At 36.7% G+C, this 230,686-nt stretch carries 210 protein-coding genes (1 of these 210 cut by a window edge); 136 read left to right on the top strand and 74 right to left on the bottom strand.

Annotation, left to right across the window (positions count from 1 at the left end; all coding sequences use genetic code 11):
- Both A1704_RS01050 and A1704_RS01045 read right to left on the bottom strand, forming a co-directional pair.
- Nucleotides 1-421 carry the 5' portion of a hypothetical protein gene (locus A1704_RS01050; protein WP_062669633.1) on the bottom strand. The gene continues 38 nt to the left of window position 1, outside the view, so only the first 421 of its 459 coding nucleotides appear in the window; the start codon lies at nt 419-421; its stop codon lies beyond the left edge, outside the window.
- A gap of 67 nt (nt 422-488) precedes the next feature.
- Complete coding sequence (locus A1704_RS01045; RefSeq protein WP_062669631.1) at nt 489-1,079, bottom strand: TetR/AcrR family transcriptional regulator; 591 nt, start codon at nt 1,077-1,079, stop codon at nt 489-491.
- Nucleotides 1,080-1,230: 151 nt separating this feature from the next.
- On the opposite strand from A1704_RS01045, the gene A1704_RS01040 reads away from it, so the two are divergent.
- From A1704_RS01040 to A1704_RS23960, 4 genes are all read left to right on the top strand, one after another.
- On the top strand, nt 1,231-2,448 hold the full coding sequence (locus A1704_RS01040) for an MFS transporter (RefSeq protein WP_062669629.1): 1,218 nt from the start codon (nt 1,231-1,233) through the stop codon (nt 2,446-2,448).
- A 333-nt stretch (nt 2,449-2,781) separates the two neighbouring features.
- Nucleotides 2,782-2,997, top strand: a complete 216-nt coding sequence (locus A1704_RS01035; protein ID WP_062669627.1) for a bacteriocin-like protein — start codon at nt 2,782-2,784, stop codon at nt 2,995-2,997.
- Nucleotides 2,998-3,065: 68 nt separating this feature from the next.
- Nucleotides 3,066-3,476, top strand: coding sequence for a hypothetical protein (locus tag A1704_RS24630; RefSeq protein ID WP_062669625.1), 411 nt, complete (start codon nt 3,066-3,068; stop codon nt 3,474-3,476).
- On the top strand, nt 3,403-3,903 hold the full coding sequence (locus tag A1704_RS23960) for a GLPGLI family protein (RefSeq protein ID WP_062669623.1): 501 nt from the start codon (nt 3,403-3,405) through the stop codon (nt 3,901-3,903). Before A1704_RS24630 ends, A1704_RS23960 begins: the two co-directional genes overlap by 74 nt.
- A 4-nt stretch (nt 3,904-3,907) precedes the next feature.
- Here A1704_RS23960 and pdeM read toward each other — a convergent pair whose 3' ends face one another.
- The 6 genes from pdeM to A1704_RS00995 all read right to left on the bottom strand — a co-directional run bounded on the left by pdeM (nt 3,908) and on the right by A1704_RS00995 (nt 12,308).
- Nucleotides 3,908-4,549 (bottom strand): ligase-associated DNA damage response endonuclease PdeM, encoded by a 642-nt coding sequence (gene pdeM / locus A1704_RS01020; protein WP_157885740.1) that lies wholly within the window; start codon nt 4,547-4,549, stop codon nt 3,908-3,910.
- Nucleotides 4,550-4,600: 51 nt separating this feature from the next.
- Complete coding sequence (locus tag A1704_RS01015; protein WP_062669619.1) at nt 4,601-5,203, bottom strand: 2,3-bisphosphoglycerate-dependent phosphoglycerate mutase; 603 nt, start codon at nt 5,201-5,203, stop codon at nt 4,601-4,603.
- Between the two features lie 146 nt (nt 5,204-5,349).
- Nucleotides 5,350-7,800: a ligase-associated DNA damage response DEXH box helicase gene (locus A1704_RS01010; RefSeq protein ID WP_082798675.1), complete on the bottom strand. Its 2,451-nt coding sequence runs from the start codon at nt 7,798-7,800 to the stop codon at nt 5,350-5,352.
- Between the two features lie 177 nt (nt 7,801-7,977).
- On the bottom strand, nt 7,978-9,558 hold the full coding sequence (locus tag A1704_RS01005) for an ATP-dependent DNA ligase (protein WP_062669617.1): 1,581 nt from the start codon (nt 9,556-9,558) through the stop codon (nt 7,978-7,980).
- Entirely contained in the window at nt 9,555-10,577 is a 1,023-nt protein-coding gene (locus A1704_RS01000) for a ligase-associated DNA damage response exonuclease (protein ID WP_062669615.1), read from the bottom strand. The genes A1704_RS01005 and A1704_RS01000 overlap by 4 nt, the downstream gene beginning before the upstream one ends.
- Nucleotides 10,578-10,859: 282 nt before the next feature.
- Nucleotides 10,860-12,308 (bottom strand): S41 family peptidase, encoded by a 1,449-nt coding sequence (locus A1704_RS00995; RefSeq protein ID WP_062669613.1) that lies wholly within the window; start codon nt 12,306-12,308, stop codon nt 10,860-10,862.
- Nucleotides 12,309-12,506: 198 nt separating this feature from the next.
- Between A1704_RS00995 and A1704_RS00990 the strand changes: the two genes are divergently transcribed.
- From A1704_RS00990 to A1704_RS00980, 3 genes are read left to right on the top strand one after another with little or no spacing between them, the layout of a single operon-like run.
- Nucleotides 12,507-13,298, top strand: coding sequence for an SDR family oxidoreductase (locus tag A1704_RS00990; RefSeq protein WP_062669611.1), 792 nt, complete (start codon nt 12,507-12,509; stop codon nt 13,296-13,298).
- 4 nt (nt 13,299-13,302) lie between these two features.
- A complete protein-coding gene (locus A1704_RS00985) occupies nt 13,303-13,704 on the top strand; it encodes a GlcG/HbpS family heme-binding protein (RefSeq protein WP_062669609.1) in 402 nt (133 codons plus the stop codon).
- 15 nt (nt 13,705-13,719) lie between these two features.
- A complete protein-coding gene (locus A1704_RS00980; protein ID WP_238590562.1) occupies nt 13,720-14,526 on the top strand; it encodes a helix-turn-helix domain-containing protein in 807 nt (268 codons plus the stop codon).
- A 208-nt stretch (nt 14,527-14,734) separates the two neighbouring features.
- Here the strand turns inward: A1704_RS00980 and A1704_RS00975 are convergent, their stop codons facing one another.
- The 4 genes from A1704_RS00975 to A1704_RS00960 all read right to left on the bottom strand — a co-directional run bounded on the left by A1704_RS00975 (nt 14,735) and on the right by A1704_RS00960 (nt 17,840).
- On the bottom strand, nt 14,735-15,802 hold the full coding sequence (locus tag A1704_RS00975; RefSeq protein ID WP_062669605.1) for an SDR family oxidoreductase: 1,068 nt from the start codon (nt 15,800-15,802) through the stop codon (nt 14,735-14,737).
- 85 nt (nt 15,803-15,887) lie between these two features.
- Nucleotides 15,888-16,472, bottom strand: a complete 585-nt coding sequence (locus A1704_RS00970; protein WP_062669603.1) for a Crp/Fnr family transcriptional regulator — start codon at nt 16,470-16,472, stop codon at nt 15,888-15,890.
- Nucleotides 16,473-16,521: 49 nt separating this feature from the next.
- Nucleotides 16,522-16,968 (bottom strand): PPC domain-containing DNA-binding protein, encoded by a 447-nt coding sequence (locus A1704_RS00965; RefSeq protein WP_062669601.1) that lies wholly within the window; start codon nt 16,966-16,968, stop codon nt 16,522-16,524.
- A gap of 11 nt (nt 16,969-16,979) precedes the next feature.
- Complete coding sequence (locus A1704_RS00960; RefSeq protein WP_262486806.1) at nt 16,980-17,840, bottom strand: NAD(P)-dependent oxidoreductase; 861 nt, start codon at nt 17,838-17,840, stop codon at nt 16,980-16,982.
- Between the two features lie 209 nt (nt 17,841-18,049).
- On the opposite strand from A1704_RS00960, the gene A1704_RS00955 reads away from it, so the two are divergent.
- Nucleotides 18,050-18,679 (top strand): chloramphenicol acetyltransferase, encoded by a 630-nt coding sequence (locus A1704_RS00955; protein WP_062669597.1) that lies wholly within the window; start codon nt 18,050-18,052, stop codon nt 18,677-18,679.
- Between the two features lie 519 nt (nt 18,680-19,198).
- Nucleotides 19,199-19,540 (top strand): helix-turn-helix transcriptional regulator, encoded by a 342-nt coding sequence (locus A1704_RS00950; RefSeq protein WP_062669594.1) that lies wholly within the window; start codon nt 19,199-19,201, stop codon nt 19,538-19,540.
- Nucleotides 19,541-19,556: 16 nt separating this feature from the next.
- On the opposite strand, the gene A1704_RS00945 is transcribed toward A1704_RS00950, so the two are convergent.
- A complete protein-coding gene (locus A1704_RS00945; protein WP_062669592.1) occupies nt 19,557-20,288 on the bottom strand; it encodes an MBL fold metallo-hydrolase in 732 nt (243 codons plus the stop codon).
- A 244-nt stretch (nt 20,289-20,532) separates the two neighbouring features.
- Here A1704_RS00945 and A1704_RS00940 point away from each other — a divergent pair, with 244 nt between their 5' ends.
- The gene (locus A1704_RS00940; RefSeq protein ID WP_062669590.1) at nt 20,533-21,729 is read left to right on the top strand and encodes an MFS transporter; all 1,197 of its coding nucleotides are present in this window, start codon (nt 20,533-20,535) and stop codon (nt 21,727-21,729) included.
- Nucleotides 21,730-21,817: 88 nt separating this feature from the next.
- Here A1704_RS00940 and A1704_RS00935 read toward each other — a convergent pair whose 3' ends face one another.
- Nucleotides 21,818-22,195, bottom strand: a complete 378-nt coding sequence (locus tag A1704_RS00935) for a winged helix-turn-helix transcriptional regulator (RefSeq protein WP_062669588.1) — start codon at nt 22,193-22,195, stop codon at nt 21,818-21,820.
- A gap of 156 nt (nt 22,196-22,351) precedes the next feature.
- Here A1704_RS00935 and A1704_RS00930 point away from each other — a divergent pair, with 156 nt between their 5' ends.
- The 10 genes from A1704_RS00930 to A1704_RS00890 all read left to right on the top strand — a co-directional run bounded on the left by A1704_RS00930 (nt 22,352) and on the right by A1704_RS00890 (nt 29,837).
- Nucleotides 22,352-23,281, top strand: coding sequence for an alpha/beta hydrolase (locus tag A1704_RS00930; protein ID WP_062669587.1), 930 nt, complete (start codon nt 22,352-22,354; stop codon nt 23,279-23,281).
- 5 nt (nt 23,282-23,286) lie between these two features.
- Nucleotides 23,287-24,453 carry an MFS transporter gene (locus A1704_RS00925; protein WP_062669585.1) on the top strand — a complete coding sequence of 389 codons (1,167 nt, stop codon included), beginning with the start codon at nt 23,287-23,289 and terminating at the stop codon, nt 24,451-24,453.
- Nucleotides 24,454-24,710: 257 nt separating this feature from the next.
- Nucleotides 24,711-25,412, top strand: coding sequence for a DsbA family oxidoreductase (locus A1704_RS00920; RefSeq protein ID WP_062669582.1), 702 nt, complete (start codon nt 24,711-24,713; stop codon nt 25,410-25,412).
- Between the two features lie 107 nt (nt 25,413-25,519).
- Nucleotides 25,520-25,894 carry a hypothetical protein gene (locus tag A1704_RS00915; RefSeq protein WP_062669580.1) on the top strand — a complete coding sequence of 125 codons (375 nt, stop codon included), beginning with the start codon at nt 25,520-25,522 and terminating at the stop codon, nt 25,892-25,894.
- A 35-nt stretch (nt 25,895-25,929) separates the two neighbouring features.
- Nucleotides 25,930-26,196 carry a nucleoside phosphorylase-I family protein gene (locus A1704_RS24850; RefSeq protein WP_238590561.1) on the top strand — a complete coding sequence of 89 codons (267 nt, stop codon included), beginning with the start codon at nt 25,930-25,932 and terminating at the stop codon, nt 26,194-26,196.
- Nucleotides 26,160-26,510 carry a phosphorylase family protein gene (locus tag A1704_RS24845; RefSeq protein WP_238590560.1) on the top strand — a complete coding sequence of 117 codons (351 nt, stop codon included), beginning with the start codon at nt 26,160-26,162 and terminating at the stop codon, nt 26,508-26,510. The genes A1704_RS24850 and A1704_RS24845 overlap by 37 nt, the downstream gene beginning before the upstream one ends.
- Nucleotides 26,511-26,527: 17 nt before the next feature.
- Complete coding sequence (locus A1704_RS00905) at nt 26,528-27,049, top strand: GNAT family N-acetyltransferase (RefSeq protein WP_062669578.1); 522 nt, start codon at nt 26,528-26,530, stop codon at nt 27,047-27,049.
- 97 nt (nt 27,050-27,146) lie between these two features.
- Nucleotides 27,147-27,737 carry a Crp/Fnr family transcriptional regulator gene (locus A1704_RS00900; protein ID WP_062669576.1) on the top strand — a complete coding sequence of 197 codons (591 nt, stop codon included), beginning with the start codon at nt 27,147-27,149 and terminating at the stop codon, nt 27,735-27,737.
- Between the two features lie 127 nt (nt 27,738-27,864).
- Nucleotides 27,865-28,842 carry a 3-oxoacyl-ACP synthase III family protein gene (locus A1704_RS00895; protein ID WP_062669574.1) on the top strand — a complete coding sequence of 326 codons (978 nt, stop codon included), beginning with the start codon at nt 27,865-27,867 and terminating at the stop codon, nt 28,840-28,842.
- Between the two features lie 182 nt (nt 28,843-29,024).
- Nucleotides 29,025-29,837 (top strand): alpha/beta hydrolase, encoded by an 813-nt coding sequence (locus A1704_RS00890; protein ID WP_062669572.1) that lies wholly within the window; start codon nt 29,025-29,027, stop codon nt 29,835-29,837.
- Nucleotides 29,838-30,075: 238 nt separating this feature from the next.
- Here A1704_RS00890 and A1704_RS00885 read toward each other — a convergent pair whose 3' ends face one another.
- Nucleotides 30,076-31,173 carry a TauD/TfdA family dioxygenase gene (locus A1704_RS00885; protein WP_062669570.1) on the bottom strand — a complete coding sequence of 366 codons (1,098 nt, stop codon included), beginning with the start codon at nt 31,171-31,173 and terminating at the stop codon, nt 30,076-30,078.
- Between the two features lie 216 nt (nt 31,174-31,389).
- On the opposite strand from A1704_RS00885, the gene A1704_RS00880 reads away from it, so the two are divergent.
- From A1704_RS00880 to A1704_RS00840, 9 genes are read left to right on the top strand one after another with little or no spacing between them, the layout of a single operon-like run.
- Entirely contained in the window at nt 31,390-32,916 is a 1,527-nt protein-coding gene (locus A1704_RS00880) for a pyridoxal phosphate-dependent decarboxylase family protein (protein WP_062669568.1), read from the top strand.
- Nucleotides 32,888-35,287, top strand: coding sequence for a GNAT family N-acetyltransferase (locus tag A1704_RS00875; protein WP_062669566.1), 2,400 nt, complete (start codon nt 32,888-32,890; stop codon nt 35,285-35,287). Before A1704_RS00880 ends, A1704_RS00875 begins: the two co-directional genes overlap by 29 nt.
- A gap of 1 nt (nt 35,288) precedes the next feature.
- Nucleotides 35,289-36,605: a lysine N(6)-hydroxylase/L-ornithine N(5)-oxygenase family protein gene (locus A1704_RS00870; RefSeq protein ID WP_062669564.1), complete on the top strand. Its 1,317-nt coding sequence runs from the start codon at nt 35,289-35,291 to the stop codon at nt 36,603-36,605.
- Between the two features lie 7 nt (nt 36,606-36,612).
- A complete protein-coding gene (locus tag A1704_RS00865) occupies nt 36,613-38,424 on the top strand; it encodes an IucA/IucC family protein (protein ID WP_062671522.1) in 1,812 nt (603 codons plus the stop codon).
- The gene (locus tag A1704_RS00860) at nt 38,421-39,824 is read left to right on the top strand and encodes an MATE family efflux transporter (protein WP_062669562.1); all 1,404 of its coding nucleotides are present in this window, start codon (nt 38,421-38,423) and stop codon (nt 39,822-39,824) included. The genes A1704_RS00865 and A1704_RS00860 overlap by 4 nt, the downstream gene beginning before the upstream one ends.
- A gap of 1 nt (nt 39,825) precedes the next feature.
- The gene (locus A1704_RS00855) at nt 39,826-40,071 is read left to right on the top strand and encodes an acyl carrier protein (RefSeq protein ID WP_002979498.1); all 246 of its coding nucleotides are present in this window, start codon (nt 39,826-39,828) and stop codon (nt 40,069-40,071) included.
- A 4-nt stretch (nt 40,072-40,075) separates the two neighbouring features.
- Complete coding sequence (locus tag A1704_RS00850; protein ID WP_062669559.1) at nt 40,076-41,464, top strand: AMP-binding protein; 1,389 nt, start codon at nt 40,076-40,078, stop codon at nt 41,462-41,464.
- Nucleotides 41,451-43,892 (top strand): TonB-dependent receptor, encoded by a 2,442-nt coding sequence (locus A1704_RS00845; RefSeq protein WP_174525189.1) that lies wholly within the window; start codon nt 41,451-41,453, stop codon nt 43,890-43,892. Before A1704_RS00850 ends, A1704_RS00845 begins: the two co-directional genes overlap by 14 nt.
- A 2-nt stretch (nt 43,893-43,894) precedes the next feature.
- Nucleotides 43,895-45,082 (top strand): PepSY-associated TM helix domain-containing protein, encoded by a 1,188-nt coding sequence (locus tag A1704_RS00840; RefSeq protein WP_062669557.1) that lies wholly within the window; start codon nt 43,895-43,897, stop codon nt 45,080-45,082.
- A 388-nt stretch (nt 45,083-45,470) separates the two neighbouring features.
- On the opposite strand, the gene A1704_RS00835 is transcribed toward A1704_RS00840, so the two are convergent.
- Entirely contained in the window at nt 45,471-46,961 is a 1,491-nt protein-coding gene (locus A1704_RS00835) for an aminotransferase-like domain-containing protein (protein ID WP_062669555.1), read from the bottom strand.
- Nucleotides 46,962-47,027: 66 nt separating this feature from the next.
- Between A1704_RS00835 and A1704_RS00830 the strand changes: the two genes are divergently transcribed.
- The 5 genes from A1704_RS00830 to bioA all read left to right on the top strand — a co-directional run bounded on the left by A1704_RS00830 (nt 47,028) and on the right by bioA (nt 51,976).
- Nucleotides 47,028-47,651, top strand: coding sequence for a hypothetical protein (locus A1704_RS00830; protein ID WP_062669553.1), 624 nt, complete (start codon nt 47,028-47,030; stop codon nt 47,649-47,651).
- Nucleotides 47,644-48,753 carry an aminotransferase class I/II-fold pyridoxal phosphate-dependent enzyme gene (locus tag A1704_RS00825; RefSeq protein WP_062669551.1) on the top strand — a complete coding sequence of 370 codons (1,110 nt, stop codon included), beginning with the start codon at nt 47,644-47,646 and terminating at the stop codon, nt 48,751-48,753. Before A1704_RS00830 ends, A1704_RS00825 begins: the two co-directional genes overlap by 8 nt.
- A 54-nt stretch (nt 48,754-48,807) precedes the next feature.
- A complete protein-coding gene (bioD, locus tag A1704_RS00820) occupies nt 48,808-49,422 on the top strand; it encodes a dethiobiotin synthase (RefSeq protein WP_062669549.1) in 615 nt (204 codons plus the stop codon).
- On the top strand, nt 49,422-50,405 hold the full coding sequence (gene bioB / locus A1704_RS00815; protein ID WP_062669547.1) for a biotin synthase BioB: 984 nt from the start codon (nt 49,422-49,424) through the stop codon (nt 50,403-50,405). The genes bioD and bioB overlap by 1 nt, the downstream gene beginning before the upstream one ends.
- Before the next feature lie 278 nt (nt 50,406-50,683).
- On the top strand, nt 50,684-51,976 hold the full coding sequence (gene bioA, locus A1704_RS00810) for an adenosylmethionine--8-amino-7-oxononanoate transaminase (RefSeq protein ID WP_062669545.1): 1,293 nt from the start codon (nt 50,684-50,686) through the stop codon (nt 51,974-51,976).
- Nucleotides 51,977-52,077: 101 nt separating this feature from the next.
- Here the strand turns inward: bioA and A1704_RS00805 are convergent, their stop codons facing one another.
- Entirely contained in the window at nt 52,078-52,632 is a 555-nt protein-coding gene (locus A1704_RS00805; RefSeq protein ID WP_062669542.1) for a hypothetical protein, read from the bottom strand.
- A 58-nt stretch (nt 52,633-52,690) separates the two neighbouring features.
- A complete protein-coding gene (locus A1704_RS00800) occupies nt 52,691-53,005 on the bottom strand; it encodes a winged helix-turn-helix transcriptional regulator (protein ID WP_062669540.1) in 315 nt (104 codons plus the stop codon).
- Nucleotides 53,006-53,097: 92 nt separating this feature from the next.
- Here A1704_RS00800 and A1704_RS00795 point away from each other — a divergent pair, with 92 nt between their 5' ends.
- Nucleotides 53,098-53,868, top strand: coding sequence for an MBL fold metallo-hydrolase (locus A1704_RS00795; RefSeq protein WP_062669538.1), 771 nt, complete (start codon nt 53,098-53,100; stop codon nt 53,866-53,868).
- A gap of 55 nt (nt 53,869-53,923) precedes the next feature.
- Entirely contained in the window at nt 53,924-54,631 is a 708-nt protein-coding gene (locus A1704_RS00790) for a DUF421 domain-containing protein (RefSeq protein WP_062669536.1), read from the top strand.
- 12 nt (nt 54,632-54,643) lie between these two features.
- Here the strand turns inward: A1704_RS00790 and A1704_RS00785 are convergent, their stop codons facing one another.
- Nucleotides 54,644-55,849 (bottom strand): CynX/NimT family MFS transporter, encoded by a 1,206-nt coding sequence (locus tag A1704_RS00785; RefSeq protein ID WP_238590559.1) that lies wholly within the window; start codon nt 55,847-55,849, stop codon nt 54,644-54,646.
- Between the two features lie 71 nt (nt 55,850-55,920).
- Between A1704_RS00785 and A1704_RS00780 the strand changes: the two genes are divergently transcribed.
- The 10 genes from A1704_RS00780 to A1704_RS00735 all read left to right on the top strand — a co-directional run bounded on the left by A1704_RS00780 (nt 55,921) and on the right by A1704_RS00735 (nt 70,126).
- Complete coding sequence (locus A1704_RS00780) at nt 55,921-56,703, top strand: AraC family transcriptional regulator (protein ID WP_062669532.1); 783 nt, start codon at nt 55,921-55,923, stop codon at nt 56,701-56,703.
- A 580-nt stretch (nt 56,704-57,283) separates the two neighbouring features.
- Entirely contained in the window at nt 57,284-57,892 is a 609-nt protein-coding gene (locus tag A1704_RS00775; protein WP_062669530.1) for a hypothetical protein, read from the top strand.
- A gap of 85 nt (nt 57,893-57,977) precedes the next feature.
- Complete coding sequence (locus tag A1704_RS00770; RefSeq protein ID WP_062669527.1) at nt 57,978-59,153, top strand: MFS transporter; 1,176 nt, start codon at nt 57,978-57,980, stop codon at nt 59,151-59,153.
- A gap of 2 nt (nt 59,154-59,155) precedes the next feature.
- The gene (locus tag A1704_RS00765) at nt 59,156-59,920 is read left to right on the top strand and encodes a siderophore-interacting protein (RefSeq protein ID WP_062669525.1); all 765 of its coding nucleotides are present in this window, start codon (nt 59,156-59,158) and stop codon (nt 59,918-59,920) included.
- A gap of 66 nt (nt 59,921-59,986) precedes the next feature.
- Complete coding sequence (locus tag A1704_RS00760; RefSeq protein WP_062669523.1) at nt 59,987-60,556, top strand: Crp/Fnr family transcriptional regulator; 570 nt, start codon at nt 59,987-59,989, stop codon at nt 60,554-60,556.
- A gap of 133 nt (nt 60,557-60,689) precedes the next feature.
- Nucleotides 60,690-61,052 carry a hypothetical protein gene (locus A1704_RS00755; protein ID WP_131797460.1) on the top strand — a complete coding sequence of 121 codons (363 nt, stop codon included), beginning with the start codon at nt 60,690-60,692 and terminating at the stop codon, nt 61,050-61,052.
- 200 nt (nt 61,053-61,252) lie between these two features.
- Nucleotides 61,253-65,590 carry a CusA/CzcA family heavy metal efflux RND transporter gene (locus A1704_RS00750; protein WP_062669519.1) on the top strand — a complete coding sequence of 1,446 codons (4,338 nt, stop codon included), beginning with the start codon at nt 61,253-61,255 and terminating at the stop codon, nt 65,588-65,590.
- Nucleotides 65,591-65,597: 7 nt separating this feature from the next.
- The gene (locus tag A1704_RS00745; protein ID WP_062669517.1) at nt 65,598-66,749 is read left to right on the top strand and encodes an efflux RND transporter periplasmic adaptor subunit; all 1,152 of its coding nucleotides are present in this window, start codon (nt 65,598-65,600) and stop codon (nt 66,747-66,749) included.
- 250 nt (nt 66,750-66,999) lie between these two features.
- The gene (locus tag A1704_RS00740) at nt 67,000-68,808 is read left to right on the top strand and encodes a hypothetical protein (protein WP_062669516.1); all 1,809 of its coding nucleotides are present in this window, start codon (nt 67,000-67,002) and stop codon (nt 68,806-68,808) included.
- A gap of 373 nt (nt 68,809-69,181) precedes the next feature.
- Nucleotides 69,182-70,126, top strand: coding sequence for an aldo/keto reductase (locus A1704_RS00735; RefSeq protein WP_062669514.1), 945 nt, complete (start codon nt 69,182-69,184; stop codon nt 70,124-70,126).
- A gap of 166 nt (nt 70,127-70,292) precedes the next feature.
- On the opposite strand, the gene A1704_RS00730 is transcribed toward A1704_RS00735, so the two are convergent.
- The 3 genes from A1704_RS00730 to A1704_RS00720 form a co-directional block, all read right to left on the bottom strand.
- Nucleotides 70,293-72,140 carry a chloride channel protein gene (locus A1704_RS00730; protein ID WP_062669512.1) on the bottom strand — a complete coding sequence of 616 codons (1,848 nt, stop codon included), beginning with the start codon at nt 72,138-72,140 and terminating at the stop codon, nt 70,293-70,295.
- A 122-nt stretch (nt 72,141-72,262) separates the two neighbouring features.
- The gene (locus A1704_RS00725; protein WP_062669510.1) at nt 72,263-73,255 is read right to left on the bottom strand and encodes an SDR family oxidoreductase; all 993 of its coding nucleotides are present in this window, start codon (nt 73,253-73,255) and stop codon (nt 72,263-72,265) included.
- Between the two features lie 32 nt (nt 73,256-73,287).
- Nucleotides 73,288-74,559, bottom strand: a complete 1,272-nt coding sequence (locus A1704_RS00720) for an NAD(P)/FAD-dependent oxidoreductase (protein WP_062669508.1) — start codon at nt 74,557-74,559, stop codon at nt 73,288-73,290.
- Between the two features lie 225 nt (nt 74,560-74,784).
- Here A1704_RS00720 and A1704_RS00715 point away from each other — a divergent pair, with 225 nt between their 5' ends.
- From A1704_RS00715 to A1704_RS00685, 7 genes are all read left to right on the top strand, one after another.
- The gene (locus tag A1704_RS00715) at nt 74,785-75,777 is read left to right on the top strand and encodes an aldo/keto reductase (protein ID WP_062669506.1); all 993 of its coding nucleotides are present in this window, start codon (nt 74,785-74,787) and stop codon (nt 75,775-75,777) included.
- Nucleotides 75,778-75,850: 73 nt separating this feature from the next.
- Nucleotides 75,851-76,525 carry a response regulator transcription factor gene (locus A1704_RS00710; RefSeq protein WP_062669504.1) on the top strand — a complete coding sequence of 225 codons (675 nt, stop codon included), beginning with the start codon at nt 75,851-75,853 and terminating at the stop codon, nt 76,523-76,525.
- Between the two features lie 38 nt (nt 76,526-76,563).
- Complete coding sequence (locus A1704_RS00705) at nt 76,564-76,923, top strand: four helix bundle protein (RefSeq protein ID WP_174525188.1); 360 nt, start codon at nt 76,564-76,566, stop codon at nt 76,921-76,923.
- A gap of 26 nt (nt 76,924-76,949) precedes the next feature.
- Nucleotides 76,950-78,236 (top strand): sensor histidine kinase, encoded by a 1,287-nt coding sequence (locus tag A1704_RS00700; RefSeq protein WP_062669500.1) that lies wholly within the window; start codon nt 76,950-76,952, stop codon nt 78,234-78,236.
- Nucleotides 78,237-78,333: 97 nt separating this feature from the next.
- Nucleotides 78,334-79,089 carry a COG4705 family protein gene (locus tag A1704_RS00695; protein WP_062669497.1) on the top strand — a complete coding sequence of 252 codons (756 nt, stop codon included), beginning with the start codon at nt 78,334-78,336 and terminating at the stop codon, nt 79,087-79,089.
- Between the two features lie 51 nt (nt 79,090-79,140).
- Nucleotides 79,141-81,561, top strand: coding sequence for a TonB-dependent receptor domain-containing protein (locus A1704_RS00690; RefSeq protein ID WP_062669495.1), 2,421 nt, complete (start codon nt 79,141-79,143; stop codon nt 81,559-81,561).
- Between the two features lie 33 nt (nt 81,562-81,594).
- The gene (locus tag A1704_RS00685; protein WP_062671518.1) at nt 81,595-82,404 is read left to right on the top strand and encodes a phosphatase PAP2 family protein; all 810 of its coding nucleotides are present in this window, start codon (nt 81,595-81,597) and stop codon (nt 82,402-82,404) included.
- A 59-nt stretch (nt 82,405-82,463) separates the two neighbouring features.
- Here A1704_RS00685 and A1704_RS00680 read toward each other — a convergent pair whose 3' ends face one another.
- Nucleotides 82,464-83,267, bottom strand: a complete 804-nt coding sequence (locus tag A1704_RS00680; protein ID WP_062669492.1) for an SDR family oxidoreductase — start codon at nt 83,265-83,267, stop codon at nt 82,464-82,466.
- An 18-nt stretch (nt 83,268-83,285) separates the two neighbouring features.
- Nucleotides 83,286-84,944 carry an FAD-binding dehydrogenase gene (locus A1704_RS00675; RefSeq protein WP_062669490.1) on the bottom strand — a complete coding sequence of 553 codons (1,659 nt, stop codon included), beginning with the start codon at nt 84,942-84,944 and terminating at the stop codon, nt 83,286-83,288.
- A gap of 150 nt (nt 84,945-85,094) precedes the next feature.
- Here A1704_RS00675 and A1704_RS00670 point away from each other — a divergent pair, with 150 nt between their 5' ends.
- The 5 genes from A1704_RS00670 (at nt 85,095) to A1704_RS00650 (ending at nt 88,681) form a co-directional block, all read left to right on the top strand.
- The gene (locus tag A1704_RS00670) at nt 85,095-85,523 is read left to right on the top strand and encodes a hypothetical protein (protein WP_062669488.1); all 429 of its coding nucleotides are present in this window, start codon (nt 85,095-85,097) and stop codon (nt 85,521-85,523) included.
- 1 nt (nt 85,524) lies between these two features.
- Entirely contained in the window at nt 85,525-86,028 is a 504-nt protein-coding gene (locus A1704_RS00665; RefSeq protein ID WP_228436646.1) for a TlpA family protein disulfide reductase, read from the top strand.
- A 353-nt stretch (nt 86,029-86,381) separates the two neighbouring features.
- Nucleotides 86,382-86,777 (top strand): DoxX family protein, encoded by a 396-nt coding sequence (locus tag A1704_RS00660; RefSeq protein WP_082798723.1) that lies wholly within the window; start codon nt 86,382-86,384, stop codon nt 86,775-86,777.
- A 148-nt stretch (nt 86,778-86,925) separates the two neighbouring features.
- Entirely contained in the window at nt 86,926-87,999 is a 1,074-nt protein-coding gene (locus A1704_RS00655; protein WP_062669483.1) for a sensor histidine kinase, read from the top strand.
- The gene (locus A1704_RS00650; RefSeq protein WP_062669481.1) at nt 87,980-88,681 is read left to right on the top strand and encodes a LytR/AlgR family response regulator transcription factor; all 702 of its coding nucleotides are present in this window, start codon (nt 87,980-87,982) and stop codon (nt 88,679-88,681) included. The genes A1704_RS00655 and A1704_RS00650 overlap by 20 nt, the downstream gene beginning before the upstream one ends.
- 132 nt (nt 88,682-88,813) lie before the next feature.
- Here A1704_RS00650 and A1704_RS00645 read toward each other — a convergent pair whose 3' ends face one another.
- Nucleotides 88,814-89,131, bottom strand: a complete 318-nt coding sequence (locus tag A1704_RS00645; RefSeq protein WP_062669479.1) for a DMT family transporter — start codon at nt 89,129-89,131, stop codon at nt 88,814-88,816.
- 232 nt (nt 89,132-89,363) lie between these two features.
- Here A1704_RS00645 and mug point away from each other — a divergent pair, with 232 nt between their 5' ends.
- Nucleotides 89,364-89,867, top strand: coding sequence for a G/U mismatch-specific DNA glycosylase (gene mug / locus A1704_RS00640; RefSeq protein WP_062669477.1), 504 nt, complete (start codon nt 89,364-89,366; stop codon nt 89,865-89,867).
- A gap of 3 nt (nt 89,868-89,870) precedes the next feature.
- On the opposite strand, the gene A1704_RS00635 is transcribed toward mug, so the two are convergent.
- On the bottom strand, nt 89,871-90,476 hold the full coding sequence (locus tag A1704_RS00635) for a DNA-3-methyladenine glycosylase (protein WP_062669475.1): 606 nt from the start codon (nt 90,474-90,476) through the stop codon (nt 89,871-89,873).
- A gap of 246 nt (nt 90,477-90,722) precedes the next feature.
- Here A1704_RS00635 and A1704_RS00630 point away from each other — a divergent pair, with 246 nt between their 5' ends.
- The 4 genes from A1704_RS00630 to A1704_RS00615 all read left to right on the top strand — a co-directional run bounded on the left by A1704_RS00630 (nt 90,723) and on the right by A1704_RS00615 (nt 95,667).
- Nucleotides 90,723-91,544, top strand: coding sequence for an SDR family NAD(P)-dependent oxidoreductase (locus tag A1704_RS00630; protein ID WP_062669473.1), 822 nt, complete (start codon nt 90,723-90,725; stop codon nt 91,542-91,544).
- Nucleotides 91,545-91,595: 51 nt separating this feature from the next.
- Complete coding sequence (locus A1704_RS00625) at nt 91,596-92,966, top strand: NAD-dependent succinate-semialdehyde dehydrogenase (protein WP_062669470.1); 1,371 nt, start codon at nt 91,596-91,598, stop codon at nt 92,964-92,966.
- 101 nt (nt 92,967-93,067) lie between these two features.
- On the top strand, nt 93,068-94,285 hold the full coding sequence (locus A1704_RS00620) for an epoxide hydrolase family protein (protein WP_062669469.1): 1,218 nt from the start codon (nt 93,068-93,070) through the stop codon (nt 94,283-94,285).
- A 44-nt stretch (nt 94,286-94,329) separates the two neighbouring features.
- Entirely contained in the window at nt 94,330-95,667 is a 1,338-nt protein-coding gene (locus A1704_RS00615) for an epoxide hydrolase family protein (RefSeq protein ID WP_202967934.1), read from the top strand.
- Between the two features lie 26 nt (nt 95,668-95,693).
- On the opposite strand, the gene A1704_RS00610 is transcribed toward A1704_RS00615, so the two are convergent.
- The 3 genes from A1704_RS00610 to A1704_RS00600 form a co-directional block, all read right to left on the bottom strand.
- Nucleotides 95,694-96,569 carry a helix-turn-helix domain-containing protein gene (locus A1704_RS00610; RefSeq protein ID WP_062669467.1) on the bottom strand — a complete coding sequence of 292 codons (876 nt, stop codon included), beginning with the start codon at nt 96,567-96,569 and terminating at the stop codon, nt 95,694-95,696.
- Nucleotides 96,570-96,865: 296 nt separating this feature from the next.
- Nucleotides 96,866-99,037 (bottom strand): S9 family peptidase, encoded by a 2,172-nt coding sequence (locus A1704_RS00605; RefSeq protein ID WP_082798674.1) that lies wholly within the window; start codon nt 99,035-99,037, stop codon nt 96,866-96,868.
- 20 nt (nt 99,038-99,057) lie between these two features.
- Entirely contained in the window at nt 99,058-100,446 is a 1,389-nt protein-coding gene (locus A1704_RS00600) for an aminopeptidase P family protein (protein WP_062669465.1), read from the bottom strand.
- Between the two features lie 187 nt (nt 100,447-100,633).
- On the opposite strand from A1704_RS00600, the gene A1704_RS00595 reads away from it, so the two are divergent.
- From A1704_RS00595 to A1704_RS00510, 18 genes are all read left to right on the top strand, one after another.
- A complete protein-coding gene (locus A1704_RS00595) occupies nt 100,634-101,518 on the top strand; it encodes an AraC family transcriptional regulator (protein WP_228436650.1) in 885 nt (294 codons plus the stop codon).
- A 92-nt stretch (nt 101,519-101,610) separates the two neighbouring features.
- The gene (locus A1704_RS00590; RefSeq protein WP_062669463.1) at nt 101,611-102,534 is read left to right on the top strand and encodes a dihydrodipicolinate synthase family protein; all 924 of its coding nucleotides are present in this window, start codon (nt 101,611-101,613) and stop codon (nt 102,532-102,534) included.
- Entirely contained in the window at nt 102,531-104,021 is a 1,491-nt protein-coding gene (locus tag A1704_RS00585; protein WP_062669461.1) for an aldehyde dehydrogenase (NADP(+)), read from the top strand. The genes A1704_RS00590 and A1704_RS00585 overlap by 4 nt, the downstream gene beginning before the upstream one ends.
- A complete protein-coding gene (locus A1704_RS00580) occupies nt 104,018-105,016 on the top strand; it encodes a 4-hydroxyproline epimerase (RefSeq protein WP_062669459.1) in 999 nt (332 codons plus the stop codon). The genes A1704_RS00585 and A1704_RS00580 overlap by 4 nt, the downstream gene beginning before the upstream one ends.
- 8 nt (nt 105,017-105,024) lie before the next feature.
- Complete coding sequence (locus A1704_RS00575; RefSeq protein WP_062669457.1) at nt 105,025-106,290, top strand: NAD(P)/FAD-dependent oxidoreductase; 1,266 nt, start codon at nt 105,025-105,027, stop codon at nt 106,288-106,290.
- 81 nt (nt 106,291-106,371) lie between these two features.
- Nucleotides 106,372-108,516, top strand: coding sequence for a M43 family zinc metalloprotease (locus A1704_RS00570; RefSeq protein ID WP_062669455.1), 2,145 nt, complete (start codon nt 106,372-106,374; stop codon nt 108,514-108,516).
- Nucleotides 108,517-108,630: 114 nt separating this feature from the next.
- Nucleotides 108,631-109,125 (top strand): GNAT family N-acetyltransferase, encoded by a 495-nt coding sequence (locus tag A1704_RS00565; RefSeq protein ID WP_062669453.1) that lies wholly within the window; start codon nt 108,631-108,633, stop codon nt 109,123-109,125.
- A 302-nt stretch (nt 109,126-109,427) separates the two neighbouring features.
- Nucleotides 109,428-109,844: an RrF2 family transcriptional regulator gene (locus A1704_RS00560; protein ID WP_062669451.1), complete on the top strand. Its 417-nt coding sequence runs from the start codon at nt 109,428-109,430 to the stop codon at nt 109,842-109,844.
- An 83-nt stretch (nt 109,845-109,927) separates the two neighbouring features.
- Complete coding sequence (locus A1704_RS00555; protein WP_062669449.1) at nt 109,928-110,641, top strand: phosphoadenylyl-sulfate reductase; 714 nt, start codon at nt 109,928-109,930, stop codon at nt 110,639-110,641.
- A 12-nt stretch (nt 110,642-110,653) separates the two neighbouring features.
- Nucleotides 110,654-111,562: a sulfate adenylyltransferase subunit CysD gene (gene cysD / locus A1704_RS00550; RefSeq protein WP_062669446.1), complete on the top strand. Its 909-nt coding sequence runs from the start codon at nt 110,654-110,656 to the stop codon at nt 111,560-111,562.
- Nucleotides 111,563-111,656: 94 nt separating this feature from the next.
- A complete protein-coding gene (locus A1704_RS00545; RefSeq protein WP_062669444.1) occupies nt 111,657-112,895 on the top strand; it encodes a sulfate adenylyltransferase subunit 1 in 1,239 nt (412 codons plus the stop codon).
- Between the two features lie 5 nt (nt 112,896-112,900).
- Nucleotides 112,901-113,731: a serine O-acetyltransferase EpsC gene (gene epsC, locus A1704_RS00540; RefSeq protein WP_062669442.1), complete on the top strand. Its 831-nt coding sequence runs from the start codon at nt 112,901-112,903 to the stop codon at nt 113,729-113,731.
- 26 nt (nt 113,732-113,757) lie between these two features.
- Nucleotides 113,758-114,669 (top strand): cysteine synthase A, encoded by a 912-nt coding sequence (gene cysK / locus A1704_RS00535; RefSeq protein WP_062669440.1) that lies wholly within the window; start codon nt 113,758-113,760, stop codon nt 114,667-114,669.
- Between the two features lie 23 nt (nt 114,670-114,692).
- Nucleotides 114,693-115,538 carry a uroporphyrinogen-III C-methyltransferase gene (gene cobA, locus A1704_RS00530; RefSeq protein WP_062669438.1) on the top strand — a complete coding sequence of 282 codons (846 nt, stop codon included), beginning with the start codon at nt 114,693-114,695 and terminating at the stop codon, nt 115,536-115,538.
- Nucleotides 115,528-117,240, top strand: a complete 1,713-nt coding sequence (locus tag A1704_RS00525) for a diflavin oxidoreductase (protein ID WP_062669436.1) — start codon at nt 115,528-115,530, stop codon at nt 117,238-117,240. The genes cobA and A1704_RS00525 overlap by 11 nt, the downstream gene beginning before the upstream one ends.
- Nucleotides 117,241-117,271: 31 nt before the next feature.
- Nucleotides 117,272-118,948: an NADPH-dependent assimilatory sulfite reductase hemoprotein subunit gene (locus A1704_RS00520; RefSeq protein WP_062669434.1), complete on the top strand. Its 1,677-nt coding sequence runs from the start codon at nt 117,272-117,274 to the stop codon at nt 118,946-118,948.
- A 344-nt stretch (nt 118,949-119,292) separates the two neighbouring features.
- Nucleotides 119,293-122,169 (top strand): TonB-dependent receptor, encoded by a 2,877-nt coding sequence (locus A1704_RS00515; RefSeq protein ID WP_062669432.1) that lies wholly within the window; start codon nt 119,293-119,295, stop codon nt 122,167-122,169.
- Between the two features lie 5 nt (nt 122,170-122,174).
- Entirely contained in the window at nt 122,175-123,692 is a 1,518-nt protein-coding gene (locus A1704_RS00510; RefSeq protein WP_062669430.1) for a TSUP family transporter, read from the top strand.
- Nucleotides 123,693-124,153: 461 nt separating this feature from the next.
- On the opposite strand, the gene A1704_RS00505 is transcribed toward A1704_RS00510, so the two are convergent.
- The 5 genes from A1704_RS00505 to A1704_RS00480 all read right to left on the bottom strand — a co-directional run bounded on the left by A1704_RS00505 (nt 124,154) and on the right by A1704_RS00480 (nt 128,788).
- A complete protein-coding gene (locus A1704_RS00505) occupies nt 124,154-124,843 on the bottom strand; it encodes a type 1 glutamine amidotransferase domain-containing protein (RefSeq protein WP_238590558.1) in 690 nt (229 codons plus the stop codon).
- Between the two features lie 7 nt (nt 124,844-124,850).
- Nucleotides 124,851-125,759, bottom strand: a complete 909-nt coding sequence (locus tag A1704_RS00500) for a helix-turn-helix domain-containing protein (RefSeq protein WP_062671506.1) — start codon at nt 125,757-125,759, stop codon at nt 124,851-124,853.
- A 121-nt stretch (nt 125,760-125,880) separates the two neighbouring features.
- The gene (locus A1704_RS00495) at nt 125,881-126,816 is read right to left on the bottom strand and encodes an NAD-dependent epimerase/dehydratase family protein (RefSeq protein ID WP_062669428.1); all 936 of its coding nucleotides are present in this window, start codon (nt 126,814-126,816) and stop codon (nt 125,881-125,883) included.
- Between the two features lie 455 nt (nt 126,817-127,271).
- Entirely contained in the window at nt 127,272-127,751 is a 480-nt protein-coding gene (locus A1704_RS00485; RefSeq protein ID WP_082798673.1) for a DoxX family protein, read from the bottom strand.
- A gap of 56 nt (nt 127,752-127,807) precedes the next feature.
- Nucleotides 127,808-128,788, bottom strand: a complete 981-nt coding sequence (locus A1704_RS00480; protein ID WP_062671502.1) for a polysaccharide deacetylase family protein — start codon at nt 128,786-128,788, stop codon at nt 127,808-127,810.
- A 90-nt stretch (nt 128,789-128,878) separates the two neighbouring features.
- On the opposite strand from A1704_RS00480, the gene A1704_RS00475 reads away from it, so the two are divergent.
- The 3 genes from A1704_RS00475 to A1704_RS00465 are packed head-to-tail and all read left to right on the top strand — an operon-like array spanning nt 128,879 to nt 130,490.
- Nucleotides 128,879-129,724 carry an AraC family transcriptional regulator gene (locus A1704_RS00475; RefSeq protein WP_062669424.1) on the top strand — a complete coding sequence of 282 codons (846 nt, stop codon included), beginning with the start codon at nt 128,879-128,881 and terminating at the stop codon, nt 129,722-129,724.
- Nucleotides 129,725-129,782: 58 nt separating this feature from the next.
- The gene (locus A1704_RS00470) at nt 129,783-130,244 is read left to right on the top strand and encodes an NUDIX hydrolase (RefSeq protein WP_062669422.1); all 462 of its coding nucleotides are present in this window, start codon (nt 129,783-129,785) and stop codon (nt 130,242-130,244) included.
- A gap of 18 nt (nt 130,245-130,262) precedes the next feature.
- Nucleotides 130,263-130,490: a hypothetical protein gene (locus tag A1704_RS00465; RefSeq protein ID WP_062669420.1), complete on the top strand. Its 228-nt coding sequence runs from the start codon at nt 130,263-130,265 to the stop codon at nt 130,488-130,490.
- Between the two features lie 64 nt (nt 130,491-130,554).
- On the opposite strand, the gene A1704_RS00460 is transcribed toward A1704_RS00465, so the two are convergent.
- Complete coding sequence (locus tag A1704_RS00460) at nt 130,555-131,046, bottom strand: hypothetical protein (RefSeq protein WP_062669418.1); 492 nt, start codon at nt 131,044-131,046, stop codon at nt 130,555-130,557.
- A 163-nt stretch (nt 131,047-131,209) separates the two neighbouring features.
- On the opposite strand from A1704_RS00460, the gene A1704_RS00455 reads away from it, so the two are divergent.
- Complete coding sequence (locus A1704_RS00455; RefSeq protein WP_062669416.1) at nt 131,210-132,469, top strand: SH3 domain-containing protein; 1,260 nt, start codon at nt 131,210-131,212, stop codon at nt 132,467-132,469.
- Between the two features lie 342 nt (nt 132,470-132,811).
- The gene (locus tag A1704_RS00450) at nt 132,812-133,297 is read left to right on the top strand and encodes a hypothetical protein (RefSeq protein ID WP_034697952.1); all 486 of its coding nucleotides are present in this window, start codon (nt 132,812-132,814) and stop codon (nt 133,295-133,297) included.
- A 65-nt stretch (nt 133,298-133,362) separates the two neighbouring features.
- On the opposite strand, the gene A1704_RS00445 is transcribed toward A1704_RS00450, so the two are convergent.
- Complete coding sequence (locus tag A1704_RS00445) at nt 133,363-133,752, bottom strand: Fur family transcriptional regulator (protein WP_062669414.1); 390 nt, start codon at nt 133,750-133,752, stop codon at nt 133,363-133,365.
- Between the two features lie 86 nt (nt 133,753-133,838).
- Here A1704_RS00445 and A1704_RS00440 point away from each other — a divergent pair, with 86 nt between their 5' ends.
- The 3 genes from A1704_RS00440 to A1704_RS00430 all read left to right on the top strand — a co-directional run bounded on the left by A1704_RS00440 (nt 133,839) and on the right by A1704_RS00430 (nt 136,856).
- Nucleotides 133,839-134,177: a MerC domain-containing protein gene (locus tag A1704_RS00440; protein WP_062669412.1), complete on the top strand. Its 339-nt coding sequence runs from the start codon at nt 133,839-133,841 to the stop codon at nt 134,175-134,177.
- 3 nt (nt 134,178-134,180) lie between these two features.
- Nucleotides 134,181-135,383, top strand: a complete 1,203-nt coding sequence (locus A1704_RS00435) for a GTP-binding protein (RefSeq protein ID WP_062669410.1) — start codon at nt 134,181-134,183, stop codon at nt 135,381-135,383.
- A 78-nt stretch (nt 135,384-135,461) separates the two neighbouring features.
- Nucleotides 135,462-136,856 carry an alkaline phosphatase gene (locus A1704_RS00430; RefSeq protein WP_062669408.1) on the top strand — a complete coding sequence of 465 codons (1,395 nt, stop codon included), beginning with the start codon at nt 135,462-135,464 and terminating at the stop codon, nt 136,854-136,856.
- 177 nt (nt 136,857-137,033) lie between these two features.
- On the opposite strand, the gene A1704_RS00425 is transcribed toward A1704_RS00430, so the two are convergent.
- Together A1704_RS00425 and A1704_RS00420 are read right to left on the bottom strand one after the other, a co-directional pair.
- On the bottom strand, nt 137,034-137,855 hold the full coding sequence (locus tag A1704_RS00425) for an anti-sigma factor (protein WP_062669406.1): 822 nt from the start codon (nt 137,853-137,855) through the stop codon (nt 137,034-137,036).
- Between the two features lies 1 nt (nt 137,856).
- Nucleotides 137,857-138,426, bottom strand: a complete 570-nt coding sequence (locus tag A1704_RS00420; RefSeq protein ID WP_228432501.1) for an RNA polymerase sigma factor — start codon at nt 138,424-138,426, stop codon at nt 137,857-137,859.
- A gap of 252 nt (nt 138,427-138,678) precedes the next feature.
- On the opposite strand from A1704_RS00420, the gene A1704_RS00415 reads away from it, so the two are divergent.
- The 7 genes from A1704_RS00415 to A1704_RS00385 all read left to right on the top strand — a co-directional run bounded on the left by A1704_RS00415 (nt 138,679) and on the right by A1704_RS00385 (nt 150,054).
- A complete protein-coding gene (locus tag A1704_RS00415; RefSeq protein ID WP_062669404.1) occupies nt 138,679-139,248 on the top strand; it encodes a fasciclin domain-containing protein in 570 nt (189 codons plus the stop codon).
- 79 nt (nt 139,249-139,327) lie between these two features.
- On the top strand, nt 139,328-140,038 hold the full coding sequence (locus A1704_RS00410) for a ferritin-like domain-containing protein (protein WP_062669402.1): 711 nt from the start codon (nt 139,328-139,330) through the stop codon (nt 140,036-140,038).
- 24 nt (nt 140,039-140,062) lie between these two features.
- The gene (locus tag A1704_RS00405) at nt 140,063-140,878 is read left to right on the top strand and encodes a ferritin-like domain-containing protein (RefSeq protein ID WP_062669400.1); all 816 of its coding nucleotides are present in this window, start codon (nt 140,063-140,065) and stop codon (nt 140,876-140,878) included.
- 388 nt (nt 140,879-141,266) lie between these two features.
- Nucleotides 141,267-145,175, top strand: coding sequence for a response regulator (locus A1704_RS00400; RefSeq protein WP_062669398.1), 3,909 nt, complete (start codon nt 141,267-141,269; stop codon nt 145,173-145,175).
- Between the two features lie 14 nt (nt 145,176-145,189).
- Complete coding sequence (locus A1704_RS00395; protein ID WP_062669396.1) at nt 145,190-145,546, top strand: response regulator transcription factor; 357 nt, start codon at nt 145,190-145,192, stop codon at nt 145,544-145,546.
- A 9-nt stretch (nt 145,547-145,555) separates the two neighbouring features.
- The gene (locus A1704_RS00390) at nt 145,556-146,623 is read left to right on the top strand and encodes a HEAT repeat domain-containing protein (protein WP_062669394.1); all 1,068 of its coding nucleotides are present in this window, start codon (nt 145,556-145,558) and stop codon (nt 146,621-146,623) included.
- A complete protein-coding gene (locus A1704_RS00385) occupies nt 146,617-150,054 on the top strand; it encodes a sulfatase-like hydrolase/transferase (protein WP_062669392.1) in 3,438 nt (1,145 codons plus the stop codon). The genes A1704_RS00390 and A1704_RS00385 overlap by 7 nt, the downstream gene beginning before the upstream one ends.
- Here the strand turns inward: A1704_RS00385 and A1704_RS00380 are convergent.
- Entirely contained in the window at nt 150,051-151,286 is a 1,236-nt protein-coding gene (locus tag A1704_RS00380) for a YaiO family outer membrane beta-barrel protein (RefSeq protein ID WP_062669390.1), read from the bottom strand. The genes A1704_RS00385 and A1704_RS00380 overlap by 4 nt on opposite strands.
- Nucleotides 151,287-151,477: 191 nt before the next feature.
- Between A1704_RS00380 and xth the strand changes: the two genes are divergently transcribed.
- On the top strand, nt 151,478-152,257 hold the full coding sequence (gene xth / locus A1704_RS00375) for an exodeoxyribonuclease III (protein WP_062669388.1): 780 nt from the start codon (nt 151,478-151,480) through the stop codon (nt 152,255-152,257).
- Between the two features lie 69 nt (nt 152,258-152,326).
- Here xth and A1704_RS00370 read toward each other — a convergent pair whose 3' ends face one another.
- The gene (locus A1704_RS00370) at nt 152,327-153,115 is read right to left on the bottom strand and encodes an XRE family transcriptional regulator (protein WP_062669386.1); all 789 of its coding nucleotides are present in this window, start codon (nt 153,113-153,115) and stop codon (nt 152,327-152,329) included.
- 449 nt (nt 153,116-153,564) lie between these two features.
- On the opposite strand from A1704_RS00370, the gene A1704_RS24320 reads away from it, so the two are divergent.
- The 7 genes from A1704_RS24320 to A1704_RS00335 all read left to right on the top strand — a co-directional run bounded on the left by A1704_RS24320 (nt 153,565) and on the right by A1704_RS00335 (nt 162,722).
- A complete protein-coding gene (locus A1704_RS24320) occupies nt 153,565-153,849 on the top strand; it encodes a bacteriocin-like protein (protein ID WP_062669384.1) in 285 nt (94 codons plus the stop codon).
- A 209-nt stretch (nt 153,850-154,058) separates the two neighbouring features.
- Nucleotides 154,059-156,443, top strand: a complete 2,385-nt coding sequence (locus A1704_RS00360; protein ID WP_062669381.1) for a TonB-dependent receptor — start codon at nt 154,059-154,061, stop codon at nt 156,441-156,443.
- 284 nt (nt 156,444-156,727) lie between these two features.
- A complete protein-coding gene (locus A1704_RS00355) occupies nt 156,728-158,221 on the top strand; it encodes a BspA family leucine-rich repeat surface protein (protein WP_062669379.1) in 1,494 nt (497 codons plus the stop codon).
- A gap of 145 nt (nt 158,222-158,366) precedes the next feature.
- On the top strand, nt 158,367-159,524 hold the full coding sequence (locus tag A1704_RS00350) for an alpha/beta hydrolase-fold protein (RefSeq protein ID WP_062669378.1): 1,158 nt from the start codon (nt 158,367-158,369) through the stop codon (nt 159,522-159,524).
- 78 nt (nt 159,525-159,602) lie between these two features.
- Nucleotides 159,603-160,595, top strand: a complete 993-nt coding sequence (locus A1704_RS00345) for a phosphotransferase (RefSeq protein ID WP_062669376.1) — start codon at nt 159,603-159,605, stop codon at nt 160,593-160,595.
- 10 nt (nt 160,596-160,605) lie between these two features.
- Nucleotides 160,606-161,394 carry a DUF2625 domain-containing protein gene (locus tag A1704_RS00340; protein ID WP_228436656.1) on the top strand — a complete coding sequence of 263 codons (789 nt, stop codon included), beginning with the start codon at nt 160,606-160,608 and terminating at the stop codon, nt 161,392-161,394.
- 89 nt (nt 161,395-161,483) lie between these two features.
- The gene (locus A1704_RS00335) at nt 161,484-162,722 is read left to right on the top strand and encodes a hypothetical protein (protein ID WP_062669371.1); all 1,239 of its coding nucleotides are present in this window, start codon (nt 161,484-161,486) and stop codon (nt 162,720-162,722) included.
- 99 nt (nt 162,723-162,821) lie between these two features.
- On the opposite strand, the gene A1704_RS00330 is transcribed toward A1704_RS00335, so the two are convergent.
- Together A1704_RS00330 and A1704_RS00325 are read right to left on the bottom strand one after the other, a co-directional pair.
- The gene (locus A1704_RS00330) at nt 162,822-163,229 is read right to left on the bottom strand and encodes a GNAT family N-acetyltransferase (RefSeq protein ID WP_062669370.1); all 408 of its coding nucleotides are present in this window, start codon (nt 163,227-163,229) and stop codon (nt 162,822-162,824) included.
- Between the two features lie 21 nt (nt 163,230-163,250).
- Entirely contained in the window at nt 163,251-163,586 is a 336-nt protein-coding gene (locus A1704_RS00325) for an antibiotic biosynthesis monooxygenase family protein (protein ID WP_062669367.1), read from the bottom strand.
- Between the two features lie 94 nt (nt 163,587-163,680).
- Between A1704_RS00325 and pdxR the strand changes: the two genes are divergently transcribed.
- The 4 genes from pdxR (at nt 163,681) to A1704_RS00305 (ending at nt 168,363) form a co-directional block, all read left to right on the top strand.
- Nucleotides 163,681-165,138 (top strand): MocR-like pyridoxine biosynthesis transcription factor PdxR, encoded by a 1,458-nt coding sequence (pdxR, locus tag A1704_RS00320; RefSeq protein ID WP_062669365.1) that lies wholly within the window; start codon nt 163,681-163,683, stop codon nt 165,136-165,138.
- Nucleotides 165,139-165,288: 150 nt separating this feature from the next.
- Nucleotides 165,289-166,242, top strand: coding sequence for a DUF6624 domain-containing protein (locus A1704_RS00315; RefSeq protein ID WP_062669363.1), 954 nt, complete (start codon nt 165,289-165,291; stop codon nt 166,240-166,242).
- A gap of 658 nt (nt 166,243-166,900) precedes the next feature.
- Nucleotides 166,901-167,296 (top strand): VOC family protein, encoded by a 396-nt coding sequence (locus tag A1704_RS00310; protein ID WP_062669361.1) that lies wholly within the window; start codon nt 166,901-166,903, stop codon nt 167,294-167,296.
- 197 nt (nt 167,297-167,493) lie between these two features.
- Nucleotides 167,494-168,363, top strand: coding sequence for a DMT family transporter (locus A1704_RS00305; RefSeq protein WP_062669359.1), 870 nt, complete (start codon nt 167,494-167,496; stop codon nt 168,361-168,363).
- 77 nt (nt 168,364-168,440) lie between these two features.
- Here the strand turns inward: A1704_RS00305 and A1704_RS00300 are convergent, their stop codons facing one another.
- On the bottom strand, nt 168,441-169,223 hold the full coding sequence (locus A1704_RS00300) for a YdcF family protein (RefSeq protein ID WP_062669356.1): 783 nt from the start codon (nt 169,221-169,223) through the stop codon (nt 168,441-168,443).
- Nucleotides 169,224-169,868: 645 nt separating this feature from the next.
- On the opposite strand from A1704_RS00300, the gene A1704_RS00295 reads away from it, so the two are divergent.
- The 7 genes from A1704_RS00295 (at nt 169,869) to A1704_RS00265 (ending at nt 176,195) form a co-directional block, all read left to right on the top strand.
- A complete protein-coding gene (locus tag A1704_RS00295) occupies nt 169,869-170,630 on the top strand; it encodes an O-methyltransferase (RefSeq protein ID WP_062669355.1) in 762 nt (253 codons plus the stop codon).
- A 418-nt stretch (nt 170,631-171,048) separates the two neighbouring features.
- Nucleotides 171,049-173,163, top strand: coding sequence for a carboxy terminal-processing peptidase (locus A1704_RS00290; RefSeq protein ID WP_062669353.1), 2,115 nt, complete (start codon nt 171,049-171,051; stop codon nt 173,161-173,163).
- 150 nt (nt 173,164-173,313) lie between these two features.
- On the top strand, nt 173,314-173,640 hold the full coding sequence (locus A1704_RS00285; RefSeq protein ID WP_062669351.1) for an ArsR/SmtB family transcription factor: 327 nt from the start codon (nt 173,314-173,316) through the stop codon (nt 173,638-173,640).
- Nucleotides 173,641-173,833: 193 nt separating this feature from the next.
- Nucleotides 173,834-174,307 (top strand): SRPBCC domain-containing protein, encoded by a 474-nt coding sequence (locus A1704_RS00280; RefSeq protein ID WP_062669349.1) that lies wholly within the window; start codon nt 173,834-173,836, stop codon nt 174,305-174,307.
- Between the two features lie 209 nt (nt 174,308-174,516).
- Complete coding sequence (locus A1704_RS00275; RefSeq protein ID WP_062669347.1) at nt 174,517-175,095, top strand: YdeI/OmpD-associated family protein; 579 nt, start codon at nt 174,517-174,519, stop codon at nt 175,093-175,095.
- Between the two features lie 18 nt (nt 175,096-175,113).
- The gene (locus A1704_RS00270; protein ID WP_062669345.1) at nt 175,114-175,512 is read left to right on the top strand and encodes a DoxX family protein; all 399 of its coding nucleotides are present in this window, start codon (nt 175,114-175,116) and stop codon (nt 175,510-175,512) included.
- A gap of 128 nt (nt 175,513-175,640) precedes the next feature.
- Complete coding sequence (locus A1704_RS00265) at nt 175,641-176,195, top strand: DUF4256 domain-containing protein (RefSeq protein ID WP_062669343.1); 555 nt, start codon at nt 175,641-175,643, stop codon at nt 176,193-176,195.
- Nucleotides 176,196-176,205: 10 nt separating this feature from the next.
- Here A1704_RS00265 and A1704_RS00260 read toward each other — a convergent pair whose 3' ends face one another.
- Nucleotides 176,206-177,168, bottom strand: a complete 963-nt coding sequence (locus tag A1704_RS00260; RefSeq protein ID WP_062671498.1) for a hypothetical protein — start codon at nt 177,166-177,168, stop codon at nt 176,206-176,208.
- 1,002 nt (nt 177,169-178,170) lie between these two features.
- Between A1704_RS00260 and A1704_RS00250 the strand changes: the two genes are divergently transcribed.
- From A1704_RS00250 to A1704_RS00240, 3 genes are all read left to right on the top strand, one after another.
- Nucleotides 178,171-178,428, top strand: coding sequence for a hypothetical protein (locus A1704_RS00250; RefSeq protein ID WP_062669339.1), 258 nt, complete (start codon nt 178,171-178,173; stop codon nt 178,426-178,428).
- A gap of 53 nt (nt 178,429-178,481) precedes the next feature.
- Entirely contained in the window at nt 178,482-179,156 is a 675-nt protein-coding gene (locus A1704_RS00245) for a hypothetical protein (protein WP_062669338.1), read from the top strand.
- 78 nt (nt 179,157-179,234) lie between these two features.
- Nucleotides 179,235-179,630 carry a hypothetical protein gene (locus tag A1704_RS00240; RefSeq protein ID WP_062669336.1) on the top strand — a complete coding sequence of 132 codons (396 nt, stop codon included), beginning with the start codon at nt 179,235-179,237 and terminating at the stop codon, nt 179,628-179,630.
- Between the two features lie 14 nt (nt 179,631-179,644).
- Here A1704_RS00240 and A1704_RS00235 read toward each other — a convergent pair whose 3' ends face one another.
- The 5 genes from A1704_RS00235 to A1704_RS00215 all read right to left on the bottom strand — a co-directional run bounded on the left by A1704_RS00235 (nt 179,645) and on the right by A1704_RS00215 (nt 182,282).
- Complete coding sequence (locus A1704_RS00235; protein ID WP_062669335.1) at nt 179,645-180,499, bottom strand: putative phage abortive infection protein; 855 nt, start codon at nt 180,497-180,499, stop codon at nt 179,645-179,647.
- Nucleotides 180,500-181,231, bottom strand: a complete 732-nt coding sequence (locus A1704_RS00230; RefSeq protein ID WP_062669333.1) for a hypothetical protein — start codon at nt 181,229-181,231, stop codon at nt 180,500-180,502. It lies immediately after the preceding gene.
- Nucleotides 181,232-181,288: 57 nt separating this feature from the next.
- Nucleotides 181,289-181,504 carry a hypothetical protein gene (locus A1704_RS00225; RefSeq protein ID WP_062669332.1) on the bottom strand — a complete coding sequence of 72 codons (216 nt, stop codon included), beginning with the start codon at nt 181,502-181,504 and terminating at the stop codon, nt 181,289-181,291.
- Nucleotides 181,505-181,575: 71 nt separating this feature from the next.
- Nucleotides 181,576-181,899 carry a hypothetical protein gene (locus A1704_RS00220; protein WP_131797459.1) on the bottom strand — a complete coding sequence of 108 codons (324 nt, stop codon included), beginning with the start codon at nt 181,897-181,899 and terminating at the stop codon, nt 181,576-181,578.
- 80 nt (nt 181,900-181,979) lie between these two features.
- Nucleotides 181,980-182,282 (bottom strand): hypothetical protein, encoded by a 303-nt coding sequence (locus A1704_RS00215; RefSeq protein ID WP_062669328.1) that lies wholly within the window; start codon nt 182,280-182,282, stop codon nt 181,980-181,982.
- 125 nt (nt 182,283-182,407) lie between these two features.
- On the opposite strand from A1704_RS00215, the gene A1704_RS23950 reads away from it, so the two are divergent.
- Nucleotides 182,408-183,703, top strand: a complete 1,296-nt coding sequence (locus tag A1704_RS23950; protein WP_082798671.1) for an AbiH family protein — start codon at nt 182,408-182,410, stop codon at nt 183,701-183,703.
- Here the strand turns inward: A1704_RS23950 and A1704_RS23945 are convergent.
- The 6 genes from A1704_RS23945 to A1704_RS00180 all read right to left on the bottom strand — a co-directional run bounded on the left by A1704_RS23945 (nt 183,698) and on the right by A1704_RS00180 (nt 189,425).
- Entirely contained in the window at nt 183,698-184,090 is a 393-nt protein-coding gene (locus A1704_RS23945; protein WP_062669326.1) for a hypothetical protein, read from the bottom strand. The two genes, A1704_RS23950 and A1704_RS23945, sit on opposite strands and share 6 nt — an antisense overlap.
- Before the next feature lie 297 nt (nt 184,091-184,387).
- Complete coding sequence (locus A1704_RS24275) at nt 184,388-184,735, bottom strand: hypothetical protein (RefSeq protein WP_131797458.1); 348 nt, start codon at nt 184,733-184,735, stop codon at nt 184,388-184,390.
- On the bottom strand, nt 184,732-184,977 hold the full coding sequence (locus A1704_RS00195) for a hypothetical protein (protein WP_162268218.1): 246 nt from the start codon (nt 184,975-184,977) through the stop codon (nt 184,732-184,734). Before A1704_RS00195 ends, A1704_RS24275 begins: the two co-directional genes overlap by 4 nt.
- A gap of 272 nt (nt 184,978-185,249) precedes the next feature.
- Nucleotides 185,250-185,444: a hypothetical protein gene (locus A1704_RS00190; protein WP_062669320.1), complete on the bottom strand. Its 195-nt coding sequence runs from the start codon at nt 185,442-185,444 to the stop codon at nt 185,250-185,252.
- A 512-nt stretch (nt 185,445-185,956) separates the two neighbouring features.
- Nucleotides 185,957-187,249 carry an HlyD family efflux transporter periplasmic adaptor subunit gene (locus tag A1704_RS00185; protein ID WP_082798670.1) on the bottom strand — a complete coding sequence of 431 codons (1,293 nt, stop codon included), beginning with the start codon at nt 187,247-187,249 and terminating at the stop codon, nt 185,957-185,959.
- On the bottom strand, nt 187,209-189,425 hold the full coding sequence (locus A1704_RS00180; RefSeq protein WP_062669316.1) for a peptidase domain-containing ABC transporter: 2,217 nt from the start codon (nt 189,423-189,425) through the stop codon (nt 187,209-187,211). The genes A1704_RS00185 and A1704_RS00180 overlap by 41 nt, the downstream gene beginning before the upstream one ends.
- 137 nt (nt 189,426-189,562) lie before the next feature.
- Here A1704_RS00180 and A1704_RS00175 point away from each other — a divergent pair, with 137 nt between their 5' ends.
- From A1704_RS00175 to A1704_RS00155, 5 genes are all read left to right on the top strand, one after another.
- Entirely contained in the window at nt 189,563-190,264 is a 702-nt protein-coding gene (locus A1704_RS00175; protein WP_065119527.1) for a 2-C-methyl-D-erythritol 4-phosphate cytidylyltransferase, read from the top strand.
- Nucleotides 190,248-191,447, top strand: a complete 1,200-nt coding sequence (locus A1704_RS00170) for a LicD family protein (protein ID WP_062669312.1) — start codon at nt 190,248-190,250, stop codon at nt 191,445-191,447. The genes A1704_RS00175 and A1704_RS00170 overlap by 17 nt, the downstream gene beginning before the upstream one ends.
- A gap of 23 nt (nt 191,448-191,470) precedes the next feature.
- Nucleotides 191,471-192,145 (top strand): DUF6973 domain-containing protein, encoded by a 675-nt coding sequence (locus A1704_RS00165; RefSeq protein WP_062669310.1) that lies wholly within the window; start codon nt 191,471-191,473, stop codon nt 192,143-192,145.
- Between the two features lie 25 nt (nt 192,146-192,170).
- Nucleotides 192,171-192,704, top strand: a complete 534-nt coding sequence (locus tag A1704_RS00160; RefSeq protein ID WP_131797457.1) for a hypothetical protein — start codon at nt 192,171-192,173, stop codon at nt 192,702-192,704.
- 2,086 nt (nt 192,705-194,790) lie between these two features.
- On the top strand, nt 194,791-195,234 hold the full coding sequence (locus tag A1704_RS00155; RefSeq protein ID WP_062669306.1) for a JAB domain-containing protein: 444 nt from the start codon (nt 194,791-194,793) through the stop codon (nt 195,232-195,234).
- Between the two features lie 236 nt (nt 195,235-195,470).
- On the opposite strand, the gene A1704_RS00150 is transcribed toward A1704_RS00155, so the two are convergent.
- From A1704_RS00150 to A1704_RS00105, 10 genes are all read right to left on the bottom strand, one after another.
- Nucleotides 195,471-197,228, bottom strand: coding sequence for an amidohydrolase family protein (locus A1704_RS00150; protein WP_062669304.1), 1,758 nt, complete (start codon nt 197,226-197,228; stop codon nt 195,471-195,473).
- A gap of 282 nt (nt 197,229-197,510) precedes the next feature.
- Nucleotides 197,511-198,413, bottom strand: a complete 903-nt coding sequence (gene traN, locus A1704_RS00145; protein WP_062669302.1) for a conjugative transposon protein TraN — start codon at nt 198,411-198,413, stop codon at nt 197,511-197,513.
- A 15-nt stretch (nt 198,414-198,428) separates the two neighbouring features.
- The gene (gene traM / locus A1704_RS00140; RefSeq protein ID WP_062669300.1) at nt 198,429-199,727 is read right to left on the bottom strand and encodes a conjugative transposon protein TraM; all 1,299 of its coding nucleotides are present in this window, start codon (nt 199,725-199,727) and stop codon (nt 198,429-198,431) included.
- Nucleotides 199,728-199,731: 4 nt separating this feature from the next.
- The gene (locus A1704_RS00135; RefSeq protein WP_062669299.1) at nt 199,732-200,001 is read right to left on the bottom strand and encodes a hypothetical protein; all 270 of its coding nucleotides are present in this window, start codon (nt 199,999-200,001) and stop codon (nt 199,732-199,734) included.
- Nucleotides 200,002-200,011: 10 nt separating this feature from the next.
- Entirely contained in the window at nt 200,012-200,635 is a 624-nt protein-coding gene (gene traK, locus A1704_RS00130; protein ID WP_062669298.1) for a conjugative transposon protein TraK, read from the bottom strand.
- 11 nt (nt 200,636-200,646) lie between these two features.
- A complete protein-coding gene (gene traJ / locus A1704_RS00125; protein ID WP_062669297.1) occupies nt 200,647-201,639 on the bottom strand; it encodes a conjugative transposon protein TraJ in 993 nt (330 codons plus the stop codon).
- A gap of 1 nt (nt 201,640) precedes the next feature.
- Nucleotides 201,641-202,273: a DUF4141 domain-containing protein gene (locus tag A1704_RS00120; protein ID WP_062669296.1), complete on the bottom strand. Its 633-nt coding sequence runs from the start codon at nt 202,271-202,273 to the stop codon at nt 201,641-201,643.
- Between the two features lie 19 nt (nt 202,274-202,292).
- On the bottom strand, nt 202,293-204,800 hold the full coding sequence (locus A1704_RS00115) for a TraG family conjugative transposon ATPase (protein ID WP_062669295.1): 2,508 nt from the start codon (nt 204,798-204,800) through the stop codon (nt 202,293-202,295).
- The gene (locus A1704_RS00110) at nt 204,797-205,129 is read right to left on the bottom strand and encodes a DUF4133 domain-containing protein (RefSeq protein ID WP_062669294.1); all 333 of its coding nucleotides are present in this window, start codon (nt 205,127-205,129) and stop codon (nt 204,797-204,799) included. Before A1704_RS00110 ends, A1704_RS00115 begins: the two co-directional genes overlap by 4 nt.
- A 12-nt stretch (nt 205,130-205,141) precedes the next feature.
- Complete coding sequence (locus tag A1704_RS00105; protein ID WP_062669292.1) at nt 205,142-205,447, bottom strand: DUF4134 domain-containing protein; 306 nt, start codon at nt 205,445-205,447, stop codon at nt 205,142-205,144.
- Nucleotides 205,448-205,635: 188 nt separating this feature from the next.
- Here A1704_RS00105 and A1704_RS00100 point away from each other — a divergent pair, with 188 nt between their 5' ends.
- A complete protein-coding gene (locus tag A1704_RS00100; protein WP_062669291.1) occupies nt 205,636-206,613 on the top strand; it encodes a PDDEXK nuclease domain-containing protein in 978 nt (325 codons plus the stop codon).
- Between the two features lie 35 nt (nt 206,614-206,648).
- Here A1704_RS00100 and A1704_RS00095 read toward each other — a convergent pair whose 3' ends face one another.
- From A1704_RS00095 to A1704_RS00085, 3 genes are read right to left on the bottom strand one after another with little or no spacing between them, the layout of a single operon-like run.
- A complete protein-coding gene (locus tag A1704_RS00095) occupies nt 206,649-207,269 on the bottom strand; it encodes a hypothetical protein (protein WP_062671493.1) in 621 nt (206 codons plus the stop codon).
- Between the two features lie 11 nt (nt 207,270-207,280).
- On the bottom strand, nt 207,281-207,676 hold the full coding sequence (locus tag A1704_RS00090) for a DUF3408 domain-containing protein (RefSeq protein ID WP_062669290.1): 396 nt from the start codon (nt 207,674-207,676) through the stop codon (nt 207,281-207,283).
- A gap of 4 nt (nt 207,677-207,680) precedes the next feature.
- Nucleotides 207,681-208,448 carry a ParA family protein gene (locus tag A1704_RS00085; protein WP_062669289.1) on the bottom strand — a complete coding sequence of 256 codons (768 nt, stop codon included), beginning with the start codon at nt 208,446-208,448 and terminating at the stop codon, nt 207,681-207,683.
- 635 nt (nt 208,449-209,083) lie between these two features.
- On the opposite strand from A1704_RS00085, the gene mobA reads away from it, so the two are divergent.
- The 3 genes from mobA (at nt 209,084) to mobC (ending at nt 212,909) form a co-directional block, all read left to right on the top strand.
- Nucleotides 209,084-209,527, top strand: a complete 444-nt coding sequence (mobA, locus tag A1704_RS00080) for a conjugal transfer protein MobA (RefSeq protein WP_062669288.1) — start codon at nt 209,084-209,086, stop codon at nt 209,525-209,527.
- On the top strand, nt 209,524-210,807 hold the full coding sequence (gene mobB / locus A1704_RS00075) for a conjugal transfer protein MobB (protein WP_062669287.1): 1,284 nt from the start codon (nt 209,524-209,526) through the stop codon (nt 210,805-210,807). Before mobA ends, mobB begins: the two co-directional genes overlap by 4 nt.
- A gap of 101 nt (nt 210,808-210,908) precedes the next feature.
- Entirely contained in the window at nt 210,909-212,909 is a 2,001-nt protein-coding gene (gene mobC / locus A1704_RS00070) for a conjugal transfer protein MobC (RefSeq protein WP_062669285.1), read from the top strand.
- Between the two features lie 55 nt (nt 212,910-212,964).
- On the opposite strand, the gene A1704_RS00065 is transcribed toward mobC, so the two are convergent.
- Together A1704_RS00065 and A1704_RS00060 are read right to left on the bottom strand one after the other, a co-directional pair.
- The gene (locus A1704_RS00065; RefSeq protein WP_062669281.1) at nt 212,965-213,819 is read right to left on the bottom strand and encodes an RteC domain-containing protein; all 855 of its coding nucleotides are present in this window, start codon (nt 213,817-213,819) and stop codon (nt 212,965-212,967) included.
- Nucleotides 213,820-213,895: 76 nt separating this feature from the next.
- Nucleotides 213,896-215,545 carry an AraC family transcriptional regulator gene (locus tag A1704_RS00060; RefSeq protein WP_131797456.1) on the bottom strand — a complete coding sequence of 550 codons (1,650 nt, stop codon included), beginning with the start codon at nt 215,543-215,545 and terminating at the stop codon, nt 213,896-213,898.
- A 305-nt stretch (nt 215,546-215,850) separates the two neighbouring features.
- On the opposite strand from A1704_RS00060, the gene A1704_RS00055 reads away from it, so the two are divergent.
- Genes A1704_RS00055 through A1704_RS00045 form a run of 4 tightly spaced genes read left to right on the top strand, consistent with a single transcriptional unit; the run spans nt 215,851 to nt 218,052 of the window.
- Nucleotides 215,851-216,069: a hypothetical protein gene (locus A1704_RS00055; protein ID WP_062669277.1), complete on the top strand. Its 219-nt coding sequence runs from the start codon at nt 215,851-215,853 to the stop codon at nt 216,067-216,069.
- A complete protein-coding gene (locus A1704_RS24670) occupies nt 216,066-216,239 on the top strand; it encodes a hypothetical protein (protein WP_167348768.1) in 174 nt (57 codons plus the stop codon). Before A1704_RS00055 ends, A1704_RS24670 begins: the two co-directional genes overlap by 4 nt.
- Nucleotides 216,240-216,249: 10 nt before the next feature.
- Nucleotides 216,250-217,764 carry a MauE/DoxX family redox-associated membrane protein gene (locus A1704_RS00050; RefSeq protein WP_062669275.1) on the top strand — a complete coding sequence of 505 codons (1,515 nt, stop codon included), beginning with the start codon at nt 216,250-216,252 and terminating at the stop codon, nt 217,762-217,764.
- A 24-nt stretch (nt 217,765-217,788) separates the two neighbouring features.
- Nucleotides 217,789-218,052 (top strand): hypothetical protein, encoded by a 264-nt coding sequence (locus A1704_RS00045; protein ID WP_062669273.1) that lies wholly within the window; start codon nt 217,789-217,791, stop codon nt 218,050-218,052.
- A 116-nt stretch (nt 218,053-218,168) separates the two neighbouring features.
- On the opposite strand, the gene A1704_RS00040 is transcribed toward A1704_RS00045, so the two are convergent.
- From A1704_RS00040 to A1704_RS00025, 4 genes are all read right to left on the bottom strand, one after another.
- Nucleotides 218,169-218,555, bottom strand: a complete 387-nt coding sequence (locus A1704_RS00040; RefSeq protein WP_062669271.1) for a hypothetical protein — start codon at nt 218,553-218,555, stop codon at nt 218,169-218,171.
- A 413-nt stretch (nt 218,556-218,968) separates the two neighbouring features.
- The gene (locus tag A1704_RS00035) at nt 218,969-221,512 is read right to left on the bottom strand and encodes an alpha/beta hydrolase family protein (RefSeq protein ID WP_062669269.1); all 2,544 of its coding nucleotides are present in this window, start codon (nt 221,510-221,512) and stop codon (nt 218,969-218,971) included.
- Nucleotides 221,502-222,905 carry a RagB/SusD family nutrient uptake outer membrane protein gene (locus tag A1704_RS00030; RefSeq protein WP_062669267.1) on the bottom strand — a complete coding sequence of 468 codons (1,404 nt, stop codon included), beginning with the start codon at nt 222,903-222,905 and terminating at the stop codon, nt 221,502-221,504. Before A1704_RS00030 ends, A1704_RS00035 begins: the two co-directional genes overlap by 11 nt.
- Before the next feature lie 16 nt (nt 222,906-222,921).
- Complete coding sequence (locus A1704_RS00025; protein ID WP_062669265.1) at nt 222,922-225,921, bottom strand: SusC/RagA family TonB-linked outer membrane protein; 3,000 nt, start codon at nt 225,919-225,921, stop codon at nt 222,922-222,924.
- Nucleotides 225,922-226,564: 643 nt separating this feature from the next.
- On the opposite strand from A1704_RS00025, the gene A1704_RS00020 reads away from it, so the two are divergent.
- The 4 genes from A1704_RS00020 to A1704_RS00005 all read left to right on the top strand — a co-directional run bounded on the left by A1704_RS00020 (nt 226,565) and on the right by A1704_RS00005 (nt 230,221).
- Nucleotides 226,565-226,813 (top strand): helix-turn-helix domain-containing protein, encoded by a 249-nt coding sequence (locus A1704_RS00020; protein WP_062669263.1) that lies wholly within the window; start codon nt 226,565-226,567, stop codon nt 226,811-226,813.
- A gap of 234 nt (nt 226,814-227,047) precedes the next feature.
- Nucleotides 227,048-227,851 (top strand): DUF6602 domain-containing protein, encoded by an 804-nt coding sequence (locus A1704_RS00015; RefSeq protein WP_162268217.1) that lies wholly within the window; start codon nt 227,048-227,050, stop codon nt 227,849-227,851.
- 27 nt (nt 227,852-227,878) lie between these two features.
- A complete protein-coding gene (locus A1704_RS00010) occupies nt 227,879-229,369 on the top strand; it encodes an AAA family ATPase (RefSeq protein WP_065119525.1) in 1,491 nt (496 codons plus the stop codon).
- The gene (locus tag A1704_RS00005; protein WP_062669256.1) at nt 229,370-230,221 is read left to right on the top strand and encodes an HNH endonuclease; all 852 of its coding nucleotides are present in this window, start codon (nt 229,370-229,372) and stop codon (nt 230,219-230,221) included.
- Nucleotides 230,222-230,686: the final 465 nt, after the last annotated feature.

Raw genomic sequence — 230,686 nt, 5'->3', positions numbered from 1 at the left:
GCCACGGAATGGCAATGAAAATAATAATCAATGCGATAGAAAACCAGAGTCCCATTGTCTTAAATTGTTCTTTATCTGACAATTTTCTTTTGGCTAATGCAGAGCCGATCGTGATGATAATAATGGCTGTAATCATCAGCGAAATATGGATTAGTCCGAAAAATACATGTTCCAAAGAGTCTTTGGCTTCGTTAAAATTTTTCCAGAAGTATCGGATCATTGGGCTTTTAAAATAAAATATCATTCCTATGGCCAGCTGAATATGAGCTATCGTTGCAGTCCAGTGCCTTACCTTGTTATCTGCTCCTGTAAATTTTCTGTTGGAAGAATATCCTTTGAAAGAACGATAAATTGCATAAATCAAGCTTATTAAGACCAACCATCGGGTGAGGGAATGTAAAAAAGTAAGGGTTTGATACATCGTTTTTTTTTGAACACAACAAAGGTAAAATAAAAACATACTGCTTAGTATGTTTTTTGAGAAAAAATTATTGAAGCGTGTTGAAATAAGACTTAAGTCCTTTTAAATAAATAAGATATACTTCTTTTGAATTTTCTAACTTACCCAGATTTCTTATTCCCCAATAGCCTGAAATAACAAAAACACTTACTTCTTTTGCATTTACTTCTTTGTTGATGATTCCTGCTTCTTTACCTTTCTCAATACTTTCTGCAAGAGCCTGTTCCCATTCTTTTGAAAGTTCATGCAAAGCCTGTGTAAAAGCATGATGCCATGGTGCCATTTGCTGTACGAAATTTGAAGTAGGGCAGCCATATTCCACTTTTAAAAAGTCGTTTTCAATCAGTAAATGGAACATGATATCATAAATACTGTCTAAAGGATTCTGACTGTTTTGAAGAGAGTTTATGAAAATCTTTCTGAAATTGGGCTTCATCAGATCCGTAATAATAGCGAGTCCCATATCATCCTTGGTTTTAAAATGATAATAAAAAGCACCCTTCGTCACCTGAGTCGTTGCGATAATTTCATCAATGCTTGTAGTCTGAAAACCTTTCACATAGATCAATTCGAATGCTTTCTGGAGAATAGTAAGACGGGTTGCTTCTGATTTCTTCATTAAAACTGATGATAATATTTTACAAAGGAACACATTTTAAATGTAAAATAAAACTATCATTATTCTGATACTTTGATACAATTTAAATAATTTTTATAATACAGATATTCGTCGGAACTTTGCCTTGTCAATCTCAACAAATTACAAGACAATGAACTTTCAAAAAGAAATACAGATCAATACCGCATCAAAGACTGTTAAAAAAGGTCTTCCTGCAGCACTTTGGGCATTAACGATAAGTGCCTTTGGAATTGGAACTACAGAATTTGTTATTGTAGGCCTGCTTCCCACAGTAGCTTCTGACCTTGGAATTACTATTCCTTCTGCAGGGCTACTGGTAAGTCTTTATGCGATAGGAGTAGCTATCGGAGCACCGATATTAACGGCATTAACAGGGAAAGTACCACGCAAAATGCTTCTGGTTTCCATTATGATGCTATTTGTTATTGGAAACGGACTGGCGTCTATAGCTCCCAGCTTTATAACATTAATTCTGGCAAGAATACTTACGGGGTTGGCCCATGGAGTTTATTTTTCCATAGGTTCTACCATTGCAGCTTCGCTGGTCTCTGAAGAGAAGAGAGCCACAGCCATTTCTATTATGTTTGCCGGACTTACTCTTGCGATTGTAACAGGAGTTCCACTGGGAACATTTATAGGACAGCATTTCGGATGGAGAGCAACTTTCATAGGGGTTTCAATCCTTGGAATTATAGGGTTGATAGCCAGTTTGTTATTAGTTCCAAATAACCTTAAAAATGGGAAAACTGCATCTTTAAAGAGTCAGTTTAAAGTATTGGGAAACAGACGTTTGATTTTTGCTTTTTTAATGACTGCGATGGGGTATGGAGGTACGTTTGTAGTATTTACCTATCTGTCACCTATTTTACAGAAAATTACGGGATTTCAGGAATTTACGGTCACTTTTATCCTTTTGATTTATGGAATTGCCATTGCTTTAGGAAACCTCATTGGTGGGAAAGTAGCGAATAAAAATCCTCTGAAAGCTCTTTTATGGATGTTTGCAGCACAGGGATTGGTATTGCTTGCGTTTTATTTTACAGTAAGCAGTCCGGTTTTAAGCATCATTACTCTTTTTCTTTTAGGAGCTTTATCATTTGCTTCTGTTCCCGGACTTCAGTTATTGGTGGTACAGATTGCTGAAAAAGAAGTCCCGGGAACTGAGGATGTAGCTTCAGGGATCAATATTGCGGCTTTTAATATCGGTATTGCAATCGGATCTTATGCTGGAGGAATGATTGTTACCTCTTCCTTAGGTTTGGCAAGTACGCCATGGATAGGTGCTTTATTTCTGTTGGTTACGGTATTGATTACAGTCTACAGTATTCGTTTAAGCAAGAAAAATTAAGATTTCACGAATCGTTTTTATAATAATTTCTAAGCTATGCTTCATAGCGAAAACTACAAACCAGGATGTTAGAGGCATGTAAATGATGGTTTTATAAAGGCAGGTTTTTATCTGCCTTTTATTTTTTCTTAAAATATTTTCAGTTTAAAAAATCTCTTTAATTCTGATTATGTAGCATGTATAAAATTACAATTTTCTGATTATAGAATAGACTTCGTTATTTAAATTGTATTAATTGAAATTATTGAAAATTAATTATTTAACATAAAATAATAATTCGTTTCTGAGATGAGTTATTGTGTACATTTATATTCAAATTTAAAAACACAAATAATGAAAAATTTAAAAAAATTATCCCGAAACGAACTTAAAGCGGTAAAAGCAGGTCAAGTTTGGATTGCCGAAACTTCTTGCGGTATAACAGCTACGACGACTCAGGACTGGACACCACAACAAGCAGAATGGCGTGAAAGGGTTGAAGCTATTAATTGTAAAACACCTATCTATTCTGGCTCTGATCCTAAACATCTTGCAGCTAGCCTTAATTAATGTAAATTGAAGCACTTATAGTAGAAGATATTTGATTATAAGTGCTATTTAAAAATGAAATCTCGCCTATGGATTGCCATAAAAAGTTACTTCAACTATTCATTCTGTTGTATAGTGTTTTATCCTATAGCCAATCATACAAACAAGATACTTTACGTGGTGAGTTCACATATATGTTAAGAGCCAAATTTGATACGCGAACAGATAACAAATATGAAGACCAATTTTTGTTACAAATAGGTGATAATTGTGCATTTTTTGCAAATGCAGTATCACTTAAAGGAGATTCAGTAATGGCAAACTCAGGAACAACAACAAATAATCCAGATGGAAGTATAACACTGGGTTGGAAAAAAGGAACGGTAATTCCAAAAACAGACTTTAACTTTACCATTATACAAACTCATGAAAACATACAATATTTTGATTCAGTTTTCATGTCATTGTTCACCTATAAAGAACTGGAAGCTTATAAATGAAACTAAAGTAATCAATACGATTAATTGTAAAAAAGCGGAAGTTACCTTTAAAGGAAGAAACTGGATTGCATGGTATGCTCCTGAAATTCCGTTTCCGTACGGGCCAATGAAATTCAGTGGATTACCTGGTTTAATCATAAAAATCACCGATGAAAAAGGAGATTATGATTTTGAATTGGTAAAATCTATTTCTAACTCTCAATTAAAAAACAAACGAATCAATATGAAGAAAAGCAGATACACCGGAGCTGCAGAAACCACACAGGCAAAATTAAAACAGGCACAAAGCAATGCTGAAACGAATGCAGCAGGTGTACTTGCTAGTTATGGAACTACCATTATAAAAGGACAGGAAATACTGAAGAAAAGAGAAAAAGAAAGAAAAGAGAATAAGAAATATGAAAATCTCCTGGAGTTAACACCTTAAGTGATCATATTTCATAAATTTCTTCATCTGTAAATACAAAAAATGTACTTTTCTTAGGCAGGTTTTTTGTATCTAATCCTGTGAATTCGCTGAAAGCAGGTAATAATAATTGATTGTTGCTGAGAGCAAAGCATGGAAGTCTGATGTTTTTAACAGCAGAATTCAGCACAATTCCTGGGTGGATATGTCCGGTAATCTGGAATCCGGATGCTGTTGCATCAAAATCATGAATAAAAGTGATGCCTTCTATTTCAAGTAATTCAGATTTATAATTAAAGCATAACTTTTCTTCCAGAGGTTTTGAGATCCGGTCATGATTTCCCTCAATAAGATAAAACTTCATATCTGGATACTGATTTTTCCACCTGCAGAATTCATCTACATCAGAATTGTCTCCGGCATGAAGTAGATCTCCGACTACAATAAATTTTTCAGGCTGAAAATATGCAATCAGCGCTGACAATCTTTCCATATCACTTTTCATAATATGATTGGCCAGTGCAATGCCGTTTTTACGAAAATGAGCGGTTTTTCCAATATGCAGATCAGATAGAATCAAGGCTTTTTCTTTTTGCCAGAATGCTGCCCGCTGGTTGGTGAGAATGAAACTTTCGTTTTGGATGGAAATATTTTTAGTTGCTATCAACACTTAATAAATTGAAAATTGAAGGTTTAAAGTTAATCTATTTAAACCAGATCAGCTAACTTTCCTGCTTACATGAAATTTCTCATCAAAAATATAAGTCAGTGGAAAACCAGTAGCAATTTCTCTTTCTAAAATTTCTTCAGGAGAAAGATGTTCCAGATACATGATAAGCGCTCGTAAACTGTTGCCATGCGCTACAATTAATACATTTTCCCCTTGTTTCAGCAACGGCCTTATCTGGCTTTCAAAATAAGGGATTACTCTGTTGTAAGTATCTTTAAGGCTTTCTCCACCTGGTGGAACTACATCAAATGATCTGCGCCAGGTATGAACCTGTTCATCACCATATTTCAGAGCCGTTTCTGCTTTGTTGAGCCCTTCAAGATTTCCGTAAGAACGTTCATTTAATGCTTTATCTTTAACGACAGGAATATCCGGATTTCCTATTTCATCCAGAATGACAGAGAGGGTATGCTGGGCTCTGATCAGGGCAGAAGTGAATGCTATATCTATTCTTTCTCCTCTCAGCGCAATACCTGCTTTTTTTGCTTCTTCAATACCGGTTTCAGTTATATCGATATCTTTCCACCCTGTAAATCTGTTTTCCAGATTCCAGAGTGACTGTCCGTGACGGACTAAGAACAATTTTTCCATTTTTAAATTTTATTTCAACTTCTAAGAAGGTATACTCTAAGTTACGATGATTATTTAAACTTATCAAGAAAATTAACGTAGAATATTAGGTAATGAATAAGATTTAAAATAGCGTGGATTTATTGAGAAAAATATTGAATTAATCATCAAATATCATTTATATCAGACAGTTTCAGCATTCTTTTAATTCTCGCATCCAGTCCTTCACTTGAAAGCGTTTGTCGTAAACTGTCCACTTTAATAGGAAAACTTAACGGAGTAAATGATCGGGAATATTTTAAAATAATTTCAGATTTTTCAATTCTTTTAAAAGCTTCTACAAGCCGCTGTTCCTGAAGTTGCATATTAAAAACTTCTGTATACGCCTGTTTTATTAAAAAATGATTGGAATCATGGTCTTCCAATACTTTAAAAATCAGTCCGGCAGAACTCTGTAATGATTTGTTAGAACGTTGTTGCCCGGCATAATTTTGAATCACCATTCCTGAAATCACTGCAATATCACGAAATTTTCTCCTTGCCATTTCCGCAGAATTGATACTTGCGATCACATCATTCATCAGATTCTCTCTGCTTAAAATCTGTTGAAGATTGTCTTCATTTAAAGGAATTTCTTTATCACTGAACAGTTCAAATCCATAATCATTCATCGCCATAGAAAAGGATATTGGAGCCAGTTTCGAGATCCGATAGGCAATCAGGGCAGCCATTACTTCATGAACCAGACGTCCTTCAAAAGGATACATAAACAAATGATATCCTTCACGGTTTTTGATCAATTCCACCAGAAACTCATCTTCTTTTGGAATATGGGAGTTTTTTTCCTGGTTCTTTAAAAGTGGGTGTAAAAATTTAAGCTCTTTTTCCGAAGCTTTCGGATTTAAGGCATGTGACAGTTTTTCTCTAAGAAAATGCCCCAGATTGGAGCTCAAAGGAAGCCTTCCGCCAAGATAGCTCGGAACCAGGGCTCTTCCTTTAGCTGCTCTTACATATACCGTCATATCTTTAATGATAACAACTTCCAGTGTACGTCCGGCCAGAATAAATTTTTCTTCTTTTTTTAATTTTGAAATAAAATATTCTTCAATCATTCCGATATAGCCACCGGAAATAAATTTTACCTTCAACATGGCATCACTCACAATCACACCCATATTCATCCGGTGGAGCATAGCGATTTTTCTTGAAGTTACTTTATAAAGACCATCTTCCATAATGACGATTTTATGAAACTCTTCATAGCTTTTCAACACACTGCCGCCAATCGTAAGAAATTCCAGGATGCTTTTCCATTCTTCATCCAGCATTTCCTGAAAGGCATATACTTTTTTAATTCTTGGGTACAGTTCATCAGGATAAAAGCCGTCTCCAACCGCCAATGTCATCAGAAACTGAACCAGCACATCGAAACATAAAACCTGTGGCTCTCTGGGCTCAACCACTTTCTGTTTTACAGCTTCTTTTAGAGCTGAAACCTCGATCAGTTCCAAAGAATGGGTGGGAACACAATAGATTTTTGAAGTTTCAAAAGGAGAGTGGCCACTACGTCCGGCTCTTTGAAGAAAGCGTGCAACGCCTTTGGCAGAACCAATTTGAATAACCGTGTCTACAGGTTTAAAATCAATTCCGAGGTCTAAAGATGATGTGGAAACCACAGCTTTTAATTTTCCTGAACTTAAATTTTCTTCAATCCAGATTCTTAAATGAGCATCAATGGAACTGTGATGGATAGCGATCTGACCTGCAAAATCAGGATAAGCATCGAGTAAAAGCTGGTACCACATTTCACTCTGACTTCTGGTATTCGTAAATACAATGGTAGATTTTGATTCCAGAATAATAGGAACAACTTTATCTGCAAGTTTGTTTCCAAGATGTCCTGCCCATGGCAATATCTCGATTTCATCCGGGAATACCGGCAGAATATCTATTTTCTTATGTTCTTTGGCTGTAATTTTTGTCTTTTTAATATCATACGGAATAAGCACTTCCATGGCTTCATCCAGATTTCCTATGGTTGCGGTGATTCCCCATATTTTGATCTTCGGAACATATTTTTTAAGCTGAGAGATACCAAGTTCTACCATGACACCACGCTTTGAACCCAATAATTCATGCCATTCATCCACTGCTACACATTTCATATCCCGGAAAAATGTTTCATTATTTTTTTGTGCCAGAAGTAGATGAAGGCTTTCAGGAGTTACAACAAGAATTTCAGGCATCTTTTTTACCTGCTGTTGTCTAACTTTCGGATCCGTATCTCCGTTTCTTACGCCTACAGCCCAATCAAGCCCGATTTCATCAATGGCTTCCTGCATCGCTTTTGCAATATCTTTGGACAAAGATCGGAGTGGCGTAATCCAGATCATTTTTAATCCTTTCTTATATTGTTCAGGATGATTCAGAAAATCTGAAATTAAGGCTAAAAAAACAGAAAAAGTTTTTCCAAAACCCGTAGGAGCAACCACCATTCCGCTGTATCCGTTTCCAAATTTTTTCCAGGTTTCCAGCTGAAATCTGAAAGGGGCAATACCTTTATCCGTCATCCATTGCTGAATGATCTTTAGTCCGTTGGTATGTTCAAAAGCTGCCAATTTTATTTTTTATTTTGTTTTAACGCAAAAGGGGCTAAGAATTTATGTGATATTGTTTAATTTTCGATCGCAAGGACGTTTCACTCAGTAAAGACAATTCTTACTATCGGTGAACGTAGTTGTCTTTGCGAACGAAAATAGTATTAATAAAAATATCTTGCGACATTGTTTTAAAATCTATTGTATTAATTTTTTTATTTCTTCCAAATCACCAATTTCGTCTACGGTTTTGTCTTTCCTCCATCTTACAATTCTTGGAAATCGTAGAGCTACACCACTTTTATGACGATTGCTGAAACCTATACCTTCAAAAGCAATTTCAAAGACCAGTTCTGCTTTTACCGTTCTTACAGGACCGAATTTCTCGATGGCATTTTTGGTAACAAATCGGCTCACCTCCATGATTTCTTTATCTGTTAATCCTGAGTAGGCTTTGGCAATGGTCACCAGGCTATCTCCGTTTTTCACAGCAAAACTATAATCTGTGTAATAAGCACTTCGCCTGCCGCTTCCTTTCTGGGCATAGATCAGAACGGCATCAATGGTAAAAGGATTGATTTTCCACTTCCACCAGTCACCTTTTTTCCGTCCGGAATGGTAAGGTGAATTTTTTTGTTTTAACATCAAACCTTCGCTGTTTACATCTCTTGAATTTTCACGAAGCAAATTCAGTTCTTCCCATTTTTCAAAATCCAGACTTTTGGAAATGCTGATGCGTTCAGGGTTCTCATTCAGTAGTAATTCTTCAAGTAAAGCTCTTCTTGCGGAGATGGGTTTTTCTCTCAGATCGTTGTCTTCCAGTTCCAGTAAGTCATAGACAAAGACTTCTATAGGTATTTCTGAGAGCATTTTTTTAGTTAAAGTTTTCCTGTTTAATCTCTTTTGTAATTCATTAAAATTTAAAACTTTACCATCGTTTACTGCAAGTATTTCTCCATCCAGTACAAAGTTACCTTTCATGGCTTTTATGGCGTCTGCAATTTCCGGAAATTGTTCTGTGACGAGTTCTTCACCTCTTGACCAGATGAACACTTCATCGTTTCTCCTGATGATTTGCCCGCGTATTCCGTCCCATTTGTATTCTACCAGCCATTCATCAGGACTTCCCAGTTCTTTAGTCTCTTTTTCCAAAGGATAGGCAAGGCAGAAAGGGTATGGTTTTGAGTTGTCTGGGTTTACATTTTCGGCATCAATAAGTTCTTTGAAGGAAACTTCTTCCGGCTGCCATTTTCCCATTAAACTGTGCATCAAAGCACTCGGTTCCTGCCCTGAAAATTTTGTCAGTGCATTGATTAATGTTTTATCTGAAACTCCAATCCGGAAGCTTCCGCCAATTAATTTATTGAAAATCAATCGCTCGGTATAATCCAGCCCATTCCAGGACTGCAGTACAAATTCTTTTTTTTCTGCATCTGTTTTGCCTTTCAGACTCACGATATCATTCATCCATTCTGATAATGAACGTTCAATTTTTTCCTCTGGAGGCGGAAGAATTAATGATAGAGTTTCTCCAAGATCTCCTACCGAAGAATAGGATTCCTGAAACAGCCAATAAGGAAGTTTTGTGATTTCCAGGGCCCATTCTTTCATGTAATTGGTATTGACATTTCTCTTAGGTCTTTTGCCGGTAAATAAAGCGATAAACCATACTTTATCTTCATCAGGAGCACGCTCAAGATAGTCAATGATAGCATCAATTTTAGCATTGGTTTTATTGGTTGTTTCCAACGCGTTGATAAGGTCTGCAAAATGTCTCATGATTCCGGATTTTGTGAGATTTCTTTTTCAGATTCTTCTTCATCTTCACCGTAAAGTGTTTCTACAACATCTGCTTTAATTCCTGTTTCATTAAGATATTTTGAAAAAACTTCTGTCTGTCCATGAGTAACATGAACCAGCTCTGCTTCAGTTGCTTTTACCGTTTGTAACAGCCCTTTCCAGTCTGCATGATCACTCATCGCAAATCCTGCGTCCGCGCTTCGCCATCTTCTGGCACCACGTACCTGCATCCAGCCGGAACATATGGCCGTGGCCGGATCTGGAATCTTTTTGATGATATTACTGTCGAGCAAAGCAGGTGGTACAATCACAATTTCGTGCTCCATTTCTTTCGGACGTTCTCTGAAATCCGCAATGGTATATTCAGGAAGTTCAATTCCGACTGTTTCAAAGGCTTCATTAAGCTTTCCGATAGAATAATGAACATATATTTTCCCTAAATCTTCCACTGCTTTCATGATACGCTGGGCTTTTCCTAAAGAATACCCTATGAATACAGAAGTTTTATTGTTTTCTTTATTTTTCAGAACCCAGTTCTGGAGTTTTTTATTTAAGTCCAGAACTTCCAGCCAGTTGTAAATAGGCAGTCCAAAGGTGCTTTCTGTCACAAATTCATTGCATTTTACCAGTTCGAAAGGAGTACTTAACCCATCATCCTGAACTTTATAATCTCCTGAAATGACAGTTACATAGCCTTTATATTCAAGCTTTATCTGAGCAGAACCAATGATATGTCCGGCAGGGTGAAGTGAAAGTTTTACTCCATTGATGGTAATCACTTCTCCATATTCTACGCTCTGGCATTCGATATCTGGTCCAATTCTCTGGTACAGAATAGGTTTGGTAAAATGGTGACAAAGGTATTTTTTCATTCCCCAGCGGGCATGATCAGCATGACCATGGGTGATAACAGCCATCTCGACGGGTCTCCAGGGATCTATATAAAATTTTCCCTGAGGACAGTAAATGCCTTTTTTTGTAAATGTGATTAATTTCAATGGTGTAATTGGTTTATAGAATTAGCTTCAAAAACTTAACCAATTTACAATAAAGTGTTTATTTTTTAATTTTTGTGGTATGAAATCTAATAACAGGATCTATTATGTTTGAATGATCATTCATAATAAATTCAGGCCAAAGCCGGTAATGAAATTTCTTTTATTAAACAGGCTTTCTCCGACTACGCCCAGGATAATGGTCCATTTCTATTGATGGAAAATGATACAGGAAAGATTGAAGGCATAAAAAAAGCTGTTCCGATTCGAAACAGCTTCTATCGATTATTTTTCATTCAACACGTCATTTACGAAGTCAATCCATTGATAATCCGGAATAGTTTTGTCTATGAAATAATCGGGTTGAATACCTTTTTCGTCAATGGCCATATCAGGAATACGAAAGCTTTTGGAGAGTGCATAACCCATTTTAAACTCGTTACAAGGGGAATTTACAAAATACATATTGGAGATATCCAGAACTCCGGCAGTAGTGGTTCCGAAAAGCTTTACTTTTTTACTTTGTTTAGCAGCCAGTAAAAATTCTTCTGCAGTACTTCCGTTTCCGTTATTAATGATGATTCCTACATTCTTTGGATATGGTGAAATTTTATCCATTTTGGTGATTCCTACAATTTTTCCATCATCCTGAAGGCTTACAAATTTGCCTAAGTTCTTGCTGAGCTTGTCATAAGCTTTCTTCAGATATTCTCTTTCATCTGCCTGCATACCATATTTCTGATAGTTGTCATAGAAATCAAGCATTCTCTGATTATTCAGTTTTGTAGAATAAAGCTGTGTTCTTACACTTCGGATAGGGTTTGTGTAGAGATAAGGAATAATTTTGGCAAAACTGTTATCACTTCCACCACCATTATATCTGATATCAATAATTAGATTTTCTGTACTTTCAATTTTTGATTTATTGGCTGTAATAACGCTGTCAATATCTTTTTTCAAAGCACCATTAAATGAAGGGATTCTCAAAAGCAGTGTAGTCTTATTAAGCTGCTTCAGGAACGGTTTTTGTGCCATAATAGCCTCATAATACGTTTCAATTCCTTCTTCTTTTTCAAATTTCGGGGAAACTCTTTTCAGGGTAAAGTCATTGATTTCAAGATAGTTTTTTCCTACAAGTCTCATATCGTGAATTTCCTGTCCGGTTTTATTTCTCAGATAATAGGTTCCTTTTGTTTTATCGTTGTTGAAAGTCAGCTTTAATTCATTAGGTTTCCAGTTTTCGGCTGCGGATTGTATGATAAAACCTTTATAGACTTCCCCAAACTTTTTAATACCTATTGTATAGGGCTCAACTTCCCAGATTCCTTCAATATCTGAATCATTTTTAGATGCAGCTTCTTTTTTGAACTTTTCAAGATCTATTTTCACCAATTCTGTTTTGGTATTTTCACTAGCTGCTGGCGGGGCTTCGGTAGCTTTATTTTCTATTTTTGAAACTGAAAAATGACCGGATCTGAAGAATTTAAGCCAGTCATATATTGTCTGATAACATTCTGTATCGGATTTTGCATTTTTGATTCTTTTCAGAAAGTCATCATTATGAGCCTGATAAGCGGGAAGACCTTTTTTATCAATCACATACTGATATCCGGCATCATTTTCTTCAAAAGTCTTTTTTACCCACTGATAATTACTTTCACAATTGCAGTTTTGAGCAAAGCTAAAAGAAGTAGATGTGATAAAAATTAAAAAAAGTGTTTTAATTTTAAGCATATATTAGTTATTAGTTGTGTTGTAAAGCTTACAAACCTAACGATAATCCTAATTTTTTATGATGCAAAAAAGAGAATTTTTCTAAAAAATCTTTTCTGATGCACTTTTTGAGCTTTTCAGCAATATGAAAATGAACTTTCAGGCAATATTGACCTTCTTAAAATCTTTGAAATTTGTACATCATTAAAAAAGAATACAATGAGTAAAACAATTTTAATTACAGGGGCAGCAAGTGGATTTGGAAAGATAGTAGCTTTTGATCTTGCTAAAAAAGGACACAAAATAATCGCTACAGCTCAGGTCTATCCTCAAATGAGTGATTTAATCCGTGAAGCTAAAGAACAGGGAGTTGATCTGACTGTCGACAAACTGGATGTAACAAGCCAAAGAGATGTAGACTATATTGTAAAGAAATATGGTGATATTGACATTCTCATCAGCAATGCCGGAATTATGGAAGGCGGTCCGATTGCGGAACAGCCCGTAGACATTATCCGTTCTATGTTTGAAGTGAATGTATTTGGTGCATTGAACCTTGCACAAGGTTTTATTAAAAGGTTTGTAGAAAAGAAAAGTGGAAAGATTATTTTCACGTCTTCGATGGGAGGTTTATGGACCGTTCCTTATGTTGCCGCTTATTGCTCTTCAAAACATGCTTTGGAGTCTATTGCAGAAGGATTGAGAACTGAGTTAGCTCCGTTCAATATCAAAATTGCAACTTGTAATCCAGGTGTATTTGGAACAGGTTTCAATGATAGAGGCGTAGATTCTATTTTCCATTGGTATGATCCGAAAAGCAACTTTACTCCTGAATCAGCGTTTGACGGAGCAGCAGAATCTTTAGCACATCAGCTTGATCCTCAGTCTATGGCCGAAGTGATTGTAAATGTAGCTTTAGATGACAACAGCAACTTCAGAAATGTTCATCCGAAGGAAACCGAAGAGTTTGTAAAACAGCTTCAGGCAGAGGCATGGACCGCAAAAAGCTAATATCATGGAGTTGAATTATAAAACAGCCGAAAAGGCTTTGCAAACAGCCAAGGAAAAAGCATTATCTCTAAATATTCCTGTAACTATTGCTGTGGTAGATATGGGCGGACACCTTATCGCATTAGCAAGACTGGATAGTGTTTATGGAGTGATTGATTTTGCCGTTAAAAAAGCAAGAACTGCCGCTATGTTTAGTGTAAATACTGAAATGATGGGAAGTATTATCTCAGAAACAGGCATCCATGGATATGGTATGCTGAATTCAAATGAAGGGCTTTTGACTATTGCAGGTGGTGTTGTTCTTCAAAATGCAGAAGGAAAAATTATTGGTGCTATAGGTTCTTCAGGAGGAAGCCCCGAGCAGGATAAGGAAATTGCAGAAGCAGGAGCACAGGCTATTGCTTAAATTTCAGATATTTGCATGATGGAAAATACTTCTGAGATCATATTTGACAAACTGGTTTATTCATGCGCCTTTGAATCTTACAGAGGCCATGAAGAGTTTATTCCGGATCATTTTCTGGGATTTCAGATATCCGGAGAGACTCATGCTTTTCATGAGCATGGTAAAACGGTGATTAAAGAAAATACCGTAGTTATGGTCAGAAAAAACCAACTGATCAGAACGATCAAATATCCTTCGAGCCATGAAAAGTATCAGTTTGTTTCCATTACATTGGATGATGAAACGCTGAGACAGTATGCTACAGAAAATAAAATAACCGTAAATACAGGTTTTAGTGGTAATGAGCGGTTATTTTTTGAACCTGATGATTTTTTTGAGAGCTATTTTGCTTCTCTTATTCCTTACATTAATAAAACAAAGAAAATTCCCTCAAAGTTAGCAGCATTAAAGGTGAAGGAAGCTATTGAATTACTTTTGCTGAGTAATCCGGATGTTAAAAATCTTCTTTTTGATTTTTCTGAACCTCATAAGATTGATCTTAAAGAATTTATGAACAAAAACTTTATGTTCAATGTATCTGTAGATGCTTTTGCAAGACTTACAGGACGCAGTCTTTCGGGATTTAAAAGAGATTTCAGCAAAACTTTTGAAATGACACCCAAGCAATGGCTGAAAGAAAAAAGATTACAAGAAGCCTATTATTTAATTAAGAACAGAGATAAAAAGCCTTCAGATATTTATCTTGATCTGGGTTTTGAGAATTTATCTCATTTTTATTCTTCTTTCAAAAAAAAGTTTGGAGTGACGACTACGGAGGTCTAACTTTTAACCATTAAAAAAACACAATTATACTATAATTTAACTGTTGGAAAAGCGCAAAGACGCAAGAAAGGTTTTACAATGTGATGATTTTAAGTCGCAAGGATTTTATCTCTGATAAAATGTGATCCTGAATCGTTGATTAATCACAACATCTGCGAGAATCTATCGATCATTTATGATTTTCCGGCCTCTTTGCGTTTTCTTACTGTTATGGGATCATATTTTCTGATCTTAATCTTTCAAATACCTGTGTAAAAGAGTCTTCTGTACTTGTGTAAGCTGTAAAGCCCAGTTTTCTGCTTTTAGACATATCACACATCACTTCCAGAGGTCTCCCCAGATCCAGGTCAGTATGCCATGCAGACGACAGACGGTTAAGATTACTTTCTTTGAGATTATATTTTTCTGCAATGGCTGTCCAGGTTTCGTGATCGTTTTCCAGTTCTTTTTCAAGAGGTCTTATAGTTCCGTTGAAACCTTCAGCTTCTACACCAAACCAGACCGCCAGTTTTTTCCAAAGCCATTTCCATCGGAAAACATCTCCGTTAACAATATTAAAAGACTGGTTTTTTGCAGATTCTGTAGATGATGCCCAAACCAATTGTTTAGCCAGTATTTTGGCATCAGTCACATCTGAAACACCGTTCCATTGAGCCTCTGAACCCGGCCAGATGAACTTTCTTCCGGTTTCTTTGCAGATGCTGGCGTATACAGCCAATGTAGTTCCGATATTCATAAGATTTCCTATGGCATATCCAACTACGGTGTGAGGCCTGTGAATGCTCCAGGTAAAACCATCTCTTTCAGAAGCTTTATATACTTCGTCTTCCTGCGCGTAATAAAAGTTGGGAAGGGGAAGTCTTGGATGTTCTTCTCTGACAGGTGTTTCCGGTAAAACGCTTTCTTTAGCATAAGCTTCAAATGGCCCCAGATAATGTTTAAGCCCTGTAACCAAAGCCACATGCTGAACCGATTTTTTATGGGATAAAACGTTTAGCAGATTTCTCACCAATAGGCTGTTGACACGGATATTTTCTTCTTCTGTGTCGCAGCGCATCCATGTGGTAAAGTAGATATGAGTGGGAGAGATCTCTTTCAGTGCTTCTGCAAGGTTCTGCTCATTCATCAGGTCTGCTTTAATGGGACGAAGACCATCAATAGGAGTGTTCGGGTTTCTGGATAATCCGTATGTTGTCCAGCCTTGTGCAATCAATTCTTCAGCAAGGTTACTTCCTGTAATTCCGGTAGCGCCAACTACCAATGCAATATTTTCCATAAGTATTGTAAAATTTCCTGTACAAAATTATGGCTGACAGAAGGCTTTACCATTGATGTGGATCATGCATTTGGGTTGATCTGGATCAAGGATTATTCATAAAATTCTTTTTACGGATTCTGCTTACGGTTTCAGGAGCAAGACCAAGATAAGAAGCAATAAGGTTGTGTGGAACTCTTTTGATCATTTCAGGATTCTTTTGTACCAGTTGAAGATATTTTTCTTCAGCCGTATAGCTATTGGAAACAATGAGTCTGTAATCTTTTGTGACAAGGCTGTTTTGATATAAAATTCTGAAATAGCGGTCCATCATAGGAATTTCCAGCATCATTTTTTCATAGTTTTCCAGGGTAATCATCAGGACTTCTGTTTCTTCAATAGCATCAATATTCAGGACAGATTTTTCCTGATTGATAAAACTGTTGAAATCTGAAATCCACCAGCCCTCAAAGGCGAACATATTGATGTGCTCATTTCCTTTTTCATCAAGAAAATAAGACTTCAGCAACCCCTTGCTTACAAAAGACAACGATTTGCAGACATCTCCTTCCATAAGAAGATACTGTTTTCTGCGAAGTTTTTTAAGGGTAAAATAGGACTGAATCCTATTCTTCTGTTCGTCCGTGATATCAACCTTGTTTTCGATATGGGAAAGCAGTACTTCAAACATCCAATAAATATTTCATTAAACTTACTATTTTTCAACAGCAATTGAAACCCTATTTTTCGAAATCATAGAGGTTGATGCCTATTTCTTCATTTTTGATTTTGACAGCCCTTGTATTCAATGGATAGAAAATAAATTCTGCCGCTCCCTGAATTTTTGCCTCCAGAAGATGCCCAGCCAAAGCGGTATAATCTTCTCTTCCCAGCGTTATATGAAGGTGAAGTGTCAGTTTCCCTTCTATTTCAGACACATTTCCGGAAATATTGGTGACTTCCATCTGTTCTTTGAAAGTCTTGTCCACATATTTTTTGGTTGCGGGATTAAAGAAGCGAAGGGTAGCTTCACTTACAGCTCCAATTCCGGTTACTTCTCCTGCCTGGATATTTTGATCCTGAATAAAATCCGTTAAAGTTTCTATAATATAGGAATGATTATCAAGACTCAAGAGGTAAATCTGATCTGTTTTTCTGGCAGACCAACGGTTTCCTTTGTAATTCATAATCTCTGTATTTATCTTATTGTTTTCAAATAATTGATGATTCCAATCACATCATCTTCACCAAAACCTTTGTCATGCGCATTTTGATAGGTTTGAATCAAAGCTTCGGAAAGAGGATAATCTGCTCCTGCATTTTTAGCGAGAAGAATGTCTTTCAGCATCAGATCAAGGGCAAATGCCGGAGCGTACTGATCTTCAATCAACAATGGCGTTTTTACTTTGGTTGCACCGCTTCCGCTGGCACTTTCGTTAATAATTTCCAGCATATCTGATCGTTCAATTCCTAATTTTTCTGAGAGTAAAACAGTTTCCGCCAGTCCCTGATAGATAGTGGACAAAAAATAATTGATCGATAGTTTCCCTGCGATTCCTTTTCCGTTTTCACCCAAATGTTTTACAGATTTTCCCATTTTAAAAAGATAAGGCATAGCGCGCTGGATATCGTTTTCCTCACCTCCTGCCATAATGATCAGTGTTCCTTCTTTTGCCGGTAAAGTACTTCCTGCTACAGGAGCATCGATAAAAGATGCTTCTTTTATTTTGAGAGCGGCAGCGGTTTCTGTGGACGTTTCCGAAGAAATAGTACTCATATCCACAAAGAGTTTTTCCTGAATGTCTAAAGGAAGAATCTCTTTATATACTTCTTTTACAGCACTGTCGTTGGTCAGCATGGTGAATATAATATCACTGTTTTGTACAAGGTCTTTAATTTCGGTATAGATGGTAGATTTTTCCTGAAAACCTTTGGTTTTTTCCAATGATCTGTTGTAAACCGAAAGTGGAAAACCTGCTTTTTCAATATTCTTTGCCATAGGGTGGCCCATATTTCCTAGTCCGATAAATCCGATTTTTTCCATTATCCTATCTTTTATTTTGTTATTAATTAAGGTTGTATGTTTTCAATCTCCTGGATGAAAAGGAGTTAGTTGAAAAGTAAATCAATGAAAGTATAAAATATGATTGTTTTGCAGCAAAATATCGACCAAATGGGTATTTTACAAAATTAAGTTTTAATTATATTTTTCAGCATAAACTTTTAAAACCGGATAAACTTTCAGAAATTTGCAGCAAATAAGAATCAATGAAGATCGTAGATATAGAGAACTGGAACAGAAAAGAACATTTTGATTTTTTTTCTGGTATGGCAAGCCCTTATTTTGGATTTACAACCGAGGTAGACTGTACAAAAGCATATAATAGGGCAAAAGAAAAAGGGTATTCATTTTTTGCCTATTATTTCCACAAATCTATGGTGGCAATTAATACTGTGGATGAGCTAAAGCTCAGAATCATTGATGATCAGGTGATACAGTTTGATACCGTTCACGCTGGCAGTACGATTGGCAGACCGGATGGTACTTTCGGTTTTTCATTCACTCCTTTTTCAGAAGATTTCGAAACATTCAATGCCGCTTTGCAGGAGGAGATAAAAGGTGTTCATGCAAGTACAGGCCTTAGGTTAAGTAATGAAAGGCTGGGGAAGGACCACATCAGACACACCACCATCCCGTGGAACTCGTTCAGTGCGATATTACATCCTACTGATTTTAATACCACAGAATCGGTTCCTAAAATCGCCTTTGGACGGTTCAATATTCGTGAAGGAAGAAAATACCTTCCGGTTTCTATTGAAGCTCATCACGGATTGGCAGATGGAATTCATCTTTCCAGATATCTGGAAGCGTTTCAGAAAGGGTTGGATCAAGACTAAAAATAATACATAATTTATAAGAAAGCCGGATTTACAATAAATCCGGCTTTTTTTATGGATACATCATTATTCACTTCTGTGGTAAATACGCTGAAAACATTGATCGAGATCATAAAAAGTTAATACAATAACCCACTACATTTACTTCCTGTTAAAATAAGACGCAAATAATGGGAAACAGGCTGATAAAAGCAGTTATGATATTTTGACTCAAAATATAACGTGGTATGTATGTGGTACACATATTTAATAAAATTTTAATCATTTTTTCTTTCTTTGCCTGTGTAAAAATGGAAAGAAATTCATAGGTGTTATTTTTTTAACAAAATATTTCAATAATTACAAGCTATAAACCATAAAATATTGAATAATATTAATTAAAACTATAGGATTTTGAATATATAAAAATTATTTTATTCCCGGTATTGATTCTGTAAAAACACAAATTGAACAGTGAAAAAAGACTTTGTACAGATACACAAGAGATGTGGTATCTGAAATAAGAGATGAAAAAGTATTATGAAAAATAGAAAACCTGAAACTAACTTAGAGGATTTAACCCAAAAGATTCTTGTACAAGACGAAATAATGGCATTGGCTAAAGCAAATTCTCCTCGTCTCTTGAATAAATTCAGATTGGTTTATCCCGATTTTTTTAAAAAGTTATCTGATATACAGCCTTCCCTTAAAAATTCTGAACTGATCTTTTGTATTTACCTTAAGCTCAATATGACCACCAAAGAAATTGCAACCTGTATTTTTGTGACTCCAAAAGCAATACAGAACAGGAAAAACAGAATCAGAAAAAAATTGAATATTCCTTCTGAATTTGATATTTATAAATGGTTTAATGAAATTTAAACCATTTTTTCTGCATTTATACTTCTACTATGGCTTTATCCAGATCATGATATAAAAGAATTTTCCAGTTATTTTCTCTTGCTTCTTTTTCCCATTTAAGCCTTAGCTCCATTGCTTTTCTGCCATCGAAATCGCTTTTATAGGCCAAATGGTATTTTAAATAAGAAGCCTGAGGAAGATCATCGGCTCCGTAGAAAGCCGTTTCATCATTTTCCCTGATCCAGAAAACCTGCATAAAAGGAGTATGTCCGCCGACTACTTCATATGTAATTTCGTCTGTGATCTGTCCCTGGTTTTCATTCATCCAGATAATGTTCGGAAGTTGAATCAATTTTTCCAGGATATCAAAGTCAAAAGAAGGATTTCCTTTCTTTTCCATTGCAAAATCCAGTTCGCGTTTCTGGATATACATCTGAGCATTTGGAAAAGCAGCTTCAAAACCATTTTCCGTAAGCTTTACAGCTCCTTCAATATGATCTTTATGGAGATGGGAAAGCAATAACTTTGTGATCTGTTCAGGACGAATATTTTCTTTTTTAAGAATTTCTGAAGCCACCGTTGTTCCGGACTCATTTTTCCAGCCAATTCCTGCGTCCAAAAGGATATAATCATTTTCAGTAATAATAAGAAAAGGCTGCACAGACATTTTGATTCCTCCGATGGTATCAAAATTTTCTTCTGTTAAAAGCGTAAAATCTTTGGTTTTGCTCGCTGAAAAATTGCCTTCTTTAAGTGGAATTATTCTCATGTTGCAAATTTCCTTAATATTTCTAATATTCAAAAGGTTTTTCATCGATATATATGATCAATAAAAACAATCATAGATACAGAATGCTGAGATTATTCTACTTATCGCAACATTACGGATTATTCGTAAAGATGTAAAAGATGAGACCGGAAAATTTCTTTTTTTTATGATTATCTTTGATCTCTTAAAAATCTGACGATCTGCTGTCAGATGACTTTCAATTCAAATAAAAACTTTATACGCAATGCAGGAGAGTTCTTCCCAGGGTATTTCCCGGACTGTCATCTGGCTTATGGCCGTTATTGCCGGGCTTGTAGTCGCCAACAATTATTATAATCAGCCTTTATTGGCACTCATCTCTGAAGAACTTCAGGTTTCTGAAAGTGCTGCGAGTAAAATTTCTGTCCTTACACAGATTGGCTATGCATTAGGATTGCTGCTGATTGTTCCTTTGGGAGATAAGTTTTTCCGCAAGAAATTAATTTTAATTGATTTGTGTCTGGTTTTTGGTTCACTTTTATGGATGACTTTTGCTACTCAGTTGTGGATGCTGTATGCAGCCAGTTTACTGATTGGAGCTACATCAGTAATTCCGCAATTATTTGTCCCTATTGCAGCTGAGCTTTCATCTGATAAAGAAAAATCCTCCAATATCGGGTTGGTTATGTCCGGGTTATTGCTCGGAATCCTTCTGTCACGTTTTGTAGGTGGAATCGTAGGAGAAGTCTGGGGGTGGAGAGCCATGTTTGGAATTGCAGCCGGACTGATGATTCTTGTTTGGTTAGCTGTTTATAAAATGCTTCCGGAGCTGTCTCCTAATTTTAAAGGAAGTTATAAAGAACTGATGCGTTCTGTTGTCCAACTTGCCAAAACACAACCGATTCTTCAACTGGCATCATTCCGTGGAGCTATGGCATTCGGGTCGATGTGTGCTTTGTTTACCACATTGGTTTTTCACATGGAGAAACCTCCTTTTAATGCCGGATCGTCTGTAGTGGGAAGCTTTGGATTAGCAGGAGCTGTAGGAGCTTTAGCTGCAGCTAAGGTGGGGAAACTTCAAAAGTATCTGGATATTAACCGGATTATATTGTACTCTTTATTGATTGTGATAGGAAGCTGGAGCTTTACCTATTTTGCAGGAGAAACCTATTGGGGATTAATTGTAGGGGTGATTCTTGTTGATCTGGGAGTACAGTCGAGCCATATTATGAACCAGACCAATTATTTCCTGATTAAATCCAATGCAGTGAACCGACTGAATACGGTGTACATGGTATCTTATTTTATCGGAGGATCACTGGGAACCTGGCTGGCTTCTATCGCCTGGCAAAAGGCTCAATGGACAGGTGTATGCTTTGTAGGAACTGTATTTGGTGTATTGGCTCTGATCGCTCATATATTGTTTTCAAAAAGAGTAAATAAAGCAAACACAGAGATGTGATTTTTTATATTTTGACTTGCTGAAGAAGCGTGATTTTATCTTGATAAAATCACGCTTCTTTTATTTTCAAATCTGCAGATTCTAATCTTTACTCTTCAATTGTTTCCTGGGTCTGCATCATTTCCCTATGTTTTCCTCCCCATTCATCAAGCTGTTTCCAGATCGGAATCAACTCTCTGGCAATAGCTGTAAGGTCATAATCTACTCTTGGCGGAACTTCAGCATGGACAGTTCTTTTTACCAGACTTTCTTTTTCAAGTTCTCTCAGCTGAAGGGTTAGCATTCTTTCCGTTATTCCTGAAATAGAGTTTCTAAGTTCACTGAAACGTAATTTTCCGTCTTTTAACTTATTTAAAATAATCAGTTTCCAACGTCCTCCGATTTTGCATACTGCATAGCTCAGATCACATCCCTGGATATACTTTTTGTTGATATTATTCGTTGAGTTTTCTTTTATTTTGCCCATTACTTACAAATTTGTTAGTACCATACATTTAGCTGTATACAATGCAAATGTAAGGTTTGAGATTTAATTTTGTTCATCAAAACAGAAAATAACTGCAAGAGGAAGGACAATAGCGCTCATGTTTTCCGCAGTAGCAACAACTTAAATCAAAATAAAATGCAATTAACGCCTAAGATAAAACAGATTTTAAATCATTTAGAAAGTATACAACCCTTCAATCCTCAGGATTCTTTAGACGGAGCAAGAAAATTTCTTGAAACCATGTCTCTTCAGCTTAGCGGGAAGAAAGAATCAGTAACCATGATTGAAGAGCTGCATATTCCACGGGAAAATCATCAGATTCCTATCCGTATTTACCGTCCTAAAGGAAGAGATGTTCAACAATCACCAGCTTTTATTTATATTCATGGAGGATGGTTTATTGCCGGTGGGTATGAGACCCATGATGCTGTAGTCCGCAAGTTGGCTAATAAAACAGGAGCTGTAGTTATTTTTATAGATTACCGTCTTGCTCCCGAACATCCTTTTCCGGCTGGTCTAAATGATTGTATCGATGGTGTAAAATGGGTATTTGAAAATGCAGAATCTTTAGGAATCGATACTGATAAAGTAGGAATCATAGGGGACAGTGCCGGAGCGGCTTTATCAACGGCAGTTTCTACTCAGCTGGGAAAACATCTGAAATTTCAGGTATTGATTTATCCTGCAGTTGATAATCAGTTGAATTCTAAGACCTGGGAAACCTATGAAAACGGTCCGGTTCTCAATAAACAGGGTGGGATAGAAGCATGGGCAGGATATCTTCCGGAAGATGAGAAAGATAATCCTCTGGCAATTCCTGTTTTAATCAGAGATTTTAAAGAGACACCACCTACCTTAATTATTCTGGCAGAACATGATCCTTTACTGGATGATGGAAAACAGCTTTCTGCCAATATGGAAAATGCGGGAATTAAGCTTAAAACAAGCCTCTACAAAGATATGGTCCATGGATTTATGCATATGGGAGAACTACTGGAAGAAGTACAGTCAGCAGTGAATGAAATGGCTGAGTTTGCCCATCAAAACTTAAAATCCGGCGAATAAGTATCATGAAGAAATATGCATACATTGGATGTCTGGGATTTATAGCGGTTATTACAACAGAATTTGGGGTGATCGGAATTCTTCCACAGATTGCAGAATATTATAAGATCAGCATAGACAAGGCTGGGTATCTCTTGAGTGCTTTTGCTTTAATTATTGCGCTTACAGGACCTTTTATGACTTTACTGACATCAGGTTTTGACCGTAAGAAAATAATGATTACTGCGATTTTCATGTTTCTGATTACAGGATTTGTATCTTCTTTTTCACCTCCTTTCTGGCTGCTGATGTTGGTGAGAATTTTACCTGCATTCCTTCAGCCGGTATATATCGCGACTGCATTATCTGTGGCGGTATCTCAGGCAGATGACCGGAAAAAGAATGGATTAATGGGAATTGTTTTTAATGGAGTAGCCATTGCCATGGTAACAACAGTACCGTTTGCCACCTGGATTGCCGGGCTTTGGGCCTTTCAATATTCATTTATGATACAGACTGTGGTGAGTCTGATTGCTCTGATGGTCGTTTATTTTATGCTTCCTCCAATGCCTGTGAAAGAGAAAAAATCTTATGGAAATCAGATCAGAATATTGAAGCAACCTCCATTTGTACTGAGTACACTGACTAATTTTTTCATGATTACTGCGTGGTTTTCTACTTACAGTTATTTTGCAGATTATCTGAACAAAGCCAAGGGAATGGATACTTCAATGATAAGCTATATGCTTCTGTTGTTTGGAATTATCGGAGTATTTGCCAATGGAGTTGCCGGAAAAATGCTTAATAAAAATGTGGCAGGTACCACCGCTATTTTTCTTTCCGGAACTATTGTGGTACCTGTTTTTCTCTATTTTTCTGACGGAAACCTATGGGCAACGATTGCTGTTATTGGAATCTGGGGATTCCTTTATTCACCGAGCTTTTTGAATGCATCCACTTATATGATTTCTTCAGCACCGGAGTCACTGGAGTTTGCCAACAGCCTTGCTACCTCATTCGGAAATCTGGGGGTGACGGTGGGAACTACCATCGGTGGATGGGTAATCGTTACTAAAGGAGTAGAGTATATTCCCTGGATAGGCCTTGTTTTTGGACTTCTTGCCTTTGCAATGATGATTCTAAAAGTAATCGTAGGGAAGCGCAGACAGGTACTTTCCGCCTGTCAGAATTAAACTGTAATAATTTTTGTTACATTAAATAAAATACAGTATCTTTGTACTATTAATTTGAAATTGATTAAGCTTTTATTTTTGAACCATTAAGATTTAATAAGAGTTTAAGAGTATTAAGATGGGCTTCGCTTTACGATTAAAAATCTGAATGACTCATCTAACTACGCTTTATCTTTTAAATGCTTCTTAACGGTTTTAATAGAGATTGAATATTTTTTGATAAGTTTAAACAGTTTCTTGATTTAAAATTAAAGACAATGAAAATAGAAATCTGGTCGGACGTGATGTGTCCGTTTTGTTATATCGGAAAAAATAATTTTGAACAGGCTTTGAATAAGCTTCCTTTTAAAGATGAAGTAGAAGTAGAGTGGAAGAGTTTTCAACTGGATCCAACTCTAGACCCCAATAAAACTCAGGATACAATACAATATTTCAGGGAGAAAAAAGGAGTTGCTGAGCCTCAGGCTGCTCAGATGCTGGGGCAGGTTACTCAAATGGGAAAAGGAGCCGGAATTGATTTTAATTTTGAAAAGACTCTGATCACCAATACCTTCAGTGCCCACAAACTGCTTCATTTGGCTAAAAAGCATAACAGATCTAATGAAATGGAAGAAACATTATTTATCGCCCATTTTATTGATGGTAAAAACGTGGGAGATATAGAAGTTCTGGTTGATCTTGCTGAAAGTTTAGGAATTGATAAAGAAGAAGCAAGACAGGCCGTTACAACAGATCAACTGGATTATGAAGTCAACCAGGATATTCAGGAGGCGAGAAACAATGGAATTTCCGGAGTTCCTTTCTTCGTTTTGAATGGTAAATATGCCGTTTCCGGCGCGCAGCCTGCAGAGGTATTTGAAAATGCCCTTCAGCAGACGTATAAAGAAACCGTGAGCCCGTTTAAGGATCTTTCCGGTGAAAACGGAGCTTCCTGTGATGCAGACGGATGCAGCATCTAAGATATGAGAACCCCAAAATAGTTTTATTTTGGGGTTTTTAATTAGGTATATAATTGAATATTTATATATTTGAAAGACTTCAATGAAATCCGCTAAGATTTAAGAAAATGAACATTAACATTTTTAGATATACCTCAATTATTTCTTACCTGTTCATTATTTTAACGGGACAAATGATAGGATTACCATTTATTTTTTGGCTTCTATTTACTGCTTTTGATTTCTGGAATATAGAGCAAATTTTTGCTATATTAGGGCTTTTAGGTGCTATACTTAATGTTACAAGATGGAAAAATAAAGTACTCATAACAATTTTAAGTTTTATGATGATGCTTTCACCCATTATGAGCAGGATAGTGCAAACTCCCATAGAAAAGTTTAATTATTTTGCATTCAAGATTCCTTTGTTTCTGTTTATTGTATGTTATTTAATATTTATCGTTCTTAATGCAAAAAAAGGAAAACCTGTTGTATCTTTGTAATACAGTGTCAATAGCTGTATAAATCTGATTTCTCAATGATAAAAATTAACAACGAAAGTCATTATTCAATAGATGATACCCTTTTTGTTTTTGCATTAGATTCCGAAGCAGGAACCGTTTTTGACGATAAAAACAAATTAATTACCGGCATCGGAAAAGTAAATGCAGCGATTGAATTAACCAAAGAAATTCATACAAGAAAACCTAAACTGATCGTGAATTTAGGTTCTGCAGGAAGTAAAGGATTTCACAAAGGAGAAGTGGTATGCTTACAAAGTTCATCCAGAGAGACATGGACGTAAGAGGATTAGGGTTTCAATTGTATGAAACACCATTATCCGGAGTACCACCTGTATTGGAATACGGTCTTAAAATGGATACTTTGAAAGAGGGAATCTGTGGAAGCGGAGACAGTTTTGAAATGAACCACTCTGAGACAGATTACAATATTGTAGACATGGAAGCCTATCCACTGGCATTGATTGCCCAACAGGAAAACATTCCGTTTTTATGTCTGAAATATATTTCTGACGATGCAGGAAGCGATGCCGCTGATGACTGGAGTGTACAGGTACATCTGGCTTCCGAAGCATTTAAGAAAATTCTTTTTTCATAACATTTATTCTTATCATTATGAGTTCAATTATCATTAATAAAGCCTCGGCTGAAGATGTAGAAATTGTACAAAGTTTAGGAATACAGACGTTTTCTGAAACTTTTGCAGAAGATAATACGGAAGAGGCCATGAAAAAGTATCTGGAAGAAAGTTTTAATACAGAAAAAATAAAATCAGAGTTGAATAATCCTGATTCATTTTTCTATATTGCCTGGGAAGAAGACAATCCTGTAGGCTATCTGAAAGTCAATTCCGGAGAGGCACAGACCGAACTTCAGGATGATACCGCCCTTGAAATTGAAAGAATCTATGTAAAGAAAAGCCATCACGGTAAAAAAGTGGGCCAGCTTCTTTATAACCAGGCTTTGGAAACAGCTGAGCAGCTTGGTAAATCATACTTATGGCTTGGGGTTTGGGAAAAAAACCTGAGAGCTTTACAATTTTACAGAAAAAATGGATTCGTTGAGTTTGATAAGCATATTTTCAGGCTTGGGGAAGAAGAACAGACCGATCTGATGATGAAAAAAGTATTGGATTAATTTTCTGCAAAACAGAAAGATTGTATGTACCCACTGATTACACAGGGTTTCACAGATGATTGTGTAATACAATCCTTTATACTTTCCAAATACCAAAATGAAGCATTCAGAATTTGTAAAACATATTAATCACTATTATCCTTTATCTGAGGAAACCATCAAAGATTTATTGGATATCTGTACAGAAGAGTACTACCGCAAAAACGATCTTCTGCTGGAATCCGGTTCTATGGCCAGATATTATTACTTTTTAAAGTCAGGACTTATAGGATATTACACAGTAGATGAACAGGGGAATAACATTTACAAAATCTTTTTTGAAGAAAACAGCTTTGTTGCTTCTACAGCTGCTATTATAAAAAATGAACCCAGCGATTTTAATATCGTTGCACTTGAAGATTGTGCTGTAATACAATATCCTGCAAAAGCCTATCGGGGATTGCTTGAAAAACACCATGACCTTGCTCTTTTTCATATGTATTATCTGGAAAAAAACTGGGTAGTTAAAAAAGAACCTCTGGAAGTTTCCCTCAAATACGAAACAGCTAAAAAACGGTATTTGCAGTTGCTTGAAAACACCACTCTTTATAACAGATTAAAACAGCATCACATTGCTTCTTATCTGGGAATTACACCTACACAGCTCAGCCGGATCAAAAAAGAAGTTCAGGGAGATAAATACCATTAAATTTTACCCGTATTTTATAATAATCAGTTATTAATGATTTATTTCATGTTTCTGGGATATATCTCAATATTATGTTAAATTTACATTATATCACAAATAAGAGATATAATTAAAATATTAACCAGACATGAAGTTACACCACACGTATTTCTATCATCCTGATTTTGTAGAAAATAATACAGCCGTTATTGAACACTTTGAAAGGCAGGAGATTTCAATGCAAAAAATCCAGAATGCTTTAGGCAGGGCAGAACGTTTTATTGTTCCCGAGAATTCTTTTGAAACTACACTTTCTATGGGAATTGAAGCTGCAAGAGGAGTTCTTAAAGAAAGTAATATTTCAATCCTCGATATAGATATTATTATTTTTGTAAGCAGTTCTCCCGAACATCATATTCCCTGTGACGCCATCCAGATCCATCATGCGCTTAACGGAAAACCGAATACCCTATGTTATGATATGAACGCCAACTGTATTGGAGCGTTTATAGCGCTGGATCAGGTATCAAAATATTTAAAAGGAACCCGGTCCGGAACAAAAGCCTTGGTAGTTTGTGCCGAAAAATTTTCAAGGATATTAGATCCTGACAATCCGATTACCGCTTTTTGTCTTTCAGATTCTGCTTTTGCTTTCATCGTAGAAAATGATGGGGACAACACCTCAGGGTTATTAGATGTATTATATCATACAGACAGCAGTTTTTGTAATACCGTACTCTACCCACCTAAAGGAAATTCACGTCATGATCATGGCGATCTGACAACCTGGGATCGTATTTTTGACGGCATGGGAAGTGTTAATTTTGCACTGGAAAATATTCCTCTGTTCTTAAAGCGCAATCAGATAAGCCTTGAGCAGATTGATTTGTTTTTATTTTCACAGTTTTCTATCAGGAATATCAATATGATCCGCGATTACTTTCAGCTGCCGGAGGAAAAAATTCCTTTTTACTCTAAAGAGCTTGGGTATACCGGAGCATCCAGTCCATTTTTAGCTTTAGACCAATATCAAAAAGAAGTAAAATCATTGAAAAAAGGAGATTATATTCTTATATGGACCTTGGGAACAGGTTATCAGGCAGGATTAATGCTTTGGAAATACTGATGATCACCATTTTGCATGGATCCACGGTATTAAAACAAAATAAAAAGATAAAAGCCTCAACATATGTTGAAGCTTTTATCTTTTTTATGCTACAATTTTGCTCTGTCAAAGATGCATTGGTACACAATATGTTTTAAAAAATACGATACCAGTGATTATCATTAATTAAAATTTATTTCAGCATGAAGAAGCTTATCAACATTGTATTTGTAATGACTGCCTTTGTACAGTTATCCGCACAAAAAATTATTCATCAGGAAGTTTTCAGTCCGAAAATGAATAAGAAAATCAAAACAGTAATTATTACCCCCAATCTTCAGCGTAATACGAAATATCCGTCCGTTTATATTCTTCACGGCTTCAGCGGAAATCCGGACAGGATTATCAAGCAGGATATTCCTGATCTGGTTAAAAAAGCTCAGCAATTTAAAACCATTTATGTACTGCCGGATGGAAACTACAGTTCCTGGTATGTAGACAGCCCGGTTGTTAAGGATTCGCAATATCAGACTTTTATTGGAAAAGAACTGGTAGAATTTATTGATAAAAACTATCCTGTGAAAGCTGAGAAGAAATTCCGCGGGATTTTAGGATGGAGTATGGGAGGCTATGGAGCTACCAACATCGGGGTTACGTATAACAAGACATTTGGAATCGTTGGAAGTTCATGTGGAGCACTGGATTTCAACTCGTTCGGGGAAGGATATCAGAAATATATGGTGAATAAAGTGCTGGGACCATTGGAGTCTATCAATCCGAATTTCCTTACGGACAACAAAATAAAACTGATGGCCGCAGCAGATCAGCAATATATTTTCGACTGTGGTACAGAAGACACTCAAATGATTAATATGAACAGGAATTTTCATAAAAAGCTGACTGAAATGAAGATCCAGCATCTCTACACAGAATCTTTAGGCGGGCACGTTCCGGAATACTGGAGCAGATCATTATCGGAACAGTTGTCTTTGTTTGACAGATTTTTTAAACAATAAACCCTTTTTTAAGTTTTGACTAAAATCCGCTTCTATTGATATAAAAACTAATCAATATTCAATAGGAACGGGCTTTAGCCCGTTTAAATAAATAGATAATAAATCCATTGGCTTTAGCCAAAACTTACTTTATTAACCTTTTAAAAGGGCTAACCAGAAAAAAAACCTTTTCGGGCAATGCCCAAAAAGGTTTTCGACTGATTGAATGTTCAAAAATACCAACTAACCAGGCATTCTATTAAAAATGTTGAAAATTTTTCCCCAGATGTTCCTCAATCACAAAGAACGGATCTTCCGTAAGGGTGTGTGCTCTCATATCAATAAGACTTACTTTGCTCATCATACGAAGCATAATCCTTCTTTCACATGGCTGTTCTACACCATCAATATTTCTTATTCCCGCACGGAAGGCCGATCTTCCATGAGCACATAAGTGATTATTAACAAGAATAACATCACCAGCCTGAGGAGTAAATCCTGAATAAATCAAATGTCGGGCTTCTTCCCAGAATTCATGCAGTGTATGCTGCGCTTCATCAGACTGTCTGATGCTGGAATTGAAAAGCTGTTCAGCAGCATCGAATCTCATGAAAGGAAGGCTATAATTCCCATACAACACAGAATCCAGGGTGTCTTCTTCACTGTTTCCCGTTTCCAGGTTGGCGTCTTTCGGAATTTTATAAATAGGATCAAAAAGTGCTCTGTACTTTTCCCCGATAGACTCATGAGAACGGATGGAATATAGCGTTGAAGGAACCTGCTCTTCGTTTCTCACATACATAAAGCTTAAAAAATCAGCCTGATGTTTCAGAAAAGCGTCTTCCGTATGGACATATAAATCTGTAGAAGATCCTGATCCGGTTTGCGTTTCCTTCATTTTTTCATCAGGAATGATGGCATGGATCAATCCGCCGCCTTTACGCTGTGAATAATATTGTACAGGCTTTGAGGGAAGTGCCCCATGAATAAGCGCACACGCAAAACCATATAAATTAAACTTTGAATAATCTGCCGATTGCCAGTTGGGTGGAGTAGAACCTATTTCCTCCTGATCTATATCCATCAATCCTGTAAAAACCAGCGCGCCATACTGATTTTCAGAAAAGTCACTCGCAAAATCAGCTGCTATATTTAGAATCCTTTCCGGAAGAAAATAAGAGGCCAGTTGATGTACATGCTTTATAAAATCACGGTTTTCATAAGTGTCATACTTTTTCTGAAGATGCAGAGCAGCATCTTTTATCATTCTTCTTTCCTGAGAGGTGACTTCTATGACCGTAGGAAGCAGTTTTACAGCTGTTAAACAGTCTTTATCTAAAATTTCTGTAGAATTCATTAAAAAAAATTTGGTGTTAAGTAATAATTTTTATCTTTGTTTTTAATTATTCTAAATAACAATAGCTAAGTCAAATTTAGTAATAATTATGTAATCACCAAATAAAATATAATAAAAAATGCAAAATTTAAAGACCTGACTATTAGATATATATAACCATATATCGAAAAAACCACAACAACTCACAGATTAAAAAAATCACATTACAAAACTTTTATGAACAACAATTTAATATCCCTTGAAGCGCTCACAAGCACAACTTCACCCCACATTTCGGGGAATTTTGGGAATATTTTTCATCCTGACAATTATGATCATTATCGTAATGCTGTCAACAGTACTTTGGACCTGGTTCAGGAATTTCTTCACAGAAACAACAAACCTTTCAGTGGTATAGAAGCCAGAACAATGAAAGGAATGGTACAACAGATTGATCTTAACCAAAAACTATCCAACTATAATGAGCTGCTGGCTGAAGTAGATGAAATCTATGTGAAACATGCCACCGCTTTTCACTTACCACAATATGTAGCGCATCTTAACTGCCCTGTAGTCATTCCGGCATTGGCAGGAGAAATCCTTGTAAGTGCTATCAATTCTTCTCAGGATACTTATGATCAGAGTGCGGGAGGAACCTTTATGGAAAGAAAACTGATCGACTGGACTGCCGGTCAGATCGGATATAATCCGAACGAAAGCGATGGCGTTTTCACAGCAGGAGGCTCACAGAGCAACCTAATGGGATTGGTGATGATGCGTGACTGTTTTTCTCAGAAAAAATATAACCACAATATTAAAATGGATGGTCTGCCAGCGGAGGCAAGCCGTTTCAGGATATTTGTTTCCGATAAATCTCACTTCAGCAATCTGAAAAATGCATCCATTATGGGATTGGGTGAGAAAAGTATTGTTAAAGTTCCGACCGATGACCGTTTCCGTATGGATATTTCTCTTTTAAAGAAATACATTAAGAGGGAAGAGCAATTAGGAAATATTCCTATCGGAATCGTAGCGACAGCGGGAACTACAGACTTTGGAAATATTGATCCACTCGAAGATATTGCCAATATTGCAGAACACTATAACATCTGGATGCACGTGGATGCAGCATATGGATGCGCTTTGCTATTAAGTGAGAAATACCGTGATCTGATTAATGGTATTGAAAGAGCAGACTCTGTAACGATTGATTACCACAAATCATTCTTCCAGCCGATCAGCAGCAGTGCTTTTATTGTGAAAAACAAAAAAGAACTGTTGATTCTTAAACACCACGCAGATTATCTGAATCCTAAGGAAATGGACGAAGAGGAAATTCCTGCACAGATCAATAAATCCATTACCCAGAGTACAAGAAGATTTGATGCGTTAAAACTTTGGTTTACCCTAAGAATGATGGGGAAAGAACAATTGGCAGAATATACAGATACCGTGATCGATCTTACCAAAGATGCTGCAGCGATGATCTCTGAAGATGCTGATTTTGAACTCCTTTCAGATTCCGACTTGAGTGTTCTTGTTTTCAGGTATGTAAATCCGGAAATCAGTGATCTGAATGCCTTGAATCAATACATCAAGATGAAATTGTTCTATAGCGGAGAAATCCTTGTAGCCAGTACAAAAGTGGATGGGAACTTATATCTGAAGTTTACCTTCCTGAACCCGATTACGACTACGGAGGACATTCATCAAATTCTCACCACAATCAAAAATCATGGAAAAGACTTTAATTCAAAAAAATAAAATGGGAGAAAAAGCCCGGGAAATTACTTTCAGAATTCTGTTGAACGGAATGCTGAGAGAACTGGGAAACGGAAAATTCTATCAGGGCGTTCCGAAATATGATCTTCTTACAGCAAAGGCTCTTCAGAACAGTGATTATTCATTGTTTATGAGATTTGAAATGAAGAAAAGCGGACTGTTTTTATTTGCTCCGGTTTCCTATCGTTCAGAAACTCTTTTTCATGAATACGGACCTGTTTTGTGGGCGGTAGATCATCAAAACCAAGAAGTTTTTGAAGTTAATGATCAAAAGCTTACTGAACTGGTTTACAAAGAACTTTCTGAAACTACCAACGAAACGGGTTTTAGAAACTTTGTGGAAAGAATTCAAAGCAGCTTAAGAAATCTGGAACTGACAACAGAAGCCTGCCTGCAGGATGATCAGTTGTTGACCTATTCTTTTCTTGAATCTGAGCAAATGCTTCCCGCAGGCCACAATCTGCATCCTTTCACCAAATCAAGAATGGGATTTTCTGAGGAAGAACAGTTGTTATACGGCCCTGAATTCGGGAAAGGATTTCAGCTGGATTACTTCCTGATCCATAAAGACTGTATTACAGAAAAATCTCTTCCGGGGATTTCAGCAAAAGAAATCTTCGAAAAATGGACTTCTTTACCGGAAAGCTACGATTTTGAAAACATCAATGATTTTTATATAGTTCCATGCCATCCATGGGAGGCACAATATCTTTTATCTACAGAAGAATATCCTGAAATGCTCGGTTCCGGGAAAATCATTCACATCGGGCCATTGGGTGAGGATTTTTATGCAACATCTTCCATAAGAACGGTGTATAATCCTGATTTCAGCTGGATGTTGAAGTTTTCTCTGCATGTTTTAATGACAGGATCTGTAAGAACAAACAGCTTAAAAGATCTCAACAGAGGTTATGCTTCCGCTATCTGGTGGCAGCACGAAAAAGCTTCATTTGAAAATGACTTTCCGAATTTTAAATTATTACTGGAACCATCCACGTTAAGCGTTCATTATGAAGGGAAGAATATGGACAGTCTCAATATTCTACTCCGTGAAAATCCTTTTTCAAATGAAGATAAAGTGATTCTGTTAGCAAGGCTTTGTCAAGATGAATCTACAGACGGATTCAATTTTACGGCGCATTTCTTTAAAAATGTAGCCAATCAACTGGGTGTAGATGCAGAAAAAGCAGCGATTATCTGGTTTGAAAAGTATGTAAATCTATTGCTTTCTCCTTTAAACAGATTATACAATCAATTCGGGATGGCTCCGGAAGTACATCAGCAGAATCTGCTTGTACAATTGGATAATCAATTGCTTCCTCAATCTATTTATGTGAGAGACGGACAAGGTTATTTAATCAAAGAAAGCTTTAAAGGAAAATATGAATCTCTGATTAAAGATTATCCTGAAGTGGAAGACCTTTTCATCAGAGATGAACGTCTTCTGGATATTATTTCACACCATCTCCTGGTAAGTAACCTGAGCGCACTGATTGCTTCAATAGGTAAGACGGGACTTGTTAAAGAAAGAAGATTAATCCATATTCTGTACAGGGAATTTGAAAATCTTCATGAGTCTGAGCCATCATCTTTAACGGATTATGCATTGAATCAAAGATATTGGGCTGTAAAATCAAATCTTCAGTCGGCGGTTGCTGATGTAGATGGAGGCGTGAATGCTTCTTCAATTGCTTATGCGAAGGTTCCTAACCTTCTTCACAAACACTTCTTCTCGGATCAATTAATAAATCCGCAGGGAACAGAGGTTTTCTTTAAAAGGTACTTCCAGAAAGAGGATGTGACGATGAGTATGCGTCCTATAGATCTTGAAAATGACCTTGAAATGCTTCACGAGTGGTTCAACCGTGAACACGCCGTTAAAATCTGGCAGATGAACTGGCCCATTGACGAATTGGAAACCTATTACAGACTGATGCTTCCAGGTGATGAAGCCCATAGCTATATTATTGCCGGAAATGATGAGCCTTCCTGTAATATCGAGATCTATTGGGCATGCAGAGATATGGTAGGCGATTATTACGAAGTATTACCAACAGATTACGGAACGCACCAGTTTATTGCACCGACTGATCCAAAGAAAAAATTCGTTTCTCCATCTACACAATCTATGGTTGACTATGTTTTTGCACAGCCACAGGTAGGAAAAATGGTAGGCGAAGGATCTGTAGACTCGCTTGCTTCTATGATGAACAAAGCCCACGTAGGCTTCAAAGTAGAAAAAGTAATTGAAATGCCTCATAAAAAAGCCAATCTGAACTTCTGCTACAGAGAATGGTACTGGGAAAAATTCCCACAGAATAAAGAGGTACAAATCACCACAAACATCACATAAAATGACTAACGAAGCCGTATACAATGTAATAGGCATAGGTATAGGCCCTTTTAATCTGGGACTTGCCGCATTATCTAATCCGATTTCAGAACTGAAAACCCTTTTCCTGGACCAGAGAGATGGTTTCGACTGGCATCCGGGATTAATGATCAACCATGTAACCCTGCAGACTCCATTTTTATGCGACTGCGTATCAATGGCCGATCCAACGAATCCTTTAAGCCTTTTGAACTATCTGAAAGAAACCGGAAGACTGTATAAGTTTTTTATCAGAGAAGATTTTTTCATTCCGAGAAAAGAGTACAACCGTTACTGCCAATGGGTGATTGAACAGCTTCCGCAATGCCGTTTTTCTACTCAGGTAGTGGATATTACGTATGAAGATGGTTTATATCATGTAACGACTATTCATAGCAAAACCAAAGAAACGACTATTTTTAAAACGGAAAGATTGATTTTAGGAACAGGAACACAACCTCATATTCCTTCTTTCATTCCGAAGGATGATTCCCGTGTTATTCATACCAGTTCTTATCTGTATAGAAAAGAGGAATTGTTATCTCAAGGAAAGAAAATTGCCATTATCGGATCCGGACAGAGTTCAGCAGAAGTTTTTTATGACCTGCTTCAAAACAGGAATGTAGAAACACATCTGGGTTGGTATTCCCGTCCGGACAGATTTTTCCCTATGGAATATTCTAAACTGACCCTGGAACTTACATCCCCTGATTACGTAGAATATTTCTACAACAGAAGTGAACCTGCAAGGAAAACCATTTTAAGCAAGCAGCAGGCTCAGTTTAAAGGAATCAATTATGATCTTATCAATGATATCTATGATTTTATTTATGATCTGAATATTGACAACGCTGATCCTAATCTTACAATTATTCCTAACAGCCAGCTGAACAGAGTAGACAACAGCAATCCGGATTTCATCAATCTTGAGTTTACCCAACTGGAACAGGAAATTCCTTATGATCAGGAGGCTGATTATATGATTCTGGGAACAGGATACCGTTATCACGAGCCTGCATTCTTGAAGAATATTCAGGATAGAATCAAAAGAGATTCCAGCGGATTGTTTGATGTCAACAGGAATTATTCAATAGACCACAACGGAGGCGAAATCTATGTGCTTCATGCCGAAGTTCATACCCACAGCTATATTTCTACCGATCTGGGAATGGCTGCTTACCGTAATTCCTACATCATCAATGATATTCTGGGAAGAGAATATTATAAAATTGAAAAGAAAATTGCTTTCCAGGATTTTGATGTCGAAAAATATGCTGACTTACCAACTGCCAAAATTTAATCAAAAAATGAACACCAACTTAAAAAATACAATAAGCCAGGAAAACTGGAATCAGGCCAACAGAAACCTAATGGCCAAAACCATCGCAGAATTGATGCACGAAGAGCTTCTAAAACCTGTGGTAACCTTTGAAAATAAAAACGGATATACTGTTTTTACCCTTGAAACCGGAGTTGAAAATATTGTCTACAGCTTCCGCGGACAGGAAAGAATGATGGATTACTGGCATATTGATAAAGACAGCATTACAAAAACAGAAAACGGTGAAGATCTGTCTTCGGTAGATGTAGCAGCCTTCTTTCTGGAAATGCAATCAGTTTTTGACTTAGACCCTTATACCATTGCAAGATATACAGAAGAATTACTGCATACTTTGTATTGTGATGCTTTAATCTTATCAAGAGGAGTGATGTCTTCAAAAGATCTTGCGGATGCGGATTATCAAACTGTAGAGCATAATATGACCGGACATCCTTGGGTAATTGTGAACAAAAGCCGGTTAGGTTTTTCTCCAAAAGACCTGAAAACATTTGCCCCTGAAGCCGATGAGAATCTAAAAGTGATCTGGCTGGCTTCCCATAAAAGCAGATCATCATTCCAGGCTTTGGAACATATTGACAGAGATGAGTTTTATCGTTCCGAAGTAGGAGACCTGCTGTATAATGATTTTCAGCAGCAACTGATCAGCGAAGGAAAAATTGTTGAAGATTATTATTTTATCCCTGTACATCCATGGCAGTGGGAGCATAAGCTTCAGATTCATTTTGCCGGAGATATTGCTTCCGGACTTTTAATCCAGTTAGGTGAGGGTAGTGATACGTACAGTCCGCAGCAGAGTATCCGTACTTTATTCAATGTAGATCATCCTAAAAAAAGATACCTGAAAACGGCTGTTTCTATTCTGAGCACAGGGAATATCAGAGGATTATCACCCAAGCAGATGAAAATTGCTCCAGCCATTACAGATTGGGTAAAAGGTTTAATAAAAGATGACGCCTATCTGGAAAATAAAGAAACTATTTTCCTGAGAGAAGAGGCTGCTATTACTTATCTGCACCCTCAATACGGATCTATTGCCAGCGTACCCTACCAGTATAATGAATTCCTTGGCGCATTATGGAGAGAAAGTGCTGAAAACTATCTGAAAGAGGATGAACAGATGGTGACGATGGCTTCTTTACTGTACGTAGACGAAAGTGGAGTTCCATTGGTCCAGGCCTTTGCAGAAAAAGCAAGACTGAGCATTGAAAAATGGATTGAAAGCTATCTTGATGCTTATCTTACCCCTTTATTGCATATCTATTACACGCACTCATTATGCGTAACGCCGCACGGAGAAAACATTATGGTGGTTCTGAAGAACGGAGTTCCGAAGAGAATCGTCATCAAAGACTTTGTGGATGATATTGTACTTACTACAGAAGCCAGAGAAAAGCTTCCTGCACACCTTGCTGACGGTTTGATCCAGTCTTCCAACAAAGAAAATATCCCGTTGTTTATTTTGCTGGGCGTTTTTGATGCTTTCTTCAGATATCTGTCGAATGTATTGCATACGTATTCCAACTTTAATGAAGAAACATTCTGGGAACTGGTTCACAACTGTGTAGAAAATTATAAAGCTGAGAATACCCACCTTCAGGAACGATACGAAAAATATGACCTGTATGTGCCGGTATTCAAAAGATTCTATATTAACAGTCTGCGTCTGAAAAATAACGGTTACAGTGAAAACAAGGCATTTGCCATTCCGAGAAAAGACGGAGCGCTGCCTAATCCGCTGTATCAGATTGCCAATAAAAATTCAGTAGCAGCAGTATGAGGAAATTCCTGCATATACTAAAAGAAGGAGCGGTTTTTACGTATGGAGCCATAGCCGGAAAGAAAGTTGAACTGACTTCCGGAAGTATCAACCGTTCCATCTTTAGTCTTGCCATTCCCATGGTGATGGAACTTGTCATGGAATCTGTTTTTGTGAGTGTCAATCTATTGATTATTGCAAAATTAGGCGACAAGGTTCTTGGGCTTGTGGGAATTACTGATAACTACATCAACTTCGCCTATGCCATTGCAGTAGGTTTGGGAATTGCAGCAGCAACTCTTACCGCCAGAAGAGCGGGTGAAAAAGATAAAGAAGGAATGGGAAGAACCGCCCAATACATCATCTTGCTGGCGCTGTTTTTTGCAGTGCTTATTGGTGGGATTTCCTGCTTTTTCGCATCAGAAATTGTTGATTTTCTGGGAATCAATGTCAGTACGGTGACCGAAGGAGTTTCTTTCTCGAGACTGGTCTTCCTGAGTATCGGGCTTGTGATTCTCCGTCTTTCTGTCAATGGGCTTTTCAGAGGGGCTGGTGATGCTGATATTGCCATGAAATCACTTTGGATCTGTCATATTTCGAATATCATTTTTGCAGTGATCCTTGTTTTCGGATTAGGATTTATTCCTGCTTTCGGATTGATGGGATTGGCATATGCTACAGTTTTATCAAGAACATTAGGAGTTTTATACCAGGCATTCATATTCGCCACAGGAAAAACCAGCATCAGTATCAGAGTTCCTTTACAGCTTGATATTCCATTGCTGCAGAAGATTCTGAAACTCGCCTTTGGAGGATTGGTTCAGTATATCATCCCAACATCCAGCTGGCTGATCATGGTGAAGATCATCTCCACTTTCGGAACTACAGCGCTTGCAGGATATATTATTGCCCAGCGTATTGCTTCGGTGGCAACAATGCCTGCCTGGGGAATAGGAAACGCAGCAGGAGTGCTTACAGGACAGAATCTCGGTGCCGGAGAACCGGAACGTGCTGAAAAAACAGTATGGAGAGCCGGAACCATCAACATGACTTATCTGGTCATTGTAGCCTTATTCTGGCAGATTGCTGCGGAATATGTGGTGAAATTTTTCACTACAGAACCTGAAGTTGCAGGATATGCGGTGCAGTACATCCACGTGGTATCAATGGCTTATCTGCTGTTAGGATTCACCATGGTCATCAGCCGTGCCTTGAATGCAGCCGGAAATATCATGCAGGTTACCCTGCTGTATATCGTCATGTTTTATGTGATACAGCTTCCTATGGCTTATCTCTTAGGGGTAAGACTTCATTGGGAACTGAGAGGAATATTTACCGCTATCGTTTCTTCGGAGATTGTTTTAGCTGTGCTATTCCTAATGATTTTTAAAAATGGAAAATGGAAAACTATAAAAATTTAAAATGAACACTACAGAAGAATTTTATGAAATTATCGCCTCTGCCATCGCTATAAAAAAAGAACTGGTAGATGAAAAGCTTACGTATCAGGAAATCCCGGAATGGGATTCTATGTCCCACCTTCTTATTGTAGAAGCGCTTGAACAGTTTTATCAGATCAAATTTGATTTTAATGATATTCTGGAGATGGGGACCGTCGGCAAGATTCGTGAAAAAATGAAAAAATACGATGTATTCGTAGAAAACTAAGCCTATGAAAATTTTAGAAAATGTAATTGCCAATAAGAACCTGGCGTTTACAGATGCTTCCACCGGTACAACAATACCGGTGGGAACACTGTACCGGTCTTTAGGCTTAAACCCCGTAGAAAAAGGGCTGCTCTTTTTATACAATGACAATCAGCTGCCAAGCATTGAGGTGCTTCTCAATTTTTACGGAACAGCGCACACGATTGCGGTACTGGGACAGAAACTGCATGAAGAATTCAAAGAACGTATTGAGGCAGAATACCGTCCGAAATACATCTTTGACCCACAAAGAGAAGCTATTGAAGGATATACTCTGAAAGCATTCTCAGACAACATCAGCATCTTCGCAAAGGATGATTATAAGAGTGAAGTTACCATTCACCCTGACATCAAAATCCTTTTGAGTACTTCAGGGACAACAGGTGTTCCAAAACTGGTGAAATTATCTGATGAAAGTCTTTATCAGAACGCATTGAGCATCCTTCAGTATATGCCGATTCAGAAAACGGATGTAGTTCCTTTAAACGTTCCGATCAACTTTGTGTACGGATTCTCTATTTTCACCACCAACTGCATGCGTGCCGGAAGAATTGTCTGTACGGATAAAGACATTATGCAGAAAGCATTCTGGGATGAAATGGAGGAGTACGGTTACAGTACTTTGGGTGGAGTTCCCTTTCTTTATGAAAATCTGAACAGAATAGGATTCTTCAGAAAAGATTCTCCAGGTCTGAGGTATTTTACCCATACCGGCGGAGTAATTAACGCGGAATTGAGAAAAACGATTTTCTCTTATTGTCATGAATTTAAAAAAGATTTCTTTGCACAATACGGCCAGACTGAGGCTGGAGGAAGAATGGCTTATCTTACTACAGAAGGATTGCTGGAGGGAGAAACCTCCATCGGAGCGCCCGTACACAACGGAAGTTTCAGAATTGATCCTGAAACCGATGAACTTCTCTTTTCACACATCAGTATTTTCGGAGGCTACGCCAATAAGCTGGAAGATTTGACAACGTACGAGCAGCCTTCTGTACTGCATACCGGAGATACCGCCAGAAAAGGTGAAAACGGGATGTATTATATCACAGGAAGAATAAAACGTATCATGAAGCTTTTCGGAATACGTCTTAATCTGGATGAGGTAGAATTTATCCTTAAAAATGAAATGCAGGGCAATACTTTCGTATGTCTGAATGCCAATGATAAAAAAATTGTGGTATTGTATGACAATCCGGAAATAGATCCTCAGATCATCACTGAAACCATTAAAAATAAACTGCGTATTAATCCACAATATGTACGCACAGAACGTATAGAATCATTCCCTTTATCACAAAACGGTAAAATAAACTATCCCCTGTTACAAAAATTACAGCATGAAAACATCTAAAACCCTTATATTACTTCTTGGTCTTGCTTTATCTTCCAATTCGCTTTCTGCACAGCAGGGCGACAGAGTTCATGGCAAAATCATGCTGTCTGAAAAAGCACCGGTAAAAAATGCTGTTTTAAGACTTGTCAATACGTCTTATCAGGCAAAAACCAATAATTTAGGAGAATATTACTTTGAAAATGTGCCACCTGGAGAATATACGCTTCAGGTGGTTTTAAATGACATTGAACTGATGAGGGAACCCATCCACATCCAGAAAGATGTCTATGAAATCCCTGCAATCTATGCCTCGTTACACAATAATGTAATTGAGGGAATTACCGTATATGCAGTAAGCAGAAATAAATTTCTGGATAAAGACAGTACTTCAGTGGCCAAAATGCCTTTGAAAGTTCTTGAAAATCCACAGGCTTATACAAGCATCAACCAGCAGATCATGAAAGAACAGCTTACTTACGATATTTCGGAAGTATTGAAAAATGTTCCGGGTATGGTAAAAATGCAGGGAAGCCCGGGAAGAGGTTCCGGAGACGGAAGTTTTTACTACAGCCTCAGAGGTTTTCCTACCAAAGTATCGATGGTAGATGGTGTACCAGCCAATACCAATGGTGAGATTGATCCTTCCGATATTGAACGTCTTGAAGTCATCAAAGGACCTTCAGGAACGTTGTATGGAGGTTCTGTAACTTCTTTTGGAGGTTTGATTAACGCAGTAACCAAAAAACCGAAAGATTATTTCGGAGGAGAAGCTTCTTATCTGATGGGAAGCTACAACCTGAACCGTGTTACCGCTGATGTTTATGGACCGATTACAGAATCCAGAAATATGTTATTCCGTTTAAATGCAGCGTATCAGTATCAGAATGGTTTCAGGGATTCCGAATTCAGAAAATCATTCTTTGTAGCCCCAACTGTAAGCTACCAGGTTAATGAAAGATTGAAATTTAACCTGGGAGCTCAGATTTACAATTATGAAGGAACAAATACTCCGATTATTTTCCTTCCGAGAACAAGGCAATATTTTGCCCATAATCCTGATGAACTAGGCTTTGACTGGAAAAGATCATATTCCAACAATGATATGACCTTAAAAGCGCCATCTATTAACGTAAAAGCAGAGGCTAATTACAAAATTTCAGATCAATGGACTTCGCAAACCTTACTTTCAAGAAACTTCAGAAAAACGGAAGGATTATATCAATACCAGTTTATCAGAGGGACAACCAGTGATGCCCTGCTGGAACGTAATGTACAGTGGCAGAACTCTGAAGCTTCTTCTACAAGTGTTCAGCAGAACTTCAATGGACAATTTAATATCGGGAAAATTAAAAATAAAGTATTGATCGGATTGGATTATCTGAATCAGACAATCAATAATAACCATTCTCCAATTGTAGTCTTTGATAATGTCAACGGACAAAGCTTAGAAGGATACCCGAATATTTCTAAAGATCTTGCCCTTCAAAAAATCCAGGCATTTACACAGGCAGCCATTCAGGCAGGCAAAACACCTTTAGTGAGAAATAATTCCGCATCCAACCTTTATGGAGCCTATATTTCAAACGTCACTTATATTACGGACCGTTTGATTACGCTTTTAAGCTTGCGTATGGATCATTACGAAAGTAAAGGACAGCTTAATCTGAATGATAACAAACGTACCGGTGATTTCAGTCAGACTGCATGGTCTCCAAAAGTAGGAATTGTATATCAGATCGTTAAAGATCAGCTATCTGCCTATGGGAACTATATGAACGGCTTCAGCTATACAGCTCCTGTTACCCAGCAGTTACCGGACTATAGCGGAGATATGAAACCACAGATGGCCAATCAGTGGGAAGTAGGAATCAAGGGAAATCTTTGGAGGAATAAAGTGAATTTCACGGTTGGATACTATGATATCCTTGTTGATAATATCCAGAGAGGAACCGGAGTGATCCGTGACGGAAAAGAATACAATATTGTTGTTCAGGATGGAAAGCAAAGAAGCAAAGGGATTGAAATCGAAACTATCATGAACCCTGTTCAGGGATTAAATATTATGGCCGGATATAGCTACAATCACAGCAGATATGAAAAGGCTGATCCCGCTGTAGATGGACGCCGTCCGGAATCTGCAGGTCCTGCCAATGTATTCAATTCATGGATCAGTTATATTCTTCCGATCAAAGGACTTCAGGGACTAGGAATTGGTTTCGGGGTAAATCGTGTTGGAAAACAGATTACCGGAAATAAAGTGGTTACCGGACAATTTGTATTTCCTGCCTATACTTTAGTGAATGCTTCCATTTCCCTTGAAAAAGAAAGATACAGATTAGGATTTAAAATGAACAACCTGGGGAATGCACAATATTTTGCAGGGCAGGGAGTGGTTGTCGCTCAGATGCCTCGGAATTTTGTTGCTGAGGTAAGCTTTAAATTTTAAGAATGAAGCTGAAATTCAGAAAAATTGCCTATCAGTTACATCTATGGCTCGGACTAACGTCCGGGCTTATAGTTGTTATCATGGCTGCTACAGGATGTATCCTGGCTTTTGAAGAAGAATTAAAACATATTGTTCACCCCAACCGATATTATGTTGAAAACATTGGAAGAAACAAACTTTCATTGGCTGAACTTACGGAAAAAGCAGAAAAAGTACTTCCTGAAGGATTGAAAGTCAAAAGGGTAGTGATGCCTTCCGATCCCTCACGAACGTATGTATTTCGTACCTTAAAAATGGACAATGAAGCATGGACGTATTGGGGAACCTATCTTTATTATTACCGGATTTATGTGGATCCTTATACCGGAAAAGTACAGGAAGTAGAAGATGCCAAAAAGGACTTCTTTGAAATTGTACTGGATCTTCACAGAAGACTTTTGCTGGGTGAGAAAATAGGAAAAGCAATTACCGGTTATTCCACACTGATATTTGCTGTGATTCTTCTATCAGGGCTTGTGATATGGTATCCCCGTAAAATTAGCAAAAGCATGCTGAAAGGAATGTTTTTCATTAAAATATCGGCCAACTGGAAAAGAATCAATTATGACGCTCATAATGTCTTAGGATTCTATGCCATCATTCCTTTACTTTTAATATCTTATTCTGCATTGATATGGAGCTTTGAAGATGTAGATAAATGGGTAAAGAATACACTGAACGGAAACATTCCAACAGAAAAGAAAGCCAAAAGTACAATTCCTTCCGAAGAATTTTCAAACCGAAAAAACATTCTCAATCTCATTGGAAATACCATGGAAAAAGGGATGAAAGACAAAAAATCAGCACTTGTCAATTTTCCGAGATCGGAAGAAGGAACTTATTATGCAGAGTTGACCTATGACGCAAGACAATACAGGAATGAACAGTTTAATTTTGATCAGTATTCAGGAGAAGTTTTAAAATCTCAATCTTATAAAAACAAAAATACCGGATATGGAACCGCATTAAGGGAAAGAAATTACGATCTTCACACCGGAAGTATTCTGGGAATAACTACCAGAATTATTTATTTTCTGGCAGCTATTATTGCAACTTCACTTCCCATCACCGGTTTTATCATCTACTTAAACAGAAAAAAGAAGCAACCGAAGCATAAGAAAAACAAAATAATTTTTCCTTCTCATCATTAATAAAGAGAAGAGGTTATCTCAAAAGTCAAATGACGTGGTTTTTGTGGCTTTGTCATTCTGACGAAGGAAGAATCTCATTATAATTTAACTAAGAGATTCTTCACTACATTTCATTTCGTTCAGAATGACACTTTGACGTAGCCTCTTCACTTTTACTATTCAAAGCAAGAATATACAGTATCAATTTTATCGCATATAAAATCCTCGCGCCTTAAAACACATTGTTTTGGTCATTATTTGCGCCTTCGCGTTCAAAAATAAGATAATCTTTTTTTTGGAAAGTCACAAAGGCGCAAGTTTTTTAATATTAATGCATTTTTAAGACGCAAGAAAATCAAAGATTTTCAGTAAGTGAAGCCGTAATTTATTCAATCGGCGAGAGATCTCATCACCCAATCAATCCCTTCACATTTTTTGAAAACACCTCAATTCCTTTATTCATCTCTTCAACATTCAGATCTCCGAAACCTAAACGAATAGCCGTAAGCCCTTTATTCTGATATAACAATGTTTTAGGAATAAAAAGATTGTCCTTCGCACAATTTCTACTCAGCTGCATCAGGTTCAGCGGAATATTCCATTCCAGCCATATAGCCAGTCCACCGGAGGGTTTTTCAAAAGAGATAAACTCACCTAGATTCTCTTCCAGCAATCCGGAAAAATAATCACGCCTTTCCTGATAAACTTTCAAAGATTTCTTCAGATAACGGTTGATTTCTCCTTCTGCAATCATTTCTCCAAGTGCTCTTTCCATCAGAATATCGCCTTGACGGTCTATAATTCCCAGGTATTTACGCATTTCTGTCATCAGATTCTCAGGAGCCACAATAAATCCTGTCCTGAATCCCGGTGCCAGAGATTTCCCGAAAGAACCGATATAGATCACCATTCCGTTGGTATCAGCACTGGCTAAAGGAAGAATTGGACTTTTATCGTAATGAAATTCATAATCGTAATCATCTTCAAGAATAATAAATCCATACTCATTGGCTAGTTCCAGCAACTCGAAACGTCTTTGAGCGCTCAAAGCAACTGTAGTAGGATAGTGGTGGTGCGGTGTCAGATAAAGCATCCGGATTTTCTGCTTTTTACAGGCTTCCCGTACGCTTTCTACTATAATTCCTTCTTCATCAATCGGAATTGAAACAATGTCAACACCAGCTTTCATAAAGATCATATTGACGGAGAAATAACTCAAAGCTCCCACCAATACGGTGTCACCTTTGGAAAGAAGAATCTCGGAAACAATATAAATACTCATTTCCGTGCTTCTGGTAATGAGAAGATTGTTCTTAGAAATAGGAAGTCCACGGGAAAGATTCAGGTATTGGGATAAATGTTCTTTAAAAAATTCACTTCCGTCATGATTATAATGTCCAAACGCTTTTTGGTTAGATTTACGTTTTAAAATAGAACTGTAAAATCTTGAATGCTGCCCTATCTGCGTCAAACGAATATCCGGAACCCCATCATTAAAGACATATTCACAATTGGAATGCTCGAAAGGATTATCTAAAATATTGGATGTTTTAAATGAAAAACCAGTCGAAACAGGGTAATTTTGAAGGTTATTTTGCTTAAAATCATTCAATTTAACAGGTTTTTCCTGATCTTTTCCAATAACAAAAGTTCCTTTGTTGGGAAAACTCTCCGTCCAGCCCTGGGCTGATAATTCATCATATACTGCAACGGCCGTATTTCTATGGATTTCCAGCATTTCACTGAAAGTTCTTGTCCCCGGAAGCTTGGTTCCGAAAGGCAAAAATCCCCGCTGAATTGCATTGATCAGCTGGTTGGCAATCTGCATATAGATAGATGTTTCTGATTTTCTATCAATTTTTATAAAACTTTCGTAAGGAATCTTAACCGGACTATCCATAATATCAAAACTGGCACAGTATAACCATCCGGCAATATACTACTTTTGACATCAAAATAAAAATCTATGGAATTTCATCATCTGTTAAAAAAAATTGTACAGGAAGGAAGTATCCACGCCAAATGGCTGAACACGCTTTCATTTATGGAAAATGCCGGTGCAAGAAAAATATCAAAATGTGAACATCCAACATTAGTTTCTCAAATCCAGCTGAAACATGCTGCTGAAGAGCACCGCCACGCCTATTATTTAAAAAAGCAGATTGGGAAAATAAACCCTGAATTATGCAAAACCTATGAAAGCACAGAACTTCTGGCTCCTATCGCAACAAGCCAATATCTTCACTCATTAGATATTAAAGCCTGTCGTTATCTTCAGGAAGCTTTCCAACTTAATAAAACAGATATCAAATATGCTGCCTATCTTTTCGTAACCTATGCTATTGAGGTTCGGGCGGATGAACTTTACCCTGTTTATCAGCAGGCACTTACCGAAGCTTCTTCTAAAATTATGGTAAAATCTATTATCCTTGAAGAAGAAGGACATCTGGAAGAAATGATTCATCAGCTCAATGAATTCTCACCAGACTGGAAACACCATGCAGATCATATTCTGGACATAGAAAAAGAACTGCATAAAGAGTGGATTAATGCGATTACAGAAGAAGTAGCTCAATTAAATTATGCTTAGCAATACTTTACCTTTTCAGGAATCCCTTGATAAACGAAGAGACAAAGGAACCTTAAGAAGTTTAAGGCTTCTATCCGATGGAATTGATTTTTATTCCAATGATTATCTGGGGTTTGCAAAAAGTAAAGACCTTCAACAATTACTGCTGCAAAAGATTATCGATAACCCTCAACTGCTTTCGGGAAGCACAGGTTCAAGGTTAATTAGCGGAAACAGTGATATCGCAGTTTCCGTGGAAAATGAGATTGCGCAGAAACATCATTTTGAATCGGCATTGCTCTTCCCATCCGGATATAATGCCAACCTTGCTTTGTTTTCAACGCTTCCCAGCCGTCATGATGCCATTATTGTGGACGAACAAATTCATCGGTCAGTACATGATGGTTGCAAACTATCCAATGCTAAAAAACTGAAATTCAAACACAATGATATCGAAGATCTTGAAAATATTTTAAAAAGACAGAAAGGACATTGTTATATTGCAATAGAAAGTCTTTATTCGATGGAAGGAGATTTTGCTCCTGTTCAGGAAATCGCTGCCCTTGCCAGCAAATATAAATCTTCTTTGATTGTTGATGAAGCCCACGCCTTCGGCGTTTTTGGATATGGATTGATTGAAAAATTACAGTTACAGAACCATGTTTCAGCAGCTGTGGTGACCTATGGAAAAGCTCTCGGGGCTCATGGAGCAGCTATTCTCTGTAATGAAACAGTGAAATCTTACCTGATCAATTTTGCAAGTCCTTTCATTTATACCACATCAGCACAGGATTTCCAATGGATGAGCATCAAAACAGGATATGAATTTTTAGATCAAAATCATGAACTGGCTGAAAAACTTCAGAATAACATCAAAGTTTTCCGAAGCAGTAAATTACAGTCTCCATCGGCAGAAACAAGTCCAGTGCAGGCTATTCTAATTCCGGATAATCACAAACTGAAAGAATTACAGAACATTTTATCTGAAGAAGGATTTTTAACCTATGCTATATACAGTCCTACAGTAAAAGAAGGAAGCGAAAGGTTGAGAATATGCCTTCATAGCTTTAATACAGAAGAAGAAATTATGAAACTGACGGGAATTATTAAAGAGTTTATTTAAAGCAAAAAAGATTCAAAACCCGTAACACGAATCCCGAACCCCGAATCTCAAAACATGAAATTATTTATAACAGGAATAGGAACCGAAATAGGAAAAACAGTTTGCTCAGCCGTTTTGGTTCAGCATTTTAAAACAGAATACTGGAAACCGATACAATCAGGAGATCTGCACTATACAGACAGTCATAAAATTGAAGCATGGACAGATACCAACTTTTGTCATCCGGAAACTTACCGCTTACAACTGGCTGCATCACCACATCAGTCTGCAAGAGAAGAAAATATAACCATCAATCTGAATGATTTTCAACTCCCCAATACAGCAAATCCTCTGATTGTAGAAGGAGCAGGAGGGCTTATGGTACCCATATCAGATACTACTTTTATGATAGATCTTATTGAAGAATTAAACATTCCGACAGCATTGGTAGTCAGAAATTATTTAGGCTGCATCAATCATAGCCTGCTCTCAATTTTAGCTTTACAACAGAGAGGAATTAAGTTGGAATATTTAATTCTTAACGGAGATTTCCCCGAAGATACAGAAAGAGTGATCTGCAGTTTTATTGAAAAAGAAACAAAAATTATAAAGATTCCCGAAATCAACAGTACGGATAAGGAATCTATACAACATGCTGCAAAGCAATTAACAATAACAAAAATAGGATAATGGATACAAAAACAACATTGAGAAATAACTGGACTAAAGAAGAGATCGAGGAAATTTATCACCTTCCTCTAATGGAACTGATCTATAAAGCAGCCACAGTACACCGCGAATGGCATGATCCTTCCGAAGTACAGATTTCAACATTATTATCTATCAAAACCGGCGGATGTCCTGAAGACTGCTCCTATTGTGGGCAGGCAGCCCGTTATCACACGGATATTAAAGTACAGGCTTTATTACCTACAGAAACTGTAATTGCTCACGCTCAAAAAGCAAAAGACTCGGGATCTTCAAGATTTTGTATGGCAGCAGCATGGCGTGAAGTTCGTAATAACCGCGATTTTGACAGGGTGATTGATATGGTAAAAGGAGTCAATGATCTTGGCCTTGAAGTTTGCTGTACATTGGGAATGCTTACCGAAGAACAGGCGATCAGACTTCAGGAAGCCGGATTATATGCGTACAACCACAACCTTGATACTTCTGAACAGTATTATGAGGAGATCATCTCTACCAGAACTTTTGACAACAGGATCAATACGATCAACAATGTAAGAAAAGCAGGAATCACAGTATGTTCCGGAGGAATTATCGGACTTGGTGAAACGCATAGAGACAGAATTTCAATGCTTTTAACATTGGCAACAATGCCAAAACATCCGGAATCCGTTCCAATTAATGCATTAGCAAGGGTAGCGGGAACACCATTAGCGGATAATGAAAAAGTAGATACGTGGGAAATGGTAAGAATGATTGCCACAGCAAGAATCGTAATGCCATCTTCTATGGTGAGATTAAGCGCAGGACGTATAGAAATGACTGAAACAGAACAGGCATGGTGCTTTATGGCAGGAGCCAATTCCATTTTCACGGGAGAAAGAGAAACTTTACTGGTAACACCAAATCCGGGAGTTTCTGAAGATATGCAGATGCTGCAGACCTTAGGATTGAAACCTATGATGAAAAAAGAAACATGCTGCTAGTAAATTATAAACGATAAATAATGAGTGATGAGCTGGATTATTGGTATTATAGTGCTTATTATAAAACTGGTTTTTGAACTTTTATAAACTGCTCTATAAGTTGGAAAACGCAAAGGCGCAAAAGCTTAGTAAGCAATATTTTCTTGCGTCCTTAAATATCACACGCAATCTATAATAAAACTTTGCGTCTTTGCGATCAATACAACATTTACGCCAACATATTCAACTAAATTATTGTTAAATCCATCTCCATCACTTATTACTTTTTAGATCAATATATGAATACATTAACCAAAGAAATCAGTCTGCAGGAGAGAGATAAAGCGGTGAACTGGCATCCGTACACGCAGATGAAAACAGCTGATGATGCCATTCCTATTGTAAAAGGAAAAGGAATTTATCTGTATGATACCGAAGGAAAAAAATATCTGGATGTCGTTTCATCATGGTGGGTAACATTGCACGGCCATTCTCATCCTTATATTGCACAACGTGTTTTTGAACAGTTGAATACACTGGAACAGGTGATTTTCGCAGGATTTACCCATGAGCCGGCAATACAGCTTTCAGAAAATTTACTGAGACTTCTGCCTGATAACCAGGAAAAGGTCTTTTATTCGGATAACGGCTCTACCGCAGTAGAAGTTGCTTTAAAAATGTGTATTCAATATGCATACAATAAAGAGAAAAAGAAGACAAAGATTTTAGCTTTTAAAAATGCGTATCACGGAGATACTTTCGGGGCTATGTCTGTAAGTGGAAAAAGCTTTTGGACAAGACCTTTTGAAAGTATGTTGTTTGAAGTTGTTTTTATAGATACACCCAATGCAGAAAACCTGAAAAGTCTGCGGAGACAGATTAAAGAATTAGCGGATGAGGCGGCTTGTTTTATCTATGAGCCATTAGTTCAGGGGGCTGCCGGAATGCTGATGTATAAAGCTGAAGACCTAAGCCAGCTAATGAAATTCTGTAGAGAAGAAGGCGTTCTCATGATCCAGGATGAAGTTTTTACAGGGTTTGGAAGAACAGGTAAACTTTTCGCAGCAGATTATCTTACGGAAAAGCCGGATATTATGTGTTTTTCAAAAGGATTGACAGGAGGAACGATGCCTATGGGAATTACAACCTGCTCCAATGAAATTTATGAGGCTTTCCTTTCTGAAGACCGTTATAAAACCTTATTTCACGGGCATTCGTTTACAGCTAATCCTCTAGCCTGTACCGCGGCACTTGCCAGTATGGAATTACTATTGACAAATGAAACTCAAATGAATATTAACCGCATCACTCATCAACATTCAGAGTTTGTGAAAGTACTTGCTTTGCATCCTCATGTAGAAAAGGTTCGTCAGATCGGAACTATTTTAGCGTTCGATTTTAAAACCGGGAATGATACTTCTTATTTCAATGAAATAGGGAAGAAGCTTTACAATGAATTCTTACAGAGAGGAATTATTATGAGGCCGTTAGGAAATGTAATCTATCTGGTTCCTCCATATTGTATTACATCGGAAGAATTGGATTTTGTCTATCAGAATATTACGGAGGTACTGGATCAGTTTAGAGAATAAAAGATCCGGTCCGGTAATAATTATTTTTAATTTTTTTAATATACCTTATAGGTTTCCAGGACCTATAAGGTTTTTATGTTGAATGCCAGTGCCGGTATTTTTTAAATATCCTGTTCTGATTTCTTCAAAATAGCAATCAATTCTTTTAATTCATCTTTATTGAATTCCAGCAAGTTCTGATTAAAATGATTGGATGGAATTTTGATATAATTCACCCATGAAGAAAGTTTTTCACGATAAACACTTCCGAATTCAATATTACTCATCGTTACAAACTTATATCTGGTTTCCTGGCCAGCCTTTTCATTTTCTTTCTGTTCTACCATCTGAAGAGCCTGAATCAGTTTTCCCAATTCATTTTTGTCAATAGTAAGTGTCTTTTTGGAGATTTCATCAAAGGTTTCATATTCATACATAATTCCAAGAAAAGTATCCGATGAATTGTCAGAAATATCTTTCGTTACAATTTTTTGAATATTCAGGTTTTTAAATTTACCTAAATTGATGATTTTCTTTTCAATTAATGTTCCTTTTCTTGAATTGACAGTTAGGCCGCGGGATGTTGTGTTGGATCTTTGAATCGTTGGTGGTGGCACTATCTGTGCAGTTACCCATGTGCCTATTGCGCAGGAGATCAAAATAATGATTCTTTTCATTTGTAAAAAATTGTTATTAGTTTTTTTTCAACAATATATAAAATATTTAAAAATAATTTTATCCCAATTCATTTCCCCATAAATGAAGTTCGGAAAGAATAGGTCCCAGTTTTTGTCCTTTCTCTGTTAATTTATAATAGACTTCCGGTGGGAAATTATAAACTTCAATCCTTTCAATAATAAGGTCTTCTTCCAACTGTTTCAGCTGTTCTGCCAATACTTTCTTGGAAACCCGGGGCATATTCCGCCAAAGTTCTACAAAACGTACCCGATCTTCTTCAAAAAGATTGTGCAGGATCAGAGGCTTCCATTTCCCTGAAAGAATATTCAGGCTTCTTCTTAATCCACAGTTTTTAAATTCTTCGAAATTCATAACACAGTTGAATATTTGTGGTTAACCTTTTGGTAACCTTCGATTGTTTTACCCTCATCGGGTAATAGCTTTGTTCTACAAACATACTCAAAATGAAATTACAATTATGGCGCAATGCAACATTGCTATTAAATATTGATGGAATTTCCGTCCTTGTAGATCCTATGCTGGGTGAAAAAGACTCTATGGGGAAAATGCCTATGACGGACAGTGAATTACTGAACCCACTTACAGATCTGCCTTTTAATAAAGAAGAATTAAATAAAAGATTAAAAGAAATTGATGCTGTTGTCGTCACCCATCTTCATCCTGATCATTGGGATCCTGCAGCCGTCGGACTTCTTGATAAAAATATTCCGATCATCTGTTCGGATATTATTGCAGACCACATTGCTGCACAGGGATTTACCAATATTATTGCTGTGAATAATAAGATTCAGTGGAAAAATATTGAGATATCTGCCACGAAAGGACAACATGGAACCGGAGAAATAGGAGAAAAAATGGGTATCGTAAATGGTTTTGTTTTTAAAAAAGAAAATGAATCCGTTTACATAGCAGGAGACACGATTTGGTATGATGAAATTGCATCAGAAATTGACAAACACCAACCACAGCACATTATTGTTGCCGGAGGAGCCGCCACTTTCTCTGTGGGAGATCCTATTATTATGACCAGTGAAGACATTGTAAAGGTCTGTGAATATGCACCGGATTCTACTGTTTGGGTAACCCATCTGGAAGCGGTAAGCCATTGCAGAGAAGACCGGAAATTTATTCAGGGAAAAATAACAGAAAAAGGACTCGAAAATCAATGTTTCATATTGAAAGACGGAGAAGAGGCGAGTTTGAAACAGATGTGAATAAATAACAGGAGTTATGGCTTATTTTTTGAATATTTCCTGATAAATAATTTATATGCTGTCAGTTTTTCTCTTAAATCTTGATTGGAAAGAATTATTATTGGGACACGAAGAATGGTCTTTTCTCTTGGAGATCATTCTTCGTACCATGATTATGTTCATTGCCATCATCATCGGACTTAGAATTTTAGGAAAAAGAGGGGTAAAACAACTCTCAATCTTTGAATTGGTAGTCATTATTGGCCTGGGATCGGCAGCAGGAGATCCTATGTTTAATAAAGATGTTGGAATTATTTCGTCCCTTATTGTTTTTATTGTTATTATTCTTCTATATTCTATTGTGACGCATTTTATCGGAAAAAGTAAAAGTTTTGAAAATCTGGTGGAAGGAAAATCCATCTGCCTGGTAGAAAATGGAGAATTCTCCATTAAAAACTTTCAAAAAGAAAACCTTGGGAGTGACGAATTCTTTGCAGAGCTGAGACTAAAGGGAATTTCGCAACTTGGCCAAATTGAAATGGCTATAGAAGAAATATCAGGAGAAATCAGTGTATTTTTTTTAGAAGATGAATTTGTAAGGTATGGACTTCCTATTATGCCAGGCTCATTACATAATCCGTTACGATATATTCGTGAGGAAAGACATTACTCTTGTATATTCTGTGGGTATACTGAACATAAAAGAGAGGGTAATGCCGGACGCTGCCCGAAATGCCAAAAAGAAGAATGGGTAGCATCCAGCAATAAAAGACGTGTCACCTGACCTTTGACTATCCTAATCCTCAACATATTTATTTCTCGCTGCTTTCAATCCAAAATACAGCATCAGTATTACCGCACAGCTTAACAAATAGAATGAACTGTTCCAGGAAGTATCCCAATCATGAAGTTTTCCAAACAACGGAGGCCCGAACGCTGCAATCAGATATCCTACAGACTGAGCCATTCCTGATATCTTAACGGCATTGATACTGCTTTTCGTTCTTGTAGAAAAGAAAAGAATTGACAAACTGAAAGATAATCCATTAGAAATACCAATTATCACCGCATTCCCATAAATCCACTGAGATTTCAGAAAGACAAACATCATTGTACTGCTGAACATCAGGGTACATATGAAAAGGATCATAAGTCTCTGGTCTTTCATTTTACTGGCAATAATCGGACAGCAAAACGTCACAGGAATCATGGTAATCTGAATTACAAAAAACACCCAGCCGGAGCTTTCTCCCTGCATATGAAAATCCGCAAGAAATGAAGGAAGCCATGCTACCAGGCAATAATAAAATAAAGACTGCAGTCCCATAAAAATACTGATATTCCATGCCTGGGCAGATTTGAACATATTAAAATCTGAAATACTGAGCGCTGTTTTAGGTGGAGCCGGATTTCTTTTGTTAAATATAAATTCCAATGATAAAACAAGGAAACCTAATGCGGCAATCACCAGCCATATTCCCAGAGAGCCTTTCCATCCAAAACCTGTCAGTTCTCCTATTTTCACACTGAATCCGGAAGCTAAAGCTGCTGTAAGATTCATCGATACCGCAAAAATTCCTGTCATAAGACCTATCTGCTTCGGAAAATTATTCTTAACATATCCCGGAGTGACTACATTTCCAATGCATATTCCTAAACCAATGAATAGAGATCCTAAAAACAAAAGCCATAGAGATCCACTGATTCGCAAGAATAATCCAAAACTTAGAATAATCAGAGAATACATAAGCAGTTTACTGATTCCAAACTTATTGGAAAATCTGCTCACCAGTACAGAACAGGCGGCAAACATAAACAGGGGAATAGAAGTAAGCAGACTCACCTGAAAATTATCCAGTTTCAAAGCCTCCCTTACTTCTCCAAGTACAGGAGCAACCGCCACAATCGGTGAACGGAGATTGCTGGAAATAAGTATAACTACCAGAACATTAATAATTAATAAAACATACGAAGCATTCTTTTTTACTTCATTCTTCATCATAATAAAAACTTTTGTACAAAATTAGCACAGTAATTTTGTTTAATTTTGCCAAAGTTTTAACCTGAAACGACATGAATGCTAATGACAGTATAAAAATAGATGAACTGAAAAAGCCTTATTTTGTATGGTTTGAAGAAAACTGGGTGCATGATAATGTTCTGCATCACCATCAGAAAGGGCAGCTCGTGTATGTAGAGAGTGGTTTCCAGTACATAACTATCGAAGAAAAAATCTATCTCCTCCCTCAAAATCATGCCGTATGGATCCCACCAAATGCAGTCCATAAAACCAATTCCCATTCTGAAAAGATCAAACTGATGATCATGTTTGCGGAGATCAGTATCCAAGAATCTTTTTATCAAGATGTGAAGGTATTTTCTGTTCCTCCGGTTTTAAAGGAAATGATAAAATATGCAGAGAAATGGTCTAAGCTGATGACTCCGGATCATCATGAAAGCTTGTTTCTGAAAGCATTGTTCAACGAACTTCCACGGTTTGTAGAACATTCCCTGACTCTTCATATTAGTCTTCCCAAAGATAAACGCCTTGCTAAAGTCATAGAACATCTCCACAGTCATTACCGAAATGAGATCAAAATGGAAGACCTGAGTGATACAGCACTTTTATCTTTCCGTACTCTGGAGCGTATTTTCAAAAAAGAAACAGGTCTTACTTTAAGCAAATATCAGCAAATGCTTCGTATCATCAAGAGTCTGGAATATTTGAGTTCCGGAAATCTTACCATTTCAGAAACAGCTTATGAAGTAGGGTACAAGAGTGTTCAGGCTTATACCAGAAGTTTTTATTCTGTGATGAAATTCAGGCCCACTGATTTTATTAAAACCATTCAATAGTTTTTTTAATCTTTATAAAAACAGTTTGAAATTATTAAAAAAGGGGAGTTATTAACATTATAAAACTTCGTACATTCCTTTAAAGAAAAGCAATCAACTGAATTAAATAAGAAAATATTTCACATTTCGCCCGTTTTTCCACTTCATTAGTCAATATTCAATTATGATATTATTGAAAATAAAAAGGTCTCCACGGATGGAGACCTTAAAAAAACACAAATGATGAAAAAAAATTATTTCGATTCACAAATATAAACAAAAATCATGTTATGCAAAACAGTATAAGTTTATTTTTTTTAAAAATTATTGATTTTTCCTAAAAGTAATTATTTCCTAAATCTTCCTTGTTTTCTTTGAGATTCCGAAATAAGCAATATAAAAACCTCTCCTGATAAATATAATTCGCCATTTGAAGAATTGTACGCATGTTTTTTACGCAAAATAAAGAAATCTCAAAAAGTGAATTATTATCAGAATACGACTTTATAAAGATAATAATTAAACACACGCTTAACTCTTTTGTGATCCTACTCATAAATTCTGAAAGTTTTTTGTACTACTTTGGATAAAAACCTGTCATATGAGTCCAAAGATATTTAAAGGAGTTCCTGCACAAAAGTTCGGTGGCTTCCATGATACGGAAAGCAGAAAAGTTTTTGACCAGGATCTGATTCCGGAAAAGTTTAACCTATTAAAAGAAAGATTCTTTTCAGTTAATAATTGGGAAAATTATACCGGAAAAGCTTTCGCTGCATTTAAATTATATGATTTTAATGGGAATCCTGCAGACCGAGAACCTCAAAAAGGAGATTTTATCAGGATTGATATTCCTGGTCCGGGAGAACCTGAGGCTAAAGGGTACGATTGGGTAAAAATAACAGATATCTGCTTCTATCAGGACAGTTTTTCTGAAAGTATATCAATCACATGCAGACCTTCGATAAATCCTCAAAATAAAAAAAGTCGTCATATTGCCCATTTTTATAGTTCTGCAGCCAGCTCAACTTTTATGATATCCCGCAATATAGCTTATTTAAAAGCAGCCGTATACGGACGAAATGAAAGACCCAACTGGAACGCAAAGCTTCCGGATGTCATCAGAAATCTTGCTACTGCTTTAGGAGGAATGCTGGGAATTGCAAAAATACAGTGGAAACAACTTACGGATAGTTTTCTGGATTTTGATTAATGCCATTCTTCCTTTTTTGATCTAAGTCAAAGTTTTTTATCTGTTGTACCGGGACCTTTGCACCCGAATATTTTAAACAAAATTTATGAGTACAACATTAGAAAAAGGACAGACTATTAATTTCTATCAGGCAACGGCTCCTATTATCATTTCGGTATTTTCAGTTTACCTTACCATAGGAATTGCGTTGGGAGTACTTCCCAGGTTTGTTCAGAACACGTTGGGTTTTGACAGCATTATTGTAGGACTTGTGATTGGTCTGCAATCATTGTCAACACTTTTAACCCGTGCCTATTCCGGAAAAATCACAGATACCAGAGGTGCTAAGAAAAGTAAAATGTCCGGCGTAATACTGGCTGTTATTGCAGGAATTGCTTATGTCCTGGCAGTATTATTTCAGACTCAACCGATTCTGGCACTTGCTTTTCTCTTATTGGCAAGAATTATTCATGGGATTGGTGAAAGTTTTCTCGTTACAGGAGCATTAACGTGGGGAATAGGTCTTGCAGGACATTCCAGTTCGGGAAAAGTAATGACCTGGAATGGTATTGCCATGTATGCGGGAATTGCAATCGGAACTCCCATCAGTATCTGGTTAAGTAAAGAATACAATATTTTTCCTGCTTTTCTTCTTATTGCCTTACTTCCGCTGGTAAGTTGGCTTTCCACAGCAAAACTTCCTTCTATTCCCGTAGATAAAGATCATATAAGAATGCCTTTCTACAAAGTAATTGGTACCATATCGGGTCAGGGTCTGAGCCTTGCTTTTTCATCAATGGCTTTTGGATGTATTGCTTCTTTTATTGCCTTGTTTTTCTCTCAAAAAAATTGGGGTGATGCTTCTCTTGCCTTTATGATCTTCGGAGCATGTTATGTGCTGACCAGAATTTTATTTGCTTCTTTTCCGGATAAATACGGAGGATTTACAATAGCCTTGATCTCTCTGATTATCGAAGTGGCAGGACAAATGCTGATCTGGACCTCTGCCTCCAAAACATTGGCTATTATCGGATGTGGATTGACGGGAGTAGGATTTTCATTGGTCTTTCCTGCATTGGGAGTTCTTGCCATTCAACAAGTAAAGCCGCAGATGAGAGGAACAGCACTAGGAGCCTATGTCGCATTTGTTGACCTTTCATTAGGATTGGCAGGTCCTATAGCAGGATTAATTGCCGGCTGGTTTGATTATCAGACTGTATACCTGTTCGGAGGAATCAGCTGTGTCATTGCAATGATTATTTTACTATTTAACAAAAAATAAAAATGGAATATTCCCTAATATCTCAAGTAAAAGAAACGAAAAAAATACGTTCTGTATTTACCGTTAAAAAGAAACTCTTTATTACACCGCATTTAATCCGTGTCATATTTAATATTGATAAAAAACAGACTGAACTATTGGCTAACGTTAAGTCAGGATCTAATAATAAAATATTTATACCCGCTGAAGAAGAAAACGTAGCTCTCATCAGAACGTATACCAACAGAAAAATTGACCTTGAAGAAAAGGAACTGAGCATTGATTTTGTAGCTCATGGTGACAACGGACCAGCTTCTGCATGGGCATTGAAGGCCAATCCAGGTGATGTATTGGAAATAGGAATGAAAGAAAGCACAAAACCTTTAATTCCGGATGCTGATTTTTATCTGATGGCAGGAGACGCAACGGCTCTGCCTGTGATTTGTGCCATCGCAGAACAGTTTCCTTCCTACGTAAGAGCAAAAATAATATTGGAAGTCGCAGATAAAGAGGACGAACTGATCTTATGTTCAGCAGCAGATTTATCTGTAGAATGGCTGCACAATCCTCATCCTGAGCAGGGAAGCATGCTTGCCGAAGTGGTGAAATCTGTTCAGTTTCCATCAGGTGTATTGAAAGAATATGTTTACATCGCTGCAGAATATACTACTGTACATGAGCTTCGCACCTATTTTAAAACAAACCTTAAATGGGACACCCAAGCCCTATACGCCTGTTCCTATTGGAGAGCAGGGCAACCGGAAGGAAAAACTTCTGAAAGCACTTAAGAAGCAGGAATAGCAATAAGTTTTTAACATATTTATTGCTACATTTGCGGTGACTGATTTAAATAAATGGAAGACGTATTAGTTTCATATATTAAAAGCAAAATATCAATAACAGATGAAGAATTGAAAGTTATTCTTTCTTATTTCAAACCTGTCAAATTAAAAAAGAACGAGCTTCTCGTTACCAATGTTCATTCTCCCAAAAAAACATTCTTTGTTGTAAAAGGCTGTTTAAGGATATTTTACATTAATAAGGAAGGGCAGGATTCTACAAGATATTTTGCTTTTGAAAATCAGTTCGCTACAGCGCTTCATACCTTTATTACTTCGGAACCTTCTGATGAACTTCTTCAGGCAGTAGAAGATTCAGAGGTCTATTATATTACCCATCAGGATTTTTATCATTTATTGGACATTATTCCTCAATGGGAAAAATTTTACAGAATTTATATTGAAATTGCCTGTATTGCCAACACTAAAAGGCTGATGTCTTTTATGGTGCAGGATGCTCTTGAAAAATACAAACAGTTACTGGAAGAAAATCCGATTATTGTACGCCGGCTTTCCAACAAACTGGTGGCTTCCTATCTTAATATCTCACAGGAGACACTGAGCAGACTGAAGTCAAGGCTTTGATTTTTTGTTTGATAAACCTAACATTTTTACGAAGAGTTATTATTTATTTAAACTGCTTTTAAACTGGCTAAAATTCTCAAAAAATTAATACTAAAGCCCATTCAGAAAAAATTTAAGCCCTATATTTGCACTCATGTTAAAATGGTTCTCCATATTATGTTCAATGATGTATGTGCTGGCTACCACCAATGCGGGGGAAGTACTGAAAGTGCCTATGTTTGTGGAACATTTCATGGAATACCATGGAAGCTTTTCAGAATTTGTAATGGAGCACTATGATAACCACAAAGAGGATTCAGACTGGGATACCGATCAGAAGCTGCCGTTTATCAATCCTCCTATCGTACTGACCGTACACGCACAGCTTCCGGAGCTTTCATTCGAAATAAAAAAACCTAAGGAAATTACTGTTTCAAAGAAAAGCAGTATTTACAAGGAAAAAGACTTTTCCAACCAATACCTTTCTCAGATTTTCCAGCCACCGCGGCTTTCTTAATCAACTTCACATTGAAAATTAATGCTTTATGTTCTTACCTAAAGCAGTGAATTTTTGTTACATATCAATTAATTCGTAATGCATTGTATTGATGCTTAAGCCTTAACCAAAGAAGTTACAAATGCATGTTTTGATACTTTAAGTTTTGGGAGCATTTCAGCTTTTATAAAGCATTCCGGATTACCATTAATCTTTTTTCCATGTTAAATAAAATTATTGAGTTTTCTGTAAAGAATAAACTCATCATTGCTCTGTTTACTGTGGCTCTCATCCTCTTTGGAGTCTATGAAACCACTAAACTTCCTATTGATGCCCAGCCGGACATCACCAATAATCAGGTTCAGATCATTACTACTGCTCCTTCATATGGTGCAGCAGATATAGAACGTCTTGTTACGTTTCCTATCGAACAGGCTACCAGCAATATCAGCGGAATTACAGAGCTGAGAAGTTTCTCCCGTTTCGGACTTTCATTAGTGACGGTAGTTTTTGATGATAAGACGGATGTGTATTGGGCGCGTCAACAGGTTCAGGAACGGCTGCAGCTTGTTCAGGACAATATACCGACAGGAATCGGTAAGCCGGAATTAGGGCCTATTTCAACAGGGTTGGGAGAGATTTTCCAATATGTGGTAAGAGCCAAAAAAGGATACGAAAATGTATATGACGAAACAGAACTGAGAACCATTCAGGATTGGGTGGTCAGAAGACAGCTTTTGGGAACAAAAGGTGTGGCAGATGTAAGCAGTTTCGGAGGAAAACTGAAACAGTATGAAATTGCCATTAATCCTAATAAATTACAGGCATTTAACATCAACATCAATGATGTTTTTGCAGCATTGGAAAAGAATAACCAGAATACCGGAGGTGCATATATTGAAAAGAAAGAAACCGTTCTGTTTATCCGCAGCGAAGGACTACTGGGAAGTACAGAAGATATTGGAAGCATTCAGGTAGCGGAAACTAAAGAAGGAATTCCCGTGCATATTAAAGATGTAGCGTCTGTCAAGATCGGTTATGCGACAAGGTATGGTGCTATGACCTATAATGACACCGGAGAAGTATCCGGAGCAATTGTTCTGATGCTGAAAGGAGAAAATGCCAATGTCGTTATCGGAAATATTAAACAAAGACTGGAGAAAATCCAGGAATCATTACCGGAAGGAGTGGTGATTGAGCCTTTCCTTGATCGCGCTAAAATGGTGAACAATACCATCAGTACTGTAAAAACAAACCTGATGGAAGGGGCTTTGATCGTTGTTTTCATTCTGGTATTATTTTTAGGAAATTTCAGAGCAGGATTACTAGTGGCTTCCGTTATTCCTTTGGCCATGCTTTTCGCCATTATCATGATGAATATTTTCGGGGTTGGAGGAAATCTGATGAGTCTTGGAGCGCTAGATTTCGGTCTTATCGTAGATGGTGCTGTCATTATTGTGGAAGCCGTGCTGCATCAGCTTGCTCATAAAAAGTACTTTGGGAAAGACAATATGCTCACCAAAAAAGAAATGGATGATCAGGTTTCAGGCTCTGCGACCAAAATGGTTAACAGTGCAGTTTTCGGACAGATTATTATCTTAATTGTATATCTTCCGATTTTTACCCTGCAGGGAATTGAAGGAAAAATGTTTAAGCCTATGGCTCAAACTGTTGCCTTTGCCCTGATCGGAGCATTTATTCTTTCCCTGACTTATATTCCGATGATGAGTTCTCTGGTATTAAGCAGAAAGAAAAAAGAAAAAGAAAACATCTCGGACCGCGTCATGGGTAAAGTGGAAACCGGACATCAGCAATTACTGATGAAAGCTCTTAAATTCAGAAAAACTATCATCATTGGTGTGCTAATCCTGTTTGCAGGTGCTGTTTTTATCCTTTCCAGAATGGGTGGAGAATTTATACCATCTTTGGAGGAAGGCGACTTTGCTGTCGAAATGAGAATTCTTCAGGGAAGTAATATCAATGAAACCAAGAAAGCCACTACACAGGCGGCGCATATTCTTTTAACACAGTTTCCTGAAGTAGAAAAAGTAGTCATGAAAATTGGAAGTGCAGAAATTCCCACGGAACCAATGGCAATGGATTCCGGAGATATGATCGTCGTTTTAAAGCCTAAAAAGGAATGGACCTCTGCAACGACATTTTCTGAGCTTTCTGACAAAATGAGCAAAGCTTTAAGCATTATTCCGGGGCTGACAACCAGTTTTCAATTTCCTGTACAGATGCGTTTCAATGAGCTGATGACCGGAGCAAGGCAGGATGTAGTCTGCAAGATTTATGGTGAAGACCTGGACAGCCTTGCCGCCTATGCAAAAAAGCTGGGAAGCATCATCAACACCGTAAAAGGTGCTCAGGATCTATATATCGAACCAGTAGTAGGTGCTCCGCAGGTTGTGATTGATTATAACCGTTCGGAACTTTCCCGATACAATATTTCAGTGGCGGACATCAACAGGGTAATTAATATGGCTTTTGCAGGGCAGACCGCAGGTGCTTTGTATGAAGGCGAGAAAAAGTTTGATATCGTTGTCCGCATGGATAATGAACATAAAAAAGATATTACCAGCATTCAGAATCTTTTGGTTCCAACTTCTTCAGGAGAACAGATTCCTTTGTCACAATTGGCTAAAGTAGAGCTTAAAAACAGTCCGAACCAGATTCAGCGGGAAGATACTAAAAGAAGGATTATTGTAGGTTTTAATGTGAGAGGAAGAGATGTCCAGAGTATTGTTGAAGAACTTCAGCAAAAAGCAGATAAAAACCTGAAACTATCACCAGGATACACTGTTTCTTATGGAGGTGCTTTTGAAAACTTAAATGAAGCCAAAGCCAGACTGGGAATCGCAGTTCCTATTTCGTTAGTAATGATTTTCCTGCTCTTATTCTTTGCTTTCGGTTCTGTAAAACACAGCTTGTTAATCTATACTGCTATTCCATTATCTGCGATAGGAGGGGTGTATTTTCTGGCATTGAGAGGAATGCCTTTCAGCATCAGTGCAGGTGTAGGATTCATTGCATTATTTGGAGTTGCCGTACTTAATGGAATTGTTTTGATATCAGAATTTAACCGATTGAAAAAGAATGGAATAGCCAATACCAGCAGAATTGTACTGATAGGAACAAAAATCAGGCTTCGCCCGGTTCTAATGACTGCGTTTGTAGCTTCTCTGGGGTTTCTTCCCATGGCCATCAGCAACGGTGCAGGAGCCGAAGTACAGAGACCTCTGGCAACGGTGGTGATCGGAGGATTAATGCTTGCCACTCTTTTAACCTTGTTTGTCCTTCCAATTTTATACGTCCTCTTTGAACATATTAATAAAGATAAAATGAAATTCTCAAAAAAAACCAACTATAAAAAACTGTCTGTTTTCCTGTTGTTAATATCCTTTGGAACTTATCAGGCTCAGGAAAATATTACCTATGATCAGGCTTTGGAAAAAGCATACCAGCAGAATGGTACTCTTAAAAATTCAAAATTAGTCTCAGATTATCAGGAAAAACTGAAAGCCAGTTATCTGGATATTCCCCAGACGGAAATTACCGGAGGATTTGGCCAGATTCAGGGAGAGGAAACGGATAATTCATTCGGAATCACTCAAAGATTCAGTTTTCCAACGGTGTATTCAAAAAGAAAACAAATGCTGGATGCCGAATGGTCTGCCAGTGTCATCAATCAGAATCTGACCAGGGCACAGCTTACCAAAGAAGTAACAAGTGTTTTCTACAGGATACTGGTGCTTCAGGAGAAGAAAAAAGTGCTGGAATACATCAGCCAGCTTTACAATAATTTTGCAGATAAAGCCGGATTAAGATTAAAAAAAGGGGAAGCCAATATTCTGGAGGAATCCACCGCAGAAATCCAGAAAGAACAGATCAAAGTACAGTTGAATACGTTAGAAAACGACGTGAATATTGCAAAACTTCAGCTTCAGTTATTACTTCAGTCAGAGGTTCCGTACCAACCAGTTGCCGATCGTCCCACGGTGAATATCGGACTTCAGATTTCAGAAGAAATGGTACAACAGCACCCTGAGCTTCAATATCTGCAGCAGCAGATCAAAGTAGGAGAGGCAGAAGTACAGCTTGAAAAAAGCAGGCTGCTTCCGGATCTTCTTATAGGATACACCAATCAAAGTATGAAAAACATCAATAATAATCGGTTCAATTCGGTTCAGGTAGGAGTAGGAATTCCACTGTTCACCAAAGGACAGAGAGCTTTGGCAAAGGCAGCACAGGCAAAAATAGCCATCTCCGAAAATCAGTACCAGAGAAAAGAAATTGAACTTAAAAACAGATTGAAACAACAGTTGACTACCTATATGAACCAACAGCAGATCATCGAAAATTATGAACAAAAACAGCTTCCAAAATCCGAAACTATTCTAAAAACTGCTCAGAAACAGATGGAGGTTGGAGAAATAGATTATCTGGACTGGGTCATACTGGTGAATCAGGCCGTAAAAACCAAAGCAGATTATATTGATCAGCTTGAAAAACTGAATCAGATCGGAGCTGAACTTCAATTCTTAATTTCAAAATAATATCAACATGCATTTCAAGAATATATCCCTATACAGCGTGGCTTTCATCCTTACTTTATCTTCATGTTCCGGTAAAAAAGAAGAAGAAAAAACGGTTTACGAAAACACCAAATTTTCCAAGAATGACAAAAACTCCGTTCATCTTACAGAAAAACAGATTCAGTCTGTAGGGTTAACAACAACCAGTATTCAGAACAGGAATATGGAAAAGCTGGTGAGATTAAACGGAAAGGCAGAAATTGCACCATCTCATATCAGTTTAGTTTCCAGTATTATGGGTGGACATATTAAATCGATCAATATCATTAATGGAAGTCATTTCAGCAAAGGACAAGTGCTTGCAGTAGTGGAAGACCCTCAGTTTATACAATTGCAGCAGGATTATCTGGTGACCAAAGCTCAGCTCGAAGCGGCAAGACTGAATTTCAACCGTCAGAAAGATTTAAATACAAGCAAAGCCAGCAGTGACAAAACCCTACAGACTGCTCAGGCAGATTATTCTACTTTGAACGCCACTTTAAAAGGGTTGGAAGAAAAACTGAGAATCATCGGAATTAATGCCAAAGGTCTGACTACCGGAAATATCAGAAGTAAAATCAATATTTATGCTCCTTTTACAGGTTTTGTAAGTAAAATTCTTGTGAATAACGGGCAGTATATCAACCCGGCAGATACATTATTTGAGCTGATTAATCCAGCTGGATTACTTTTAGAACTCAAGATTTTTGAAAATGATGTGAATGATGTAAAAGTGGGGCAGGAAATTCTGGTGTACAACAATCAGAATCCGGATGTGAAATCCAATGCTAAAATTGTCAGCGTAGTTCCCAGTATTGAAAACGGTGGTTCTGCAACGGCAATTGCCAGATTATCTTCTGTGAATACTGAATTTGTAAAAGGAATGTACGTGAATGCCGAAGTGAATATCAGCAGTCGTTATACAATGGGACTTCCTAACGAGGCTGTAGTGTCTTTTGAAAATAAAAATTATGTTTTTGAAGATCTTGGAAAATCCAATTACAAAATGATTCCAGTGGTCACCGGAATTGCTGACGATCAGTTTACGGAGATTGTAAAAGCAGATGCTTTAAAGGATAAGAAAATTGTACAGAAAGGAGCCTACAGCCTTCTGATGATGCTTAAAAACAAAGCAGAATAATTAAAGTGAAATCATAAAAGTCACAAAAGCTTTTGTGACTTTTGCGGTTAGAATAAAACAGACAAGAAGAAAAGATCAGTTATTCAGCTGATCTTTTTTTATTTTAAACAATTCAAAAAAATGACATTTGACATGTTTTCAATAATTAAAATACTATTTGACGCATAATTCATTTTAAAATAATATTTTTAAGAAGTGAATAGTTGTAAAGATTTTTAGATGAACAATAAAAAACTTTTATCAAAACTTTATGACACAAAAACCTTTGCACAATTTCCATATTCCGGTAATGGGACTGGCTTATACCATAGACAGCCCGATTCGTGTTGCCCAGTATGGAATTTCTTCCGTCATCTCTATTATTGATGATGAAATCCTGGAAAAAATGAAGAACTTTTACAACAAAAAGTTCAATCTTGACTATTTCGGGATCTCAACAAAAACAGAAGATTACAGAGCAAAAAGAGTTACCGCTTATCTGGATATGGTTGATGATATCGTGAATGAAAAATTTGAATCTTTCAAACAGGAAATCAGCAAAAACAAGGAAGCTTTGAAGGAATTCATGGCTATGCTTCCGAATACTTCAGATCTAAAAAACAGCCTTCAAAACCTTGTCAATCAAAAAGATAACTGGAGTTCCAATATCAAGAACTTCATCGAATCGAATTTAAAACCGGGAAGTATTGATGTCAATATCATGACGAAAGTAGATAAAGACAACTATCAGAATAATGAACAGCTTCCTGTAATGTATAACGATGCGCATGCTTCACTGCGTGGATTTGCCAAAAGTAAGCTATCATCATCAATGGTTCTTTCTGCAGGCATGAATCCCCGTTTGTACAGCTATATGGAAGAGTTTGAAGATTTTTTCCCGGACGAACACGGAAACATCAAAAAGAAAATTATCCTTAAAGTAAGCGATTTCCGTTCGGCTATGATTCAGGGAAATTTTCTGGCTAAAAAAGGATTATGGGTTTCAGAATACAGAATAGAATCCGGACTGAATTGCGGAGGCCATGCATTTGCTACTGAAGGAATGCTTCTCGGGCCTATCATGGAGGAATTCAAACAGAAAAAAAACGATCTGATCCAATCAGCTCACGCCTTAATGACAGCTGCTTTGGAACAAAAAGGGAAGCATGTAGTTTCCGAACCTTTAGAAATGAAAATTACCGTTCAGGGTGGAGTAGGAACTTCTGAAGAACATGAGTTTTTATTGGCTAATTATAGCGTAGACAGTGTGGGATGGGGTTCACCGTTTTTACTGGTACCCGAAGCCACATCTGTAGATACAGAAACCAGAAATTTACTTGTACAATCAAAAGAGCAGGATTTCTATCTGAGTAATATTTCGCCATTGGGAGTACCTTTCAATACTGTAAAAGGTACATCTAATGAAGTATTGAAGTTTAAAAAAGAAGCAAAAGGGAAATATGGAAGTTCTTGTCCTAAAAAACTTCTCGCACTAAGCAAAGAATTTTCTCCGGAAGGAACCTGTACCGCTTCCAGAAAGTTTCAGGATATCAAACTGAAAGAGCTTTACGAAAATAAAGATGCATTCACTGAAAAAGAATTCAATAAAAGAAAATCCGAAATTACCGATAAAGCCTGCCTGTGTGTAGGACTTGTGAATGCGGCATACATGGAACAGAACCTTGAAATTAAAGGTGAAAAGCAAGGCGTTGTGATATGTCCGGGACCTAACATTGCCTTTTTTGATAAAGAAGTTTCTCTTTCGGAAATGGTAAAACATATCTACGGAAATACCAATATCCTTTCAGATAACCAACGGCCGAATATGTTCATCAATGAATTGAAAATGTATGTGGATTATCTGAGAAAGGAAATCACCGAATCTACTGCACAGATTACCCATTCGCACACAAAAAAATGGAATGCTTTCAGGAAAAATGTTCTTGAGGGTATCGAATATTATCATGAGCTTTTTAAAGCATCACCATTCTTCAGCAACGGTTTGTCAACCATTCATCATCAGTTACAGGAATATAAACTTCAGCTTATCGCTATTGAAATTCCTCAGGTTGAAAAATAACCGTATTTTTAATTGATAGATAATAAAAACAGCTTTTACATGGCTGTTTTTATTTTTTTTGTCACTAAGGAATTCACATGTATTTTTGTTAGAAGCGGCAAAGGTCTAAGAACATTTCAACCTTAATCAATGTAAGATTTTCAGAAAGAGCTATAAAAATAAATAGTATTCAATTGTATCGGAGATAAAATCTTCGTATCTTAAAGCAGTTAGCTTTTAAATTATTTGCGTTTTTCCAACACATTCAAGTAATAAAAAAACTTAGGAAACATCAGCATTCCCATTTATAATAACTATGGCTGGAATGGTCATTTTGAATATTTTCCGGGCTTAATATTCCCTACCTTAGAGGTCACTTAGTAAAATTATTTTTATGGAAAAAAGAAAAATCAAAAACACCGATTTGACGATTGCACCCATCAACTTCGGAGGAAATGTTTTTGGATGGACATTGGACGAGAAACAGTCTTTTGATATACTGGACCGCTTTGCTGAAGCAGGATTCAATTTTATAGATACTGCAGATACCTATTCATGGTGGGTGAATGGAAAAGGCGGACAGTCTGAAGAGATCATCGGAAAATGGATGAAGAGCAGAGCTAACCGTAATGACATTGTTTTGGCAACCAAAGTAGGTTCAGAAACGAAAGAACATGGCTATGATATCAGCAAAAAACATATTCTTAAATCTGTAGATGAGTCTCTGCAAAGACTTCAGACGGATCATATTGATCTCTATTATACACACTTTGATGACAATACTACTCCTGTAGAAGAAACTCTTTCAGCTTATGATGAGATCATTAAGGCAGGGAAAGTACGTTATATTGCGGCTTCCAACCTATCTCCGGAACGTTTGAAAGCATCATTTGAAGCTGCAGAAAAGAATAACCTTCCAAAATATGTTGCGTTACAGCCTCATTACAATTTAATGGAAAGAGAAGGATTTGAGCAAAATTATGCTCCTCTGGCAGAGCAGTTTGATTTAAGTGTATTCCCTTATTGGTCTTTGGCAGCAGGTTTTTTAACGGGTAAATACCGTAATGAAGCAGATCTGGCAAAAAGTGCTAGAGGAGAGGGCGTAAGAAAGTATTTAAATCCGAAAGGACTTGAAGTATTAAAAGCGCTGGATCAGGTAAGTGCAAAGCATAATACAACGCAGGGAACCGTTTCTCTGGCATGGCTGTTATCTAATCCTCTGATTACAGCACCCATTGTAAGTGCTACCAGTGCTTCCCAGCTTGAAACGGTCTTCAATGCACCAAAACTTGTTCTGGATCAGGAAGATATTGAGCTGCTGAATAAGGCGAGCAACTAAATTTTTCAACTTTCATTACAGATTAAAAATTAAATCCGTTCATTGCTGAACGGATTTTTTAATGATGTGACGATGCTAACCACCCCGTCAAAAATTCTTTGAATTTTCGCCACCCTTCCGGAGGAGGGGAATGGAGTTCTTCAGTTGTGATATTCTTCTCTCAATATTAATCGGAATATTCCTTCAGAAGCTGTCTGTAGCTCATTAATATTGAAGATTTTGAGATAAAACCGATGAAATCATTGGTATCACTTACTACAGGGAGATTCCATACACCTGTATCATCAAAAGTCTGAAGAATATCCAGGGGTTTATTTTCACGGTGAAGAACGGCAGGCGGCGCTTTCATAATCTGGGTAACCGTCTGGGAAGTTTCAATGTCTTTGTTAAAAAGATAAGGTCTTATGTCATCCAGCGTCAAAACTCCTTTGAGCTTTCTGTTCTCATCCACTACGGCGAAAATATTTTTATTACCGTTCTTTACCATTTCAAACAGTTCTGTAACAGAGGCACTCTGATTGATCGTTTGCGAATATTTATCAATAAAGTCTTCAGTTCTTAAAGCAAACAGCAGGTTTTTGTCATGTTTATTTGTGAATATTTTTCCTTCATCTGCCAATGATTTCAGTTCAGGAGAAATCGGGGAAAACCATTTTGCAATGAGATAGGATATGATGGAAACTATCATCAGAGGGATAAACAAATCATATCCGAAACTTGATTCTGCGATCAGAAAAATAGCGGTAAGAGGAGCATACAGAACTCCACTCATAGCACCAGCCATACCCACGAGGACAAGATTAGTCATCGGAACATCTGTAAAACCAATATGCTGACAAATTAATGCAAATAAGTAGCCTAAAGTTCCTCCTGCAAAAAGAGAAGGAGCAAAGTTACCTCCATTTCCACCACTGAATATCGTAAATGAGGTGGCAAAGGCCTTTAAAAGCAATACCAGAACCAAAAATATGATGATGGTCCAGTTTCCGATCTCAAAATACCTGAAAAAACTATTTTCAATAATAGAGTAGGTATTTCCATTGGTGAAAGCTTTTACCGTTTCATATCCTTCCCCGAACAAAGGAGGAAAAAGTACGCATAACAGGGAAAGTACAGCTCCTCCGAACATCGCTTTACGCATTCTTGAAAGCTGAAGACCTTTTATAAAATGTTCTACTTTCTGAGAAATAATCACAAAATAGCGGGCATACAATCCTGTAACAATCCCTAAAATAAGATAATACGGAACATTTTTATAGTTGAAAGGGTCTCTGGTATAAAATCTGAAAAGAACATCTTCCTGAAGCAAAATCCTTGATAAAAGACTTCCGCAGACCGCAGCAACGACCAACGGAATGAAATCGGTAAAAACCACTCCGGTTAAAAGAATTTCAAAGGCAAACATAATCCCCGCAATAGGAGCATTGAAAGCAGACGCAATCCCGGCAGTAGCTCCTGCAGCAAGCAATAAAGTACGTTCTTTATAGCTCAGTCTGTACGTTTGGGCATAGTTTGAACCAATAGCAGCTCCGGTAACGGCAATAGGACTTTCCAATCCTGCAGAACCTCCCAATCCTACGGTAACAGCACTTTGTATCACCTGAGAATACATTTTAACGGAAGCTACGATACTGGAATTCTGTGCAATTTCGTATAAAATAGCTCCAATACCTTTACGATCCTGACCTTTAAACAAAGTTAAAACGATCATCGTTGTCAGAACAATTCCTAAAAAAGGAAAAACAATATAGAATAAAATCTGATATTCAAAATGAACTTTATTGGTAATGAAATAATGGATATTATGCACCAGTGTTTTCAGGATAACTCCCGCAAGACCAGCTGTGCAGCCCACCAGAATTCCGGAAAGAACAAGAAATTGGTTTCTGCTCAGTCTGTTGTTCAGCCAATGCAGAATAAGCTCATAACTGCGTGCTTTTTCCAGTCCGTATTTCTGGAAATCTCTTTTAAATTTAAGGAAACTGAGGTACTTTTTTTTGTTGTGAATTTTCACCTTGGAAATATTTTAACTATCATCAGATTGATACAGTTCTGTAAATTTATGAAATATATCACAAAAAATATAGTAAAGAGACTTTTTCAAAATATATCAATGAAAGTTTATTTCTATCAACCTTATCTTATTTCTTTAGATTTCCCTGAAAAAATGAACCCAACAGCCAGTGCTCCAAGGATTCCTGCACCTGCCAGAATTAATGGTTTCTTAGGAATAGAAAATAGCGTTTTCCCGTCAATTCTCATACTTCCTGTAGAAGGGTTCTGTACATTTCCTCCGGTATTTTCATCTTTATTGGCTTTTCTCATTAACATTCTCACCCCAGTGGAAGATGTATAACGAATTATTCCAGGAAACAATTCATATAAATTTTTAAAAACTACTGCTGACCAGTCGGGATAAGAAGCTTCAATTGGATTTTTGGCTGTTTTTACAATTGAAGCTGCCAGTTTACGAGGATCAAACGATGGAGGAGGTGTGCTGAGTTTTATCCCTGAATAATTGGCTGCATGTTCTATTCCTGATGATTTCTGAAAACCGGGATAAAGCGCACAGATATGGATATCAGGAAAGTCTGAAACTTCACCCTGCAAAGTTTCTACCATTCCGCGCACACCAAATTTCGAGGCTGTATATGCTGTTCCATAAGGTGCCGGCATCCATCCGCCAATAGAAATATTATTCAGTAAGACTCCTTTTTTCTGTTTTTTGAAAACAGGAAGCACTGCATGTGCCGAATGCATATATCCCAAAAGGTTTGTTTTAACAATCTGATCACTGACATCAACTGGAATTTCCTCAAATTTACCAAATGCCAACACTCCCGCATTATTGACCCAATAATCAATTTTTCCGGTGAATTCAAGGGTTTCCTTGACAAGGTTCTGAACATCTTCTGCAACAGAAGTATCTGTAGGAACAGCAAGCACTGTTGCTCCCAGTTTTCTGCATAATTCTGCAGTCTCTGTAAGCGCTTTTTCTCCTCTTGCTGCCAGCACAAGATCAGCTCCCTGTTCTGCAAATGCCTCTGCCGTAGCCTTACCAATTCCGCTTGAAGCACCTGTGATAACGACTGTTTCTCCAAAAAATGGTGGTCTTCTTTGATTTTTCATAATATGATGGATTTAAGTGTTCTTATTTTTTATCATGATCCGTTTTCTGTATTTCTTTTTGGAAAAAGTATAAGCCTGATGGATGGGTTATTGGTAATAAATAATCTGAACCAGTCCATGGCCAGCTGAAGTTTATTTTTAAACCCTACCAGCGGAATGATGTGGATGAAAAGCCAGGTAAGCCATGCTATAAAACCGTTAAAGGAATTTTTCGGAAGATCTACTACCGCATTGTATTTAGAAATAATGGCCATACTTCCTTTGTCATTATACCTGAATTGCTCCAGCACTTTTCCATCTTCTATCCGTTTAAAATTGGCAGCGAGGCTTTTACTTTGCTGAATGGCGACCTGAGCAAGTTGAGGATGTCCTTTAGGATATTTTTCTTCTGAAAGCATCAGACAAATATCTCCCAACGCATAAATATTGGTAGTTCCGGTTACTTTATTATAGTCGTCCACCAGTATTCTTCTGCCTTTTCCAATAGTTTCTTCCGGTAATCCTGGGATTTCTTTTCCAATAACTCCTGAAGTCCAGATCAGGGTTTCCGTTTCAATAGAGCTTCCGTCACTCAAAATAACTTTGCCGTCTGTATAATCCTTTACTGAGACATTCAAAAGGATTTTCACTCCTAATTCTTTCAACTTATCATAAGCCGTTTTCTGAGCCAGCTGGCTCATGGGCGAAAGTAAAGTAGGCAAGGCATCAATAAGATAGAGATTAGAAAGTCCGAGCTTGATTTCCGGATATTCTTTCTGGGCAATATATTTTCCCATCTCCGCAAGCATACCTGCCAGTTCTACTCCAGTAGGTCCGCCTCCGGCAATCACAATATTCTGAAGTTTTTCGGCTTCTTTAATGTCTTTATTTCTAGCGGCTTCTTCCAGAGTCAGCAGAATATGATTTCTGAGATACAGAGCTTCTTCTATATTTTTCATCGGAAGAGCACACTTTTTTACATTTTCCATTCCGAAAAAATTAGACTCTGTGCCCAATGCCAGCACCAGATAATCATAGCTGAGATTTCCGGTATCTGTTTCTATTGTCTTATTTTCCGGATGTACTCTGATCAGGCTTCCCATGTGAAATTTCACATTTTTATTATTTGAAAACAGTTTTCTGAAAGGATAGCTGATATTGGAAGCTTCTATAAACGAAGTAGCTACCTGATAGATAAGCGGCGGAAAAAAATGATAATTGTTTTTATCAACCAGCGTTATTCTGAACCTTTTATCATTCTGAAGAGACTTGATAAGATTAATACCCGCAAATCCTCCTCCTACGATTAGAATGTGCTTTTTCATAGTATGTGATTATTTGAAATGGTGTACTGAATTTCATTCAATAACAAGACCAAAAGAACGACAAAACAAATATTTAACATAATCTATAAATTGCCAAAACAGCCTTAATATTAGCTCTCATTAAGAATTTCAGGTTTCAACAGGTATTTTCTTTTTAACGTTTCATTCAGTGCCAGCACGATGTTTGTACTTTACTGATCATCCAACACTTTAAATATTTCATATATGAAATCACACATTTTAACCGAAAAGCACCAACTGGGAATAGGGGGTGTAGCAATAGGAACAGCTTTTGAAAATATTACAGATGAACAGGCTCATGAAATACTACAGGCAGCCTGGGATATCGGAATCCGGTATTATGATACTTCTCCATGGTACGGATTGACCAAAAGTGAACGAAGATTTGGAAATTTCCTTAAAGATAAAGACAGGGATGACTTTATTTTCTCAACCAAAGTAGGAAGGCTTTTTCATCAGGTTCCTGAATCTGATGTTCCTCCAACCATGTGGAAAAAACCTCTTGATTACGACTTCCTGCATGATTATACAGCCGACGCCGTACAGAAATCTATTGAAGACAGCCTTCAAAGAACCGGATTGAGTCATATTGATATTGTTTATGTCCATGACCTTTCTGAAGATCAGGTAGGAGATCGTTATCCTTATTTTCTGAAGCAGGCGAGAAACGGTGCTTTTAAGATACTTTCTGAGCTTCGTGATCAAGGAGTAATAAAAGCCTGGGGAATGGGTGTTAATAAGATAGAACCTATTTTAGACTGTATTGAATCTGCTGATCCGGATATCTGTCTTTCGGCCACACAATATTCTATTCTTGAACACGAAGATGCTGTGGACCGCCTTCTTCCGACTGTTAAAAATGCTGGGGTAAAACTGGTTTCGGGAGCAGGGTATAATTCAGGATATATAGCAGGAAGAGAACGTTATAATTATAAAGATGTAATTCCAAAAGGAATGTATGACAAGCGGAAAAAAATGAGTTCTCTTGCTGAAAAATACAATATAAGCCTTATTGATGCCGCCCTTCATTTTGTACTGGCAGCCGACGAATTTGCTTCTATTATTCCTGGAGCCAGCCGGCCTGAGCAGGTGAAAGACAATCTGCAGGCTCTTAACACTACTATTCCTTCTGAATTCTGGAAAGAATTGAAAAATGAAGGACTGATCTATGAGAAGGCGCAGATTCCGGAGAGATAACATATTTTCATTTTTTATTCTTTAAATGATTTAAATTCAAAATTTCTTCTAAATTTAATGATAGTTTTATCGCATGAAAATTCTTATCATTGAAGACGAAGCAGCACTTGCTCAAAGTATTTCCGAATATATGTCCGGAGAAAATTACCTCTGTGAATCTGCAAGCACATTTGGTGAAGCTATGAGCAAAATAGAAACATTCGACTATGACTGTATTTTACTGGACATTATGCTGCCGGACGGAAATGGACTTGTCATTTTGGAAGAATTAAAAAAGCAACAGAAACAGGACGGAGTAATTATTATTTCCGCTAAAAATGCCCTTGATGATAAAATTGAAGGACTAAAACTGGGCGCTGACGATTATCTTACTAAGCCATTTCATCTTTCTGAACTTATGGCCAGAGTATATTCTATTATCCGTCGAAAACAGTTCAGTAGTTCCAATGTGGTAAAACAAAATGAGCTTCAAATCGATTTATGGGCCAAAACTGTGGCAGTGAATGATGAAGTGATTTCTCTGACAAAGAAAGAATTTGATCTTTTAATTTATTTTATTGGTAACAAAAATAAAGTCATCTCCAAAAGTACCCTTGCGGAACATCTTTCCGGGGATTTCGCAGATATGCTGGACAATCATGATTTTGTTTATGCTCATGTAAAAAATCTTAAGAAAAAGCTCTATGATGCAGGATGCGGGCATTATCTTAAAACGGTGTATGGAACGGGGTATAAGTGGGAAAGCTAGAGTAATTATGAATGATGAGTTATAAATGATGAATTATTATGAGTGAAAAGAAAAATGTGCTGAAAGATAAAAGTTTTGGTTTTGCTATAAGGATTATTAATCTTTATAAATATCTTACAGCCACTAAGAATGAATATGTTCTGAGTAAACAGCTCTTAAGAAGCGGAACAGCAGTAGGAGCCTTAGTAAGAGAATCACAAAATGCTGAAAGTAAAGCAGATTTTATTCATAAACTGGCTGTTGCTCAAAAAGAATGTGATGAATCTATTTACTGGATTGAGCTTTTGTTTCAGACAGATTATTTATCATCCACAGAATATGAAAGCATCAATAATGAAGCTACAGAAATATTAAAAATAATCCGAAGCATCATCATTACAACAAAAAATAAATCATAACTCATAATTTATAATTCATCATTATTGTGAAGCCTCTACTCACCAAAACTACCAAACCCTTTTTGATCTACGTACTTATTGTACTGATGATCAGTATTCCTGTCTATTATTTTGTGGTGGATACGATCTGGAAAAATGAGCTGGATGAGCATAATCAGATTATTGTAGAGAAAACGGCTTATGAATTCAATCAGTTACAACTTTCTGAAGAAGCATTGAACAAAAGCCTTGAATTATGGAATCATATTCAGCCCGAAACCAGTATTGAAAGAATTTCTCCCAGTCAGGTAAAACAGGACAGTATTTATACTTACGAAAAGCATCTGCCTTTTATTTCGGAACAGAAAAAAGAGCGTTACAGATGTCTTAAAAAAGTAATTTATATTCATGGCAAACCTTATCTTTTTACTATACAAACCAATATTGAGGAATCTCATGAAACCATAGCCGTTATTGCCCTAATTACCATCTTTTTTTTCGTAGTGATTGTTCTTGGACTTTTATATCTTAACAGAAAACTTTCATCGTCTGTCTGGAAGCCGTTCAGAAGTACACTGGATCAGCTGAAAACTTTCAATCTTAACAGCCAGAGTACGATAGAATTTCCAGCTTCTGATACTGCTGAATTTGAAGAACTCAATCAGTCTCTTTACAAACTCATAGAACGAAATGTTTCTACTTACAAAACCCAGAAAGAATTTACCGAAAATGCTTCCCATGAACTGCAGACTCCACTAGCTATTATTAAAAACAAACTGGACATTTTGCTTCAGGATCAAAACCTTACTGAAAAGCAATACCGCATTGCAGAAGATATGAACAGGGCGCTTACAAGAAGTTCCCGTATCAATAAAAACCTTTTGCTGCTTGCTAAAATTGATAATAACCAGTTCGACAGCTCGGAAATTATTTCGCTGGATCTTTTGCTTCATCAAAGCATTGATATTCTCAGAGAACATTTTGAGCAAAAAAATATTTCAGTTACAGAACACATCACAAATGAGGTACAGGTAAGAGGAAACAATATTCTGGCAGAAATATTAATCAACAATCTTTTAATCAATGCCATTCGTCATACAGCTGTAGGAGGCAGCATTTCCGTACAGCTTACCCATTCTGTTTTTGAGGTTTCCAATTCAGGGACTGAGAAACTGAATACAGATTTCTTATTCAAAAGATTTTCAAAACTTTCAACAGATAATAGCGGAAGCGGGCTAGGCTTATCTATCATTCAGGAAATCTGCAGGTTTCATAAGAGGTCTGTTAATTACAGGTTTGAAAATCAACACCATATTTTCTCTGTTAAATTATAGTTAAAAAAATCCCGGTTTCCCATAATTCTAAATTTCTTCTAAATCGGTTTGCACCTTTGTATTGAAAACATACTGAGGTATAAATTGTATTTAGAAAATGAAAACTGTAAACAAAGTTGCATCCGTAACCCTTCTATTCTGGCTCATGAAAATTGTTGCCACCACATTAGGAGAGACTTTAGGAGATTTTATTTCTATGACGCTTCATCTGGGCTACGTAGCAGGTAGTCTGATTACCTTGGTGTTCTTTGTCATCATTTTATCCGTGCAGCTTGGTGTGAAAAAATATATACCAGCCGTCTATTGGATGGTGATTATAGGAACAACCACTTTAGGAACGGAAATCTCTGACTGCATCGACAGAACTCTGAAAACCGGCTATCTGACTGGTAGTTTAATTCTACTTTCCGGGCTCTTGCTTTCTTTGTTTTTATGGTACAAAAAATATGGAAATCTTGAGGTTTATCCCATTTTTGAAAAGAATAAAGAACTGTATTACTGGACTGCCATTTTATTTTCCAACAGCCTGGGAACTGCTTTCGGAGATTTTCTGAGTGATAATTTAGGACTGGGATATATGACCGGAGCTTTGATTACAGGACTCATTATTTTAATAGTCGTATTGATTCATTATTTCACGAAGATCAATCATGTGTTGCTGTTCTGGATTGCTTTTGTTTTTACCAGACCATTTGGTGCTACTTTCGGAGATCTTTTAACCAAACCTTTAGCGAAGGGAGGACTGGATATGGGAACTCTCAATGCATCTCTCATATCTCTTGCTCTGATGGTATTGATGATCATCATTTCACAAAGAAAACACAGCCGGGAATTGCCCCTTCAAAACGAATAATCCAACACCTGTTATAATAAAAAATATTTTAAAGAAAATAAAACTAGAAGAATGAATAAGACAGCCCTGTTATTTTTTCCAACCTGTATGATGGTTTCTTCTCTTGTTTCTGCCCAGACCGCTTCTGTAACCGCTTCAGGAAGGATCACAGGTATCGACAAAACGGCATTACCCTATGCTCATATTATTTTAAAGAAAGAAAAAGACAGCACTTTTACAGCCGGAACAATTACCAATGAAGAAGGAAGATTTTCTCTTACCGGAATAAAACCAGATCATTATCTTCTGGAAACCTCACTCACAGGATATCATACGCAAGTACAGCCCGTTTTTATAGGAAGTCTTTCTGAGTTTCTGGAAATTCCTGCCATTGAGCTAGTTCCGCAACAGGAAACAGAAAACAAAATAGAGGCGATTGCCATTACAGCTTCCAAAAAGAATGAAATAGACAGCCGTCTGGATAAGAAAACCTATTCTGTAGCAGATAACATCAGCCAAAGTGGTGGTTCTGTATTACAAAGCATGCAGAATCTTCCGGGAATTACGGTTCAGGACGGTAAAGTACAATTGAGAGGAAACGATAAAGTAACCGTTCTGATTGATGGCAAACAGACAGCTCTCACCGGTTTTGGAAGCCAGACCGGATTGGATAATATTCCTGCTTCTGCGATTGATAAAATTGAAATTATCAACAATCCTTCCTCGAAATACGATGCGAATGGAAATGCCGGAATCATCAATATTATCATGAAAAAAAATAAACAGAACGGATGGAACGGAAAAGCAGGATTCACCACAGGTTTAGGCTCACTTTGGGTGAGAAAGGAAAATCTTCCCACTATAAGACCACAATATACTCTTACGCCTAAAATTAATCCATCACTGTCTGTGAATTACAGAAAAAACAAGGTCAATATATTCTTACAGGCAGATAATCTTTATACAGAAACCCTTAACAAGAATGAATTTGTAACCCGTACTTATGATGACGGAACAATTATTATTTCCCAGCTGAAAAGAAACAGAAACACCAATTTCTTAACCACTAAGGCCGGAATAGACTGGAATATTGATTCTCAAAATACCTTAACCATTTCAGGAATGTACGGAAGTGAAAAAATTATCGACAGAGGAGATCAGCCATTTTTCAATGGAGATAAGTCTCAACGCCTGCGTCTGTGGCAGTTTTTGGAGGATGAGCTGAAAACAACCGTGATGGGAACAGCCTCTTATCAGCATAAATTCAAAGAAGCCGGACATGTGTTGAACGTGGGATTCAACTATACGTTCCATAGAGAGGATGAAAAATATTTCTATGATAATTATCTGCCGTCTTCTACAGGAACTGATGCGTTTAAACTATTATCAGATGAACAGGTATACGATTTCAATATAGATTATGTAAAACCATTGAAATATGGACGAGTAGAAACAGGAATTAAGTTGAGAAACAGAAGTATTCCTACCAATATGAATTTTATTCCGGGAACCAATTCTGTTCTGGATGTTTCAGCGGGTGGAAAGGCTGATTATAAAGAATTTATTCCTGCCGTCTATGGAAATTATATTTTTGAAAATGAAAAATGGGAAGCAGAATTGGGACTTAGATTAGAATATGTGAAAATTCAGTATGATGTAAATCCTAATCATCCTACCTATAAAAGTGACGGATACAACTACACCCAACCATTCCCGAATTTCAGGCTGGCATATAAGCTTGATGACCGTAATAAGTTCTCTGTTTTCTACAACCGAAGGGTAGACCGCCCCAATGAAGTGGATATCAGGATTTTTCCGAAATATGATGATGCAGAGATTATTAAGGTTGGTAATCCGGCGTTACGTCCACAGTTTACGAACTCTATTGAACTTGGATATAAGCACAATTGGAATAGCGGATATTTATATTCTGCATTATACCACCGTTTTGCCAACGGAACGATCACCAGGATTTCTAGTATTGTTCCGGGCAGCACCCTTATTTATGCCATCTTTCAAAATGCAGGAAAGAGCTATAATACAGGATTTGAAACAATTTGGAACCAAAAAGTATCGGATGTTTATTCCCTGAATGTCAACGGAAATATATACCGTAATCAGATTAATGCATTTACTGTACAAAATCTGTATCCCCAGCCTAATACATTCTCCGCAGACCAGCAAACCGCTATCTCGGGGAATGTTAAGATGAACAATGTTTTTCACTGCTCAAAAGGGTTAGATATGCAGTTTACGTTGGTGTATCTGGCTCCGGATATTATTCCTCAGGGAAGAATACAATCAAGATTCTCAGTGGATGCAGGCGTGAAAAAAGCCATTCAGAAAGGGAAAGGGGAACTCTTTTTAAATGCTTCAGATCTGCTTAATACAATGGTGATCAAGAAGTCTGTACAAGGCAACGGATTTGCTTATACCAGCAATGATTACTACGAAACCCAGGTGGTTCGTTTGGGATACAGCTATAAATTTTAACAAAGAATCGGATAATTTTAAATGGAATTTAAAATGAAAAAACAGTTTCAAAAAACGCTGGTTTACGTAATGATTTTGAGCTCAGTGGTAAGCCGGATCAATGCTCAGAACACCAATGACACGATACGTGTTCAACAATATGTAGACGATAGCATTGGCACAAAAGAAGTTCAAAAAAACACACTTAACTATAAAAGCCTGATCATTCCTGGCGCATTTATTACCTACGGAGTAGCAGGTCTTTCCATCAAGAATCTGAAGCAGCTTAATCTATCCACAAAGGTTGAAATCAACGAACATCAGCCTAAACAGATACAACTGGATAATTATACCCAATATGCTCCGGCAGTAATGGTATATGGACTTAATGCAATCGGGATAAAAGGAAAACATAATCTGAGAGACCGAACCATTATTTACGCTTCGTCACAACTGATTGCGGCTGCCTTTACTATGCCTTTAAAGTATCTGGTCAAAGAGGAAAGACCGGACGGTTCTAATACGTTGTCTTTTCCTTCAGGGCATGCTGCCACGGCATTTTCTTCAGCACAATTTATGTTCCGGGAATATAAAGACACCAATTTCTGGCTCAGTATCTCAGGATATCCGTTTGCAATTTTCACCGGAGTTTACAGAATGCTGAATGATAAACATTGGCTGGGAGATGTCATAGCAGGAGCCGGATTTGGAATTCTTTCTACAGAACTGGCATATTGGCTGTTTCCAAAAATTGATAATTTATTACGAGGAAAAAATAAAGTTAAGACTTCGCTTTCATCCACCATGGTAATGCCATTTTATCAGAATAAAATAGTGGGTATAGGCCTGGTAAAGACCTTTTAAAACACATTCTTCATTATATTTATTAAAAGCATCATTTCTTCTTGAATGATGCTTTTTCTTTACACCACCTTAGCTTTACGGATTATTTTCGCTAATAAGCCTGGAAAAAATCGTTTCAGGTAAACAGCCATCACTTCTTTACCGCCTATCGCTTGTTGTCTTTTCTGTTTCTCTATGGCATAAAGCATTTTTTTTGCGAAGATATCTACGGGCATGCCATTCTTCGTAGCATCATCCATCGTGCCCTGTAATGAACCGTCCCCGGTAACAGCATTAATAGAAATATCAGTCTGAATAAAACCCGGACAGATCACCGTAATCTTAATATTCTGGCTGAATAATTCTGCCCTCAAGGCATCAAAAAATCCATGTAAAGCATGTTTTGCACCGGCATATCCGCTTCGCATAGGAGCACCGAAAATTCCCATTAGACTTGATACAACGGCAATCTGTCCTCCTTTATTTCGGATCATATAAGGCAAAACAGCCTTTGTAAGAGCTACTGTTCCTATATAATCAATATCGATAAGCTGTTTATCTACTTCAATATCGGTTTCCATGGCTAACGACCTCTGTGACATTCCGGCATTATTGATCAGAATATCAATCTTTCCAAATTTTTCTTTTGCTTTTGCTGCAATGGAAGGCATTTCTTTATAATTTTTAAGATCTAAAGGGATGACCGCATATCTGTCTCTGCTCAAACAAGATTTCTCAGCAACGGAATGAAGCTGTTCTTCTTTTCTGGAAGAAAGAATAATTTTTGCATTGCTGTTCCTGCAAAGCTCTTTCACTAAAGCTTCTCCAATGCCTGATGATGCACCTGTAATCCAAATGACTTTATGATTAAAATAATTACTCATATTCATTAGTATTTAATTTTAAAGTCGGGCAATATATTGTCCGGCTTTCATTCCTGAAAAGATGCAGCCTCCCAAAAATGTTCCTTCCAGAGCTCTGTAGCCGTGCATTCCGCCACCGCCAAAGCCCGCAGCTTCTCCTGCAGCATACAATCCTTCAATGATGCTTTCATCCTCTCTCAATACCTGACCATTCAGATTGGTTTTTATTCCGCCCAACGTTTTTCTGGTTAAAATATTAAGACGTACCGCAATCAAAGGTCCGTTTTCCGGATCTAAAATTTTGTGTGGTGCCGCTACACGTCCCAGTTTATCTCCTAAATAATTTCGGGTGTTCCGGATATAATTTATCTGGGTGTCTTTTGAAAATTTATTGTTGAGTTCGCGGTCTCTGGCTTCAATCTGTGATTTTATCTTTTCATATTTCAACAGGTTATTTCCTGCCAGTTGATTCATTCTTTTAACCAGATCTTCCAGATTATCTGAAACAATAAAGTCTTTACCGTGTTCTTTAAAAGCTTCTACAGGTGCGGGTGCCTTTTTCCCAAAAATCCTTTTCAGAAAAAGAGCATAATCTTTATTGGTGATATCCGGATTCTGCTCCGAACCTGAAAGGGCAAATTCTTTTTTGATAATTTTCTGTGTAAGGATAAACCATGAATAAGAAAACCCTGTTTTCTGGATATACTGTAAAGTCCCCAGCGTATCAAATCCCGGAAGAAAAGGAGCGGGGAGACGTTCACCTTTAGCATCAAACCATAGCGATGATGGCCCCGGCAATATGCGGATTCCGTGGTTGGGCCAGATTGGATTCCAGTTTTGTAAGCCTTCCGTGTAGTGCCACATTCTGTCCGGATTGATGATATGAGCACCTGCATTTTCTGCAATGCCTATGATTTTACCATCCACATAGGCCGGAACACCACAAACCATGTTTTCAGGTGCCTTGCCCAATCTTTCCGGCCAGTTTTTTCTTACCAGGTCATGATTGGCACCAATTCCTCCGGAAGCAATAATAATATTTGGAGCTGAATATTCAAATGTGGAGATAACGTTTCTGTTGGTTGCAGCACCTCTTTCCAGGGTATCATTTTCCAGAATATCTCCTTTAAGACCTTTTATTTTATCATTTTCTGTAATAATTTCAGTTACGCGATGTCTGAATTTCATCTGAAGCAGACCTTTTTCCTGAGCTTTGTAAGCTTTTTCAACAAAAGGTTTTATCACGCCAGTTCCTGTTCCCCAACTCACATGAAAACGGGGTACGGAATTTCCATGACCCGTTGCCGATCCATCACCACGTTCTGCCCAGCCAACCATAAACATCAGCCTGATTCCCAGTTTGGAAATATAATCGTACTTTTCACCGGCAGCAAATTTCAGATAAGCTTCAGCCCACTGGCGGGGCCAGTAATCTTCGGGACGGTCAAAACCAGCGGTACCTTTCCAGTCCTGCAGTGCCAGCTCATAAGAATCTTTAATTCCCATTCTTCTTTGCTGGGGAGAATTAATCAAAAATAATCCTCCAAATGACCAGAATGCCTGTCCGCCGATATTCTGCTCTGTTTCCTGATCCAGAAGCAATACTTTTTTTCCGGCATTGGTAATTTCCATCGCCGCGGTAAGCCCTGCCAGTCCGGTTCCGATAATAATTGCATCGGGCTGGAATTTTTCTTCCATTGTTAAGCGTGTTTTGATTCAACAATACGTTAGATAAATGTATAAAATTATTCGGAATCGGATTTAATATTAAAAATTTAAATAAGCCTGCTTTGAGTAATCAGCCCTGAACTCTGAAGTTTTCAACTTATCTTTGTGAAAAATAGAAGAATGAAGTATTTGTTTATCATTGCCTGCCTGGTTTGTTCCATATTCAGTCAGGCACAGCAAAAACAGGATCCATGGAAAGACAGCCAGCTAATGGATCCTGCGTTACTGGCTACCAGAATTGAAAAGAATAAAACAAAAGATCTGGTCATCATTTCGGTAGGACCTGAAGCTATTGTGAAAGGTTCTGTAGACATCGGACCGACTCATGAACCTGAAAATCTGGAAAAACTGAGAAATTATCTTAAAGATATTCCTAAGAACAGAGAAATTGTGATCTATTGCGGTTGCTGTCCTTTTGTAAAATGTCCTAATATCCGTCCTGCATTTGCATTGTTAATGGAATTGGGCTTCACAAATGCAAAGCTTTTAAATCTTCCGAAAAACATCAAAACAGATTGGCTGGATAAAAATTATCCTACAAATGATTAATATGAAGAACTCTTTAACAATATTATTTTTCATACTGTTTTCAGGATATATTTCTGCCCAGAACACCATAGAAGTAGGGAAGAAAGCTCCTGAAATAACAATGACAAAGGCAGATGGAACTTCATTTTCTCTTTCAGCATTAAAAGGAAAACTGGTTCTGATCGACTTCTGGGCAACATGGTGTGCTCCATGTGTAGAGGAACAACCTCAGTTGAAAACAATGTACAATACCTACTCCGAACAGATAAAAAATAATCAGTTTGAAATAGTAGGTGTTTCTTTGGATAAGAATAAAGAAAGCTGGCAGAAAGCCATTGACAGATTTCAGATTACGTGGATACAGATCAGTGATTTAAAATTCTGGAAAAGCCCTGTTGCAAAGCTTTATGAAATAGAAGAACTGCCTTTTAATGTCATTATTGACGGGCAGGGAACTATTGTAGCTAAAAACCTTCATGGTAAAGAACTTGAAGATTTCATTAAGAAAAGCCTGACACAGAATTAAGAAAGTTTTTTTCCGGATATAAGACAAAGAGTGGTAAGTTATTTTACCACTCTTTTTTAATTGAAAAAGATAGAAGTATTTGTGTATTAGAATCTTGCCTTAATCATTTAAAATATCTGTAAAGATATAGTAATGATCATGAGGGAACTCATCATTGTATCTGGACGTAAATATAATAAAATTTACCAATTAAATCACTTTATATTGAAATATGTGTAAAATTTAATATCTCATTAAAATAGCGTTCAATAATAAAGGTTATGATTACCACGAAACAAAACTTTTATACTGATTTCAAAGTTGTTGATATACAAAATATTGAATCCCTGTTTTTGTATTCTAATTTTGTTTCTGTGAAAAAGAGTTTCTACCTTCGTTTTGCGCTTTCAGTGATCTTACTGATGCATAGTGTGATTTCCATTTTCAGTGGGGATGTGAATGATTTTGGACAGATATACCTGAATGGATTAGGTTTCAATCCTGTAGGAATTTATATAGCATGGATAGTAAAACTGATTCATCTTTTATCAGTACCATTAATCTGGATTGATAGATACATCAAACCAATAGCTGTTTGTAATATTCTGATTTTCATTTTGGGAATCTATTATGTCCATTGGCAAAATGGATGGTTTGTGGTAGGTGGAGGAACGAATGGTATTGAATTCAATGTATTACTGATCTTCTGCTTTTTGAATCTTATGTACCCCAAAGTTTCTTTGCATTTTATGAGTAAAAAGAAAATTTAGACCTTCATAAATCATCTGTTTTTCCTCCAACATTATTACCGCTCATAATCAAAACTGATAGTTTATAGATGGTTACGTCCATTTGATAGACTTATTTTTTATATTTGAGAGAACAAATAGTACTTTGTACTTTTAAATCATAATAAGCTTGAAATCAGACAGTCAATCCAAATGGCGGATTCATTTGTTTTTTTGGATATTGTATTATATTCTGGAGGTTTACCTTGACTTTTATTGGTCCAGATATCAGTTTCCGGATTTCAAATGGCAGATAAGACTTCAGAATACATTTATGCTGGAGCTCGGATATCTTTTTGTGAAAATTCCATTAGCGTATGCTTTGCTGTATGTATATGAAAAGGTGGATCTTAAACTTATTTTTAAATATATTTTCTGTATTTTCATTGTAACAGCATCTGTTTTGGGTCACCGGTTTTTAACCCATTATATCATATATCCGTATATCTATGGCGTTACAGAGACATTGGACGGAAAGCATACTTCAGGATTTATCAATGGCTATGTGGTTTTTAATTCTTTTATGGATCTGATTTTTATGATAGGCCTTATTTTTGGGGTTGAAATTACACGGCAAAAGAATGTACTTAAAGAACAGATCTCTCAATTAAAAGCTGAAAAACTGGATCAGGAGCTTACCATGCTGAAGGCACAGATCAACCCTCATTTTCTTTTCAATACGCTTAATAACATTTACGGAATGGCTCTGAAAAAAGCAGATGAAACTCCAGATGTTATTCTTCAGCTTTCCAAAGTAATGCGGTATAATATTTATGAAGCTGCAGAAAAAAAGATTTCTCTAACCAAGGATATTGAAAATATTAAAGATTTCATCCAGATTCAGAAGATTCGTTACCATCAGCTTACCGTTAGTTTTATAGAAGATATTGATAATCCTTTTCAGAAAATTTCACCTCTGATATTGATACAGTTTGTAGAAAATGCCTTTAAACATGGTGTTTTCGAAAGTCTGGGAGAAGCATTCATTACCGTAGATATCCGATTAAAAAACGGAATCCTTACTTATTTCATAGAAAACTCCAAGCAGAAACAGCCCCATGAGCATTCTACAAAAATAGGTCTGAAAAATATACGCAGACAGCTAGAATTGCTTTATCCCAACCATTCGCTTTCTGTAGAAGATAAGAATAACCGTTATAGTGTAACTTTAACCATTGATTTCTATGATACAACCAGCCACTAAAAGATACAACTGTATTATTGTAGAAGATGAACCTATTGCTGCAGATATCCTGGAAAATTTCATTTCCAGAGATCCGGAACTGAATCTCGTAGGAAAATGTGCAGATGCAGTATATGCCAGCAGTCTTTTAAGTATTCATGATGTAGATTTAATGTTTCTTGATCTCCATCTTCCGGTAGTAAAAGGCTTTGATTTTCTCAGAAATGTAAAAAATCCTCCTTTTGTGATTGTTACAACTGCTTATCATCAGTATGCGGTAGAAGGCTATGAGCTTGATATTGCAGATTATCTGATGAAACCCATCCCTTATGAGCGTTTTTTGACTGCTATTGGAAAATTCAAGCATTTGATGGAAGCAGATGATGCTTTACTCGAAGTTTACGAACGTGATTTTATTTTCATGAACAGTGGTAAAAAGAAGGTTAAAATTATTCTCCAGGATATTTTTTATATTGAAAGTTTAAGAGAATACATTCATATTCATACAAAGACAGAGATTTTCACTTTTAAAATGCCAATTAGTAAAATGGAGGAAATTCTAAATCCCAAAATGTTTGCCCGCATTCATAAATCTTATATCATATCAAGATCAAAAATAGAAGTAAAATCTGCCAATATTATTCAGATCAATGGAAAACAACTTCCCGTGGGAAGAACTTATAAGCCATTGATAGAGCTTTAGGATTGAGAAGTGAAATCCTGTTCAAAACCACCCCGTCAAAGGGCGACCAATATAAATAGAGATAGTTTATGATTTGAATGTTGAATACTGCTTTGGCTTAAGATGTTTAATCATCCTAAGCCAATTTTTTGTTTAAAATAACTTAAGACCAATAATCCCTACAACAATCAGTAATGCAGACAATAACCTTAAGATACTGGCTGAATCCTGAAAAAAAAGAATACCCACCAATAAAGTTCCTACTGCACCAATTCCTGTCCAGACTGCATATGCCGTTCCTATAGGAATACTTTTTTGAGCATACCAAAGAAATCCACCACTGACAGTCATACATAGAATCGAAAAAATGATCCAGCTCCATTTATTATTTTCCGGCTGTTGGGATAGTTTAAGTCCTAATGGCCATCCGATTTCAAAAATCCCTGCGATAATTAATGCAATCCAGTTCATACTATTTCTGTTTTAATGATATTGAGAATGAAAATCTTTTAAAGAAAATTCATTGCTTTTACGGTACAAAATTATCATTACCAATTTATAATCAGCCCTACAAACTATGTGATCCGGTAAAAAACAGAGATAGAATGTATTTTACCGAAGATGAACCGTTTCATATGATATAATGGAATTGGATAACACAAATAAGTGATACCTTTATACCTCGAAGTAACTTAATATCATTATGCTGACAGACATTATTTCAACGCATCTCAACATTATTTTTTGTGGAATTAATCCTGGCTTAAAATCATCCAATGACGGTCACCATTTTTCAGGAAGGAGTAATCGTTTTTGGAAAGTACTGCATCAGGCAGGGTTTACATCCTATGAAATAGAAGCGGTGAATGATACTTCTCTTCTTGATTTTGGATATGGACTAACCACAGCTGTGGCCAGAGCAACCTCTCGTGCAGATGAACTTTCAAAGGAGGAATTTGATGAATCTCTTGAAAGTTTTAAACTGAAAATAACAAAGTACCAGCCGAAATATATTGCTTTTCTCGGTAAAGCAGCTTACAAGGCATTTTCTAAGAAAAAAGAAATTCTTTGGGGAGAGCAGTCAGAAGATTTTTGTGGGGCAAAAGTCTGGGTTTTGCCCAATACAAGTGGGCTGAACCGGGGGTTCTCTCTTGACAGTCTGGTGATGTATTATAAAGAGTTTTATCATTCGGTTCATGAATCCTGATATTTATACTTTATTGGGTTTGCTCACATATTTATTTCCTTTCACAAAAAAACGCCAGGGTAAAAGCGCATCTTCCTGTGCATAGGCAACACCAATACGAGGACCTGCAATGATTTCAGACTGAGGATATGAAATCCCATGGTCTTCAATCCAGATCTCATGTCCATCCAGATCTTTTTTATTGAATGTCCGGTCAATTCCTAATGCTTTCGCTGCTGATCCGGGACCTGCAGAAATAGAAGGTTTAGAAGCTGACATATTCCTTCTGAGTTCCATAATTTCTTTTCCAATTAAAGGTTCTATAGCCCTCACAAGAACGGCATGAGGGTCATCCTGCACTGAAGTCACCACATTGAAAAGATGATGAATCCCATAGCATAGATACACATAAGATACACCGCCATGACTGTATAATGTTTCTGTACGGTCTGTAAGTCTGCCTCCATAGGCATGGGAAGCTTTATCCTTAACGCCAAAGTAGGCTTCTGTTTCTACAATAATTCCGGCTGTTGTTTCACCATTGATTTTGGTAAAAAGTACTTTTCCCAAAAGATCCTGAGCCAGAAAAAGAACATCTTGATTGGAGTAATAGGAGCGTGGTAGTTTCAAATCCGTGATATTAGAATTATCAATTCAAAAATAATGATAATTTATTTTACATGTAAATGCAGTAAGATGAGACCAATATTTACTCTTTGAGAAAGTATTTCTGCTACTAATGATAATTTTGGACAGTATAGCTCAGAATACAATATTCAATATAAATTGAGCTGTTATATCAAAACAAATGAGCTGATTTGAAAACTGTAACAGAAATTCGTCCTGTACATTTGTATTGCTTAAAATTTATAAAAAATGAGTAAAACAATATTTATAACAGGTGTTTCCAAAGGGTTTGGAAAACTATGGACAGAAGCTTTCCTAAAAAGAGGAGATAATGTAGCTGCCACATCAAGAGATGCAAAATCCCTGAGCTGTCTTTCCAAACAATATCCAGGTCAACTGCTTGCAATCCCTCTGGATATAACTGATAGAAAAGCGGTATTTGAGGCCGTTCAGTATACAAAAAATTATTTTGGCACTATCGACGTGGTGATTAACAATGCAGGATATGGCGTTTTTGGTGCTATTGAAGAAGTGCCCGAAAAAGATGTAAAAGATGTATTTGAAGCCAATGTATTTGGAACATTATGGGTAACACAGGCAGTATTACCAATACTAAGAGAACAAAAACACGGACATATTATACAATTATCCAGTGTATTAGGCATTTATAGTATTCCAACATTAGGCATTTATAATGCAACAAAATACGCTGTTGAAGGACTTAGCGAAGCATTGGCAGGAGAAGTAAAAGAACTTGGGATTCATATAACAATGCTGGAGCCCAACGGATATAATACCGAGTTTGGAGGTTCGTCTGCAGTTCTTGGTGAAAAAATACCAGCTTATGACAATGTAAAATCAAAACTTCATGAGATTGAAGGGGTTTCTGCGCATGATTATGGAGATCCCAAAGCTACAGTTCCTGTTATTCTGAAATTAATAGACACTATAAACCCGCCTCTTCGCTTATTCCTGGGAAAAATAGGGCTCAACAAAACCAAAAAAGAGTATGCGGAAAAAATCAAAACATGGGAAGAATGGAATGATGTAGCTATTGCTGCACAAGGATAAAAATAGTGTCTTTCAGATCAATAATTCCATCTCATCATAAATACATAAACAATGAAATTTCATACAATTAACCCCGCTACAGGTGAATTTATAAAGGAATTCCCGAATCAAACAGATATTGAAATATCCGGGCTGGTTCATGATGCAGACACCCGTTTTCAGAAAGACTGGAAATGGCGCACTGTTTCTGAGAGAATCGCCCTGGTGAAAAAAGCCGGAGAAATCCTAAAGAAAAAAAGAGATTATTTTGCGAAACTTGCCACTTTAGAAATGGGTAAAATAGCTCAATTCAGCTATTTAGAAGTTGATCTGGTGACGGGTATATTTGATTATTATGCAGCTCACGCTGAAAAAATGCTGGCTCCTAAGATCATTGAAGAAGAAAAAGAGGCCGTTATCATTTCTGAACCTTTAGGAGTAATTCTTGCAATTGAGCCATGGAATTTTCCTTATTATCAGCTAGCCAGAGTGGCCGTTCCACAGCTGATCGCAGGAAATGTAGTCCTCATGAAGCATGCTGAAAATGTTCCCCAGTGTGCGCTCGCTTTCGCTGAACTGTTTAAAGAAGCGGGAATTCCTGATGGTGTTTATACCAATCTGTTTTGTAGTATTGATCAGATAGGCAGCCTCATTGACGATTCAAGGGTAAGAGGTGTTACTCTTACAGGGAGTGAACGCGCAGGAACATCAGTGGGTGAGCGAGCCGGTAGAAACCTTAAAAAAGTGATTCTTGAATTAGGCGGCAGTGACCCGGCTTTAGTTTTGGAAGGTGCGTCTTTAGATTATGCTGCAGAACAGATTGTTATGGGCAGAACATACAATTCAGGACAGGGCTGTGTAAATATAAAACGAGTAATTGTTGTAGGAAAGGAGCGTGGAGAAAAAATGCTGGCACTTTTGAAGGAACGTTTTGCAGCCATCAAAGTTGGTGATCCGAATGATGAATCTACAACGCTGGGTCCTTTGGCGAGTGAAAAAGCTCTTCAGGGATTATTAAAACAGATAGAGGATACAAAATCTGCGGGTGGAAACATAGTGTTTGGCGGAAAGCGGGTAGAGAGACCTGGATTTTACCTAGAACCTACTATTATTACCAATATATCCAAAGAAAATCCGCTGTACAAACAGGAAGCATTTGGTCCAGTATTGTCCTTTTATATTGTAGACAGTGAAGAACAGGCGATACATCTTGCCAATGACATCGACTATGGGCTGGGCGGATATATATTTGATGAAGATATAGAACATGCTCAACAGGTTGCGGCAAAAATAGAATCGGGTATGGTGTATATCAACTCCTGTTTTACCGATGCTCCCCATCTGCCTTTTGGAGGAATTAAAAATTCAGGTTTTGGTAGAGAACTTTCAGAACTGGGTATTGGCGAATTTATCAACCGTAAAATGATACGGGTAACTCACTAATCTAATCATCTGAAATTCACACCATGATCATCTGGGTGAAATCCTTAAAAATCAATATAATTTTAACAATAATCACAACTATTTAAAACTTAATAAAAAAAATGTCTCAACAGATTCATTCCTATTTTGTGTTGCCGGAAGCAACCGAAGATATTACCCCATTTACCGTCCATATACCGGAAACTGCTATTGTTGATCTCAAGCAGCGTCTGGAACAAATCCGATGGCCGGATCAGGAGCTCGTTAATGATTGGTCTCAGGGAGTTCCGCTAGAGGCCTCGAAAAAACTTATAGAATACTGGAAAAATGAATATGACTGGAGAAAGTTCGAAACCCGTTTAAATCAGTTTCCACAATACAGAACGCTCATCGACGGCGTAGGGATCTACTTTATTCATGCCAGATCACCTCATCCTGATGCATTGCCTTTACTATTAAGCCATGGCTGGCCTGGTTCCATAATTGAATTTATGGATGTCATTGAACGCCTTACTGATCCTACCGGATTCGGAGGAAAAGTGGAAGATGCTTTTCATGTTATTATTCCTGCTATGCCTGGCTTCAGCTTTTCAGATAAACCGAAAGAGCTGGGATGGAATCCAGGACGTATTGCCAGTGCATATGATAAACTGATGAAAGAAAAACTAGGCTATCAGAAATGGGTAGCCCAGGGAGGAGATTTTGGTTCGGCTGTAACCCATGCTCTGGCAGATATGCAGCCAGAAGGATTATTGGCAGCTCATGTCAACTTACTTTTTGTAGTACCCGACGAATATCCAAAAAATCCTACTGCTGAAGAACAAAAAGCTATAGATGGAATCGAAGATTACCTGAATAATAAATCAGGTTATGCCGATATTATGAATACAAGACCTCAAACGATAGGGTATGCATTAAATGATTCTCCATTGGCACTGGCAACATTCATTTATGAAAAATTCTGGGAATGGACCGATAATAATGGGAAACCTGAGGATGCTCTTTCCATGGACCAGATGCTCGATGATATCTCCCTATATTGGTTTACAGGTACGGGAACTTCTGCTGCTCGTCTATATTGGGAAGGAGTGGGAAGTACTATACGGACTCATCATTTCTTTGCAGCATCAAGAGAGGCCTCCGGAGTGATAAAACTGCCTATGGGAGCCAGCCTGTTTCCTGCAGAAACTTTTACACCTCCTAAAAAATGGGCAGAGAAGGCATGGTCTGATATTTTTTATTGGAATCATGTAGAAAAAGGGGGACACTTTGCAGCGTTTGAAGAACCGGAAATTTTTGCCGAAGAAATGTGGAAAGCATTTAAAGGGTTTAGATCATAATTTTATAAGCCGATGAAAATAAAGTAAACTGATCTCTAGAATCTATGAAAGAAAAAGAAATAAGTAGACGAACATTTCTGGAAAACAGTACATTGGCTGCAGCGAGTTTGATGCTCGCTGCACCACTTACGCTACTGGGTAAATCTGGTAAAAGTATCCTTCGAAAATCAGAAAGATTCTCCCAGCCCCACAATATAAGCTTTCTGTTTCCAGACCCTATACCGGGAATAAAGCCGTTTAGAGTGAATATCCCTGAAAGTGATATTCTGGACCTGAAAAAACGCCTTGAACAAATCCGATGGCCGGATAAAGAACTGGTGAATGACTGGTCTCAAGGTGTCCCATTGGAATACGCAAAAAAACTGATAAAGTACTGGAAGAACGATTATGACTGGAGGAAATTTGAAATGCGTTTAAACCGGTTTCCCCAATATAAGACCAATATTGACAATGTTGATATTCATTTTATTCATGCTAAATCTCCTCATAAAAAAGCTATACCTATCTTATTAAGCCATGGGTGGCCGGGTTCGGTTGTAGAATTTATAGAGGTGATAGAACGTCTTACAGATCCTACACAATTTGGAGGAAAAGCAGAAGATGCATTCCATGTGATAATACCGTCAATGCCCGGATTTGGGTTTTCGGAGAAACCAAAAGATTTAGGATGGAACACGGTACGTATTGCTAAAGCGTATGCCCATCTGATGACAGGAAAACTGGGCTATCAGAAATGGGTGGCACAAGGCGGAGATTTTGGTTCGTCTGTTACACATGCTCTGGCGGATATGCAACCTCATGGTCTGCAGGCAGCACATGTTAACCTTCCTTTTGTAGTACCGGATGTCTATCCCAAAAATCCTGACTCTGAAGAACAAAAAGCAATAGAGCATATTGAAAATTATATTGATAAAAAGGCCGGCTATGCAGATATCATGAATACCAGACCTCAAACGATAGGATATGCATTAGATGATTCTCCCTTAGCTTTAGCTTCTTTTATATCTGAAAAATTTGCTGAATGGACTGATAATAATGGAAAGCCTGAAGATGCTCTTTCAATGGACAAGATGCTTCATGATATCTCACTCTATTGGTTCACTAAAACAGGGACATCCGCATCCCGTCTATATTGGGAATGCTTCGGGAATACTATCCGTACTCATGATTTCTTTAAGGCAACAACAGGAGTCATCAAAATCCCCATGGCAGCAACATTATTTCCTTCAGAAACCTTTTCTCCACCAAGAAAATGGGCAGAAAGAGCATGGAACAATTTATTTTATTGGAACCATGTGGACAAAGGGGGACACTTTGCAGCGTTTGAAGAACCGGAAATTTTTGCCGAAGAAATGTGGAAAGTATTTAAAACATTCATATAATCAAATTAACATACAGTGGATTGCCATCACTGTATATTTTCTTTCCGGAAATCAGCAGGAGATTTCCCGGAATATATTTTGAATACTCTTGAAAAATGGGAAATATTTTCAAAGCCTACAGAATAACATATTTCATTGATGGGCCAGTCTGTAGACATCAGCAATTCCTTTGCTTTATTCAGCCTCTTTTCTTTTATAAACTGTGCAGGAGAAACCTTGTATATCCTGTTAAAATCTCTTTTAAAACTGGCAAGACTTCTGCCTGATAAATACGCCAGATCTTCCAGCTTTAAAGGACTCATATAATTTTCTTCAACTACGGAAGTAATATCTGTAATAAATTGTTTTTTAAGCTGAATAAGCTGTAAAAGCAGGTTGTTATCTACCTGTGCCAAATCAAAAAGCAGTTCCATTATTTTCATTTTGACCAATCGTTTGTCAACTTTTTCCGGTGCAGTGAAATGGCCTTTTATAGAGGCTACAAATGAGAGCAGAGGTTCATGTACAGGTTTTACATTCACATTGGCAAGCCGCTCAGTTTTCATTGTCTTTATTCCTGCCATTTTAATAAAATCAGAAATAAACTCTTCTTTCAAAAAAAACATCATACTGTCATAAATTTCTCCATTTTCAGAAGAACTCGTCTTATCATAGGTGATACTGATATTTTTCTTTAAAAGAACCATCTCATTCTTGTTAACCGTATATTTTTGCTTTCCGTGAGTAATACAATTGGTACCCTGCAGTACAAAAAGCAGCATATGGTCTTTTAAAAACATTCCTCCTTTCTGTTCAGCAATATTATGAGAGCAGGATTCTACCAGATTGATGGAATCAACGGAAAGGTAATTTCGATAATAGGGAGCACCAATAAGCTCTTCAGGAACAATCGTAGCTTTCATAAATGATGTTAGAAATTATTCATCCAAATTTAGTCATAATCCTGTAAAAATAGAAGCGGCAGAGAAGGAAGCAAGAAAAGAAACCACAAAAAGTCACATTTCATAAAATAGTGAGTAATTTGATACGTCCATTTTTTCTTTTTATATAACATCATTCCACACCACTATAAAAAATTATAGATTTTGACACTTATTTTTCCCTGGAGCAATCCGGGGAATTTTTGTTTACTGCTGAAACCAATTTTTGAATCATTGAAAAATAAAAAAGTCCCACATCACTGTGAGACTTTTGTTATTTATCTTGCGCCCGGAGGACAATGTTCCTTAAGATATTTCGTAAACAATGTTGTCAGATGCAGCAAGGTTCCTTCACCTTCATTAATAGCGTGGCTACGGTTAGGATAAGACATCAGCTGAAATTGTTTGTTGTATTTTACCAGTTCGTTAATATAAACTTCCGTATTTTGGTAATGTACATTGTCATCACCTGTTCCATGAACCAACAGAAGATTTCCTTTTAAGTTTTTAGCATAAAACAATGGTGAGCCTTTCACAAAGTCTTCTCTGTTTTCCTGTGGAAGCCCCATATAACGTTCCTGATAGATATTGTCATAGAATAACTGGTTGGCAACCGGTGCAATAGCGATTCCAGTTTGGTAAATGTCAGGATACTGCCCCAAAAGATTCAGGGTAGAAGAGCCTCCGCCGCTCCAGCCCCATACGGCAACTCTTGAAGTGTCAATATAAGGCCATTTTTCAAATAAAGCTTTTGCTCCCATCGCCTGATCACGGATATTCATCTGACCTATTTTACGATAGACAGATTTTCTCCACTCACGTCCTCTCGGAGAAGGTGTTCCCCGATTTTCAAGAGAAACATATAAATAACCGTCTTCAGCCATATCTCCGGCATATAACCAATTCCAGCCGGTATAAAAATCATCTGTGACTGTTTGCAGAGCAGGCTCCCCATATACGTAGAAAACGATTGGGTATTTTTTATTAGGATTAAAGTTTTTAGGCTTTACTACCCAACCATCTAATGTAATACCGTCCTGGGTAGTAATCTGGAAAAATTCAGTTTTAGATTTTGCAGGATCTGCTTTTACAGACCTCTTGGCAGCAACCAATTCTTTATGTTCCGGAAGTGATATCACTGCATCTGCGGAAAATGCATTGATACTGTTATTGGTAAACATGGCAATTTTTCCATTGGGTGATATCGTATAAGTATTAGAGCCTGTATAGGATTCAGGGGTTACTTTTTGGGCTTTTCCTCCTTTCATACTTACTTTGTACAGGTATTTCTGAGTGGCATTATTCGGGGAAGCTAAAAAGTAAATCTGGTTGTTCTTAACATCAAAGAATTCTGGTTTAATTACATCGTAAGCATCTTTTGTAATTAAGGTCTCTTTACCGTTCATATCTATTTTATAAATATGTCTCCATCCGTCCTTCTCAGAAAGCCATAAAAATTCTTTACCATTATCAATCCAGTCCCAGCCTTTTGGATCGTTGTCATTCCATCGGGTTTTTATATCAATCCATGCCGCATCGGTTTCTGTGTGAATGACCTTACAGCTTCCGGAATTGGCATCTGCTACGATAATTTTACTTTGATTCTGCTTTCTGTTCAGTTGCTGCAGAATAATGGATTTAGAATCCAGCACCCATTCCATTCTTGGAATATAGTTTTGCTTCTCATCCCCTGCAATATCGGCTTTCTTTGAAGATTGGGAAGCAAGATCATAAAACCAGATACTGCATCCGGAAGGATCTTCTCCCACCTTTGGATATTCTACCGGAACGGTAAAAGAATACAGACTGTCTGTATTATTGATCATCAGAAAGTTTTTCGTACCACGTGCATCCAGCTTCCAGTAAGCAATTTTACTGCCGTCCGGTGACCATCTGAAACCATCCTGAGTTCCGAATTCCTCTTCATATACCCAGTCAAAAGTTCCATTGATCATTCCGTCTGTACCATCTGTAGTGATCTTAGTCTGCTTATTGCTGGCAAGATCTTCCACATAAATATTATGCTTAGATACATAAGCTACTTTTTTGCCATCCGGAGAATACTTTGCAAACATCAGTGAGGAAGCAGGTAATCCTTTTCCCAATTGGGTAAGCTTTTTGGTATTTTTGTCGAAAATCCAGTAATCTCCTCGGGTATTATCTCTCCATACTTTCTTTGTATTGGCAAAAAGCAATAAACTTTTATCATCAGGAGATACCTGAAAACTCTGTACCTGTAAGGCTTCAGAACTTCCGGCAGGAATCAGTTCACTACTGTTTAAAAGCGTCTGATCTTTTCCGGGATGCAATAGATCAACAATTTCCACTCCTTTTTTAGTAAATGAATAATAAGCGTTGCCATCTGGAGTCCATTGTGTCTTCTGTGCCGCGAATGGTGACAAGCACAGGAAATACAAGGCAATAGCTGTTAGTTTTTTTATATTCTTCATAGATAGTATTTGAATTAAACTCAATGTTCAGCTCTGTAATTTTCAATTTCTTCAACGGTTTTAATTAATCCGTTACCTAAAAGTCTGTATCCGTTATCTGTGATCAGGAAATCATCTTCCACACGGATTCCTCCGAAATTCCGGTATTCATTTACTTTATCATAATTAATAAAGTCTACGTTTTTATTTTCAGCCTGCCAAATGTCAATCAGTTCCGGAATCATATAAATACCTGGTTCAACAGTTACAACAAAACCGGATTCCAAAGCTTTCCCTAAGCGTAAAGATTTCAGTCCGAATGTTTTGGTATCTTTTGGTTCTTCTCCTGTATAACCAATATACTGTTCTCCAAGATCTTCCATATCATGTACATCAAGTCCCATCATATGCCCGAGTCCACACTGAAAGAATAGGGTATGAGCATGATTCTTTACAGCATCTTCAGGGTTTCCTTTCATCAATCCAAGATCGATAAGCCCTTCTACCAGGTGTTGTGCCGCTTTGAGGTGAATATCTTTAAATCGTATTCCCGGTTTCAAAAGGTTTTGAGCCTGATTAAAAGCGTTCAGAACCACTTCGTACATTTCCTTTTGCTTCGTTGTAAAAGTTTTCCCTACAGGAAAGGTTCTGGTAAGATCACCCGCATATCCCATTGCGGTTTCTGCTCCGGAATCATTCAGGAAAAGATCGCCTTCTTTTATGGTATTAAGACGATAATGGTTATGCAGAATTCCTCCGTTGATGGTCACAATAGGAGGATAAGACATCTGACATTCTTTATTCGCTGCAAGATACTGGATCGCGTTGGCAATTTCATATTCTTTCATTCCCGGCTTCGTTGCACGCATGGCCAGCAAATGCATTTCATTGGATACATTCACAGCCTGTTCAATCTGTACAATTTCCTGAGGCTCTTTGATGGAACGCTGTTTTACAATGGCTTTAATCATTTCCACAGATGGTTGCAGTTCTGCAATTTTAATCCCAAGAAGGTCTCCCAGTACAATTTTATTGGAAGACTGATAGGGAGGAAGATAATGTACTTTTCTTCCTGAAGCTTTTGCTTTTACAATATATTGAGAAAGATCTGCATAAGGTAAAGTTTCCTGTACTCCGGACTTCAGGCTTTTTTCTTTCAAGGTTTCCTGCCTGCCCATCCATACAATATCATCGATACTTAGTTCATCTCCGAAAACAATGGTCTTATTTTCATCAATATCGATAATAGCCGCAATGCGGGGTTCCTGAATTCCAAAATAGTATAAATAGGTACTGTCCTGACGGAAATAATAAGGATTATGTTCAAAGTTCACAGGATTCTCTATATTTCCAAGAAATAATAAGATTCCGTTAGAGACACTTCTTTGTAATACTGACCTTCTGTCTTGATAAGTTTGTGCTGAAAACATATATTATGAATACTTTTTATTTTAAAAGTTTAAAGTTACGATTTTGTACTATTTATAGTACTTTATTCATTAAAAATAAGAATATGTAAAATTTGGATTTTAATATGATATTTAATGTTCATATTTTGCTTAACTTCAGCAATATTTTAACCTTGCTAATCTAATAACCCGGTAAAGCTTTCATATTATGATGAAGAGTCTCCAGTTTTCTGTTCCTGCCGATACCAATAAAAGTATCCGCATTCAGGAAGATATAATGCCTAATTTCTATCCTTATTTCCATCGTCATACAGAAACACAGATCATGTGGATTCTTAGAGGGCATGGAACACTGGCCATAGAACAGAATCTCTTTAATTTCGAGGCAGGTGATATTTTCTATCTCGGAGCTAATCAATCCCATGTTTTCAGGGGTAGTTTTGAGAAAAACGAAAAGCAGAAAGTTCATGCTATCTCTATTTTCTTTGATCCTCATAAAAAGATTGCTGCATTTTTTGACTTACCGGAATTTGAAGAACTTAAAAACTTCATCAATCATTCAGAAGTGGGTTTCCAGGTAGCAGCCAAACTTAAAGAAAATATCGCAGGAGATATTGCTGCACTGCAAAAAACAAATGGTGTAGATCAAATTATTGATTTTATAAGGATTTTAAACCACCTTATGCAAAATAGGCATTTGCATATTCCTTTATCCTCAGAAAAAAATCTGCCTAATCCTGTTTCTGATACAGATCAAAGAATTATAAATGCACAGACTTTTATCAAGAAAAATTTTGCCCAACATAAACTAACCCTTGATCTTATTGCCAAAGAAGCCTGTATGACACCTCAGGCATTTTGCCGGTCTTTTAAAAAACGTACCCGCATCACTTATATTGAATACCTAAATGAACTTCGTGTACAACGGGCCTGCAGACTATTGACAGCCAGTAATATGTATAGTATTTCTTCCGTTGCATTTAATAGTGGATTCAATAGCCTTACCAATTTTAACAGGGTTTTCAAATCCATTATGAAATATTCTCCTAAAGAATACCTGAAACACTACAAAGAAGCCACCATAGAGCAATAAAAAACAACATGTTAAAATACGGTGAGAACCTATTAAAATATTAACATTTACCGTTTTAAAATTCTGCTAGTTTTGGATAAATATTATTTGATATGAGTACAAAACTAAACTGGGAAGGTATTTATCCCGCTGTATTAACGCCTTTTACAAAAGAAGGTGAGATAGACTTTGACATGTTTGCCACCAATACAGAAGCCCAGATTGAAGCAGGAGTTCACGGGATTATCCTTGCAGGAACATTAGGAGAAGCCAGTGCTTTGGAAACAGAAGAAAAATTTGAACTGCTGAAATACGCCAAAAAGATAACTCAGGGAAGAATTCCTGTTATTCTTAATCTTTCCGAAAATACTACCAGAAATGCAATCAACTTCGCCAAGAAAGCAAAAGAACTAGGAGCAGACGGTCTTATGTTGCTTCCACCTATGCGTTACAAAGCTGATAATCATGAAGTTGTTGAATATTTCAAAGCAGTGGCTTCTGCTACAGATCTTTCGATCCTTATTTATAACAATCCTGTAGATTATGGTATATATGTTACTCTTGAAATGTTTGAAGAGCTTATTGAATATCCGACCATTCAGGCTGTAAAAGAATCGACAAGAGATCTGGCGAACGTAACCAGAATGATCAACCGTTTTGGAAAAAGGATCAAAATTCTTGGCGGGGTAGATACGATTTGTCTGGAAACCCTGATGCTTGGAGCAGACGGTCTTGTGGCAGGTCTTGTAGATGCGTTTCCTAATGAAACCATTGCAATGTACAACTATGTGAAAGCCAATGAATATGATAAAGCTGTAGCAATTTACAGATGGTTTATGCCATTGCTGGAACTCGATATTCACCCTAAACTTATTCAGTATATTAAACTGGCTGCAACAGCAGAAGGGATAAGCAATCCTTATGTGAGAGCCCCACGTCTTGAACTTCATGGAGAGGAAGCTGAAAGAATTCAAAAAATCATTGAAGAGGGCAGAGCGAATCGTCCCGTATTATTAATTCCAGAACAACAAATATGATGGAAGAAACATCAACACAAAATATTGATAGAAGAATCCAAAAGGCTGCTGAAGCCTTTCAGTTTCTTAAAAACACGACAGTTACTGAACGGGCTGAATTTATGAATGCTGTCGCTGATCAAATCGAAGTATTAGGAGTAGAGCTTCTGGAAGTTACTCATCAGGAAACTTCATTGCCATTAGCCAGACTTATTGGCGAAAAAGCCAGAACAGTAGGACAATGGAGAAGCTATGCAAAAGCTGTTGCTTCCGGGATATATACAGAAGCCCGAATTGATCTTGCCCAGCCTGAAAAACAAAAAGGAGATCTCAGAAAATATAATGTAGGCATCGGACCTGTCGTTGTTTTCGGAGCCAGTAATTTTCCCTTTGCATTTTCTACTGCAGGAGGAGATACTGCCAGTGCTATCGGTGCAGGTTGTCCTGTCATTATAAAAGCACATCCGGCACATCCTCAGACTTCACAAATAATGGCTGATGCTATAACAGCCGTTGTTAAAGCCTTTGGATGGCCTGAAGGAGTTTTTAGTCATATTACCGGAACATCCTATGAGATCGGAGGTTATTTAACTCAGCATGAAGACATCAGGGCAGTTGCGTTTACCGGTTCCTTCAATGGAGGGAAGGCTTTGTTTGATATTGCTAACAGCCGTGAAAATCCTATTCCTGTATTTGCAGAAATGGGAAGCATCAATCCTGTATTTGCTTTTCAAAACTTGCTTGAAAACAAAGCAGAAGCATTGGCAAAAGAATATAGTACTTCTTTAACGTTAGGAGCAGGACAGTTTTGCACCAATCCTGGAGTGTTTATTGCTTTGAAAGGAAAGGCACTTGACCGCTTTATCAATGCTCTAAAAGAGGAAATTCAAAATGTGGCTCCCGCTACAATGCTTCACAAGGGGATATTGGAAAGTTTTGAAAAAAATAGAAATATTGCAACAGAGCAGACAGATATTGAAATAATTGCTTCATCAAATACAGACGCAGAAAATGATCAGGGAAGTGCTTCAGTGATAAAGACAAATGCTAAAACATTCCTGAATAATCCCGTCTTGAGTGAAGAAGTCTTTGGCCCGTTTGGTATTGTTGTAGCGTGTGAAACAGATGAAGAGATCATGAAGATTGCCCAGCAGCTAAAAGGACAGTTAACCATTACCATTGCAGCCACCGATGAAGATGTACGTAGTAATCCAATACTGATCAATATTCTCAAAGATAAATGTGGAAGGCTACTATTCAATGGAATGCCTACAGGAGTGGAAGTTGTATATGCCATGCAGCATGGTGGTCCGTTTCCATCTACTACTGATTCCCGTTTTACCTCTGTGGGGCCGGATGCTGTGAAGCGGTTCGTTCGTCCTGTTTCTTTCCAGAACTGGCCGGATGAATTTCTACCCGATGAGCTTAAAAATGGCAATCCATTACAAATCAGCAGAATGGTGGATGGAGTAATGAATTCAGAATCTTTAAAATTACAGACCACATGAACAGAACTTTTTTTTGTATAGATTCTCACACCTGTGGATGTCCTGTACGTCTTGTTGCAGGAGGTGCACCTATTTTAAAAGGAAATTCCATGATGGAACGCAGGCTTCACTTCATGAAAGAATATGACTGGATAAGAAAAGGATTGATGTTTGAACCCCGTGGTCATGATATGATGAGCGGAAGTATGCTGTATCCTCCTGTCGATGAAAATAACGATATCGGAGTTTTATATATTGAAACCAGCGGATGTCTTCCCATGTGCGGACACGGTACCATTGGAACAGTTACCATTGCTATTGAGGAAGGACTTGTTGTACCTAAAATTCCGGGAAAATTACGTCTTGAAACCCCTGCAGGACTTATTCTCATCGATTATATGCAGGAAGGGAAAAAAGTAAAGTCTGTAAAGCTGACGAATATAAAATCTTTCCTCTACGCTGAAAACCTGGAAGTAGAATGTCCGGATCTTGGCTTAATAAGTGCTGATGTCGCTTATGGCGGAAACTTTTATGCTATTATAGATCCTCAGGAAAATTTCAGAGATATCTCTGATTTTACGGCCAGTCAGCTCATCCATTATGGAAAAATTATCAGAAAATTGCTCAATGAAAAATATGAATTCATCCATCCGGAAATTGAACATATTACAGGATTAAGCCACATTCAGTGGACGGGGAAACCTAAAGATCCTAAAGCCAGTGGAAGAAATGCAGTATTGGTGGGTGAAAATGCTTTAGACCGTTCGCCATGTGGTACGGGAACTTCAGCAAGAATGGCCCAATGGTATGCTAAGGGAAAACTGAAGCAAGGGGAAGAATTTATTCATGAAAGCTATATCGGTTCCCAGTTTATCGGGAGAATTGAAGAGACTGCTACTTTAGATGGGAGACCAGCCATTATTCCGTCAGTAGAAGGCTGGGCAAGAATTACCGGATATAATCATATTATTATTGATGATGAAGATCCTTATTGGCAGGGTTTTCAGGTGATGTAAACAAGCATATGACACAGAATAGAGGAAAAGCACTGATTATCGGTGCAGGAATAGCAGGATTAAGCTCAGCGTACTATCTTTTACAGAAAGGATGGCAGGTGGAAATTCTGGAACAGAATGATCTTACCAACAACTGTTCTTATGGAAATGCAGGAATGATTGTGCCCAGTCATTTTACCCCGTTGGCCGCACCGGGTGTAGTTGCTCAGGGAATACGCTGGATGTTTGACAGTAAAAGTCCGTTTTATGTAAAACCTTCACTCAATTCCAGGCTGGTTTCCTGGGGATTGAAGTTTTTGAAACATTCCAACCAGAAACATGTTGATTACTCTGCTGCAGCAATCCGGGATCTTAATCTGGCAAGCAGCAAATTGTATGATGAAATTGCCCAAAAAGACGGATTTGATTTTGAACTGAATCAAAATGGTATTCTAATGCTCTATAAAACAGAGAAAGTGGCAGAAGAAGAGACAGAGTTGGCTTACAAAGCCATCAATATGGGATTATCTGTTGATATTCTGGATCAATCAGAAATTCAGGAGCTGGAGCCCAATGTCCGGCTGGATGTAACCGGTGGGGTTAATTATAAGTGCGACGGCCATATGAATCCCATGAAACTGATGAAACAAATGATCTCTTATCTTAAAAATAAAGGTGTCGTTTTTCATACTCATCATCAAGTAACGGGCTTTAAAACTTTTGGAAATACGATTAAAACGGTCATTGCCAATGGTAAAGAATTTACAGCCGACCAGTTTATCATGACAGGAGGTTCATTTTTACCTGAGCTTGCACAAAAAGCAGGTATTAAAATACAATTAATGCCCGGGAAAGGTTATTCGTTGATGCACCAACCGGAAAATCCGCATAATACATTAGAGCATGCCGCTTTATTACTCGAAGCTAGAGTAGCAGTGACTCCAATGAATGGACAGATCCGTTTCGGCGGAACGATGGAGCTGGCTTCCCATCAGGATAAAATTAATATGAAAAGGGTAGAAGGAATCATCCAATCCATCCCCAAATATTTACCCGATTTTAAGGTTGAATCCCCTAAAGAATCCGAAATCTGGTTTGGATACAGACCCTGCGCCCCGGATGGCCTTCCGTATTTAGGACAGTCTTCCCAATTGAAGAACCTGATTATCGCAGGCGGCGGCGGTATGATGGGACTAAGCCTAGGACCCATTTTTGGAAAAACAGTTTCAGAACTTGCCAATGACGAAAAGCCAACGGTTGATATAGAAATATTCAACCCTGATAGATTTAGTTAAAAAACATCACATAACACACCAAATTAAAGCTAAAACAATTTGATTACTTAAATAATTTATTAACAACCAAATCCAAAATTTATGAAAAAATTTAAATTACTACTAATTGTTTCCCTATTTCCAGTAATAGGTTTTGCTCAGGAAAACAGACCTCGTGAGTGTAAAGCAGATGAAATGATGAAAAAACATTTTGAACTGCACCCTGAATCTAAGGCTGAATATGAAAATTTTGAGAAATACACTCAAGATTTCGTAAAAAAAATGGGATCAGACAAAAATTCATTGAATAATAGGGCCAGCAATCCAACCTACATCATCCCTGTGGTTTTTCATGTGTATGGAGAATCTCAAAGTAATGTAAAAGTAAATTACCAAAAAGTAGTTGACTTACTGCAACAAATCAACTTAAATTTCAATGGAATCAACACGGATTCAAATACCGTTGATCCTGATTTCCAATCTATCAGAGGAGCATTAAGTATTGAATTTCGATTAGCTAAAATTGATCCAACCGGAAAAGCAACAAGTGGAGTAGTATTTCACCCTTTCAAAGGCGGATATGGCAATGGAGGCGGATATGATGCACAAATTGGCGCAGATGCCTGGGATAATACAAAGTATATGAATGTGTATATCCAAAATGACTTGTATGCTAATAAAGATTTATATCAATCAGGAGTTGCCTGGTATCCGGATTCATACATGAGTTCAGTAAATACAGCCAGAGTGGTGTATAATGGACGTTATATATTTAATGCTGCAGGAACAGTGGCTTCAAACGAGTTTTCTGATACATTTACTCACGAATTCGGGCATTGGTTAAATCTTCAACACACGTTCAATGTTCTGTGTTCAACTTCGAACCCTGGTAATGATGGTGACGGAGTTGCTGACACCCCTGTAGAAAATGCTTCTTCCGGATTGGGATGTAACTCTGGAAACAATTGTCTTGGACAAAAAGTAAACGTTGAAAACTATATGGGATACAATGGTTCTTCCGGCTGTTATAAAATGTTTACCAATGGACAGGTTAACAGAATGCTGGCAGCATTAAACCATCCTTCGCGAATAAATTTATGGCAGCCTGCCAACTTAGCCGCAACCGGAGTTGCCAATACTCCACCAAGATTAGCCCTTAGCAACAGTACATTTACAGAGAACTTAAACAATAATGGAGTCGTGTCATTAGACGGAACAGTAGCATCTGCCCCTATATCAACGATTACGCTGAACGGAGCAACATTTGCCGTACCCAATGGAACAACTCTTACTGCAGGAACCCATTTCACGTCTTCATTACCAGCAGGATTAACTGCAAGTATAGTAGTTACAAGCCCTACGACTGCTACACTTACTATAAATGGTGCAGCAACCAGTCATTCTAAAAGTCAGGTCTTAAATTCATCAATTACGTTCCTGAATCCGGCTATAACAGGAGGCGTAACTTCATTAGGATCAACGACAGCTTTGGCCTTAACTTTTTCTTATAAAGATCCTTACAAAATAGTTACCGGAACTCCTCTGGAAAGTTATGCCAACCCAACACCAACAACAGTAACCACCAACTCAGGGGCAACCTGGAAATATTTTATCATTAACCCGGAGCTTAGTGATGATGCAGGGTATGGCGCCTGGTACTATGGAGCCAATCAATTAAAATTGGAAACTTATTGGAAAGGATTAGTGTGCCAAACAGGAACAAGAAATATTAGTTTAATTCCAGCCTGTACCACCATAACGAATGCAAATAATATAGGGTATCCAACTTGGACTCCCGGACAACTGGATGTGTATACTCCTACCTATACTACCTGGTCTGGTAAAACCGCTTATGTTGGTTTTAGAAACCAATTCGATGGCTACGATATTAACGGCTATTTCAAAGTGAGCGTTGGGGCCAATGGTTCAAATTATTCTGTCACTGAGTTTGCATACAACACACAACCATATGGAAGTATTACAACACCTTGTACACTTTTATCCACTGCAAATGTTGATATAACAAACACAGAAACATCTATCTATCCAAATCCGGTTTCTGATGTTTTGACAATTAAAACAAAGGGGGAAATCAAATCAATTTCTGTCTACGACATGTTTGGAAGAAAAATGAATGCTAAAGCTATTGGTGATAAGGTTGACGTTAAACACTTCCTAAGCGGAACTTATTTGATTGATATTGAAACCTCTTTAGGGAAAACTTCTCAGAAATTCATTAAAAAATAGTATTACTATTCATATACAGTTGATTGGGCTTCATTGTAAGCCCAATTTTTTTATCCTGTTTATGAGCAGTTCTTCATTTATTTATGTAATTTTATTCTTTGATAACAATATTCAATGCATTATAAAAACGACAGGATCATTATCCGTGAATTTACCCCTGAAGAATTTTCATTATTTTCCACTCTTTTTGAAAATGAAAATGTAACCCGATATCTGCCCTACAAAACCCCGGAAGAATATAAAGAAATGTTTGACAAAGCATTGGCAGATTATGAAGGGGGACCATTCAGCAGATGGGGAATTTTCCAAGCTCAGAACAATGATTTTGTTGGAATGTGCCTTGCCAGAATCTTTCTCGACAATCCTGATCAGATGGAAATAGGCTATACTTTAGATGAAAAATACTGGGGTAAAGGTCTCGGAACGGACGTCTGTAAAACACTTGTTGACCACTGTTTATCAATAAATCATCAGAAAGATATCGTAGCAGTAACTGATCTTGATAATATCGGGTCCCAAAAAGTACTTTTGAAAAGCGGCTTTAAAAGAGTTGAAAATCTAAAACGGGAGGATAGAGAACTGGCGTACTTTATTTTACAGAAAGAGTAAACTTATGGCTCATATTACAAACGGAGGGCTTAGAATTCCCCTCTTGTGGAGGGATGGCAAAAATTCAAAGAATTTTTGACGGGGTGGTTAGCTTTTCCCACAGATTTCACGGATTTACACAGATGTTTGTGTATTATAAAAATCTTCGATTTTTAAACTTAAGTGAACTTCTTAGCAGTTTATCTGTACTTAAAATCAACTTAAGTGTTTTTATCTTTTGTGGCTTTTGTGGTTAAAATACAAAGTTTTCAGCTATAAAAACATTTCATTTATCAGATAATTTATCATAACTTGCAGAAATTATGATGTCGAAACGTTGCAAATATGCGCTTAAAGCAATGGTCAGATTAGCAAGGAATTATAACCAGGGCTTTCTGCCAACTTCCGTTATTGCACAGGACGAAAACATTCCCAAGAAATTTCTGGAACAGATTCTTCTCGAACTAAAAAGAGCCAAACTCGTTAACAGCAAGCAAGGCAAAGTAGGCGGGTATTATCTTTTAAAATCACCCGATGAGGTCTCATTAGCAGACATTTACCGAATCTTTGACGGCCCGATCGCTCTTACGCCATGCGTTTCTTTAAATTTTTACGAAGCATGTGATGATTGTGTAGACGAAGCAGTATGCTATCTGAGGAAAGAACTTATGATCGTTCGTGAAAAGACCAGAAAAAGCATGATGGAAGCTACCTTAACCAAGTTCATCAATAAAGAATAAAATTTTTTTTATTTAAATTCTACTATTTTGATAGGAGTTATAGAATTTTATATATATTTGCAAGACTTAAATCTCAATTCAAAATGGAAAACAGTCTGAAAAATGAATTCGAAAATCTTGTGAAAGAGGCTGATGAAGCTTCTTTCCAAACTAATGCACTGCAAATACTGACTGAAAGATTCCCGGGTAAAGTGATCTTTTCAACCAGTTTCAGTTACGAGGATCAGGTCATCACTCATCTGATTAAAGATTTAAATATTGAAATATTCACCCTGGATACGGGAAGACTTTTTGAACAGACTTATGAAACCTGGACTTCCACCAAGGCTTTCTTTAAAAAGAACATTAAAGCCTATTATCCGGATACGGACGAGCTCAGAGGATTTGTCACAGAAAACGGCCCTGATTCCTTCTATCAGTCTGTAGAAAAAAGGAAAGCATGCTGTACCATCCGAAAGGTTCATCCTTTAAGAAAAGCGCTGGAAGGCTACGAAGTCTGGATCACAGGTCTGAGATCCGAACATTCTCCCAACAGACAGAATATGCCTCAGCTGGAATGGGATCCGGATAATAGAATCATAAAATTTCATCCCATCCTTCACTGGACGACAGAACAGGTGACAACGTATGTAAAAGATCATCATTTACCTTACAATCACCTTCATAAAAAAGGATTTTTGAGCATAGGATGTGAGCCCTGTACCAGAGCGATCAAAGAAGGAGAAGATTTCAGAGCAGGCCGTTGGTGGTGGGAAGATGCCAACAAAAAAGAATGCGGTCTGCATATTCATCAATAAAAAAAGAAAAAAATGTCAATACATCATTTAAATTATTTAGATCAGTTAGAAGCCGAATCTATTTATATATTAAGAGAAGTCGCAGGCCAGTTTGAACGTCCGGCGTTGTTATTCAGTGGAGGAAAAGACAGTATCGTACTGGCGCATCTGGCAAGAAAGGCCTTCTTCCACGGAAAAATTCCGTTTACATTTGTTCATGTAGATACGGGACACAACTTTCAGGAGGTTTTGGATTTCCGTGATCAGCTGGTGGAACAGCTAGATGTGAATCTGGTCGTTAGGAAAGTGGAAGACACGATAAAAAGTAAAAAACTGACTGAGGCTAAAGGTAAATTCCCGAGCAGAAACTGGCTGCAAACCTACACTCTTCTTGATACTATTGAAGAATTTGAATTCGATGCCTGCATAGGAGGAGCCAGAAGAGATGAGGAAAAAGCCCGGGCCAAAGAAAGGATCTTCTCCGTTCGTGATGAATTCGGGCAGTGGGATCCTAAGCTTCAGCGTCCTGAACTTTGGAATATCTTTAACGGAAAGATTCACAAAGGAGAAAATGTAAGGGTTTTCCCTATCAGCAACTGGACAGAGCTTGACATCTGGAATTATATCCGAAGAGAAAAAATTGCACTTCCTTCCATCTATTTTTCGCATGAAAGAGAAGTAATCGATTTCAACGGACAGTGGCTGGCCAATTCTTCCCATGTGGTTTTAGAACCGGAAGACGTCATTACTACTAAGAAAATCCGTTACCGCACCGTAGGAGATATGACCTGTACTGCAGCTGTGGAATCTAATGCTGTTACGATAGATGCCGTTATCGAAGAAATCGTAGCGACAAGAATCTCAGAGCGTGGCGAAACCAGAATTGATGACAGGGTAACAGAAGCCGCTATGGAGGACAGAAAAAAAGGAGGCTATTTTTAGTCAATGATAAAAGATAATTGATTAATGATTACACAAAGTATTTTCATCAATTATCATTCATAATTTATCACTTATCATTTATAATTACAATCGGATGGATATATTAAGATTTATAACAGCAGGAAGCGTGGATGACGGTAAAAGTACCCTTATCGGCAGACTGCTTTACGATAGCAAAAGTATTTTGCAGGACCAGTTGGAAGTCCTTGAAAAACATTCTAAAAACAAAAATGAAGACGGAGTAGACCTTGCTCTTTTAACAGATGGTCTGCGTGCAGAAAGAGAACAGGGAATCACCATTGATGTTGCCTACCGCTATTTTTCAACGGCAAAAAGAAAATTTATCATCGCCGATGCTCCCGGTCATGTACAATATACCCGGAATATGATCACCGGAGCATCCAACTCAGATCTGATGGTTATTCTGATTGATGCACGAAAAGGCGTGATTGAACAAACCAGAAGACATTCCATCATCGCCTCTTTATTACAATTAAAGAAAGTAGCTGTAGCCATTAATAAAATGGATATGGTAGATTATTCGGCAGAAGTTTTTGAAAATATAAAATCAGAATATGCAAAAATTGCAGAAAATCTTGGACTGAATGATGTAAGTTATTTCCCGATCTCTGCATTAAAAGGAGATAATATTGTTTCAAAATCTTCCAGAACAGACTGGTATGAAGGAAATTCTTTACTGGAATATCTTGAAGAAGTAACGATCAATGAAGAAAAAAATAACGGAAGCCGTTTTCAGGTTCAGTACGTGATTCGTCCTCAAACCGAAGAACTGCATGATTACAGAGGATATGCCGGACAAATATTAAGCGGAAAGTTCACCAAAGGAGATAAAATCCATATACTTCCTGCAAACCTGGCCACTGAAATCACCAAAATTGAGATCAATGGCATTGAAAAAGAAGAAGCCTTTGAAGGCCAGCCAGCCGTTATTCATCTTGCTCATGACGTTGATATCAGCCGTGGAGATCTTTTTGCCACGGAAGAACATATTCCGGCCGTTGAAAAAGATCTTGAAATTCTTTTATGCTGGCTGGATCAGAAACCGCTGCAGCCAGGAAACAAATACCTTTTGCAGCAAAACAGCAGACTGATAAAAGCAGTAGTAAAAGAGGTTGATTACAAGATCAATGTGAATACTCTTATCAGGGAACAGGCCGATGGAGAGATTAAACTGAATGAAATTGTGAAAGTTACCCTGCGAACGGCACAGCCTTTGGTCTATGACAGCTTTACCAATAACAAAACAACGGGCTCTGCCATTCTGGTGGATGAAACGTCCAATTCAACGGTAGCAGCCTGTATAATTCAATAGAAAAAATGGCAATTTCCGATCAATTAACAGAGAGAATTCATCAGACTAAGCAAAACAGTATTCATGGATTCTTTGATAAAATAAAGACTAAAAAGTGGGTGAAGGATTTGTATGAAACACTTTTCCTTCCTCAGCATGACAATACTGAAGATGAGCTGAAAAGAAATTTTGAGGCTCTGCAGGAAACACTTTCAGAACTTATCAATACGGTAACAGGAGATAAAACCCTTACTGAAAAACAGGTTAATCGGTTTTTTGAAGCTTTACCAGAAATTTATGATCAGCTAGTGCTGGATGCAAAATCCATTCTGGAATTTGATCCTGCTGCTGACTCACTGGAAGAAGTATACCTGGCATATCCCGGCTTTTTTGCCACGTATGTCTATCGTATCTCGCATCAGCTCTGGAGTCAGGAAGTGAAAATTTTACCAAGGGTCATCTCAGAATATGCCCACAGCAAAACCGGAATTGATATTCATCCGGGAGCTACCATTGGAAAGTCTTTTTTTATTGATCACGGAACAGGAATTGTGATCGGAGAAACAACGGTTATCGGAAACAATGTCAAAATCTATCAGGGAGTAACCCTCGGAGCCTTGAATGTTTCCAAAGAAAAAGCCCATCAGAAAAGACATCCCAATATTGAAGATGATGTGATTATCTATTCGGGAGCTACTATTCTGGGAGGCGAAACTACCATAGGCAGAGAAAGTATTATCGGAGGAAATGTCTGGGTTACACAGGATGTTCCTGCCAATTCTCTGGTGTACCACAAAAGTGAAATAAAAATAAAGGATAATTCTTCATTACCGGAATCATTAACCTTTGTGATTTAAAAAGCAAAAATAAAAAGTATATAGATATGAAATTTCAGAATGCACTAGAAACGATTGGGAATACACCCGTCGTGAAAATCAACAAACTCTTCGGTTCAGATCATGAAGTCTGGATCAAACTTGAAAAAAACAATCCGGGAGGAAGCATTAAAGACAGAATCGGACTGGCGATGATTGAAGATGCAGAAACCAAAGGATTATTAAATAAAGACAGCGTCATCATAGAACCTACCAGCGGAAATACAGGAATAGGTCTTGCTTTGGTGGCTGCCGTAAAAGGATATAAACTGATCCTTGTGATGCCTGAAAGCATGAGTATAGAGCGCCGTAAAATTATGGAAGCCTACGGAGCAGAATTTGTGCTTACTCCAAGAGAAAAAGGAATGAAGGGCGCTATCGAGAAAGCTAATGAACTGGCTGAAGAAACACCCAATTCATGGATTCCAAGACAGTTTGATAATCCTGCCAATGTAAAAGTTCATGTTGAGACGACTGCTCAGGAAATTTTAAAAGATTTCCCGGATGGTCTGGACTATATCATTACCGGAGTAGGAACCGGAGGTCATATCACCGGAATTGCAAAAGTGGTCAAAGAAAAATATCCAAACGTAAAAGTTTTCGCCGTAGAACCGGAATTATCTCCTGTTTTAAGCGGAGGAAACCCGGCACCACATCCATTGCAGGGATTGGGAGCAGGTTTTGTTCCTTCCATTCTGGATATTACCCTTTTAGACGGAGTGATTACAGTAGGCAAAGAAGAAGCTTATGAATATGCCCTTAACGCAGCTAAAAAAGAAGGTCTTTTTGTCGGAGTTTCCACAGGAGCCGCTTTAGCAGCCATCGCCAAACATTTACCGGAAATACCACCTAACGCTAAAATCCTGACAATTAATTACGATACCGGAGAGAGATATCTGTCGGTAGAAGGACTTTTCTAATTCCTTAATTAACAACTACTTCAATGAAAACAAATATAAAATCACCAAAGGTCTTCCTTATCGGTGCAGGGCCCGGCAACCCTGAACTGATCACTGTAAAAGCTGTAAAAGCAATCGCAGAAGCAGACGTTGTTTTATGCGATCGTCTTGTAAGTCCTGAGATTCTGGAAACCTACGTCAATAAAGACACAGAAATTATTTATGTAGGGAAAGAATGCAGCAAAAATGCTTCCACCCCTCAGTCTCATATCAATACTTTAATGGTGGAATATGCCCGCCAGAATAAAACCATCGTAAGACTCAAAGGAGGGGATGTTTCCATATTCTCGAATATTCTGGATGAGTTACAGGCTTTAAAAGAAAATCATATTCCTTACGAAATCATTCCGGGAATTACAGCCGCTTTAGGTGCGGCAGCATTTGCAGGGATGCCTTTAACGGCCAGAGGATATTCCACATCCGTTCGTTTTCTGACGTACTATAAATCAGAGATTGTAACTGAAGAGTACTGGAAAGAACTTGCTCTCACCAATGATACCCTTGTTTTCTATATGTCTAAAGGAAATCTTACTCCTCTTGTGGAAAAGCTGAAAGCACTTCAGATTTCAGGTGATAAAAAAATTGCAGTCATTGAACAGGCAACAACGCCTTTTCAGAAGGTGTACACGTCATCATTTGATGATTTTAACGAAAAATTCGGAGACAAAAACTTTGCTTCCCCTTCTTTGGTTGTGGTTGGCAAAATCGTCAATCTGCATGAAGAATTTTCATGGCTTGAAAATGCCGAGCAGGAAGGTCTTTATTTTAAATCAGTAGAAAACGGAAGTCTAATCCCTACTACTCAAAATTTCTTTGAATATGCTGTCTGAATCTAAATTAAATGTATTAAAACAAATCTCCGGAGACCTATCCAGAGACGAAGCCATCTGGGCAAGCGGATATCTTGCGGGTATTGCCGGAGGTTCATCAATTACAGCCGTTCTGCCACCACTGGAAACAAATACTACTACACAGAATGCTGTAAAGAAAATAACACTGGCTTACGGTACAGAAACCGGAAACAGCAAAAAACTGGCTACTGCACTGGCCGGTATAATCAAGAAAAAAGGAATTCAGGTAAAACTGGCTGACCTTTCCCAATACAAGCCTAAAGATCTTGCCAAAGAAGAGTTCTTTTTTGTCGTCATCAGTACTCAGGGAGAAGGTGAACCGCCTGCTCTTGCTAAAAAATTCTACGATTATATTCATGAAAATGAAATTGATCTCAGCGGACTTAAATACGGAATTCTGGCACTGGGAGACAGTAGTTATCCTCTGTTTTGCCAGACTGGAGAAGATGTCGATTCACGCTTTGAAATATTAGGTGCCCAGCGTATTATTCCATTGAAAAAGTGTGACATTGATTACGAACAGGAAGCTTCCCACTGGATAGAGCATGTATTTGAAACAGTTAATAAAAATGCGGGGCAGAGTACAAAAAATATTTCAGCCCCAAAAGTTTCCGCCGGAAGAAAAAGATATCAGGGGAAAGTTTCAGCCATTATCAATCTGAACGATATTACCTCAGAAAAAGAAACCTATCATATTGAAATTGAAACAGAAGAAGCGCTTAGTTATCAACCAGGTGCAGCTTTGGGAGTGATCCCTTTCAATTCAAAAGAGGTTGTAGATGAGATTATTACACTCACAGGAATTAATCCTAAAAAACAGGTTGAAACAGCAAAAGTTACAGACACTGTGGAAGAACTACTACTCAAGCATCTTAACATCAGTTACTTACTTAAATCCGTAGTGGCTCAATATGCAAAAATAACAGGGCATTCCATTCCGGAAGTCAGATTAAGCCTTCTTGATCTTCTTAGAATTTATCCTGTAAAAAATGCAGACGAATTTGAAGAAATCTTACAGATATTAACCGCTCAGGCACCACGTCTGTATTCGATTTCTTCCTCTGTGGAAGCTCATGGTGATATGGAAATTCATATTACGGTTGCTAAATCAGAATTCTTTATTGACCATCAGAAACATAATGGGTTATGCAGTGGCTTTCTGAGTGAATTTAAAGAAGGAGAAGAGTTGGAATTTTATATTCAGGAAGCAGGGCATTTCAAATTGCCGGAAGCGGATAAAGATATCATCATGATTGGTCCGGGAACAGGGATTGCGCCCTTCAGGTCATTCCTTTGGGAGCGTGATGCCACAGGTGCAGAAGGAAGAAACTGGCTGTTTTTCGGAGACAGGAATTTTGTATCCGATTTCCTTTACCAGGCAGAGCTGCAGGATTTTCTCAAAACAGGCAGTCTGACTCATTTAGACCTCGCTTTTTCAAGAGATACAGCTGAAAAAGTATATGTTCAGCACAGGTTGGAACAAAAAGCCCAGGAAGTATTTTACTGGCTTGAAGGCGGAGCATCGGTGTATGTATGTGGTGCTAAAGATCCAATGGCCCGTGATGTAGAACAAACGCTTCTCACCATTATCCAGACTGAAGGAAAACGCAGCAAAGATGATGCTGTAACCTACCTGGAAGAAATGGAACTGAGCGGCAGATATGCTAAAGATGTGTATTAAAAAGTAGTCGTAAAAATTAAAGGAAACAATTATGAACAACAATAAAGAGAACCTTTCACCGGTAGAAAAAATTAAAACCGGCAGTAACGGACTCAGAGGAACTTTAAAGGAAAGTCTTGCAGATAACTTCACCGGAGCCATCAGAGAAGATGACCAGACTGTGATCAAATTTCACGGAATGTACCAGCAGGATGACAGAGACCGCAGGGAAGAGCGTGTCTCCAAAAAACTGGAATGGCTGTATTCTTATATGATCAGATTAAGACTTCCCGGTGGTTTTTTAACTCCGGAGCAATGGGTAGGATTGAATGAAACGGCTGAAGATCATTCTACGGGAACGATAAAAGTGACTACCAGGCAAACCATTCAGCTGCATGGTATTTTAAAATCTCATTTAAGACCTACCATTCAAAGTTTCAATCTTCAGCATCTGGATTCGATTGCCGCTTGTGGAGATGTCAACAGAAACGTAACCTGTACAGCCAATCCTTCGGAATCCCCTTTACAGCAGGAAGCCTACGAACTGGCAGGTAAAATCAGTGAAATGTGTCTTCCGAAAACCAAAGCTTATTATGATATCTGGATTGATGATGAACTTCTGGTAGACCGTAAAGCAGAGGAAGATCCTTTGTATCAGGACAGATATCTTCCGAGAAAACTGAAAATTGGAATAGCCGTTCCTCCCAATAACGATGTGGATGTATTCATCAATGATATTGCCTTAATCGCGATTATCGAAAATGATAAAATTGTAGGTTACAATATTGCTGCCGGAGGGGGATTAGGTGCCACTCACGGAAATGAAGCCACGTATGCCCGTCTTGCTTCTATCCTTGGATTTGTGGATACCGAGGAAAAAGTATTGAAAGCCGTGTACGAAATTATCACGGTACAAAGAGACTTCGGTAACAGAAGCGACCGGAAATTATCAAGATTAAAATATACTATTGATAAATTAGGTATCGATCAGTACAGAGCTGAAGTAGAAAAGAGAGCAGGCTTCAGTTTTGAGCCGGCCCGCGAATTTAAGTTTACACAAAGAAAAGACCGTTACGGCTGGATACAGAATCATGAAGGAAAGTGGTTTTACACCGTATTTGTAGAGCATGGAAGAATCCTTGATATTGAAGGATATCCTTTAAAATCGGGACTATTAAAAATTGCACAGACAGGGAAAGCCAATTTCCGTTTTACCTGCAACCAAAACCTTATTCTTGCTGATATTGATGAAGAAGATAAGCCTGAAATCGAAGGTATTTTAAAAGAGCACGGAATTTCAGAACATACCGACAGAGCAAGTGCTTTACGTAAAAACTCTGTTGCATGCGTAGCCTTGAACACCTGTTCACTGGCTCTGGCGGAGGCCCAACGTTATCTGCCTTCCCTGGTCACCAAAATAGAACCTATCCTTGAAAAATATGGTTTGTTGGAAGAAGATATCACGATCCGTATGACAGGTTGTCCCAATGGCTGTGGAAGATCTCCCAATGCTGAAATCGGATTTGTAGGTACAGCTTATGGGAAATATAATCTTCACATTGGGGGAGACCGCTTAGGAATGCGACTGAATACAAAATTTAAAGAAAATATTGGTGAAGAAGAAATTCTGACCACTCTGGATGAACTTTTCGCGATTTACGTACAGAAAAGACTTGCAGAGGAAACATTTGGTGATTTTTCATACCGTTACTTACATACCTTAAATTAATTATATGACTAATTTTCATTATGATCTGAAAAAAAACAAAAAAACTCAACCTCTTCATTTAAGCGGACGAATGTGTATGTGTTGTTGATTCTCAAATAACAATACAAACAAAGCTGTTTGAAATAGTAAGGCATCTTAGTTCACCACTTAATAAATCAAACCATTAAGGAATTAAAGTTATTAAGTAAAGTTAAGGTAAAATCATATGATTTTTTAAGACCTGTTCTTTAGTGCGAAACATTCTTAAATACCTTAAAATCTTATCAACTCTTAATGGTTTAAAAACTTTATGTTTTATTTAAAAATTCAGGCAGCTTCATTCTCAACCTAAAAAATGAAGAAAAATGAAAAACAAAAAGCAGGGAAATTTTCTACCAAAAGCAGGCATTATTGCATTTACATTTCTATTTTTTAACCTGGCAGAAGCTCAGCAGCAGCTTATAGAACTTAGCGGAAGCATCAAAAATACAGATACACGAAAAGGTCTTGACTCCGTAAAAGTACAGATCGAAAATACACAGGATAACGCATTCACGGATCAGTTGGGTAACTTCAAAATCAGAACAAGAGTTACCATTCCATTCCGGGTGGTTGTTCAGAAAGATGGTTTTAGCAGTCAAACTGTTGAAATCCTTTCGCCTTCCAACAGAATAACGATAGGCTTAAACCCTCAGAATACCATTATTGATGATGTGGTAATTTCTGCCTCCAGAGTTCCGGAAAAAATATTAAGATCTCCGATCGCTATTGAAAAAATTGATATCAAAACCATCAGGGAAAGTCCGGCTGCTTCGTTTTATGAAACCCTGGAAAATGTAAAAGGACTACAGCTTTTAACCTCAAGCCTTACGTTGAAAATTCCTAATTCAAGAGGTTTTAATTCGCCCAATAATTTCCGGTTCATGCAGCTGGTAGATGGAGTAGATGTACAGTCGGCAACCTTGGGAGTGCCGCTGGGAAATGCTATAGGACCTACAGAACTGGATATTCAATCTATGGAAGTAACTCCGGGAGCGGCTTCTGCATTGTACGGAATGAATGCCATCAACGGACTGGCAAGTTTACAGACCAAAGATCCGTTTACCTCTGAAGGGATAAGTGTTTATTTCCGTGGCGGAGTAAATCATGTAGACAATGTCAATCATAAAATAAGTTCTCTGGGAGAAAGTGCCATTCGTTTTGCAAAGGTGATCAATAAGAACTTTGCTGTTAAAGTTAATGCCTCTTACTTCAGTGGAACAGACTGGGTTTCCAATAATCTGACAGATCAGAATCCAGGTTCATTGGTAACAGCCAATCCTAACTTTGCTTTGGCTAACAATCCGGCTGAAGATCTTTGGAATAAATACGGTGATGAAAGAAACAACCGTGTAGCTGTAAAAGTAGATTACAACGGAAAACCAACCACATTCAACGTTTCCCGGACAGGATATCTGGAAAAAGATCTGGTAAGCCCTGACGTGAAAAATATCAAGTTCGATGCAGGTTTATATTATCGTTTCGGAGATCAGTGGAGAACATCTTATGTGTATCGCTACGGCTTGCTGGACGGAACTTTCCAGAGAGGGAATAAAATCCGTTTGCAGAATGCCACAGTTCAGAACCATAAAGTAGAACTGACAGGAAGAGAATTAACCTTCAGAGCTTATGTATCCATAGAAAATACAGGAGATTCTTATAATCTCAAACCTTTGGCAGATAATCTTGATCTGACGAATCTTTCCAATGCCAACTGGAAAAATATATTCCAGACCGCACTTCAGAACAGTCTGAATGCCGGAACCAATCTTAATGATGCTTTCATCCTTGCCCGTCGGGAAGCCGACAAAAACAGGGTAGTACCGGGAACTGCTGCTTTCGAACAGTTGAAAAATACCATCGTCGGAATTAATAACTGGGATTCGGCCAATGGAGGCGTAGCAGGAGCTCCGGCAACAGGAGGAGCCAAGCTTGAACAGAAATCCCGCTTTTATCAGGGGGAACTGACCTATGATTTCAGCAGGTTTGTGAAGATATTCAACCTTCTTGCAGGAGTAGATTACCGTTTGTACAGCATTACTCCGGATGGAAATAACTTTGTTGATTTTAACCGTCCCGTGAATGAAAGAAACATTCCTTTAGCCAATGGTACTTTCGGAAAAGATGTTATCTATCAGAAATATGGGGCTTTTGCACAGATTACCAGGCTTTTCTTCGATGATAAAGTAAAAATTAATGCCGCTTTACGGATCGACAGAAACCCGGAATTTGAAGCCAAACTAAATCCAAGAATAAGTGTAGTGTATTCCCCAGTAAAACAGCATAATTTCCGGGCCTCTTTTCAAAACGGCTATCGTTTTCCATCTTTATTTGAAGCCCTTTCATTCGTGAATAACGGAAATGTAAGAAGAGTAGGCGGACTTTCAAAAGTGAATGATGGATTAGGCTATCTGGAAAACTCTTATACGCTGGCATCCATCGATAAATTTACCTCAGCAGTAAACGCTGATGTTGACGCAGGAAAAACCCAGGCTCAGGCAGCCCAGGATAATAAGCAACTTTTAGCGGTAGCCAATCTGCAGAAGTTACAGCCGGAGAAAATCAATTCGTTTGAAGTAGGGTACAAATCTACTTTTTTCAATAATAAACTGGTGTTGGACTGGGATTTTTATTACAATATCTACCAAGGATTCCTTGGGCAGGTAGAAGTAGCCGTTCCTAAAAACAGCCAAGTAGGAAGCAATGCAGCCGTGCTGGCAATGCTCGACAGAAGTAAACAGGACCGATACAGGGTTTATACCAACAGCAACAGTACCTACAAAAGCTACGGAACATCTTTAGGAATCCGATATAATATCACAGGAAATTACAATATCAACACCAATGTTTCCTATAATGATCTGGCTTCCAACAATTCTTCAGACCTGTTTATTACAGCTTTCAACACTCCGAAATGGATGGTAAATGTAAGCTTGGGAAACAGAGAGATTGTTAAAAATATAGGATTTACTCTTGTAGCCAGATGGCAGAGCGGTTTTATGTGGGAAAGTCCTTTAGCATCCGGAGAAATTCCCGCTTATTACACCATTGATGCACAGGCAACATGGAAGCTTCCTGAAATCCGTGCAAATATTAAAATAGGTGCTACCAATCTGCTGAACCGCCGTTACTTCCAGTATGCAGCAGGTCCTGAAATCGGAGGACTGTATTATCTCGCTTTTACGTATGACTTAAAACTGTAATCAGGATGAGCAATTCTTTATATCCCATATTTTTAAAACTTGAAAACCTGTCGCTTCTGATCATTGGCGGCGGCAAGGTTGCCCTTGAAAAACTGGAATCTGTTCTAGGCAATTCACCGGAAACATCCATCAAACTGGTAGCCAAAGAAATCATTCCGGAGGTCAGAACTTTACAAAACCAGTTTTCCAATATAACACTTCATGAGAGAGCATATCATGACCACGATTTTAATGGTACTGATCTGGCCATTATTGCAGTAAATGATGTTGAACTGGCCGGAGAAATCAGAGAAAAAGCCCAGCAAAAAAGTGTACTGGTCAATATTGCGGATAAACCTGATTTGTGTGATTTTTATTTAGGATCTATTGTTAAAAAGGGAAGTCTTAAAATAGCTATTTCCACCAATGGAAAATCTCCAACCATCGCTAAAAGATTAAGAGAAACCTTTACCGAAGTGATTCCTGACGAAATGGATCATGTATTGGACAATATGCAGCATATCCGTAATCAACTGACAGGCGATTTCGATTATAAAGTAAAAGAACTTAATAAGATTACAACAGAATATCTGTCCGACGGAAAAGCTGCTGCAAAACCGGATATGGAAATTCAAAAGCTGATCAGTATCACCAAAACAGCCCAGAGAAAAGCCAATATTTATCTGGCCATCATTGGTGTTTTACTTCTTTTCGGGTTATTTGGCCTTGTCGTGTATCAGTTTAATTTATCTGATGATATTCAGCATTTTCTGAATAAAGATGGCCATATTTTTTACTGGATGCTGTTTGCGGGCTTTATGGCAGAAATTGTCGCCGGATCTATGGGAATGGGCTATGGAGTGATATGTACTACAATCCTTTTACTGCTGAATGTCCCGCCTCCCGTTGTAAGCGCAAGTATTCATTCCGCAGAATCTTTTACCACGGCGGCCGGGAGTTTCAGTCATTATAAATTGGGAAATGTGAATAAAAAAATGGTCTGGGTGCTGTTTCCATTGGCTATTGTGGGTTCTGTTATCGGAGCTTTAACACTGTCTCATTATGGTGAACATTATGCTCACATCGTAAAACCAATTATTGCCTGCTACACGCTCTATCTTGGAATTAATATCTTAAACAATGCATTTAAAGATAAAAAAACCGGACAAGCGAAAGCCAAACGCAGAACCAATCTCAGAATATTAGGATTGGCAGGCGGCTTCATAGATTCTTTTGCCGGCGGCGGCTGGGGACCTTTGGTAACCGGAACGCTGATCAAAGAGGGAAGGATTCCCCGATATGTAGTGGGAAGTTCTACCGTTGCAAAGTTTTTACTAACCATTACCAGTGCTATTACCTTTATTTTTACGATAGGTATCCACCATTGGAATATTGTTTTGGGGCTTTTGCTGGGAGGTGTTTTTACCGCTCCGTTTTCTGCAATGCTTACGGCAAAACTTCCGACAAAGAAAATGTTTGTGGTGGTAGGAATGGTGGTTATTGCCATGAGCCTTATTACGATAACAAAATCGATCTTCTCATAAGAACAAATATAAAAACAGTAAAAAAGTATTAAACGCAGAGATTTTAATGTTTACTTTATTTTGAGGCATCAGGGGGGAAATTAATGATGCAGTGTATTGACACTATCATTACTCATTTTTAGTAAGAATCTGAAACCATTAAAACTTTGCGTTTTTTTATTTTTTTTAAACTACATATAAAATGTTTTTGGAAAACGCAAAGACGCAACATGATTAATAAAAAACTGCTGTAAGGCGCAAGGATTTTATCTCCGATAAAATTAAATATAGGATACCATAGTCTCTCATCAATTATTTAGATTTCGCAATTGATTCTTTTTGAGCGCATGTATAGCCAAACCTTCATCAGCGACATAGTCGCTACCATTTGCTCACTTTATTAAAAAGCTTACTTTTTTAAGCTTTGCGTTTTACTTTTCACTTTATCTTACAACATATATTGTACTTTCAATCCCCGCTCTTTATTTTTCAAGCTCACGAATTACTACTTTAGCCATTTCTTTAGAACTGAAAGGATTTTGCCCTGTAATCAAATGTCCATCAACAATAACGTTGGAAGTCATTGGAATAAATGCTTTTTTGTAATGTACGTCCCGTTCTTTAAGAGCGGCTTCCAGGTTAAAAGGTACTTCATTTTTTCTTCTGGCCAGGGTTTCTTCAAACCAGTCAAATCCAGTAATCGATTTACCTTTAATCATATATGCTCCTCCTGAAAGCCTTACATTCAGCAATCCTCCAACTCCATGGCAGATTGCAGCAACCATCTTATTATTTTCATACTGATCTCTGAGTATAGTCTGTAAAGTAGTATTATCAGGGAAATCATACATCGTTCCATGTCCGCCGGCAAGATAAATGCAGTCGAAAGATTCATTCTTTACCTCATTGAGACTTTTTGTAAGGGCCAGTTCATTCATGAATTCAGGATCTTCATAATATTTTTTTGAAATTCCATCAAGGACCAGAGGTTTCAGGCTTTCGGGGTCAACAGGAGTATTTCCTCCTTTTGGAGAAGCTATGGTGATCTGCCATCCTTTCTCCTTTGCCGCATGATATATATGGGTAAGCTCGCTCAGCCATAAACCTGTTTTAAAGTTACCACTGGCATACTGATCTATATTTGTTACGATTAGCAATATTTTTTTCATCATGATACGATTAATTAAAAGATTTTCTGAATTCTAAAGGTGAAACAGTAGTTTGGTTTTTAAACAAACGGTGAAATGACTGCGGATGTTCAAATCCTAAATTATAAGCAATTTCAGAAACAGATAAAGTAGTAGTGGAAAGCAGTTCTTTGGCCTTTTCAATCACTCTGTTCTGAATATGCTGTTGTGTGGTCTGTCCTGTATGAACTCTTAACATATCACTCAGATAATTGGGGCTGATATTCATCTGAGCTGCCACAAATTGTACAGTAGGAATCCCGTCAATCAGCAGTTTTTCATTTTTAAAATAATCATCCAGTAAAGTTTCAAGCTGTGTCAAAAGATCATGATTCACCTTTTTCCGTGTTAAAAACTGGCGGTTGTAAAATCTGTCGCAGTATTTTAACAGTAAATCAATGTTGGAAACCAGCAAATCCTGGGTGAAACTATCCATGTTGGCTTCTATCTCCCTGCTGATATTATCCATGATATCCGTTACGGATTTTTCTTCCTTTTCGGAGAGATACAAAGCTTCATTAGCAGAATACGAAAAATAACCGTAATTCTTTATGATAGCGGCCAATGGATAACCTTGTAAAAAATCAGGATGAATAACCAGTACACTTCCTCTTACTTCGGAAAGCAGAATATCTTCAAACTGTAATACCTGATGGGGAGCAATAAAATACATGATTCCATCCTCAAAATCATAATAATGCTGTCCGTATTTACATCTCCCTGCACAATCTTTTTTAAGGGAAACCACGTAAAAATCTGTGGTCACAGCACTCAGAACAGTCTTCGGATCTATAGTCACTTCATTAAAATCAAACACACTGATCAAAGGATTAGACGGCCTTTTCAGATTCAGATACCTGTGTAATGCTGTGATGGAGGTTACTTTTTCTGGAGTTTTCATTTTATTCTTTTTTACCACCCCGTCAAAAATTCTTTGAATTTTCGCCACCCCTCCGAAGGAGGGGAATATTTTGTCCTTCGGTTTTGGTGATGGTGTCTCTAAGTTACTTATTTTGATAGGATTATTTTGCGGATTGCTGTTCTTTTTTAATCTGTTCAATTCCCTGTCTGTAAGTAGTTACCGGAAATTCCGGGAATCTCTTTCTGAATTTTGAATCATCAAACAGGTTATCATATTGATATCTGGGAAGCAGTTCTAATAGCTCTTTTGCATTTTTATTGAAAAAGGATCCGATTGAAAAGGCGAGCTTTGGAATAACCGAATATTTCAGTTCTTTCCCATAAACTTCTGAAGCCAGCGCAATGAATTCTTTATAATTCAGCTTATGATCATCTACAGGTAAATGCCATGTCTGTCCGTAAGCATCCGGTGTATTTCCGATCAAAGCAGTGGCACGGCTCGCATCGGGAGTCCAGATCAGGCTTCGTAATTTATCATCTCTTAAAGGGACTTTCAGCTTTTTGTCTTCTTTAATGGCATTAAAAACGAGACTGTTGGTAATACTTTGTGTTTTTCCGGGACCATAAAATTCAGGAGCTCTGCAGATGACTGCTTCTATGGTTCCTGCTTTCATTTCTTTTAAAAGCATTTCGGCCATCTGTTTTCTTACAGTTCCTTTTCTTCCGACAGGATCAAATCGGGTTTGTTCAGTTAAAACTTCATTATTTTGAGGATACATATAGGTGTTATCAAAAAACACGAGCTTGGTACCATTGATTTTACAGGCTTCAATAACATTTTTCATGATGGTCAGAAACTGCTTTTCCCATAAACGGGTATCCATAGGAAGTCCCAGGGTAAAATAAGCGATTTCACTTCCTTTCACAGCTTCAACTGCCTTCTCCCTGTCTGATAAATCTGCGGAAAAAACAGTATCTGTATCATTTACTTTTTTTGTCTTTCTGCTGACGATACGGATATCTGAAGTATAATTCCTTTTCAGTTCTCTTGCCAGCTCTTCACCAATCTGGCCGTTGGCTCCTAATATAGTTTGCATCATTTTTAAATTTTGAGAGTTACCTATTTCACTGAAAATAAACCCAATACTTTCAGTTTCTTTTATTTCTGATACAAAATTCGGGCATAACTATAAAAACAGAGTAACTGAATCTAAGGAAGTTGTAACATAATCTCTGACCAATGTAAAAAAGCAGGAAATAATTTGGCTGAGAAAATAAAAATACAGCATTGAATTCATTTTTAACCACAAAAGGCACAAAAGTTTTAAATACTTCAATTTTTTCAGAGCCTAACATTGTGTGTAATAAGTACACCAAAGTTTTGTGAAAATCAAAGATTTTCATCTTATGTGAACTTTCCAGCGATATCATTTTACCTAAACAAACTTAGGTGTGTTAAAATGAAACCTTTTGTGACTTTTGTGGTTGGATCAAGAGTAAAAAACTTTACAATAATCAGGTATAATTCTTTACTTTTTCAGCCTTACTGTTTTTATTTTCGATCCAAGGCCAGGTAATTATCCTCAATTCTGCTGATCAGAATATAGAACAGGCCTGCATAGATCATCTGAATGCCCATTGCTTCCCAGTTTTCAACAGTACTGCTTCCAAAAAGGAGCAGGATAATCAGAGAAGCTCCGGCCATCGCCGCAATACGGGTTTTAAAACCAATGATCAGCAGAAGGCCGATTGTAAATTCGAGAAATGGGAGAGTGACACCAAACAGGTGCACCAATGGCTGCGGAAGCCAGCTTGTTTCAAAACCCTTCACCATTCCTGATGCAAAGTCCTGCAATTTCACGAGACGAACCAATCCGTGTCCCAAAAGGTTAATTCCCATCGATACACGAAGGAAAAAATAGGCTGTTTTTGTGTTATTCATAAAGGTATTTTTTTTAGGATGGAAACGGGAACCCGGATGCTGGAAGATATAAATCTGCTGTGATTCACTTTTACTGTGTTTTTCAATCATTCTCTAATTTGTTTTTACAGACTTCGATAACTTCCTTCTTCCAGCTTCCAGCTTCCTTACTTATTAAACTTTTCTTCGCTGTTGTCAACCGGAGTATCGGGATCGTTCATCACCATTTTCGCAATATCATCTTTTCTCATAAAGACTACGCCATGCTTTTCTTTGGCATATTTTATAAATTCTTCCATAGCATGCACCATTGCAGGAGTTCCACCGATTCTGTCGTGAAAACTGATACTCATCATTCTCCTTTTGGAAGCTCCTTCTTCATACAAGCGGTCAAATTCAAATTTCAGCTGGGCCAAAAACTGCTCCGGGCTCCAGTGTTTCCCTTCAATATTGACAATATCATTGTTACGAAGCGTATAAGGAACGACTACAAATTTTTTTCCTTTTACTTTAGTTATAAAAGGTTCATCATGGCTTAGATCATCAATATGATACAGAAAACCCAGTTCCTGTAATACTTTAAGTGTATTCGGGCTTCTTCTCAGCCAGTTGGCATTATACCCAACAGCTTTCTGTCCTGTAATCTTTTCTACAACATCCACACCTTTCTTTACGAAATTCAGTTCGTCAGCATAATTTTTATTCCACTGATTATCCCAGGTAAAACCATGAGCTGCAATTTCATGACCTCCGTTTGCAATAGCTTTAGCGACTTCTGGATACTTTTCAGCAGCACTTCCTACTACATGAGAGGTAACTTTAATATCATATTTTTTCCATAAATCCAGCATACGGTAAATTCCTTCATTTCCTCCGTAGCGGTACCAGCTTTCTGCGGGAAGATCCGGCTGTCCCTTGGGAAGAGGAGTTCCACTGAAAGGACTTTCAGCGCCTTCCGGCTGTCCACCGGTTTCAAACTGCATAGAAACAGAAATAACCAATTGAGCACCATTGGGCCAGTATTTTTTTGTTCGGGTCTGTTTTTCATGCTGCTGCTTTTTTTCTGTTTTACCCTTTTCATGATCAGAAAAGGACATCAGAACAATTGCAGAGGCAAGCAGCAATACTGATTGTTTTATATATTTCATTTTGAATGTATTGATAAGGCAAAATTCATCAATAATCCATTGGTATATATTGTAAAAATTAATGGTAAATTTGTAAAAATCCATTCTTCTATGAAACGAATCGTTAATTTCAACTCTTTCAATGTTTTCAGTATTGAAAAGGAAAACTGGGATGTTGAATATCACAATCATAATTTTTATGAATTGATCATCATAGAAAGCGGAAAAGGATTTCATCACCTCAACAGCATTACTTTCCCGTATAAAAAGGGGGATGTATTTCTACTCAGACCAAGTGACGGCCACGAATTTTCAATTAAAAACAAAACGAAATTCATTTATATAAAATTCACAGAACAATATATCTGGGAAAACTTACTGCCCAACAAAAACAATGAACTTAAAAAGGCTGTACAGCTCCTGATGGAAGATCATTCCTTTGTGTATGAATCAGCGATTAAGAGTAAAACAGACAGGGACCATCTTTTACAGCTTGCCCGGATTCTTCTATATGAATTCAGCCATAAAAATACCTATAACAAAGAGATAACTACTGATCTGTTTTCGGGTATCATGACCATTCTTATCCGGAATACGATGCAAAATGCTACTGCAAAAAACCGGCTCACTCAAAATCTAAACAGAATTGAAAAGATTCTGTATTATATCAATGTCAATGCTCTGGATGCTGAAAAAATGAAAATTGAGAACCTGGCTGAAGAATTTATGCTTTCTCCCAATTACATCAGCATTTATATTAAAAAACAGACAGGTTTCTCCATACAACAGCATATCATACAGCATAAGCTGAAGACTGCTGAAAAGCTTTTACTGCAAAGCCATTATAATATCAGTGAAATTGCCGACAGGCTGGGTTTCAATGATGCCAGCCACTTTAATAAAATATTCAAAACGTACAAACAAATTTCACCCTCTCAGTTTAAAAAGAAAGGCTGATCTTATTGATCATCTGATTATATTTTTTTATATCTTTAATAATCAAATCTTTAAACCCATGAAAACAAGTTCCGGGATTCTGCTCTTTAAAAAAGAAAAAGACAGTCTATATTACTTTCTGGTTCATCCCGGCGGCCCTTTCTGGAGAAATAAAGATTCTGGCGCATGGTCTATCCCCAAAGGAGAAATTCTTCCTGATGAAGATCCATTAGTGAGGGCATTAACGGAATTTAAAGAAGAAACAGGTAAAGCAGCAGAAGGCCAATTCATAGAATTATCACCCATCAGACAAAAAGGAGGAAAAACAGTTTATGCATGGGCCCTGGAAGGAGATATTGATACTTCAGGTCTTTACAGCAATAGCTTTCCATTAGAATGGCCACCCAAATCCGGCAAAATAATTGAAATTCCCGAAGTGGACCAATGGGAATGGTTTGCTTCAGAAGAAGCACAAAAACGGATCAATCCGGCACAGAAAGATCTCATCACAGAACTTGAAAGTATATTAAAAAATTACTAACACCTAACAACAAAAGCCATGAAAAAATTAAACAGAAAAACATTAAAAAACATGATCGGAGCCATTGGAATAGAGCTGAATCTTCCGCTTCCTGTAGGCGTTTGTCTTGGCAATCTGCTTTCCCTTTGTCCTCCTCATTCTCATTGCCGTGCAGATGAAAGATGCTATCCTGATGCTGCCGGCCCCTGCATCAACGGGCTTTGTCCATCAGGCTACCACTGCCATTCGGGGGAATGTGTCAGATAGAATAAGAAAACAAAAAAACCTTTATCAATGCTGATAAAGGTTTTTTATATAGTACAACTATAATTTATCGTTTTATTCCAATTGCTTTTAATGCACTGGATGTTAAAAAGATATCATCAAACACCGTCAGTGACTCTACATCATTGAAGCCTGTAGGAATCAGGTCATTTTTATTAAATGACAATTCAATAGAAGGGTCGTATGAAGCAATGATTCTCACTTTTGAATATCCATTATAATCTACCTTAAACCCTTCAAACATACAGTTCTGCTCAGCCTTCTGGTACTCTGCATATTCTTCGAAACCTACAATATCCGTTCTTCTTCCATCGTTATGGTCAAGAGATTTCCATGCGGTATAATTTTTCGGTTCTTTCAGAATATTTCCTTTACGGTCTACAGGAACAAACATTCCAAGAGTCAAACGCTTCTTTAAAAAATTGGCATAATTATTCATCAGATTCAAAATCTGAAGATCAGCATATCCTTCGTGGGAATAATACTCCAGCACGAAAGTTGTCATCGGAATCAGCTTAAGAGAAGCATCAGTCGGCATATTTAGTCTTTACTTTTTTGGGCGATAAAAATAGTATTTTTATTTACGCTACCCAATGGAAACAGATGAATAGGATGGAATTTATACCCATTCTGAATAACAATAACTTTGGGACAAACTCTTATTTTTCATTATTTTTGAAACAATAACCATAGAAACCATTATGAACACCTCTGTAAAAGACGTGGAAACTTTTGCAGATATAAATTACAATATATTGAATAAGATACTATTGGCAGCCGGAATCATTCAATGCTGCTTTTACAATATCCAGGCTCAGAGTGCCGGAGCACGCCCGGCCTATACCTCCGAATGGGGTCACCTTTATCGTGAAAATGGAAAAAATAAGGACGTTTTGGGAATCTTTTCTACTGAAGCACCAGTTTACCTCCTGGATTCTACCCAAACGCAATACAAAGTACAGGTAAGCAACGGTGATATTGGTTTTATAGACCGCCAGCCACTCCAAAAGTCTATGCGTGGGAAAAAATCAGCGGGTGAACCACTACAATATTTCTATAGAGGAAAAGAGGGATATCAATGTCCCCATTTTTATGTGCAGGGATCAGAATTACGTGTACGAAAAGGCCCTACAACGGAAAGTACGGCAACACGAAAATTGGCTTTAAACGAACTGATTTGCATTGATTATGTACCCCTGTATCAGGATGGCTGGGTATATATTGGCGACCATTTCCACGAAAATCCGGAATATATCCAGATGAAATACCTGGGAACAGAACTTACATACGACAAAATTTTGAAAGATTATCTGGCTGCAAAAGGAAAGAACAAGGAAAAAGAACTGACTCAGGTTGGTAGATTGCGCGAAATTGCATGGCTGGAAGATAAAAATCTTAAACAAGCATTACTTTATTGGCAAGAATCTTATTCAGGCATAGAAAATCCAAAGATAGATATCGATTTTGAACTTCTTCTGGCGGATCAACTGGCAAAAAAACCAGAAACTGAAGCTTATGAAAAAAAGTTGAAAGCCTTAAATATGCATTTTGTGTGGAAAGAGACCCAGCTTTTTGACGGAAAAATTACAAAAACACAGGTGAAACAGCTGGAGATGCAGAAGGTAAAAGACATTCCCAATACCCCTGAATGCGGCTGGGAACCTCAATATTTTTACAGAACATCTGATATTATTGTAGCCTTTGAAGAATATAAAGGAAAAGTTTCCGGAAGCATTTACAAAATGTCCTTCAACAATGGCGAAGCTGTGATTCTGGGAAATGAACGTATGGATTCTAATTATAATGAAAAGGATTTTGTTACCCGTTTTGGAGATCTGCTCTCAACACGCTGGATTTCTTCTCCGCACGAATATTACATTCAGAATGGAGATGCCGGGCTCTTTATTTTTACTTTTAAAGAGGGGAAGCTTTTCAGCTATGAATGCATGTATTATTGTTAAATGAATTGTTAATTATATTGATCAATAGAGGCGGGTTTTAACCCGCACATTTTATTATTTATTTTTCAAAGGTTTCAGCCTGAACTTAGCCAATATTAAGTTTTGGCTGAAGCCAACGTATCTGTATCTAATTGTTAAAACGGGCTAAAGCCCGTTCCTATTGAATATTTACATTTGTTTCTGCTATAATAGCAGATTTATATATCAATAGAGGTGGGCTTTAGCCCGCCTATTTTATAAAGTATTCTTCCATTGGCTTTAGCCGAAACTTAAAATATTTTCTAACATAAGTGATTAAATTTTAAAGCCGTATCTTTACCTCACCAAACAAAATATTACAATATGTCATTTATAACACCTGAAGGAGCCAGGAAGGCTCAGCTATCCCTATCTGAAAGGGCACCCGTTGCTCATTCCATTCTCTCTGGGGAAGAGAATATTTCGAAATACAACAGTGGAGTATGTCATGATGTAGTTGCCTATGCATTGTATATGCGTGGTGCCAGGATAAGTCCTACTCAGCTTGCCGAATCTGCAGGACAAAAATGGTTAACCTTATTCAATTATCCGGCTGGAGAAAAATGGGACGGATACACACCCATTCCGGCAGGGAAGGCCATTGGTTTTTACAGGCTTATTGATAAAACATTCTTTCACTCAGCAATTACTACAGGAAACGGAAATGAAATCAGATCTGTGAACGGATTTTCATTAGGATCGGCATGGACAGTACCTGTGGATATGAAATGGGTATTGGGCAAAAAGAATTCTGACGGAACCTTCAATTATGATGGTACCAAGATAGAAGTCTATATTTCTTCTTTATAACAGAATTTATATTTCAGTACAACAAAAGGCAGATCAGCATATTCGCTTTTCTGCCTTTTTATTTTTTAAGCATCAGCACATTTCGGGCATATCCCGCTGATGATAAAATTATATTCATGTGCGATGAAATGTTCCGGTAAACTGATTTCCGGAATAGCATTTTCAATGCACGTAACGGAATGACATTCCTTACAGTTAAAATGAACATGATTGTGAAAATGCTGTTCATTAGAACATTTTCCACTACACTTTGCAAAATTCACCACACCATCAATGTTGACAATCTTGTGTATCGCACCTTCGTTTTCAAGCCTTTCCAAAACCCTGTAAATGGTTACTCTGTTGCACAGATCTCCCAGTTTCTTCTGAATATCAGAGTGGGTAAGGGCTACATCCGAACTATTAATAAGGTTTAAAATTTCCGTTTTGGCATGCGTATTTCTGACCTGTTTCATATTTTAATGCAACAAAGTTGCGTTATTTAAATTTTTATTTCTACTTTTGCAACAAAGTTACGATAAGAAAATTAATCCATACTATTATGAAATCAAAAATTCTTGATGCTGTAGGAATCTCCGCTGCTGTTTTATGCCTGATTCATTGTATTGTCTTTCCACTGCTATTAATTGTTCCATTGGGAATCTCCCATGATCCTTATATTGATCTGGTTTTCCTTTTCATAGGAGCCGTTGTGGTATTCAGAATAACAAAAAAAATGGAAAACCGGTGGCTGAAGTTTCTGTTCTGGATATCATTAAGCCTTATTTTCATTTCTATATTGACAGATTTTCTGTTTGAAGTTCATCTTCCTCTGATCTATATCGGAGCTATCGGTTTGATTACAGGTCATATCATCAATTTTAAAAATCATAAACATTAAATCATGACTAAAAAACTTCCTGTAACGGTACTCAGCGGCTTTCTGGGAGCTGGAAAAACGACACTACTGAATCATATTCTTCACAATAAACAAGGATTAAAAGTAGCTGTAATAGTGAACGATATGAGCGAAATTAATATTGATGCCCGCCTGGTTGAAAATCAAAATACCCTTTCAAGAACAGAAGAAAAGCTTGTTGAAATGAGTAATGGGTGCATTTGCTGTACACTTCGTGAAGATCTTATGGTAGAGGTAGAACGTTTGGCGAATGAAAACCGTTTTGATTATCTCCTTATTGAAAGTACAGGTATCAGTGAACCTATTCCTGTTGCTCAAACCTTTACTTATATTGATGAAGAGAGTGGAATAGATCTGTCCCGTTTCAGTTATGTTGATACAATGGTAACGGTGGTAGATTGTTTTAATTTCATGAAAGATTTTGGCTCTAATGAAATGTTGCTGGACCGCGATCTTACTGATATGGAGGGCGACTACAGAACGATTGTTAATCTTCTGACCGACCAGATTGAATTTGCCAATGTGATTATTTTAAACAAAACAGATCTTATCAATACTGGAACACTTGGCTTTTTAAAAGCAGCAATCCGAAAACTGAATCCCGACGCAGATCTTTTACACGCTGAGTTTGGAAAAATTGATCCCCAAAAGATTTTAAATACTAAGCTTTTCGATTTTGATAAGGCACAGTCGTCCGCAGGCTGGCAAAAAGAGCTTCAATCTGATCATCATACCCCGGAAACTGAAGAATACGGGATAAGTTCACTTGTTTTTAGAGATAGAAAGCCCTTTCATCCCATAAGGCTCTGGGAATATCTGAATCATCATTATCCGGAAGGAACCATAAGAGCTAAAGGTTTGTTCTGGTTAGCTTCAAGACCTGATGATGCATTGAATTTTTCTCAGGCAGGAGGTTCATTCAGGCTTGAAAAAGCAGGAGTTTGGTGGAGTAGTATGCCTATGAATCATAGGGTTCAGTATTCTTCATTTGTAGAAAACCAAACATTTATAGAAAACAGATGGGATAAAAACTGGGGGGACAGAATTAATGAATTGGTATTTATCGGGCAGAATCTGGATAAAGATCAAATGTTATCAGACCTTCAACATTGTCTTATTAATGAAAGGGAAAAGGAACTATTTGACAAAAAACAAAGTTTTGAAGATCCGTTTCCAAAGAACATTTAAAATTAACTTTTAATTAATGCAACAATGTTACGATAAAAATTTAAATACAATAACTTACAGCATTATTTCAAAAACAATATGGACAGAAGAAAATTTCTAAAAGGATCTGCAATACTTTCAGGATTATTAACCTTATCACCATCTGATCTCTGGAGCTTCGGGAAGAATACCGAACTGCACAGGAAAGGAAAAGCTAAGAATATTATTTTTATGATCAGTGACGGGATGAGCCTTGGAACGCTTTCGATGGCAGATCTGTATTCACGGAATATTTTAGGAAAAGGAAGTAACTGGCTTAATCTGTATCATGATAAAAAGGTGACCCGTGCTTTGATGGACACCGCTTCTGCAAGTTCTGTTGTCACAGATTCTGCTGCCGCAAGTTCAGCCTTTGGAGGAGGGATCAGAGTGAAAAACGGAGTTTTAAACATCGGAGCTAACGGAGAGAAACATCTTCCGATATGGCAGCAATATAAAAAAGCAGGAAAAAAAGCAGGCTGCGTGACTACGGTAACCATTACTCATGCGACTCCAGCCGGATTCTGTATAAATTCTTCCAAAAGAAATGCTGAACCTCAAATTGCAGAAATGTATGCAGAGCTGGAATTCGATGTGCTGTTAGGAGGCGGAGACGAGTTTTTCAATCCCTCCAAAAGAGAAGACAAAAAAGACCTCTATTCTGTTTACAGTAAAAAAGGGTACCGGATTCTAAAAACACAAAGCGATCTGAAAGAAATCAAAAGAGGAGAAAAATTATTAGGAATCTTCAGTACAGGAGCATTACCGTATACCATTGACAAAACGCACCTTACTGAGTACAAAAATACACCGACTCTTGCTGAAATGGCCAATACTGCTATTCATCAGATGAAAGATCATCCTGAAGGTTTTGTCCTTCAGATCGAGGCCGGAAAAGTAGACTGGTCTGCCCATGCCAATGACGTAGCGGCACTCATCCATGATCAGCTGGCATTTGATGAAGCGGTGAAAACGGTAATGGATTTTGCCGAAAAAGACGGAAATACTTTAGTCATCATCACTACAGACCATGGAAACGCTAATCCGGGCACTATTTACGGAGCGGATGCAACCAGGCAATTTAACAGCATTTCCGATTACAAATACACCAATGAATACATTCTCAACAGGATTCACAAAGATTATTCGGTAAAAGATATTAAAGACTGGATTTATGAAGGTAATAAAATCACATTGACCGATGATGAAGCCAAGCATCTGCTAAGTTTTTACAACGGACTTGAAAAAGAAGAAGGGCTTTATAATTATAAGAAACTGCCTTTTAAATTGTATTCAGAAATTCAGAAAAGCAGGAATTCTGTGGGGTGGATCAGCATGGATCATTCCGGAGATTATGTGGAAGTAGCGGCTTATGGTCCTGGAAACGAGCTTTTACAGCCGTTTATTAAAAATACAGACCTTCATGATCTGATGCTGAAGGCCTGTCTGGTATAGACATTCATATTTTTTCATATTTAATTATTTGGGAGATACGAGGCGGATTGATTGTGTCCGCCTTGTTTTTTTATGCAAAAAAGACTTCCATAAAAATTAAAGGATAAGTTTTTCACTTATTTCACATTAAGTATTCTGTCAAATGATCCTGTTTTATATAAATGAAATGGGTGAAACTTAAATTCCACCCATTACAAACATATTTTCCATTGTAGGGACTTTGCTTCCGCCTTCTTTTTCAAGAGTAATCGCAAAAGCCTGGGCTTTTGGTATATTGGCCAAGGCAATCCTACTGTCTTTATCTTCAGTGTACATTCCTGCATTTACCGGTTTTCCATCTTCTATAGCCCAAAGCTGATATTGCATTCCTTCGGGAGCTTTAGGAAGTTTTTCAGCATTCAGGTAAACTTCTTTTGTTTTCTTATCCCAGAAAACCATTGCTTTGGCTTCTGTGTGTTTTTCTACACCTTTCAGCATAACCATCTGCATATCGGGATTAGAGAACATATCAAGCTTCTGATTCATCTTCTCCATCGTCTTATCCTGACGTTTTTTATCTGCTATCAGTAATGATATTTCTTTCTTACTGGCAGATTGGCTGTTCATCCAGAATAAATTTCCGGCAACACTTACAAGAAACAATGCCGAAGCCGCCACTGCATAAGTTCTCCAGGGAGTCGTAGTTTGAGTTCTCTCCTGTTGAGTGATTTCCCTGTGAGTTTTTACATCAGTGATATCTGTTGAAAGAGTAGGAGTTACTTCTTCAACAATCTGTTCCTGCTGAATTTTATTCCAGATCTTAGATTTCAAATCACCTGGAGGTGTTACAGCCTGAGCTGTAGCAAGTTGTTCCAAAATTTTCTGTGCTTCTTCAAAAGCCGCTTTCACTTCAGCATTATTCTTCATCACACACTCCAAAATCCCTGCTTCCTCGGGAGAAGCATGACCTAGAATATAAGATTCTATAATTCCGGATGATATGTATTCTTTAGTGTTCAATTTATTGGTAATCTTTTAGCAAATCTTTTAATTTCATCAGTGCATTCCGCATTTTCGTTTTTACCGTTCCCAGCGGTATCTTCAGTTTTTCAGATATTTCATGTTGGGTATATCCCTGATAATAAGCAAGATTTATAAGCTCCTGCTTGTCTGCTTCCAGACCTTCCAGCACGTTATTAAATCCGATATAATCAGAAGAATTATTGGTAGTTGAAAGCTCTGCAGTATTATATACGAAATCAGGAAGTGATTGGTTTTTAAGCTCATTCTGGAATCCTTTAGACTTTAGATAGTCGATAGCCGTATTCCGGGCTATATTGATCATCCATGTATAAAACCGTCCTTTGGAGGAGTCGTACTGATGAATGGAGTTCCATATTTTGACAAAAACATCCTGAATAACTTCTTCGGTATATTCTTTAGACTGAACGATTCGAAGAATGATTCCGTATAACGCACCCGAATAGTGGTCATACAGATAATGAAAACCGTTTTCGTTTTTTTCTCTTAATAAAACGATAAGTTCCTCTTCAGAATAGGTTGTTTTAATAATATTTATTTTTCTGTTCAAATGTAATAAAATAAAACATATGGGCAACAAAATTCAACACATCTTTTATTTCGTACATGTTTTCCTGAAAATTATTAAAAAATATTCAATACAAAAATCGTATTTCATGAGTTGATTTTATTTTTCTTTAAAAATAATATACTACAAATCAGACAGTTATAATTTATTTGTTTTTTTTTCAATCTAAAACAAAACCAGCCTCGTAAATGATTTTAAAAACACATTCAATATAATTAACTAAAAATCAACGCAATGAACACACATTCAAAAATCACAGTTTTAGCAATGGTAGTTTTATCATTTGCTTTCAGCGGAAAGGTAACTGCACAAACGATGAAAGAAAAAACAGTAATGGTAGGAGGTGCTCCTATGTATCCTTCCAAAAACATTATTGAAAATGCGGTCAACTCCAAGGATCATAAAACTCTTGTAGCTGCCGTAAAAGCTGCCGGTCTGGTAGAAACATTACAGGGAGCAGGACCTTTTACCGTATTGGCACCTACAGATGCTGCCTTTGCAAAACTACCAAAAGGAACAGTAGAAAATCTTGTAAAACCTGAAAATAAAGCCACACTTACTTCGATCTTAACCTATCATGTTCTTCCAGGAAGATACAGTGCTAAAGAAATTTGGGCAGCCGTAAAAGCAGGAAACGGAAAAAGTATGATGAAAACTGTACAGGGTGAAAACCTTACTTTCTGGACAAAAGGTAAAGATCTTTACATAAAAGATGCAAAAGGAAACAGTGCCAAAGTAACAATTGCTGATGTGAACCAATCTAATGGAGTGATTCATGTAATAGATACTGTATTGATGCCGTAATAAATTCTAAGATTTCAGACAGCATATCCAATATGCTGTTTTTGTTTCTTTTATATCTAACACTAAAAAAATTAATAGTATGAAAAAAGTAATTCAGGTTTCTAATCAGGGTGCCACCCTTAATACCAGCAGAAGAAACTTTTTAAAATTAGGTGGAGTAGGATTAGCCATCGCAGGCCTTACCATTATCGGATGTAATGACGATGATGACTTCCAGATTATAGAAGAATCCAAGTATGATCTTGGAACAGGAGATGTAGGTGTACTCAATTATGCCTATGCCTTAGAACAGCTTGAAGCCGATTTTTACACGAAAGTGGTCAACAATTTTTATACGGGGATTTCCAGTATTGAAAAAGAGGTTTTTACAGATCTCTATCATCACGAGGTGATTCACCGTGATTTCTTCAAAGTTGCGATTAGCGGTGCTACAGATCATGTGCTCCCTAAGCTTGAATTCCAGTATCCTAATGTGAATTTTAATGACAGAAATTCAGTATTGGCTACCGCAAAAGCATTGGAAGATACCGGCGTAGCAGCTTACAATGGAGCAGGAAAATACATTTCCAATCCTGCCTATCTTGTGATTGCCGGTAAAATAGTTTCTGTGGAAGCCAGACATGCCTCTGCCATCAGAAATCTAATCAATCCCGGATCTGCAGATTTTTCGGGAGACGATGTGATAGATGCCAATGGACTTGATCTCGCCAAAGAGCCAAAAGACATTGTAATGGCTGCCGGAACATTTATCAAAACACCTTTTACCTGGAAAGAAAGAGGAATCAACTAATCATTCACCTTAAAAACTCACATTATGAATATTCTTAGATTACTGGATAAGCTTTCTGATGATAAATTTTTCACTTCAGAAGCTTCAAGACTGGAAACCATCACGAATATTTCTTTATTCGGAAAAAAAGCAGCTACAGCAGCTGTGCCTCTTGGATTAGGAGCGATGATGGCTACTCCAGCCAAAGCAGAAGCTCCAAAAACAGGGTTAACAGGTATGGCTTTAAAAAGTACACTCACAGATGCTTTACAACTGGCATTGGTACTGGAATATCTGGAAAATGAGTACTACAGCATAGGATTATCAACACCAGGATTAATCCCTAATGGAGACAGAACCGTTTTCATGCAGATTTCAAAACATGAATCCGCCCATGTAAGCTTCCTGAAAAGCACACTGACTTCATTAGGAACAACTCCCGGAAATAAGCCTACGTTTGATTTTACAGCAGGCGGAAATTTCATGCCTTTTACAGATTATAACCAATTTCTTATCCTTGCTCAGGCCTTTGAAGATACCGGAGTAAGAGCTTATAAAGGACAGGCAGGAAATGTGATGTCCAACAAAGTAGTGCTTCAGGCAGCATTACAGATTCATTCCGTTGAAGCAAGACATGCTTCACAAGTAAGAAGAATGAGAGCTAACAAAGGGTGGATTGAGCTTGCTAACGGTGGAAGTATGCCTTCAGCCACCAATCCTGTGTATGCAGGAGAAGACAATACCAATCAGGCAGGCTACAATACAGCAACTCTATTTGGGGCTGCGGCAGGTTCTGCAGCTTATGATGAAATTTTAAGTGGCAGCGATGCACAGGCTATTGCTTCATTGTTCATAGTTTAGTTGTGATTTGGATGATGATAAGTGGTGAGTCCATTTCCGAATTTTCCGGGAATGGACTTTTTTTGTAATAATGAATGTTCTCCCTTCAAAAATATTCACATTTAAAGTGTATTATACAACAGATTTTACGATCAGACAAGGTACTTTTATCTTTATAATAGATGGTACTTCTTTACTTAAAACTTTTGCCGGCAAATTTTAAATAAATACACATATAGCTTTATTATAAAATTTACTGTAACGGAATACGAAATAATTTCGTAATTTGGTTTACTTATTAAAATAATAATTTAAAGCACTTAAAAATATTTAAAATATAAACTTTAATGCCTTGATTATCATTTTTTAATAATCAAAAAAGAAAAGTCTCTAATTGTTGACATAATATATGAAGAAATATCCAATTCCTGAGAATGAAGAAGGGAGAATGAAGAAACTGGAGTATTTTGATCTTTTGAACCTTGAAAAAGATCCCCAGTTAGACATTTTTGCAGAAACAGCATGTCTGGTGACAGACTGTCCTGCAGCGCTTATTGCTATGATGGAAAGCGAAACCCAGACCATTCAGAGTTGCGTGGGAATGGCTCTTGATTTTGTAGACAGAAAAAATACGGTCTGCCAATATTCAATAGCAAGTGGAGAAATTCTGGTCATCAATGATACATTATTGGATGAAAGATCATCAGAAAATCCACTTATTCTGGCGGGTGGAATCCGGTTTTATGCAGGAGTTCCGTTGATTGACGATGAAGGTTTTGTATTGGGGACAATCTGCGTTATCGACTATAAACCTAAAACCATCACAAAAGACCAGATATCTACTCTGAAAAAAATAGGAGACGCAATCACAAAAATTCTGACGGGTAAAAGGAAAAATATTCAGGCTGAATATTTTCAACAGACTTTTACCATTTCCAATAACCTGATCTGTGTTCTGGATAAAGACTTTTCACTGAAAGAGAGTAATCCGGCTTTTGAAAAGACTTTTCAAATGGATAAAGGTCAGATTCTCGGCCAGAATTTTCTTGATCTGATAGGGAATCATAATTCTCAGCTCCAATTACTTTCCAAAAACCTTCCCAATACGGATGAAGAAGTAACATTTACAACTTCAACAAAAATAGATGATACCCAAACGATCATTATTGAATGGTCTTTAAAGCTCAATCAAAATCATTCAGAGATTTTTTGTTTTGGAATTAATATCACCCAACGCATCGAAGAAAAGCTTAAACTTGAAAGCTCTGAACGCCGCTTCAGAAGCTTCTTTGAAAACGCTATAGGCTTGATGAGTATGCATGATATGGAAGGAAATATCATTGCGGTCAACGAAAAAGGAAGAGAAACCCTTCAATATTCTGCTGAAGAGGTAGAAATGTTAAATTTAAAAGATCTTGTTCCTAGAAAAAACTGGCCTCTTCTGGAGCAATATCTCGAAAGAATTAATAAGAACCATGAAGATTTCGGGACTATGATCCTGAAAGCAAAAGGAGGTGAGGAAATGATCTGGATGTACCATAATCTTGTGGAAATCAACAAAGAAGGAAAACCTTATGTGGTGAGCACTGCACTAAATGTTACGGAAAGAGTAAGTTTGGAAAAAGATCTTGTTCATACCAAAAAGATGTTGGAACAAACCAGTGCTGTTGCCCAGGTGGGAGGATGGGAAGTCAACCTGAAAAACAACACGGTTTTTTGGTCGCAGTCCACCCGGGAAATTCATAAAATAGATAAAAATTTTCAGCCTGATTTTGAAAATGCACTGGGTTTTTACAGTGAAAAAAGCCGCGAAAAGCTGGAATCCTTATTCGAAAAGGCTGTAAAAGAAGGCGTTCCCTACGATGAAGAATTACAGCTAATACAAAATGACGGCGTGATGATCTGGGTAAGGGTAAAAGGTATACCGGAATTTGAAGATGGAGTATGTACGAGAGTCTACGGAATCATTCAGAATATTGATACCTTCAAAAATATCTACCTTGAACTGGCCAGAAAAGAAGCTATGCTGCAGTCTTTTGTAAAATACGTACCTTCTACAGTAGCCATGTTTGATAAAGATCTCAATTATGTTTCCGTAAGCAGAAGCTGGAAAGATGAGTTTCAGATGAATGACATCAGACTTATTGGAGAGAACATGTTTAAAATCTCACCCAATGTACCGGATGAGAGATTAAAAATATATCTGGATGCACTGGCAGGAAAGGCCTATAAAAATGAAGACATGGCCATAGAAGTTCCGGGTAAAGGAATCATTCAGCATTACAGTGTAGAAGTGACACCATGGTATCTTTCCAATAATGTTATAGGAGGAATTATTGTTTCTGCACAGAATATTACACCCTCCGTAAGAATCAATAGTGAACTGAAAAATGCCAAGAAAATGGCAGATATTGCCAGCAAAGCAAAGTCTGAATTCTTAGCCAATATGAGCCATGAAATCCGGACTCCGCTGAATGGTGTTATTGGCTTTTCCGACCTTCTTTTAAAAACACCGTTGAATGATATACAGACTCAATACCTCAATTACATCAATGAATCAGGGGAGAATTTATTGAATATCATCAACGATATTCTTGATTTCTCCAAGGTAGAATCCGGAAAAATGGATCTTATCATTGAAAAATCCAATATTTATGACATGGTAAGCCAGGTGATCAATGTAATCCTTTACCAGTCACAGAAAAAAAATATAGAATTACTCCTCAATATAGAACAGGGACTTCCTGAGACCATCTGGCTGGATGAATCAAGGTTGAAACAAATTTTGATCAACCTTCTTGGAAATGCCGTGAAATTTACAGCACAGGGAGAAATAGAGCTTAAAGTAGAAAAACTGAATCTGGACAGCAAGAATATCAAACTTAGATTTTCTGTAAGAGATACCGGAATTGGTATTCCTAAGGAAAAGCAACACCATATTTTCAATGCCTTTACGCAGGAAAACAGCTCTATCAGTAAAACGTATGGAGGAACGGGTCTCGGATTGACCATTTCCAATAATATTCTGAAATATATGGGAAGTAAACTATCATTGGTGAGCGAACCCCAAAAAGGATCTGTTTTCTATTTTGATATCGAAGTTCCTTATGAACTATCTGATCGTCATGATGATGAAGATCTGAAAATAAACAAGGTACTTATTGTAGATGATAATGAAGCCAACAGAATTATCATTCAGCACATGCTTGCTTATAAAAATATAGATTCGAAGCTTGCAGCCAATGGAATGGAAGCTCTTCAGATATTACTTGCAGGAGAGCGTTTTGATGTTATTCTGATGGACTACCATATGCCTATTATTTCCGGACTGGAAACGATAGAAAAAATCAAAGAACTGTTCAGCAAACAAAATGAATCTTCTCCTTTGATTATTCTCCACACGTCTTCCGAGGAACATGATGTGATCAATTCTTTCCGTCAGGAAAACAATTCATTCTTCCTGCTGAAGCCTATCAAATCTGAAGAACTCTATAAAACATTGAGACGAGCTGTAAAAAATACTGAAAAAGAGGTAACCAGCATTCCACAACCGGAAACAGAAACCTCCATACTGATGCAGGCACCGCAGGTTTTACTGGTAGATGACAACCCTGTCAATATGGTTCTTAACCACAAAATGATGCGTTCATTAATTCCGGATGCAGAGCTTACAGAAGCTACGGATGGACTTCAGGCGGTTTTGCAGTGTAAAGAAAAGGTATTCAATATCATTTTAATGGATGTTCAGATGCCGGTAATGGATGGCATTGAAGCTACCAAACAAATCCGCTTACTCCCGGAATATTCCAATGTTCCGATTATCGGGGTAACGGCAGGTAATGTACTGGGAGAGAAAGAAAAGTGCCTGGATTCCGGGATGAATGATTTCCTGCCTAAACCTTTAAGACAGGCAGATCTGCTGGAAATGCTTAAAAAGTATATCATTAACGAAAATAATAGCCCTGCTGAAGATTCTTCCCATCAGGAAAATTACCTCGATATAAATATCCTGAATGAACAGATAGGCGATGATGATGAGGATTTCAGAAAAATATTCCTAGATCTTGTAGTAGATCAGCTTACTCAGGCTGAAGAGAATATCAAAAAAAGCACAGCAGAAAAAGACAGTGCCAATCTGAAACTGATTCTTCACAAGCTTAAAGGAACAGCAGGAACAGCAGGATTGGTAAAACTTACAGAACGTACTGCCAGCTGGGAAAATAAAGCAGATCCTGACATGGATTTTATCTCCATGGAAGAGGAAATTATCCGGGAGATAACAACAGGATTACAATTAATTAAAAATCTAATACAATAAAAAAAACTAAAATTATGCTGATTCTAATCGCCGAAGACGACGAACTGATTCTAAAAACGATTGAACACAAATTATTAAAAGAAGGACATGAAGTGATCCTGACCAGAAACGGGAAAGACGCTATTGAAACCCTTAAAACCAAAGATGTAGATCTGGCCATCACAGATATTATGATGCCGTTTGCCTCAGGAATTGAAATACTTTCGGCTATTAAAACCATGGGAAAGCAGATACCGGTGATCATGCTTTCCAGTATGGGGCAGGAAGAAGTAGTACTGAATGCTTTTGACCTCGGAGCTGTTGATTTTATTGTGAAACCATTCAGTCCCAATGAATTAACATTAAGAATAAAAAGATTTTCTTTAAAATAAACTACAATCATGTTTCTCACCACTTCTGTGCATTTTCTTTTTCTTGTTTTTCTGGGAATGCTGTCTTTAGTACTCTTACTGATCATCGTTGTACTGATTTACAGCTTTTATCAGTACAGAGAATCTGTTCAGTCATTCAGATGGTCTGAATTGATCAATAAAAAAATCTCAGAAGTGATTGTATATGGTGAAGAGGAAATGCCTGCAGACACTACCTTTTCAGTAACTTCCGGCAGTCCTTCATTCAGAAATCTGTTCCTTCAGAAACTGGCAGAATCTGAGAAAAAATTTTCCGGAGCAGCACAAAATAAAATCAAAGACTTATTCCGTGAATATGGACTTCAGGAAGAAGCATTGAAAAAGCTGAATCAAAAGAAAGAACATATCATTGCAGGAGGAATACAGGAACTTACAGCGATGCACGTGGAAGAAGCATTGCCAAAAATTTCTACATTTTTAACCCATCCTTCAACTCAGGTGTATCAGGAGGTACAATATGCGATGGTTAACTTTAAAGGATTCGAAGGTCTTCATTTCCTGAACAGCATTTCCTCCATAATATCAGAATGGCAGCAGCTTCGTTTGCTTATTTCGATCAACAACATTCCCGAGAACTCAGGGGATGATATTAAAAACTGGATGAAAAGTTCTAATGAATCCGTAGTCATTTTCACCCTTAAACTCTTAAGGAAATTTCAGATATTATCACTCTATTCTACAGTAATTGATCTCCTGGATCATTCTTCTGTTGATGTACGAATACAGACCGTACAAACTTTATTGTCACTGGAAAATTCTTCCACCATAGCTCATCTTATGGAAATATATCCCGATCAGCCGGTTGAAGTACAGAAAGAGATTCTGAAAGTCATGAAAAAGTCGAAAGACCAATACAGTACAGATTTTCTGAAAGATCAATTATTAAATAACCAAGACTCAGGAATAAAAGTGCATGCAGCAGAAGCTTTATGTGCTTTGGAGCAACAGGAATACCTGGCAGAAATATCCCAAAAAGAAACCTCTTCAGAAGAACTCATTCAAATTATTAAATACGCATTACAGGAAAAAGTATGTTAGAATTCTCACACATCATCTATGAAGTTGTTATTTGGCTGTTTTTGATTTACGGAACAGCAGTAACCCTTATCTATGGCTGGATAGGAATTTATGCGCTTGGTGCTGTATTGCGTTATAAAAAAGAAAATACATTCACAGATTACAGTATTATTGCGGCCAATCCCAACGCTCCGGTATTTAGCGTTATTGCTCCGGCATATAATGAAGGGATGACCATTGTGGAAAATGTACGTTCCCTCTTATCTCTTTATTATCATAATCTTGAAATTATCATTGTAAATGACGGAAGTAAGGATGATTCCATTCAAAAGCTGATCGAAGCTTACGAACTTGAGTCTGTAGCTTATTATATTCAGGGAAAAATAGAAACCAATGCGGTAAGAGGAGTTTATAAAAGTAAAAATCCGGCCTTCAAAAAACTGATTGTTGTTGATAAAGAAAACGGAGGAAAAGCGGATGCTTTAAATGTTGGCGTCAATATTTCCTCCGGTGAATATCTGGTCTGCATTGATGTTGACTGTATTCTGGAGCAGGATTCGATTTTAAAGCTCGCAAAACCAATGCTGGAGCAAACTGATAAAAAGTTCATTGCCTGCGGTGGAGTGATTCGCCTGGCCAACAACTGCGTTATTGAAAACGGAAAAGTAGTAAGTGTCAATATGCCGAAATCTCTTCTGGGAAGAACACAGGCATTGGAGTACATTCGAGCTTTTGTACTTGGACGTATGGCATGGTCCAGAGCATCCGGATTGATACTGATTTCCGGTGCTTTTGGAGTCTTTGACCGAAAAATTGTACTGGCGTGCGGCGGCTACGATAAAAACACAGTGGGAGAGGACATGGAGCTGGTAGTAAGAATGAGAAAGTACATGGAAGAAAAAAATGAACCTTACGAAGTACTTACTATTCCGGATCCTCTATGCTGGACAGAAGTTCCCGAATCCAAAGATATTCTTAGAAAACAGCGAAACAGATGGATGCGCGGCACCATGGAAACCCTGTGGAAACACCGAAAAATGATGTTCAATCCAAAGTATAAAAAGCTGGGGATGATCAGCCTTCCTTATTGGTTCTTCTTTGAATTTCTCGGTCCGCTCATCGAATTTTCAGGTTATATTATCTTTATCATCTTTTTATTGCTGGGAATTATCAACTGGCCGTTCTTTATCGTTCTGTTCGCCCTTGTGATTTCAATGGGATTTTTATATTCCATCTATGCGATACTGGTGGATCTCGTAAGCCATCAGGTTTATACCAAAAGAAAAGACTTCTTTAGATTGATTTTCACGGCTTTTTCCGAACCTTTTTATTTTCATCCCATAGTGGTAAAAGCAGGCGTTAACGGATTTATAGATTATTTCAAAAAATCTCATGGCTGGGGCGAAATGACAAGACAAGGTTTCAACCAAAGCACACAGCATTTACCGCTGAAAGAAAGAATATATGCTATTCTTCAGGCAGGACTCAAAAAATGGGGAATGCTGGCGTTGGTTTTCTTTGCATTATTTTTAATAGGAGTAACCGCAGAATCTCTATGGTACAAATATACCTTTCCAAAATTTGAAACATCAGCCATTATTGGCCCTCTTTTCTTTGAAAATATCTTATTTGCACTGCAACTGACATTCTGTGTCGGAGTTATATATCTGATTATTAATTTTATCAAAGAAGGCTGGGCAAGAATCCTTGGGGTACTAACCCTGGTTGTTGTAACCGTTACACAATATATCTTATTCCTATATTTTTCTGAAAGCCGTAATGTATTGGGTGCAGACCTTTTATACTATAGCAAAGAAGAGATGAAGCAGATTTTACAGGCAAGCGGAATGCTCAACTTCAAAAACTTTGCATTACTGGGAATTTTGATAACAGCTTCCCTTGTTCCTTTATGGATTGCAGGTAAAACAGCTTTAAAATCAATCTATCCGGGAGTGATACTATTGGTTTTCGGGTTAGCAGCATTCTTTATTCCCTCCAATCTAGCAGGAGCAAAAGTTTTGAATTCTGATACTGAGTTTAACCAAAATGCAGCAAAAAGTAAATGGGCTTATTTCTTTAAATCCAACCAAGATAATTTCATCAGCGATCATCCGGAACTCACAGAATTGTTGAGCGATAATGAAGATTTTACTGCCAATGCAGAAATGATTGACAAAAACTTTCCGTTCTGGAGAAAAGAAAACACCCCGGATTTCTTAGGATCCTATATGCACAAATCCGAGAAAGTTCCTAATCTTGTTTTTCTTGTGATGGAAGGCTTCGGACATGCGTATACATCGCCGAAGGGATATATCGGTAACTTCACCCCTTATCTTGATTCTTTATCCAGTAAAGGGTTGTATTGGGAAAACAGTTTAAGCTCAGCAGGAAGAACATTCGGAGCATTACCATCATTGACGGGGTCTCTTCCTTTTGGAAAAAACGGGTTCCTTGAAATAGAAAAAACACCGGAGAATTTCAATCTTTATAATATCCTTAAAGCGAACGGATTCGAAACAGGATTCTATTACGGAGGCCATATATCATTTGACCGCTACCGTGAATTTCTGGAGTACAGTGGAGTAGATCATATCGTAGATGAAGCCTCATTCAGCAGTCCTTACCGTAAACTTCCTGCCAACAACGGGGAGAGCTGGGGATATGAAGATCAGGCTGTTTTAAGTAAAATGCAACAGCAGCAGAAAGCACAGAATCAACCGTATTTCAATATGATACTTACGCTTTCAACCCATAATCCTTTTTTAATCAACAATAAGGATTATTATGAAAAGTTGTACAACCAAAGACTTAACTCAGGGATTTTAACCAAAGAACAGAAAAAATGGGCAGCCGCTCACAAAAATCAGCTCATCTCCGTATTGAATGCTGATGATGCGATGAAAGGTTTCTTTGAAAATTACAGCAAACGCCCTGATTTCAAAAACACAATTTTTGTCATTACAGGAGATCATAGTATGCCTGAAATAACCTTAGAATCTAAAATTGACAGATTCCATGTGCCTTTATTAATCTATTCACCCTTATTAAAAGAATCAAAGCGATTCTATAAAACAGTAAGTCACTTTGATATCGCGCCTTCCATTCTGGCGTACTACAGAAATAATTATCAAATCAATACCCCTTCTACAGTTACATGGGTAGGACGTGGCTTTTCTGCAGATTCTGAAATCAGCAAGGCCGGAATTCCTATGATGCAGAGTAAAAACCAGCTTATAGATTTTGTTTCTGAAAAATATTATATCCATGACGGACAGCTTTTCACGCTTAAAGATATGGAAGAAGATGCTTCCAATGACGCTGCAGCCATGGGTAAAATCAACGGCAGGTTCAATCAGTATAAAAGCATGAATGCTCAGTTTTATTCCACGAAAAAACTGATGCCAGATTCGGTAATGGTCAACTTTAAGAAAAAAACAAAGTCAAAGTTTTAAAACTTTCGGGTATAGCCTAAAGTAATATCAAACTGATTCCCTTTTTCACCCGGACGGAATTCCTGGTTATAATACATCGTTCCTACAGAAAAAAGATTGACGGAGCGGTAAGAGAAATTATACTCTGCACCTATTTTAAAGGTTTTAAGCTTAAAGGTCTCATTTTCCAAAAGGTTATTTCGGTATTCTTCCGGACTTATTCCTGTTCCGATCTGAAAAGCAAAATAGTCCTGAGCTCCTTTGGTATAATAACGTACCGTTCCTGTATAAGAATGGGAAATGTTTTTGCTGTCAGGCGTTATATAAGTACGAAGATTGAACCAGAAATTTTTATAGTATTTTCCTACAGCCGCAGTATACATCCAGATGCTGTTACTGAAATGAAGCTGGCGGTAGCCCAGTTCCGCCTCAAAACTGTGAGGAAGATTGGCATTCAGGGAAACTCCGGTACGGTATTTCGGAAACAGACCTACATCATCAGAATATCCTCCACCTACATAAAGGTAGAACATTTTGGAAAGTCTCGGATAGGCTTCCAACTCAATCTGTGTACCGCCTTGTGCAAATTTGTTCGCATAGTTTCCACGAAGGATCACAGAACCAATAGGTGTAATTCTTTTGTAACTTACGCCCACGATATGCCAGTCGTCATCAAACTGCTTGTCAAAATGGGAATAGTTGTAAATAATTCCGACAGCATTTTTAGAAGACAGATCCTTGATTCTTACTGCAAGAGCCCTTGCCTCTGTATTTTTTGGATTGATAGATAATAGAGTGGTTATCGCTTTATCAGCTTCCTCATAATGATCCATTCCAAAATATACTTTTGCTTTCAACAACAGTAATGCCTCAGATTTTGAATGATAAGAAAGTCCTTTATCTATAATTTCGATAGCCTTTGTATTCTGATCATTCCAATATTCCAATGAAGCATACGCCAGAAAATAGTCTTCATCCCGGACCTCTCTTTTTCCGAGATCTTCAAACACAGCTCTTGCTGCAGCCAGATCTTTGTTCCAGGTATATAGCCTTCCCAAAAAAACCGAAATATCAGTATAATTGGGAGCTTTTTCCAAAGCCTCTTTTGCCAGGGCAATAGATGTAGCATAGTCTTTCTGCTCAAAAGCAGTGGTACGGGCTTTAACAAATAATTCATCAGCAGTAAGATTCTGCTGGCTGTATAGCGTAATTGGAAAAAGTAAAGCTAATAAAAAGGTCGGATATCTTTTCATCGAGGTTTATTATTAATGAGCTACATCTTTATTACAAATATATTGAACTTTTATCTCTCAACCCAGAGATTATTTATTAAAACTTACTTTTTTGAGATTATTATTCCACAAAACATCAAATAATAGATATTTATGATGGAATAATTATTGTCGTAATTAAAAAAGAATTGATTTTTTAAAAAAGCTTCATCATGAAAATAGCAACGTATAACGTAAACGGAATCAACGGCAGGCTTCCTGTTTTACTCAAATGGCTGAAGGAAGCTTCACCGGACATCGTCTGCCTTCAGGAGCTAAAGGCCCCACAGGAACGTTTCCCTGTACAGGAAATCAATAAAGCAGGATACCAGGCGATATGGAAAGGGCAGAAAAGCTGGAACGGAGTAGCCATACTGGCAAAAAACAAAGAAATCACCGAGGTACAAAGAGCTTTACCGGGTGACACAGACGATGTACAAAGCCGTTATATAGAAGCTATTATTGATCAAATGGTCATCTGCTGTTTGTATCTTCCCAATGGAAATCCTTATCCCGGACCTAAATTTGATTATAAATTATCCTGGATTAAACGTTTTAAGCGACGAACCAACCAGCTCATCAAAATGGAACTCCCTGCTATCCTTATCGGCGATTTTAACATCATTCCCGAACCTATTGATGTTTATAAACCTGAACGTTGGGAAAATGATGCGCTATACAGAACGGAAGTGAGAAAAGCATTTAAAGATCTTCAGAAAAAAGGGTGGCTTGATTCTGTACGAAGTCTTTACCCCGACGAAAAAGTCTATACCTTCTGGGATTATTTGTATAAAGCCTACGACCGCAATGCAGGAATGAGATTAGATCACATCCTATTAAGTCCATATCTTCAGCCTAGACTGACTTCCGGTGGAGTAGACAGTCATGTACGGGGGTGGGAAAAAAGCAGTGATCATGCTCCCGTGTGGGTTGAACTATCAGATCGTTTGTAATTAGAGAAGTTCATATATAATGTACTCCCGGAGTAAAAACCGGGAGTATATTAATAAATATTATAAGTATTAAGATTGTTTACGGCGACGGCCAGAAACCTTTTTGTCAAGATTCCTGATATCCTGTCTCAGTTCACGGAACATTTCTTTAAAATTGTAGCTTTCATAATCTCCCGGTTCAAAATCTTCAGGGAAAATTCCTGAAGCATACTGCCATATTTCCACTACTTCTTCAAAAGGAATATCATAAGGTTCATAAAACGAATTGTCAGCACTTACACAGATGGCATTTTCTTTTCTTTCTTTAAAACGCTTATAGGTAATTCCGTCATTTAAGGTAACAAAAACATAGGTTTTGCCTTGTTTCAACTCATTGATTCCCTCTACATATTTTCCTACAATATAAGACCCATTTCTGAACGGGGGCATAGAATCTCCATCTGCAGGAAAAGCTCTGTATTTTCCATTGGTAAGAAAAGGAAGAGCAATACGCTGAAGACTTTCGATGTAGTCTATATCGCTATAACCTTCCAGATATCCCATTGAAGCTTTCTGAGGAATAATTTCTATTGTATCATTTCCATGATTATCTACCGCAACCGGAAGAACAATCCTGTTATCCGGAAGCTTTAGCATTTCATCTATCGGATGCTTCTCAATATCTACAGACAGCATAAGGTCAATACTTACGTGGAAATATTTTGAGATTTTTACCAACAACTCGATAGGAGGTTCAGAAATTCCGTTTTCATATTTTGAATACCGGACTCTTGAAATCAATAATTCATCGGCTACATTCTGTTGGGAGAGCTTTCTCCTGGCTCTTAAAAAGCGTATATTATTTGAAAAAACTGACATTGATATAAGTATGTCAGCAAAAATACAAAATTTGATTCCGTTATCAATGAACAGAATGGTTTTTACCACTAGAAGAACACAAATTTTATCTTCCTTTTATCTTTTTTAAAAAAATTACTCTATCTGAAGACTTCAAACGATCAACTTTCACCTTATCTGAAGACTGTTTATAGGCAAATTACAGAGGCTTTATAGCCATTGAAAAATAAATACCAATAAAGAGCATTTAATGCAAAAATAATAACTCTAAATTCCACAAATTGAGTTATCATTTTTAACTTTTAGAAAATCAATCACATATAAGTGAAAATTATATCCTTATTAAAATACACTTATATTAATGAAATATTAAATAATAAAAACTTATAATTAATTTATTCAAAATAATTTGCAATTGTAAAGTTATTATTCATATATTCGTGATGTAATAATCATATAAAATTATAGTTATGAAAAACTTAAAAAAATTGGACAGAAATGAATTAAAAGCTATTTCAGGTAACGGATTACTAGATCCAATCGGCGGTCTTCTAGGTGGACTAGGAGGTGTAGTTGGTGGAGTAGTAGGCGGTGTAGGTACTATCGTTGGAGGTGTTGTATCTGGCGTAGGATCTACAGTAGGTGGAGTAGTAGGCGGTGTAAGCACTGTTGTAACTAACGCTTTATGCCAAACACAATGTGTTGTTAATGGTGTAGTCCACATCAAATTACTTGAGTGCGGTTCTACTTGCTAATCAGTAAGCAAATTCACAGTAAAAAAATCAGACCGCTCTTTCCAGAGCGGTTTTTCTATATCCTTATAGACCGCAAAATATCTCATAACACATTTATTATCAAATAATTAAATTTATTTTCAGGGCTTTCAATAAAAATCAATAAAGCAACATTGTTGCATTAATGAATTTAATGTTCTAGCTTTGCCGGATCATTAAAGTATATGCACATGAAAAGGACTGTTTATTTTTTGGTGGGTGGCACACTTATGTATTCACCATCCATTCTGAAAGCTCAGAAAAGTACCCCTGAAAAAAAAATTGTAAAAGACATAGAGTCTGTACAAGTACAGGGAAAATCTAATTATAACACTGTAAATATTTCAAGAAAAAAGCTGGATTTTATTCAATCCAATACCCTGGGAGAAACATTGAGTAAAATTCCAGGAATTCAAAATTCGGGATACGGACCGAATTCCGGTGCTCCCGTGATCCGAAGCCTAAGCGGAAACCGGGTAAAAATACTGGAAAACGGAACAGCAGTGAATGATCTTTCCGGGATAAGCCCTGATTTTAATACGGATATAGAGATGAACAATGTTCAGAGTATCACCGTTTATAAGAACTCTGCATCAGTTTTATATGGAGGAAAGGCCATTGGAGGAGCCGTAGATATTGAAACGGATTATATCGCAAGACAATTGCCGGATAAAAAGATCAATGTAAAAGGCCTTCTTGAAGGCGGAAGCAACAGTGGACAAAGACAAGCTTTTTCAGCGAAAGGAGTTATTGCTAAAAACTGGGTCTGGACGGTAGGAGCATCCAATCAGAAGCAGGAAATGGTCAGAATTCCCGGAAAATCAAAAGACAGCAGATGCTATGATCCGGATCTTGTCGGTTTCAACAGTATCTTACAGTCGTTGTGCCAGATCGATGTAAATTCAAGACGCGTACTCAATAAAAGTCTTTTTCCCTACATCAGCCAGTTTGCCAAGGATCACATGATCGAATATGAACTCTCTGAAGATGATCTTTACACCTTCAGTTCTACGTATTACAATCCTGCTGATGGTAAACATTATCCCAATCCAAAGAATGATCTGTATGTTCCTGGTCAGGATGCAGTAAAAGACCGTTATAAAAGTGAAGTAAACGGAATCAAGGATTATGTGGAAACAAAAGATGGAGTCATTCCCAACAGTCATTCGGAAAGCAATTCATTTTATGTAGGAACCAGTTATATTGGAAAATCATTGTATGTAGGAGGAGCTTATCAGAATTCTTATTCCTATTTTGGAGTTCCCGGGTATGCCATCCCTAAAATTCCCCAACATAGCCATGGAAAACCACAACCCAAAATAGAATATAGTCCCATCAACATCCGAAGCTTATCTCATAAAGCTATGTTTGAATCCGGTTACAAGTTTGCCCATTCTCCGATTTCAAGCATCAAACTGAATTATATGGGCGTATTTTCAAAAAACGCAGAACTTCTGGACCGTTACCGTGCCAATCAGTTTGCTGTAAACCAACACAATGGACGTCTGGAAATCACACAGCAGAAATTGAAATTTCTCACAGGAAGTACAGGTCTTGAGGTACAATACAGAGATATGAAAGGAACCGGAGGCCAAAGATATCTGCCTAATACTGTAAGCCGTGAAATTGGGGTCTTTACGATGCAGCATCTTGATTTTAATATCATTCAGTTTGATCTTGGGTATAGAAATGATCATGTGCAACGTAGAGCGGAAGCAGATAATAAGTATGTCAGAAGCCGAGGGCTTTCGGGCGGAAAACTCAGCGACAGAGATTTCACGCTTCACCAATTTCATAGTTCTGCACAATGGAATATTTTTAAAAAAGGATATCTGAAAGTACAGTACAACCATTCAGAAAGAGCTCCGGAAGTGAATGAACTGTATTCAGGAAACAATCATTTTGCGATCCTGACAGAAGAAAATGGTGATGACAAGCTGGATAAGGAAACAGCCAACACTATTGAAATCGGGACTGGGGTTAATATGAAAAACCTAACAGTCTCCGCCAGCTGGTACAATACTTCTTATAAAAATTATATTTACCTTGCCCATACCGGAATTTCCAGAAATACTTTTATTGTAAAAGAATGGCGTTCTGATGACACAGAAATCAATGGAATTGAAGCTGAAGCTACTTATAAAACAGATCTTGGAAAAATAGGAAAGTGGGAGATAGGCGGTTATTATGATTTGGTAAGAAATATAAGCGTTGCCGACAGCTCCATAAGAAAGTGGAGTGATGGTGATTATATGCCCAATATGCCAACAAGCCGTTTCGGATTCTCTCTTGAAGGAAATGTACAGAACTTTAGTATAAATGTAAGTTTAGACCATTATTTAAAACAAAAATATTTAGGAAAGAATATCAATCCTGAGCTTCCTATGCCGGCATTTTCATTGCTAAATGTACGTTTAGCCTATAAAGACAACAGTTTAGGCATAGGTGATCTGGAGTATTATATTATAGGAAATAATCTGTTGAACATTGAGGCCAGGCTTCAGAACTCTCAGTTAAAGTTTCTCAGCCCGCTTCCCGGAATTAATATTTCAGCCGGTGTAAAAATAACAATATAAATCAATCTCATTTCTGCAGTTATTATGAATTAATAGCTGCAGATTTTTTTGTTGTCCATTCAAAATCCTTCTTAGAATGCAAACAATTTCTGGCTGTTTTTACTCTGTTTATTTATACAAAAATTAATCAAAAAAAACTTAAAAAAAGAGGTTATAACTTTTAATACGACGAGTTCTGTCGCTGCGCGAAAGTACCTTTGTATTAGAGATAAGATAAAGAATCCCGGGAAATTAATTGTCTTACTAAACCCAATTTTTAACCTAACAAAAACCTCTTTTAATTTATGTGTAAAAAACAACTAATAATCATTTTTCTCCTTTTATTTTGCATTTCCTATGCGCAGAATGAATTTACTACCATCTGGAAACCCAATGCCAACGGCGTCATTGATCATTCAATAAGATTCGGCGGCACAGGAACCGATTACACCATTCACTGGGAAGAAGTAGGATATCCTGAGCATAACGGGATGTTTGATTATGTAAACTCCAGCAGCAATGAGCCTTTACTCATATATTTTGGGCCATCATTCCATCCAGATCCTCTGCAGGCCACTTACGAATTAAAAGTATCTAGCGGTAACGGATCATTTTACGGATTCAGGGCCAATACCGAAATCATACCTCCAGGTGGAAATCAGGAACTTATAGAACTTAGCCAGTGGGGAAATACGACATGGCTTCAGCAATTCGACAGAGCATTCGCCAACTGTCCCAATCTTAACGTAACGGCTGCAGATACTCCTGATTTAACACAGATAACCAGTTTATCACAAATGTTCCTTAACTGTTCATCTTTGACAGGCCATACTTCATTTTCTTACTGGAATCCATTCCGTATTACGGACATGAGCGGTATGTTCAGCGGAGCGACGCTGTTTAATCAGAATATCGGAAACTGGGATACGGCAAAAGTAACTAATTTCAGCAGCATGTTTTCTTCTGCATCTTCTTTCAATCAGGATATTTCTGCCTGGAATACGATATCCGGAACTGATTTTTCCTCCATGTTTGCAGATGCCACAGCTTTCAACCAGCCATTAAATTCATGGAATACAGAAAATGCGACTAATTTCCGCTATACATTCTATAATGCAGCAGCATTTAATCAGCCACTTGATAACTGGAATACTGGTAAAGTGACAGATTTTGAGCATATGTTTGAAAATGCAGTATCATTCAATCAGCCCATCGGAAACTGGGATGTAAGTAAGATTGATTATTTTGCTGGATTTAATATGTTTGCAGGTGCTTCACATTTTGACCAGGATATTTCTTCATGGAATATCAAGCTTCAGAACTTCAGCTGGAATTCAATCTATTTTGGATTTAAAAATGTCGGCTTATCATGTACAAATTACAGCAATTTTCTCATCGCTTTGAATAATAATCCTACCTGGGCGAATTCGACAATAACGTCCGGAGTTATAGATGCAACAGGATTGGTTTATTCTACACCGCAAGCGATGCTTGCCAGAGCCCAACTCATCAACAAAGGCTTTAATATTAGTGGAGATTCCTATATTTCAGGTTGTTATCTGTCATCAAGAGAAGTTTCCCCAAAAACGAAAACTTCCGTGTATCCTAATCCAACGACAGGAGTGATCAACGTGGAATCCTCAGTAGACGAAAATGTTTATTTATATGATAATAACGGTAGCCTCATTAAAAACATATTGTTTAGAAAAGGGAAAAACACCATCGATCTTACTGAATATCCTTCAGGAGACTATATCTTTAAAGGTGATACTTTTTTTAATAAAATCACCAAGCAATAATTAATCAGCTGAAAGGCTGTCTGTTTAAAGTCAGCTCCAAAATCTAAAGATTTTGGAGCTTTTTATGGAAAAAATCGAACAACATTACCATCGTTACAAATTTTATATGAACACAATCCGTAAATTTGAGTCTTAACTGATATCCATGATAAAAAAGTACTTACTCTTTCTTTTAGTTTTCACTTCAGCAACGTCTTCACTGCTTGCCCAGAACTATGAAAGATATAAAACACTAAAAGACACAATATTACAATCAACAAGTCTGGGATTTGAGAAAAAGATTTCTGTAATAGTTCCCATAGAATGGCAAAAGAAGTCCGGGAACAAATTCCCATTAATTATTGTATTTGATCGGCAAAATAAAAGAAGTAATCATTATATTCTCAATACCATTGACTATTTAACGAGTAATGAACAGATTCCTTCCTCTATCATAATAAGCGTTGAATCAGAACAAAGATACCGCTATCTGGAAACACAGTATAAAATTTCAGATCCCAACGGCCTTGCACAAGAGAATGAAAAATTTATTTTTGAACAACTCATCCCATTAGCTGAGAGAGAGTACAAAGCCTCTTCTTTTAGAGTTTTAATTGGTCATTCCAGATATGGATATTTTACAACATCATTATTGAATTCCAGAATAAATGACTTGAATGCAATTATTTCTATGAGCCCATTTTTTACTCAGAAAAATGTTGACCTAACAGATTCTATAAATCAATTCAGTAAGCGCTCTTTTCATACAAAAAAATATTATCGCTATGGAATCGGAAACGATTATCCCGAAGATTTCCAGAAGATGGATTCCATCATTAAGAAAATTAACAATCCCTTTCTGGATATGAAAGGATATGAGTTTAAAAAAGCAGATCATAATGCAACGCCAGGCTTACTTATTAATACAGCTCTTTACGAGATATTTGAAGATTGGTCTGCCATTCAGTCAAAGTATATATCAAATAAGCAAACAGACTTGAGCATTAAATCATCATTGGATAAAGAAATACGCTCCAATTACGGTGTTAATCTAAATTTTTCATTGGGTATTTTAAATGGAAAAGGGTGGGCATTTTATAATGAAAAGCAATATGATAAAGCTATTCAGGCCTGGAAAATCCTTATAGATTCTTATCCAAATTTTTCAGAGGCTTATTTAAATATTATAAAGGCTAAAATCTTACTAAAACAGGATTACTCTGCAACTGTTAAAGAATTCAATATTTCATTAGCAAATTCTGAATTTTATAAAGAAAAGGAAAAGAAGGATTTAGAAATTGAATTGCATGAAATAGTTAAATAAATGGATGTAATAGGTGTAAAATCGAAAAATGTTAACGAAATTGCGCAAACTATATAACCAGCTACGCACAAGAATTACATGACAGAGAAATTTCCAACAATAAACAGCACGCTTTTACCTGATAGACTTGGCCAACTTATTCAAGAAAGATATGGACTAACCGACAACACAGAATGCAGGATCTTCCGGCTTGCGATGAACCATTTATACATCGTTCATGATGGCGAAAGCAAATACGTTTTTAGAGTGTACACTCATGATTGGCGAACCGAATTAGAAATTCAAGAAGAATTAAGACTTCTCAATCACCTGAAAGAAGCAGACCGACAAGTTGCTTTTCCCATAGCAGATCAATCAAACAATTTTATTCAGAAAATTGAAGCTCCGGAAGGAACAAGATTCGGTGTTTTATTTTCATATGCTAAGGGTATAAAAACAGCAAAATTCTCACCGGAAACCAGCTTTCTGATTGGGCAGGCACTAGCTAAAGTTCATCAATCAACAGAACATGTAGAACTGATGAGAATGTCTTACAATGCTCAAAACCTGCTTAAGAATCCTGTTGTAAGGACAAAAAATTTCTATAGTAAAAACACGACCGAAATTCAATTTTTAGAAAGTCTTTCCGATTTTTTAACGCTAAAAATGGAAAATACAGACCTGCAGAAAATGAGATATGGAGCGATTCATCTTGATGTCTGGTTTGATAATTTACATATTGATAACGAAAAAGAAATCACATTTTTTGACTTTGATTTTTGTGGTAATGGTTATTTATGCTTTGATATCTCTTACTTTCTATTTCAGTTATTTACAACCCACCTGAACGAAGAGGAGTATGAAGCAAAAGCAGATAGCTTTATAAAAGGCTATGAAACTGTCACTAAAATTCATGATGAAGAAAAAAAGTTTTTACCTTACGCATGTCTGGCTATTATGACCTATTATATAAGTGTTCAGTGCAACAGATTTGAATATTGGACCAATATTTTCCTGAATGAAGATCATTTAAAAAGAATGGTGGGCAATCTCAAACGATGGATTGCTTATCATAAAATTGAGGTAAAATAATGACAGAAAAATGTATACAATTAATTATCATTTTAGAAAACTAATCAGCATGATAAAATGTTTGACAATTATTATATTATCCTTCTTCTCATTAACAACTTATGGACAAACAAAAATGCGCTCTATTGACGAATTAATAAACGATAAAGATCAAGGTTGGATTCTTGTAAAAGAATGGATAGACACCGCAAAAAATAAAGTGGAAATATTACCCGTAGATAGCAACCAAGCAAGGGATGCTTTATACAAAACCCAAGTTACAACCAAATCTCCAATGGGTTCAATTGTATACATGACAGGGGGCCTTTTGGTTGATAATGGCTGGATAAGAATTCTTGGCTCAGGTAGTGATAAGCTAAGCAGGTCATTGCCGGAATGGAATAGAGGAAAAACATTTGAGGATTATGGACAGCCAATTCCATATCTTTTAATTGCTGACGATGCAATAGGAGGTATTTTCATTCTTAATGGTGGCGGACTTGGAAACGATTTAGGAAAAGTATATTATTTGGCACCTGATAATTTGGAATATGAACCTCTTGACATTACTTACACTGAATTTCTGAATTTTTGCTTTAATAAAAATCTTGATGAATTTTATAAAGAATACAGATGGGCAAATTGGAAAAAAGATGTAGCAAAACTTAAAGGCGACCAGGTATTCAGTTTTTTTCCTTACTTATGGACAGAACAAGGTAAGGATATGAGTAAAGGATCAAAAAAGAAAGTTCAAATTGAAGAAAGTTACAAGCTTACTCTTGAATTTAGAAAGAAACTTGGATTTGATGCAGAGAAATAAATAATAGAACTTTTAAATTTCACTCAAACTATATCTAAAAATTTATATGATGAATACAAGCTTTCTTATCTTAAATAAATATTGTTAATATGAATACAAAACCCATCACTTTTCCCAATCAGAGAAAGCATAATGCTGTACTACGTTTTCTGCATTTGTTTGTTATTTCTTATGTGTATCTTTTTATTTTTACCTCTCAGTTTTCGCCTTTAGCAGGAATACATAAGAGTGGAGTCTTGTGGTTGTGTAAAAATGTTTTTCAGCAAACGCAGGTAGAATATATTACAATGACTGGCAGCGGCGATACAACATTAGATTATTGGGTAGTGCTTGTAAATATTGGCTTAGCGGTAGTGGCTGCACTCGTTATACTTCTTGCAGATAAAAAACAGCGGACATTTAAAGATCTTCATTGGTTTACGGTAGTAGTGGCACGCTATTATGTAGCTATGATAATGCTTTCATACGGTTTTGCAAAACTACACGACGGGCAGTTTCCTCCTAATTCAATTGGCAGACTGGAAGAAAAAGTTGGAGACATGTCACCAATGGGGATGGTATGGGCCATGATGGGAGCTTCCACTGGTTATACATTTGTTTCCGGATTGTTGGAAGTTATTGGTGGACTTTTGCTTCTTTTCAGGAGAACCAAAACCTTTGGTGCTCTTTTTTCCATGACGGTGATGATCAATGTAGCTCTGTTGAATTTTTTCTATGATGTGCCGGTTAAAATATTTTCCAGTCATATTGTTTTGTTCTGTCTTTTTATTGTAAGCGGTGATGCAATGGCATTATATCGTTTTTTTATCTTGCATCAGCCATCGCAGTTACGTTTTCAAAAAAGAACATTCGACAAAAAGTGGAAGAGTATTACAGTTATTGTATTCAAATGGCTTGTAATAGCTTTTTTCATATTAAGCTCTTCATCAGCACTATTTTATACACCTCCGGCCGCTCCGATGGAGGGTGCATATATTGTAGATAAATTTATCATAAACAACCAGGAAATATCATGCAACGATTCCATTGGCTGGAAAAAAATATTGATAACTTCTCCAAGCCGGACAAAAGTAATCCTGAACAATGACAGTACTAAAACATTCCAGAGCGTTTTAGATACTGAAAATAAAACACTTATGCTTCGTAAAATAGATCATCAGGACCTATATGCTTACCTGCATTACAACAGTCAAAAAGATAGTATCATTTTTACAGGAAATAAGGGTCGTGATTCTGTAAAAATAAAAACAATAAGAAAGAAAAAAGAAGATTATCTTTTAAACAAGAGGAGTTTTCATTGGATTAATGAGTATCCGTTTAACAGGTAACAGATATATAGCTTAGCGGGAAACAATATAAATAAGTGATTTTACTTAAAGAAGACATGTAGTTTTAGTACATGTCTTCTTATTTTCCGGGGTATTTCATTATTTCAAATCCTCCACATTGTTCAGTATATAGCACTGTTCCCACTGTTTCATCCCGATTTTAGGGTAGTAGCCCACAGCTTTTGGTGCGGCCAATAAAATCAATGTAGCTTTTGGAGTATGTTCTTTTGTCAATCGGATTAATTCTTTTCCAATGCCTTTCTTTTGATAATTCTCATCAACCGCCAGATCTGAAAGATAAGTGCAGAATGCAAAATCAGTTAATGATCTTGATATTCCAATCAATTTACCATTAGCCCGGGCAGTTGCAATAAGATTGGCATGCTGCAGCATCTCTGTTATTCTTTCCGGTTCGTTTACCGGACGTCTTTCTCCTAATGTAGAGTTTACCAGCACCTGGGTAAATTCTTCTATTCCAATTTTTTCTTCAATTTGATACGTAATCATTTTTATTTTTTTACTGTTATTTCAAAAGATATTATCCGCAGGGGCTTCTTGTCTTTCAAACATCCCATAATCGCGTATCACGGAAGCTACACGCAATCTGTAATCTTCAAACACAGAATTCCGCCCTGCCTGTTGTGCTTTCCTGTGAGTGGTTCTGTTGCGCCATTCTTTTATACCATCTTCATCTTTCCAAAAGGACAGGGAAAGAATTTTTTTCGGATCTACAAGACTTTGAAACCGTTCAATCGAAATAAATCCAGGAATTCCTTCCAGCTCGGATTTTAGTGAGCTTGCGATATCCAGATATTCATCTTTTTTTCCTTCTTCAGGAGCGACTTCAAATATTACAGCTATCATACTTTTAATTAAAAATTATTTGATTTACAGGGCAAAATTATAGGTAATTTGGACTACATTTGTATACCAGATTAAACATATAGAGTAGTCCAGAATGTTTCCGTTTGAACATATCATCACTATTGATAAAGAAAAAAAGCTTCCTGTTTACAGACAGATAGCCATCTCTATTATTAATGCAATAAGAAACGGTAATGTAAAGGCCGGAATGGCTCTTCCCGGTACCAGAGAACTTGCAAAAACACTGGGTGTGCACCGTAAGACGGTAATCGCTGCATATGAAGAGCTCAATGCCCAGGATTGGATCCTGATTATTCCCCGGAAACAGGTCAGAGTATCTGAGCGTATTCCAACTCTACAACCTCAAAAGTGGAACGCTCAAAATTCATCTTTATCCTATGAAAATAATTTCGACCTTCCGATTCATCTATCAAAGAAAGATCCGTCACAGCAGGAGCTGACTGTTCTTCCTGAGATTTTCATTGATGATGGGCATCCCGATATTCGCCTTTCTCCTATAGATGAACTGTTGAAAATTTACCGCAGCTATACATCAAGAAGCTTTAGCATTAAAAAAGCAGTTGTTGGGACAACTCAAGGTACATTAAAACTAAGAGAAGAGCTATCGAGATATCTATCTGCAACAAGAGGGCTGAATATTTCCGTTGATAACCTATTGATTACCCATGGCGCACAAATGAGCATTTATCTGGCGGCTCAGTTGCTTTTACAGGATGGAGACATTATTGTTTCCGGAAAACCAGGATATCCTATTGCGAACAGTGCATTTGAGAAAACAAAAGCATCTGTAATAGAGGTTCCTGTAGACGAAAACGGACTGGACATTAATGCTCTCGAAAAAATGTGTAAAAAGAAAAAAATAACCGCCGTATACCTCATTCCTCATCATCATTATCCTACAACAGTCACTTTGAGCGTTGAAAGGAGAATGAAACTGTTGGAGCTTTCCAATCAATATTCGTTTGCTATTATTGAGGATGATTACGATTATGATTATCATTATTCCTCCTCACCATATTTACCTTTGGCAAGTGGAGCTCATAAGGGGAATGTCATTTACATTGGTTCATTTTCAAAAATATTGGGTTCTTCCATTCGTATTGGTTTTATGGTTGCTCCTAAAAATTTCATTCAGGAAGCTGTTGTTTTACGAAAAGCAATTGATGTAGGAGGGGATGGATATATGCAGAATGCATTAGCAGAATTGATTAAAAGTGGTGATTTGGGAAGGTATCTGAAGAAAGCCAAAAAGTCTTACCATCAACGCAGAGATTATCTGAATATACTTTTGCAGCAGCATCTAAGCCCTTATATCTCTTTTACCTTACCAGACGGCGGCCTGTCGGTTTGGATACAGCTCAAACATCCCTACAGCGTTAATACATTGAAAACTCATTTACAATTGCAAATCAAACGAATAGATGAAGAAGAGAATGCTTTTCGATTAGGTTTTGCTTCAAAGAATGAGAAAGAACTTGAAGAGATCGTTTTATTCATGAAGAAAATTCTTACAAATAGGTATTCAATATGATTATTTAATTAAAAAACAAAAAATTCGTCAATCCAACGAAAACCTAGTATAAATTCTTTTTTATGATCTCTTAACAATTCAATCATCAAAATAAATTTTATATTAGTAGAATAATAACCATCTAAGATTTAAGAATTAAATACAGAAAACATGAGAAATACTATTTATACTTTGTTATTACTATTTTTATTCTCAGGCTTTAATGCTCAGGAATATTCAAAATTAATAAGTGAAGCTAATCAATTATATGAATCAAAAGATTATAAAATGTCTGCAGATTTATATAATCAGGCTTTTAAAATCGAAAGCGAAAATCCAAGTCACTTATATAATGGTGCATGTTCATCTTCTTTAGCGGGAAATACAAAGCAAGCATTTAAATGGCTGAACTTATCAATAGAAAAAGGCTGGACCAATCTAAAGCACTTAAATTCTGATACTGATTTAGAAAATTTGCATTCGAAAAAAGAGTGGGGGAAAACCATTGAAAAGTTAGAAAAAAAAATAGCAGCCATAGAAGCAAATTATGACAAACCCCTGCAGGCTGAGTTATTGGCAATTCTTGATGAAGACCAGAAATATAGAGTACAAATGAGTGAAACTCAAAAAAAATTCGGCCCAAATTCTAAAGAAATAAATGACCTTTGGAAAATAACCAATCAGAAAGACTCCATTAACTTAATAAAAGTAAAAAAAATATTAGATGAAAAAGGCTGGGTGGGTAAAGACAAAGTAGGCGCGCAAGCCAATAGTGCATTATTTCTTGTCATTCAACATTCAGATCTGGAAACGCAAAAAAAATATTTACCCATGATGAAAGAAGCAGTAACAAAAGGCAATGCGAGTCCAGGTTCTTTAGCTTTGTTAATTGACAGAATAGAAATTCGCGAAGGCAGAAAACAAATCTACGGAAGCCAAATAGGAATCAATCAAAGTAATAATACTTACTATATTTTACCTTTAACTGATCCTGACAATGTAGATAAAAGAAGAACAGAAGTCGGCTTAGATCCAATCTCTAACTATGTTAAAAATTGGAATTTGGTTTGGGACGTTGAAAAGTATAAAAGAGAATTACCCGAATTAGAAAAATTAAATAAATAGAAAACCATCTGATTACAGCAGTTGGCACAAGTGGCGGATTAAGGCTCAATTAAAAGATTCCTTAATCTGCCATTTATTTTATAAGAAACGTAAGGGATTCAAAACTTTCTGGATTTAAGATGATTTATCTGAAAATATAAGCAGTTGCGGAAGATAGAGTTTATTATACTTGAAAATCTGATGCAATGGCCGAAAGTATAAAATCATGAAATATAATAACATGTTCTGTGAATCTTTGAAAGCCAAACAATACACAATTTAACATAATATAAATTATAGGACTTTTATTACAGCCTACAAATAGAGTAACTAACCGCCTGAGAATCTCTTATTCCGTCATTTTCCTGGCCAAATATTCTTTAACCGTTTCTAAGAACTCTTTCTGGATCATAAAACGATCCAGAAACTCTTCCAGGACTGTTGGATTATTCTGGTCAGGATCTGTTGCACAAACAAAAAAATGATCAGGATATTCCTCCTAACTGCTTAATTTTATCTACAATACTCTTATTCATGCACTATAATTCATTATTACATTATGTTAAATTGAAACCATTCAAAGTCTCATACTGATCTTAAAAATACAAAATCTTGCCACATGGCAGGTTTTCTACTGTAAAAACAGAATACCTTTATCCTAACCAAAAAATAAAATAGTATGAAACCTAAAATGATCTGGGCCAATCTGGCCGTAACCGACCTCGAACGCACACAGAAATTCTATACTGAACTGGGATTCAGACCTAATAGCCCGTACAGTTCCAATGAGCTGGTAAGTTTTTTTATGGCTGGAAATGAATTGATTGTCCACTTTTTCTTAAAAAATGTCATAGAAAACAACCTGAAAAGCATGAAATTCGGAGATCCTCAAAGCTCCAACGAAATTATATTCACCCTTTCTGCAGAAAGCAAAAGTCAGGTGGATGAATGGGCTGAAGAAGTAAAAAATGCTGGTGGAACCATTGTTTCAGAGCCTGAGAGCTTTGGAGAAAATTACTACGGTTTTGTATTTGCAGATCCGGATGGACACAAGTTCAATGTATTTTTTATGTAAACTTTCAAAATATTTTTCCCTATATTTGACATTCAACAGATCAATATGAACCGCTCGAACTGTCTGCCTCCTCCAGCACCTTAATATTTTCAATTTAATTTGAAGCATACTCATGTCGTTAACTTATTAACGATCGGTTTTGCCGTGCTTCACATTCTAACAAAAATATTAATTCCAATTTTACAGTTCATTCTCAAATGAAAAAATCATATTTATTATTACATCTGGCCGTAATTCTGGCCGGATTTACTGGTGTATTCGGGAAATTGATCACTCTTAACGAAGGTTTACTGGTCTGGTACAGACTCCTCTTCTCCTCTATTATTTTGTTCTTTATTGTAAAGCTCTTGAAAATCCCAACGGATATTCCTTTCCGGGGAAAAATTCAGATTTCAAAAGCCGGCTTACTGCTTACGCTCCATTGGCTTCTTTTTTATGCCAGTATAAAATATGCCAATATATCCATTGGTGTGGTGTGCTACTGCCTGACAAGTTTTTTCACAGCTATATTCAAACCTGTTCTTGATAGGGAGAAATTCAAGCTTTCAGAATTACTTCTCAGTACGTTAACGATTGTAGGAATCAGTTTAATATTTCACTTTGATACTTCCTATCAGCTTGGGATTATATTAGGCGTCTTTTCATCGGCATTCGGGGCTTTGTATACGATTTATAACAAACGTCTGGTGACTCATTTTGATACCAAAATTATCAACTATTATCAGATGATTGCCGGTACTTTATGCTGGGGAGCGTTTTTGCCCGTATATCTCCTCTATTTTCAGTCAGATAGCATAGTTCCTGACTTAAAAAACACGGCTTATTTGGGCGTTTTATCGCTTTTTTGTACTGTTGGCTTATATGTAATGTTTGCAGAAGTTTTGAAGAAAATTCCGGCATTTACCGTTAACTTAACATACAATCTGGAGCCTGTGTATGCTATTATTATGGCGTTCTTATTTTTCGGAGAAAGCAAAGAAGTGAATCTTTCGTTTTATATAGGATTGGTCTTTATTATTGCTTCTGTGGTTTTGCAGACGGTAATTTCTATTAAGAAAACAAAATAAAAATCAAAGCTTTTAAACCAAAACCGGACACCTAAGTTAGTTTAAGTGTCCGGTTTTTATATCATAGTTTTAAATAACTATCCATTCAACCCCAGGCTGTTATACAGCTGCACCTGCCATATTCCCAACACTTCTTTGAGCATCACAAAAGTAAATGCTGCATTATAACTGTTAGGAAATACAGTAATTTCAGTATCTATAATATCTGAAGCTTGAGGAACCGGGTTTAATCCAAATGTCTGAAACAAAGCCATAGATCTTTTCATATGAAACCCGGAAGTAACCAGGTATACATCAGAAGGAGCCATCTGCTGTAAGATCTTGCTGGAATATTTTGCATTTTCATATGTGTTCATGCTTTTATCTTCTTTTATGATATCAGCATCTGATACTCCCATCTTTTTAAAATTTTCGCTGAATAATTCTGCTTCACTTTTGTGTCCTCTTCCCTTTCCGGAAATCAGTATTTTACAAGGCAGATTATTGGTCTTGTATTCATGATACAACTGATAAGCCGTTACCATTCTGGAATAAGACATGGTATGCAGCTTTTCTGTGCGTTCAAAATCTACAATTCCACCTCCCAATACAATAATAACAGGGTTTTGAGGAGGTTTATTTTTAGTCACAATTGTACCCACATAATTTTTCTGCAGATATCCGGAAGTCAGTTTTCCCAGAAAGCCATTTCCTATGAAAATGATCATTAAAACAGCAAAAAAGCCAACTCCTATTCTCAGATTTTTGCGTTTGTTTTTTCTTTTGAGCAGAGCAATGATGACTACCGCAAGAAATAATAAAAAATAAGGTTCTGTAAAAAGCTGAACAACACGGAATAAAAGGTCTAATAAAAATTTCATTTTCGAATACTATTGATTAATGCCGGAAGGCATAGAAACCTCAAAGATAAGGCAATTTCCTGAGTATCGTTTTCCACAGCATTAGACTATTAAAAATGATCAGAATAATTTCGTCTCATTTTTCTTTCTGTTTATCCAATTATTTTATACATTTGCAAACAACACACTTTTTAGTGTGTTAACGAAAACCAAATACCTACCCAGTGAAAAAGCAGAATAGTATCGCCATTTTTATGACCGTACTCCATATATTTTTGGACAGACATTTTTGTAAAGAAAAAAACAAAAACTCTTCCCAAATTATAAAGAAATGATTTCTCCTTTAAACAGCTGAAATCAAAGAATATGATCTTTTGCGAATCAAACAGATCCCGCAAATTATTGTATAAACATCTGCCTAATCAACAAAATCTGTTAACGAAGCTCCCAGCACGTTTAGTAATCATCCTTGGTTTTTTAAAACAAAGAAAATCAATGTTTTAAAACTTAACATTCACATCAAAATAAGATCTTTCACTGATTGATTACCGGACTCTGTTTATTAAAAAATCTTAAACAGATTTACTCTCAAAATTAATATTGCCTCAATGCAATATGGTTTTTAATAAGATACATTTGTCTTGTAACTTTAATACAATCAATGAAATGTCAACAGTTCTCAAAACATTTGTAGCTTATCTTAAAAGACCTGCTCTTTATCCTGAACTGGGCAGAAAAATCATTAAAAATACGGTAAGCAGAAGAAGTCCGTTCAAAGGAAAAGCAAAAACAAATTCCTGGGCTGCCTCCATAGCAGTTTCCCAAAAAGAAGCGGTTTCCAGGCTTTTTTCTATGAACACTGATCAATTCAGATCTACCTTTGCTGATATTCTGGAAAAAGCCAGTTTAAAAGAACAAGAATGTCCTATTACAATGGGTGGACCTGGTGCTCTGGAGCTTATTTATTACGCCTGTGAATTTACCAAAGCACAAAACGTTCTGGAAACAGGTGTGGCGTATGGATGGTCTTCTCTGGCCATATTGCTTTCCCTTCAACAAAGAAATGGTACACTCTACAGCTCAGATATGCCTTATCTTGCTCAGGATGGTGATCAATATGTAGGATATGTTGTTCCTGAAAACCTTAAAAAGTATTGGCAGTTATTCCGTTTTGCAGACAGAGAATCATTACCTAAAATTTTTAAAAAGGTTTCCTCTTTTGATGTTTTCCACTATGATTCTGACAAAAGTTACCACGGAAGAATGTGGGCTTACCATCAGATTTATAAAAGATTGAAGCCTGGCGCAGTCTTTATTAGTGATGATATTGGTGACAATTCCGCTTATCAGGATTTTTGTATCAAAAAAAACATAGAAACGACCGTAGTAGAATACAATGGAAAGTATATCGGTATTTTTATAAAATAAACAATCTAAAAATCTCCCGCAGATCACGCAGATATCGCATATTGCAGAAATAGTTGAAAGAGGTAAAGGTGCATTTCTTACAAGAAAAAGGAAATACAGATCTCATTTAATTCTATAATAATTTAAATAATCAGCCTCATGTTCTTACACGAGACTAATTATTTAATATTTCTTCAGATAAATTATATAAATAATAGCTATACAATATTTTAAGAAGTCTAATCACCGAAACCTTAAACTTATCTTAAAATCCCACTCTACAACTCCTTATTACCAATATTTTTCATACATTCACGTGATTTTATAAAAGTATATTGAAAACTCTTATTTGCTACTATTTTCAATCATCAAATGGGAAAATACATCAATTAATAGCAATAAAAAAGCATAGTTTTCAATTAAAAGCACAATCATAGATATGTTGAAAAATTTTAGAGCCGTTCGTTTATTACTTCTTCTTCCGCTTACATTTTTCGTGTTCGGTTTTCGTCCTCCTCTCAATGAAGAAGAAAAGATGCAGATCATCATGGTCAATACAAAGAATATTTTGTCTTATCTGCATTACAGCCCCAAACCTATTAATGATGCGTATTCAAAAGAAGTGTATAAACAGTATTTTGAATCTATAGATCCTACAAAAACCTATTTCCTGCAATCTGATATGGATGAGTTTCGTAAATATGAAACCAAACTGGATGATTATCTGAACACGGGAGATTTGACTTTTTATAAACTGACAGTCGATAAATTGTATCAAAGGATTGATGAAATTGATAAAATGACGAAGGATATCTTCAGTAAACCCATCAATCTGGAAGAAGATGAAATACTGACTTTAGAACCCAAACTGAAAAATGCACCAGCCAACAAACAGCAGCAGTACAATGAATGGAGGAAGTATGTGAAATACAATATTCTGCAGGAGATAGAATCCATAAACAGGAAAAGCGAAGAAAAGAAGAAGGAAGATTCTAACAATAAAGAAAACACCAGTAAGCCTGAAGTGCTGAGCCAGGATGAAAAGATAAAAAAAGCGACAGAAAATGTGAAAGATCTTCTGGAAGAAAAATTTATCCGATTCAGGAAAAGGCAAAAAATGGATTGGTTTACTGTATATATCAATGCGTATACTCATATTTTCGATCCTCATACCAATTATTATTCACCGCAGGGAAAGAAAGATTTTGATATGGACTTCAAAGGAAAAATCATCGGGATAGGCGCCGTAATTCAGGAAAAGAAAGGAAACCTCTATATCGGTACATTATCCATTGGAGCTCCGGCATGGAAGACCAAGCAGCTGACTGAAGGTGATAAGATCTTAAAAATAAAATCTACTCCCGATACTGATCCTGTAAACGTTGTGGATATGCTTTCCAGCGAAGCCATTAAATTAATCAGAGGTGAAAAAGGAACGCCAATCACTTTAACCGTACAGAAAAAGGACGGAACGATTCAGGATGTGACCATTATCCGTGAAGAAATATCGATTGAAGATACTTTCGCTAAAAGTATTATCATCAATGCATCCGATAAAAAATACGGGCTTATTAATCTACCCAAGTTCAATGCGGATTTTGAAGATAAGGACGGCAGAAATGCTTCTGATGATATTAAAAAAGAAATCATCAAACTTAAAGAACAAAATATCCAGGGAATTGTTTTGGATCTTAGGGGGAACTCTGGCGGTTCTTTAACGGAAGTTGGTGATATTATGGGACTTTTCATGGATGCAGGCCCTTATGTACAGGTAAAAGATGGAAATGGAAAGATTACCACATTAAAAAATAAAAATGAAGTTCCCATCTGGAACGGCCCACTGGTAATTCTGCAGAATGAATTGTCTGCTTCCGCAGCAGAAATTTTAGCCGGTGTGATGCAGGATTATGGAAGAGCAGTTATCATGGGTTCTCCTGTTTCGTATGGAAAAGGAACGGTACAGGTATTTGTAGATTTGAACAGGTTTTTAAATACGGAGGAAGATTTTGGTTCCATAAAACTAACCATTCAGAAATATTACAGAATCACCGGAGAGTCTACCCAGAGAAAAGGTGTAAGCTCAGATATCCAGATGAAAGATATCTTTTCTTATGCAGACATCGGTGAAAAATATGATGACTATGCATTAGCCTGGGATAAAATACAGGGGACTAGCTTCAATAAACAAAACTTTCTTAATATTCAGGCTTTGCAGAAAGTAAGTGCAGAGAGAATTGCTAAAAACGATAATTATAAGCTATTACTTGAATACGCTCAATGGAAAGAAAATCTGGGTAAGGAAAAAACAGTGCCTTTGAGCATACAAAAATACAGCGATCTGATGAAGCAGAGAAAAACTCAGGATGATAAGTTCAAAGTATTAAAAACATTAGAAAGTGGTCTTACATTTACCATGTATCCAAAAGATATTGAAAGAGAGAAAAATGACGCCGCATTCAAAAATAAATCGGAGGTATGGATTAAAAATCTGCAAAAAGACCTCTACCTGCAGGAAGCCATAAATATCGTTGAAGATCTGGAAGTAAGATCTTAAGCATACTTCCCTATTCTCCTATAAAAATTCAAAGCTCAACAATGTATTCCCTTATATTGTTGAGCTTTTTTCATTATAATCAAAAATTTATTACAAAATATTTGCGTAGCTAAATAACTACACATATATTTGTAGTCAAATAACTACACGATGAATTTAAGAAGAGATGTATTTCAGGCGATAGCAGATCCTACAAGACGATCTATACTGATGTTAGTAGCGACACACTCGATGACAGCAGGAGCCATTGCCTCCAATTTTGATACGGCAAGACCCACTGTTTCAAAACATCTCCAGATCCTTACAGAATGTGAACTGCTGCGATCTGAACAAAACGGCAGAGAAATTATCTATCACCTAAATCCCAATAAAATGAAAGAAATAGCCGATTTTATAGAACCCTTCCGCAACATGTGGGATGAGAAATTCAACAAGTTGGAAAGTGTGATGAAAGCGTATCAGAATAAAGAAGCGTGATGCGAGGTGCAAGATACGTGTTTCGGGGTACAAAGTTTCAAGATAGATTGGATAAATGAATTGCAATTTAAAATACCTCGAACCTCGTAAACACAAAACCCCGGATGTCGCATCCCGAACCCTTGAACTCTCCTATTCTAATGCAAAATAACCCGGATCTCGCATCCCGAAACTCAAAACCAAAACCCAAAATATGGAACTTAAAACAAAAATCCAGGCAGAAGGCGGCAAACAGGAAATCTTCATCATCAGAGAATTTGACCTTCCCGTAGAACTTCTTTTCAAGGCGTATACAGAAACTGAATTGTTCGAACAATGGATGGGAACGAAAGTAACCCATTTCGAAAACAAACAACATGGAAGTTACCGCTTTGAAACATCAAATCCTCAGGGCGATGTGGTTTTCAGTGCCAATGGAACTATTCATGACATTGTTCAGAATGAAAAAATTATAAGAACTTTCCAGATGGAAAACACCCCATTTCCGGCTCAGATGGAATTTTTAGAATTTGAAAAGTTAACGGACACCACCAGCAAAATCACGATCCAAACCATTTATAAATCTGTAGACTTTAGAGACCAGCACCTGAAAATGCCTTTTGCACAGGGTATTAATATGGCGCATAATCGTCTGCAGGAATTGTTGGGTGGTGAGAGGAAGAGATAATAGACGATATGGGATACGTGTTTCGAGGTGCGGGGTGCGAGGTTTATAAACTACCCTGAATAACTCGAATCCCGAAACCCGAAACTCTCCCACTCTAATACCCTCAAACCTGAATAACTCAAATCACACCCCAAAATAACCCGAATCCCACATCCAGTAACCCAAAACTCTCCCACTCTCAAACCCTCAAACACATAAACCCAGAACTCATGAATCCAAAAGTTAATTTTTTCTTCGAAAATGCCGGACAATGGCAGGAAGAATTTGAAAAATTAAGAGCTATTGCCCTTAGTACTGAGCTTGTAGAAGATTTAAAATGGGGCTGTCCCTGTTATACCTATGAAGGGAAAAATATTTTCCTGATCCATGGTTTTAAAGAATATTGTGCGCTTCTCTTCTTTAAGGGAGCTTTGATGAAAGATCCTGATCATATTTTGATTCAGCAGTCTAAAAATGTACAGGCCGCAAGGCAGATTCGTTTTACCGAAGTAGCACAAATTAATGATTTAGAGGAAGTTCTTCGCTCTTATATGTTTGAAGCCGTTGAAATAGAAGAATCGGGTGCTAAAGTAGAAATGAAGAAAACAAAAGAGTTTGAAATGGCTGAAGAATTTCAGGAAAAGCTGGATCAAGATCCTGCATTACAGGAAGCTTTTAAAGCATTAACTCCCGGAAGACAAAGAGCTTATCTTCTCCACTTCTCCTCTGCAAAACAATCTAAAACCCGTGAAGCCCGCATTGAAAAATGCATCCCACAAATCATGGACGGAATAGGATTAAACGACTAATTATATAAAAAAACAATCATGAACACACCACAACCCTCACAAAAAAGAACAAAAATCATCTATTGGATATTCACCCTTTGGATGGCTTTGGGAATGGTTTCAACAGCCATTGTCCAACTGATGAAAAACAAAGATGAACTGGCCAATTTTACTAATCTCGGCTATCCTTCTTATCTGATGACCATCATCGGAGTCTGGAAAATTCTGGGCGTTATGGCCATCTTAATTCCTAAGCGACTAATACTCAAAGAATGGGCTTACGCAGGATTTTTCTTTGTCATGTCAGGCGCTGTAATTTCCCATCTTATCGTTGGTGATACGGCCGGCAGAACTTTTCCTGCGGTATTATTATTGGTACTGGTCATTATTTCCTGGTATTTCAGACCTGCAGAAAGAAAAATTACGATTACTGATTAATAATTTTAGAGATTCAGAAATTTTATCACAGGTAAAATCCTTTCGTCTTTAAACAAACCATTATTAATAAAATTTGCGTCTTCGCGATTTCCAACAACACCAATCAACATAACAAAATAAAATTTGACATGAAAAAGAAACTAACCCAGGAACAAATCAACGAGCTTTTGAAAACACTAAAAGCCCGTTTTGAAAAAAATATGAACCGTCATAAAGATCTGAAATGGGAAAAAATCCAACAAAAACTGGAAGCCCATCCCGAAAAGGTCCGTTCTTTATACGAAATGGAAACTACAGAAGGTGAACCCGACGTGGTAGATTATAATAAAAAAACAGATGAATACTCTTTCGTTGACTGTTCTCCGGAAAGCCCCAAACGCCGAAGCTTATGCTATGATTATCCTGCCTGGGATGCCAGAAAAGCCAACAAACCGGAAAGCAATGTCATTGATACCGCTTCTGAAATGGGCATTGAACTTTTGACAGAGGAAGAATATCGTCAACTTCAGGAATTGGGAAAATTTGACCAAAAGACTTCAAGCTGGATCAAAACACCACCACAGATCCGTGAACTTGGAGGTGCTATTTTCTGTGACAGACGGTACAATACTGTATTTACTTATCACAACGGTGCAGATTCTTATTATGCCGCAAGAGGCTTTCGAGGGTTATTAAAAGTATAAAGGAGAATTCTTAGCTGGGATCTCTCAACCAGGGAGATTCCACACTCCAGAAAATAATATTAACGCCAAGATAGTTTTCAGCATATTCTGTAAATTCTTCTTTGGTAAAATGTTTCTTCGTTTTCGGGTTTTTATACGTCAGCGTCGGCTCCTGAACGGCCATGGCTACAAGAGAAAGCTTTCCTTTATACTGATTAAAAAAAGGATAAGAGTTTTTCATTTGTGCTTTTTTATCAGGAACAATATCTGGTCCACCCAATCCGATATTATTTTTATACGCAAAATCGAACAGTCTGGACATATATTGGTGATCATTTTCCCATTCACACGGAAAGAAATTAACATATTGCAATACGTAAGACTGATGGAAAGCGGTTCTTGCAAATTGTAAATTTTCCAATTCAGCCTGAAAATAACGGTCGCAGCTAAATCCTGTTTTATCTTTTTTCATATCAATATCTATCGCTATTTCCGGAAGATTAATCCCCTGTATTTTTCCGTCAAATTGCTTTGCCAGTTCACCTATCAGCTTCTGAAATCTCATTCGGACCGCTGGATTCCATTGCTGGGTAGCCCAACCGTTTCCAACTGGTTTATTTTCACCCGGATTATCATACTGAGGAATCAATCCTCCTGTATACTCTTTATCTTTCAACACATACTCCGGAATATATTTTGCCTGTGGTTCAAAAAATCTGTCCTGAAGCTGGATAAATAGCTTTTTGTTAAGACTTGTCAGATAATTCAGATCTTTCTCAATAACAGAAAAATCATATACATCTTTTGATGTTTCCAAAGCTTTCCAGTTATAGACAATCTGTACTCCGCCAATATCTTTACGGGTAATCAGTTTTTCAATTCCATGCAGATCTCCCGAGGACGTATAAATATAATTCTGAGGAGTCTGTCCCCCGACAAAACATACACCTAAAATAAATAATCCTAAGCCCAGCACTTTAGCACTCTTTTTCATTACAATCACTTTTAAAGAGTAAATCATTTTTCATGCCTAAAAACATCAGACATTTTTAGGAGCATTAAAATAGTATTTCATGATGAGCAATGTTTTTAAACATTTTTGTGCACTTAGATAAAGCATAATTAACATGCCGTAAGTATTAGTAATTTCAATGTATTTTTTTAATTAATATTTTTCCTTAAAATCTATTTTATTAAATATTAATTTTCACCAAAAAATCATTATCTCTTCATATCCTATTTTTAATATAAAAGTAGGGCATACTCTATAAAAACGTTATTAAATAAAGGTTTACGGGGTTTTGTAAAATCATGGTAACGATTTGGTAATGGTGCACATTTCACTTGATTTCAAAGAATTGCCTTCATAACTCTATAGTATAAAAATACAAAATTAAATATATGTAGATAGCTTGCAAATTAAATATATAAGTTTCGAATAAATAATCTCCTCAAATGTAGTGCTGTAAAAAATGTCCTCTCAAACAATCAGCAGCACATTTTATCTTCTTTTGTGACCGTAGCGGTACATTTTCCGAACACTTTTATAAAAGATTTAGATAAAATTGCTAAACTCTCATCATTTATTATCTCATAAAATATTAACTCCGATATGCAATTCCATTTCGGATATTGGGATGCGGTATGATTTTCGGTGGTGGCTCTTCTGCTTCATCAAAAAAATAATTTCTACAGCTTAAATGCTGTATTTAACTTAATGGAAAAATAAAAGACGTCTATAAACCGTCTTTAAAATTCACATAATCGATAATCAATTCCCTAGGAATCCGAATGTCTACTAAATAAGAAAGCTCCTTAGAGTGGAACCCATTAGCCAATTCATAAATTTTTGATAAACATTCAACAGCGGGAGAATCAGTTCTCCCTTTTAGGTACAAAATAAAATCCTCTAACATTTCCATTACTTCGCATTTTTTAAATTGTTACTTAATGCTTAATCTCTAATATCGGAAAAAATAATTAAAAAACCTAGAAAATGGACAAAGTTAATTTCTACAACTTCCTAGAAGAAAAAGGATATCAAAAAGAGACTATCCGGGAAGCAAACGGAACTACTTTCTGTACCAACTACCAGAAAGAACTATCAGAGAATACATGGAACTCTCTGACTGTACACAAGGACAAAACAATTACAGGCGCATCACCAAAGAATGGAATATTATTTAAACAGATTCCACAGCCAGAAGCGAAAGATGATGCTGTAAACTTATTAATTAAAATTGAAGAATACTGATTTTAGTATTGTAGTATAATGTTTAAGTATATTTACAATTTAACCTACAAATCATGAGCATTGTCTTAAAACTAAAAGAAAGCATTACATTAGAATTTATTAAAGAACATCTATCCGTCATTGTTGCAGTACCCTATATAATTGGAGGAATGATCCAATTTTTTGCATTAACGGAAATTTCAATGGATTTACTTAAGTTTTTTTCATTATCTCAACTGTTAATTGATGGCATTTTACTTCTTGCAAAATTTTCATTGTTATATTTTTTGGTACAGATTTTAAGTGTTATTTATCGAGATATTCTATTTGAATATAAAACATTTTCCAACTTATACTTTTTTATTCTTTCATTATTGACTATTGGTATGGTAGCGAGATTAGGTTATCTTAGGTTAACAGATCCATTTAACGAGTCTCTATTTTACGTGATGAATCTTTGCCTTTTTGGCTTTATTATTATTTTTGCAGGCATCTTTATTTATCTACAAAAATTGTATTCCAAAATAATAGGAATTACCTTTTTTGCGATAGTACTAAATATAATTCCTGGTAAGAGATCAAATATTGAAAATTTTGATGTGATCACAAAAGAGTTAAAATCTAAATATAAAAACGTGGAATTATCTTACTACAATGACCAATTTCTATTTTATGAAACCAACATAGGAAAAGATGATAACAAAATAATTATAAAGAAAATAGATGAAATTTTCGAAGATCACAAATAACGAAAATAGCAACGACACAAACCCCAAGCCTTTTATTCGCACTTAAAGGAAAAGAACTAAATTTAGAGAAAAACAAACATGAATAATCACTTTTTTAAAGCAGGTAATTTTGCTAACAACTATGGAAATCAAGATTATACTATTACAGAGTATGATATTGAACAGATGGAAAGATTTGATACGGACGCATTTCTACCAATACCATTATCGGAAGAATGGTTAGTTAAACTAGGATTTGAGATGCCTAATGAAAAGAAAGAAAAAATCAATACATACAGCAAAGATGTAAACGACCAAGAAATATTGAAAATTGTTGTAGAAGATGGGGATATTATGGAATTTAACCTTCTACGTACTAATGATTTTGGTGAAAAAAGCTATGAGCATATAACTAATCAAAGCAAATTCTTCACTGTGCACTATCTTCAGAACTTAATGAAAAATTTTGAGAAACCAGGATTTCCTTATAGGTAATGATAAAGCCCCAATTAAGAGGCTTTTGTTTCGTATGCTGTATCTTTATAAACCTCTTTTAATCCTTTATTTGGAAGAAATGACAAATCAATATTATGAAGTAGAGAATAAGATTCAACTAGAGGTTTAAACTTTTCCTTGCCATTTTCATGCAAACAATTATAAAATAAGAGTATTTGTTCAGAGTTAGAAAGCTGAGCTCTTATTATTGACATATATCTTTTCCTATCAATATTATCTGTTTCATGGACAAATTTAACTAAGTGATAGAGCGTTCTAAAATAATGCCCTAATAAGTCATTTCGCTCTTTATAAAGTCTGTTATATACTAATACTAAATCATTTTCCGTGACAGCTTCCTCTTGTGTTGCAAAATTTAAATATTTTATGCGGTCAGAGAACTCGTCTGTATGCATTTCTTCTATCAAGTAGCCGCCTAATGAATAAGCCATTTTATTTATTGCTTTTCTTGATTTAACCAGCTCATTACCCCATTCAAATTCAATATTTTCTATTATATTACTTAATAATGTTATCATCTGAAAAAATGTATTTTCGAATCGTTGAACCCGGAGCGTTTCATTTTGCTCGATAAATTCATCTCTCGTTTGCTCCATTTCATTGCGAGTTAATTCTAATTCATTACGTTGAAGTTTTAACTCTTGTCTTTGAAGAAGAATAGCTATAATAACACCTACAAAAGAAAGCCCAGTAAACAGCGCATTTGCTGCTCCGAACATATCTCCAAAAAGTCCCTGATAATCTTTACCTAGGTCTGTTGCATATAAATAGTTTTGCCATAAAACAAAGCTCATAAAAGCCATTGATCCTAGACCAATCAGCCAGAAAACCCAATTGTTATTCTTCATCTACTTATTGTTTTTTGAGTGTCCGAAAAAATATCCAAGAATTAATAAGAATGCACTTTCAACAATTTTAATAGGCTCTCGTTCAAGAAACATCATGACTAGCAAACATATACCCATAAATAATAACAAGACTGAACCTACAATTGATGCTATAGATTCACGATCTAAAAATTTTAATATAACATCTGACTTGTCTTTCCATGACTGAGTTTTTGCTGTCAAAAACTCCTTTTCCGAATTAATATCACTCTTAATTTGCTGGTGTTGCTTGAGTAGTTGTTCACTCACCTCATTTTGCTGTTTCAAATCTTGAATTTCTCTTAGAAGCTCCTCTTTAACACTGTTTTCAGGAAGTCCATCAACGAGTTCATTGATGGAATTGACCCTGGAAGAGCTTTTTAACTGATTTATTCTTATCTGAATATAATCTTTAATATCATTTAGTTTATATTTTATTGAAACATTAAATCCTGTAAAATTGTCTCCTACATTATTTATGCTAAAATTTTCCTTATTAGTATATACGAAAGAGTGTTTATTAATAAAATCTTCATTTGATAATAAATCATCAATTAATTTAAGCTTCTCTTCTAACTCATTTTGTTCCAAAACTGATATTGTCCTGGTATCTAATTTTAAATCTTTTAGCAAATCTTCAAAAGCACCATAAGCATGTAGTTTAACATATTTTCTAGCACTTTCTAAGTCTGGGAACACCATTTGATTACTCATAATTAATAGCTTTTCCACAAATATAACAAAAAGCCCTCTCAAAGAGAAGGCTGTAATCTATAATCCTGGTAAATTCGACGGTTTACCATATTCATCGCTAAGAATCAATTTTTCTAATTCCTGTGCATAACTATCATTTCTGCTGATTTCGCTTTCTAATCTAGTTGTTCTAATCTCCCTTTCGCGTAGCGCCATTGATATTTCCTTAAATACCCTTTGTTGTTGTTTTGCTACTAATAATACCTGTTTTAAAATTTCCTTGTCTTTTACCATTGCATATAATTTTAAGGTTATATCTCTAATATAATGAAATTAAACAACTTATCAAACACTTAATGCTTTTTTTACAATAAATATTTGCGAAAACTTCCTGAACGAATAAGTTCCGGATCTAAGCAGACTTTCTTTCTCCAGAACTCGTAATTTTCTTTTCTATATTGCTCGTCGTTTTCCCGCACAATAGGTTCCTTAAGGTAAATTAGGAGATTGGAGAAGCCGTCAAACAAATTGGGATACAACTTTTGGTCAGTTTGTTTTAGCAGCTTTTCAATTCTATACGATAGTTTTGAATAACAATTCTTAGTATAGTTATCATTAGCCAGATGGAAGCAGAAGTAGCTTATATCCTCAACTTCTAAACCAAAAATGATTTCTTCAACGTAGCTCATGAATATATTTCCTAATACTAGAAAATCCGCCTCCATGAATTTTGTTATTGTTTTATAGTGATTATATTCGGAAATAGCCATTAGAAATTATCAATATAGGTACTATAAGGATTAGGATAATTTTCTTTTACTGAATCAAAAATTCTTTGTACCCAATTGGAATTTTCGGCAGCCGTAGGTCCAGCATAGCCATTATGACTGCTATTAGTTTCAAATCTAAATAAGATACCTTGTAGGTTTCTATTACCGACATCTGTAGATGCAAAAAAATAGCCGTCATTGGTTACTCTATACTGAGTGTGGACTGAATCATCAGTCTCAGCCATTAATTTTGCAAAATTCTCAATTGTGAATTCTTCTGGATTGTTTAAATTGATTTTCATGTTACTGTTTTTATTTACTAAAATACAAAATATTAGCATATAATAGCTGCTGAATATGCACACTAAAATCATGGCAATAACTATCTCAAACAGTGTTTTTTTATTACTTTTACAAAAAAACTAATATGATAAATAGAATTATCTTGATCGGAAATGGTTTTGATCTAGCTCACGAGATGCCAACCTCATATAATAATTTCATTGATAATTTTTGGTCAGACATCAATCAACAGTTACTCAAATCTAATGGTAAATACATATCAGATGATTTCTCAATTGCTTATTCGCACACTTATGCAGATGGATACATTTATCATGCAGTTAAAGAAAGTGAAACATTATTAAAGGACTATTATAAAAATCATGCACGCTCTCATGCAAATTATGCCAATCTAAATCTTGACAATGATTTCCTTTTTCAAATTTCAAAAAAGTCTTTCGAGAATTGGGTTGATATTGAAAATGAATATTATGAGATTATTCTGTCTCTCCTAGCAGATAAAAATGCCAGAAGTGGAGGCATAGAACAATTAAATAAAGATTTGCTATCGATCAAAAACCATCTCCATTCCTATCTGGATAAGATCCAAGAAAATTTTAATCATTCTGAAAAAATTGTAAAGCACATTAAAAGATTCTTTAATGAACCATTTAAAATGAAAGATTTCTCTGAAGAAGCTAAGAAAAAAATATTTGATGAGAAATGGGAAAAATTCAAACACATTTCGCTTTCTGAAGAATATAGCACTGAGAGCCATATGTTTACAGATCCTTTTGATAAGTTTCTTTTTAAGAATGCTAACAGGGGGATCCTTGGAGAGACTGCCTTTAAAGATATTATAAGAATGAATGAAGATAATTTTTTTAATGATGAGGTGGGATTTCCAGAAGTTATAACATTTAATTACACTTCTACAGAAAACCTGTATGGTGAACCGGAGGATTTTCGCACCACACATATTCACGGAGAAATAACCAATGATAGAAATCCACTTATTTTTGGATATGGCGATGAATTAGACGATTCGTATTCTATGATAGAAAAACTACAAAACAATGCCTTTCTAGACAATATGAAATCAATTAATTATTCTAAAACAAATAACTACAAGCATATTTTATCCGTTTTAGAAAGTGGTCTATTCCAAGTTTATGTTATGGGGCATTCATGTGGAAATTCAGACAGAACCTTATTGAATACTATATTCGAGCATGACAATTGCGCCTCTATCAAAATATTCTATTATCAAGACTCGGAAAAGTCTGATAAATATCTCGAAACTTACAAGAATATATCACGAAATTTCAATAATAAAGCAAAACTTAGAGACAGAGTTGTAAATTGGCAATTGTCAGAACCATTAGTGCCATACGAACTAAAGTTGGAAGTTATGGAGGATATGAAAAAAGCTAGTTTATAATACTAACCCTTTATTGTTCTCTAAGAAATAAGGCTTGCTTTTTCTTCTTTCGAGCATTTCCCTGTTTTCGGATATCCATTGATTGAAATTATCAGGAGTTGTAGAAACATAACTTTGAGATGCTTCGGGAGCAAGATTTTGACCATTGTTGATTTCATTGATTAATTCTTCTTGTGATTTAAGAATCATTGTTCGAAAGCATTTACAGGAAACATGCCAGGAAGACCATTTAAACTCTTTTGGGTAATTTCCCTGCAGTTCATCACACATGTCATAAACTTTATGTTGTGGGCTTAGATTAATTCTTTGCCCTACAACATCATTGTTACTCATGATTCTGAGTTGTTCAGCTTCCCTGTATGCAGTATTGATTTCATTGGAGGCCAAACGTAATGCATTTTTGTGAGCAGAACGGTATACGCCCTGTCCCGGATGAAAGGCTTTAGCGTTTTTGGAAAGAACTAAATTCCCATGCTTATCCCGAACTCTACGAAATAAAGCATCGGGATTATTTAGGTTATATTTTATCTTCCGGGCCAGATCTTGTGCAGATATTCCGTCGCTTAGCGCATCGTCTATGTCAAATTCAAGGTTTTCTCTTACCTGCTTAGAAATAACTCTCTGTGATATGTTAAATTTACTCTTTTTCCGTTCCTGAAATGCTTTAAGAGCTTTTTTGTTTGCCTATTGTTTGGATATATCCAGCACTCTTGCTTCATATGCTGCATGTGGAATCCGGTCTTTGATTTTATTCAGATTGTCGATGAGCTGTTCGTTTACCTTTTGGTTTCCGTAATCCCATTCGTATTGACTGTAAATTCTAATTTGGGAAATTAAACCGTCTTTGTACTTGTTGATAGCCTGGCTTACACCTTTCATGATTCTTCCATAATCTTTAAACCGAAATAACCTTTTTCCTACCTTTAAGCCAACCACCAATAGAACGATTTCCCGCACTAAATCTTCATACAGAGCATTTATTGACCTGAGATACTTATTTATTCTTCTAATATGTTTCTCGTCTGGACTCATAACAACTCATTTCCAGCTTTTTTCTCCATTTCAACATTACTTTCTTCCAGTTCCTGTTCTAAATCTTTCACTCCTGCCCTTTCCATTGTTGTTTTCTGGCTAAATAATGGCTGATTTCCGTTTGCTTTCATAAGCATACGATAAAATGCTGCTTCGTTGTTGATGATGTAAGGAGTGACCGTCACATTTATGAAAACAGCTTTCTTATACGTCAGAGTAAGTACATCAGCAAACTGTTTCACATCAACATTATCAACATTAAATTTTTCTGAAAAAGCTGTCACTACAGCCTTAATATCATTCTCTGCTAAATTTAAGAATCCTCCAAAAAGTGTTTGTCGTGTATTCTAGAATGATCATAGGAAATTCCTTGACCGACTGTTTGGGTTCTATAGGTGTTTATTAATAGATATAAATAAATTATTCAACAGGAAAATCAAAAATAAAATACCATCGACTTCTGTTGCGACAAGTTTTAGGTATCGTAAACTTTCAATATTTACCAATTAAGTATTTACACTTCAATTTCATTTATATTTTGATGTGCTTTGAGCCATAGTTCAAATTTAATCAGATCGGCACGACCTAGTGTTGTATACGATAGCCATTCATGATCCAGATTCTCAAAGCCAATATTTGCTTCCGGAATTACACTTTTCACATATGCGTTCAACTCATCCAGCACCTCAACGCGCGTATCAAATATCATCAGCCTGAGAAGGATTTTAGCTACTTTATCATCATCTATTTCTTTACCGAGCTTATATTTTTTGATCGTATATTTCTTACAGCTTCAGATATAAGGGTACATCTTAAGTGTGAGAAACAAACGCTAACCAATTGGAAAAAACAGGCGTTGCATCACTTTTGAACGCCGGAGTGTACACAGCCCCTAAGCCAGGAATTTACGAAGTCAATTACGAAGTACAACTGGAAGCCGGCATTGATCTTAGTGTACTGCGGGGGTAAAAAATTAGGAGTCCTTAAAAATGGAACTACAGTATTTGAAGAAGAAACGCTATTCTTATTAATTCTAAAATAAGCAACAAGGCTAAATATGCGGAATTTAACCGCGTACGTACGGTTGTTCCGGCAGTTCATAAAAATTGCGTTGCTAGGTGAATCTCATTGGAATGTACAATAAGATCCTAATGACTCTACCTCATACTTTTATAAGATAAACATCGATAGCAGATTCATTTTAATCATTTATCATTATTTTTAGAAGTTCAGAATAACTTTTTCGAGAACCCTTTCATAAAGTCTTTTGTTGTCAGTCAAAATCTCTCCTTCTCCGACTACTCCATCCGAAAGAATCGTACCGCCAGCAGCTGTGATCGCCAAGTCTACCATATACTTCTTTTCATCACCGTTTACCGTTTTAACAGTGTTTCCCAAAAACGAAACTTTTATCACCTTTGCTTTTATGACTCCGTATTCTTCATGAGGAAAATTATTGAGTCTTATCAGTACATCCTGGCTTTGTTTAATTTTACCCAATCCGAAATCTGAGATAAGCATCTGGCCATTGACTTTATTGGATGCGGGAACAATCGCAAAGATGGGATCCTGATGATTTATATATTGATTATTTTTAAGAAAACTTAAAAATTGTACCTTTCCACCAACAGGTGCAATAATCAAAAAAGCTCTTTTCCAAGCCCTGATTTTATTAATAAGATCATTATAGCTATTGTATAAGTCGGAGATAAGTTTTTCCTCTTTTTCCGTTTTCAGGATCCGTGCTTCTGTGCTTTTATTTTTTGTACTTAGAATTTCCTGATCCAGTTTATGAATCTCCTGTTTAGTCGTATTATTATATTGGAGTGCGTTGAGATAGTTTTGCTCTGTATCTTCGAATTGCTGCTGGCTAATGATCTGGGCATCCCTAAGCACGGAATCTCTTGTAAGCTTATTGTACTCCAATTTGTCGTTCTTGTTGATCATTTTAACCCTGTCCTTCTGTAAGTGCAGCTGCTTCTCCTGTTTACTTGCAAGATTGTCTAAAAGCTTCTGCTGTTTATCATAAAGGTCGTTTTTAGAAAAAAGGACATATTGCTGTAAGGCATTAACGAAAGTAAAATAGTTGTTATTGATCTCTCCAACATGAACTATTTTAGGAAGTGCCTGGTAAAATGAAGCAAAATCTGTATCCGCATTAAAATTTAGCATTGTTTTTTCCAACGCTAACATTTCCTGAAAAGAGGCTTCATTTTCAATATAAGCGACAATATCTCCTTTATTAACAGCTTCGTGGTCTTTTTTCAAAATAACTACCGGCCCCTGATGATTGGCCACAAGAGATATGGATGGATTATCTGCCACGATCGTGACAGACCCTTTATAAGAATCTGGATATTTTATCGCAAATAAGGCGCTGATAAGTACTAATAGAAGTAAACTAATCAAAACAAAAATCCGTATACTGATATTACTCGGTATTCGTGAAACTAGAAAAGTAATTTCCTCCGAATTAGGCTGTGGTGGTCTCTGTATGTAATTTCTCGGTTCCATTTAAAACATTTATTTGACTTTCAAAAAGCTTATAATAATGTCCCTTTTGATTCATAAGGGTCATGTGATTTCCTCTTTCTATAATCCTACCGTCTTTCATTACGATAATCTGATCTGCGTCCATAATGGTACTTAAACGATGGGCAACAATTACAACCGTTTTATTAACGAATACTCCGGAAAGAGAATGAACAATATTTTTTTCATTGATTGAATCAAGTGCATTGGTCGCCTCGTCCAGAAATATATATTTCGGATTTCGGTATAAAGCTCTTGCGATAAGTATTCTCTGCTTTTGTCCACCACTTATCCCCCTTCCGTTTTCACCTATTTTAGTTTTGTACCCCAAAGGCATATTCTCAATCTCTTGTGTCATGTTTGCAATAGCAACGACATCTTTTAGCAATTTATAATCAATATTATTTGTGTTGAGGACAATATTATTTAATACAGTATCATTAAATATCTTACCGTTCTGGAAAACACTCCCACATTGATCTCTCCAGTTAGAAATGCTTATGTTCTTATAATTCATCTCACCCACTGTAATATCACCGGCCGAAGGCTCATATAATCGCAGTAAAAGCTTTAGTATTGTAGATTTGCCACTACCGCTGTCTCCCACAAAAGCAGTAGTCTTTCCTTCGGGGATGACAAAATTTAGATTCTGTAATACGTATGGCTGGCGGGCAGAATACTGAAAGTAAACATTTGAAAACTTTAAGGTTCCCGAGGAAGGCAGCGTAAAGCTGTTATTTTCATAATTATCTTCTTCGGGCAAACTCTTGATCTCGCGAATTCGACTAAAGCTTAATTTCGCCATCTGGAAACCCAGAAAAAACTGAACCAGTTGCTGAATCGGACCATTCAACATTCCCAGTATCATTTGAATGGACAAAAGCTCTCCAAGGGTCATTTTAGCATTAATCACAAGCACTGCACAATAAAAAGTAATTGATACATTTTTAAGATTATCAATAACCTGCGCTCCCACGTTCTGTCTGTTCGTAATGGATTGCATCTGAAGATTTTGCTTAAAGATTTTGGCCTGTATCTCGTCCCATTTCAGTTTTCTGGAAACCTCATAGTTATTGATCTTAATTTCCTGAATATTATTAATCGTTTCAATCCAGAATCCCTGGTCCTTGCCCATTAAAGCAAAATAATTCATATCAACCTGTTTTCTGGCTTTAAAAAAAAGAAATATATAGGTAAGATAAATTGCAGTACCCGCTGTGAAAATGAGGAAAACGGGAATGCTGTAAATCACAAGAACAAAAATGAAAGCAGAAAATGATAAAAGAGAAAAAATAATATTCAAAGAATTTCCCATAATAAAACTTCTTATTCTTTCATGGTCATGGGCCCGTTGCAGAATGTCTCCCGGATGTTTATTCTCAAAAAAACTGAAAGGCAGTTTTAAAAGCTTCGATAGATAATCTGAAATAATATTAACGCTTACTCTGTTTGAAACCTGCAGGATGATCCAGTCCCGTATAATCGTTGAAAAAAAAGAACAGATAATAAGCGCCAGATTAGCAATAAGGATCATCTTAATAAACTGTAAATCCCTTTTGTTCACTCCGATATCGATTACAGATCTGGAGATAAACGGAAGAAATAAATTCAATCCCGTAATTATAGTCATTACTACAAGTAATAAAAACAGTATTTTTTTGTAGTTTGAAAAATACCTGAGGAAATCGAACAGCGTATTCCTCTGCTCAATGACTTCTTCAATATGGACAGTTTTAAAATTATGGGCAGGTTCAATCAAAAGGGCAATTCCCTTTTCATTGTCTTTTTTCCATTTCCTTTGAAATTCATCCAGCCTGTACACAACCTTCCCCCTTGCCGGATCCGATATATAAATCTTATCTCCCTTAATTCGATAGATAACAACAAAATGACTTTCACCCCAGTGAAGAATCGCGGGTAGATGAACCTGTGATTTTAATTCCTGAAAAGTACAACGTACTGCGTGGGACTTGATTCCGATTTTTTCGCAGGCATATATCAGGTCAGCCAGAGAGACTCCCTCCTTTGTTATGCTGCATAAATCCCTCAGAAATTGTAACGAATAATATCTTCCGTAATGTTGGGCTATTATCCTCAGACATGTTGGACCACAATCCATTTTATCATACTGCCTTTCGTGCGGAAAGCTTTTGATCATTAGTTTTTTTTGCAAAATAATAACCTCTAAGAATATAAAAAAAACCATAACTCAACAATTAATAGAATGTTCACAATCCATTCACACCCGTGCAATTTTTATGTTCTAGTTTTGACATCAGTTAAATGAAACGATTGATGAGAACGAAGAAATACATTATAATTGTGGCAGCTGGTGAGGGTAACAGAATGGGCGCTGAAAACGCAAAACAGTTCCTTCTCCTTGATGGTAAACCAATTCTAATCCATACCATCGATACCTTCTTAAACCACCCCACTCTTATCTTTGACATAATCCTGGTTCTTAATAACTCTCATTTGGAAATGTGGGACACTTTATGCCAGCAATACTATTATCTCAAGCCCATTAAGATTGTCATCGGAGGCAGGGAAAGGTTTCATTCCGTAAAAAATGCAATTGACACCATTACCGATCATGAATGCTATATCGGAATTCACGATGGTGTCAGGCCATTCGTAAGTGAAACGGTAATTGAGCGCGCTTTCTCAGAAGTAATTGAACATGATGCTGTTGTTCCCGTTGTGGCTATGATTCCTACTATAAGAATAACAGATGGTAAAAATAACCGGAGCATGAACCGCAGCGATTTTAAAGTTGTTCAAACACCCCAGGTCTTCAAGTCTGAAATTATAAAAAGGGCTTATCAGACTCCCTATCAGTCAACTTTTTTTGATGATGCCACAGTGGTTGAATTTAACGCACATACTATAAAACTTATTGAAGGCAATGAGGAAAATATAAAAATAACACTTCCCATTGATTACCTTACTGCAAAAGCCTTACAAAAAACAAAACTAATACATGATATTTCAAATTAAAGAAGGAGCCGTGTACTTTACCAGCGGCAATGAGACAGTTGAAATCAGTTCCAATATAACGGAATCACCTTATGATCAAAATTTCCACAAAGATAAATATGGGTTTGAAATGTCTCCGACAGACATTAAGAATTACACCGCCCACATTTTTATTTGGGAGTATATTTTAAAAAATGACATAACAGCACCCTGTATTATTATTGAGAATGATGTTAAACTAAAGCATACCTACGAAGAACTCTGTACCGACATCGATTCACTTGAAAATGAATGGGATCTAATCATTCCATACAATAAATTGCAAGAGGATACCATCCCCAGAAACGAGATATTCCCCAGCAGACTGGGCTATTATTGGGGCAGTTATATCTACATTATCAATGGAGAAAAAATCACATCGATGGATTGTTTAAAAAGTATTAAACAGCCAATCGATGAAGAAATACTGGAGTGTTCCTTTAACAACTCTTTAAAAACACTTGTGATTGATACCGGCTGGTTTGAATATGATGAAGTGAACTGCCCTATCTATAAAGGCAGAGGATCGTTTTTTATTGAGAAAATACAGCAGATTAATCTATGGGAAGAAAGACATAAAGAACAGGCAGTAGAAATACTCAAATACCTTGGTGAAAAAGCAAAGGAACTTGATTTGAGTCTTTTTGCTCATGCAGGAACGCTTCTGGGGATCATAAGACATGATGATATTATGCCATGGGATGATGATATAGACTTATGCATGGATGAGAATGAAATTGAGCATCTACTGCGTGCAGTGGAAAATGACAATATTATCAGATACACAAAGCGTATCTGGCATAAAACAGGATCTGAATATTACAAATTTTTCTATAAAGATGGTGAATACAAGGAAGGTTATGATTACACATTTCCTTTTGTGGACATCTGGCCGCTTTTTCACAAAGAAGAAAATTTATATATGACTTCAGACGGGTATGAGGTACCAATTACCGATTACTTTCCGAGAAAGGCTTATGAACTTTATAAGGCTCCTATCCTTGTTCCCCATAATCATGAATCAATTCTACAAAAAATGTATAAAAACTGGGACAAATACATTAAAGTTTTCTCATGGTCTCACCGCAAAAAAGAAAACTGCATTGATAGTATTATTGCCCCTATTCAGACTGACGGTAAGGGCCGGCTTATTGACCAAAACTAATAACCTTTTTAAAATTTAAATACATGAGAAACTCGAAAGTACTCGAGCTCAACAGTACATTGGAACTGTTGACAGAAAATGAATTGTATGCCTTCAAGGGAGGTCTTGAAGGCGGACAGAGCGAACATGAAATTCCGGAAGTCATTATTACTGTTCCCGGAGGAGATGATGGTGGGGGAAATGATCCCGGTGGAAACGATGATGGTAACCCTCCAACGTGGGATGATGATGATCCTCCTTATGGGGGTGATGGTGATGACCCGTTTCCTCCCGATGGAGGCGGTGATTCAGATGGCAGTAACCCAAGTGAGGCAGATGGAATTCTAGAAACCCCTACAGCCAGAGAAATCCTATGGCTACTTTTAAACACATCAGGGGCAGACCGTGATAAGATGCGACATAATGCAGCCTTAGCAGCTCAATATGGAAAAGGACAGGTTGACAACGTCTATGATGCATTAAGACATGCGATGTGGTCAGCAATGGATGCAGCAGATATCGGGTTGGATAAAGCTAAAGAATTTCACACCCTACATGAAACCGTAAATCCAGGAAACGATAATACAATGGATCTGCATAATAATGATTGGGGGTTCAATTGGTTTTCCCAGCACGGAAATCCTGACAACAACATGCAACAGTTCATCAATGACTTTAATGCAGCAGTAGCAAGCGGACAAATACAAACCCACCCATAAAATGAGAATAAAAAGGCTAAATTTTTTGATTCTAATACTATTAGCATCTCTTACATTTTCATGCCATGCACAAACCAACACGGAATGCTTAACAAAGCTTGAACAAAAACTTTCTCCTAAAATTAATACAAATAATAAAATAGGTGAAATAATAAACGTTCGAGATGAAGTAAACTGTTTCGACTGGGATACATTAGTCGTCCAAATGGCAATAAACCCTAAAGAAATGACTGAGAAAGCGCTTAGCATTAAAATTCCACAAAACTACGACTACAGTTGGGAAAGCGATAATACAGCGATGTTGTTATTTTTAAAGGGCAACACTGTTGTCCACTATATTCTTCAGAAGCCTTCCGTTGATAAGCAGACATTTGAAGCTGCCCAATCAATCAAGGCATATGATTTCCTGAAGCTGGTGAACAACTCCGGAGATAATGCATACGCAAAAATTCCAAAGGAGAAAGCTGTTTTTGAAACCTATCAAATCTATTATCATGATGAAAAAGGTCAAAAAACGAGCAACCCAAAATTTGGTCTTGGAATAAGGGTGAAAAGGTAGAACCAAAGCAATTTACTCACATTCTTTTTGTTTTACTAGGCTGTCCTATGGACAGCCTTTTTAATTAATGAGCTTATACTATACATTAATCTTTCGTGTTCGAGTTTGCTATAAACATTTTAGAATAAAATCGTCAATTGAGAATACAATATTAAACCATTCAAACCCATTAAATTGAATAAAAAAACCAACTAAATTCTTTACTATCAAACGCTAAATCTTGTAAATATACTGCAGTCAACGAAACCAATGTGAGTAATCAAATACAATTTATAACCCGTAGCTTTTGACTTTATAAATTAGTAATAGGTTTCTACTTCGTTTGTTAAAGGCAATATACCCCCATCAAAGCAACTGAGTCTACCTAAACCAAGATAAACTCAGTTATTTGTCAAACAATGATATAAGCAATAATTGGGGTATTAATTAATAGTATAGATATTATTAAGCTAATTCGGGACAGTAAAATTTATAATTTCTTTTCTGCAAATATTTTAAATTCTTTCATCCCCAAGCCGGATATTATGCAATTTTTTTATTTTTTCGAGATCTGTTTTTTGCATATGGTACAGGATTGTATAATATAAACTACAATCACTACACCTAGAAGATAGCAAATAGTCTTCATAATCGAACGATTTCAAATAATTTATAACTATCTACCCAACCCGGCTGACAGCTTGCTCGTTCGGTACCTTTAAATCTAGCTTCTACGCTATTATATTTTCACCCTCCACAATGTAAACGAGGGCTTCTTCCAACTCCAAAATAGTTTGACCATTGCGGTAAAGGATAATTGGAATTAACAGTCATTGGATAGTTAATTGCTGGATCATTAGCATTCATCCAAACAATATCACAAACTCTAAGATCGCTGTAAAGTGCTTCTTTAAGAGATGATTTTGCTAGATTTCTAATATATCGAGAACTATATCCTTAATATTGAATAGTTTAACCTGAATGGCATAAGCAAAAAACAACATTACCTAATGAAGAAGACTTTCTCAATTAGAATATCTACAAGAACAAGGCGTAGGATCAGTGTAAGCACATCCAATTCAGGATGCACTGCGATTGGAAAATTAGATGTAAATAGTGGTAAATTCATTTTGACTCAAGTTTTAGTGGTTATTATTTGAGAAAAACATATTTATATTCAATTATACTGTTGAATAATATTAATACCGGTACTATAAAGTCTCGACGAGGCTTTATAAAATTAAAGAATTCAATTAAAATAAGAAGGAACAATAAATGCATATGATACTTTTACTAAATATTCATTATCACTATTAGTACTAGCCAGATAGCTGTTATATATTCACAGATAATTTCTTTCGAAAAAGACGTCAATTACAATATATTATTCATCGCCTTTCTTTATTATTATAGAGAAGACTTTTTCTCAATGATCAATACAAAATCCGTCGTCCATCTAGCTTAAGAATACTATCCGCTGCCATTTTTTTAATAGTACGTATAACTGTTTCGACGCGTAAACCCGTTAAATTGGAAAAACGTTAAAGAAAAACTGATTTTCTCAGCTGATAATGGTCCTGTTGAGGATAAGTAATTTTCCAATACATTACTCATTTCTATTATTTGTAAATATTGTTATTAAAATTCTATGGAGTAAATGCCTAATCATAGCGTATTTACAATGTATATACAAATGATAATATGCCAAATAAATAATTCCTAAATGCAAAATTCAAGTTAAAAAATCTATAAAAATTTTTCATAATCAACCGGTAAAAAGGCAGCTAAGGTATTGCTGTCAGCCATCGCTTATACCACCAAAAGACTACGGCATAAACGGACTCCTCCCTAAAGGTACCCTCCAATTATTCCGTTTCCTTTTGTTTGATACTATTGACAACACTTCATATCTGCTTTCTTTTTTCCGGTTTTCTTTTGAAAAATATTGATTAAAACCTGAGATGGCTTGAAAAGTAATGGGAAGAGGAAATATTGAAAAGCTTATGACCTAAAAAAGTTATGGAATAGTTCAATTATGTTTTCAATAAAATACAGATTAAATTAAGTACGGGAAATATAAGACTCTGCCGTACTCAGGGCAATAACAATGAAATACAATATCGTAAATGAGATCAGATTGATTTACACCAGAAAAGGAAATACTGAAAAAGAAGTATTGAACTCTCAAGATGCTACAGATATTTTTCGGGAGCATTTTGATGCAGATCAGATCGATTACAGAGAGTCATTTTATTCAATGTATATGAATCAGGCTAATAAGGTATTAGGAATACAAAAAATTTCAGAATCTGGAATTACCTCTTCCCTTGTTGATATCAGAATAATAATGCAGGGAGCCTTATTATGCAATGCAGTATCATTTATAATAGCTCACAACCACCCGTCCGGAAACCTGACACCTTCACGTGAGGACATCAATATTACACAAAAAATAAAGGAGGCAGCCCAACTGTTAAATATAAACTTGCTGGATCATTGTATTTTGACCTCAGAGGATTATTTATCATTTGCTGATGAAGGAAAATTATAACCCTATCCTCACTGAAAAATCGATAATTTTAAAATTATCGATTTTTTTGCAAAAAGATGGACACGAGAATAATCGTGTCCATCTTTTTGCATAGATGTTACGTAATACATTTGATAACATTTTGAATATATATCAAAAACATTTCAGTTTGTAGTGGACTATTTCTTATAGTCAATAAATTCCAATTGATGTCATTATATTCCTTCTATTAAAAATGGAAATTGAACTCCCGCTTTCTAAATTTTAATATCACCATGAATATTGTTAAACAAAAAACGTTTAGGATTAATATAGGCAATCGTATCTAGCTCCACATCACCAAGGTTATGATAACATTCCGCTAACATATATTTTTCAGTTTTATGATTTCTCACAACATAAAAATCGGTACCAAAAAGTATTTTATCCTTAAGCTTTACATTCTTTAATGAGTGTTTCAGTAAAGGATGGATTTCATCACTATGTACAATATAGCTGATATCTGCATAAACGTTTTCATACTGTAACATCATACTTGAAATAAGGGAATACCAATCAACATATTTCCATAATTGTTCCATTTTTCCAGGAGTTGGTTTTTCATTTTTCTCTGGAAAAAACTTAATCCCTCTATCAGGATGTGTAATGATCTGTTTACTGAAATCATAGCGTTCCATTTCGAGAAACCGCTTCCATTCATCATCTCCACCATAATGTGCAAAACAAATCTTTAGTTTGCTTAAATTACTGGCGAGCTCAGTTTCTTCATTAGTATATCCAAATAACTCGCGAATTTTAGGATCTTTTGCATCCTTCACCACTTTTCTCAGCAGTGTTTCATCCAGCAAACATAAATAGTTTAGCGGATGTGTGAAATTATTTATAAAATCAATATTCTTAGTTTGTTTCAACAAAAGTGGCTCATACAATTCACTTCCGATATTTTGCTGAAAAATAGGATGTCTATCCCACTCCTTCTTTTTAGTTCCTCTGTAAAAAATTGTCCCCTTTATACAGTGGGTCATGATAGGTAAATTATTATCTGCAGCATATTTCCATAAGGGCAGTAGCTTTTCATCAAATGGATAATATCCTAAAGCAGGATAAATCTTAAATCCACTAAAATGATGATCCATAATATATTCTTTTACACGACAATCCAATAGTTCAACATGGTTATTTCTAATCTCATAGTTAAAATAATTATCCTGTTCTTCTAAACGTCTTGGATCTGCAAAAACAAAAGGAAAAATAAAATCTGAAAACTCTTTATTTTGTTTTAGCTTAACAAGTTCTGCCATCTGATCAAGATAACCGCCTCCTTTTTTTAACTTTCCAGCTTCCATATACTCCATATCCATTGGAAGGATAACAAATCCGGTATTTTTAGGGTATTGATCTCGAAGATCCATATAGGTAGAACTTTGCTGTCTATGAAAAGCATACCTTCCTATATTTAAATACCTCTCCAAAAGTTCTTTAGTCTGCCTTCCAGGAAGAATTCCTAAAAAAGCATATATTTTTTTTAGGATGAAAAAAATAAAATTTCTACCACTTTTAAAAAGTATCAAAAAAATAAGAACCAATATTATCTGGATATAAAATGATTGGAAATTTTGTACTAGATGATAAGATTCCAAGAAAGACCTTATCTTAAGTAGCTCTTTACCTAAAATTGAAGGCGCAAAGCCTATTAAACCAATCCAATTATAAATAATATAAAATACATTTATTGCTAAAACTACTCCCAGTAAAATAGCTGCTATTTTTCCTACTACCGTTCTGCTAGCCTGAATCCTGATATGATATAATAAGGCTTCAATGCGCTTGTATCTTGGTTTAAACCTGTATTTCTCGAGAGTGTCAAAGTAGAATCTAAATCCCCTAACAATTATTGATAGAGACAAAATATAATACAAAGGCCATGGAACAAATGTTTTGGCTAAGTAGGGAGGAACATGATCACCCGTAAAAATATGAGCATGACAATTGATTAAGGAAGCTTTCTTTTCCATAATATAATTTGGTTTTAGTTTTTATTGATGATCCCTTCATTCTATTTTGAATCAGATCGTATTCAAATCTATTGAATATCAATAATATTCGCAATAACTATTTTTCGTGACTTTAATGTGCTAAAAAAAGAAAAAGAGGCCAAAATACTGACCTCTACACTCATTAATTTTTATTATCAAACAGAAATTCTGTCTCTTTTCATTTCCGACACAATCGTAAATCCAAAAAGTAAAATATTACCGGCAAGCATAAAAATTGTGGGTAAAAACATTTTATTCATTTTATTTGATCTTTTTGTAATCTCTTATCAGCCTTGCATGAATCAGATCTTTATTTTTAAGCCGTACTTTATGATGTCTTCCCCCGTTCTTTTCCAAAATTTCGATTTCCAAAATCTGATCTTTTAGAAGCGTAAACTGATCCAATAGATAAATTCCTAAGATGTTCGAATGATCGGAAGCCGTCATCGTAGGAAAATACATACGAATGGGTTCTAATACCTTGTCCTGACAAACCGTACGTTTTAAGTTCTTCTTTTCAACAATCCTGAAGTTAACCCATTCGATCGTATATGCCACATTACTGGAGTTTTCAATCTCCAAGGTGAAATAAAACTTGTTATCATTGACATGCAATGATCTGACTGAGAATTGAATTCCATAACTTTTGGAAACAATATGCTTAATAGTTCTCTTGTGTTTCTGGTAAAGATTTTCCATAATAAGATCTGTCAGCGTAGATGAGCTTCCTTTAAGATCTTCAAATAAAACATCTGTTGAATATTGTCGCTCCGTATCTCTCTGCAGTTTTAATAAATCATAACTGAGTACTGTCGGATAAGGACTATAGAATGCATCGAAACTATAAAATTTACCGTCTTCAGTAATGACTGAAAAATTGGTTTCTTCTTCGAAATCTCTTACCGCCGACTTAACCCGCAGAACATTTCCAATAGGTTCTGCCTTATTAGCAACCAAGAGATCGCTTCCAAGATCAACATATCGAATGGGTGATGGAAATAAGAGATGTGATGTTTTATTATAGGTCACCTCCATTCTGAACGGTATTAACCGTGCCTCTTCTAAAGGAAGATAAGAAGTAGTGGAATCCTGAGCAAATGACCTGCTGCTTATGATAAGCAGCAGTAGAATTCCTAAAATATAATAACTCTTTAGTGTGTTCATGTTTTATTGATTTAATTAGTTATTCTTTGGCACAAGTAAAATCTGATGACCTGCTTTTACCGTTACCTTCTGCTGTCTGACTTTTTTCTGAAAATAACCGGACACTCCCTGTATAACTCCCCTGCTTAAGTCCGACGCAATCTGCTGCCCGGCTGATTGGGTCATCATAATATTCGTTCCTGAAGTCTGACTCATATTCGCTACAATGTCATTGACTGCATTTTGTTCAGGTGAATAAGGAACATTCAGTCCTGGCTGACCATCGTTATCATAAACACTAATTTCCACAGGATAAATACTGCCATCATATCCAATTGAACTTATTTTCAGCTGAAGCCTGCCTCCTTGAAATTTGCTTGTGGCAATGAGCAGTGCGCCTGAAGGAATTTCTATCCGCTCCAACTGCATAGCTTCTGAAAGCATGATTGATAAAGTACTTTCATCCACTAATGTTTTGGTTTCAGAAACAATTCCCTTTATCACATTCTTAGATTGAATTGATATTTTTCTATCACTTTGTACATCAAAAAATCTCTTATGATTCAATGCTGGAATAAAAGCACTGTCAAATTCTCTATACAAAGATGAAACTATTACGGGATGCGCAGCTTTCACTGGAGTAATCTTAACCTTCTTGTCATTCGATGGCTTTGTTTCTTCTTTTTCCGTTGGTATAGTCTCTTCTTTCGAAGCAGAAGGAAGGTATTTTGCCGCCATCTGGTAGGATTTTTCCATCAGTTCCAACTGATCGTTGATTCCGAGGTCTGCAGGAACAGAATTATTCTGTATCGCATCCTTCTTTAATCTGGAAATTTCCTTTCTCAGATCATTGACTTCCTGACTATCCTGCTGATAGAAAGAACCTAAGGCCTGTTGCGCATTTCGATAACTGTTGACCGCATTCTGTTCTGAACGAGATAAATCAGTTGATTTACTTATTGATAAGGATGATCCGGCATTTTGATTAACTTCACTTTCATCTGTCCAATAATCAGATAATGCAGTAAGAGCATTTCTCTTTTCTTCAGTTTTCTGTTCCAAAAGTTGTTGCTCATAAGCTTTCTGCTTGTCAGACTGCAGTTGACCGTCTTTTGCCTGGGGAATGGCAGCATTAAGGCCTTCCTCTGCAACAATCGTATTGCTCTTTTTTGGTTTAAAAATCAGATACAAACAAATCGCACATAATAAAGCCATTAAACAATAGATCATTGGCTTTTTAAGCTGCTCCCACTTCGCTTTGGGATGATCTCCTATCCCATTATCATTCTTGGTTAGCTCATTTTCTGTAATTTTTATTTTTTCAGAATCTTTCATCCTTTTATTTCTTAATTAATAAGTTAGTCTTATCAGCTTGTATGGTATCCTTCGTTTGAGTTTTTTTAGAAATTCCATCAATATGATTGATCGATATTTCATTATTCCTCTGACTTGTCGACATGCAGATGCTAACAATTACCAGTAAAGTGAGCAAAGCATATCCTGCGAAAAAAAGCTTGGTTAATAATCTTTGTCGCTTAAAAGGAAGAATTTTCCAACGGTTATCAGCTTTCAAAGCGTAATATTCTATTTTATCTGTTATTCTTTTCATAAGAGGGCTTTTAGCGTTCTACAGTTTCAATATCTTTATTTTCAAGGACGTTGAATTTCTCAATGGTAAATCCCTGAGGATTGCTGTCAGACCTTACTGAATTAACCAATGAGCAGTTTGTAATCAGACTTCTTATGGTAAGGTTGCTTGACCTGATGATAAATTGTCTTGCGTAGGTTTTTACGGTATAAGGATAACTGTCAAAGTCTGCAGCTAAGCTGTCTACCTCTACTCTCTGCTGAATATTCCCGGAAATGATCCGGTTATAATATCCTTTTTCCTGAAGGTCTTTATAGTAATTAAATGCAGATTGATCAGCAAGATTGAATGCTCTTTTCACATTGCTTTCAATAGCATTTTTATCAGGTGCCACCGTAAAAAACAGTTCGTGAAATCTTCTGACATGCTCTCTGGCTTCAACAGGCCTGTTGATGGACATATCCTGAGAAAGTGCCACCATCAGAGATTTACCATTATCCAACACATAAATCTTCTGGCGCTGCTCTTCGGCAAACTGATATGATTTAAATACAACCACTCCTACAACTCCAAAACAAAGCACGGTAAATACCAGCGTAAATAACCGGATCTGCTTAAAGCTACTCTCAATATTCTTTAATGATTTAAATTCCATAGTATTGTATTTTATTTTAATAATCTTCCTGAAATATTACCTGTTGCTGAGCCTGCGGCTGCTCCCGCAATATTTCCTGACTTTGACGCGGTCTGATTGACATTGCGCATAAAGTTTCCTCCTCCTCCAGCTTGTATAACCCATCCGGTAACCGTAGGTACGGTAAAGTATCCTATAATTCCGATCACCATATAAATGATGTAAACCGTATTGGAAGTGTCTGGAATAAAGCTGGGATCGGCCAGCATTTCAATATCCCGTTCTAAAATGAGTGACTGTATTTTGGCCAGTATTGAACTGAAAATATCAGCAACAGGAAGCCAGAGATACACACTGATGTACCTTGTCAGCCATTGGATTAAAGTGGTCTGAAAACCATCCCAGACTGAAAGTGCAAAAGCAATGGGGCCTAATATGGAAAGTACAATCAGAAAAAATGTCCGTATCGTATCAATGACCAACGCGGCAGCCTGAAAAAGAATCTCCAGAAACTCTCTGAAGCCGTCCCGTATGTCTTTCTTGATGGTAAACATTTCTCTTTCGATATACATACCGGACATGGTGACCAGATCAGAAGGTGACCATCCAAGCTCTTCCAGCTTTTTATCAAACTCTTCATTGGAGATCAGATAAGCCATCTCCGGATTTCTAAGCATGGCTTCTTTCTCCAGAAGATCTTTTTTCTCTTGTAATTCATTTAAATCCAAAACCTGACCTTCCAACATCGAATGACTTCCCTGAACAATAGGGCTTAAAACACCATTGATACTTCCGAGCACCAATGTTGAAAAAAACATGATGCAGATCCCTATGGCAAATGGTCTGAGCATCGGAAACAGATCAATGGGCTCAGCACGGCTTAAGGCCTGCCAAACTTTGATGGCTACATAAAACAAGGCTCCTAAACCCGCAACTCCTTTTGCTACGGCTGCCATATCAGCACACAGAGGCATCATTTCCTCATATACTGATCGTAGAACCTCATGTAAATTCGTAGGCTCCATATTACCAGTATTTTTGGTTAGAGGTTCCGTACAAATCCAATACTCTTTTGGTATTGTTCTGCTTTTTAGCTCTCAAATAGCTCACTGAAATATTTTTGTTGGTATAGTATCTGACAAGATTATGATATTCCTTGACCTCTTTGTAAACCCGATCAATGACATCCATTCTTTCTTTATCATTTAAAGAAAGACCATTAGAGGTAATAATTTCCTTCAGTTCTTTAAGCAGCTCAGTGCTTTCAGTGAGTAACGCAGAATACCCATTGGCAATGGAAGATAATTCCTGTGCATTAAAATTCGGGTCATTGAGCATTTTACCGAAATTATTGACATACATCTCGGAAACATCTCCTACGAGCAAAACAGTCTGCTGTACTTTTCTGGCATCTTTTACCAAATTATTGATAGCTTTCAGCTTGTCATAATACTCCTTACCTTGTTCGTAAACTTTCTTGACTTCATTAAAGCTTTTTACTACGTTCGATACCGTTGATGAAGTCTGCACAATTTCATTGGCAGAGTTTAAAATACCTGATGCAAGATTAGCGGGATCGGTAACGACAAATTGTGCTTTAGCAAAGGCGAAGGTAGCGAAGAATGCTATCACTACTGTTTTAATGATTAAATTTTTCATGGGTGTAAATAGGTGTTGATTAATTGTCTTTGATTGATTTGATTCTCTTTAGAGAAATCCTCTTGATGGCATGCTCTACATTACCATCAAGTTCTGATGCAAGATTCATTACTTCCATCTTTTCCGTCTCTTCGGTGGTATACGCAAGGTATTCCTCAGTAGACACTTCAGTAGCATAGACTGCAGAGTGCGTTCCCCCCAATCCGATCCAAACCTCTTTGTACAGTCGTTTCGGATCATTGTTCATATTGATAGATAATACCTGAGATTTTTCTTTATCCGTTAGTCCGAGCATTGCCTGGATGTCATCGAACTTATTCATGTATTTACGCTGATCCAGCAGGATCTTACAGTCTGAATTATTAATGATGCTTTCCTTCACAATAGGTGAATGAATAATATCATCGACCTCCTGAGTCACTACAATGGCTTCTCCAAAGAATTTTCTGACAGTCTTGAACAGGTATTTGATATACTCTGCCATTCCCTCTTTGGCAATCGCCTTCCAGGCTTCTTCAATAAGGATCAGTTTTCTAATTCCTTTTAGTCTTCTCATCTTATTGATAAAGACTTCCATAATGATAATGGTCACAATGGGAAACAGAATCTTATGATCTTTAATGGCATCGATTTCAAAAACAATAAAACGCTTGGATAGCAGATCCAGCTGCTTTTCTGAATTGAGCAGGTAATCATATTCCCCACCCCGATAGTAAGGCTCCAATACATTGAGAAAGTTGGCAATATCAAAGTCTTTTTCCCTGACCTTTTTCTGCTCCAACACTTTTTGATAATCCTCCTTGACATAATCATAGAATCCATTAAATGAGGGATGCTGCTCGCTCGTCTTAATCATTTCTATATAGCCGCTTACCGCATTGGACAATGCGACTTCTTCTGATCGTGTAGGCGGTTCATCATCTCTTTTCCATAAAGTGAGAATCAGTGTTTTAATACTTTCACGTTTTTCGATATCAAAAACTCCATCATCAGTATAAAATGGATTAAATGCAATTGGATTGTCCTCTGTATAAGTGAAATACACTCCATCCTCGCCTTTTGTCTTACCTTTGATCAGTTCACACAATCCCTGATAAGAGTTTCCTGTATCGACAAGCAGAACATGAGCCCCTTGCTCATAATACTGCCTGACCATATGGTTCGTGAAAAAGGATTTACCGCTTCCTGAAGGCCCAAGGATAAACTTGTTCCTGTTCGTAATAATTCCCTGTTTCATGGGAAGATCGGAAATATCCAGGTGAATTGGTTTCCCTGTTAGACGGTCGGCCATCTTGATTCCGAAAGGAGAAGGAGAATCCTGATAGTTCGTTTCTTCAGTAAAGAAGCAAAGCGCTGGCTCAATAAATGTATAGAAACTTTCCTCACTCGGAAAATCACCTGCATTTCCGGGAATTCCTGCCCAGTACAGAGTGGCTGTATCTGTTGTATTGTGACGGGGCTTACATTCCATCAAAGCTAAGGCACTTCCTGTATCATTCTTCAACTGTTTTAACTCGGCAGGATTGTCAGACCAGGACATTACATTAAAGTGGGCACGTATCGATTGTAAACCAAAAGAATGTGCTTCATTCAGATACTTTTCAATCCATTCCTTATTGATCTGATTAGCTCTGCTGTACCTTGCCAGGGAATGCATATTCCTTGCAGATTTTTCAAACTTAGACAAGTTTTCATCACTGTTGTCAATAAACAAATATTGATTATATAGATGATTGCAGCTTAATAAAAGCCCTACCGGAGATGCAAAAGACAGTAAACAATCACTACGGTCTGTACTTAGCTTTTCATATCTGCTGTGTGATGAAACGGTACCTGGTAAATCATCGGTATCCGATAAGGTATGCATACTGAGACGGTTGTTGCCGATCCGCATTTCTTCCGGACCCAGCTTAATGTCCTGCAATGAAGGATGGGTTTCACGAGATAAAGTGAGATACTGTTCCAGGAGTCCTGATTTTTCTACAGTACCTGAAATTTCATCCTCGGTCATTCTCTCCAAATGGATATAACCACTATCATTCATAATCCGCTCAAGCTGATCGACAGCCTCCAGAAAACGGCTGATTACCTCTTTGTCCTTAATCTCCTTCGGAATCAGTTTACCTTTACACAAAGATGAAAAATTACTCTGCATCCGTATTCTTTCCTTGGAGGTCTTCGTAATGAACAGATAACAATAATGATTTAAAAAAGGTCTTTCATTGAAATGCCTTTCAAAAGATTTTGAGAGAAAGCTTTGACCTTCTCTCGAAAGGTCAGGATTATAATTTTCCTTGATAAACCAGTCCTGTTTATGAACGACGGTATAGTCAGGAAGCGTTTTAATCGCCTTGAACCATGCTGAATGAATGGCTTCATACTCAGCCGAGGCAATCGTAAATAATTCTGGAAGTTTGACCTTAAAACAAACCGTGATGTCCGCATCTTTTGAAATAATGCAATTGTTTTCTATAGCAAGCAGTGGAAATTTACTCTCCAACGTTGCCGTTTTGGAGAAATTTCTCATGTTGAAGTTTTTTTACGGTTAGTGTGCAGATAGCCGTATATGCATTTGCGGCTAATGATATACCTGGGATGCTTTTTTTGTGCTCCCTTCTTCATCAGACCATGCTCTCCGTATTTTCTATTCAAGGCGAAAGTCTTCCAGATCAAAAGACCACTACAGGCAGCCCCTATAACCAGGCACAAATAAGTATTGGCGCCGGCAATATACATGATCATCGTGCAGATCAGTATCCCTAACAACCCTCCTGCGAAAATAAATAGGTACTGTGCCTTCAACCCTTTAAATTCTACCGTCCGTCCTATTCCTTTATTGATATGATACGTATTCATAATCCAAGATTTTTAAAGGAAGAATGAACGCAGGATAGTAGCAGCTACAATCAGGAATATACATGCTCCAAACCAGCTGGCAGCCGTTTTACTGGTGTCAGGATCTCCACTGCTGAACTTGTTATAAACCTTGACGCCTCCAATCAATCCGACTACCGCACCAATAGCATAAATTAACTGGGTAGCCGGTTCAAAATAAGAGGTGACCATCTGTGTAGCCTCATTGATTCCGGCACTGCCATTGCCCTGGCCAAAAACACCTTTTACTGCTATAAAGGTTAAACCTAATACCAGTAATTTTTCTCTTTGTTCTTTCATAATTAACACTTCAATTTGTTATGATGTACCACACTTTGCGGAACTATGGAACAAAGATGTTTGAGCCTTAGAATTATTTTGGGCTAATGGCATCATTAGGAAGCTTTTGGCTTTAAACTAACACGACAATTGCCAGTATTCGTTTATAATTAATTGTAAATTTGTAGTCGAATTTCAAAAGGACAATCATGGATAAAAGGTTCACTGACATTATTGAACTCATCACCCGATCTCGTAACAATGCGATAAGAAAAGTCAATGAAGAACTGATCGATTTATATTGGAATATTGGGGAATATATCAGCAGGAAGGTAGAGCTGAGTGAATGGGGACAATCTGTGGTCAAAGAACTGGCTCAATACATCCAGGCTAATGAACCTGAAATCAAAGGGTTTTCAGATAAAAACCTTTGGAGAATGAAGCAGTTTTATGAAACCTACAAGGAGTTTCCAAAAATCTCAACACTGTTGAGAGAAATCAGTTGGTCTCATAATCTGGCTATTTTTTCACGTTGCAAAACAATTGAAGAACAAGAGTTTTACATCAAACTGACCCAACAGGAAAATTACAGTTTTAGGGAACTTGAAAGACAAATCTCCAGCAGTCTTTTTGAAAGAACCATGCTCGGAAATTCAAATCTCTCAACACTGTTGAGAGAAACAAACCCTGAGATTGCTAATACCTTTAAGGACAGTTATGTATTTGATTTTTTAAACTTACCCGAAACGTTTAGTGAAAGCGAACTTCAAAAAGGGCTGATACTGCAGATGAAAAACTTCATTCTGGAGTTAGGCAGAGATTTTCTTTTTATCAGCGAAGAATACAAAATACAAGTTGGGAATTCGGATTTTTATATTGATCTCCTATTCTTTCACAGAGGTCTGCAATGCCTGGTCGCATTTGAACTGAAAGCAGACAAATTTAAACCTGAACAGCTGGGGCAGCTTAATTTTTATTTAGAAGCTTTGGATAGGGATGTTAAACGTCAAAATGAAAATCCAAGCATTGGAGTACTGCTTTGTAAGGATAAAGATAGCGAAGTAGTAGAATATGCCCTGAGCAGAAGCCTGTCCCCCACCATGGTTTCCGAATATAAGACCCAGCTTCCTGACAAAAAAGTTCTGCAGCAGAAACTCCATGAATTGTTTGATAAAAGACCCGAGTAAGTTCCGTTACATCATATCGTTAAAGGGGAATTTGCCTAAACAAACTCCCCGATATCGAAACTATCAGAAGAATTACTCCGCTTAGAAGAAATGATCTTGTCATCATCCGGAATACTTTCCCTTAGCAAGCTGCCAATTCTTTTTGAAGCCTCTCCTAATGAATTCTCTAACAGATCAAAAAGCTCGGTTCCCTGAATTTTCTGAATTATTTCTACTGCTTGTTGTTCTAAGTCAGGCTCCAACAAGTCCTGCTGAAGCAACTGACCCACAGTACTCAATTCCTGAAAGGTAACCCCTGTAGCAAACCCGCTTTCAATAATAGAGTTTTCATATAGCCCATCTTCATCCTCTTGCTCCAGCTCATCGTTTTTAATGAGAATATCATCAAGACTTTTCCTCAAAGCAACATCTCCTAATAATTCCTCTTTGGTTTCTGAATCAAAATTATCAACCGTAAGTAAATCAGGCTGACCTTGTCTTTTATTGGCATCAATTGGTAATACCAGTCTTTCTTTTTCCCTGGTCTCCCCCATAATAGATGGAATATTCATTTTCATAGAAGAGTCTTCTTTACGGGGGATACTGTTGAAAAACTTTCTTTCGGAAAGCATAAGAATGATAATAATGAGCAGAACTATAATGATTATTTGTTCCATAAAATGATACATTAAAAAATTGGACGGTATTTATTATTGTAATCCTCTGTAATTTCCTTTTCAAACATTTCGAAATGGTAAGCCAGAATATTATCCAGATAGGCATACAATGGAATCTGATCTTCTGCAATAATCTGAATAATACGAGATAAGCGCTCGTGATATTCAGAACGGATATAGATACTTTTATCACCACGCTTAGTCATTGTATGATGGGTTAGAAACTGCTCAACATAAGTTATTTCATTATTCTTCTTATTCTTCAATGTATGCTTTTGTACTTCTTTGTTCTTTGGAGGATCTGCATTTTGAATCGGTATTTCTTTCTTGGCACTTCCAGCCATAATAGACATTAAATACTGTTCATCAATACCTTTGACCTCGTTGTTATTTTTATCATTTTCCATACTGCTATAATTTGACAACTTTCAAAAATTCTTCTATAAATTGATCCAGTCTGCACTGAACTAACAGTTTAGGATCTGCAGGCAGTAAAGTCGATCGAAAAACCGTCTTTGCTACCAACTCCCCTTCTTTCCGAAATCTCTTACTGTCTGTAATGGTTGTTTCCATAAGCTGTAGACCTAAATCTGATATTAACTTACTGTAATTTTTGTACAACATTGTCCTTTCTCTTCCATCCACCTGATTCCAGAACAAATGAATGCCTCGAATCCCTGTCTGATTTTCTTTCATCAATACATTGGTTAAAACATCAGTAAAACTCAGTGTACTCTCCAGTACGAGGCGATCGGCAGTAATGGGAGAAAAAATGTAATGGACATTGGTTAGGGTTTGTAAAATACCTGCGGTATTCACGGTCCCCGGTAAATCAAGGAAGATAACATCAGGCGTTATTTCGGATCCTTCAACATACATCTTTATTTCATCTAAAACCTGATCGGCTTTACTCTGGAAAATAGGATAAGCTTTTTTATTGATACTCGTAAATTGTTTGTGAGCCATCTTTTTTAGGATTTCATTTTGCATTACCGTTTTCAAATCACGTTCTCTCAGCTGGAGTAAACTGTACTGTGGAAAATCACAGTCAAAGACGGTGACCTGATATCCCATCCGATAATGAAGAATACTTGCGATAAGTGTTGTAAATGTGCTTTTTCCAACTCCTCCTTTTTGAGTAGAAAATGCAATAACGGTGGGTTGTTTTTTTGTTGTCATTATAATTGAATTTTAGTTAAATCAAATTGTAAAGAGTGAGGGACAGAAAGCATTCAAACCTTAATAATTTCACGAGGAAATCATAGCTATCACGAATGTTGGCCCCGATTCCTGAAAGCTATATTGACTTCCGGCATTATGTAATGAATATCATCCATCTTACAATCCTGACAGATTGATTTTCTGATTTCTGTCTCTCAAAAATGATATCGTGATGGCGGGAAGTCCGGAAGGCCAGCATGCTGGATTTCCACTATTCAAGATTTCTGTTACATCCGCAGCCGGGAAATCCTGCTTTCACTCTGAACCAAATGAATAATATTTCTTTCTTGGAAGCTGTGTAATGGTCGTTTTTGGCTTTAAGTGACTGTCTTTGGCTTTCTCTCTAATGCTGTCTCTATAAATCATTGTGGCTTATTTTGCTTAAGGAAGATAGAGGAATCTTAAGAAGTTGAATTCTATTTATACTATGCGGTACTCCATCTGCTTTTTTAATAGAATTTCCTTTCACCCGAAAGGGGCAAGTTGTGTTTTGAGCATCTCGAAATGATTTCCGATGCTAAAAACAACTTGCCCTTGCAGGGGGCAGAAAAACAACCTCCGAAGTCGGTGTTTATATAGTAAAGTAGAAGATTATGAACGATAAAAACAATGAACAAAAGAAAAAGGGAGGACGACATCCTAAAGTTGATCCTGCCAAGATTAGATATACCATCTCTTTGAATGAAGTGGAACATTCCCGATTTCTTGAACTTTTTGATCAGTCAGGAATGAAAGTTAAAGCTCACTTTATAACGTCCTGTATCTTTGACAAACCCATAAAAACGGTAAAAATTGATAAGGGAAGTTTGGATTTTTATATGCGGTTGACCTCTTTTCACAGCCAGTTTCGTAATGTAGGCGTTAATTACAATCAGATCGTGAAAATCCTTTACACCCATTATTCTGAAAAAAAAGCAGCATCTTTTCTGTACAAGTTGGAAAAACAAACGGTAGAAATGATTGAAATTTTTAAAAATGTCATTAAGGTTACCGAAGAATTTCATCAAAAGAATCTACAAAATAATAAGGCAGAATGATCGCAAAAATTGGTAGAAGCAACAATCTTTTTGGAGTTTTGTCATACAATAATACCAAGATACAACAGGAGAAAGGAGAAATTATTTTGACAAGCAAGATGATAGAAACCCTGAATGGACAATATTCTGTGTCACAGTTGATGAAATCATTTGAGCCTTATCTGATCGCTAATCAAAAAACAGAAAAGCATACACTCCATATTTCTCTTAATCCCGATCCTAGAGATCATGTCTCTGATCAAAAATACAAAGAAATAGCAGAGCAGTATATGCGTGAGATGGGCTATGGTGAGCAGCCTTTCGTAGTGTTCAAACACACTGATATTGATCGTTCCCATATCCATATTGTTTCTGTATGCGTAGATGAAAATGGTAAAAAGATTTCTGATCAATTTGAAAGAGTAAGCTCGATGAAAATCTGCAGAGAATTGGAAAAAGAATTCGGACTTCAACCGGCAACTGAAAAACAAAGTCATCAGAATATGAAAACTTTTCGTGCTGTAGATTACAAAAAAGGTAATGTAAAAAGCCAGATTTCTTCAGTCATTCGCAATCTCACCGAACATTACCAATTCCAAACATTGGGAGAATACAATGCATTACTTTCTCTTTATAATATAACTACCGAACAGATAGAAGGTCAATTGCATGGGAAATTGAAAAGAGGTTTATTATATTTTCCGTTATCTGATGATGGAAAAAAGACAGGACATGCACTTAAAGCTTCTTTATTTGGTAAAACAGCCGGACTTGAAAGCTTACAATTACATTTTGAGAAATGTAAACTCAATCTGAAAAATAATCCTGCACAAAAAATTCTAAAATCTCTTATTCTTACAACTTTCCAATCCACAGATAATGAGTCTGATTTTAAAAGACAATTAGCTCAACATCATATTGATACTGTCATTCGGAGAAATGAAAAAGGAAGAATTTATGGGATTACATTCATAGACCATCATTCTAAAACAGTTTGGAGTGGATCAAGGTTAGGAAAAGAGCTTGCGGCCAATAACTTTAATGATTATTGGAACAGCAATATCAAAAAGGATATTAAAGAACCTGTTGTATCAGAAACAAAACCATCATTAAACGACGTCCATCTTCCTACAGAAGAACCCTATCATTTGTTTGACTTTTTATCAACGGATAAACAAGAAGACAACTGGGTTGAAGCACTGGGGGGGCTATTACCCCAACTACAAGGAGAAGATTACGAAGAGCAAAGCTTTGTCAACGAAATGATGAAGAAGCGCAAACGCCAAAGAAGTCAGAAATAATATATGGCCAGCCAAGGCAACCAAAAGCCAGGTACTGCCAGATTACAATAGCAATATTGTAAAGCCTTTAAATTCATTCCTGAACAGTAAAACATGAAATAATGCAGGGAGAGGATGATTTAAGAGGCCTCGCCAAGATAATGGCCTTCATGCGTGCAGTCAGTATTCTTTTGGTACTTATGCATCTTTATTGGTTTTGCCATCGTTTCTTTTTGGAACGGGGCTGGACATTGGAAATCATCAATAAAATATTAGCAAATTTCGACCGAACAGCAGGTCTGTTTTCACATCCCCTTTACACCAAAGTATTTGCAGTGGTTTTGCTGGCTCTGAGTTGTTTAGGAACTAAAGGGGTAAAAAATGAAAAGATAGCCTGGTCTAAAATTTACGTAGCACTCAGTGTTGGCTTTGTGCTGTTCTTCCTTAGTACACCATTACTGAAACTATCTCCCACAATAAGTACATTGTTGTATATCCTTACGATCTCGTTAGGTTATCTCGCTTTGCTCATGGCTGGCGTATGGATGAGCCGATTGCTTCGCACCGATTTTATGGACGATGTTTTTAATAACGAAAACGAGAGTTTCTGGCAGGAAACCAGACTGATAGCAAATGAATATTCCATCAATCTTCCTACTCAATTTTATTACAGAGGAAAATGGAATAAGGGATGGATCAATATTGTGAATCCCTTTAGAGCATCCATTGTACTGGGGACTCCGGGCTCTGGAAAATCGTATGCTGTTATCAACAATTATATTAAACAGCATATACAGAAAGGATTTAGTATGTATATCTACGATTTTAAATTCGACGACCTTTCATCCATTGCCTACAATCACCTGCTCAAGCATAGCGATAAATATAAAGTGAAGCCGAAATTTTACATCATTAATTTTGATGATCCACGAAAAAGCCACCGATGTAATCCGTTAAATCCAAATTTCATGACAGATATCTCCGATGCTTATGAGGCCGCTTATACCATCATGTTGAATCTCAATCGAAGCTGGATACAAAAGCAGGGAGATTTCTTTGTCGAAAGTCCTATTATATTGCTAGCAGCGATCATATGGTTTTTAAAAATTTATGAGGGAGGTAAGTATTGTACTTTCCCACATGCTATTGAACTTTTGAATAAAAAATATGAAGATGTATTTACCATATTAACTTCATATTCAGAGTTGGAAAACTATTTATCTCCCTTCATGGATGCCTGGCAGGGAGGGGCGCAGGATCAGCTTCAGGGTCAGATTGCATCTGCAAAAATTCCATTATCGAGAATGATTTCTCCACAGCTTTATTGGGTGATGACAGGAGATGATTTTTCGCTGGATATTAATAATCCGGAAGAACCCAAAATATTATGTGTCGGAAATAACCCTGATCGCCAAAATATATACTCTGCAGCCTTGGGGTTGTATAATTCGAGGATTGTAAAGCTTATTAATAAAAAAGGCAGACTTAAAAGTTCTGTGATTATAGATGAGTTACCAACTATTTATTTTAGGGGGCTTGATAATCTGATTGCAACAGCAAGAAGTAATAAAGTCTCAGTTTGCCTGGGATTCCAGGACTTTTCACAACTGACTAGAGATTATGGAGATAAAGAAAGTAAAGTTATTCAAAACACCGTTGGAAATATCTTTAGCGGCCAGGTTGTGGGTGAAACCGCAAAAAGTCTATCGGAGCGTTTCGGAAAAGTACTTCAAAAAAGACAGAGTTTGTCTATTAACAGAAACGATACTTCGACATCAATTTCAACACAATTAGATCAATTAATTCCCGCTTCTAAAATCTCCACCTTAACCCAAGGATTTTTTGTGGGTGCTGTTTCAGATAATTTTGATCAGAGGATAGAACAGAAAATATTTCATTCTGAAATTGTTGTAGATAATGCAAAACTTTCTGAAGAGTTGAAAGATTATCAGCGTATACCGCAAATTCGTTCTTTTGATGATGAAGATGGTGAGGATCATATGAAGACAGAAATAAACAATAACTACAATAAGATTAAAACCGATATTCTTAGTATCATCACAGATGAATTAGAAAGAATTAAAAATGATCCCAATCTACAATATCTGATCCAGCACCAATAGTCTAATGTAAAGCCTCAGTAATTGAAGCGGTTTTATTGAGGCTTTAAGATAGATATCATTCACCTTCCCTATTCATAAAGTGCTGATTAAGATTGTCAGTAATTAAATGTAAAAATTTTGTAGGTCCTTGTTTTCGATTTCTGATTTCAAATATAGTCTTATGAAAGTTTCCCAGATCAGTATTTAAAAATTTCTCTACAGATTTAATGACCTCACTTAACTCAATATTTCCGCCATTAAAACAGTGCATATGATAAAGTGCATAAACCAGTTCTATAAGATTTACTTTAGATGCAGACCAAGTTAAAGAAGACTGATCGGTGAGCTTCTGATAAACATGTTCCTCACTCTCTTTTACAGAATTCAAAAGATACTTCTCCAAACGGTCGTTGGCTAAAATCTGAGCAACAATAGGATCATGAGAGGTGGCAAATTTTTCATCATAATCATACATACCGGTTTTAAGTTTCATTTTTATATCAAATTGGTTTCTCATAAAATACTTCTGGTCCAGAAAAGTAGCATTGAGTCTATAATATTGGTAAAAATCTATGTGTTCCTGATAAAATGATTTGATCATTTCCAGCTCACCACTATAATATTCTTTCAGACTCTTCTGTCCTGCATTGGGCTTAGCAGCTTCCATCGATAATAACTTTGAATAATAGATAAATTGAGAAATAAACAGAGGTTTTAGGTTTTTAAAAAAATAGATTTCATCCGCTGCTGTCGAAAAATCAAAATCACTTACCATTGATTTTATCTCTCTAATCGCAATATCAATAGCCATTAAGCACTTTTCATAATACTCTACCTTATTGTCGAAACATTCAAATTCAATTAATTCTAACTTTTGTTCCAATCCATCTTGTAATTTTTTACATTTTTTAAAAAACAGTATTGTATCCATATTTTTAAGTAAAAAATACAAAATTTAAATGAGTCCCAATTAGATAGCTGCATGGTGGAAATGAATTCTCAACACTTTATTTTTTATCCTGTTTCATCTCTTGGATAAAATCAACGAGGTTTACAGCAGTTATTTCAAAGAAAAATTTAGAAAAGTTAGAACGGTTGGAAAAACCACATTCTTTTGAAATAGTATCAATAGAATATTTACGCCATTCACTATCATTAGCAATCATCTCTTTAGCATATTCAACTCTGAGCCGGTTGACGTAGCTGTTAAAATTACAGCCTTTGTGCATGTTTATAATCGCAGAGAGATAAGCAGTATTGGTTTTTAATTTTTTAGCCAACTGATTTTGTGTTAAACCTTTTTCAAGATAAAATCTTTTTTCTTCCATTTTATCCAGCTTGCCTAAAATTTCATTGACCAATTGCTCCGATAGTTTAGAAGTTACAGAATGATTAATGTCTTTTGGTTCTACCACATCATCTGAACCTAATGGTAAATCAATAACCACTTCCTCTACTCTGCTTCTCCTTACTTTATGGTATCGAAAGCCAGAGATGATGGAGAGAATAATAAATGAAATAAAAGCAATCGCATAACCATATAAAGAGGAATATTCCAATCTTTCCTTTGATTCGTTCAAATCTTTAGTATCATATTCCTTATGAATCTTTGTAGAAAGGTATTTAAAGTCAGTTGATAGTATTTTGTCAAAAGCCAACAACTGCTTGGTATAATAAAGCTCACTTGTATTATCGTTATGATCTTTATAATAATGAATTAGCATTTCGTAGGATCCTCTGACCGCAGGCAGTACAAAATTACGCTTTACAAAGATTGAGTCCACTTTTTTGAAATAATAAACCGCTTCATTATCCTTTTTGCTTCTCATTAAGATTTTTCCTTTCAGAAAATAAATGACCGAAGCATTGGTAAAATCATCAACTTTAAGAATTCCTGCCAGAGATGTATTAAAATCTTCTACAGCTTCTTTATCTTTCTTCTCTATATAATTTAATACCGCTCTAAGCTTGTAAAAATAGCTTCTTTCAAGGTCAAAATCTTTATCATTTGCAGATTGTTTTAATCCCTGCTCAACCAGTTCTGATGCTTCTTTATATCTTGCAAGAAAGATTAAACAAATGCCCATCTGGTTAAGACTGTTTAAATATCCTTTCTTTCTGTTATGCCGAAGATTGGAAAGCGATTCCGAAGTATGGGGTTTATTGTAATATATTCTACATTTTGAAAAGATGCTGAGAGCCTCTTCATAATATCCCAGATAACTTTTAACGACCCCTATATGATACATATTTTTGTGATAGAGATAAGAGTTCTCAGAATCTTTTAGATAAGTCCAGGCCTTTAAATATTCATCTAATGCCTTCTGATATTTCCGGAAAGTGAAATAATAGATACTTCCCTTGGTGAGATAAGCATTTCCTATAATATCGGAATCTTTTGACAATAACGCCGTCCATATTGTGCTATCAGCATAAACAAGTTTTTTATCTTTAGTAAAATACACAGCATCCCGGTAGGCCTGTGATAATTCTTTATAGTTTCCTTCTTTTCTAGCCTTTTTTATGTAAGGATTAACAAATTCAAGTGCGCGCCTATCATTTTCATCAAAATTATCATAACGCGCCCTATAGTCTGAAAACTTCTGACCATTCATTAAAAGACTAATAAATACGAAAATAAATATTGCTTTTTTCAAAATAAAAAAAGTTTATATAACAGATTTTTAAAATAACATGAATAATATTCAAAAGTACACAAATTGAAACAAGAATAAGATTATTTCAACACAAAGGGAATTTAACAAATCAAAATATCAATTTAAACACATTGATAATCAATATTTTAAAACATAATTATATTTTGATTTAATTTACAAAACGTACCACTATAATTTATAAATCAAGCCCAGAAACCTTTTTTTCCGGGCTTTTTCTGCTCTAAATTCGTTCTCAGAATTCTAATATAAACCGGCCGGGGTTGTTAACCTTTAAATCCCAGATCATGAAAACCTTAATTTACATTTCAACAGGAATTTTAATTGCCATAATGCTTTATTCCTGTCATCCGGATCAGCCTTTATCAATGGAAGATCCAAAGGAGAGCATCCTACAGAGTAGTATTTTATCTGCAAAATCAGATAGTATAGAGTTTATGGAAACAGACCCTCCAAAAGATCGTGACCACTGGAGACCCGATGAAACTAATAACCACAACAAATGAACAGTGGATCAATTCCATCGCTTACGATAAGATCAGGACAAAAATGTCCGGTTAGCGGATTATGGAAAAACACAGGAACTTTCACTACAACGATCGTTATTGCTGAGAAATCAGCAATGCCGGATTATTGCGGACGAAAAGTTATATGGATTCTTTTGTACCAATGCTAAAAAATATATCATGAGAAAGCTCATTGAACAATTCCCCACTTTCACTGCCTATTTTTTTGTGCTGCTGTTTATGTACGCATCGGTAAGTAAGATTCTTGATTTTGAAAATTTCCAGGTACAGATTGCACAATCCCCTCTTCTGACAGCTTATGCAGGAGTGGTATCTTATCTGGTAATTATTATTGAATTATTGATTGTTATCCTGCTGTTGATTCCACTTTTTAGAGGTATAGGTTTATTTTTTTCATTAGGAATAATGACCAGTTTTACTGTCTATATCTATATGATCCTCCACTACAGTGAATCCATTCCATGTTCCTGTGGAGGTATCCTGGAAAAAATGAGCTGGGATGAGCACCTCTTTTTCAATCTTATATGTGTACTCCTGACAGTCATTGCCTTAATTTGTTTCTATAATAATCGGAAAAAAAACAGCTATAAAGTTTATATAAAATTATTGGCTACTATTTTAACAGGCTCTTTCATTGTCATTTTTCTCTATATCAGTTCTGAACATACAGTAAAGAGAGAAAATAATTTTACCCGTCGTTTTCTCATCCATCCACTGATTAAGGATAAGACCCTACAGCTTGATAATGAACATTATTACTTTGCCGGAAACAATAAATTCGATGTTTTTTTCGGAAACACATCCACTCCTTTGGTTCTGGCATCAGTTGGCAATAGTTTTAATTCATTACAAAAAATGCAGATATATCCCGATCGAACAGACTTTACTTATACTAATCTGCAATTGAGAGTAAAAGATTCAGAGTATTATCTCTATGATGGTAGTGTTCCTATTATTTACAAAGGAAAAACAGGAAAACCTGCTGCCCATACCATCAGTCATAATGAGGTATATTTTAACCAGCTATCAGTAATTGATTCTTCAAATTTCGCAGTAAGAATACACAGCAGTAAGACAGGGGAATATGAATTAGGATTACTTACGCTTACAGGATATCCTAAGTTCACCTCTTACGACAAACTGCTGGAAAAGCAGATTGACGGGATATTTGATGCTGACGGACAGCTGGTTGCTGATGTAAAAAACAACAGCATCACCTACATGTATGCTTACAGAAATCAGCTTCTGGTTATGAATGACCAGCTTCAGCTAAAAAGCAGATTCAAAACCATTGATACAATCTCAAGAGCCCAGGTTGAGCCCGTTAAGCTTGCGGATGGAAATACAAAATTAAAATCCCGTCCTCTAAAGGTTAACTCTGTATTAGCAGTCAACGGTCCGCTTCTCTTCAATCGATCTCATCTTATGGGGAAACATGAAAGCGCCGAGCAATGGAGAAATGCAGTGATTGTGGACATTTACAGGACAGATAAACAGGAATATGTTGGGAGCTTCTACTTAGATCATATTGATAATAAGCCTGTTTCTCAGATTATGGTCACCGATCAGTACCTCTATGCTATAGCAGGCAAAAAGCTGATCCGCTACCAATACAGAACATCTAATGTAAAATATTTTACGACAGGGGAAGCTGAAAACCTGGAAAAAGAGTAAGCATTACCAAAAACTTCAATTATTATGAAAAAGTTTCTTATCCCTGCTGCCCTGGTGATTATGGGCACTGGAGGTGCATTAGCATCAAACATCGAAAGTTCATCCAAAGTTGTTACTATTGGATACAGAGTCGGAAATTTCGGAGAGCCCACCTGCGTAGCAGTTAAAAACTGTGAAACAGTAAACACAGGGATACTCTGCACTTACACAGATGCTACAGGTCCTCATAACTTAAAAAGAATGAGTGGATCACAGTGTTTTGGAGATTTGTTTGAAATCTTACCGTAATTTGAAATCTGTTAACAAAGAGAAGGATACCACGCGGTATCCTTCTCTATAATATAGACTCTTTTGATGCACTACCATTCTGATAAATACTTCGGTCAAAGTAATGTCAATTATAATTATTCTTTCTCATAAATATAAAGTCCGCAAAGATTGTTGCTAAAATATATACTCCCCTCTGTGTAAGATTTAACATCTACACTATCGACTTTAAATTCCATTTTTTCAAAATCGTCATCATTAAAGTATGAGTCTAAAGCAGTAAATTTTAAGTCGTATTTTTTTCCAACAAGTATTTTATTTTTATTATGTAATTTCTTTTTACAGTTTTTCTCAGATAAAATCAGCTCCTTAAGGGCTCCATTTTGAAACTGAATCAAATACATACTCTTTGTACTATCTATTTTTAATATTTTATAAGTATTATTAAAACGAGTATCTCTAGAAAGCTTACTATAAGAGCAGCTTATCAACAGAGCAATAAATAAAACTACGGTATTTCTCATCTATTTTAAAATTTACAACGAATTATTTCAAAATCGGATATAAAATAAGTATTGACGACATATGTCATAGTAAACAGGCTGAAATTCTTGATTGAAAAAAAATTTCCGTTGATACTTTATATAGAATATAGAGATGTGAGTAAAGAAATTCACTGTTTTTAAAAAAAATATTTACCGGTTATTTTTTAGGAAACCAAAGTAGAAAAAAATATATTCCCCCACTTATTCAAAACTTTCAAATTATAATATAATTTCGATATTAGTAAAAAGTATTTATTATTATCTGAAAGCTTACTGAAAAGGGCAACTCTTGCACGCTGGCGTGTTAGTCACCACTATGGGCTTAATTTTTTTTTCTAATCAATAGTATTATCATCTCCTTAATTACGTAAATAGCAACATAGAAAAGGATGCTAAAGTGCATCCTTTTTTATTTGTCTCTCTATCCATGAAATATTTCTTTTTCCTTTCAGAAAATAATCCAACCAATCCTGTATCCTGAGTGCCAGATCTTTCTCTGCCTTTGAACCTATGGTAAAGACATGTACTTCTCCCGGGTAGAACAGTGCCACGACATCTTTTTTATTCCTTTTCAGCCCAATATAAAATTCCATAGTCTGGTCCCATACAATCCTTTTATCCTCTGTTCCAGTCCATAAAAGTATGGGAGCATTTACTTTATGTACATTTTCAATGGGATTATTTTCCTTATAGATTTTCCTATTCTCTGCATATGGAGCATGCATATTATATTGCCCTTCTTCAAACTGCCAATAAAAAGGAGTGAATGAGGTCTCATTATAGGAAAAATACATTCTTGTCAGATCACTGGCTCCCGCTCCTGAAATATAAGTCTTAAAACGATTTGAATGTCCCGCTATAAAATCAGTACGGAATCCTCCAAAAGAATGACCTATCAACCCAACATTCTTAGCATCGATACCCACATGATTCTGCAAAGCATCCAGAGAACTTTCTACGCAATCCAACGCTGACAAGCCAACTCCTGAAGATCCATTTACAATATCGGGGAGATACACAAAATACCCTTCTTTCAGAAGTTTCCTTATAGAAAATCCTACCGGAAAGTTATTAAGTGGGGATAAATATTGATTGTGATTTCTACTCTGTACTTCATAAATGTGAACAACCATCGGATATTTCTTTCCATTGACATATCCGATAGGATAATACAAAAGTCCTTTTAAAGGTGCTCCTTCCTTATTTTTGAAACTGATTGTTTCCATCCTTATTATCTCTGATATTTTATCCTGAGGATTGCTCTTAAAGACAACTTTGCCTTGCTGCTTTCCTATCTCTTTATAGACAATCTTTGGTGCCTCATTCAGGCTTTCTTCAACATATACAGCTTTACTAAAAGACTCATCAGTCTTATACCATGTTATATTGGAAGCTGATGAAGCCATAAGTGTTTGAAGCGTGCCTCTATCCCATTTCAAATAGGTTTTCTCAATACTTCCTTTCTGAGTCACTGACAAGAGCATCGGAGCACTTACATTGAGAATACTCTTTCTAAAATTATAACCTGACTCAGGATATAAATCAGTTTCATCTTTAGTGATGACATTTACTTCGTTTTCCTGATCGATATTAAGTGCCATCAGCTTCCCCTCCTTTACATCGTACTTCCAAAGATCATTGCTGCTCTCAAAAAAGATTGTTTTGCTATCCGGACTGAAATATGCTTTTTTCAAATCCTTTTGGGTCAATACTACCCTTCTTGATGTTTCTGTATCCACCAATACCCATAAGTCTTCCCTATTTTTATATATATAATGATTTCCAGAGTCTGACACCGAAACTTCTGCCTGCATGATGCCAAGATCTTCATATGCCCCCTTGTTAACATCATAGAGAAAACCATGAACCGATGGAAACAGGGTTGAATAATTTTGCAGTTCATCCCTGTTAAACATCAGAAAGTAATCAGGATTATTCAGGCTTACCGCGGTTGAAAAACGGTCAGAAGGAATTTTTATCACCTTATTCCCTTCCTTTTTCCATATCCAGTACCGCTTTACAAATGCTCCTTCCTGCTTGGCTTCCAGATTACCATCATTACCATACCAGATATCAACTGTTGATTTTTCTGTCGGAATATGAGTGATTCCTGTAATCATGATAGCCTTTCCATTCTGTATTTCTGTACAACGTAGATATTCATCCCACCTAATGTCATCCATATCAGGAAATATCATATCTCCTCTACTGGTATCAAACAATACAAGCTTCTGAGATGAGCTATTTGTATCTTTAGCTCCCTCTGTTTCTTCCTTAAGGATTATGAAACTCTCTGAAGGTGTTTCCTCCATACTTCGGATCATTCCCGGTGTGGAATACATTACATCTGCTTTATTACCGAAATATTTAACCAGCTGGGTTTCTTTTCCTTCCTTTTTTACGATATACAATACAGATCCAGAACTGCCGACTATGAAATACTGCACCCGGTTTATCTCTTGCAGCAGTTTAGATTTCGCATTATAGATATGAATAATACTGTCACTGGTCTGCAAGAAATATTTCTGCCCTTTTTCCATAATCCCGCTCTGGGTTATATTTTCTGCTTCAGTTCTATTCTTACCTGTCTTCAGGTCTTTCTTCATTCCAGTCAATAAATTCCACAAAACCGCTTTTCCCTGTCCCAATGCCAACAGCTGATTGTCTTTTACAAAGGAATACTGGTATTTTTTAATATGCGTCCCTATCAGGGATTGGGCTCCTGACTTCCCTGTAGCCAGCACCACAGCTGTATCATAATTCTGCCTGTAAACCTTTGTGGCTACAACCCATTTTCCATCATCAGACACCTTGTTAACAGCAATATTATAATAGGTTAAACTTTCGTCTTTAACTGAATCCTGAACCTGCGCATAACACACCATTCCCAAAAGAATAAAAAAAAGAATGAGAAGTTTATTGATATTAATAGCCATTATTCTGGGGATTAAGATTGGGATTAAGTAAGAGATCTTTCTGAGGAATAGGCCAAACGTTGTGAAAAGACTGCCAGTTAGGTTTTACCCCCTGTAAATCATTCAGTCTGTTATTACGCTTTAAGTCCAGGAACCGGTGTCCCGTTTCTGTAAAAAACTCCCTCCTGTTTTCCAAAAGGATTTCACTGAGCAGAACTTCTTTTGAAACCGATACTAAAGGACTCAGTCCTGCTCTCTGCCTTATTGGATTAATGTACAATAAGGCTTCTGCTGTTTTATTCTGCTGAGTCAGCGCTTCGGCCAGCAGTAAATACACTTCTTCCAGACGAAACACTATAGAGTCCTCCGTGTTATTGATGGTCGTATTTTTATACTTATTCACACGATACCACGTAGTTCCTCCTACCACTACCGGAATCATCCACTGCTGCTTTCTAAGGTCTCCCGCTTCAAAGGAATTCAAAAGACTTTCAGAAAGCGCATAAGTGGTAGGAGCTGCCCCTGAAAAATAATACAGCATCGCTTCTTTTACCGGATCACCGGGATTTGCAGGCTTTAACTGCCATAGGATATGTTTTGAATCTTTCTGAAATATCTTTGACAGATCATTCTGAAAACTGTACAGCGGACTTCCCAAAATTGTTTTAAGCATCGTTTCTGCCTGAACCCATTTCTGTTCCAGCATATATACCTTAGCCAGCATCAGTTCTGCTACTTTCCGGTTAGGATATACCCTTTCCTCATCCCTGTACTGATCTGGGAGCAGCTCAGCACAGCGGGAAAGATCCATTTCCAATCTTGAAAGTACTTCCGCTGTTTCCATCCTTGGTAAAGACTGATTTACTATATAATCCGTTGCTACCGGATAAGGAACTGCTCCAAAGACCTGCTGCAAATAAAATAGCAAAATGCTTCTTACTAAAATAGCTTCCCCTTCTATCCTGTTCTTTTCATTGACCGGTAAAGCAGATGCCTTAACTCCTTCTATAATGGCATTGGCCGAATAGATATGTTGATAAGCAGTTGACCATACTGAATATATCGTAGAATTAGTATCGGTCTGCTGGTTATGATAAAGTGCCAAAACACCATTGGTATCCGTTAAAGCATACGAATCCAGATCATCGGTATAGACTCCAAGCAGTGGTCCCAATGATTCACCTGACAGCGGTGAGTTATCCCTTAGCCCGGCATACAGTCCAGCCAGCGCTGCATTAGCGGTTTGAACATCTGCAAAGACTTTGTCTTTTCCGATCTGATTGGAAGGGGTTTCCACTTCCAGCAGCTTTTCGCAGGAGAAAAGAAGCACAAAAAATAGCAGTACCATTCCTATATTCCTATAGAACCTCACTACCCTACGATATTGATTTATATTGATATTAGAATTTTTCATTATTATTTTTTAGTATTTACAGTGAAATCAGTACACCCAGTGAATAGGTTTTTAAAGGAGGCAGATAACCAATATTCCTGAACTCGGGATCAGGCCCAAAGTATTTCGTAAAGGTCAACAGGTTCTGGCCCTGAAAATAGACTTTCACACTTTTAAATGTTCCCTTTACAGGAACCTGATAGCCCAGCTCCAGGTTCTTAAGCCTAATAAAGGAGGCATCAGAGACCGCAGCCGTACTGTTCATAAAAAAGACATGAAGCTGATTCTTGATTCCGTTACTCCCCGAGGAATACGGCATGTAAGTTCCACCAGGATTATCCTGAGACCATACATCCAGTACTTCTTGAGGCTGGTTATTCATCGTTCCCGGAATGGGCATAATATTGTTATAGTTCCAGTTTCTCTGTTTAACAAACTGAAAAAGAAAGGACAGGTTCCAGTTCTTTAGCCGAAGGGTATTATTCCAGCCTCCAAAGTACCGTACTCCGATATTCTCAACAGTCTGCCTGTCATCAGGAGCCGTGATCTTCCCATCACCGTTAAAATCTTTGAAGCGGTACAATCCCGTAGCAGGATCAATCCCTTCATACTGGTATACCTTTACTGAAGTAATAGGCTGTCCTATGACATACGTATTGGCATAGGTAGAGCCTGCCAATCCTGGAAAAGAAACCAGCTTGTTTTTAGGAAAACTGATATTGATACTTGATTCCCATTGAAAAGATCCGCTGGAAAAAGGTTTTGCCGAGAGTTCCAGCTCCCATCCTGAGTTTTCCACTACCGCATCCAGATTGGCCAGCACACTTGGAAACCCTGTTATAGAGGGTAGCTGATAGCCTACCAGCTGGCTTGAAGAGCGGTTCCTGTACCATGCTGTGGTCAGATTGATTCTGTTTTTTATAAACCCCAGCTCTAAAGCAGCTTCCAGTTTAGTGGTCTTCTCCCAACTGTAATTGGGATTATAAAGTCTTGAAGGATTTAATCCTGCGGTACCATTATACAGATATTCCGAGAGATCATAAGTATCCAGATACCCGTAATCCCCTATGTTATCACTTCCGGTAGTTCCATAGCTGGTACGGAGTTTTCCAAAGCTCAGCCATTTCTTATTTTTCAGGAAAGGTTCCTGAGAGAATATCCATGCGGCTCCAACCGCCCCGAAATTCGCAAACTTATTGCTGGGACCAAAGCGGCTGCTTCCATCCCGTCTTCCGGTTATATTCAGGATATACCTTCCTGCATACTGATAATTGACTCTTCCAAAGAAAGCAGCATACCGGTATTCAGTTTTAATCTGATCGGTAATGATCTTGGTTCTTGCTGCTCCTATATTCTCTATAAAAGCATTGCTCTCAAATCCAATTCCTATCATAGACCCCAGCGAAGCTGTTTCCTTTTGAAAGGTTGTTCCTACCAGTACATCCAACGCATGACGTTCTTTCTTCATCTGCCAATTGAGCTGAGGTTCCAGAATAAATGAAAAACGGTCCTGGCCACTGGTGTAAGACTGTGAACTGGCACTGGACTGTCCCTGATAAGATGAGGGATTATACATGGTATTAGGCTTCAGTGACCTTTCATCAAAAGACTGGTAATTGAGTCCTCCGTTAAGCTTCAGAAACCAATTTTCCAGCAGTTCATACTGCAAGTTCATATTGGTTAAAAACTGCTTGTTTTCATAGGAATAGGAACTGTTATAGAGTCCTGCTGGATTGTTAAAGGTGTTGTTCTCCCAGTTGAGGCTTCCATCCGAGAGGTATAAAGAAGGAGCATTAGGCACCATCAGGAAAGCCTGTTTAGTGATATCCTCACTCAATACATTATTCTTCTGAAGAGAGAACCTGCTGGAAACATTCAGCTGAAAACGTTTATCTTCAGAACTATGGCTGATATTGGCAGAGAGATTATCCGTTTTGTACTTAAAATCTTTTGAAAACACAGTAGACTGCAAATGATGGCCATAGCCTACCAGAAAGGAGGTTCTTTCATTTCCTCCGCTTAGAGAGACATTTGCGGTAAAAGCATCTGCGGTATTACCGATGAGTGTTTTCTTCCAATCTGTTAGTCTTGTCTGATCCCATACTCCGTTAATATCATAGGCATTAGCAGGATAAACAGTGATTCCATCATTCTGATATGCCTGCCTTCGCATCCTGAGATAATCTTCAGTCTTCATCATGGTAAGGTTGCTGATCAAAGAACTTACTGAATAGGATGTTCCAACATTTAAGTCTAGGCTTGAGGATTTTCCGGATTTTCCTTTCTTTGTGGTGACCAGTACTACTCCATTAGCACCTCTAGATCCATAGATCGAGGTTGCATCTGCATCTTTCAGAATCTCGATACTCTCAATATCCGAAGGATTGATACTGTTTAGTGGGTTGATACTACTGGCAGGCAGTACGGCTCCTGAAAACTGGGAAGCCATTTCTCCTCCTACCGGAACTCCATCCACGACATATAATGGATTATTTCCCAGAGCACGCAGACTGTTCTTTCCTCTTATCTGAATATCATAGCCTCCTCCTGGTATTCCCGAGTTCTGTACAATATTTACTCCCGCTACCCTTCCTTGAGCCGCAGAGAGGACATTGGTGACGGGCTGATTTCCTATATCTTTTGCTGAAACTTTGGCAATACTACCGGTTCTTTCTTTGTCTTTAACCTTGTAGTAGCCAGCGTTGAGAATAACTTCTTCGATTCCCTTTACTTTTTGTTCTAAGCTGATATTAACGACTTTCTGATTAGTGAGGGTAAATTTTTCTACTGCATAATCAGGGTGTCTGAACAATAGGATGGGATTTTCTGCTGAAACCTGTAAAGTATAGGTTCCGTTGTTTCTGGTTCTGGTAACCTGATCACTACCCTCTTGGGAGATGACAACTCCTGAAAGAGGTTTACCTGATGAGGTTACGGTACCGGAAATGATGCGTGTTTGGGCTTTTGTATGGATGCTTACAGTGGTAAACATGAGCCCAAAGAAAATGCCTCCTATATTGTAATAGGAATTTTTCATAGATTTGTAAAGGTTTTTAATTTTTTGAAGATTAATTACTGAATTACGCTCTTTCCCGTTGGTCTGCAAACTCTATGGGAAGGGGCTTTTTCTTTCTTCTGATTTTAAGTTGAGTAGTTTTTTGATTCATTTTTTAGATAAAAACTTTCCTGATGCCCTTTGGTATGAAAAAGGACTGGTAAGGTTCTGTAAACAGTGACTGCAAGGCACCGGAAAGAATTTAATATGAATGAAATCTGTGTTCCCGTGTAAGCTTTTTAAAGCCGCAATAGGTTGTACATTCCTATTGTATCGTGTAGTCTGATACTATGTTTAGGAAGCGGGCTTAGATTTTTTATGTAGAGATAGAGCGAACTGCATTGAAAAAAACGGCATGGGACTCAACATTATCCAATTCGGGGTACTGGTATACCTTACATACAGATAAGAGAGCCCACGCCTAGGTCGTGAGCTTCCTGCTTATCATCTCGTATGTTAAAAATTACCAGTTTTCGAATTTGAGACTCTAAGCAATAGCTTCTATTATTCTTTGAAGTATCGCAAAGTTACATTTTCTGTAACCTATTTTACAAATATAATAATATTTTCTTATTGCGCACAGAAAACCGCATTATTTTTTTACCCTTTCTTTTAATTTGTTCTAATGGACGACGAGAAAGACGTAATTATTGCTATTTGCAAATACATTTATCTTAACTGGATTTCGAAGGCGGAATCACAGAGAGATTTTGCATCAAAATGCGGCGTAGAGGAAAGTACTGTTAGAAGAATAAAAAATATTGCACTTGGAACATCAAAGACTGATTACAATATGTCTTTAAAAACTTTGATTAAAATCTGCCAAAAAAAACAAATAACTTTAGAAGATTTTTTCGGAAATATAAATAGATAAAATCCTAACTATTAGTTAGGATTTTTTATTTGTTGATTTCTTTATAATAGCGATCAGAAGGTAGCACAAGAACTTCTTCTGTTTCTTTTAATAGTTTTGTTTTTTGTTGTAGTACTGTTTCTTTTTGCTCTAACTTCTTCTCAGAATTAGCAAGTTTTGTATTGCTTTGGTAAAGAATTACAGATAAGTTGATGATTGCAATTGTTGCAAATGGGAGGTGATAATTTTGTATATTTGAATAATAACAAAGCTATAACAACCATGATCAACACTCTAGAATATCAAAAATCCTTAAATAGAGAACTTGACATTTTTAAGGACAGAGTTCGAAACCTAATCGGGAATGCTCATTGGGGAGAGGATGGTAGATACAAAGAAGACAAATTAAGGAATATCATAAAAAATAAGCTGCCAAACAACCTATCAGTTGGAACTGGATTTATACTGAATTCAATTTCACCAACAGATAATATGCTATCTAAACAAATTGACATTATTGTATACGATAACAATTACGGATCTTTAATAGAAGAGGGTAATTTTGTAATTGTAACTCCAAGTTCAGTGAGAGCTATAATTGAAGTTAAGACAAATATTTCTTCTAGCAGAACTGATAAAAATGGATTAAGCAAAATCGTTGAAAATTTTAATTTTATAAATCGATTTCCTTCTTTATGCCTAACAAATGAACATAGAATCTTTCGTGGATTAATATCTTTTGATTATAGAGGAAAAATTAACTCTAAAATTATAGATGATTCAATAAGATTGTCTCGTGGTGTAATTAATCATTTTTCACTAGGAGGGCAGATATTTATACGACATTGGATAAATGGAGAAGGTCTTGAACCTCCAATTGACGCTGATTGCAAAACAAATTTTTATAATGTTTATGAACTTGAAGACTTGTCACATTCGTATTTTATATCAAACCTTATTCATATGACTACATCAGTAGATCTTTCAGATAGGTATTTTATGGATTTTCCGATCGAGGGCTCTAAAGAAACTAAGAGGAACAGAACGATTTGTTTATAACAATTAAGCTACTTGCAAATGTCAGAAATGAAATTTTTAGTAACAGATAAATTCGGTAATTATCCAGAGAATACAAAAAATACAATTCTTTTAACTTGGGACGATTGGAATGATTATTCCTACTATACATTATTCGGTGTTGAATATGTCGATTTCAAAGGAAAAAAATGCACAGTAGGAGCTGTTAGAATTGCTTATATTGGACAAAGAAAAGGTATTGATCAAAAAAAAATTAACATTGGAGAGTCTTTCCAAACACTTGATGACACACATTTTTCTGTAGGAACTGAAGACTCTTACTACGAAACTCTAAATGAATTACCTGAAGAAGTTAAGAATTTTGTTTTAATTGGACTTAATGATATTGCTCTAAATAGTGACAAATTGAATTTAGCAATACAAGAAGAAGTAACTACCGATTCTCTTATGAGAGATATTTCGTATTCTACAATAGTTAATCAATTTAAAAGAATTGCTAATGGAGGAGCTAGACTAAGTAATTATAGTTTTACTTATACTTCGAAGGATAATCAGACTTCACCAATTGAGTTCAATATAATTGCAGAACAATATCCACCAACAAATATTCAGATAATTATAGGTAGTAACGGGGTAGGGAAATCATACCTATTGAACAATATGGTTAATTCCGTTTTACAACCAAACAGCAATTCTAACGACGGACAATTCATTTTTAATACACAGTATCAAAGTGACAAATTTTCTAATGTGATTTGTGTTACTTTTAGTGCTTTTGACGAGTATGAATTTCATAATAAATTTGAAAATAAAGATATAAAATATCATTTCATTGGCTTAAAAAAAATGGAAGTTGAAAAGCAACCTTCCATTAATGATTTTGCCGACAATTTCATATCAAGTATTAATTTAATTCTTAGTTCTAAAAGATTTTTTAGGTGGAAAAGTATTATCACAGAGTTAGAAAGTGATCCTGTTTTCAAAAATGAAAATTTAATAGAATTTATTGAAAAAGACTATAAAACTAATGATAAAGCAAAATTACGTTCAAAATTCACAAAGCTTAGTTCGGGACATAAAATAATCCTACTAACCATAACAAAACTGGTAGAATTATTACAGGAGAAAAGTCTGGTATTTTTCGATGAGCCTGAAATTCACCTACACCCTCCTCTTCTATCATCATTTATTAGAGCATTATCTAAATTATTATTAGATAGAAATGCTGTCTGCATAATGACAACTCATTCTCCTATCGTACTACAAGAAGTTCCAAGTTCTTGTGTTTATAAACTATCTAGAATGGGAACTTATTCAAAATTTGAAAGACCTAGATTAGAAACTTTTGGTGAAAACATTGGTGTATTAACAAATGAGGTTTTTGGGCTTGAAGTAACTGAGTCTGGCTTTTACAAAATATTAAAAGAGTTGGTGCAAGAAAATTACAACTACGAAAGTGCATTAAGAAAAATTGATGAGCAATTAGGTATAGAAGGTAGATCAATTTTGAGAAGCCTATTTTTTGATAAAGAAAGATAAATGAAAAGTATATCAAGACCAGCAGAAACAGTTGACAATATCTTAGATGTTTTCTTAAGTGATAATGTGAACGAATCAACAAGAGATCAGATTAATACAAATAGATTGCCTTTAACATTTTTGGAAAATGAGTACATTACAAAAGTACAAGACAATAGTCTTTTTGAAGTTTCCAGAGGAATTCCAGATAGCTTAACTGTTACGAAAGAATCTTTAGTAAGTTATTATGAATATCGAATGTTGAATAGACCAAATGCAAGAATTTTTTATGACTGGCTTATTCTTTCTGCACCATTTAACATATGCCCTTATTGTAACGTTAAGACAGTTAAAACTATTGACCATTTCCTTCCCAAAAGTGAATATCCATATCTTTCCGTTACGCCTGTGAATTTAGTTCCATCATGTAGAGATTGCAACACTGAAAAGATGATTAGTTATCCTATCAATAAGGAAACGCAGACTTTTCATCCCTACTTTGATATTGTGGATACAGAGCCTTGGATAGTTGCTGAACTTATAATTGGAGAACCACTAAGTTTTACTTACAAGGTTTCTAGGCTAGCACATTGGGACGATAACAAATTTAATCGCTCAGTTAATCATTTTAATGCTTACAACATTCATGAACTATTTGCCAACGAAGCGAATAGAGAACTAAGAACAAGGCAGTTAACTTTAAAAAATCATTTACAAAGAAGCAGGGACGAATTGAGGTATCATCTTGAGGAAACATATTTAGGTTGCTTAAATAGTGTTGGTATGCTTGATTGGCAGACTATAATGTACAAAAGTTTAATGGATGATGATTACTTTTTGGATGGATGTCTTGGCAATAGTTATTTTATTTAAAAACTGTACATTATTAACAATAGACGTAAACTCCCATGGAGATTGAGTATGGTTATATGCCCTACACAATATAAAATTATCACTTCAACATAACATTACGTTAAAAATTTTGATTACATGCATTAGGAAAGCAAATAATCCAACATTATAAATTCTTGAACACTCTATAATCTTTTTGAGATTGATATCCTAGATCTAATTGCTAGGCACAATAAAAAGTATTAAATTATATAAATACTGAAATTTATAATAAAAGAAAATCCTGACTGCCGTCAGGATTAAGCTTTTTATATTCAGATTGATCGTTATAAAAAAAAGGATTAATACCAGTATGTACGTGTAATAGCCACGACTTTATCTGACAGTTAGGGGTTAAAAATAATTGTCAGTTATCCAATATTGTCCTTACTTCCAAAAGTAAGGATTTTTTGTTCCTCTGCAAGAGTTTCCAATAATTTATCTTTT

Source organism: Chryseobacterium cucumeris, from assembly GCF_001593385.1.
GTDB classification, from domain to species: domain Bacteria; phylum Bacteroidota; class Bacteroidia; order Flavobacteriales; family Weeksellaceae; genus Chryseobacterium; species Chryseobacterium cucumeris.
Note: the sequence above shows the minus strand (reverse complement) of the source record. Positions and strands in the feature narration are given on the sequence as shown.

Coding starts and splice junctions, on each gene's coding strand:
- A1704_RS01045 (WP_062669631.1), bottom strand. CDS start 1,079: ATGAAGAAATCAGAAGCAACCCGTCTTACTATTCTCCAGAAAGCATTC.
- A1704_RS01040 (WP_062669629.1), top strand. CDS start 1,231: ATGAACTTTCAAAAAGAAATACAGATCAATACCGCATCAAAGACTGTT.
- A1704_RS01035 (WP_062669627.1), top strand. CDS start 2,782: ATGAAAAATTTAAAAAAATTATCCCGAAACGAACTTAAAGCGGTAAAA.
- A1704_RS24630 (WP_062669625.1), top strand. CDS start 3,066: ATGGATTGCCATAAAAAGTTACTTCAACTATTCATTCTGTTGTATAGT.
- A1704_RS23960 (WP_062669623.1), top strand. CDS start 3,403: ATGAAAACATACAATATTTTGATTCAGTTTTCATGTCATTGTTCACCT.
- A1704_RS01015 (WP_062669619.1), bottom strand. CDS start 5,203: ATGGAAAAATTGTTCTTAGTCCGTCACGGACAGTCACTCTGGAATCTG.
- A1704_RS01005 (WP_062669617.1), bottom strand. CDS start 9,558: ATGAGACATTTTGCAGACCTTATCAACGCGTTGGAAACAACCAATAAA.
- A1704_RS00995 (WP_062669613.1), bottom strand. CDS start 12,308: ATGCTTAAAATTAAAACACTTTTTTTAATTTTTATCACATCTACTTCT.
- A1704_RS00990 (WP_062669611.1), top strand. CDS start 12,507: ATGAGTAAAACAATTTTAATTACAGGGGCAGCAAGTGGATTTGGAAAG.
- A1704_RS00985 (WP_062669609.1), top strand. CDS start 13,303: ATGGAGTTGAATTATAAAACAGCCGAAAAGGCTTTGCAAACAGCCAAG.
- A1704_RS00980 (WP_238590562.1), top strand. CDS start 13,720: ATGATGGAAAATACTTCTGAGATCATATTTGACAAACTGGTTTATTCA.
- A1704_RS00975 (WP_062669605.1), bottom strand. CDS start 15,802: ATGGAAAATATTGCATTGGTAGTTGGCGCTACCGGAATTACAGGAAGT.
- A1704_RS00970 (WP_062669603.1), bottom strand. CDS start 16,472: ATGTTTGAAGTACTGCTTTCCCATATCGAAAACAAGGTTGATATCACG.
- A1704_RS00965 (WP_062669601.1), bottom strand. CDS start 16,968: ATGAATTACAAAGGAAACCGTTGGTCTGCCAGAAAAACAGATCAGATT.
- A1704_RS00955 (WP_062669597.1), top strand. CDS start 18,050: ATGAAGATCGTAGATATAGAGAACTGGAACAGAAAAGAACATTTTGAT.
- A1704_RS00950 (WP_062669594.1), top strand. CDS start 19,199: ATGAAAAATAGAAAACCTGAAACTAACTTAGAGGATTTAACCCAAAAG.
- A1704_RS00945 (WP_062669592.1), bottom strand. CDS start 20,288: ATGAGAATAATTCCACTTAAAGAAGGCAATTTTTCAGCGAGCAAAACC.
- A1704_RS00940 (WP_062669590.1), top strand. CDS start 20,533: ATGCAGGAGAGTTCTTCCCAGGGTATTTCCCGGACTGTCATCTGGCTT.
- A1704_RS00935 (WP_062669588.1), bottom strand. CDS start 22,195: ATGGGCAAAATAAAAGAAAACTCAACGAATAATATCAACAAAAAGTAT.
- A1704_RS00930 (WP_062669587.1), top strand. CDS start 22,352: ATGCAATTAACGCCTAAGATAAAACAGATTTTAAATCATTTAGAAAGT.
- A1704_RS00925 (WP_062669585.1), top strand. CDS start 23,287: ATGAAGAAATATGCATACATTGGATGTCTGGGATTTATAGCGGTTATT.
- A1704_RS00920 (WP_062669582.1), top strand. CDS start 24,711: ATGAAAATAGAAATCTGGTCGGACGTGATGTGTCCGTTTTGTTATATC.
- A1704_RS00915 (WP_062669580.1), top strand. CDS start 25,520: ATGAACATTAACATTTTTAGATATACCTCAATTATTTCTTACCTGTTC.
- A1704_RS24850 (WP_238590561.1), top strand. CDS start 25,930: ATGATAAAAATTAACAACGAAAGTCATTATTCAATAGATGATACCCTT.
- A1704_RS24845 (WP_238590560.1), top strand. CDS start 26,160: ATGCTTACAAAGTTCATCCAGAGAGACATGGACGTAAGAGGATTAGGG.
- A1704_RS00905 (WP_062669578.1), top strand. CDS start 26,528: ATGAGTTCAATTATCATTAATAAAGCCTCGGCTGAAGATGTAGAAATT.
- A1704_RS00900 (WP_062669576.1), top strand. CDS start 27,147: ATGAAGCATTCAGAATTTGTAAAACATATTAATCACTATTATCCTTTA.
- A1704_RS00895 (WP_062669574.1), top strand. CDS start 27,865: ATGAAGTTACACCACACGTATTTCTATCATCCTGATTTTGTAGAAAAT.
- A1704_RS00890 (WP_062669572.1), top strand. CDS start 29,025: ATGAAGAAGCTTATCAACATTGTATTTGTAATGACTGCCTTTGTACAG.
- A1704_RS00885 (WP_062669570.1), bottom strand. CDS start 31,173: ATGAATTCTACAGAAATTTTAGATAAAGACTGTTTAACAGCTGTAAAA.
- A1704_RS00880 (WP_062669568.1), top strand. CDS start 31,390: ATGAACAACAATTTAATATCCCTTGAAGCGCTCACAAGCACAACTTCA.
- A1704_RS00875 (WP_062669566.1), top strand. CDS start 32,888: ATGGAAAAGACTTTAATTCAAAAAAATAAAATGGGAGAAAAAGCCCGG.
- A1704_RS00870 (WP_062669564.1), top strand. CDS start 35,289: ATGACTAACGAAGCCGTATACAATGTAATAGGCATAGGTATAGGCCCT.
- A1704_RS00865 (WP_062671522.1), top strand. CDS start 36,613: ATGAACACCAACTTAAAAAATACAATAAGCCAGGAAAACTGGAATCAG.
- A1704_RS00860 (WP_062669562.1), top strand. CDS start 38,421: ATGAGGAAATTCCTGCATATACTAAAAGAAGGAGCGGTTTTTACGTAT.
- A1704_RS00855 (WP_002979498.1), top strand. CDS start 39,826: ATGAACACTACAGAAGAATTTTATGAAATTATCGCCTCTGCCATCGCT.
- A1704_RS00850 (WP_062669559.1), top strand. CDS start 40,076: ATGAAAATTTTAGAAAATGTAATTGCCAATAAGAACCTGGCGTTTACA.
- A1704_RS00845 (WP_174525189.1), top strand. CDS start 41,451: ATGAAAACATCTAAAACCCTTATATTACTTCTTGGTCTTGCTTTATCT.
- A1704_RS00840 (WP_062669557.1), top strand. CDS start 43,895: ATGAAGCTGAAATTCAGAAAAATTGCCTATCAGTTACATCTATGGCTC.
- A1704_RS00835 (WP_062669555.1), bottom strand. CDS start 46,961: ATGGATAGTCCGGTTAAGATTCCTTACGAAAGTTTTATAAAAATTGAT.
- A1704_RS00830 (WP_062669553.1), top strand. CDS start 47,028: ATGGAATTTCATCATCTGTTAAAAAAAATTGTACAGGAAGGAAGTATC.
- A1704_RS00825 (WP_062669551.1), top strand. CDS start 47,644: ATGCTTAGCAATACTTTACCTTTTCAGGAATCCCTTGATAAACGAAGA.
- bioD (WP_062669549.1), top strand. CDS start 48,808: ATGAAATTATTTATAACAGGAATAGGAACCGAAATAGGAAAAACAGTT.
- bioB (WP_062669547.1), top strand. CDS start 49,422: ATGGATACAAAAACAACATTGAGAAATAACTGGACTAAAGAAGAGATC.
- bioA (WP_062669545.1), top strand. CDS start 50,684: ATGAATACATTAACCAAAGAAATCAGTCTGCAGGAGAGAGATAAAGCG.
- A1704_RS00805 (WP_062669542.1), bottom strand. CDS start 52,632: ATGAAAAGAATCATTATTTTGATCTCCTGCGCAATAGGCACATGGGTA.
- A1704_RS00800 (WP_062669540.1), bottom strand. CDS start 53,005: ATGAATTTCGAAGAATTTAAAAACTGTGGATTAAGAAGAAGCCTGAAT.
- A1704_RS00795 (WP_062669538.1), top strand. CDS start 53,098: ATGAAATTACAATTATGGCGCAATGCAACATTGCTATTAAATATTGAT.
- A1704_RS00790 (WP_062669536.1), top strand. CDS start 53,924: ATGCTGTCAGTTTTTCTCTTAAATCTTGATTGGAAAGAATTATTATTG.
- A1704_RS00785 (WP_238590559.1), bottom strand. CDS start 55,849: ATGATGAAGAATGAAGTAAAAAAGAATGCTTCGTATGTTTTATTAATT.
- A1704_RS00780 (WP_062669532.1), top strand. CDS start 55,921: ATGAATGCTAATGACAGTATAAAAATAGATGAACTGAAAAAGCCTTAT.
- A1704_RS00775 (WP_062669530.1), top strand. CDS start 57,284: ATGAGTCCAAAGATATTTAAAGGAGTTCCTGCACAAAAGTTCGGTGGC.
- A1704_RS00770 (WP_062669527.1), top strand. CDS start 57,978: ATGAGTACAACATTAGAAAAAGGACAGACTATTAATTTCTATCAGGCA.
- A1704_RS00765 (WP_062669525.1), top strand. CDS start 59,156: ATGGAATATTCCCTAATATCTCAAGTAAAAGAAACGAAAAAAATACGT.
- A1704_RS00760 (WP_062669523.1), top strand. CDS start 59,987: ATGGAAGACGTATTAGTTTCATATATTAAAAGCAAAATATCAATAACA.
- A1704_RS00755 (WP_131797460.1), top strand. CDS start 60,690: ATGTTAAAATGGTTCTCCATATTATGTTCAATGATGTATGTGCTGGCT.
- A1704_RS00750 (WP_062669519.1), top strand. CDS start 61,253: ATGTTAAATAAAATTATTGAGTTTTCTGTAAAGAATAAACTCATCATT.
- A1704_RS00745 (WP_062669517.1), top strand. CDS start 65,598: ATGCATTTCAAGAATATATCCCTATACAGCGTGGCTTTCATCCTTACT.
- A1704_RS00740 (WP_062669516.1), top strand. CDS start 67,000: ATGACACAAAAACCTTTGCACAATTTCCATATTCCGGTAATGGGACTG.
- A1704_RS00735 (WP_062669514.1), top strand. CDS start 69,182: ATGGAAAAAAGAAAAATCAAAAACACCGATTTGACGATTGCACCCATC.
- A1704_RS00725 (WP_062669510.1), bottom strand. CDS start 73,255: ATGAAAAATCAAAGAAGACCACCATTTTTTGGAGAAACAGTCGTTATC.
- A1704_RS00720 (WP_062669508.1), bottom strand. CDS start 74,559: ATGAAAAAGCACATTCTAATCGTAGGAGGAGGATTTGCGGGTATTAAT.
- A1704_RS00715 (WP_062669506.1), top strand. CDS start 74,785: ATGAAATCACACATTTTAACCGAAAAGCACCAACTGGGAATAGGGGGT.
- A1704_RS00710 (WP_062669504.1), top strand. CDS start 75,851: ATGAAAATTCTTATCATTGAAGACGAAGCAGCACTTGCTCAAAGTATT.
- A1704_RS00705 (WP_174525188.1), top strand. CDS start 76,564: ATGAGTGAAAAGAAAAATGTGCTGAAAGATAAAAGTTTTGGTTTTGCT.
- A1704_RS00695 (WP_062669497.1), top strand. CDS start 78,334: ATGAAAACTGTAAACAAAGTTGCATCCGTAACCCTTCTATTCTGGCTC.
- A1704_RS00690 (WP_062669495.1), top strand. CDS start 79,141: ATGAATAAGACAGCCCTGTTATTTTTTCCAACCTGTATGATGGTTTCT.
- A1704_RS00685 (WP_062671518.1), top strand. CDS start 81,595: ATGAAAAAACAGTTTCAAAAAACGCTGGTTTACGTAATGATTTTGAGC.
- A1704_RS00680 (WP_062669492.1), bottom strand. CDS start 83,267: ATGAGTAATTATTTTAATCATAAAGTCATTTGGATTACAGGTGCATCA.
- A1704_RS00675 (WP_062669490.1), bottom strand. CDS start 84,944: ATGGAAGAAAAATTCCAGCCCGATGCAATTATTATCGGAACCGGACTG.
- A1704_RS00670 (WP_062669488.1), top strand. CDS start 85,095: ATGAAGTATTTGTTTATCATTGCCTGCCTGGTTTGTTCCATATTCAGT.
- A1704_RS00665 (WP_228436646.1), top strand. CDS start 85,525: ATGAAGAACTCTTTAACAATATTATTTTTCATACTGTTTTCAGGATAT.
- A1704_RS00650 (WP_062669481.1), top strand. CDS start 87,980: ATGATACAACCAGCCACTAAAAGATACAACTGTATTATTGTAGAAGAT.
- A1704_RS00645 (WP_062669479.1), bottom strand. CDS start 89,131: ATGAACTGGATTGCATTAATTATCGCAGGGATTTTTGAAATCGGATGG.
- mug (WP_062669477.1), top strand. CDS start 89,364: ATGCTGACAGACATTATTTCAACGCATCTCAACATTATTTTTTGTGGA.
- A1704_RS00630 (WP_062669473.1), top strand. CDS start 90,723: ATGAGTAAAACAATATTTATAACAGGTGTTTCCAAAGGGTTTGGAAAA.
- A1704_RS00625 (WP_062669470.1), top strand. CDS start 91,596: ATGAAATTTCATACAATTAACCCCGCTACAGGTGAATTTATAAAGGAA.
- A1704_RS00620 (WP_062669469.1), top strand. CDS start 93,068: ATGTCTCAACAGATTCATTCCTATTTTGTGTTGCCGGAAGCAACCGAA.
- A1704_RS00615 (WP_202967934.1), top strand. CDS start 94,330: ATGAAAGAAAAAGAAATAAGTAGACGAACATTTCTGGAAAACAGTACA.
- A1704_RS00610 (WP_062669467.1), bottom strand. CDS start 96,569: ATGAAAGCTACGATTGTTCCTGAAGAGCTTATTGGTGCTCCCTATTAT.
- A1704_RS00605 (WP_082798674.1), bottom strand. CDS start 99,037: ATGAAGAATATAAAAAAACTAACAGCTATTGCCTTGTATTTCCTGTGC.
- A1704_RS00600 (WP_062669465.1), bottom strand. CDS start 100,446: ATGTTTTCAGCACAAACTTATCAAGACAGAAGGTCAGTATTACAAAGA.
- A1704_RS00595 (WP_228436650.1), top strand. CDS start 100,634: ATGATGAAGAGTCTCCAGTTTTCTGTTCCTGCCGATACCAATAAAAGT.
- A1704_RS00590 (WP_062669463.1), top strand. CDS start 101,611: ATGAGTACAAAACTAAACTGGGAAGGTATTTATCCCGCTGTATTAACG.
- A1704_RS00585 (WP_062669461.1), top strand. CDS start 102,531: ATGATGGAAGAAACATCAACACAAAATATTGATAGAAGAATCCAAAAG.
- A1704_RS00580 (WP_062669459.1), top strand. CDS start 104,018: ATGAACAGAACTTTTTTTTGTATAGATTCTCACACCTGTGGATGTCCT.
- A1704_RS00575 (WP_062669457.1), top strand. CDS start 105,025: ATGACACAGAATAGAGGAAAAGCACTGATTATCGGTGCAGGAATAGCA.
- A1704_RS00570 (WP_062669455.1), top strand. CDS start 106,372: ATGAAAAAATTTAAATTACTACTAATTGTTTCCCTATTTCCAGTAATA.
- A1704_RS00565 (WP_062669453.1), top strand. CDS start 108,631: ATGCATTATAAAAACGACAGGATCATTATCCGTGAATTTACCCCTGAA.
- A1704_RS00560 (WP_062669451.1), top strand. CDS start 109,428: ATGATGTCGAAACGTTGCAAATATGCGCTTAAAGCAATGGTCAGATTA.
- A1704_RS00555 (WP_062669449.1), top strand. CDS start 109,928: ATGGAAAACAGTCTGAAAAATGAATTCGAAAATCTTGTGAAAGAGGCT.
- cysD (WP_062669446.1), top strand. CDS start 110,654: ATGTCAATACATCATTTAAATTATTTAGATCAGTTAGAAGCCGAATCT.
- A1704_RS00545 (WP_062669444.1), top strand. CDS start 111,657: ATGGATATATTAAGATTTATAACAGCAGGAAGCGTGGATGACGGTAAA.
- epsC (WP_062669442.1), top strand. CDS start 112,901: ATGGCAATTTCCGATCAATTAACAGAGAGAATTCATCAGACTAAGCAA.
- cysK (WP_062669440.1), top strand. CDS start 113,758: ATGAAATTTCAGAATGCACTAGAAACGATTGGGAATACACCCGTCGTG.
- cobA (WP_062669438.1), top strand. CDS start 114,693: ATGAAAACAAATATAAAATCACCAAAGGTCTTCCTTATCGGTGCAGGG.
- A1704_RS00525 (WP_062669436.1), top strand. CDS start 115,528: ATGCTGTCTGAATCTAAATTAAATGTATTAAAACAAATCTCCGGAGAC.
- A1704_RS00520 (WP_062669434.1), top strand. CDS start 117,272: ATGAACAACAATAAAGAGAACCTTTCACCGGTAGAAAAAATTAAAACC.
- A1704_RS00515 (WP_062669432.1), top strand. CDS start 119,293: ATGAAAAACAAAAAGCAGGGAAATTTTCTACCAAAAGCAGGCATTATT.
- A1704_RS00510 (WP_062669430.1), top strand. CDS start 122,175: ATGAGCAATTCTTTATATCCCATATTTTTAAAACTTGAAAACCTGTCG.
- A1704_RS00505 (WP_238590558.1), bottom strand. CDS start 124,843: ATGATGAAAAAAATATTGCTAATCGTAACAAATATAGATCAGTATGCC.
- A1704_RS00500 (WP_062671506.1), bottom strand. CDS start 125,759: ATGAAAACTCCAGAAAAAGTAACCTCCATCACAGCATTACACAGGTAT.
- A1704_RS00495 (WP_062669428.1), bottom strand. CDS start 126,816: ATGCAAACTATATTAGGAGCCAACGGCCAGATTGGTGAAGAGCTGGCA.
- A1704_RS00485 (WP_082798673.1), bottom strand. CDS start 127,751: ATGATTGAAAAACACAGTAAAAGTGAATCACAGCAGATTTATATCTTC.
- A1704_RS00480 (WP_062671502.1), bottom strand. CDS start 128,788: ATGAAATATATAAAACAATCAGTATTGCTGCTTGCCTCTGCAATTGTT.
- A1704_RS00475 (WP_062669424.1), top strand. CDS start 128,879: ATGAAACGAATCGTTAATTTCAACTCTTTCAATGTTTTCAGTATTGAA.
- A1704_RS00470 (WP_062669422.1), top strand. CDS start 129,783: ATGAAAACAAGTTCCGGGATTCTGCTCTTTAAAAAAGAAAAAGACAGT.
- A1704_RS00465 (WP_062669420.1), top strand. CDS start 130,263: ATGAAAAAATTAAACAGAAAAACATTAAAAAACATGATCGGAGCCATT.
- A1704_RS00460 (WP_062669418.1), bottom strand. CDS start 131,046: ATGCCGACTGATGCTTCTCTTAAGCTGATTCCGATGACAACTTTCGTG.
- A1704_RS00455 (WP_062669416.1), top strand. CDS start 131,210: ATGAACACCTCTGTAAAAGACGTGGAAACTTTTGCAGATATAAATTAC.
- A1704_RS00450 (WP_034697952.1), top strand. CDS start 132,812: ATGTCATTTATAACACCTGAAGGAGCCAGGAAGGCTCAGCTATCCCTA.
- A1704_RS00445 (WP_062669414.1), bottom strand. CDS start 133,752: ATGAAACAGGTCAGAAATACGCATGCCAAAACGGAAATTTTAAACCTT.
- A1704_RS00440 (WP_062669412.1), top strand. CDS start 133,839: ATGAAATCAAAAATTCTTGATGCTGTAGGAATCTCCGCTGCTGTTTTA.
- A1704_RS00435 (WP_062669410.1), top strand. CDS start 134,181: ATGACTAAAAAACTTCCTGTAACGGTACTCAGCGGCTTTCTGGGAGCT.
- A1704_RS00430 (WP_062669408.1), top strand. CDS start 135,462: ATGGACAGAAGAAAATTTCTAAAAGGATCTGCAATACTTTCAGGATTA.
- A1704_RS00415 (WP_062669404.1), top strand. CDS start 138,679: ATGAACACACATTCAAAAATCACAGTTTTAGCAATGGTAGTTTTATCA.
- A1704_RS00410 (WP_062669402.1), top strand. CDS start 139,328: ATGAAAAAAGTAATTCAGGTTTCTAATCAGGGTGCCACCCTTAATACC.
- A1704_RS00405 (WP_062669400.1), top strand. CDS start 140,063: ATGAATATTCTTAGATTACTGGATAAGCTTTCTGATGATAAATTTTTC.
- A1704_RS00400 (WP_062669398.1), top strand. CDS start 141,267: ATGAAGAAATATCCAATTCCTGAGAATGAAGAAGGGAGAATGAAGAAA.
- A1704_RS00395 (WP_062669396.1), top strand. CDS start 145,190: ATGCTGATTCTAATCGCCGAAGACGACGAACTGATTCTAAAAACGATT.
- A1704_RS00390 (WP_062669394.1), top strand. CDS start 145,556: ATGTTTCTCACCACTTCTGTGCATTTTCTTTTTCTTGTTTTTCTGGGA.
- A1704_RS00385 (WP_062669392.1), top strand. CDS start 146,617: ATGTTAGAATTCTCACACATCATCTATGAAGTTGTTATTTGGCTGTTT.
- A1704_RS00380 (WP_062669390.1), bottom strand. CDS start 151,286: ATGAAAAGATATCCGACCTTTTTATTAGCTTTACTTTTTCCAATTACG.
- xth (WP_062669388.1), top strand. CDS start 151,478: ATGAAAATAGCAACGTATAACGTAAACGGAATCAACGGCAGGCTTCCT.
- A1704_RS00370 (WP_062669386.1), bottom strand. CDS start 153,115: ATGTCAGTTTTTTCAAATAATATACGCTTTTTAAGAGCCAGGAGAAAG.
- A1704_RS24320 (WP_062669384.1), top strand. CDS start 153,565: ATGAAAAACTTAAAAAAATTGGACAGAAATGAATTAAAAGCTATTTCA.
- A1704_RS00360 (WP_062669381.1), top strand. CDS start 154,059: ATGAAAAGGACTGTTTATTTTTTGGTGGGTGGCACACTTATGTATTCA.
- A1704_RS00355 (WP_062669379.1), top strand. CDS start 156,728: ATGTGTAAAAAACAACTAATAATCATTTTTCTCCTTTTATTTTGCATT.
- A1704_RS00350 (WP_062669378.1), top strand. CDS start 158,367: ATGATAAAAAAGTACTTACTCTTTCTTTTAGTTTTCACTTCAGCAACG.
- A1704_RS00345 (WP_062669376.1), top strand. CDS start 159,603: ATGACAGAGAAATTTCCAACAATAAACAGCACGCTTTTACCTGATAGA.
- A1704_RS00340 (WP_228436656.1), top strand. CDS start 160,606: ATGTATACAATTAATTATCATTTTAGAAAACTAATCAGCATGATAAAA.
- A1704_RS00335 (WP_062669371.1), top strand. CDS start 161,484: ATGAATACAAAACCCATCACTTTTCCCAATCAGAGAAAGCATAATGCT.
- A1704_RS00330 (WP_062669370.1), bottom strand. CDS start 163,229: ATGATTACGTATCAAATTGAAGAAAAAATTGGAATAGAAGAATTTACC.
- A1704_RS00325 (WP_062669367.1), bottom strand. CDS start 163,586: ATGATAGCTGTAATATTTGAAGTCGCTCCTGAAGAAGGAAAAAAAGAT.
- pdxR (WP_062669365.1), top strand. CDS start 163,681: ATGTTTCCGTTTGAACATATCATCACTATTGATAAAGAAAAAAAGCTT.
- A1704_RS00315 (WP_062669363.1), top strand. CDS start 165,289: ATGAGAAATACTATTTATACTTTGTTATTACTATTTTTATTCTCAGGC.
- A1704_RS00310 (WP_062669361.1), top strand. CDS start 166,901: ATGAAACCTAAAATGATCTGGGCCAATCTGGCCGTAACCGACCTCGAA.
- A1704_RS00305 (WP_062669359.1), top strand. CDS start 167,494: ATGAAAAAATCATATTTATTATTACATCTGGCCGTAATTCTGGCCGGA.
- A1704_RS00300 (WP_062669356.1), bottom strand. CDS start 169,223: ATGAAATTTTTATTAGACCTTTTATTCCGTGTTGTTCAGCTTTTTACA.
- A1704_RS00295 (WP_062669355.1), top strand. CDS start 169,869: ATGTCAACAGTTCTCAAAACATTTGTAGCTTATCTTAAAAGACCTGCT.
- A1704_RS00290 (WP_062669353.1), top strand. CDS start 171,049: ATGTTGAAAAATTTTAGAGCCGTTCGTTTATTACTTCTTCTTCCGCTT.
- A1704_RS00285 (WP_062669351.1), top strand. CDS start 173,314: ATGAATTTAAGAAGAGATGTATTTCAGGCGATAGCAGATCCTACAAGA.
- A1704_RS00280 (WP_062669349.1), top strand. CDS start 173,834: ATGGAACTTAAAACAAAAATCCAGGCAGAAGGCGGCAAACAGGAAATC.
- A1704_RS00275 (WP_062669347.1), top strand. CDS start 174,517: ATGAATCCAAAAGTTAATTTTTTCTTCGAAAATGCCGGACAATGGCAG.
- A1704_RS00270 (WP_062669345.1), top strand. CDS start 175,114: ATGAACACACCACAACCCTCACAAAAAAGAACAAAAATCATCTATTGG.
- A1704_RS00265 (WP_062669343.1), top strand. CDS start 175,641: ATGAAAAAGAAACTAACCCAGGAACAAATCAACGAGCTTTTGAAAACA.
- A1704_RS00260 (WP_062671498.1), bottom strand. CDS start 177,168: ATGAAAAAGAGTGCTAAAGTGCTGGGCTTAGGATTATTTATTTTAGGT.
- A1704_RS00250 (WP_062669339.1), top strand. CDS start 178,171: ATGGACAAAGTTAATTTCTACAACTTCCTAGAAGAAAAAGGATATCAA.
- A1704_RS00245 (WP_062669338.1), top strand. CDS start 178,482: ATGAGCATTGTCTTAAAACTAAAAGAAAGCATTACATTAGAATTTATT.
- A1704_RS00240 (WP_062669336.1), top strand. CDS start 179,235: ATGAATAATCACTTTTTTAAAGCAGGTAATTTTGCTAACAACTATGGA.
- A1704_RS00235 (WP_062669335.1), bottom strand. CDS start 180,499: ATGAAGAATAACAATTGGGTTTTCTGGCTGATTGGTCTAGGATCAATG.
- A1704_RS00230 (WP_062669333.1), bottom strand. CDS start 181,231: ATGAGTAATCAAATGGTGTTCCCAGACTTAGAAAGTGCTAGAAAATAT.
- A1704_RS00225 (WP_062669332.1), bottom strand. CDS start 181,504: ATGGTAAAAGACAAGGAAATTTTAAAACAGGTATTATTAGTAGCAAAA.
- A1704_RS00220 (WP_131797459.1), bottom strand. CDS start 181,899: ATGAGCTACGTTGAAGAAATCATTTTTGGTTTAGAAGTTGAGGATATA.
- A1704_RS00215 (WP_062669328.1), bottom strand. CDS start 182,282: ATGAAAATCAATTTAAACAATCCAGAAGAATTCACAATTGAGAATTTT.
- A1704_RS23950 (WP_082798671.1), top strand. CDS start 182,408: ATGATAAATAGAATTATCTTGATCGGAAATGGTTTTGATCTAGCTCAC.
- A1704_RS24275 (WP_131797458.1), bottom strand. CDS start 184,735: ATGAGTCCAGACGAGAAACATATTAGAAGAATAAATAAGTATCTCAGG.
- A1704_RS00190 (WP_062669320.1), bottom strand. CDS start 185,444: ATGATATTTGATACGCGCGTTGAGGTGCTGGATGAGTTGAACGCATAT.
- A1704_RS00185 (WP_082798670.1), bottom strand. CDS start 187,249: ATGGAACCGAGAAATTACATACAGAGACCACCACAGCCTAATTCGGAG.
- A1704_RS00180 (WP_062669316.1), bottom strand. CDS start 189,425: ATGATCAAAAGCTTTCCGCACGAAAGGCAGTATGATAAAATGGATTGT.
- A1704_RS00175 (WP_065119527.1), top strand. CDS start 189,563: ATGAGAACGAAGAAATACATTATAATTGTGGCAGCTGGTGAGGGTAAC.
- A1704_RS00170 (WP_062669312.1), top strand. CDS start 190,248: ATGATATTTCAAATTAAAGAAGGAGCCGTGTACTTTACCAGCGGCAAT.
- A1704_RS00165 (WP_062669310.1), top strand. CDS start 191,471: ATGAGAAACTCGAAAGTACTCGAGCTCAACAGTACATTGGAACTGTTG.
- A1704_RS00155 (WP_062669306.1), top strand. CDS start 194,791: ATGAAATACAATATCGTAAATGAGATCAGATTGATTTACACCAGAAAA.
- A1704_RS00150 (WP_062669304.1), bottom strand. CDS start 197,228: ATGGAAAAGAAAGCTTCCTTAATCAATTGTCATGCTCATATTTTTACG.
- traN (WP_062669302.1), bottom strand. CDS start 198,413: ATGAACACACTAAAGAGTTATTATATTTTAGGAATTCTACTGCTGCTT.
- traM (WP_062669300.1), bottom strand. CDS start 199,727: ATGAAAGATTCTGAAAAAATAAAAATTACAGAAAATGAGCTAACCAAG.
- A1704_RS00135 (WP_062669299.1), bottom strand. CDS start 200,001: ATGAAAAGAATAACAGATAAAATAGAATATTACGCTTTGAAAGCTGAT.
- traK (WP_062669298.1), bottom strand. CDS start 200,635: ATGGAATTTAAATCATTAAAGAATATTGAGAGTAGCTTTAAGCAGATC.
- traJ (WP_062669297.1), bottom strand. CDS start 201,639: ATGGAGCCTACGAATTTACATGAGGTTCTACGATCAGTATATGAGGAA.
- A1704_RS00120 (WP_062669296.1), bottom strand. CDS start 202,273: ATGAAAAATTTAATCATTAAAACAGTAGTGATAGCATTCTTCGCTACC.
- A1704_RS00115 (WP_062669295.1), bottom strand. CDS start 204,800: ATGAGAAATTTCTCCAAAACGGCAACGTTGGAGAGTAAATTTCCACTG.
- A1704_RS00110 (WP_062669294.1), bottom strand. CDS start 205,129: ATGAATACGTATCATATCAATAAAGGAATAGGACGGACGGTAGAATTT.
- A1704_RS00105 (WP_062669292.1), bottom strand. CDS start 205,447: ATGAAAGAACAAAGAGAAAAATTACTGGTATTAGGTTTAACCTTTATA.
- A1704_RS00100 (WP_062669291.1), top strand. CDS start 205,636: ATGGATAAAAGGTTCACTGACATTATTGAACTCATCACCCGATCTCGT.
- A1704_RS00095 (WP_062671493.1), bottom strand. CDS start 207,269: ATGGAACAAATAATCATTATAGTTCTGCTCATTATTATCATTCTTATG.
- A1704_RS00090 (WP_062669290.1), bottom strand. CDS start 207,676: ATGGAAAATGATAAAAATAACAACGAGGTCAAAGGTATTGATGAACAG.
- A1704_RS00085 (WP_062669289.1), bottom strand. CDS start 208,448: ATGACAACAAAAAAACAACCCACCGTTATTGCATTTTCTACTCAAAAA.
- mobA (WP_062669288.1), top strand. CDS start 209,084: ATGAACGATAAAAACAATGAACAAAAGAAAAAGGGAGGACGACATCCT.
- mobB (WP_062669287.1), top strand. CDS start 209,524: ATGATCGCAAAAATTGGTAGAAGCAACAATCTTTTTGGAGTTTTGTCA.
- mobC (WP_062669285.1), top strand. CDS start 210,909: ATGCAGGGAGAGGATGATTTAAGAGGCCTCGCCAAGATAATGGCCTTC.
- A1704_RS00065 (WP_062669281.1), bottom strand. CDS start 213,819: ATGGATACAATACTGTTTTTTAAAAAATGTAAAAAATTACAAGATGGA.
- A1704_RS00055 (WP_062669277.1), top strand. CDS start 215,851: ATGAAAACCTTAATTTACATTTCAACAGGAATTTTAATTGCCATAATG.
- A1704_RS24670 (WP_167348768.1), top strand. CDS start 216,066: ATGAACAGTGGATCAATTCCATCGCTTACGATAAGATCAGGACAAAAA.
- A1704_RS00050 (WP_062669275.1), top strand. CDS start 216,250: ATGAGAAAGCTCATTGAACAATTCCCCACTTTCACTGCCTATTTTTTT.
- A1704_RS00045 (WP_062669273.1), top strand. CDS start 217,789: ATGAAAAAGTTTCTTATCCCTGCTGCCCTGGTGATTATGGGCACTGGA.
- A1704_RS00040 (WP_062669271.1), bottom strand. CDS start 218,555: ATGAGAAATACCGTAGTTTTATTTATTGCTCTGTTGATAAGCTGCTCT.
- A1704_RS00035 (WP_062669269.1), bottom strand. CDS start 221,512: ATGGCTATTAATATCAATAAACTTCTCATTCTTTTTTTTATTCTTTTG.
- A1704_RS00030 (WP_062669267.1), bottom strand. CDS start 222,905: ATGAAAAATTCTAATATCAATATAAATCAATATCGTAGGGTAGTGAGG.
- A1704_RS00025 (WP_062669265.1), bottom strand. CDS start 225,921: ATGAAAAATTCCTATTACAATATAGGAGGCATTTTCTTTGGGCTCATG.
- A1704_RS00020 (WP_062669263.1), top strand. CDS start 226,565: ATGGACGACGAGAAAGACGTAATTATTGCTATTTGCAAATACATTTAT.
- A1704_RS00010 (WP_065119525.1), top strand. CDS start 227,879: ATGAAATTTTTAGTAACAGATAAATTCGGTAATTATCCAGAGAATACA.
- A1704_RS00005 (WP_062669256.1), top strand. CDS start 229,370: ATGAAAAGTATATCAAGACCAGCAGAAACAGTTGACAATATCTTAGAT.